At 69.4% G+C, this 176,884-nt stretch carries 175 protein-coding genes, 3 tRNA genes and 2 pseudogenes; 117 read left to right on the top strand and 63 right to left on the bottom strand.

From position 1 onward, the window contains the following. Nucleotides 1–542 precede the first annotated feature (542 nt). Genes ABLE43_RS09695 through ABLE43_RS09685 form a run of 3 tightly spaced genes read left to right on the top strand, consistent with a single transcriptional unit; the run spans nt 543 to nt 4,689 of the window. A complete protein-coding gene (locus ABLE43_RS09695) occupies nt 543–3,242 on the top strand; it encodes a TonB-dependent receptor domain-containing protein (RefSeq protein ID WP_348978292.1) in 2,700 nt (899 codons plus the stop codon). A gap of 2 nt (nt 3,243–3,244) precedes the next feature. Then, on the top strand, nt 3,245–3,958 hold the full coding sequence (locus ABLE43_RS09690; protein ID WP_348978291.1) for a PepSY domain-containing protein: 714 nt from the start codon (nt 3,245–3,247) through the stop codon (nt 3,956–3,958). Then, complete coding sequence (locus ABLE43_RS09685; protein WP_348978290.1) at nt 3,955–4,689, top strand: PepSY domain-containing protein; 735 nt, start codon at nt 3,955–3,957, stop codon at nt 4,687–4,689. The genes ABLE43_RS09690 and ABLE43_RS09685 overlap by 4 nt, the downstream gene beginning before the upstream one ends. 144 nt (nt 4,690–4,833) lie before the next feature. On the opposite strand, the gene hutC is transcribed toward ABLE43_RS09685, so the two are convergent. Further along, nucleotides 4,834–5,571 (bottom strand): histidine utilization transcriptional repressor HutC, encoded by a 738-nt coding sequence (hutC, locus tag ABLE43_RS09680; protein ID WP_348978289.1) that lies wholly within the window; start codon nt 5,569–5,571, stop codon nt 4,834–4,836. 84 nt (nt 5,572–5,655) lie between these two features. Beyond that, nucleotides 5,656–6,033 (bottom strand): copper homeostasis periplasmic binding protein CopC, encoded by a 378-nt coding sequence (gene copC, locus ABLE43_RS09675; protein WP_348978288.1) that lies wholly within the window; start codon nt 6,031–6,033, stop codon nt 5,656–5,658. Between the two features lie 123 nt (nt 6,034–6,156). On the opposite strand from copC, the gene ABLE43_RS09670 reads away from it, so the two are divergent. From ABLE43_RS09670 to ABLE43_RS09650, 5 genes are all read left to right on the top strand, one after another. After that, nucleotides 6,157–6,432, top strand: a complete 276-nt coding sequence (locus ABLE43_RS09670) for a hypothetical protein (protein ID WP_348978287.1) — start codon at nt 6,157–6,159, stop codon at nt 6,430–6,432. After that, entirely contained in the window at nt 6,429–6,866 is a 438-nt protein-coding gene (locus ABLE43_RS09665) for a periplasmic heavy metal sensor (RefSeq protein WP_348978286.1), read from the top strand. The genes ABLE43_RS09670 and ABLE43_RS09665 overlap by 4 nt, the downstream gene beginning before the upstream one ends. Next, nucleotides 6,863–7,423 (top strand): RNA polymerase sigma factor, encoded by a 561-nt coding sequence (locus ABLE43_RS09660; protein ID WP_348978285.1) that lies wholly within the window; start codon nt 6,863–6,865, stop codon nt 7,421–7,423. Before ABLE43_RS09665 ends, ABLE43_RS09660 begins: the two co-directional genes overlap by 4 nt. Before the next feature lie 102 nt (nt 7,424–7,525). After that, nucleotides 7,526–9,349, top strand: coding sequence for a copper resistance system multicopper oxidase (locus ABLE43_RS09655; protein ID WP_348978284.1), 1,824 nt, complete (start codon nt 7,526–7,528; stop codon nt 9,347–9,349). A 5-nt stretch (nt 9,350–9,354) separates the two neighbouring features. Then, the gene (locus ABLE43_RS09650; RefSeq protein ID WP_425475251.1) at nt 9,355–10,515 is read left to right on the top strand and encodes a copper resistance protein B; all 1,161 of its coding nucleotides are present in this window, start codon (nt 9,355–9,357) and stop codon (nt 10,513–10,515) included. A gap of 216 nt (nt 10,516–10,731) precedes the next feature. Here ABLE43_RS09650 and gyrB read toward each other — a convergent pair whose 3' ends face one another. Continuing rightward, nucleotides 10,732–13,200, bottom strand: a complete 2,469-nt coding sequence (gene gyrB / locus ABLE43_RS09645) for a DNA topoisomerase (ATP-hydrolyzing) subunit B (protein ID WP_348978282.1) — start codon at nt 13,198–13,200, stop codon at nt 10,732–10,734. A gap of 183 nt (nt 13,201–13,383) precedes the next feature. Here gyrB and ABLE43_RS09640 point away from each other — a divergent pair, with 183 nt between their 5' ends. Next, complete coding sequence (locus tag ABLE43_RS09640) at nt 13,384–13,755, top strand: glycine zipper 2TM domain-containing protein (protein WP_348978281.1); 372 nt, start codon at nt 13,384–13,386, stop codon at nt 13,753–13,755. Nucleotides 13,756–14,174: 419 nt separating this feature from the next. Here the strand turns inward: ABLE43_RS09640 and ABLE43_RS09635 are convergent, their stop codons facing one another. The 5 genes and pseudogenes from ABLE43_RS09635 to ABLE43_RS23180 all read right to left on the bottom strand — a co-directional run. After that, entirely contained in the window at nt 14,175–14,363 is a 189-nt protein-coding gene (locus tag ABLE43_RS09635; RefSeq protein WP_348978280.1) for a helix-turn-helix domain-containing protein, read from the bottom strand. Between the two features lie 253 nt (nt 14,364–14,616). Further along, nucleotides 14,617–15,093, bottom strand: a complete 477-nt coding sequence (locus tag ABLE43_RS09630) for a hypothetical protein (RefSeq protein ID WP_348978279.1) — start codon at nt 15,091–15,093, stop codon at nt 14,617–14,619. Next, nucleotides 15,090–15,158 (bottom strand): excalibur calcium-binding domain-containing protein, encoded by a 69-nt coding sequence (locus tag ABLE43_RS23185; protein WP_425475250.1) that lies wholly within the window; start codon nt 15,156–15,158, stop codon nt 15,090–15,092. Before ABLE43_RS23185 ends, ABLE43_RS09630 begins: the two co-directional genes overlap by 4 nt. Nucleotides 15,159–15,313: 155 nt before the next feature. Beyond that, nucleotides 15,314–15,790, bottom strand: a complete 477-nt coding sequence (locus ABLE43_RS09625) for a hypothetical protein (protein ID WP_348978278.1) — start codon at nt 15,788–15,790, stop codon at nt 15,314–15,316. A gap of 24 nt (nt 15,791–15,814) precedes the next feature. Continuing rightward, nucleotides 15,815–16,006, bottom strand: a pseudogene (locus tag ABLE43_RS23180) (helix-turn-helix transcriptional regulator); the annotation flags it as partial. Between the two features lie 43 nt (nt 16,007–16,049). Between ABLE43_RS23180 and ABLE43_RS23175 the strand changes: the two are divergent. From ABLE43_RS23175 to ABLE43_RS09415, 43 genes are all read left to right on the top strand, one after another. Next, a complete protein-coding gene (locus ABLE43_RS23175; protein WP_425475247.1) occupies nt 16,050–16,325 on the top strand; it encodes a helix-turn-helix domain-containing protein in 276 nt (91 codons plus the stop codon). Then, nucleotides 16,322–17,440, top strand: a complete 1,119-nt coding sequence (locus ABLE43_RS09620; RefSeq protein ID WP_348978277.1) for a ParB/RepB/Spo0J family partition protein — start codon at nt 16,322–16,324, stop codon at nt 17,438–17,440. Before ABLE43_RS23175 ends, ABLE43_RS09620 begins: the two co-directional genes overlap by 4 nt. Next, complete coding sequence (locus ABLE43_RS09615) at nt 17,437–17,775, top strand: hypothetical protein (RefSeq protein ID WP_348978276.1); 339 nt, start codon at nt 17,437–17,439, stop codon at nt 17,773–17,775. Before ABLE43_RS09620 ends, ABLE43_RS09615 begins: the two co-directional genes overlap by 4 nt. Then, nucleotides 17,772–18,023, top strand: a complete 252-nt coding sequence (locus ABLE43_RS09610; protein ID WP_348978275.1) for a hypothetical protein — start codon at nt 17,772–17,774, stop codon at nt 18,021–18,023. The genes ABLE43_RS09615 and ABLE43_RS09610 overlap by 4 nt, the downstream gene beginning before the upstream one ends. Beyond that, the gene (locus ABLE43_RS09605; protein ID WP_348978274.1) at nt 18,011–18,355 is read left to right on the top strand and encodes a hypothetical protein; all 345 of its coding nucleotides are present in this window, start codon (nt 18,011–18,013) and stop codon (nt 18,353–18,355) included. Before ABLE43_RS09610 ends, ABLE43_RS09605 begins: the two co-directional genes overlap by 13 nt. Then, nucleotides 18,355–18,552 carry a hypothetical protein gene (locus ABLE43_RS09600; protein WP_348978273.1) on the top strand — a complete coding sequence of 66 codons (198 nt, stop codon included), beginning with the start codon at nt 18,355–18,357 and terminating at the stop codon, nt 18,550–18,552. Before ABLE43_RS09605 ends, ABLE43_RS09600 begins: the two co-directional genes overlap by 1 nt. After that, nucleotides 18,549–20,474, top strand: coding sequence for a transposase domain-containing protein (locus tag ABLE43_RS09595; protein WP_348978272.1), 1,926 nt, complete (start codon nt 18,549–18,551; stop codon nt 20,472–20,474). The genes ABLE43_RS09600 and ABLE43_RS09595 overlap by 4 nt, the downstream gene beginning before the upstream one ends. A gap of 20 nt (nt 20,475–20,494) precedes the next feature. Further along, complete coding sequence (locus ABLE43_RS09590) at nt 20,495–21,436, top strand: AAA family ATPase (protein WP_348978271.1); 942 nt, start codon at nt 20,495–20,497, stop codon at nt 21,434–21,436. Further along, entirely contained in the window at nt 21,433–21,633 is a 201-nt protein-coding gene (locus ABLE43_RS09585) for a hypothetical protein (protein ID WP_348978270.1), read from the top strand. The genes ABLE43_RS09590 and ABLE43_RS09585 overlap by 4 nt, the downstream gene beginning before the upstream one ends. Next, nucleotides 21,630–21,845 carry a hypothetical protein gene (locus ABLE43_RS09580; protein WP_348978269.1) on the top strand — a complete coding sequence of 72 codons (216 nt, stop codon included), beginning with the start codon at nt 21,630–21,632 and terminating at the stop codon, nt 21,843–21,845. The genes ABLE43_RS09585 and ABLE43_RS09580 overlap by 4 nt, the downstream gene beginning before the upstream one ends. Next, a complete protein-coding gene (locus ABLE43_RS09575; protein ID WP_348978268.1) occupies nt 21,842–22,255 on the top strand; it encodes a hypothetical protein in 414 nt (137 codons plus the stop codon). Before ABLE43_RS09580 ends, ABLE43_RS09575 begins: the two co-directional genes overlap by 4 nt. Then, a complete protein-coding gene (locus ABLE43_RS09570; protein ID WP_348978267.1) occupies nt 22,252–22,791 on the top strand; it encodes a regulatory protein GemA in 540 nt (179 codons plus the stop codon). The genes ABLE43_RS09575 and ABLE43_RS09570 overlap by 4 nt, the downstream gene beginning before the upstream one ends. After that, complete coding sequence (locus ABLE43_RS09565; RefSeq protein ID WP_348978266.1) at nt 22,788–23,177, top strand: hypothetical protein; 390 nt, start codon at nt 22,788–22,790, stop codon at nt 23,175–23,177. The genes ABLE43_RS09570 and ABLE43_RS09565 overlap by 4 nt, the downstream gene beginning before the upstream one ends. 78 nt (nt 23,178–23,255) lie before the next feature. After that, nucleotides 23,256–23,810, top strand: a complete 555-nt coding sequence (locus ABLE43_RS09560) for a glycoside hydrolase family 108 protein (protein WP_348978265.1) — start codon at nt 23,256–23,258, stop codon at nt 23,808–23,810. Further along, a complete protein-coding gene (locus ABLE43_RS09555; RefSeq protein ID WP_348978264.1) occupies nt 23,810–24,064 on the top strand; it encodes a hypothetical protein in 255 nt (84 codons plus the stop codon). The genes ABLE43_RS09560 and ABLE43_RS09555 overlap by 1 nt, the downstream gene beginning before the upstream one ends. Continuing rightward, nucleotides 24,061–24,558, top strand: a complete 498-nt coding sequence (locus ABLE43_RS09550) for a hypothetical protein (RefSeq protein WP_348978263.1) — start codon at nt 24,061–24,063, stop codon at nt 24,556–24,558. The genes ABLE43_RS09555 and ABLE43_RS09550 overlap by 4 nt, the downstream gene beginning before the upstream one ends. Next, on the top strand, nt 24,555–24,782 hold the full coding sequence (locus tag ABLE43_RS09545; RefSeq protein ID WP_348978262.1) for a TraR/DksA C4-type zinc finger protein: 228 nt from the start codon (nt 24,555–24,557) through the stop codon (nt 24,780–24,782). The genes ABLE43_RS09550 and ABLE43_RS09545 overlap by 4 nt, the downstream gene beginning before the upstream one ends. Further along, entirely contained in the window at nt 24,779–25,126 is a 348-nt protein-coding gene (locus ABLE43_RS09540) for a DUF2730 family protein (RefSeq protein ID WP_348978261.1), read from the top strand. Before ABLE43_RS09545 ends, ABLE43_RS09540 begins: the two co-directional genes overlap by 4 nt. Further along, nucleotides 25,123–25,422: a VpaChn25_0724 family phage protein gene (locus ABLE43_RS09535; RefSeq protein WP_348978260.1), complete on the top strand. Its 300-nt coding sequence runs from the start codon at nt 25,123–25,125 to the stop codon at nt 25,420–25,422. The genes ABLE43_RS09540 and ABLE43_RS09535 overlap by 4 nt, the downstream gene beginning before the upstream one ends. 164 nt (nt 25,423–25,586) lie before the next feature. Continuing rightward, nucleotides 25,587–25,835, top strand: coding sequence for a hypothetical protein (locus tag ABLE43_RS09530; protein WP_348978259.1), 249 nt, complete (start codon nt 25,587–25,589; stop codon nt 25,833–25,835). Next, entirely contained in the window at nt 25,828–26,403 is a 576-nt protein-coding gene (locus ABLE43_RS09525; RefSeq protein WP_348978258.1) for a phage protein Gp27 family protein, read from the top strand. Before ABLE43_RS09530 ends, ABLE43_RS09525 begins: the two co-directional genes overlap by 8 nt. Beyond that, nucleotides 26,403–28,019 (top strand): hypothetical protein, encoded by a 1,617-nt coding sequence (locus tag ABLE43_RS09520; protein ID WP_348978257.1) that lies wholly within the window; start codon nt 26,403–26,405, stop codon nt 28,017–28,019. Before ABLE43_RS09525 ends, ABLE43_RS09520 begins: the two co-directional genes overlap by 1 nt. Then, nucleotides 28,016–30,073 carry a phage portal protein gene (locus tag ABLE43_RS09515; protein ID WP_348978256.1) on the top strand — a complete coding sequence of 686 codons (2,058 nt, stop codon included), beginning with the start codon at nt 28,016–28,018 and terminating at the stop codon, nt 30,071–30,073. The genes ABLE43_RS09520 and ABLE43_RS09515 overlap by 4 nt, the downstream gene beginning before the upstream one ends. Beyond that, complete coding sequence (locus ABLE43_RS09510) at nt 30,070–30,747, top strand: HK97 family phage prohead protease (protein ID WP_348978255.1); 678 nt, start codon at nt 30,070–30,072, stop codon at nt 30,745–30,747. The genes ABLE43_RS09515 and ABLE43_RS09510 overlap by 4 nt, the downstream gene beginning before the upstream one ends. A gap of 264 nt (nt 30,748–31,011) precedes the next feature. Then, the gene (locus ABLE43_RS09505) at nt 31,012–32,310 is read left to right on the top strand and encodes a phage major capsid protein (RefSeq protein WP_348978254.1); all 1,299 of its coding nucleotides are present in this window, start codon (nt 31,012–31,014) and stop codon (nt 32,308–32,310) included. Nucleotides 32,311–32,416: 106 nt separating this feature from the next. Continuing rightward, the gene (locus tag ABLE43_RS09500) at nt 32,417–33,271 is read left to right on the top strand and encodes a hypothetical protein (RefSeq protein WP_348978253.1); all 855 of its coding nucleotides are present in this window, start codon (nt 32,417–32,419) and stop codon (nt 33,269–33,271) included. Nucleotides 33,272–33,274: 3 nt separating this feature from the next. Beyond that, nucleotides 33,275–33,838: a hypothetical protein gene (locus tag ABLE43_RS09495; RefSeq protein ID WP_348978252.1), complete on the top strand. Its 564-nt coding sequence runs from the start codon at nt 33,275–33,277 to the stop codon at nt 33,836–33,838. Then, a complete protein-coding gene (locus ABLE43_RS09490; protein WP_348978251.1) occupies nt 33,835–34,056 on the top strand; it encodes a hypothetical protein in 222 nt (73 codons plus the stop codon). Before ABLE43_RS09495 ends, ABLE43_RS09490 begins: the two co-directional genes overlap by 4 nt. Then, nucleotides 34,053–34,397, top strand: a complete 345-nt coding sequence (locus ABLE43_RS09485) for a hypothetical protein (RefSeq protein ID WP_348978250.1) — start codon at nt 34,053–34,055, stop codon at nt 34,395–34,397. Before ABLE43_RS09490 ends, ABLE43_RS09485 begins: the two co-directional genes overlap by 4 nt. After that, nucleotides 34,397–34,834 (top strand): hypothetical protein, encoded by a 438-nt coding sequence (locus ABLE43_RS09480; RefSeq protein WP_348978249.1) that lies wholly within the window; start codon nt 34,397–34,399, stop codon nt 34,832–34,834. Before ABLE43_RS09485 ends, ABLE43_RS09480 begins: the two co-directional genes overlap by 1 nt. After that, the gene (gene gp17, locus ABLE43_RS09475) at nt 34,827–35,240 is read left to right on the top strand and encodes a tail completion protein gp17 (protein ID WP_348978248.1); all 414 of its coding nucleotides are present in this window, start codon (nt 34,827–34,829) and stop codon (nt 35,238–35,240) included. The genes ABLE43_RS09480 and gp17 overlap by 8 nt, the downstream gene beginning before the upstream one ends. A 2-nt stretch (nt 35,241–35,242) precedes the next feature. After that, complete coding sequence (locus ABLE43_RS09470) at nt 35,243–35,842, top strand: hypothetical protein (RefSeq protein ID WP_348978247.1); 600 nt, start codon at nt 35,243–35,245, stop codon at nt 35,840–35,842. Then, complete coding sequence (locus ABLE43_RS09465; protein WP_348978246.1) at nt 35,839–36,024, top strand: hypothetical protein; 186 nt, start codon at nt 35,839–35,841, stop codon at nt 36,022–36,024. The genes ABLE43_RS09470 and ABLE43_RS09465 overlap by 4 nt, the downstream gene beginning before the upstream one ends. Before the next feature lie 91 nt (nt 36,025–36,115). Further along, nucleotides 36,116–36,541: a hypothetical protein gene (locus ABLE43_RS09460; RefSeq protein ID WP_348978245.1), complete on the top strand. Its 426-nt coding sequence runs from the start codon at nt 36,116–36,118 to the stop codon at nt 36,539–36,541. A 38-nt stretch (nt 36,542–36,579) separates the two neighbouring features. Continuing rightward, the gene (locus tag ABLE43_RS09455) at nt 36,580–36,783 is read left to right on the top strand and encodes a hypothetical protein (protein ID WP_348978244.1); all 204 of its coding nucleotides are present in this window, start codon (nt 36,580–36,582) and stop codon (nt 36,781–36,783) included. After that, nucleotides 36,784–38,958 carry a phage tail tape measure protein gene (locus ABLE43_RS09450; protein WP_348978243.1) on the top strand — a complete coding sequence of 725 codons (2,175 nt, stop codon included), beginning with the start codon at nt 36,784–36,786 and terminating at the stop codon, nt 38,956–38,958. After that, nucleotides 38,955–39,623, top strand: coding sequence for a hypothetical protein (locus tag ABLE43_RS09445; RefSeq protein ID WP_348978242.1), 669 nt, complete (start codon nt 38,955–38,957; stop codon nt 39,621–39,623). The genes ABLE43_RS09450 and ABLE43_RS09445 overlap by 4 nt, the downstream gene beginning before the upstream one ends. Next, the gene (locus tag ABLE43_RS09440; RefSeq protein WP_348978241.1) at nt 39,607–40,203 is read left to right on the top strand and encodes a hypothetical protein; all 597 of its coding nucleotides are present in this window, start codon (nt 39,607–39,609) and stop codon (nt 40,201–40,203) included. Before ABLE43_RS09445 ends, ABLE43_RS09440 begins: the two co-directional genes overlap by 17 nt. Next, entirely contained in the window at nt 40,188–40,601 is a 414-nt protein-coding gene (locus tag ABLE43_RS09435; RefSeq protein WP_348978240.1) for a DUF6950 family protein, read from the top strand. Before ABLE43_RS09440 ends, ABLE43_RS09435 begins: the two co-directional genes overlap by 16 nt. Beyond that, a complete protein-coding gene (locus ABLE43_RS09430) occupies nt 40,586–42,673 on the top strand; it encodes a phage tail protein (RefSeq protein ID WP_348978239.1) in 2,088 nt (695 codons plus the stop codon). The genes ABLE43_RS09435 and ABLE43_RS09430 overlap by 16 nt, the downstream gene beginning before the upstream one ends. A gap of 2 nt (nt 42,674–42,675) precedes the next feature. Then, the gene (locus ABLE43_RS09425; protein ID WP_348978238.1) at nt 42,676–45,447 is read left to right on the top strand and encodes a hypothetical protein; all 2,772 of its coding nucleotides are present in this window, start codon (nt 42,676–42,678) and stop codon (nt 45,445–45,447) included. Between the two features lie 16 nt (nt 45,448–45,463). Continuing rightward, the gene (locus ABLE43_RS09420) at nt 45,464–45,802 is read left to right on the top strand and encodes a hypothetical protein (protein ID WP_348978237.1); all 339 of its coding nucleotides are present in this window, start codon (nt 45,464–45,466) and stop codon (nt 45,800–45,802) included. A 1-nt stretch (nt 45,803) separates the two neighbouring features. Next, on the top strand, nt 45,804–47,246 hold the full coding sequence (locus ABLE43_RS09415; protein WP_348978236.1) for a hypothetical protein: 1,443 nt from the start codon (nt 45,804–45,806) through the stop codon (nt 47,244–47,246). Nucleotides 47,247–47,410: 164 nt separating this feature from the next. Here ABLE43_RS09415 and ABLE43_RS09410 read toward each other — a convergent pair whose 3' ends face one another. Beyond that, on the bottom strand, nt 47,411–48,247 hold the full coding sequence (locus ABLE43_RS09410; protein ID WP_348978235.1) for an EAL domain-containing protein: 837 nt from the start codon (nt 48,245–48,247) through the stop codon (nt 47,411–47,413). 202 nt (nt 48,248–48,449) lie between these two features. Between ABLE43_RS09410 and ABLE43_RS09405 the strand changes: the two genes are divergently transcribed. The 5 genes from ABLE43_RS09405 (at nt 48,450) to ABLE43_RS09385 (ending at nt 53,567) form a co-directional block, all read left to right on the top strand. Continuing rightward, nucleotides 48,450–49,787 carry an MFS transporter gene (locus ABLE43_RS09405; RefSeq protein WP_348978234.1) on the top strand — a complete coding sequence of 446 codons (1,338 nt, stop codon included), beginning with the start codon at nt 48,450–48,452 and terminating at the stop codon, nt 49,785–49,787. Continuing rightward, complete coding sequence (locus ABLE43_RS09400) at nt 49,784–51,868, top strand: alpha-galactosidase (RefSeq protein WP_348978233.1); 2,085 nt, start codon at nt 49,784–49,786, stop codon at nt 51,866–51,868. Before ABLE43_RS09405 ends, ABLE43_RS09400 begins: the two co-directional genes overlap by 4 nt. Further along, nucleotides 51,865–53,016, top strand: a complete 1,152-nt coding sequence (locus ABLE43_RS09395) for a glycoside hydrolase family 68 protein (protein WP_348978232.1) — start codon at nt 51,865–51,867, stop codon at nt 53,014–53,016. Before ABLE43_RS09400 ends, ABLE43_RS09395 begins: the two co-directional genes overlap by 4 nt. A gap of 136 nt (nt 53,017–53,152) precedes the next feature. Continuing rightward, entirely contained in the window at nt 53,153–53,419 is a 267-nt protein-coding gene (locus tag ABLE43_RS09390; RefSeq protein WP_348978231.1) for a glycoside hydrolase family 36 N-terminal domain-containing protein, read from the top strand. A 4-nt stretch (nt 53,420–53,423) separates the two neighbouring features. Further along, nucleotides 53,424–53,567 (top strand): hypothetical protein, encoded by a 144-nt coding sequence (locus ABLE43_RS09385; protein ID WP_348978230.1) that lies wholly within the window; start codon nt 53,424–53,426, stop codon nt 53,565–53,567. 373 nt (nt 53,568–53,940) lie between these two features. Here ABLE43_RS09385 and ABLE43_RS09380 read toward each other — a convergent pair whose 3' ends face one another. Then, a complete protein-coding gene (locus ABLE43_RS09380) occupies nt 53,941–56,517 on the bottom strand; it encodes a TonB-dependent receptor domain-containing protein (protein ID WP_348978229.1) in 2,577 nt (858 codons plus the stop codon). A 107-nt stretch (nt 56,518–56,624) separates the two neighbouring features. Next, complete coding sequence (locus ABLE43_RS09375) at nt 56,625–58,145, bottom strand: tryptophan halogenase family protein (RefSeq protein ID WP_348978228.1); 1,521 nt, start codon at nt 58,143–58,145, stop codon at nt 56,625–56,627. A 107-nt stretch (nt 58,146–58,252) separates the two neighbouring features. Between ABLE43_RS09375 and ABLE43_RS09370 the strand changes: the two genes are divergently transcribed. The 7 genes from ABLE43_RS09370 (at nt 58,253) to ABLE43_RS09340 (ending at nt 67,227) form a co-directional block, all read left to right on the top strand. Beyond that, nucleotides 58,253–60,625: a hypothetical protein gene (locus ABLE43_RS09370; protein WP_348978227.1), complete on the top strand. Its 2,373-nt coding sequence runs from the start codon at nt 58,253–58,255 to the stop codon at nt 60,623–60,625. Between the two features lie 57 nt (nt 60,626–60,682). Then, nucleotides 60,683–62,149, top strand: a complete 1,467-nt coding sequence (locus tag ABLE43_RS09365; protein WP_348978226.1) for a UbiA family prenyltransferase — start codon at nt 60,683–60,685, stop codon at nt 62,147–62,149. After that, nucleotides 62,146–62,475: a DMT family transporter gene (locus ABLE43_RS09360; protein ID WP_348978225.1), complete on the top strand. Its 330-nt coding sequence runs from the start codon at nt 62,146–62,148 to the stop codon at nt 62,473–62,475. The genes ABLE43_RS09365 and ABLE43_RS09360 overlap by 4 nt, the downstream gene beginning before the upstream one ends. 1 nt (nt 62,476) lies before the next feature. Next, nucleotides 62,477–64,537: a hypothetical protein gene (locus tag ABLE43_RS09355; protein ID WP_348978224.1), complete on the top strand. Its 2,061-nt coding sequence runs from the start codon at nt 62,477–62,479 to the stop codon at nt 64,535–64,537. Further along, entirely contained in the window at nt 64,534–65,004 is a 471-nt protein-coding gene (locus ABLE43_RS09350; RefSeq protein WP_348978223.1) for a dihydrofolate reductase, read from the top strand. The genes ABLE43_RS09355 and ABLE43_RS09350 overlap by 4 nt, the downstream gene beginning before the upstream one ends. A gap of 63 nt (nt 65,005–65,067) precedes the next feature. Continuing rightward, nucleotides 65,068–66,285 carry a dipeptidase gene (locus ABLE43_RS09345; RefSeq protein ID WP_348978222.1) on the top strand — a complete coding sequence of 406 codons (1,218 nt, stop codon included), beginning with the start codon at nt 65,068–65,070 and terminating at the stop codon, nt 66,283–66,285. A gap of 9 nt (nt 66,286–66,294) precedes the next feature. Then, entirely contained in the window at nt 66,295–67,227 is a 933-nt protein-coding gene (locus ABLE43_RS09340; RefSeq protein ID WP_348978221.1) for a bifunctional riboflavin kinase/FAD synthetase, read from the top strand. 142 nt (nt 67,228–67,369) lie between these two features. On the opposite strand, the gene ABLE43_RS09335 is transcribed toward ABLE43_RS09340, so the two are convergent. After that, a complete protein-coding gene (locus tag ABLE43_RS09335; protein WP_348978220.1) occupies nt 67,370–68,026 on the bottom strand; it encodes a YoaK family protein in 657 nt (218 codons plus the stop codon). 93 nt (nt 68,027–68,119) lie between these two features. Here ABLE43_RS09335 and ABLE43_RS09330 point away from each other — a divergent pair, with 93 nt between their 5' ends. Next, nucleotides 68,120–68,761, top strand: coding sequence for a trimeric intracellular cation channel family protein (locus tag ABLE43_RS09330; protein ID WP_348978219.1), 642 nt, complete (start codon nt 68,120–68,122; stop codon nt 68,759–68,761). Nucleotides 68,762–68,763: 2 nt separating this feature from the next. Here the strand turns inward: ABLE43_RS09330 and ABLE43_RS09325 are convergent, their stop codons facing one another. Further along, nucleotides 68,764–69,327 carry a GNAT family N-acetyltransferase gene (locus tag ABLE43_RS09325; RefSeq protein WP_348978218.1) on the bottom strand — a complete coding sequence of 188 codons (564 nt, stop codon included), beginning with the start codon at nt 69,325–69,327 and terminating at the stop codon, nt 68,764–68,766. Next, the gene (sppA, locus tag ABLE43_RS09320; protein WP_348978217.1) at nt 69,324–71,210 is read right to left on the bottom strand and encodes a signal peptide peptidase SppA; all 1,887 of its coding nucleotides are present in this window, start codon (nt 71,208–71,210) and stop codon (nt 69,324–69,326) included. Before sppA ends, ABLE43_RS09325 begins: the two co-directional genes overlap by 4 nt. 130 nt (nt 71,211–71,340) lie before the next feature. On the opposite strand from sppA, the gene ABLE43_RS09315 reads away from it, so the two are divergent. From ABLE43_RS09315 to ABLE43_RS09300, 4 genes are all read left to right on the top strand, one after another. Then, on the top strand, nt 71,341–72,732 hold the full coding sequence (locus tag ABLE43_RS09315; RefSeq protein WP_348978216.1) for an MATE family efflux transporter: 1,392 nt from the start codon (nt 71,341–71,343) through the stop codon (nt 72,730–72,732). A gap of 136 nt (nt 72,733–72,868) precedes the next feature. Then, nucleotides 72,869–73,156 carry a co-chaperone GroES gene (groES, locus tag ABLE43_RS09310; protein ID WP_348978215.1) on the top strand — a complete coding sequence of 96 codons (288 nt, stop codon included), beginning with the start codon at nt 72,869–72,871 and terminating at the stop codon, nt 73,154–73,156. Between the two features lie 60 nt (nt 73,157–73,216). After that, a complete protein-coding gene (gene groL, locus ABLE43_RS09305; protein ID WP_348978214.1) occupies nt 73,217–74,860 on the top strand; it encodes a chaperonin GroEL in 1,644 nt (547 codons plus the stop codon). Nucleotides 74,861–75,086: 226 nt separating this feature from the next. Further along, nucleotides 75,087–75,350 carry a hypothetical protein gene (locus ABLE43_RS09300; protein WP_348978213.1) on the top strand — a complete coding sequence of 88 codons (264 nt, stop codon included), beginning with the start codon at nt 75,087–75,089 and terminating at the stop codon, nt 75,348–75,350. On the opposite strand, the gene ABLE43_RS09295 is transcribed toward ABLE43_RS09300, so the two are convergent. Together ABLE43_RS09295 and ABLE43_RS09290 are read right to left on the bottom strand one after the other, a co-directional pair. Further along, nucleotides 75,351–75,758 (bottom strand): DUF2147 domain-containing protein, encoded by a 408-nt coding sequence (locus ABLE43_RS09295; RefSeq protein WP_348978212.1) that lies wholly within the window; start codon nt 75,756–75,758, stop codon nt 75,351–75,353. Further along, on the bottom strand, nt 75,755–76,036 hold the full coding sequence (locus ABLE43_RS09290) for an ETC complex I subunit (RefSeq protein WP_348978211.1): 282 nt from the start codon (nt 76,034–76,036) through the stop codon (nt 75,755–75,757). Before ABLE43_RS09290 ends, ABLE43_RS09295 begins: the two co-directional genes overlap by 4 nt. A gap of 303 nt (nt 76,037–76,339) precedes the next feature. On the opposite strand from ABLE43_RS09290, the gene mdh reads away from it, so the two are divergent. The 7 genes from mdh to lpdA all read left to right on the top strand — a co-directional run bounded on the left by mdh (nt 76,340) and on the right by lpdA (nt 84,878). Beyond that, a complete protein-coding gene (gene mdh, locus ABLE43_RS09285; protein ID WP_348978210.1) occupies nt 76,340–77,302 on the top strand; it encodes a malate dehydrogenase in 963 nt (320 codons plus the stop codon). 103 nt (nt 77,303–77,405) lie between these two features. After that, complete coding sequence (locus ABLE43_RS09280) at nt 77,406–77,693, top strand: GIY-YIG nuclease family protein (protein ID WP_348978209.1); 288 nt, start codon at nt 77,406–77,408, stop codon at nt 77,691–77,693. A gap of 38 nt (nt 77,694–77,731) precedes the next feature. Further along, nucleotides 77,732–78,616, top strand: coding sequence for a succinate--CoA ligase subunit alpha (gene sucD / locus ABLE43_RS09275; protein ID WP_348978208.1), 885 nt, complete (start codon nt 77,732–77,734; stop codon nt 78,614–78,616). Between the two features lie 78 nt (nt 78,617–78,694). Then, nucleotides 78,695–81,658 carry a 2-oxoglutarate dehydrogenase E1 component gene (locus ABLE43_RS09270; RefSeq protein WP_348978207.1) on the top strand — a complete coding sequence of 988 codons (2,964 nt, stop codon included), beginning with the start codon at nt 78,695–78,697 and terminating at the stop codon, nt 81,656–81,658. A gap of 39 nt (nt 81,659–81,697) precedes the next feature. Next, on the top strand, nt 81,698–82,948 hold the full coding sequence (gene odhB, locus ABLE43_RS09265) for a 2-oxoglutarate dehydrogenase complex dihydrolipoyllysine-residue succinyltransferase (RefSeq protein ID WP_348978206.1): 1,251 nt from the start codon (nt 81,698–81,700) through the stop codon (nt 82,946–82,948). Nucleotides 82,949–82,964: 16 nt separating this feature from the next. Continuing rightward, nucleotides 82,965–83,462: a DUF1877 family protein gene (locus tag ABLE43_RS09260; RefSeq protein WP_348978205.1), complete on the top strand. Its 498-nt coding sequence runs from the start codon at nt 82,965–82,967 to the stop codon at nt 83,460–83,462. 15 nt (nt 83,463–83,477) lie between these two features. Beyond that, nucleotides 83,478–84,878: a dihydrolipoyl dehydrogenase gene (gene lpdA / locus ABLE43_RS09255; RefSeq protein ID WP_348978204.1), complete on the top strand. Its 1,401-nt coding sequence runs from the start codon at nt 83,478–83,480 to the stop codon at nt 84,876–84,878. A gap of 260 nt (nt 84,879–85,138) precedes the next feature. On the opposite strand, the gene ABLE43_RS09250 is transcribed toward lpdA, so the two are convergent. The 5 genes from ABLE43_RS09250 to ABLE43_RS09230 form a co-directional block, all read right to left on the bottom strand. Continuing rightward, entirely contained in the window at nt 85,139–85,930 is a 792-nt protein-coding gene (locus ABLE43_RS09250) for a DUF4167 domain-containing protein (RefSeq protein ID WP_348978203.1), read from the bottom strand. A gap of 245 nt (nt 85,931–86,175) precedes the next feature. Further along, nucleotides 86,176–86,994, bottom strand: coding sequence for a peptide chain release factor N(5)-glutamine methyltransferase (prmC, locus tag ABLE43_RS09245; RefSeq protein ID WP_348978202.1), 819 nt, complete (start codon nt 86,992–86,994; stop codon nt 86,176–86,178). A gap of 228 nt (nt 86,995–87,222) precedes the next feature. Next, on the bottom strand, nt 87,223–88,293 hold the full coding sequence (gene prfA, locus ABLE43_RS09240; RefSeq protein ID WP_348978201.1) for a peptide chain release factor 1: 1,071 nt from the start codon (nt 88,291–88,293) through the stop codon (nt 87,223–87,225). After that, nucleotides 88,290–89,624, bottom strand: coding sequence for a histidine--tRNA ligase (gene hisS, locus ABLE43_RS09235; RefSeq protein WP_348978200.1), 1,335 nt, complete (start codon nt 89,622–89,624; stop codon nt 88,290–88,292). The genes prfA and hisS overlap by 4 nt, the downstream gene beginning before the upstream one ends. 42 nt (nt 89,625–89,666) lie before the next feature. Continuing rightward, the gene (locus ABLE43_RS09230) at nt 89,667–90,995 is read right to left on the bottom strand and encodes a cation:proton antiporter (RefSeq protein WP_348978296.1); all 1,329 of its coding nucleotides are present in this window, start codon (nt 90,993–90,995) and stop codon (nt 89,667–89,669) included. 131 nt (nt 90,996–91,126) lie between these two features. Here ABLE43_RS09230 and ABLE43_RS09225 point away from each other — a divergent pair. Next, nucleotides 91,127–91,200, top strand: a tRNA-Gly gene (locus tag ABLE43_RS09225). A gap of 8 nt (nt 91,201–91,208) precedes the next feature. Here ABLE43_RS09225 and ABLE43_RS09220 read toward each other — a convergent pair. From ABLE43_RS09220 to ABLE43_RS09210, 3 genes are all read right to left on the bottom strand, one after another. Next, a complete protein-coding gene (locus ABLE43_RS09220) occupies nt 91,209–91,925 on the bottom strand; it encodes a hypothetical protein (RefSeq protein WP_348978199.1) in 717 nt (238 codons plus the stop codon). Between the two features lie 17 nt (nt 91,926–91,942). Next, entirely contained in the window at nt 91,943–92,263 is a 321-nt protein-coding gene (locus ABLE43_RS09215) for a YnfA family protein (RefSeq protein WP_348978198.1), read from the bottom strand. A 47-nt stretch (nt 92,264–92,310) separates the two neighbouring features. Further along, nucleotides 92,311–92,397: transfer RNA gene (locus ABLE43_RS09210), tRNA-Tyr, on the bottom strand. A 118-nt stretch (nt 92,398–92,515) separates the two neighbouring features. Between ABLE43_RS09210 and ABLE43_RS09205 the strand changes: the two genes are divergently transcribed. Beyond that, a complete protein-coding gene (locus tag ABLE43_RS09205) occupies nt 92,516–94,129 on the top strand; it encodes a M20/M25/M40 family metallo-hydrolase (RefSeq protein WP_348978197.1) in 1,614 nt (537 codons plus the stop codon). A gap of 1 nt (nt 94,130) precedes the next feature. Continuing rightward, nucleotides 94,131–94,880 (top strand): 23S rRNA (guanosine(2251)-2'-O)-methyltransferase RlmB, encoded by a 750-nt coding sequence (rlmB, locus tag ABLE43_RS09200; protein ID WP_348978196.1) that lies wholly within the window; start codon nt 94,131–94,133, stop codon nt 94,878–94,880. A 170-nt stretch (nt 94,881–95,050) separates the two neighbouring features. Here rlmB and ABLE43_RS09195 read toward each other — a convergent pair whose 3' ends face one another. Further along, complete coding sequence (locus ABLE43_RS09195; protein WP_348978195.1) at nt 95,051–95,368, bottom strand: 2Fe-2S iron-sulfur cluster-binding protein; 318 nt, start codon at nt 95,366–95,368, stop codon at nt 95,051–95,053. Nucleotides 95,369–95,433: 65 nt separating this feature from the next. On the opposite strand from ABLE43_RS09195, the gene ABLE43_RS09190 reads away from it, so the two are divergent. Further along, nucleotides 95,434–96,078 carry a DNA-3-methyladenine glycosylase family protein gene (locus tag ABLE43_RS09190; RefSeq protein WP_348978194.1) on the top strand — a complete coding sequence of 215 codons (645 nt, stop codon included), beginning with the start codon at nt 95,434–95,436 and terminating at the stop codon, nt 96,076–96,078. Nucleotides 96,079–96,444: 366 nt separating this feature from the next. Continuing rightward, nucleotides 96,445–97,152, top strand: a complete 708-nt coding sequence (locus ABLE43_RS09185) for a DNA helicase (RefSeq protein WP_348978193.1) — start codon at nt 96,445–96,447, stop codon at nt 97,150–97,152. 133 nt (nt 97,153–97,285) lie between these two features. Here the strand turns inward: ABLE43_RS09185 and ABLE43_RS09180 are convergent, their stop codons facing one another. The 3 genes from ABLE43_RS09180 to ABLE43_RS09170 all read right to left on the bottom strand — a co-directional run bounded on the left by ABLE43_RS09180 (nt 97,286) and on the right by ABLE43_RS09170 (nt 100,328). Then, nucleotides 97,286–97,600 carry a hypothetical protein gene (locus tag ABLE43_RS09180; RefSeq protein WP_348978192.1) on the bottom strand — a complete coding sequence of 105 codons (315 nt, stop codon included), beginning with the start codon at nt 97,598–97,600 and terminating at the stop codon, nt 97,286–97,288. Then, the gene (recN, locus tag ABLE43_RS09175; protein ID WP_348978191.1) at nt 97,597–99,261 is read right to left on the bottom strand and encodes a DNA repair protein RecN; all 1,665 of its coding nucleotides are present in this window, start codon (nt 99,259–99,261) and stop codon (nt 97,597–97,599) included. The genes ABLE43_RS09180 and recN overlap by 4 nt, the downstream gene beginning before the upstream one ends. A 65-nt stretch (nt 99,262–99,326) precedes the next feature. Continuing rightward, on the bottom strand, nt 99,327–100,328 hold the full coding sequence (locus ABLE43_RS09170) for an outer membrane protein assembly factor BamD (RefSeq protein WP_348978190.1): 1,002 nt from the start codon (nt 100,326–100,328) through the stop codon (nt 99,327–99,329). Nucleotides 100,329–100,457: 129 nt separating this feature from the next. Between ABLE43_RS09170 and ABLE43_RS09165 the strand changes: the two genes are divergently transcribed. Both ABLE43_RS09165 and ABLE43_RS09160 read left to right on the top strand, forming a co-directional pair. After that, nucleotides 100,458–101,282, top strand: a complete 825-nt coding sequence (locus ABLE43_RS09165) for a class I mannose-6-phosphate isomerase (protein ID WP_348978189.1) — start codon at nt 100,458–100,460, stop codon at nt 101,280–101,282. Nucleotides 101,283–101,375: 93 nt separating this feature from the next. Then, the gene (locus tag ABLE43_RS09160) at nt 101,376–101,936 is read left to right on the top strand and encodes a glycine zipper 2TM domain-containing protein (protein WP_348978188.1); all 561 of its coding nucleotides are present in this window, start codon (nt 101,376–101,378) and stop codon (nt 101,934–101,936) included. Between the two features lie 129 nt (nt 101,937–102,065). Here the strand turns inward: ABLE43_RS09160 and rarD are convergent, their stop codons facing one another. Together rarD and ABLE43_RS09150 are read right to left on the bottom strand one after the other, a co-directional pair. Next, complete coding sequence (rarD, locus tag ABLE43_RS09155) at nt 102,066–102,959, bottom strand: EamA family transporter RarD (protein ID WP_348978187.1); 894 nt, start codon at nt 102,957–102,959, stop codon at nt 102,066–102,068. Between the two features lie 5 nt (nt 102,960–102,964). Then, nucleotides 102,965–103,186, bottom strand: coding sequence for a hypothetical protein (locus ABLE43_RS09150; RefSeq protein WP_348978186.1), 222 nt, complete (start codon nt 103,184–103,186; stop codon nt 102,965–102,967). Nucleotides 103,187–103,303: 117 nt separating this feature from the next. On the opposite strand from ABLE43_RS09150, the gene ABLE43_RS09145 reads away from it, so the two are divergent. Next, complete coding sequence (locus ABLE43_RS09145) at nt 103,304–104,008, top strand: hypothetical protein (RefSeq protein WP_348978185.1); 705 nt, start codon at nt 103,304–103,306, stop codon at nt 104,006–104,008. 243 nt (nt 104,009–104,251) lie between these two features. On the opposite strand, the gene ABLE43_RS09140 is transcribed toward ABLE43_RS09145, so the two are convergent. Both ABLE43_RS09140 and ABLE43_RS09135 read right to left on the bottom strand, forming a co-directional pair. Then, nucleotides 104,252–105,538, bottom strand: a complete 1,287-nt coding sequence (locus ABLE43_RS09140) for a sigma-54-dependent transcriptional regulator (RefSeq protein WP_348978184.1) — start codon at nt 105,536–105,538, stop codon at nt 104,252–104,254. Next, nucleotides 105,535–107,301, bottom strand: coding sequence for a sensor histidine kinase (locus ABLE43_RS09135; protein WP_348978183.1), 1,767 nt, complete (start codon nt 107,299–107,301; stop codon nt 105,535–105,537). The genes ABLE43_RS09140 and ABLE43_RS09135 overlap by 4 nt, the downstream gene beginning before the upstream one ends. 363 nt (nt 107,302–107,664) lie before the next feature. Here ABLE43_RS09135 and ABLE43_RS09130 point away from each other — a divergent pair, with 363 nt between their 5' ends. Continuing rightward, complete coding sequence (locus ABLE43_RS09130) at nt 107,665–108,966, top strand: MFS transporter (RefSeq protein WP_425475249.1); 1,302 nt, start codon at nt 107,665–107,667, stop codon at nt 108,964–108,966. A gap of 144 nt (nt 108,967–109,110) precedes the next feature. On the opposite strand, the gene ABLE43_RS09125 is transcribed toward ABLE43_RS09130, so the two are convergent. The 5 genes from ABLE43_RS09125 to ABLE43_RS09105 form a co-directional block, all read right to left on the bottom strand. Further along, nucleotides 109,111–109,187, bottom strand: a tRNA-Arg gene (locus tag ABLE43_RS09125). Between the two features lie 36 nt (nt 109,188–109,223). After that, a complete protein-coding gene (gene nth, locus ABLE43_RS09120; RefSeq protein WP_348978181.1) occupies nt 109,224–109,889 on the bottom strand; it encodes an endonuclease III in 666 nt (221 codons plus the stop codon). Further along, nucleotides 109,886–110,614, bottom strand: a complete 729-nt coding sequence (gene dapB, locus ABLE43_RS09115) for a 4-hydroxy-tetrahydrodipicolinate reductase (RefSeq protein ID WP_348978180.1) — start codon at nt 110,612–110,614, stop codon at nt 109,886–109,888. The genes nth and dapB overlap by 4 nt, the downstream gene beginning before the upstream one ends. A 100-nt stretch (nt 110,615–110,714) precedes the next feature. Further along, nucleotides 110,715–111,080 (bottom strand): hypothetical protein, encoded by a 366-nt coding sequence (locus ABLE43_RS09110; RefSeq protein WP_348978179.1) that lies wholly within the window; start codon nt 111,078–111,080, stop codon nt 110,715–110,717. A 49-nt stretch (nt 111,081–111,129) separates the two neighbouring features. Then, entirely contained in the window at nt 111,130–111,660 is a 531-nt protein-coding gene (locus tag ABLE43_RS09105) for a DUF2306 domain-containing protein (protein WP_348978178.1), read from the bottom strand. A gap of 175 nt (nt 111,661–111,835) precedes the next feature. On the opposite strand from ABLE43_RS09105, the gene ABLE43_RS09100 reads away from it, so the two are divergent. Genes ABLE43_RS09100 through ABLE43_RS09070 form a run of 7 tightly spaced genes read left to right on the top strand, consistent with a single transcriptional unit; the run spans nt 111,836 to nt 116,653 of the window. Next, nucleotides 111,836–112,648, top strand: coding sequence for a LytTR family DNA-binding domain-containing protein (locus ABLE43_RS09100; RefSeq protein ID WP_348978177.1), 813 nt, complete (start codon nt 111,836–111,838; stop codon nt 112,646–112,648). A 14-nt stretch (nt 112,649–112,662) separates the two neighbouring features. Further along, complete coding sequence (locus ABLE43_RS09095) at nt 112,663–113,040, top strand: fluoride efflux transporter FluC (protein WP_348978176.1); 378 nt, start codon at nt 112,663–112,665, stop codon at nt 113,038–113,040. Continuing rightward, nucleotides 113,037–114,137 carry an RluA family pseudouridine synthase gene (locus ABLE43_RS09090; protein WP_348978175.1) on the top strand — a complete coding sequence of 367 codons (1,101 nt, stop codon included), beginning with the start codon at nt 113,037–113,039 and terminating at the stop codon, nt 114,135–114,137. The genes ABLE43_RS09095 and ABLE43_RS09090 overlap by 4 nt, the downstream gene beginning before the upstream one ends. Beyond that, a complete protein-coding gene (locus ABLE43_RS09085; protein ID WP_348978174.1) occupies nt 114,137–115,105 on the top strand; it encodes an FMN-binding negative transcriptional regulator in 969 nt (322 codons plus the stop codon). The genes ABLE43_RS09090 and ABLE43_RS09085 overlap by 1 nt, the downstream gene beginning before the upstream one ends. Further along, on the top strand, nt 115,102–115,761 hold the full coding sequence (locus ABLE43_RS09080) for an HAD-IA family hydrolase (protein ID WP_348978173.1): 660 nt from the start codon (nt 115,102–115,104) through the stop codon (nt 115,759–115,761). The genes ABLE43_RS09085 and ABLE43_RS09080 overlap by 4 nt, the downstream gene beginning before the upstream one ends. After that, complete coding sequence (locus ABLE43_RS09075; RefSeq protein WP_348978172.1) at nt 115,758–115,970, top strand: hypothetical protein; 213 nt, start codon at nt 115,758–115,760, stop codon at nt 115,968–115,970. Before ABLE43_RS09080 ends, ABLE43_RS09075 begins: the two co-directional genes overlap by 4 nt. Next, entirely contained in the window at nt 115,967–116,653 is a 687-nt protein-coding gene (locus ABLE43_RS09070) for an ATP12 family chaperone protein (protein WP_348978171.1), read from the top strand. The genes ABLE43_RS09075 and ABLE43_RS09070 overlap by 4 nt, the downstream gene beginning before the upstream one ends. A gap of 21 nt (nt 116,654–116,674) precedes the next feature. On the opposite strand, the gene ABLE43_RS09065 is transcribed toward ABLE43_RS09070, so the two are convergent. Both ABLE43_RS09065 and ABLE43_RS09060 read right to left on the bottom strand, forming a co-directional pair. Continuing rightward, the gene (locus ABLE43_RS09065; RefSeq protein ID WP_348978170.1) at nt 116,675–117,772 is read right to left on the bottom strand and encodes a LacI family DNA-binding transcriptional regulator; all 1,098 of its coding nucleotides are present in this window, start codon (nt 117,770–117,772) and stop codon (nt 116,675–116,677) included. 438 nt (nt 117,773–118,210) lie between these two features. Then, nucleotides 118,211–118,543: an EF-hand domain-containing protein gene (locus tag ABLE43_RS09060; RefSeq protein WP_348978169.1), complete on the bottom strand. Its 333-nt coding sequence runs from the start codon at nt 118,541–118,543 to the stop codon at nt 118,211–118,213. Between the two features lie 140 nt (nt 118,544–118,683). Here ABLE43_RS09060 and ABLE43_RS09055 point away from each other — a divergent pair, with 140 nt between their 5' ends. Both ABLE43_RS09055 and ABLE43_RS09050 read left to right on the top strand, forming a co-directional pair. Beyond that, on the top strand, nt 118,684–119,901 hold the full coding sequence (locus ABLE43_RS09055) for an argininosuccinate synthase (RefSeq protein WP_348978168.1): 1,218 nt from the start codon (nt 118,684–118,686) through the stop codon (nt 119,899–119,901). Between the two features lie 13 nt (nt 119,902–119,914). Next, nucleotides 119,915–121,378 carry a glycoside hydrolase family 125 protein gene (locus ABLE43_RS09050; RefSeq protein WP_348978167.1) on the top strand — a complete coding sequence of 488 codons (1,464 nt, stop codon included), beginning with the start codon at nt 119,915–119,917 and terminating at the stop codon, nt 121,376–121,378. A gap of 196 nt (nt 121,379–121,574) precedes the next feature. Here ABLE43_RS09050 and ABLE43_RS09045 read toward each other — a convergent pair whose 3' ends face one another. After that, nucleotides 121,575–122,318, bottom strand: a complete 744-nt coding sequence (locus ABLE43_RS09045) for an L-fucose dehydrogenase (RefSeq protein WP_348978166.1) — start codon at nt 122,316–122,318, stop codon at nt 121,575–121,577. Nucleotides 122,319–122,463: 145 nt separating this feature from the next. Between ABLE43_RS09045 and ABLE43_RS09040 the strand changes: the two genes are divergently transcribed. From ABLE43_RS09040 to ABLE43_RS09020, 5 genes are all read left to right on the top strand, one after another. Further along, on the top strand, nt 122,464–123,384 hold the full coding sequence (locus ABLE43_RS09040) for an ABC transporter ATP-binding protein (RefSeq protein WP_348978165.1): 921 nt from the start codon (nt 122,464–122,466) through the stop codon (nt 123,382–123,384). Next, on the top strand, nt 123,381–124,871 hold the full coding sequence (locus tag ABLE43_RS09035) for an ABC transporter permease (RefSeq protein ID WP_348978164.1): 1,491 nt from the start codon (nt 123,381–123,383) through the stop codon (nt 124,869–124,871). Before ABLE43_RS09040 ends, ABLE43_RS09035 begins: the two co-directional genes overlap by 4 nt. Before the next feature lie 464 nt (nt 124,872–125,335). Beyond that, complete coding sequence (locus ABLE43_RS09030; RefSeq protein WP_348978163.1) at nt 125,336–128,383, top strand: TonB-dependent receptor domain-containing protein; 3,048 nt, start codon at nt 125,336–125,338, stop codon at nt 128,381–128,383. 128 nt (nt 128,384–128,511) lie between these two features. Beyond that, nucleotides 128,512–130,149, top strand: a complete 1,638-nt coding sequence (locus ABLE43_RS09025; protein ID WP_425475246.1) for a hypothetical protein — start codon at nt 128,512–128,514, stop codon at nt 130,147–130,149. A 20-nt stretch (nt 130,150–130,169) separates the two neighbouring features. Then, complete coding sequence (locus tag ABLE43_RS09020; RefSeq protein WP_348978162.1) at nt 130,170–130,496, top strand: hypothetical protein; 327 nt, start codon at nt 130,170–130,172, stop codon at nt 130,494–130,496. Between the two features lie 18 nt (nt 130,497–130,514). On the opposite strand, the gene ABLE43_RS09015 is transcribed toward ABLE43_RS09020, so the two are convergent. The 4 genes from ABLE43_RS09015 to ABLE43_RS09000 all read right to left on the bottom strand — a co-directional run bounded on the left by ABLE43_RS09015 (nt 130,515) and on the right by ABLE43_RS09000 (nt 135,079). Further along, on the bottom strand, nt 130,515–131,645 hold the full coding sequence (locus tag ABLE43_RS09015) for a GNAT family N-acetyltransferase (protein WP_348978161.1): 1,131 nt from the start codon (nt 131,643–131,645) through the stop codon (nt 130,515–130,517). 112 nt (nt 131,646–131,757) lie between these two features. Beyond that, a complete protein-coding gene (locus tag ABLE43_RS09010) occupies nt 131,758–133,062 on the bottom strand; it encodes a mechanosensitive ion channel family protein (protein ID WP_348978160.1) in 1,305 nt (434 codons plus the stop codon). Then, the gene (metC, locus tag ABLE43_RS09005) at nt 133,059–134,252 is read right to left on the bottom strand and encodes a cystathionine beta-lyase (protein ID WP_348978159.1); all 1,194 of its coding nucleotides are present in this window, start codon (nt 134,250–134,252) and stop codon (nt 133,059–133,061) included. Before metC ends, ABLE43_RS09010 begins: the two co-directional genes overlap by 4 nt. Next, a complete protein-coding gene (locus tag ABLE43_RS09000; protein WP_348978158.1) occupies nt 134,249–135,079 on the bottom strand; it encodes a sulfurtransferase in 831 nt (276 codons plus the stop codon). The genes metC and ABLE43_RS09000 overlap by 4 nt, the downstream gene beginning before the upstream one ends. Before the next feature lie 131 nt (nt 135,080–135,210). On the opposite strand from ABLE43_RS09000, the gene ABLE43_RS08995 reads away from it, so the two are divergent. From ABLE43_RS08995 to ABLE43_RS08965, 7 genes are all read left to right on the top strand, one after another. Then, on the top strand, nt 135,211–135,453 hold the full coding sequence (locus ABLE43_RS08995; protein WP_348978157.1) for a hypothetical protein: 243 nt from the start codon (nt 135,211–135,213) through the stop codon (nt 135,451–135,453). Nucleotides 135,454–135,491: 38 nt separating this feature from the next. Continuing rightward, entirely contained in the window at nt 135,492–135,812 is a 321-nt protein-coding gene (locus ABLE43_RS08990) for a hypothetical protein (protein WP_348978156.1), read from the top strand. Nucleotides 135,813–135,840: 28 nt separating this feature from the next. Next, entirely contained in the window at nt 135,841–136,206 is a 366-nt protein-coding gene (locus tag ABLE43_RS08985) for a CsbD family protein (RefSeq protein ID WP_348978155.1), read from the top strand. Nucleotides 136,207–136,219: 13 nt separating this feature from the next. After that, the gene (locus tag ABLE43_RS08980; protein WP_348978154.1) at nt 136,220–137,737 is read left to right on the top strand and encodes a helix-turn-helix transcriptional regulator; all 1,518 of its coding nucleotides are present in this window, start codon (nt 136,220–136,222) and stop codon (nt 137,735–137,737) included. Further along, the gene (locus ABLE43_RS08975; protein ID WP_348978153.1) at nt 137,734–137,892 is read left to right on the top strand and encodes a hypothetical protein; all 159 of its coding nucleotides are present in this window, start codon (nt 137,734–137,736) and stop codon (nt 137,890–137,892) included. Before ABLE43_RS08980 ends, ABLE43_RS08975 begins: the two co-directional genes overlap by 4 nt. Nucleotides 137,893–137,927: 35 nt before the next feature. Further along, nucleotides 137,928–138,809, top strand: coding sequence for a hypothetical protein (locus tag ABLE43_RS08970; RefSeq protein ID WP_348978152.1), 882 nt, complete (start codon nt 137,928–137,930; stop codon nt 138,807–138,809). A gap of 64 nt (nt 138,810–138,873) precedes the next feature. Beyond that, on the top strand, nt 138,874–139,014 hold the full coding sequence (locus tag ABLE43_RS08965; RefSeq protein ID WP_348978151.1) for an entericidin A/B family lipoprotein: 141 nt from the start codon (nt 138,874–138,876) through the stop codon (nt 139,012–139,014). 28 nt (nt 139,015–139,042) lie between these two features. Here ABLE43_RS08965 and ABLE43_RS08960 read toward each other — a convergent pair whose 3' ends face one another. Together ABLE43_RS08960 and ABLE43_RS08955 are read right to left on the bottom strand one after the other, a co-directional pair. Continuing rightward, entirely contained in the window at nt 139,043–139,510 is a 468-nt protein-coding gene (locus ABLE43_RS08960; protein WP_348978150.1) for a hypothetical protein, read from the bottom strand. A gap of 206 nt (nt 139,511–139,716) precedes the next feature. Beyond that, the gene (locus ABLE43_RS08955; RefSeq protein ID WP_348978149.1) at nt 139,717–142,713 is read right to left on the bottom strand and encodes a diguanylate cyclase; all 2,997 of its coding nucleotides are present in this window, start codon (nt 142,711–142,713) and stop codon (nt 139,717–139,719) included. Nucleotides 142,714–142,887: 174 nt separating this feature from the next. On the opposite strand from ABLE43_RS08955, the gene ABLE43_RS08950 reads away from it, so the two are divergent. The 4 genes and pseudogenes from ABLE43_RS08950 to ABLE43_RS08935 all read left to right on the top strand — a co-directional run. Next, the gene (locus tag ABLE43_RS08950; RefSeq protein ID WP_348978148.1) at nt 142,888–145,761 is read left to right on the top strand and encodes a TonB-dependent receptor; all 2,874 of its coding nucleotides are present in this window, start codon (nt 142,888–142,890) and stop codon (nt 145,759–145,761) included. Nucleotides 145,762–145,829: 68 nt separating this feature from the next. Then, nucleotides 145,830–146,912, top strand: coding sequence for an arabinan endo-1,5-alpha-L-arabinosidase (locus ABLE43_RS08945; protein ID WP_348978147.1), 1,083 nt, complete (start codon nt 145,830–145,832; stop codon nt 146,910–146,912). A gap of 1 nt (nt 146,913) precedes the next feature. After that, entirely contained in the window at nt 146,914–147,918 is a 1,005-nt protein-coding gene (locus ABLE43_RS08940) for an arabinan endo-1,5-alpha-L-arabinosidase (RefSeq protein ID WP_348978146.1), read from the top strand. A 2-nt stretch (nt 147,919–147,920) separates the two neighbouring features. After that, a pseudogene (locus ABLE43_RS08935) lies at nt 147,921–148,952 on the top strand (glycoside hydrolase family 43 protein); the annotation flags it as partial. Between the two features lie 74 nt (nt 148,953–149,026). Here ABLE43_RS08935 and ABLE43_RS08930 read toward each other — a convergent pair. From ABLE43_RS08930 to ABLE43_RS08920, 3 genes are read right to left on the bottom strand one after another with little or no spacing between them, the layout of a single operon-like run. Then, nucleotides 149,027–150,826, bottom strand: coding sequence for an acyl-CoA dehydrogenase C-terminal domain-containing protein (locus ABLE43_RS08930; protein WP_348978145.1), 1,800 nt, complete (start codon nt 150,824–150,826; stop codon nt 149,027–149,029). A gap of 15 nt (nt 150,827–150,841) precedes the next feature. Beyond that, a complete protein-coding gene (locus ABLE43_RS08925) occupies nt 150,842–153,160 on the bottom strand; it encodes a 3-hydroxyacyl-CoA dehydrogenase/enoyl-CoA hydratase family protein (protein WP_348978144.1) in 2,319 nt (772 codons plus the stop codon). Continuing rightward, a complete protein-coding gene (locus ABLE43_RS08920; protein WP_348978143.1) occupies nt 153,160–154,293 on the bottom strand; it encodes a thiolase family protein in 1,134 nt (377 codons plus the stop codon). The genes ABLE43_RS08925 and ABLE43_RS08920 overlap by 1 nt, the downstream gene beginning before the upstream one ends. Nucleotides 154,294–154,396: 103 nt before the next feature. On the opposite strand from ABLE43_RS08920, the gene ABLE43_RS08915 reads away from it, so the two are divergent. Continuing rightward, nucleotides 154,397–154,798 (top strand): MerR family transcriptional regulator, encoded by a 402-nt coding sequence (locus tag ABLE43_RS08915; RefSeq protein WP_425475245.1) that lies wholly within the window; start codon nt 154,397–154,399, stop codon nt 154,796–154,798. A 27-nt stretch (nt 154,799–154,825) separates the two neighbouring features. On the opposite strand, the gene ABLE43_RS08910 is transcribed toward ABLE43_RS08915, so the two are convergent. Further along, nucleotides 154,826–156,664 carry a M14 family metallopeptidase gene (locus ABLE43_RS08910; RefSeq protein ID WP_425475244.1) on the bottom strand — a complete coding sequence of 613 codons (1,839 nt, stop codon included), beginning with the start codon at nt 156,662–156,664 and terminating at the stop codon, nt 154,826–154,828. 141 nt (nt 156,665–156,805) lie between these two features. Between ABLE43_RS08910 and ABLE43_RS08905 the strand changes: the two genes are divergently transcribed. Genes ABLE43_RS08905 through ABLE43_RS08895 form a run of 3 tightly spaced genes read left to right on the top strand, consistent with a single transcriptional unit; the run spans nt 156,806 to nt 160,226 of the window. Beyond that, nucleotides 156,806–157,534: an ABC transporter ATP-binding protein gene (locus ABLE43_RS08905; RefSeq protein WP_348978141.1), complete on the top strand. Its 729-nt coding sequence runs from the start codon at nt 156,806–156,808 to the stop codon at nt 157,532–157,534. Next, nucleotides 157,531–158,970, top strand: a complete 1,440-nt coding sequence (locus ABLE43_RS08900) for an ABC transporter permease (RefSeq protein ID WP_348978140.1) — start codon at nt 157,531–157,533, stop codon at nt 158,968–158,970. The genes ABLE43_RS08905 and ABLE43_RS08900 overlap by 4 nt, the downstream gene beginning before the upstream one ends. Continuing rightward, the gene (locus ABLE43_RS08895; protein ID WP_348978139.1) at nt 158,967–160,226 is read left to right on the top strand and encodes a DUF3526 domain-containing protein; all 1,260 of its coding nucleotides are present in this window, start codon (nt 158,967–158,969) and stop codon (nt 160,224–160,226) included. Before ABLE43_RS08900 ends, ABLE43_RS08895 begins: the two co-directional genes overlap by 4 nt. A 197-nt stretch (nt 160,227–160,423) precedes the next feature. On the opposite strand, the gene ABLE43_RS08890 is transcribed toward ABLE43_RS08895, so the two are convergent. The 6 genes from ABLE43_RS08890 to ABLE43_RS08865 all read right to left on the bottom strand — a co-directional run bounded on the left by ABLE43_RS08890 (nt 160,424) and on the right by ABLE43_RS08865 (nt 167,802). Beyond that, nucleotides 160,424–162,946 carry a TonB-dependent receptor plug domain-containing protein gene (locus tag ABLE43_RS08890; protein WP_348978138.1) on the bottom strand — a complete coding sequence of 841 codons (2,523 nt, stop codon included), beginning with the start codon at nt 162,944–162,946 and terminating at the stop codon, nt 160,424–160,426. A gap of 209 nt (nt 162,947–163,155) precedes the next feature. After that, on the bottom strand, nt 163,156–164,109 hold the full coding sequence (locus ABLE43_RS08885) for a sulfate/molybdate ABC transporter ATP-binding protein (RefSeq protein ID WP_348978137.1): 954 nt from the start codon (nt 164,107–164,109) through the stop codon (nt 163,156–163,158). Further along, complete coding sequence (gene cysW, locus ABLE43_RS08880) at nt 164,106–164,915, bottom strand: sulfate ABC transporter permease subunit CysW (RefSeq protein ID WP_348978136.1); 810 nt, start codon at nt 164,913–164,915, stop codon at nt 164,106–164,108. Before cysW ends, ABLE43_RS08885 begins: the two co-directional genes overlap by 4 nt. Continuing rightward, nucleotides 164,912–165,757 (bottom strand): sulfate ABC transporter permease subunit CysT, encoded by an 846-nt coding sequence (cysT, locus tag ABLE43_RS08875; RefSeq protein ID WP_348978135.1) that lies wholly within the window; start codon nt 165,755–165,757, stop codon nt 164,912–164,914. The genes cysW and cysT overlap by 4 nt, the downstream gene beginning before the upstream one ends. A gap of 12 nt (nt 165,758–165,769) precedes the next feature. Continuing rightward, the gene (locus tag ABLE43_RS08870) at nt 165,770–166,786 is read right to left on the bottom strand and encodes a sulfate ABC transporter substrate-binding protein (RefSeq protein ID WP_348978134.1); all 1,017 of its coding nucleotides are present in this window, start codon (nt 166,784–166,786) and stop codon (nt 165,770–165,772) included. Between the two features lie 29 nt (nt 166,787–166,815). Then, nucleotides 166,816–167,802, bottom strand: a complete 987-nt coding sequence (locus ABLE43_RS08865) for a LysR substrate-binding domain-containing protein (protein ID WP_348978133.1) — start codon at nt 167,800–167,802, stop codon at nt 166,816–166,818. 186 nt (nt 167,803–167,988) lie between these two features. Between ABLE43_RS08865 and ABLE43_RS08860 the strand changes: the two genes are divergently transcribed. Beyond that, nucleotides 167,989–168,489, top strand: a complete 501-nt coding sequence (locus ABLE43_RS08860) for a hypothetical protein (protein ID WP_348978132.1) — start codon at nt 167,989–167,991, stop codon at nt 168,487–168,489. Between the two features lie 25 nt (nt 168,490–168,514). On the opposite strand, the gene ABLE43_RS08855 is transcribed toward ABLE43_RS08860, so the two are convergent. From ABLE43_RS08855 to ABLE43_RS08825, 7 genes are all read right to left on the bottom strand, one after another. After that, nucleotides 168,515–169,474 carry a hypothetical protein gene (locus ABLE43_RS08855; protein WP_348978131.1) on the bottom strand — a complete coding sequence of 320 codons (960 nt, stop codon included), beginning with the start codon at nt 169,472–169,474 and terminating at the stop codon, nt 168,515–168,517. Then, on the bottom strand, nt 169,471–170,262 hold the full coding sequence (locus ABLE43_RS08850; protein WP_348978130.1) for a hypothetical protein: 792 nt from the start codon (nt 170,260–170,262) through the stop codon (nt 169,471–169,473). The genes ABLE43_RS08855 and ABLE43_RS08850 overlap by 4 nt, the downstream gene beginning before the upstream one ends. Then, nucleotides 170,259–170,678, bottom strand: coding sequence for a DUF6152 family protein (locus ABLE43_RS08845; protein ID WP_348978129.1), 420 nt, complete (start codon nt 170,676–170,678; stop codon nt 170,259–170,261). Before ABLE43_RS08845 ends, ABLE43_RS08850 begins: the two co-directional genes overlap by 4 nt. Nucleotides 170,679–170,689: 11 nt before the next feature. Next, on the bottom strand, nt 170,690–173,107 hold the full coding sequence (locus tag ABLE43_RS08840) for a TonB-dependent receptor (RefSeq protein WP_348978128.1): 2,418 nt from the start codon (nt 173,105–173,107) through the stop codon (nt 170,690–170,692). After that, nucleotides 173,104–174,408: an SMP-30/gluconolactonase/LRE family protein gene (locus tag ABLE43_RS08835; protein ID WP_348978127.1), complete on the bottom strand. Its 1,305-nt coding sequence runs from the start codon at nt 174,406–174,408 to the stop codon at nt 173,104–173,106. The genes ABLE43_RS08840 and ABLE43_RS08835 overlap by 4 nt, the downstream gene beginning before the upstream one ends. 116 nt (nt 174,409–174,524) lie before the next feature. Continuing rightward, nucleotides 174,525–175,190 (bottom strand): DUF6644 family protein, encoded by a 666-nt coding sequence (locus tag ABLE43_RS08830; RefSeq protein WP_348978126.1) that lies wholly within the window; start codon nt 175,188–175,190, stop codon nt 174,525–174,527. Next, nucleotides 175,190–175,792, bottom strand: coding sequence for a DUF6644 family protein (locus tag ABLE43_RS08825; protein WP_348978125.1), 603 nt, complete (start codon nt 175,790–175,792; stop codon nt 175,190–175,192). The genes ABLE43_RS08830 and ABLE43_RS08825 overlap by 1 nt, the downstream gene beginning before the upstream one ends. A 590-nt stretch (nt 175,793–176,382) precedes the next feature. On the opposite strand from ABLE43_RS08825, the gene tnpA reads away from it, so the two are divergent. Both tnpA and tnpB read left to right on the top strand, forming a co-directional pair. Beyond that, nucleotides 176,383–176,745: an IS66-like element accessory protein TnpA gene (gene tnpA / locus ABLE43_RS08820; protein ID WP_007407193.1), complete on the top strand. Its 363-nt coding sequence runs from the start codon at nt 176,383–176,385 to the stop codon at nt 176,743–176,745. After that, a partial coding sequence (gene tnpB, locus ABLE43_RS08815) for an IS66 family insertion sequence element accessory protein TnpB (RefSeq protein ID WP_425475248.1) occupies nt 176,742–176,884 on the top strand: 143 nt, incomplete at its 3' end. The genes tnpA and tnpB, both read left to right, overlap by 4 nt.

Raw genomic sequence — 176,884 nt, 5'->3', positions numbered from 1 at the left:
CGTGATGTTGACCCGTCGTGACGGAGCGGAATGTCGTTCGTGGACAGGAGCGAGGAAGGAACGGGGCTTTGCCCCCGTGACGGACGAGCGACGACGCCACGGACGACATTCCGCCCGCCGCGCAGCGGTTGTCCTGAGCCGCCCGCCGGACGTCGTCGCGCCGCTTGCATGGGCTACCAGCCCGCGCTGCGCGCCGCTCCTCGCCGACGAACGGCTCAGGACAATCACGACGGGTCAACACCACGTCATCCCGCTCTAGCACGGTGTTCGGCCACCGGCGGAAGGACGCGACGACCCATGTCCTTGCGCACCGGTTGCCGACGGACGCAGCACGCGGCGACCATGGTGCCCGCTGCGGAAATTTTCGTTCGATCTTCCGTCGGGGCGAGGGATAGAGCGCAGGGACACGTATTCGCTTCGGGGATACGACCTGGCAGAATGCTTCTAAGTTATTACAAACAAACGTCTTTTTTGTTTGACCTGTATATACAGTTGATGCTTCATCCCGTTCCGTCGCATAATGATCGATGGGGGGACATATCATGAAGCTCGTACCGGCGCTGCTTGCCGCCACCTTCCTCGCCACCGTTCCGGCAGCCGCGCAGACGGTCGATCCGGCTGCCGGCCAGGGCGCGGACCCGTCCGATCGGGATCCGGGCGACATCACCGTCACCGGCAGCCGTATCCGGCGACAGGACATCGCCGGGGTCGGCCCCGCCACCGTCGTGTCCGCCGAGCAGATCGAGAACACCGGCATCGTCAATGTCGAGACGCTGCTCCAGCGGCTGCCCGCCAATGCGGGTTTCGCCGGGAACCAGACCTCCGCCTACTGGACCGGCAACGGCTATGGCACGGCGCAGGTCAACCTGCGGGGCCTCGGCATCAAGCGCACGCTCGTGCTGCTGAACGATCGTCGGCTGGTGGCGGGGGGCACGGGGGCGAACTCCTCGCCCGACCTCAACATGATCCCGGTCGCCGCGCTGGCGCGGACCGACGTGCTGAAGGACGGGGCATCGGCGATCTATGGTGCCGATGCGATGGCGGGGGTGGTCAACCTCGTCACCCGTACCGATTATGACGGGATCGGCATCGGCGCGCGCAGCGGCATCACCGCACGCGGCGACGGCGGCGATTATGTCGTCGACCTGCTCGTCGGCAAGCGGGGCGATCGCGGCGGTTTCCTCGCCGCCGCGACCTATCAGAAGACCGAACCGGTCAACATGGCGTCGCGCGCGCCCTGTTCGCTGTCGGAGACGGTGCCGGGCACCCTCGCCTGCGTCAACAGCGCCGCGACGATCGGCGGACGCGCGGTGCTGCCGAACGGGCAGCAGATCAACTTCAACCAGGTGCCCGGCGGCAACGGCAATTTCTTCGAGCCGTACAGCGCCGCCCGGCACAATTTCAACTCCAACCCGTTCCTCTACGCGGTCAGCCCGATCGAGCGCATCTCCACCGCCGTCTTCGGCGACTATGCCCTGACCGACGGCGTCGAGGCGTACGGCGAGTTCCTCTACACCCACCGCCGGTCGGACCAGATCGCCACGCCGGGCACGCTGCGCAACCTCGCGATCGCGGCCACCAATCCGACCAACCCGACCGGCCAGAACCTCGTGCTCGTCCAGCGTCGCCTCGCCGAGCCGGGGCCGCGCCAATTCTATCAGCGGACGGACACGTGGCAGGGCACGCTCGGCCTGCGCGGCAAGCTGGCCAACGACTGGGCGTGGCAGGTCGCGGGCGCCTACGGCCGCAATACCGCGATCGACGGCTCGACCAACGTCGCCAATCTCCAGCGGGTGGGCCTGTCGCTCGACACGACGCGGTGCAGCCTCGCCGCCGGGGCGACGATCCCGTGCGCCGATTATCTGGGCTTCGGCGACCTGACGCCGCAGGTGCTCGACTATATCCTGTTCACCTCGCGCGATACCGGCGGCAATTCGCTGCTGTCGATCACGGCGGACCTCGACGGCGATCTGTTCCGCCTGCCCGCCGGGGCCGTGTCGTTCGCGACCGGCGTCACCTATCGCGCGGAGAAGGGCTGGCGGAACCCCGATCCGCTGACCGTCGCCGGGATCGCCAACACCAACCAGCAATCCCCGATCTCGGGCACGACCAAGGCGAAGGAAGCCTATCTCGAACTGTCGGTGCCGGTGCTGGCGGACACGCCGTTCTTCCGCGCGCTGACGCTGGACGGGGCAGTGCGCTATTCCGACTATGACCTGTTCGGCGGCGACTGGAACTACAAGGTCAGCGCCGACTGGACCGTCACGGACGGGCTGCGCCTGCGCGGCACCTATGGCACCGGCTTCCGCGTGCCGAACGTGCCCGAGCTGTTCGGCGGCGTTTCCGAAGGCAATCTCACCACGACCGATCCGTGCAGCCGCTACGGGGCGAGCAGCAACGCGACGCTGGTCGCCAACTGCCGCGCCTCGGGCGTGCCCGCCAATTATGTCCAGCTCGGCACCACGATCCTGACCACGGTCGGCGGCAACCAGAACCTCCAGCCCGAGACGTCGAGGAGCTGGACGGTCGGCACCGTGGTCCAGCCGCGCGGGATCGTGCCCGGCCTCTCGCTCACCGCCGACTGGTTCGACATCGACATCGACGGGGCGATCCGCGCCATTCCGGGGTCGACCAAGCTGGCGGTCTGCTATGCCAGCGCCAATCTCTCCAGTCCGTTCTGCCGCGATTTCACCCGCAGCACGCTGACCGGCGAGGTCACCCGGCTGTCGGCGCAGCCGATCAACACCGGGCGCGAACGGATGCAGGGCCTCGACCTCGGCCTCGTCTATGCGCGCACGCTCGGCAGCGTGCGGTTGCAGGTCGATCTGAACGCGACCTATCTCGACGAATATGTCGTCGAACCCTTTCCCGGCGGCGCGCCGATCGTGTTCGACGGCCGGATCGGCGGCGGCAACGGCGGATACCCCAAGTGGCGCGGATACGGCGTCGCCACCGCGACGCGCGACGGCGTGTCGCTCACCTGGTCGACGCAGTGGATCGGCAAGGCGCAGGATTTCAACGCCGCGCCGACCATGATCGGATACCGCACCCCCGACACCTTCTACCACAACGTCCAGGTCGCGTTCGCGGTGGACGCGCGCACGCGGTTCCAGATCGGCGCGGACAATATCCTCGATACGGGAGCACCCTATATCCGCAGCTTCACCGACGGCAACACCGACACCATGACCTACGACCTGCTGCGCCGCCGCTTCTACGCTGGCTTCCGGACGGCGTTCTGAGCGTGGCGGCGATCCGATGGCCGCTGACCGTCCGGCGGGTCCACAAATGGCTGGCGCTGCTGGTCGGGGTGCAGGTGCTGCTGTGGACCGCGACCGGATTCTACATGGTCGTGATCCACATCGACACGATCCATGGCGACTATCTGGTCAGGGCAGTCCCTGCGCCAACGATCCCGACGGCGGGGCTGCTGCCTCCCGGCCGCATCGCGGCGGCCGCGCCCGGTGCCACCGAAGTGCGTCTCGGCCAGCGGCTGGGCACGCCGATCTGGCGGGTCGAGGGCCGGGGCGGGATCGCCGCCTATGACGCGCGGACCGGCGCACCCCTTGCCGAGCTGACCGGGCCGGAGGTCCGCCGCATCGCCGCCGCCCTGTATGCGGGCGACGCGCCGATCGTGCGCGCGACCCGGCTGACCGCCCCCGTGCAGGAACTGGGCAAGCGCAAGCCGCCCTATTGGCAGGTCGAGTTCGCGGGCTGGAACCGGCCGACGCTCTACATCGCGCCGCTGACCGGGGAGCTGGTCGCCAAGCGGCACCTGCTCTGGCGCGTGTTCGACTTCGCGTGGATGCTGCACATCATGGACTATGACGCGCGGACCGATGTGAACAACCCGCTGCTGCGCGTCGCCACGTGGAGCGCGTTCGCAATGGCGATCAGCGGCGCGTGGCTGCTGTTCTGGTCCTTCCCGTGGCGCAAGAAGCGGAGGGCGAAGCCATGAAGCGCAGCCGTCTGTCGCCGGTGCTCTTCCGCCGGGTCCATAAATGGGTAGGGCTGATCCTCGGGCTGCAGTTCGTGCTGTGGGCGCTGAGCGGGTCGATGATGGCGCTGCTCGATGCCGATGCCGTCGGCGGACACGATGGACCGGCGGTGCATGCGATGCCGGTGGCGACGGCGGGGCTGGTCGATCCGGCGACGCTGCTCGGCGGGCGCGCCGTCGCCGGGCTGGCGCTGCGCGATCTGGCGGGCCGACCGGCCTATGCGATCACCGACGCGGCGGGCACCCGCCTGTACGACGCGGCGACGGGACGTCGCATCGCCGTCGATGCCCGGCTCGCGACCGCGATCGCCACCGGCGGCGCGGCGGCGCGGGTCGAAGGGGTGTCGTTCCTGTCGAAACCCAATCTGGAAGCGCGGGACCATGACGGTCCGATGTGGCGCGTCGACCTGCGCGATGCGGAACATAGCAGCGTCTATGTCTCGGCGACGAGCGGACGTCACCTCGTCACCCGCGGCGATACGTGGCGGACGTGGGACTTCTTCTGGATGCTGCACAACATGGACTATCTGCACCGCAGCAGCTTCAACCACCCGCTCATCGTCTTCGTCGCCTTCGGCGTGCTGTGGCTGTCGGGCACCGGCTTCTACCTGCTCTTCAAGAGCTTCCGGAAGAACGACTTCCGCTGGATCACGCGCCGGGGCCGGCGGCGCGCGGGACGCGCAATGACATAGGAAAGTGCCGTTCGTGCTGAGTAGGGACTGAGCGCAGGCGAAGGCCCGTATCGAAGCACCGCGCATGGGCGGTCCTTCGATACGCCGCTTCGACAGGCTCAGCGGCTACTCAGCACGAACGGCTGCGCCTGACGTCATCACACCCTATCCCGCGCCGACCACGAAACCGGCGGTCAGTTCGTAGCGGTCGGCGGGGTGGGTCAGCACGGCGTGCGACACCAGCCGACCGCCGCTCCACGTCCGCCGGACCATGACCAGCACCGGCGCGCCCGGCGGCATGCCGAGCAGCCCCCGCACCGCATCGTCGGGCATCCGCGCGAGCACGCGATGCTCGACCCGCTCGATCGGCGCGACCCGCGTGAGATATTCGTTGGGCGTCGACCGGTTGAAGTCCTGCCCGCCATAGCCCGGCGCGGCATCGGCGAGCACCACCCGCTCCTCCAGCTGCAACGGAAACTCCGCCTCGTGGTGCACGATCAGGCTGTGGAAGACCGCCGTGCCGACCGCGACCCCCAGCAACGCGGCACTCGCCTCGTCCGCGCCGAGCGCCGTGTTGCGCAGCACCCTCGGCCGATAGCCGTGGCCGCGCGAGCGGACTTCCTCCGCGATGTTGCGGATTTCGATCAGATGGCCGATCGGCTTGGTTTCGGCGACGAACGTGCCCGACCCCGGACGGCGCACCAGCACCCCCGCGGCGGTCAGTTCGCGCAGCGCCCGGTTCGCGGTCATCCGCGACACGCCGAAGCGCGCGACGATCTCGGATTCGGAGGGCACCCGGTCGCCGGTGGACAGCCGCCCGCGGCGCACGTCGTCGAGGATCGAATCCTTGATCTCGCGGTAGCGGGGCGAGGCCCCGTCCGCGTTCCCGCCCGCATCAGCCATCGCGGCTGTATATACGTCTCCCCGTCCGGTGCCACGCGCGATGTGGCGACGGCACCGTACCGCCGCCGCACGGACACGCGCCGATCAGCCGATGGTGAAGGCGTGGGTACCGGTGACGCGGTGCGTATCGGCGCCGACCACCGCCCAGTCGATGCGGTAGCTGCCCGCGGGCAACGGCCGCGCGCTGGTCACGACCAGCATCTTTCCGTCCGGCGAGACTGCGGTGGTGACGCCGGTCATCTTCATGTCGGGATGGTTCGCCATCCCCGGCATGCCGGTCATGACCAGCGTCGCCGTCGACCCCCTGGGGTCCACCCGCTCGCTGAACACCAGCCGCACCGTGCCGGTCTTCGCCACGGTCGCGCCCGCGGCGGGCGATCCGGACAGCAGCTTCGGGTGCGCGAGGGCGGGCGACGCCCCCATGGCAAGCGCGGTCAGGACGAGCAGGTGGCGGAACGACATCGAAATCTCCTATTCCCTATTCCGGCGACATACGCACCGGACGCCGCCGCCCCTCACGGCCACGATCGATGAGGGATCGGCACCGAGGATGCGTAGGAACGGAGCGGACGGGAAGAACGAACGATGGACATGGATCTCGACAGCGCGCTTGGCCGCATCGCCGGGCAGCAACCCCACCCCGGTCTCGACGGGCTGGAGGATCGCGTCCTGACGCACATCGCCGGGCAGCCCGCGCGCACGACGGCCGCGCAGACCACCTTTGCCGGGGCGGCCTTCGCGCTGCTGCTGGGGGTGGGCAGCGTGACCTATCCCGCGCCCGGGGCAGGCGCGCGGGACGCGGCGTTCGTCGGCGTTCCCGGCCCGCTCGCCCCCTCGACGCTGCTGCTGGGGGCGGAATGAGCGCGGCGCGGCTGCTGCTGACCGCGCTCGTCGTGTTCCTCACCGCCGTCGCCGGCGTCTTCGTCGGGCGGCACCTGTTTCCCGCAGGCGCGCGCCCGACCGGCGAACTGCATGCCCTGCTGCACGAGCAGATCGATCTCGATCCCGAGCAGGACCGGCAGCTCCATGCGCTCGAACAGCGCTTCGCCGGTCGCCGCCACGCGCTGGAGGCCGCGATGCGCGCCGAGAATGCGAACCTCGCGCGCGCCATCGGGGCCGAGCACCGCATCGGCCCGCAGGTCACCGCCGCGATCGACGCATCGCACCGCACGATGGGCGAGCTCCAGAAGGAGACGCTGGCCCATGTCTTCGCGATGCGCCGCCTGCTCCGCCCCGATCAGGCCGCCACGTTCGATGCCGCCGTCAGGAAGGCGCTGACCGAAGAAGCGCGGTGATTACCGGCTTCGCCGACCACAGCGACGGCGAACTCGCGCGCCGCGCCCACGCGGGCGACGCCGCCGCCTTCGCCGAGATCGTCCGCCGCTACAAGCAGCCGCTGCACCGGACGGTGGCGCGCCTGACCGGCGACGAGGACGAGGCGGTCGATATCGTGCAGGACGCCTTCATCGCCGCCCATGCATCGATCGCGCGGTTCGATGCCGCGCGATCGATGCGGACGTGGCTCACCCGCATCGCGGTCAACAAGGCGCGCGACTGGCGCCGCCGCCGGATCGTGCGCCGCTTCGTCTCGGCGATACTGCCCGACACGGCGGTCGAGGTACCCGACGACATGCCCGCGATCGACGATGCGGCGGCGGACCGGGCCGAGCTGCGCCGGGTGGAGGCCGCCATCGCCCGCCTGCCCGCGACCCTGCGCGAGGTGCTGGTGCTGCGCACGATCGACGGGCTGACCCAGGCCGAGGTCGGCGAGGCGCTGGGGGTCAGCGACAAGACGGTCGAGACCCGGCTCTACCGCGCGCGCGCGAAACTGCGGGCCGACCTTGGCCGCTGACGCCGTTGCCGATAGCGGCACTCCCCGGAAAACCGATGCCTTTGCCGAGGGATCGGCGCATCTCCCGCGTATCCCGTTCGACAGCCTCTTGCCGGAATCCCGATGACCCCTTCGCTCGACCGCCGCAGCCTGCTCCGCGGCTCCATCGCCCTTGGCGGCACCGCCGCACTGTCGGCATGGCTGCCCGCCTGGGCGCAGCCGGTATCCGCCGGGATCGTACGCCCGCTGCCCACCGTCTCGGGCGAGGATATCCGCCTGCGCATCGCGCACCAGAGGATGACGATCGACGGTCGCGAGAGTCACGCCATCGGCATCAACGGCACCGTGCCCGCCCCGCTGATCCGCCTGCGCGAGGGGCAGACGGTGCGCCTGCACGTCGAGAATGCGCTGGACGAGGACAGTTCGATCCACTGGCACGGGCTGATCGTGCCGTTCCACATGGACGGGGTACCCGGCGTCAGCTTCCCCGGCATCCGCCCCCGCTCCACCTTCACCTATGAATTCCCGATCGTGCAGTCGGGCACCTACTGGTACCACAGCCATTCGGGGTTGCAGGAGCAGCTCGGCCATTACGGCCCGATCGTGATCGACCCCAAGGGCGCGGACCCGGTCGCATCGGACCGCGAGCATGTGATCCTGCTGTCCGACCACAGCCCGATCCATCCCCACATCCTGTTCAAAAAGCTGAAGCAGCAGGGCGGCTATTTCAATTTCCAGAAGCAGACGCTTGCAGGGCTGCTCGCGGGTCGGGACCAGTCGGCGAAGCAACGGCGCGAATGGGGCGCGATGCGGATGGACCCGACCGACGTCGCCGACGTGACCGGCAGCACCTATACCTATCTCGTCAACGGCCATGGGCCGCGCGACAACTGGACCGGGCTGTTCCGTCCGGGCGAGCGCGTGCGGCTGCGGCTCGTCAACGCATCGGCGATGACCACCTTCAACCTGCGCATTCCGGGGCTGCGCATGACGGTGGTGCTGGCCGACGGCCTGGCGGTGCGCCCGGTCACGGTGGACGAGTTGCAGATCGCCGTCGCCGAAACCTATGACGTGATCGTCCAGCCGACCGACGCGCGCGCCTATACGATCGTCGGCGAGAGCGTCGACCGGTCGGGGCTCGCGCGCGCCACGCTCGCGCCGCGCGCGGGGATGGCCGCCGCCGTACCGCCGCTGCGGCGGCGCCCGCTGGCCGACATGCAGGACATGGGCATGGGGGCGATGGGGGGCATGGACCACGGTGCCATGGGCCATGCCACCCCGGCAGCCGCGCCCGCCGCCCCCTGTCCGCCCGAACATGCCGCGATGGGGCACTGCCCCCCTGCCGCGACGCCGGGAGTGCCCGTCCCTGCGCCCTCGTCGGCCATGCAGCATTCGATGCGCGACTTCCGCGCCGCGCCCGGGGTGAAGAAGACGCCGACCGTCCAGACCATCTCGCCGATGCCCGTCGACCGCATGGGCGAGCCGGGCCAAGGGCTGGCGGACGTCGGCCACAAGGTGCTGGTCTATACCGACCTGATCGCGGTCGACCGCAACCCGGATGTCCGCGCGCCCGACCGCAGCCTGCGCATCCACCTGACCGGCAACATGGAACGCTATATGTGGGCGTTCGACGGCGAGAAGCTGAGCGAGGTGACGAAGCCGATCCCGTTCCTGAAGGACGAGCGGGTCCGCGTCACGCTGGTCAACGACACGATGATGGGCCACCCCATCCACCTGCACGGCCATTTCTTCGAGCTGGTCACGGGCAAGGGCGAGTTCGCGCCGCGCAAGCACACGATCCAGGTCCAGCCGGGCGGCACCGCCACCTTCGACGTGACGACCGACGCGGTCGGCGACTGGGCGTTCCACTGCCACATGCTGTACCACATGCATGCGGGGATGATGCAGGTCGTGTCGGTGCGACCGCGCGGGGGAGACGCGGCATGAAGACGATGCTCCTCGCCGCGACCGGCGCGATCGCGCTCGCCGCCGCCGCCGCCGCCGCGCCCGCGATGGCGCAGACGATGGATCATGCGCAGCACATGCCGGGCATGCGGATGCCCGCGCCCGCCGCGACGCCGCGCCCCGCCCCGCGCAAGGCGGCGAAGGCACCGGCGCGAAAGGCAGTGAAGCCTGCGGACCGCCCCGCCGTCCGACGTCCGCAGGCCGCGCCCGGCGGCGCGACGGACGCCGCCTGTGCGCCCGAACACGCCGCCATGGGGCATTGCACCCCGGACGCGGGCGCATCGCCTGCGCCGCCCGTCGCCGACCCCGACTGCCCGCCCGAACATGCGGCGATGGGCCATTGCACGCCCAAGGCCCCGCCGCCGCCCGACCCGTCGCAGCCGACGGGAACCGGCGGCACCGCGCTGGCGGCCGGGAACGCCCCGGCCCCCGCCGCGCCGGATGCCGATTATGCCGACCGCGTCTGGGGGCGCGATGCGATGGCCCCGGCGCGCGACCTGCTGCGCCGCGAGCATGGCGGCATGGCCTTCTCGCAACTGATCTTCAACCTCGCCGAGGTGCAGTTCGCCCGCGGGCGCGACGGATATCGCTGGGACGGCGAATTCTGGTACGGCGGCGACATCCACCGGCTGACGCTCAAGAGCGAAGGCGAAGGCAGCTTCGGCGCGCCTGCCGGGGGCGAGGTCCAGGCGCTCTACAGTCGCGCGATCGGCCCCTATTTCAACCTTCAGGCAGGCGTGCGGCAGGATGTCGCGCCGGGTGCCGACCGGACCTATGCGACGATCGGGTTCGAGGGGCTGGCCCCCTATTGGTTCGATGTCGAGGGTGCGCTGTTCCTGTCGGACCGGGGCGACGTGCTGGGCCGCCTCGAGGGATATTACGACCAGCGGATCACCCAGCGGCTGATCCTGCAACCGCGCGTCGAATTGAACCTGTCGGCGCAGGACGTGGCGTCCGCCGCGCTGGGAGCGGGCGTGACCGATGCGGAGGCGGGCCTTCGCCTGCGCTACGAGATCGCCCGCGAATTCGCGCCCTATCTCGGCGTGTCATGGGAGCGGCAGTTCGGCGACACCGCGCGCTATGCCAGGGGAGCGGGCGAGGACACCGGCGGCTTCGCGCTGGTAGCGGGCATCCGTACGTGGTTCTGACACAGGCCGGTACCGCTCTGATCCGGCTTTGCTGGATCAGACTCCAGGCGTTCGATCGCCGCCACCGGACCGTGCTCCCGCGAAGGCAGGAGCGCAGTGCCGCGAACGCTGGTCCACGCGGCCCTGGGTCCCCGCCTTCGCGGGGACACGGCGTCGGTTCGACGCTGACGCATCGAGCGCTGATCCCTCTGCCTGCCATCCGCGGTTGCCCGCGCGTCACACGTCCAGATTGGCGACGTTCAGCGCATTTTCCTGGATGAAGTCGCGCCGCGGCTCGACCACGTCGCCCATCAGCCGGGTGAAGATGTCGTCCGCCACCTCGGTCTGCTCGATCGTCACGCGCAGCATCGAGCGGTTGGCCGGATCGAGCGTGGTTTCCCACAGCTGCTCGGCGTTCATTTCGCCCAGCCCCTTGTAGCGCTGGATCGACAGGCCCTTGCGCCCGCTGGCGAGGATCGCGTCGAGCAGCTGGCTCGGCCGCGCGACGGCGGTTTCGCCCTTCTGCACGGCGGCGGGAGCATCGCCCTCCTCGCCGTCGCTCTCGGCGGCGGCGCTGCGCGCGCTGACCAGCTTCGACACGCCGGTGTAGCTCGCCGCCTCTTCCGCCGCGAGGCCATGGAGCTTGCGCCCCTCTGCCGACGTCAGGAACGCCGCCTCGATCGCATGGGTATCGGTCACGCCGCGCCAGCGCCGCTGGAACTGGAGGCCGCCGTCCTCGGTCAGCCGTGCCGACCACGCCGCCTCGCTATCGGTGCGGTCGAGCCGCGCGACCGCGTCCTGCAACCGCGCGGCCCGCACATCGGCATCGATCGCGGGATCGAGCACGCCCGCCAGCGCCAGCACCTCGACGATCGCCGGATCGTAGCGACGCGGCACATAGCGCATCAGCGTCCGCATCCGCCGGGCATGGCCGAGCAGCGCCTTCAGATCGTCGCCGCTGCGCGCGCCCGCCGGCGTCTCCAGCACCTGCGCCGCGACGCCCGCCTCGACCAGATATTCGTCGAGCGCGTTGTCGTCCTTCAGATACACCTCGGACCGGCCCTTGGTCGCCTTGTACAGCGGCGGCTGGGCGATGTAGAGGTGGCCCGCCTCGATGATCTCCGGCATCTGGCGGTAGAAGAACGTCAGCAGCAGCGTGCGGATATGCGCGCCGTCGACGTCGGCGTCGGTCATGATGACGATCTTGTGGTAGCGCAGCTTGGCGAGGGTGAAGTCGTCGCGGATGCCGGTGCCCAGCGCGGTGATGATCGTCCCGATCTCGCGGCTGGCGAGCATCCGGTCGAACCGCGCGCGCTCGACGTTCAGGATCTTGCCGCGCAGGGGCAGGATCGCCTGGAAATGGCGGTCGCGGCCCTGCTTGGCCGATCCGCCCGCCGAATCGCCCTCGACGAAGAACAGTTCGGACTTGGCGGGATCGCGCTCCTGGCAATCGGCGAGCTTGCCGGGCAGCGAGGCGATGTCCATCGCGCCCTTGCGCCTGGTCAGCTCGCGCGCCTTCTTCGCCGCCTCGCGCGCTGCCGCCGCGTCGATCACCTTGGTGATGATCGCCTTGGCATTGGCCGGATTCTCTTCCAGATAATCGGCCAGCTTGTCGGCCATCAGCGCTTCGAGCGGCTGACGCACCTCGGACGAGACGAGCTTATCCTTGGTCTGGCTGCTGAACTTGGGGTCGGGCAGCTTGACCGAAACGATCGCGGTCAGCCCCTCGCGCATGTCGTCGCCGGTGAGGCTGACCTTCTCCTTCTTCAGCATGCCCGACTTGTCGGCATAGCTGTTGAGGGTGCGCGTCAGCGCGGCGCGGAACGCCGCCATGTGCGTGCCGCCGTCGCGCTGGGGGATGTTGTTGGTGAAGGCGAGGACGTTTTCGTAATAGCTGTCGTTCCACTCCAGCGCGACGTCGATGCCGACGTCGTCGCGGAAACCGGTGATCGCGATCGGCTCGGGCATCAGCGGGTTCTTGGTGCGGTCGAGATACTTCACGAACGCGGCGATCCCGCCCTCGTAGAACAGCTCGACCTCGCGCTGCTCCTCGTGCCGCGCATCGACCAGCACCAGCCGCACACCGGAGTTGAGAAACGCCAGCTCGCGGAAGCGGTGCTCCAGCTTGTCGAAGTCGAACTCGGTGATCTTGAACGTGTCGGGGCTGGGCAGGAAGGTGACGCGCGTGCCCCGCTTGTCCGACGGCCCCACGACCTTCAGCGGCGCCTCGGCATCGCCGCGGCGGAAGCGCATGAAATGCTCCTGCCCGTCGCGCCAGATCGTCAGGTCGAGGAAGTCGCTGAGCGCATTCACCACCGACACGCCCACGCCGTGCAGCCCGCCCGATACCTTGTAGGCATTGTCGTCGTTGGTGTTCTCGAACTTTCCGCCGGCATGCAGCTGGGTCATGATGACCTCGGCCGCCGACACGCCTTCCTCGCTGTGGATGCCGGTCGGGATGCCGCGGCCGTTATCCTCGACCGAAACCGATCCGTCGGCGTTCAGCGTGATGAGGATGCGGTCGCAATGCCCGGCCAGCGCCTCGTCGATCGCATTGTCGCTCACCTCGAACACCATGTGGTGGAGGCCCGAGCCGTCGTCGGTGTCGCCGATGTACATGCCGGGACGCTTGCGGACCGCGTCCAGCCCCTTCAACACCTTGATCGAGTCCGCGCCGTAATCGTTCTGATTGGGGTTCGTTGCCATAGCAATCATATAGGGTTGCGACGCGCCAAACTAAAGCGAAACCAGCACCCGCTTGGGGCCCGCCGTTTCGGACGGACAATGAACGGGAGCTAACAGGCGCATTCAGTATCGGCTCAAGCGAATCGGCGCATACCCCATTTCACGGACGGAGCTTCCGTCACACGGATTTGAGGGAGAAGACCCATGTTCAAGAAGCTGACCCTTGCCACCGCCGCGCTCGCCACCGTCGCGACCGGCGTCGCCGCCCCCACCGCCGCCTCGGCGCAGAGCTGGCGCGGGGACCGCTATGAGCGGGACTATCGCGACGGGCGCGGCTATCGCGAATATCGCGGCGATCGCGGCTATTACAACGACCGCAACTATCGGAACCGGGCGCGCGGCTGCGAGAACGGCGACGGCGGCACGGTGATCGGCGCGATCGCGGGCGGCCTGCTCGGCAACCAGGTCGGCGGGCGCGGCAACCGCCTGCTCGGCACGATCCTCGGCGGCGGCGTCGGTGCGCTGGCGGGCCGGGCGATCGATAAGGCGGACGCGCCGCGCTACTGCCGGCGCTAACGGCTGATCCGCTCACGCGGATGCGGTGCCGGTCCGCTCCCCCACTGTAGGGTGACAAGACCTCGTTGAGTGGTGGTCCCAGGCGGGATTAGGCGGGATTGGCCGGGATCAAGTGGCCTTCAACGGCGGAAATCTGGGCTTTTCGATGCGCCTCGCAGGCGGGCCGATCGTACCGCCCGTGTCTGTAGTGGTGGGCCATTCCGGGGCGTTCCGGACAAGACCGCTTTTAGTGCGGGGCCGGTCAGAAGTCCGGCCCCTATGTGCCTCTCAATGGCTTCTTACCGTGGGTTTCGGGGCGTTTCGTGTGGCCGAACGATCGTCGGTGTCCCCGTGACCCGCTTGCCGAACCGGGACCTGCCGTCCGCCGGTCGTTCCGGAGGTTGGACCGGCGATTGGCAGGCGGGAAGTGGGACCGTTTTTCAGGCCGCGACCTGTGCCTGGGCATGGAGCCAGCGGACGGCCAGATCGGTGCGGCGTTCGATCGGCAGTTCGCCGCGTTCCATTCGGCCGATCGACGATACGGCCATGTCGAGCGCGGTAGCCAGATCGCCCTGGGTCATGCCCATCGCCTTGCGGAGCGTGCGGAGTTCGGCGGGTTGCATCGTCATCTCCTGTCCCTTATTCTTGACCTATCCCCGCCCCCGGTTGCAGCCGAGGGCGGGGGGTTTCGTTACTTGACGGTGATTTCGAGGACCTTCACCTCGAAGCGCCAAATCCGAAACCGGATCACGAAGTGCATCGTGGTTCCTTTCGGTCTGTCAGCGGGCTGGGGCACCTTACCTTCGCCGTCTGACCAGAGAATAATAGCGCGTCACGCTCTATCCTGCAAAGGAAAAGAGCGTGACGCGCTATTTTTATTGGTCAGAAATCGACGACTGCGGCTTGTTTCGCGAAGTCGTGTGTTTTGAATTGGAATGTGGCTTCGGCGAGCGGCCCCGTTTCGGAACGGAATATCGCCTTGCCATCTGCAAAACACCAGACACGGACTTTCACAAGACGCATACCTTCCGAGGCGGTCATCACCTGATCGTTCTTGCGCTCGCAAGGGGTACCATATCGCTGCACCAGTGCGGCTTCGATCACGTCACCGTCTGCACGCGAGAACCTTGCCTCAAGCGCGTACAATCCTTCCCGACTAAACACCGCCCCGATCCGGCGGGCCTTCACGCCTGCCATGCTATTGTCTGCAAAGGTGCAAACCTTGCCAGAGGCTGTTGAGGCGCAGTCCTTGAGCCTAGCATCATCTGAGCGATACGCTGCCTTTGCGCGCCAGTCGCGAAAGGTAAAATCCGGCAGCGGCGTGGGCAACAGGGTCATTGCCACCAACAGCGTCATCATTCGCAGGCAACTCCGTTGCGGTTGCGGTCGAGGTTCAGCGAGTAGTGCGGGGATCCCTCGCGCATCGGCGCGACACCGGCGGCTCGTGCCTCCGCGCACGATCGGAACCGCTTACTTTGCGCTGGCGCTTGCGTTGCTACTGGCTTCGGTGATGGGGGCTTAGCTGGCGATGCTGTCTGCGCCATCAACGCTCCAAACACGGCCAAAAGGATTAGCATTGCTATCGCACCTGCACGATGGGCCGGGCTACGATGCGGCCGATTGGAAATATTGTCGGCGTTGGATCAGCCAAGCTCACGCTCAACTTACCGACCCAGTATTCGCCAGCGTTATCGATGTAGACACTTTCAGAACGCACTACAGAATATCGGCCGATGAACATTCGTTCGGTATCCGCCTCACGCCATATGCATAGATGGCGATCATGCAGTTCATGGGGCGCGATATCTCGACAAAGCAGCTTGTCGCCTTCGATAAGGTCGAGCGGTGGGTAATCGCATGGCGCACCGGTCATCCACAGATCGCTCGCGGTTCCAGCGGTAGCGTTCAACCAGTCCTTACGCATCGGCGTCGTACGTACTGGTTCACCCTTGCTACCGTCCGTCATCGTCGAGAGATCAAAGGTGGGGACGGCGACCCAATCGGCGTCGAGGGCGTCCGTTAACCGTCCCCGTATGGGTTCGCGGACGCCTTCCACCAAGAACCTTGCATCGGTTTCGAGAAGGTCTGCCAGTCTGAACAAAAGCGGAGCTGGCGGAATACGATCCCCATTCCAGTATCTTGCGAACGTGCCGCGAGTGAGACCTAGCTCCTCAGCTAAGCCTGCCGAACTCTTCCCGACCGCTCCCGCACGGATACGCACCCGTACCCCAAAAGCCTTGGCTACCCCTTGACCGTCCCCGTCCGGGGACATACTGTCTCCATTCGGAACAATCTTTCGAGCTGGAGAGCTAGTCATGGGGGCGGCCCCTCACCCAGAAGACATCAAGGCGGCGATCCGTAAGCGCTTCAGAACTATAGCGGCGTTTGAGCGGTCGGCCGGACTGCCCAAGCGCAGCGTCAAGGATGTGCTGCGCGGGCGCTCCAGGCCAACGGTGGCGCGGGCGATTGCCGATGGGATTGGCAAGCCAGTCCACAAGCTGTTCCCGAATAGGTTTAAGGCCCCGCATGGGGACTCGCTTAGCACCGCGTCGCCGCCGTTGCACCGCAAACTTTCGGGTGGCGAACAATGAGCGCCGTTGGTCCGAAGGTCGTCGGGCAGCTTATCGAGCTGGACCCCGATCAGATCGATGCGAGTAAGCGGCTGCTGCCGCTGGACCCGGCTTGGGTCGATGCAATCGGCCTGCTGATGAAAACGGACGGCCAGCTGACGCCGATTGAGGTCTGTCGCCTGCCGGGGCGCACCGATTACACTCTGGTTGTCGGCGGCCATCGCCATGCCGGTGCTGCAAAATATGGCCTGAAGTTGCGCGCCGAAGTCGTGACCGCTGATGCAATGGCACGGCGCCTTCGTGAAGCCAGCGAGAACGTCAATCGCCGGAACCTCGCCCCGCTGGATAGGGCGAAGGCCATTGCCGAGATGGTCGCGGTCCAGAAGATTGCTGCCGGGCTTGCTCCTGACCAAGACGGTCGAGCCGCTTCAGCGAACGCGCGGTGGCAGGAATGCATCGAACGGGAGGCAGAGGATGCAACGGCAACGTTTGCCGTTGCATACGGCTGGGCCGATAATGTTGGCGCAACGGTTGGGCTTGCGGCGCGCACCGTTCGCGACGATTTGGCGCTGCTGCGCCGCATTCCCACTTCTATCGTCGAAGCTCTGCGCCGCAAGGACCACCCCGCGTTTCACAACGCGGCACAGCTGAAGGCGCTGGCCGGGCTGGACCCCGAAGAACAGCAACATGTGCTGGGCCTGCTGATCCACGCGAACGCGAAGATCGCTGGCGCGCCGTTCGACAAGGTGACGGATGCCATCACGGCAATGCGCGGCAAGGAACCGCCGCGCCCCGACGCCAAGCGGCTGAACGCCTTCACCGGGGCGTTCGCGCGGATGGCCCCGGCGGAAAAGAAGGGGGCGCTGGCAGAGCTGTCGCACCGGCTGCCCGCCGGGTTCCGGATCGTGGAGGGCAAGGAAGCGCAGGCCAAGCCCGCCTTCCCGGCCAAGCACGCCGAATACCGCGAAGACACGCTGGAGGCGATCGACGCCATCCGCGAGCTGATCGAAGGGCTGCTGGAAGACGAGGTCCTGGACGACGAGCGGCACAGTGCGCTCGCCAGTGCCGCGACGCGCCTGCACGTCGCCCGGCTGACCATCGCGGGCAACGGTTTCCAACTGGGGGATGATGCATGACCTACGGGGCAGAGCAGCGCGACGACCTGCGCGCGGTGCAGCGCGCGGTGCGCGACAATGTGACGGTGTCCGAAGCGCGGGTGCGGATCGCCCGCGATGCGTATCTGTTCGACGCGACGCCGGTCCGCGCGACGCCCCGGCCCCGGTCGGTGCGGGCGCTGGTCGGGCTGGCGGGCCTGTCCGCCGTCCTGTGGATCGCGGCGATCGGTGCGGCCTGCGCCAGCGGCAGCGTGGTCACGCTGCTGGTCCGGTCGATGTTCTTCGTCGTCGGCGTCGCGGTCGTCGTATCGATCGTCCGCGACGTGCGGACCGCGATCCGGTGGTGGCGGCGATGAGTAACGTGCGGGCAGCACCCGCATGGCTGACCGGCGCGGTCGTGGATCGCGTGCAGGCGGGGATCGATCAGGCCGTGTCGCGCCGCGCCCTGCGCCAGATCGGGCTGACCTACGACGAGATCGTGCAGGTCGAGCGCATCGCCGCTGTACGGGCCGTGCGGCCCGAGGTTGCAGCTGCGGATATGATCCGCGCCGCGATCGTCGCGGTCGAGTGCGGTGGCTGGGAGGTCCGGCCATGCGCCGGGTGATCGATCAGGCGCTGTGCGACCGTGCGGCGCTGCTGGCGCGTGCCCATCCGCTGGGCACGGTGGCGGCGATCCTGAAGCTGCACCCATCGCAAGTCACCCGGATGCGCAAGCGCGGATGGCAGGCGGCGGACCATCGGTCGATGTTCCGCGCCCGGCCGACCGACTTCGCCATCCTGTCGGCTCGCATGACCTGGGGCGAACTCACGGCGCACTATCGCTGCGGCAATTCGACGCTGGCGCGGTGGTTCGCGGAAACGCCGGGGCGGCGGGCATCCATGAAGGGCGCGGCGCTGACCAGGGCGGGTCGAGCGGCGCGGGCGGCGCGCGGTTGATGCGCCCGAACCCCGGCCATCTTCCCCAGGACGCCATCGGCAAGCGCGTGCGCGTGCTGCTGGCGAATGGCCGGGAGGGATCGACCGATCCCAATCCCATGACGCCGTCCGGCTGGGCGGCGGACGGCAAGAACGGGTGCCGCTGGTCGCTGACCGGCAGCCCGTTCGACATCGCAGAGTATGAGGTGATCGCGTGATCGGGGGCGAGTGGTACACGGCGGCGGAGCTGGCGGACATGAAGCTGCCCGGCCTGTCGTCGGCGAAGCGCAAGATCAACGACCGCGCCGCCGCCGATGGCTGGGCGTGCGCGACGGACAAGTTGGGGATGCCGCTGGCGCGGCGGCGCGCGGGGCGCGGCGGCGGGTATGAATACCACGTCTCGCTGCTGCCCTCCGCCGCGCGGGCCGATCTGGCGCGGCGCGGGGTCGCGGTGGAAGCCGCGGCGAACGACGCCGCGCCGATCGCGGCAGGCTGGGACTGGCTGGCGCGGCAGTCGGATGCGGTGCGCGGAGAGGCGTCGCGGCGGCTGGCCGTGCTGGAGCAGGTCGACGTGCTGGAGGCGTCGGGCATGTCGCGATCGTCGGCGGTGGCGGCGGTGGCGCATTCCGAGGGGTGCAGCGCGCAGACGATCTGGAACTGGCTGAAGCTGATCCGGGGCGTCGCGGCTGCCGACCGCCTGCCCGCGCTGGCTCCGCGCCGCGCAGGCGGCGGCAAGGAAACCGATGTCGATCCCGACATCTGGCAGGCGTTGTTGTCGGATTACCTGCGGCTGTCGAAGCCCAGCTGGTCGACGTGTATCGAACGGACGGCGATCCCGCTGGCGCTGGCGAAGGGCGTCCTGCTGCCGCACGCGCGCACGCTGTGGCGCAAGTTCGAGAAGGAAGTGCCGCCGCAGGTGGTGAAGCTGCGCCGGGAGGGCGAAGAGGCGCTGCGGCGGATGCTGCCCGCGCAGATACGGTCGGTGGCCGACCTCCACGCGATGCAGATCGTCAATATCGACGGGCATCGGTGCGATGTGTTCGTGCGGTGGCCGGATGGGACGATCGCGCGCCCGACAATGATCGCGATCCAGGATGTCTATTCGAGGAAGTTCCTAGCGTGGCGGCACGCGCTGACCGAGGACATGGTCACGGCGCGTCTGGTGTTCGCCGACCTGTTCAAGACATGGGGCATCCCGTCCGGCGTGCTGTCGGACAACGGGCGCGCCTTCGCGTCCAAGTGGCTGACCGGCGGTGCGAAGACCCGCTTCCGGTTCAAGGTCCGGGACGAGGACCCGGTAGGCGTGCTGACCGCGCTGGGGATCACGATCCATTGGGCAAAGCCGTATCGCGGCCAGTCGAAGCCGATCGAACGCGGGTTCCGCGACTTCTGCGACGCCATCGCCAAGCACCCCGCTTTCGAGGGGGCCTATACCGGCAACAGCCCAATGGCGAAGCCGGAGAACTACGGCTCCAAGGCCGTCGATCTGGATGTGTTCCTCAAGGTCTGGAACGCCGGGGTGGCGGCGCACAACGCGCGCCCTGGTCGTCGCACCGAAATGGGCCGGGGCCGGTACAGCTTCGATACCGTGTTCGCGGAAAGCTACGCACGGTCGCCGATCGGCAAGGCGACGGAAGAACAGCTGCGCATCGCGCTGCTGGCGGCGGATCAGGTCAACGTCGATCGGCGCACCTCGACGATCACGCTGGCGGGCAACAAGTATTGGGATGAACGGCTGGTCGATCTGGCCGGGCAGCGCGTCACCGTACGCTTTGATCCCGACGATCTGCACCAAGCCGTCCATGTCTATGACGCGCAGGGCCGCTTCGTCGTGACCGCCGCGATCTGGGGGGCGACCGGCTTCCTGACCATGGGCGACGCCAAGGATCGCCAGCGACTGGAACAGCGGTGGAAGAAGGCGGCGAAGGCGGCGGATGCCGCGCTGGACCTGCTGTCCGCCGACGAGCTGGTGGCCCGGCTGCCCGCCTATGCCGACGACGAAACCCCGCCGGAACCGGCCGTGATCCGCCCGGTGCGGGTGCGCGGGAATACCGCGCTGAAGGCCGCGCCCGCCGCGCAGGTCGAGCCCTTCATGGACCGCTTCGGAGCCGCCGTGTCGCGGCTGAAGCTGGTCGACTGATCCCAAAGAGAGGACCGAAGATGACCCATTCCCCCACCGTCACCGCCGCCCAGGAGTGGCTGATGCGCCACAAGGTCGACACCGGCGCCAGCTGGCAGGTGTTGGCCGAACGGAGCGGCATTGCCCAAGGCACGCTGTCGCAGTTCGGCCCCGGATCGTACAAGGGCGATATGGAAGAGGTCGCCCGTAAGGTGGCGCGCTTCCGCTCCACGGTAGAAGCCCAGGCCGAGCTGGCGCTGGATATGCCGGAGGCTCCGAGGTTCGTGCTGACCAGGACGGCTGCCCATATCAAGCGGCTGCTGACCTGGGGGCATCGCGGAAAGCTGATCGTGATCGCGGGTGGACCGGGCATCGGCAAGACGACGGTGTGCCGCGACTATGCCGCCAATGCATCGAACGTGTGGGTCGCCACTATGTCGGAGAGCACCGCCGGCCTGAACCCCATGCAGATCGAGCTGCTGGCCGCGATGGGCGAGCCGGACGCGAAGGGCGCGCCGCACCAGCTGAGCCGCCGTATCTGCGAAAAGGCCAGGGGTGCCGGTGCGCTTATCATTCTCGACGAAGCCCAGAAGCTGACCGAAAAGGCGGTGGAGGAAGCGCGGAGCTGGCACGACCGGACGGGCGTCGGGCTGGCGCTGGTCGGGAACGATACCGTCCTGTCGCGCCTGGAGGGCGGATCGCGCAAGGCGAACTACGCCCAGCTCTACAGCCGCGTGGACATGCGGATGATCCGTGCCGTGCCTAGCGCGGAGGATGTCGAGCAGATCGCAGCTGCATGGGGTGTCGGCGACGAACGGGAGGTCGCCTATCTGGTGGCGCTGGGCACCAAGCCCGGCGGGCTGCGGTCGGTGACGAAGGTCATGGAGCTGGCGTCGATGCTGGCATTCGACGACGGCGCACGCGATCTGACGCATATCCGCGCGGCCTGGGCGCAGCTCTCGACGCGGCCGGTGGCGGCATGAGCGCGATGCAGCCCGAGGTGGTCGCCGAAATTGTCGCCCAGGCGCTCGCCCGCGTCGCCCGCCGCGCCACGATCCCCGCCTTCAGCAAGATCGCCTTCAAGGATGACGCGGTCGCAATCGAGGCAATCGACGGCAGCTTCTTCATCCTGCGGGTCGAGGTGGCCGATCACATCGCCTTCTACGGGGATCAGGAATGACCAATCCCACCGTCGCGCGGGCGCTGCTGGAGGCGCGCCTGGAGGGCAAGGACAGCGTGAAGCTGACCGAAGCCCAGCGCTGGTTGTCGAACGCTCGCATCGTGTGCGACGGGCGTGAGGTAAGCCGCATCCTGCGGAGCATGGACTTCGAGCGGGCGGGCTGGGCCGACACCGGCTATGACCGCACGCCGCTGTACCGGCGGTCGGCATGAGCGCGCATCCGCTTCTCCCGTCCGTGGAGGACTATATGGCGGAACAGGTCGCCGCGCTGGGTTTCGCCAGCATCGACGAGGTGCTGGCGGTGCCGCCCGCGATGCCCGTGCCGCGTTGGGGCGATCCGATCCGTGTAGGCGAGCGGGTGCATCTCTCGCTCGACTATCTTCAGGCGATGCATCCCGCCGGGCGGCTGTTCATGCAGCGGACTTTCGTGACCAGCGGTCCCGAGGGCAACACCGGCGGCGTCGTTACGGCGCTGGGCGAGGATGGTCTGTACTGGCTCGCTACGGTCGAATGGGACGGTGGTCGCGTCCAGAAGCTGCACGTCGGATCGCTGATCCAGTCGGACCTTCGGCAGAACGAAGCGATCCGGTTCCACGCGGGACGGGAGGGCGACGCGCTATGACCGCGCTGCTGAAGGCAATCCACGCCACCCGACGCGATCTGGCTATCGACGACGACGACTATCGCGCGGTGTTGCAGCGGGTGACGGGCAAGCGGTCGGCCAAGGACCTGGACGATCGCCAGCGCCGAGCGGTGCTGGACGAACTGCGCCGCCTGAGCGGCAAGCCCCGGCGCGGGCTGGACGGACCCTATGCGTCCAAGTTGGTGGCGCTGTGGCTGTCCGCCTGGAACCTGGGCATCGTGCGCAAGCGCGACGACGGCGCGCTGATCGCCTTCGTCGAGCGGCAGACGGGGATCGACCATGTCCGCTGGTTGCGTGAGCCGCGTGACGCCGCGCGCGCCATCGAGGGGCTGAAGGCGTGGATCGCGCGGGAGGCCGGGGTGGAGTGGCCGGCGACGCAGGATGTCGCGGCGACGAAGCAAGCCGTGATTGATGCGCAGCGTCGCATGCTGGGCGATCCGCCGACGATCACCAGTGCGCCGCTCGACACGACGATCGCGGTGCTGGGGCGTCGCGTGCGGAAGCTGGTGCCATGATGCAGCTGCCCGGCGTGCTGGCGACGATCGCCGAAGTCGCCAGCGTCGAGGCCGCGCTGGAGCTGGCGAAGGTGCGCGGGGGGACGCAGGTCTATTTCCCCGCCGTGCCCGCCAACGATCACTGGCTATGCCGCCTGATCGGCCGACCGGAAGCCAGGGCGGTGTGCGAACGGCTGTGCCAGGGCTTCGCCGGGATGCGGGTAGACATCCCGCTGGGGCCGACCGGCCGGGCGGCGCGCGGTCGCGATCAAGTCGATACCATGCTGCGCGAAGGGCGGTCGGAGCGTGACATCGCGTTGGCTACGGGATACACCGCCCGCGCGATCCGCCGCCGCCGCGCCGCACTGGCGATCGTCAAGCAGGACCGGCAACTCTCGCTGTTCTGAGCCTCCCCCGGACGGGCGTCCGGGGCGCTTCTCCACCCTCCACCGGCCTAGATGGCGTCCGGTAACAGGGTGGACCCCATGCAAAATCAGGAAGCTGTGCTGCTGGACGCGCTGATCGCGCGCGAAGGCGGCTATGTCGATCATCCCGCCGATCGCGGCGGTCCGACCAACTGGGGCATCACCCAGGCGGTGGCGCGGGCGAACGGCTATTCGGGCGAGATGCGCCAGATGCCCCGCACGCTGGCGCTCGACATCTATCGCCGCCAGTATTGGACCGGGCCGGGCTTCGATCAGGTCGCGCGCGTGTCGCCCCTGGTCGCGGCCGAGCTTTTCGATACCGGCGTCAACATGGGGCCGGCGGTGGCCGTGGCCTTTCTTCAGCGGGCGCTGAACGCGCTCAATCGCGGTACCGGCGATCCCGCAGGGCTGGTGATGGACGGGTACATCGGCGCGGTGACGATCGCGGCGCTGGCGGCGTACAGCAAGCGTCGCGGCGCGGCCGGTCACGCGGTGCTGGTCAAGGCGCTGGATGCGCTCCAGGGCGAGCGGTACATCGCGCTGACCGAGCAGCGGCCGGCCAATGCCGCATTCGTCTATGGGTGGCTGGCGCACCGGATCGGGCAGGCGTCGTGATGGGCACGCTGCTGAAGGACCTGCTGTACACCCGCAACAACGTCTCGCTGGATATATCCAGGCTTAGCGCGCTGCTGTCGGTGGTGCTGTTCTGGATAGGCACCGGCTGGAAGCTGGTCGTGCATGGCGATTTCGACCCGATCGCTACCGGCGGCGGTATCGCCGCGATCTTCGCGGCATCGGCCGCATGGATCCATTTCCGCCAGCGGCACGAGCCGCCGGGCGGTCAGGCGGATGCCGGGGGTGACGCATGATCTCCGCCCTCCGCGCCCTCCGCGCGGCCCTGCCGCTGCTGGCTGTCGTGGCCGTGCTGGTGCTGCTGGCGCTGGTCGATCGCCGCACAAGCGAGCGCGATGCGGCGCGGGCCGAAACCGTTACGCTGCGCGCCGACATGCGCGTGGCCCGTGAGGACGCGCGCCGCGCCGACCTCGCCAATGTCACCCGCGTCCGGGCGGACCAGGACGCGATCACGAAGGAGGTAGTCGCCGACTATGAAATGGAGCTTTCCGCTGTTCGCGCTCGCGTTGAGCGCCTGCGCCGTGACGCCGCGCCCCGTGCCGGTGGTGGCGGAAGCGCGCCAGTGCCCCGCTCCGGCAGTGCCCCCGGCGGCGCTGACCCGGCGGCCGGTGAAGGTGGACTTCCTCCCCTCTCCGACGCCGACGCCCTGATCGCGACCGAACAGGCGTTGCAACTGGCCGCGCTGATCGACTGGGTCGAGCAGCAGGCTGCAGTGGAGCCGAGCCGGTGAGCGGGGCGAGCGAGCGCCAGATCGAGCACGCGGAGGCGATGGTGGCGCTGGAGACGGACGTTTCGATCCGGGCCGTGCGTGATGCGCTCTCCGGGGCGGGGCGGACGGACTGCGCCGATTGCGGCGACGATATCGACGTGGCGCGCCGATCGGCGCTGCCCAGCGCGACGCGGTGCGCGGAATGCGCGGCGCGGCGCGAACGGAAGAGGAGGCGGGGCTGGTGACGCAGCATTTGCAGATGTGGATCAGCATCGTCGCGCTGGCGCTGACGGCTATCAACGTCGTCTGGTCGTGGGTGGTCCAGTCGCGATCGGCGGCGGCGAGCAAGCTGGCGGAGGTCGTGGCGAAGGTCGCGGAAGTCGAATGCGACGTGGAGGATCATGGCCGTCGCATCCAGTCGGTGGAGAGCGATCTGAAGCACCTGCCGTCGCGGCAGGAGATTGCGGACCTGAAGCTGCAACTGGCGGAAATCTCCGGTCACCTGCGGGTGGTCGAGAGCGAGATGACCGGCGCGGTCCGTGCGATCCGCCGGTTCGAGGATCATCTTATCGAAGGGGGGCGGGTATGAAGCCGTTCGCTGACCGGTACGCGGAGGATGCGCGGCTGGTAATGTTGAAAGAACTGGGCCTTCAGATCGACGGGCGTCTCAACGAGGTGTCGCTGAAGCGCGTGTTGGCCGCCTTCGCCGTGACCCGGTCTCGCGACTGGGTGCGCAACGAACTCGCTGCGATGGCCGAACTGGGTGCGGTGACGCTGTCGGAGGCGGGAACGGTCATGATCGCGAAGATCACCAAGGCCGGGCGGGAGCATCTGGAACTGGAGCGTCGCATCATCGGGATCGCCCAGCCGTCCGACGACAGCTGAAGGATTTCACGAGATGTCGGCTCCGCCGCGAGCGGGACTGGTGAGGGCGCGCCGGGGGCTGTCCGAAGGGAACAGGTCAGCCTCTACCTGCTGTCGCACGGCATGTTGTCGTGCCACCCCGCACCCACGCGCGCGGATGCCGACTGCCTTTCCGGGAATGGCGGATGCTGGATCGTGCCATCGAGAAGGCGCTGATCGCGTGGCCGAAAGGGCGCGACCTGGACAACGTCGATCTCGCGTTCCTGGGGCGAGCGAAGGGCGACCGGCACGATCTGAAGATGCTGGTCCGCATGGAGGCCGCAGGGCTGGTGCAGCGCCTGGGCCGGACGCCGTGCCGGTGTTTCATTGCGTGCAGACTGACACCGCGCGGCAAGCAGATCGCGCACGAATTGGGAGGTGCTGACCATGGCTGAGCGTCGCGAGGGGCGTGGGCGGCTGTCGTCAATCGACCTGCTGCCCGAGGATGCCGAAGAGGATATCGCCTGGGCGCTGGAGCAGCTGCGCGCCCGCGACATGCCGCAGATCGCCATCGTGGCGGAGTTCAACCGCCGGCTGGCGGCGCGGGGGATCGATCCGGTCACCAAATCCAGCTTTTCGCGCTGGTCGGTGCGCAAGGCGGTGCAATTCCGCAATCTCAACGAAGTGAGATCGATCGCGGGCGAGATCACCGGCGCGCTGGGCACGGACGGATCGGACGATGTAACGGTCGTCGTGGCGGAAATGCTGAAGGCGGCGGTCTATGCGCAGCTGGAACAGCAGCCCACGACCAAGGGACTGATGGAGCTGTCGCGGACGCTCCAGGCGGCGGTCGGTGCCCAGCGCACGTCCGAGGAATACCGCCGCCGGCTTGAGCAGCGCCACGCCGACAAGATCGCCCAGGCTGCTGATCGCGCAACTGATATCGCGCGCGAGGGCGGTCTTAGTGCCGAGAGCATCGCGAAGATGCGGCATGAGTTCCTTGGCGTGTCCGGGGCGTCGTGATGCTGACCGAAGGGCTTCCCACGGTCGATCAGGCTCCGCCGCCGTCGCCGGTAGACATGATGGCGCCTGGCGTGCTGCCGCCGGTGGGCTTCGACCCGTTGGCGTCGGGCATCTTGATGCAGCACCAGAAGGACTGGATTGCTGACGAATCGCCGCTGAAGCTGTGCCGGAAGGGACGGCGGACCGGGATTACCTTCGCGGAGAGCCTGGACAGCACGCTGATCGCGGCGGCGTCGAAGAGCGCAGGCGGCGACAGCACCTTCTACATCGGCGATACCAAGGAAAAGGGCCGTGCCTTCGTCGAGGTGTGCGGCCGGTTCGCGCGCACCGTCGCCAAGGAAGTGCTGACGGTCGGCGATTTCCTGTTCGACGACGTACAAGAGGACGGATCGACCCAGCAAATCCAGGCGTATCGCATCCGCTTCGCCAGCGGCCATGAAATCGTCGGGCTGTCGAGCAATCCGGCGAACATCCGCGGCTTGCAAGGCAGGGTCGTGATCGACGAAGCGGCGTTCCACCGCAATGTCGCGGCAGTGATCGACGCCTGTAACGCGATGTTGATCTGGGGCGGCGTCATCCGGATCATCAGCACGCATAACGGCGCGCTGAACGCCTTCAACGAGCTGATCCGCGAAATCGAGACGGGGGCGCTCGACTATTCGATCCATACCGTCACCTTCGACGATGCGGTGCGGAATGGGCTGTACGAGCGCGTATGCCTGATGCGCGGATGGACCGCGACGGTCGAGGGCAAGGACGCATGGTATCGCAAGGTGCGGCGCGCCTATGGCAGCCGCGTCGAGGCGAAGCGCGAGGAACTGGACGTGATCCCGCGCGAGGGCGACGGGGTGTTGCTGCCGCTCGCGTGGATCGAGGCGTGCAGCACGACCGAATACAAGGTCGCGCGCTGGGAGCCGCCGTTTGAAGGCTTCGTGGACATGAGCGAGACGGCGCGCCGGGGCGAGATGCTGGCGTGGCTGTTGCGCGAGGTGGAGCCGGTGCTGGCGCGCTACGGCAATCAGCATCTGACATGGTATCTGGGCGGCGACTTCGCGATGCGGCAGGACCGGTCGTGCTTCCCGATCGGCTTCGTCGGGCAGGACCTGAAGCGGCATGTGCCGTTGATCGTCGAGCTTCGCGCCTGCCCCTATGACCAGCAGAAGCAGGCGCTGTGGTGGATGGTCGACCGGGTCGAGCAGATAGGCAGCTTCGCGGCGGGCACGCTCGACGCGAACGGCAACGGCATGGTGCTGGCGCAGGAAGCGCGCCAGCGTTTCGGGTCGGATCGCATCGTCGAGCTGATGCCGAGCGACGAATGGTCGCGCGAGCATACCCCCCGGTTCCGTGCCGCATTCGAGGATCGGTCGATGCTGATCCCCGCTGACCTCGACGTGCGCGGCGACCTTCGCCAGTTCCAGATCGTCGGCGGGGTGGCGCGCATCCCCCGGCAGGTCCGGACCAAAGGCAGCGACGGCGGCAAGCGCCACGGCGACGCGGGCGTGGCGCTGCTGAATTTCCACTCCGCCACCCTGCGCGGTGGCGGTCAGCGCTGGGCACCGATGGGCGATGCGCCCAGCCGCCCGACCCCTCTCGACCAGACGTGGATACCGGCATGAGCATTCTGACCAAGGCGGCGCAGGCGCTGTCGCGACTGCGGCATGGAACGCCCCGCTTTCAGGGCGGCTTCCTGCGCCGGACCCGGTTCGACTATCGCGCGGAGGTAGGCGACGGCCTCGACGCATCGGTGGTGATGGCCCCGGTCGCATGGGTGCAGCGCGCGTTGCCAGAGGCGACACTGACCGTCCGGCGCAAGACGCGGGACGGATCGGTGGCATTGCCCGACCATCCGCTGATTGCACTGATCCAGACGCCCAATCCGCACTATGGCGATATCGCGCTGTGGTGGGGCACGATCCTGTCGCTGCTGACCGATGGCAACGCCTATTGGATGATCGTCCGCAACGGCGCGGGGAGGCCAGCCGAGCTCTGGTACATCCCGCACTGGATGATCGAGCCGAAGTGGCTGGTCGATGGGTCGGAGTTCATTTCGCACTATCGCTATGCGCCGGGCGGCGGTGCCGAGCCGGTCGCGGTGTCGATCGACGATGTCGTTCACTTTCGCCTGGGGCTCAACCCGCGCAACATGCGCAAGGGCCTGTCGCCGATCGACAGTGTCGTCCGTGAAATTTTTATGGACATCGAAAGCAGCAACTTCGTCGCGAGCCTGCTGCGGAACATGGGTGTTCCGGGGGTCGTGATAAGTCCGAAAGGCGGCGCAATGCCGACGCCGGATGACGTCGCCGCGACAAAGGCTTGGTTCGCGGAACAGTTCGGCGGCGACAAGCGTGGCGCGCCGCTGGTGATGGGCGCGCCGACCGACGTATCGCCGTTCGGGTTCAATCCCCAGCAAATGAACATGGGCGAGGCGCGCGACATCGCCGAGGAGCGTGTTTGCGCGCTGCTGGGTATCCCGTCCGCCGTCGTGGGCTTCGGCGCCGGCCTCCAGTCGACCAAGGTCGGCGCGACGATGACCGAGATGCGCAAGCTCGCCTGGAACAATGGCGTCCTGCCCGTAGCCAAGGCCATCGCCGACGAGTTGAAACGGGCGATGCTGTGGCAGTTCGGCCCGACGTCCATGCTGGAAGTGGTCTGGGACGTGTCGCAGGTCGCGGCGCTTCAGGAGGACGAAGCCGCCAAGACGACGATGTGGAACACGCGCGTCCAGGGCGGATGGGCGACGATCGCCCAGGCCAAGGCCGCGTGCGGGATGGAGGTCGAGCCGGGCGACCACATCTATCTGCGCCCGATTGCGATGATCGAGGTCCCGGCGTCGGGCGTCCGGCCCCAGCCACCGGTGGCGGAGCCGAAGCGGATCAAGGACCTGGACGGGATGCCGCACGACCATGGCCCGCGCGCCACGCCCGAGCAGATGCGGCGCGGCTCCGCCTATGCGCTGATCCTTCAGCGTGCCCAGGCCGGGCAGGCGCGTGCCTGGGAGAAACCGCTGACCACGCTTTTCGCCCGGATCGGACGGGAGGCAGGCGCGGCCTTCAGCGGCGAGCAGAAGGACGATGCCGACGAAGGCGTGGTGGAGGCGATCCTGTCGCGCCTGGGCATTGCCCGGTGGGCAGGCGACCTGCGATCGATCTACGAGGCGCAGTATATCGAGATCGCCAAGGCGGTATCGGAGGCGGCGGCGTCGGCCGGGCTGGGCGCATCGCTGCCCGACGAGGTGGCGCGCGCGATCATCGCCGCCGGTGGTCGGCGGGCCGAGCTGGTCGACATCGAGGGGCAGTCGCGCGAGGCGCTGTTCGAGGCGCTGGCGGAGGGACGTGCGGCGGGCGAAGGTGCCGAGCAGCTGGCGGCGCGGATCGTCGAGCGCGTCGAGGGCGGGCCGTGGTCGACCTCCGAAATCCGGGCGCGGGTGATCGCGCGCACCGAAACCAAGTATGCGCAGAACGTCAGCACCATCGAACGCGCCCGCGCAGGCGGCGTGGAAAAATTCATGGTGTTCGACGGCCGCCTGGGGCCGGGCCGATCGAAGCCGGATCATATCGCGCGCAACGGCAGCATCGTGACGGCCGATGAGGCGGACAAGATGGCAGCCGCCGAACATCCCAATGGGACCCTGAGCTTTGCACCCTACTTCGACGACGAGGACGACGCATGATTACGAAGAACCTGACCATCCAGTCCGTCGATGACGCGGGCGTGGGGCTGGCGCGGATCGCCCAGCTGTCGGCTGTCGACAATGACGGCGACACCTATCTGCCCGGCGCTTTTTCGTGGAAGGAGCAGTGGGTCTATATCCTTCCCGCGCACAACCGGAGCGCCATGCCCCTGGGCAAGGCCCGCGTGTATGAGGAAGGCGACTGGGCCTTGGCGGAGCTGCGCCTGAACCTGAACACGCAGGCCGGTCGCGACTGGCATGAGACACTGAAGTTCGACCTCGCCACCGGTACGCCGGTGCAGGAGTGGTCGTACGGGTTCGACGTGCTGGATGCGTCGCCGCAGTTTCGGCAGAACATGCGTGTCCGGGAACTGAAGAAATTGGCGGTCAATGAGGTATCGACCGTCCTGCGCGGTGCGGGGATCGGCACGGGTACGCTTCAGATCAAGGGCGCGACGCTTCGGCCCGAACGGTTCGCCGCGCTGGTCGGCGAACTGGCGGTGATCGCCGCGACCGATCCGGCCGTCCTGTCGGCGTCCGGCAGGAAGCAGCTGCGCGATATCCACGGATCGATCGGCGAGACGCTGGCGGCGATCGACCGCCCGGCCCCGTCGTCGGACGATGCGGTCGGTGCCTGGCTGCATGCGATGTCGCGGCGGCACCTGTCGGCATAGCGGCTCCGGAAGCGGTGCCGGGCGTGTTGCCCCTCCGGATGCACCGGAACTGCCGCCACCCGCCTTCTTAGGGCTTCTGACGCCTTCTTATGCCGCCGTTCGGACCCGGTCCGGGCGGCGGCTTGTCATCGGCGGCATCGATCCGCTAGACCGACCCGGTTTTCCACGCCGCCGATACCGCATCGCCCGGACCGCCGTCCGGGGCGCGGGCGACGCGGCGATCCTGCCAGATGGCTCCCGATCACAGGATCGTGGAGCGGTGGAATGACACTCAAGGATTTGCGCGCCAAGCTGGGCGCGAAGCAGGCCGAACTGGCGGCGGTCTTCGCCGAGGCGAAGACGGACAGCGGCTATGCGTTCGACAAGGTGACGTGCCTGGGCGCGGACGTGAAGGGCGCGGTCGCCGTGTCCGACAAGGTCCAGCAGATGAACGCGGAGCTGGACGACCTCGCCAAGCAGGCGGAGTCCCTGGAAGGCGCGGAGAAGGCGGCGGCGGCGCATGAAGAGCGCGAGAAGTCGCGCGCCGGCTTCCGCTTCCCCGGTGGCACGACCGACAGCGGCGGGCGCACCGTCAAGTCGCTGGGCGAGCTGGTCGCCCAGTCGAAGTCGTATCAGGCATGGGCGAAGTCGGGTGCGGCCGGCGGCATCACGCTGGGGTTCGGCGATGTCGTCGGGACCGACATGCTGGCGGCGGCAGCGGCGTTCGAGACGATGGGCACCAAGGCGCTGATGTCGACGCTGGCGGGCGTGTCGGTGCAGAACATCCGCCTGCCCGGCTTCGTCGAGGCGGCGGCGCGTCCGCCCCAGCTGATCGACATCCTGCCGACCGCGCGTACCGACGGCGACAGTGTCCGCTATATCGAAGAGACGACCCGCACGCATGGTGCGGCGATGACGGCGCAGGGCGGCACCTACGGGGAGTCGACGTTCGTCATGACCGATAAGGGGTCGGAAGTGAAAAAGATCACCGACAGCGTGCCGGTGACCGACGAGCAGCTGGAGGATGTGGCTTTCGTCGAAAGCTACATCAATTCGCGCCTGACCTTCGGCGTGCGACAGAAGCTCGACGGCCAGTCGCTGGTCGGCACCGGCGCGGGTGCCGAGCTGCGCGGCCTGAAGAATGTCATCGGCATCCAGACGCAGGCGCGCGGTGCCGATCCGGTGCCCGACGCCTTCTACCGCGCTATGACGAAGGTCCGTGTTGGCGGTCGCGCGGTCCCGACGCATCACGTCATGCACCCCGAGGACTGGCAGGACGTGCGCCTGATGCGGACCACGGAAGGCGTCTATATCTGGGGTAGCCCGAGCGAGGCCGGTCCGGAGCGGATGTGGGGCCTGCCCGTCGTGCAGAACGACGCGGAGGCGCGCGGGTCGGGGTATGTCGGCAGCTTCCTTCCCGCCTTCGTCAATCTGGTCGAGCGTCGCGGCGTCGATGTCCAGGTCGGTTTCGCCGGCACGCAGTTCACGGAAGGCAGGCGCACGATCCGCGCGGACACCCGCGTCGCGCTGGTGTGGTTCCGCCCCGCGGCCTTCTGCGCGGTCACCGGCCTCGCCCCGGCCTGAGATCGGTAGCGGCGGGGTTTCGGTCCTTTCTCCCGCCGCGCCGTAGGGCGGCCGACCTCTGGGCGGTGGTCGGTCGCCCGCCCCTTTTCCCCAACGGAGAGATGCGATGTTCGCGAAACAACGACTGTTCCTGACCAGCGACAAGGCGCGCCTGGTGCTGGAAGACGATCCCGCTGCGGCTACGCTGTACGCGATCCCCGGCGATGAAGTCCCCGACAGCGCGGCGGCGCTTTTCGGTCTGGTCGACGGCGAGCTGCGCGAGGCGATCCTGCGCATCGTCGTGATCGGCAGCGATCCGGTGGCGGTCGCCGGGCTGCGCTTCGCCGATACGCCGGTGCTGATCCACGACGGGCAGATCGACGAAGCCGAACTGCTGGCGATCCTGTCGGACGATCGGCTGGGCGTCGAGGCCAGGACGTTCACCGATGACTGGATCGCCTTTCCTGGCCGCGAGAAAGCGGCGGCGGCGCTACGCGCGCACGTCGATTACGACAAGGCGAACGGTCGCGCGCATGATCGGGTGGAAATCCGTCACCGCGACGACGGCGCGCTGGTCGGGCCGGAGGTTCCGGAAGTGCCGGTGGACGATACGATGGTGCCGGTGCCGCCGCCGGTCGCTCCGGCCCCGCCCGCGCCGATCGCCCCGACCGACACCGTCGCCGCGCCCGTCGCGGCCGTCGTCGGCGCCGACGCGGTCGCCGCCGCCATCGAGGGCGACGCGCCGCTGCCCGAACCGTCGCCGATCGCCGCGCCGATCGCAGCCGACGCACCCGCCGCTGCCGTCACTGCCGACGATCCGGCCGTCGCCGCGATCCGTGGCGATGCGCCGCTGCCCGATGCCGCGCCGGCCCCCGCGCCCGCGCCGGTCGAGACGCCGAAGGAGCGGCGTCCGGGCGAGGACAAGGAGCGGCGGACCCGCGAGACGAAGGGCGCGCGCACCGCGCGCCCCGACGCGGAGTAGACCGTGGCGTTGCTCGACCGGGTCCGGGAGCGCACGGGATCGGACCTGTCCGATACCGAACTGCTGGCGATGATCGCCGGGATCGCGGGCGAGCTGGACGAGCGCCTTGGGCCGGTCGGGCCGATCACGGTCGACCTGGGCGACCCGACCGATCCCCAGTCCGGGCCGCACCGCACCCTGCGACTCAATCGCCCGATCGGTGTCGGCGATGTCGTCGTGGTGGAGATCGCGCCGGGCGACAGCGGCGCGGCCGGCGATGCGGTGACGTTGTCGGCGGATGATTATCGTGTCCTGCACGGCGGGCGGACGCTCCAGCGGCTGTCGACCGGGCAGCACGGCCGGTCGCACTGGTCGCCGATCGTGCGTGTCACCTACACGCCGGCCGGGCCGTCCCAAGCGGCGCGAGACGAGGCGATCATCCGGCTGATGCAGATCGACCTGACCAGCCGTGGGGTGCTGAAGTCGGAGAAGGCCGGGGATTATCAGGCGAGCTTCGGAGACACCGAAGCGGAGCGGGAGAAGGTGTTTGTCGGGCTGGAAGCCCGGCGCGGGATGGTGATGGCGTGAGTGAGGGCAGTCCCTGTCCGGTCGCCGGCTGCACCGCCCATGCAAAGCCCGGCCAGCTGATGTGCTGGCCGCACTGGCGGCGCGTGCCCAAGGCCCTGAACCGTGCAGTGTTTGACACCTTCCGCAACCTTCGCGTCGATCCGGCCGCGTACCGGCAGGCGCGTGACGCAGCCATTGCCGCCGTCGAGACGAAGGAAGCGGCGGAGCAGCCGGCATGATCGCCGGACGCCTGACCATGCGCGCGCATGTCGAGCGCTCGGGTGTCGCCGGCAAGGATGGCTGGGGCCAGCCGGTGCCCGCCGCTCCCGCCGCGATCGGCGTGATCCATTGCTTCGTGTGGTCGACCGCATCGCGCAAGGTGGTCGACGGCGACAAGACGGCGATGATCGAGGACGTGCGCGGGCTGTTCGCGCGTGCCGCCGATCTGCGCCCAGGCGACGAGATCGCCAAGGTCACCGACCGGCTGGGCCGCATCACCTTCGCCGGGCGGCTGAAGGTCGAAGGGCCGGTGCAGTCGCGCGGCAGCCATCTTGAAGCGGCATTGAAGCGGATCGACTGATGGCGACGGTGGACATCGACTGGCAGGGGCCGGCGATCGGCGCGAAGATGCAGGCGGCGCAGATCGCGGGCGTCAACGGCACCATGGCGCGCTGTGTCCAGCACGCCAAGACGAACCACGACTGGGAAAATCGGACTGCCACGCTGGAGGGCGGCATCGCGATCGTGGATTACGCGGTGGTGGCTGGCGCTGGCGTGCGCGGCACCTGGGGCGTGCAGGACGTGGTCTATGCGCTGATCCACGAGCTGGGCGGCGTCATCAAGCCGGTGACGGCCAAGGCGCTGGCGTTCGGTGACGGCCAGGGCGGCATGGTGTTCGTCCAGTCGGTGACGATCCCGGCACGCCCGTATCTGCGGCCGGCGGCCGACAAGCTGTACCCCGGCCTCGCGACGCGCATCCGCAAGGCATATGAACGCGCGGAGGCGGCAGGTGAGTGATCCGATCGGCGCGCTGGTCGCGGCGCTGGCGGCGGATGCCGTGGTAGCAGGGCTTGCCGGCAGCGACGTGTACGGCGGTGAGCTGCCGGAGGATGCGGTGGCGCGGATGCCGATCCGCACGATCGTCATCCAGGCGTCGGGCGGGTCGGCCTACACCAGCGACAGCGATGCGAACGTGGACGCGCAACGGGTCGACCTGATCGCCTATGCCGCGACGGCGCGTGAGGCGGATCAGCTGCGCGCCGCCGGTGCGCGGGTGCTGCGCGGCATCCGGCGGCAGACGATCGGCGGCACGCTGATCCACTGGGTCAATTCGGCGGGCGGCTTTTCCGCCGGCCGCGATCGGGACGGGACATGGCCCCGATCCTTCCAATCCTTTCAGATTTTCTACGCCTTGGGAGAATGAATATGGCGGGTCAGCTTGAGATCATCGCGGGGCCGCTGAGCCTCTTCCTCGCACCGGTGGGCACCGCCTTTCCGGTCATCACCGCCGCGCCGGGTGCGCCGTGGGCGGGCGTCGGCACGAACACGACTCGGAATTACTCCGACGACGGCGTGTCGGTGACGCACGACCAGAAGATCGAGCAGGCGCGCCCGGCGGGAGCGCTGGGGCCGGTGGCGGCATGGCGCACGGAAGAGGACCTGACGTTCACCGTCACGCTGTGGGACATGACGCTGGAGCAATATGCGCTGGCGCTGTCGGGGGTCGCGCCGACGACGACGGCGGCCGGGGTCGGCACGCCGGGCACCCGGCGCATCGGCCTGTCGCGTGGGGGCACGCTCAAGACCTATGCGCTGCTGGCGCGCGGGGTCAGCGCCTATGCCGAGACGATGCCCGCGCAGTATGAGGTGCCGATCTGCTACCAGTCGGGATCGCCCAAACCGGTGTTCAAGAAGGGCAAGCCCGCCGGGCTGGAGCTGGTGTTCACCGCGCTGGAAAGCGCCGCCGCCGCATCGGACCTGGAGCGCTTCGGGCGGCTGGTGATGCAGCACCAGGCGGCGCTGTGAGCCATCGGCAGGCGACCGATGCCGCGCTGGCGGAGATCGCGCGGTCGCTGGAGGCGCAGCTCCGCCGGCACAAGCGGGATGTCCGTGCGTCCCGCCAGCAGATGCGGCTGATCCGGTCGCGGCTTGCGTCGGTGCGTGCGGAATGCAACAGACGGGGCGTCGAGCTACACGACGCCCGGTGAAGGGCATCCGCCCACGGACCGCCGTCCGGGGCGCGGGCGTGAGGGCTGACCGGGCATAGCCGGGTCAGTCCTTACAGCATGAGCGCCCGACATGACCGACGCGGTCCTGAACCTCGAAACGCTGGTCGATCGCCCGAAGATTTCGATCGACGGCGTCCAGTATGAAATCCTCTCGCCCGACGAACTGGCGCTGCTGACCAGTCACCGCGTGGCCGCGCTGGGGCGCAAGCTCGACAAGCTGCTGAAGGCGGACGAGCTGAACGCCACCGGCGAAAAGCAGCTCTCCGCCACGCTCGAAGAAATGATCGCGATCATCATGGAGCCGGTGCCGGTCGCGGTGCGTGCCCGGCTGTCCGACGCGCATAAGATGAGCGTCGTCGAGGTTTTTACGATGCTCTCGCTGGCGAGGAAGGCGACGCTGGCGGGAGCAATGGTCAAGAACGCGACCGCGTCGACTGGGGCGAAGCCCTCGCCCGGCTCCAGCGCGGATACGGCGGCGACCCCGTCCGCTGGCTGACCGCGACGCCGCTGGCGCTGCTGCGGTCCTACCTCGCCATGCTGCCGCGCCTGGAGGCCGAGCGCGACCTTGCCGCGATGCAGGTGGCGACGGCGTCGGCGGTGATGTCGATCCAGCCGGAAGATGCGCGCGCCTGGGTGGATGATGTCCGCCGGGCGGCGGATGGCGCAGCCGAGCGCCCGCGCATCGCCGCCACCCCCGACGCCCTTGCCGTGATGGGTATCGCGGTCGTGGAGGCATAGATGGCAGAGAGCCTTGGCAGCGCAGTCCTGACGCTGCTGACCAACGATCGCGAGCTGAACGAGGGGCTGGATCGCGCCCGTGACCGCGTCCAGTCGGCCGCCGACGACATGCAGGCGCGCGGGGCGCGCATGCAGAACGTCGGCGCGAAGCTGTCGATGGCTGTCACCGCGCCGATCGCCGGGGCCGGTGCCGCGGTTCTCGCCAACGCCAAGGCGATTGCCGACAGCGTGCCGGAGATCGAGAATTTCGCGCGCCTGTCGGGTGTGGGCACGACCGAATTCCAGCGGCTGGCCGGGGCATCGCGTACCGTGGGTATCGAGGGCGACAAGCTCTCCGACATCTACAAGGATATGCAGGACCGCGTCGGCGATTTCCTCCAGACCGGCGGCGGTCCGATGGCCGACTTCTTCAAGAAGATCGCACCCACGGTCGGCGTCACCGCAGAGCAGTTCCGGAACCTGTCGGGGCCGGAAGCTCTTCAGCTCTTCTACTCGTCGCTGGAGAAGGCCGGCGTCAGCGCGTCGGAAATGACCTTCTACATGGAGGCCATGGCGTCCGATGCCACCGGGCTGATCCCGCTGTTGGCCAACGGCGGCAAGGCGTTCGACGAGCTTGGGGCGAAGGCGAACGTCCTGACGCCCGAGCAGATCGAGATGTTCAAGCGGTATAACGCCGCGCAGCTCCAGATGGAGCAATCGACCCAGAAGCTGACGGTGGCGATCGTTTCGTCGGGCCTTTTGGACGGCATCACCAATCTGGTCACGAAGGCTGCGGATTTCGCGGGGCGGCTGTCACAGACGAACCCCGGCATGATGCAGTTCGCCCTTGCCGCCGCCGCCGTGCTGGCGGCGATCGGGCCGCTACTGATGACGCTGGGACTGATGACCAGCGGGTTCGGCACGTTGATGGGTGCGGTCGCGGCCGGCGGCACGGCGTTCAGTGCCTTGTCAACCGCGCTGGCGGCGGCGCGGGCGGCATCACTTGGCCTGCTACCGGCGCTCGCCCCGTTCCTGATCCCGCTGGCCGCTATCGCGGCGGCGGTCGGGCTGGTCTATCTGGCGTGGCAGAACTGGGACACGATCAAGGCGCTGCTGGACCGCGTCGGCGCGGCGGTTTCGAGCTGGTGGACCGGGACGGTGCAGCCGGTGCTGACCGCGATCGGCGCTGTGGTGCAGAAGGTGTTCGGCATCCTGTCGGACTATTTCGGTGCGCAGCTCCAGCGGATCGTGACCGCCGTATCGGCTTTGCTTCGCGGCGACTTCGCCGGGGCATGGCGGGCGGTCGAGGGCTTCGTGGCCGCGCCGATCCGCGCAGCGCTGGCGGTGGTGGAGGCGTTTGCGCCGGGCGTGAGCGGTGCGTTCCAGCGCGTCTATAGCGCCGTTAAGGAATGGCTTCAGGACAAGTTGAGGGGGATATTCGACTGGTTCGGCGGGCGTATTGCATGGCTCAAAGACCTGATCGACGGAATGGTAGAAGCCGGGTCAATCTTTGCCCTCGCTGTTTCTCCGTCGCCGGGCACTGCCATCATTATCGACGACGGCAAAGGCGATCCACCACCATCCGCCCCGCCCCCGCCGCCCCCGCCGCCAGCAGCAGGTGCAGGCGCTTCCACGCCGCCTGCGGTCCCGCCGGCGGCCGAGGCCGAATGGCGCGAAGGCTTCCGCCGGTCTTTCACGGAAGGCACCCGCGCGGCGCTGAACGGTGATCTGCAAGGGTTTCTCGCCCGCTGGCTGGAAGGCGGCGCCACGCGCGGGCTGGAGGCGGCGTTCGACGCGGTTGGCGGGCTGCTGGAGCAGCTGTTCGGTGGCGCTGGAGGCGGCAAGGGCGGCGGGATCGGGGCGATCCTTTCGTCGCTGTTCGCGGGCGGGTTCGAGAGCGGCGGGCTGATCCCGTCCGGCAAATTCGGACTGGTCGGGGAAGCCGGTCCCGAGCTGGCGATCCCGACACCGCGCGGGACGATGATCCAGTCGAACCGATCGCTGCTGGGCGCGATGCAGCCCGCCCCGGCAATGCCGCCGCGCCTTGGGCGGCTGGAACTGGCGGTGACGGTCAACGGGGCGCGGGGCAATCGCGAGGTGTCCGAGATGGTCGCGGCCGGGGTGCGCGAAGGGCTGGCGGGCTATGACCAGGTCGTGGCCGATCGGGTGCGCGAACAAGTGGCGCGCCGATCATGATCTTCGACTGGCCCCCCGTCCTGGTGCCGCGTGACATCACGGTGCTGCCGCCCAGGCAGACGGCCGGGCTGACCACCAGCCTGTCCGGATTTTCCCAGGTTTCGCCGGTGATCCGCCCGCCCTTCGGATTGACGCTCGACTTCGACGGTCTGGTGGGCGGGCAGGTGCTGGCGTGGCGCGCGCTGCTGGCGTCGCTGGAAGGGCGCGCGGGCCGGGTGCGGGTGCCGCTGTTCGACCTGTGCTATGCCGCCGCCGACGCGGCGATCGGCGCGGGGCTGACGCCGCATTCGGACGGGGCGACCTTCAGCGACGCCGCGCGCTATCTGACGGCCGACCTTGACGGGGTGGTGGTGACGGCCGAGCAGGGCACGCGCAACATCCAGGCGGACTTCGGAGCCTATGGCCCGGTGCTGGAGGCCGGGCAATATTTCGGGCTGGGCGATCAGCCCTATGTCGCGACGCAGGTTCACTGGACCGGCAGCGTCGCCACCATCCGGTCGTCGCCGACGATGCGCCGGGACTATGAAGCCCAGCCGCTGCGCCTGCGCCCGGTGATGATCGGGCGGCTGCCCGACGACGACAATGGCCAGCTGACGCTGAAGCGCGGACGCTGGGCGACCCCTTCCATTTCCTTCGTGGAGGCATTCGATGAGCCTCTTTCCTGAGACGATCGCGCGCGCGCTGGCGGGCGGCCATGTCCAGGCCGCCAATCTGGTGCGCTTCGACTTCACCAGCGAGACGATGCGGCTGTGGCGCGATCCGGGGCTGCTGCGCACCAACGACGGCGCGATCTGGCGCGGGATCGGTCAGTTCGGATCGATGTCCGGCATCGAGCAGGCGGTGAACGGGGAGGCTCCGGAAGCGAGCTTCACCCTGTCGGGCATCGATGCCGACATCATGCGCCTGGCGCGCGACGAGTTCGAGGCGGAAGTGCGCGGGCGGATGGTGCGCGTCTATGTGCAGTTCTTCGGTGTCGACGATCCCGACGATCCCGACAACCAGCGGGTGCTGGACATGCCCTATCCGATCTGGGGCGCGCGGATGTTGCAGCCGACGTTCGCGATGGATCGGGAGAGTGGCGAGCGGTCGGTGACGATCACGGCGGAGAGCCTGTTCGCGCTCCGGTCGCGTCCGCGCCACGCGATGTACACCGATCGCGACCAGCAGCATCGGTTCGAGGGAGATCGCGGGTTCGAGTTTGTCGGCGGGCTGGTCAACAAGGTGCTGGCATGGCCGGACTATTGACCGGGGATGACGCCGTCGCGGCCGAGCTGCGCCGCTGGGCGAGCGAGCCGTTCGGCTGGGCTGAGGCGAACTGTGTCTTGTCGGTGCTGGACTATGTCGAGCGCGTCACCGGGCGGCGGCTGGCGATGCGGCCGGCGCTGTCGGGGCGGCGGAGCGCGCGGCGCTTCGTCCAGGCGGCGGGCGGCATGGTCGCCATGGCCGGCCGGGCGATGGCATCGCTCGACTGCCCGCGCACCGACGATCCCCGGCGCGGCGATGTCGGCGTGATCGATATGGGCGGGATGCTGGTGGCGGCGATCCGCACCGGGCGGCTGTGGGCAGCGCGAGGGCGGCGTGACGTGGTGTTCGCCGCGTCGCCGGCATTGGCCGCATGGAGGGTCGAATGCCCCAGGCAATAGCGGGCTTCCTGATCGCGGCGGTCGGCGCGACCGGCGCGGCGGCGGCGCTTATTACCGTCGTCGTCGCGGTAGGCTTCGCGATCGGGACCAATGCCTTGATCGGCGCGGTGTTCGGCGGCGGGCAGCCCAAGCCGACCGATGGGCAGCAGAATGTGAAGGCGGCGATCGGGTCGCGCCGTCGCCATTACGGCATCGTCCATACCGGCGGGCAGTTGAGCTTCCTCGAAAGCCGGCGGGGGCGCATCGCCCTGGTCGTGACGCTCGGCACCGGTCGCGAAGGCCCGATCATCGAGCATCGCATCAACGACAAGCCGGTGACGCTGGACGCTACCGGCAAGGTGACCACGTCGGGCTATCGCGGCGCGGTGCGCGTGCTGACGCGCGACGGTAGCGACGACCAGACGGCGATCGGCGAGCTGACCGCCGCCTTCCCGGAATGGACCGCCGATCACCGCCAGCGCGGGTGCGCCCATGCCGCGATCATCGGCAATCCGGTCAAGCAGGAGCATTTCAGCGAGGTCTACGGCAGCCAGGTGCCGCAGTACACGCAGGTCCGGCATGGCGCGGCGCTGTACGATCCGCGCCTCGACAGCACCGCGATCATCGGCCGCACGGCGGATGGCGATCCGATCCACGGTGACGGGCCGGTGCGCCTCGACACTCCGGGCGGCTGGCCTTGGAGCGACAATGCGGCGCTGGTGATAGCCGACTATTTCGCGCACCCGGACGGCTACGGTGCGGGCTACGACAATGTGAACTGGGCGAATATCGCGCGCGAAGCGGATTTCTCCGACGCGGCCGAGACGACGATCGGCGGCGACATCATCGGCCGGTGGCGCATCTGGGCGAGCTACAGCCTCGCCAGCGAAGAGCGGCGGCAGGTGCTGACGAACATGCTGATCGCGGTCGACGGCTTCTGCTGGCAGGACGCGGACGGGCTGTTCAATCTGATGACCGGCCGATGGGAAGCGCCCGGCGTGGTGCTGACCGACGATCATATCCTGGGCATGACCGCCACGCTGGGGCCGAAGGCGCGGCACGGCACGGACGCGATCAAGGTTCTCTATACCGAGGCGGCGATCGGCTACCGCGAGGACGAAAGCACGACGATCGTCAACCCGGAAGCCGTTGACGATCCGAACACGTCGCCCCAGGCACTGACCGCCTATTTCATCCCGCACCATAACCAGGCGTGTCGGATCGGCGTCATCACACTGGCCCAGCTCGGCACCGATCGCTGGCACATCGTCGCGCGGATCAACCTGTTCGGCCTCAATCTACTGGGCGAGCGGTTCACTCGCCTCGCGTCCGATCAGCTAGGGGTGGATGCGTACTTCAAGGTGTCCAGCCTGAAGCTCGATCTGGTCAAATGCGCGGTGGAAGTGACGCTGGACGAGGTGCGGCCGAGCGACTGGGATTTCGATCCGGCGATGGAGGTCGCACCGCCGACCGGTGGCGACGGCGGGGTGGCGATGCCGCCGCTGGCCGCGCCGACCGGACTGGCGGTGTCCGCCGATCAGCTGTCGCTGGGCGAGACGAACGCCGTCCAGCTCCGCGCGACGTGGGACGATCCCGACAGGGCCGACCTGATCCACGAGGCGCAGTATCGTGTGGCTGGCGGGCCGTGGGTGACGATGGCAGTCGATCAGGACGCGCACGAGGCGACCAGCGGCGCGACCGCGAGCGGCATCGAGCATGAGGTGCGGGTGCGCGCCGTCACGATCACGATGCGGTCGAGCGCCTGGAGCGCATCGGTGACGATCACGCCGATCGCCGACACGACGCTGGCCGCGCCGACCGATCTGTCGGCCCAGGGAGACGGTGCCGACATCGTCGTCACCTTCCGCCTGCCGTCGTCGCCCAGCTTCGATTTCGCGCGGCTGTATCGCGCCGACACCGTCGACTTCGCCGACGCGGTGCAGGTCGGTGACGATCGCCGGGGCGCGCTGGGCGAGGTGGTGGCGGTGACCGACGCGGCGGTGCCGGCCGGGTCGAAATATTACTGGGCGGCGGCTTTCCAGGCGGACGGCACGTCCGCGCTGGCAGGCCCGGCCCTGGCAGAAAGGGAGTAGAGATGGGCATCATCGCAGACGCATTCCGCAGGGTGTATCGTGACTTCGCCACCGATGGCGTGGCCGGCAGCGGGAAGCACGAACCGCCCAAGGCGGACATCCGCGACATCGGCAAAGTCCTGGACGAGGCGATCGGCGGGATCGCCGCCGGGCTGCTGCCGTATGCGACCAAGGCCGCCATGGATGCCGACCTTGCCCGCCCGGCGGGCACGCTCGCTCGCGTCTATTCGGATGGTGCGAACAACGGGGTCTATTCCTTCGTGGGCGGGGCATGGACGCGGGACGCATCCTACTATGAAGGCGTGGCGGCAGTGGTCGAGCCACGCCTTGCTGCCATGGAAGGTGAGGTGGCGGCGGCCGAGGCGGCCGCCGATGCGGTGAAGGCGAGCCTGTCGGTGGCAGCCGTCGAGACGGTCGGGCGACCACTGGGTGCGACACTGACGCTGGCCGATCCGGTCGTCGCCGCCCAGGTCTTCTTCCTCGACCGTGTCGCGCACAAGGGCACGCTTGAATCAATCGACATCTTCGACCGTGGCGCGGGTGCGATCGAAGTGGCCGTGTTTCATGGTTCCGGGAGCGCAGTCGCCCGCACCGCCTTTGCCACCGTTGCTTCGCAGGGCGGGAACGTGGAGCGTCGTCTTGCGATCGACCCGCCGCTGACGGTGGATGTCGGCGATGTGCTGTGCCTTCGCGCGGCCAGCGACGGGCTGTACAGCATCATCGCCCCGGCCGCCGCCGATGGTGCGGGCTATTATCTGGGGCCGACCCAGCCGATCCCGGCTGAGGTGACACTGGGCGGTGCCAGCACCAATCTGCTGATCCAGGTGCGCCTGAACATCACCTACCACGATCAAAAGGTGACGGCGGATGCGCTCGCCGCGATCGATGCGCAGCTCGCGCCCTTGTACGCCGATCGGGCGGCGCTAATCGGTCGCCCTGCCGGCGCGCCGATCGTCGACGCGCAGGGTGCGCTGGGCGCGCAGATTTTCTTCATGGACGCGATCCCGAAGGCCGGCCGCGTCGAAACGATCGACATCTATGACCGTGCGGCCGGCTCGATCGAAGTCGCGGCCTTTCGCGCGATCGGTGGTGTGTGGACCCGCATCGGCATGTCGAGCGCCAGCACCCAGGGCGGCGGCGTAGCGCGCCAGTTGCCGATCCTGTCGCCCTTTGCGGTCGAGGCCGGCGATATCGCCTGCATCCGGGGCACGGCGGACGGCCTCTTTTCCGTCGCCGGTGGCGCGCCAGCGGATGGCACGGGCTGCTACCTTGGCCCGATCGCGCCGATCCCCGCGACGGCGGAGATCGGCGCGGCGCGGACCGATGTCCTGATCTACGCCCGCCTGCACGTCGTGAGCCGCGAGTTGGCGGTTACCGCCGACGCCTTCGATGCGCTGAAGGATGAGGTGCAGGAAGCGACGCACGGAGGAAGCCCGCGCCTGCCGCTGTCGGCCGCCGTACGCCTGCCGCTCTTGACCTCGTCGTCGTGGTGGGGGCTGGTCGCGAACGGCCAGAGCAATTCCACCGCGTATGAAGCGAAACCCGCGCTTTCGACTGCCCAGATGTACAGCGCCCGGACCTTTGGCGGCGGCGTAGCCACCGGCAAGGCGGGCAACGGCTATGGCGCGGTGGTGACGGGTGCGGGCATGTCGACCAGCAAGCCGCTGGTGGAAATGGATACCAGCTCGTCGGCCCCCGGCGCAGACGGCTCGACGATGAATGGCGAGACGGCGCTGACCGCCGCCGCCGCCGCCTTCGTCGAGCTGGCGGCGGCGATCGACGCAGTCGATCCCAAGTCGATCGTGGTCTTTGCGTCGTCGGCGGGGCACGCGGGATATTCGATCACGCAGCTGTCGAAAGGTGCGGCATGGTACCAGTCGGTCATCGACCATATCGGCGGCGCGGCGGCGCTCGCCCATGCCAACGGCAGGACATATGTGCCGCCGGTGATCTATTGGTGCCAAGGCGAGGATGACGCCAAGTCCGGGACCAGCACCGCCGCCTATCTTGCCGCGCTGTTGCAACTGGTCGCCGACATTAACGCCGACGCCGTCGCCGCGATCACCGGAGCCGCGCCCGGCCGCCCTGTGCCGACGACGCCGGTCCATTTCCTGCTGTCGCAGACCGCTTCGCCCTATTTCGAGGGTACGCGCGCCAATCTCAATCTGGTCCAGCAAGCCCAGTATTTGGCATCGCGGCAGTCGCCGCTGATCCATTACATCGCGCCGCTTTCCGCCTTCGATCCGGTGGAAGGCGGGCTGCACCTGAGCGCCGTTTCCCAACGCAGAATGGGTGCGTACATCGGGCGGGCAATGGCGGACCTGATCGTCGACCAGTGCGAACCGGATGCATTGTGGCCCGTGTCGGCGGTGGCGAGCGGCCAGATGCTACGCATCCGCTACCGGGTGCCGACCCTGCCGATCGTGATTGACGAGCTGACGTTCGGCACCCTGCCGGATCAGGGCTTCGTTGTCCGCGATGCGGCAGGCGTCGTGCCGATCGTGTCGGTTGCCGTGGGCAAATCGGGCGATGTCGTCGAGCTGGCCCTTGGTCGTGCCCCCGGCTCGGACGCGGTCGTGCGGCAGGGAATGGACTACATCGGCGCGACGAACCGTCACCTGCGGTCGTCGAGTACCTGCCTGCGCGACAGCACAACTGCCACCAGCAACGGGCTGCCCCTGTGGCACGTCGCACCCGCATGCGAGATGCCGATCGCCGTCATCCGTGCGGGTGGCGCACAACCGATGCCGCACCAGCGGCCGATTTCTGCCTGACCGGATTGGAGGATTTATGAGCTTGGATACTGTCTGGGCTGGTAGCGGCGCATCCGCCGTGACCGGCAATTTCGGACCGGCGGGAGGGGTGTCGGCGACGTTCCGACCCGCCGTCCAGCGGGGTGTTGGCGTGTCGCTTTCGGGCACCTTCGGGGGCGCGACGGTGTCGGTCGAGGTAAGCCGGGACGGCGGTACTTCATGGCGACCGATGACGATCGCAGCTTCGCCCTGGGGGGTGTTCACGGGCGCTGCGGATGAGGACGTTGCCGAGGCGCAGGACGCTACCACCCGGTACAGACTGGTGGCGTCCGGCGCGACGGGTGCCACCACCATCACCTATCGACTGGGACACTGATATGGCGATCGACTTCACCGCTCGCTCGCTTGCGATGGGCATCCGCCGCGCCCTTGCGCCTGCTGCCACCAAGACGCCGGTCAACCTGCTGGTGGTCGGCCAGTCCAACGAACAGGGGCCAGTGCCCGACAGCGATGGCGACGCCGCGCCGCTGGCGTTCCGCTCCGCCCGCAACCCCGGCGTCACCAGCCTGTCGGGTGCGATCCCCGCGATCCACGGCGGCTGGTGGATGGATGTGTACGACCGGCTGTGGGATCACGGCTATGACGCGCGCATCATCAACGCGGCGGTCGGCGGGGCAAGCCTGCTGACCCAGATGTGCGGCACGCTCCAGGCGCGGGCCGTCGCGCCCAACTATTACCAGCGGCGCGCGGCTTCTGTGTACCCCGACCTCGGCGACTGCGGCGATATCTACCAGATCGGCGGGCGCACCTTCGTCGTGGTCGGCGGCGGGCGGTTGCGGCAGGCGTTCAACGCCGGGCCGCTGCCGGGGCTGGTCGGCGTGTCCAACCTGCAGGACTTCATCGGCTTCGGTCCGAGCACCGGGGCAGGCTCGCCCGCCGCCAGTGCGCCCGACGTGTCGGCGGTGCCGGTCGGCGGGACGATCGTCGACGGCGGGCTGACGCTGATGCGGTTGGAGGATGTCTACGGCATCACCAACGCCTATCACCCGCGCGACGTGTTCAACCTGGGCGGCGCGTTCACCGAGCGTCTGGCGGGGCGCGGGTTCGATCCGCTCGGCATCCTGATGCGGGCGTGGATGATGTTGCAGGCGCAGAGCATCAACGGCGCGCGCACGATCGTCTATTTCGCCAACGGCCAGTCGGATCTCGGCATCGGGCCGCTGACGTACCAGCGGGCGCTGATGTGCGCGATGACCTTCTTCCTGCGGCGCGGCTGCGAAGTGATGATCGGCAACACCATCTACTCGCCCGGATCGGGAACGTCGACCGCGGCTGCCTATGCCAACCAAGTGACGGGCGCGGACAATGCCGTGGCCGAGCTGGCGGGCTGGTTCCCCGGCCGGGTGCATCGCGGGGCCAATCTGGTCGGCGCGATGGGCATGACCGGCCCGATGGGCGGGCAGAAGTTCACCGGATCGGTCGCGGGCACGACGCTGACCGTTACCGGTTTGCAGGCCGACAGCGGCAGCGGCATCGCCGCCGGGCAGACGCTGTGGAACGGGCAGGCGGCGGTCGGCACGATCCTGCCGTTCGGTACGGCGGGGACGACCGGTACGGGCGGGACCGGCAGCTATGCGCTGTCGGCCGGGGGGGCGATCGGCAGCACGTCGCTGGTCACGGCGGGCGCGTGGTTGCAGTTCGACGGTATCCATGTGTCGGCGGCGGGCTGTGTCGGTCCGGCGATCGGCGGGGTGGCCAGTGCGGGGACGCATGTCGCGAACGCGCTGAAGGCGGTGCTGCCCGAACAAAGAAGGCTCTGAGGGATTTCTCAGAGCCTTCCGAGTGCTACAAATTGTCTTGTCACAAACTAAAAAAGGTCGTGTCGCGCTTCACCCACCCGGCCACCCACGCAAGTATCCTGAATGGGTGGCCGGGTGGGGGAGCGGGCCGGCACCGCCCTGATCCAGCAAAACTCGATCAGGCGCTAAACGGTTTCGCCCATCCCCGGTGGCGTAGCGGGATGCGGCGGACAAGGGTCGGTCCCTGCAAGGGGGCCGGCCCTTTGCCATGCCGGTTCGACCAGCAGCGGCAATTCGCCGAGCATCGGGCGCGCATACCAATATCCCTGATGGTAGCGCACGCCCAGGTCGCGCAGCACCGCCGCCTCCGCCGCCGTCTCGATCCCCTCGGCGATCACCAGCGTGTTCAGTTCGGCGCACATCGCCACCATCGCGCGCACGATCGCGCGGCGGCGCGGGTCGGCGTCGATACCGCGCACCAGCGCCATGTCGAGCTTCACCTCGTCGGGCACGAAGCGTGCGAACATGTCGAGGCCCGACCAGCCCGCCCCGAAATCGTCGATCGCCACCGCAAAGCCGATCTGGCGATAGGTGTCGATGATCGCCGCGACATGTTCGGGCGATCCCATCTGCTCGTTCTCGGTAAACTCGAAGATCAGCCGGTCGGTCGGCAGCCCCACCCGGCGCGCGGTCTCCAGCGTCAGCTGGATGCAGGCGAGCGGCGAATAGACCGCATTGGGCAGGAAGTTGATCGACAGCCGCGCGTCGCCGAGCAGCAGCCCGGCGGCCACCGCCGTCTCGATCGCCTTCACCCGGCATGCCTGGTCGAAGGCATAGCGATTGGCATCGGTCACGCCGAGCAGAATCGCCGCCGCCCCGGTGCCGTCGGCCCCGCGCACCAGCGCCTCATAGGCGAAGGGCAGGCCGGTGTCGGTATCGACGATCGGCTGGAACGCCATCGCGAACGGCATCTCGAATCCGGTACCGTCGCGGCATCCGGCACAGGCTCGGCGGGCTTCCATGATTCGGCAGTATTCCCGGACGGTTAACGGCGCGTCAATGACGAAGGCCGTTTCAGCGCGATGCGCCGTGCGTTCCGGTCGACACGGTACGGCACCGATCGTCCGTCCATCGTTGCAATCGATTGTTGCAACCTGCATGACAATCCCCTATCGTCCCATGCAACCCGCTACAGACGGGACGCAAGCGCAAGAGGATGTCCCGATGCACGCTCCCAGACTGAAGCCCCGCCTGTCGCTGCCCCGCATCCTCGAGATGAACCTGGGGTTCCTCGGCCTGCAGTTCTCGTTCGGGCTGCAACAGGGCAACATGGCCCCGATCTACAGCTATCTCGGCGCTTCCGAAGCGGCGATCCCCGCGCTGCAACTGGCGGGGCCGATGACCGGGCTGCTCGTCCAGCCGCTGATCGGCGCGCTCAGCGACCGGACCGACACCCGGCTCGGGCGGCGCACGCCCTATTTCCTCGTCGGCGCGGTGCTGTGCGCGCTGGGGCTGTTCTTCATGCCGCTCAGCTCGTCGCTGCTGATGGCGGTATCGCTGCTGTGGATCCTCGACGCGGGCAACAACATCACGATGGAGCCGTACCGCGCGTACGTCTCCGACCGGCTGAACGAGGACCAGCACCAGATCGGCTTCCTGTCGCAAAGCGCCTTCACCGGCCTTGCGCAGATGCTGGCGTTCCTCACCCCCTCGCTGCTGGTGTGGGCGGGGATGAACCAGGACTGGGTGGACAGCCACAACATCCCCTATACCGCGCGCATCGCCTTCATGGTCGGCGCAGTGCTGAGTTTCTCGACGATCCTCTGGTCGGTCTGGCGCGTGCCCGAACTGCCGCTGACCGCGGAGGAAAAGGCGCGCATCGCCGCCGAGCCCAAGGGCCTGGGGCCCACCGTCGCCGAAGTGTGGTCCGCCATCCGGGCAATGCCGATGGCCATGCGCAAGCTGGCGCTGATGAGCCTGTTCCAATGGTATGCGATGGCGGCCTATTGGGCGTACGTCATCTATTCGGTCGGGCGCTCGGTGTACGGCACCGGCGATCCCAACTCGTCGGGCTTCCATTCCGCCGTGCTGACCAACGGCGAGATGGCGGCGTTCTACAACGGCGTCGCCTTCCTCGCCGCCTTCGCGATGGTGCCGCTGGCCAAGCGGATGGGAGCGGCCAGCCTGCATGCCATCTGCCTGATCGCGGCGGGTGCGGGGATGCTGTGGCTGCCGCATGTGACCCAGAAATGGATGCTGTTCCTGCCCGCGATCGGCGTGGGGCTCGGCTGGGCCAGCATCATGGGCAACCCGTACATCATCCTCGCCGGATCGATCCCGCCCGAGCGTACGGGCGTGTACATGGGCATCTTCAACATGATGATCGTGATCCCGATGCTGATCTTCTCGGGGACCATGTGGCTGTTCTACGAGCCGTTGCTGGGCGGCGATCCGCGCAACGTGCTGACGCTGTGCGGGGTGCTGATGTTCGCCGCCGCCGCCGCCGTCTTCTCGGTGCGCGAGCGCAATGCGGCGGGCCTGCCCGTCGGGGCGAAGGCGTGATCCTGTCGCTCCATGCCGGCGATGGCGGCATGCTGATCGAGGATCGCGGCGACTTGCCCCCCGCGTGGCGCTGGTGGGGGCCGCGGGTCGGTACGACCGACCTGCCGCCGCTCGCCGACGTGCGCCCGCCCGCGTCCTTCTCGCTCGACACCGACATCCCGCTGACGATCGCGCCCGCCGGGGGCAGCGGCTGGTTCGGCCCCGCCGCCCTCGCCTGCCACCGCGACGGACGCGCCCTCGCGCAGCATTTCGCGACGCAGGGGATCGCGGCGGACGATCGCGCGATCACCGTCACGCTCGCCGATGCCACGGCGGGGATCACGCTGATCCAGCGCTTCGCGGTGGTGGGCGAGGCGATCGTGCTGTCGGCCTCGGTCGTCAACACCGGCGACGGCGTGCTGACGCTCGACTGGCTGGCGGCGGGCACGCTGCCGCTCCCCGCCGATTGCGCGGCGATTCTCAGCTTCACCGGGCGGCACAATGCCGAGTTCGTGCCGCATGCCGAACCGATGCCGGGCCATGGCTGGCTGCGCGAGAACCGGCGCGGGCTGACCGGCCATGCCGGACCGCCGGGGCTGTTCGTCACCGGCCCCGCCGCCGACTGGCACACGGGCCGCGTCCATGCCGCGCAACTGGCATGGTCGGGCAACCACCGCATGGTCGTAGAGCGCGACGACGAGGGCGGCTGGGTGTTGCAGATGGGGGCGGCGCTGGCCCCCGGCGAGATCCGCCTCGCGCCCGGCGAACGCCACGACAGCCCGGAGCTGCTCGCGGTGTGCGCCACCACCGGTCGCAACGGCGCGATCCAGGCGTTCCACGCCGCGATCCGCGCGCGCGGGCCTTGGGGGCACGACATGCCGCCGCGCCAGGTACACATCAACAGCTGGGAAGGCTTCTACTTCGATCACGACGAGGCCGCGCTGATGGCGCTGGCGACCCGTGCGGCGGCGCTGGGGGTCGAGCGCTTCGTGCTCGACGACGGCTGGTTCACGGGCCGCGACGACGACACGGCGGCGCTGGGCGACTGGACGCCCGACGCCCGCAAATATCCGCGCGGACTGAAGCCGCTGGCGGAGCATGTCGCCGCGCTGGGCATGTCGTTCGGCCTGTGGGTCGAACCCGAAATGGTCAATCCCGACAGCGACCTCGCCCGCGCCCACCCCGACTGGGCGTTGCAGGCGGCGGGCGTGCCGCGCCTCACCGCACGCAACCAGTGGGTGCTCGACATGGACCGCGCCGAGGTGCGCGATCATCTGTTCGCCGCGATCGACGCGCTGCTCACCGACCTGCCGATCGCCTGTCTCAAATGGGACCATAACCGCGACCTCGCGCCCGCAGGCGGGCATGCCCAGATACGGGGCGCCTATGCGCTGTTCGACCGGCTGCGCGCGGCGCACCCCGCGGTCGAGATCGAGGCATGCGCCGGTGGCGGCGGGCGGATCGACGCGGGCATCGCCACGCGCACCCATCGCTTCTGGACCAGCGACTGCATCGACGCGGTCAGCCGGGTCGGGATGCAGCGCGGCTATCTCCACTTCATGCCGCCCGAGCGCATGGGGTCGCACGTCGGCGCCAGCCCCGCCCATTCGACCGGGCGGCGCCAGGGGATGGCGTTCCGCGCCGCCGTGGCGCTGCCCGGCCATTTCGGCGTCGAGCTGGACCCCGCCGCCCTGTCCCCGCGCGAGGGCGAGGTGCTCGCCGCCGCGATCGCGCGCTACAAGGACTTGCGCGACCGGCTGCACCATGGCCGCGTCTGGCTCGGCGATGGGCCGGACGGGCTGGCGTGGCAGCTGCACGGCCACGACGGGGCGTGGCTGCTGCACGTCACCCGGACCGATCCCACGCTGCTGCGCCGCCCGCCCGCGCTCGTGCTGCCGCCGCTGGCCGGGGCCGGAGCACTTACCGTCCGCCTGCTCGACCTCGCGACCGAGGACGGCCACCCCCTGCCCGACGCACCGCTGTTCGCGCGGATGCGTGACGGCGGCGTGGCGTTCGACGGCGACTGGCTGGCCGCCGCCGGCCTGCCGACCCCTGTGATGAAGGCGGAGAGCGTCGCGCTCTTCGCACTGGAGACCGCATGACCATGACCGCCGCCCTGCGCGCCACGCCGCCCGCCCTTCCGACCCACTGGTCGGCGGAGGCCGCGCGCCTCGCCGCCGACCAGCCGAGCGCCGCGCTGCCGGTGTTCACGCCCGCCGATGTCGTGCCGATCCTGCCCGGCTATGACCTGTGGGACATGTGGCAGGTCGCCTATGCCGACGGCCGCACCGCGATGGTGGGTGGGCGCGCATGGTGGTTCTTCCTCGCCACCCCCGCCTTTCCCGATCCCGACGACCGCCACGACGCGGCGCGCATCCGCCTGACCAGCCATGGCGCGGACGGCTGGCGCGACCATGGCGATGCCTTCCCCGACGGCTTCGCGCCGGGCAGCCGCGAATGGTCCGGCTCGGCAGTGCTCGGCGACGACGACACGACGCTGACGATGTACTTCACCGCCTCCGGCCGTCGCGGCGGACCGCGCACCTTCGAGCAGCGCCTGTTCGAGACGGTCGGGCGCTTTGCCGACGGGCGCGTGACCGACTGGTCCCCGCCGGTCGAATCGGTCGCGGCGGACGGCGCCACCTATCTGCGCGCCGATCAGGTCGAGGCGGTCGACGGGCGGATCAAGGGGTTCCGCGATCCCGGCTATTTCCGCGATCCCGCGACCGGCGACGAACATCTGCTGTTTGTCGGATCGGCGGGCTGGGTCGACGACGTGCATGACGGCGTGATCGGCATCGCCAGCCGCAGCGCGCCCGATGCGCCATGGACGCTGGGAACCCCGCCGATCGAATCGATCGGGGTCAACAGCGAACTCGAACGCCCGCACATCATCCTGCACGACGGGCGCTACTACTGTTTCTGGTCGACGCAGGCGAAGCGCTTCGCCCCCGGCATCGGCGCGCCGACCGGCCTGTACGGCGCGGTGGCCGATACCATGGCCGGGCCGTGGGTGCCGCTCAACGGGTCGGGCCTCGTCGCGGGCAATCCGGCGGCGGAGCCGTACCAGGCCTATTGCTGGTGGGTGACGGGCGAGCTGGACGTCATCAGCTTCGTCGATTTCTGGGGACTGGCGGGGGCCGAGCCGACCGACGCCGCCACCCGCCGCCGCCATTTCGGCGGCACCGCTGCACCGTGGTTCCGCCTGTCGCTCGACGGCGACACCGCCGCGATCGAGCCGTCGCGGTGAAGCCCTGCCGGTCGTCGGACCGGCGCGCTTCGATCCCGCCGCCACCGTCACCGCGCCGGAAATTCCGGGGCGGGGCGAGGGGCGCGTCACCGACCCCGGCATCAAGCCGGCGTTCGCGATCGGCAACCGCGACCTCGTGCTCCGATATCGCGGCCGTCATGTCGCGGGCGAGACGCTGGCCGTCGACTTCGCCGACACCGGCATGTCGTTGCGCATCGAGCAACTCGCCGCCGCCGTATTCACCCTGCCTGCGGGCAACGATTATCGCCTGACCTGCTTCGGCGGGCGTCACGCCGTCGAATGGACCCGCCACGACACCGCGATCGGCCCTGCCGCGACGGTGACCGAGCGCCGCCGGGGCCTGACCACCCGTGGTTCGCGGCGGGTGGCAGCTCGGCGGTGAGGACATGCCGGGCCGGGTGCGGATCGCGGGCGACTACAACCCCCATGACTTCGCATGGACGCGCAAGCCCGGCGAGGCGCTGGCGACGCCGACCTTCTACGCGGGCCATTCGGGCCACGGCATGGGCGGCGCGGCGCGCGTTCCATGATTTCCAGATCGCGCACCCTCTGCCCGCGGACGCGCGCAACCGGCTGTGCCCGGTCCTCTACCACCGCCGGGAAGCCACCGCGTTCGACGGGACCGGGGGCGGGCAGATGGCGCCCGCCGAACGCGCCGCGCGGATCGGCGCGGCGTTCGTGTTCCACGCGGTCGGCGGAAGGCCGCTTCCCGCCGACCCGGGCCCGCCCGTGCCGTTCGTCCCGGGCGCAGTCGAGGGACGGGCCACGGGCGTTGTCCCCCTGTCTCGACCACGAACGGGGAGAAACCGGCGCGCCGTCCCCGACCGGCGCTTGCCCGAAACAAGCCGGGCGGCAAGGCCAAAGGCCCTGCCGCCCGTAAGGCGCTTTCCTGGGAGAGGAAGCTCAGAAGCGATAGCGGACCGATGCGGTGACGGTGCGGCCATAGAGGGCGGTATTGTTGAACACCGCGCTGGTCGACGACAGGATCGGGTTCAGGTTGCCGCCGCCGCGGAAGCCCAGCTTGTCGAACAGGTTGTTGACGTTCAACCCCAGCTCGACCCGCTCGATCGGGCGCACCGTCACGAAACCGTTGACGAAGGTCGACCCCTTGACCGTGTAGAGGTTGAAGTCGTCCGACGGGGTCGAGGTCTGCCCGTTCACGCTGACGCCCAGCGCCACCACGCCCGCGTCATAGGACGGCGAGATGACGTAGAGGAATTCGGGCAGCCCGCCGGGGCGGTTGCCGACCAGCGCCGAGGTCGCGCTCGTCACGATCTTCGAGTTGGAATAGGTCGCATCGGCGGCAAGGTGGAAGTTGCCGTAGTTGATCCGGCTGGAGAATTCGACGCCGAACGAGCGATAGCCGTTCGAGATGTTCGGGTCGTTGTTCGGTGCCGGGTTGTTGATCCGGGTGAAGTCGTAGTTGTTCTCGGTCAGCGTCGAGCGGAAGCCGGTGATCTCGACCGAATAGGATCCGTCGCCGAGGCCGCCGCGCTGCTTCAGCCCGACTTCCTGCTGGTTGAGGAAGTTGACCGAGGTCGACTGCCCCTGTCCGTTGAGCGAACCGTCGGCGTTGAAGTTGCCCGAGAGCACGCGCCGGTCGGCATTGAAGCGGCCGCCGCGGCTGACGCGGGCGAACACGCTGGTCTGCGGGCTGAACGCATAGAGCGCACCGACCGACCAGCTGACATAGTCGTCGCTGTAGTCGATCCGCTCGCGCGTCGGGCTCAGCACCAGCGACGGGATCAGCGCCGATCCGAGCGAGTCGGTGACGCGGGTCGTCGGCCCGGCCACGCCGCCCTGCGCATAGCCCTCGCCGCTGACCTTGTCGTAGCGGACGCTGGCGTCGAGGTTCAGCCCGCCGGTCTCGTAGCCGACCTGCAGGAACGGCGCGACATCGGTGTAGCTGAGGTCGACCCGGCGCGCGCAGCAGCTGCCCCAGTTGTCGTTGAACCCGGCCTGGCCCGCGGCGGTCAGCTGCGTGCCGGTGGTCGAGAACAGGTCGAGCGGCGCGGCATTCTCGCCGTTGATCTCGGCGAAGTTGCGGTTGACGTGCCAGTCCTGCTCGATGTTCTGCTTCATCACGAACACGCCGGTCGAGAAGGTCGCCTTGCCCCCGCCGACCTCGAACTTGCCGTTCAACGCCAGGTTGTTGGCGAAGTTGTTCATGTTCTTCATCAACGTGTTGATGTTCGGGTTGTTGTTCACATAGGCGCCGGTATAGACCTGCCCCTGGTTCGGCCCGGCGGCATAGCGGATCGAGCCGACGACCTGTCCGTTGACGCATGATCCGACCACGCCGTTGGCACCGGGCGAACTGGCCGCGCACGACACCCCGGCAACGGTGTTCACCCGGTTGGCGACGTTGATGAACTGGGTGGTGAAGTTGCCGCTGATCCACTGATAGCGCGCGACGTTGTCGAGCGTCAGATTGTCGGTCAGGTCATAGTGGAACTGCGCGCCCAGCCCGGTGACGCGCGGATGGATGCCCTCCACCTCGGCGCGCTTCAGGCCGCCGTCATAGCCCAGATACTGGAAGCTGCGGTTGTAGATCGAATAGGACGACCCGCGCCGCCCGTCGAACGTCGACAGCGGGGCGAAATCGACGACCTTGTTCCCCTCCAGCGTCGCGATCGACGGGGTGGTGGTGTTGGTCGGGGCCTGTTCGTCGAGCCGCTTGAAATAGAGGCGGACGAAGCCGCGCCCGTCGGGCAGCTCCTTGGTGACGTTCGCCTTGATCTGATAGCCGCGCAGGATGTTGAACCGCTCGTTGGTCAGGCCGCCGCCCTGCCGGGCATAGCCGCCGACATGGAAGCGCAGCGTGTCGTCGATCGGCGCGCCGTAATCGAAGTCGAGCCGCTGTTCGCGGAAACCGATGCCGTTGGAATAGGCGATCTGCCCGCCCGCCTTGTCGCCGGTCTTGCTCAGATAGTTGATGACCGCGCCCGGCGCCTGGCTGGAGAAGGTCGAGGCCGAACCGCCGCGCACCGCTTCGACGCGCTGGACGTTCTGGTCGAAGCGCAGCCAGTAATCGTTGTTGCCGAAGTTGATGTCGCCGAACAGCACGGTCGGCAGGCCGTCTTCCTGGAGCGCGACATATTCCGAACCGCCGGTCGACACCGGAATGCCGCGCACGCCGATGTTGGCGTTGCCGCCCGGCCCCGCGGTATCGCTCGGCTGCAGGCCGGGGATGTTGCGCAGCACTTCGGCTTCGGAGCGCGGCGTGAAGTTCTGGATCGCCTCGTTGCTGATCTGGCTGACCGAGATCGAGCTGCGGAAGCGCGAGCGTTCGCCGCTGGTGGCGGTGACGACGATATCGTCGGTCTGGGCCGCGGCATCGGGGATGTCGCCGCTCTGGTTGGTCGCGTCGGCGACGGCGGGCGGCGCATTGGAGGTTGCCGGATCGGTCTGCGCTGCGGCTCCGCTGGCGACGAGCAATGCGATCGGCGATGCGCAGGTGAGCAACAGTTTCGACTTCATGGCAATCCCTCCTTGATTCGCCCCACTGGCGGGGACGTCCTTGAGGCTTGTATTAGCAGCTCCGCAATCGTTTGCAACGACAAAATGCAAAGGATTGCAGCTTTGCCTCAACCGGGCATCGCGCCGCTGCGGCGCAGATAGTCGCCGTGGGTCGGCATCGACCGCGCCATCGCGTCGATCGCCTGCGCCAGCCGGTCGACGAACTGCCTGCTCGGCCCCGTGCCCGCGCCATATTCGAGCAGCGGATCGGGCGCCTGCGGCAGGTTGCCCTGCCCGACATGCACCGCGCACCAGCTCGCCGGGCCGAACAGGTCCATGTCGCGGGTCAGCAGCCGCCCGTTGGCGCGGAAATGCGCGATCCGCGCAGCCAGCGTGTCGGGAATCGCCATCGCGGCACATTCGCGCCACAGCGGCGCATCGTCGCGCACGGTCAGCTTGTAGTGCAGGATCAGGAAGTCGCGGATCCGCTCGCATTCGGTGATCGCGACGCGGTTGTATTCGGCGACCTCCGCCGGATCGAAGGCGCGCGTGGGAAAGAACGCCAGCAGCTTGGCGATCCCCGCCTGGGTCAGGTGGATGCTGGTCGATTCGAGCGGCTCCATGAACCCGCTCGCCAGGCCGATGCCCACGACGTTGCGGTTCCAGAACAGCCGCCTGCGCCCGGTGGTGAATCGCAGGAAGCGCGGCGCGCCCAGCGCCTCCCCGTCGAGGTTCGCCATGAGCGTTCCCGCCGCTTCGTCGTCGGACAGGTGGCGGCTGCAATAGACATAGCCGTTGCCGGTGCGATGCTGGAGCGGGATGCGCCATTGCCACCCCGCCGCCCGCGCGGTCGATCGGGTATAGGGGGTCATGCCGTCACCGCCGGTGGCGCTCGGCACCGCGACCGCACGGTCGCACGGCAGCCAGTGGGTCCAGTCCTCATAGCCGGTGCCGAGCGCCCCTTCGAGCAGCAGCGCGCGGAACCCCGAACAGTCGACGAACAGGTCGGCGGCGAGCATCCGCCCGTCGGCCAGCGTGACGGCGGCGACATGGCCGCTCTCGCCGTGCAGCGCGACATCGGCCACCGCCCCCTCGACCCGCACGACCCCGCGCGCCTCGGCATAGCGGCGCAGGAAGGCGGCATAGAGCCCGGCGTCGAAATGATAGGCATAGTCGAACGTCGAGGCGACGTTGCGCGAATCGCCCACCGGGGGCGCGAAGCGGCCATGGCGTGCCGCCCCCCATGCCATCGACAGCGCGTCGAGCGGCACGCGCGATCCCGCGCCCCGTGCCGCCAGCCAGTGCTGGTGCACCGCCACCAGATCGAACGGCTTGCCGAAGGTGCCGAAGGGATGGAAATAGCGTGTGCCCGTCCGCGCCCAGTCGACGAATTCGATGCCGAGCTTGTAGGTGCCCTTCGTCTCGCGCAGGAACTCGGCCTCGTCGATGCCCAGCGTCTGGTTGAACAGCCGGATCGGCGGGATCGTCGCCTCGCCCACCCCGACCGTGCCGATCGCGTCCGATTCGACCAGCGTGATGCGGCACCCCCGCCCGATCGCATGCGCCAGCGCCGCCGCCGTCATCCACCCGGCGGTCCCGCCGCCCACGATCAGTATCGATCGGATCGGCCCGGCCGATTCGTCCTGCATTGCCGCTCTCCTGCGCCTGCCCGGTCGCTTCACCACGCCGTGCCTTGCCACAGCCTGCCCGTAGCGGATCGATCGTGCAATCGATTTCAGGTCGGTTCGACTACCGTATGACCGGCACGATCGGCTACAGCGCGGCGATGGCCCGCCTGTTCTCGACGCTCGTCCTCCTGCTCGCAACCCTGTGCGCCGTTCCGGCGGCGGCGCAGCAGAACGGTTTCGACCTCGCCGGGCCGGAACTGGCGATCACCGTGCGGCGCGGCGACGTGACGCTGCCGCTGGGGCAGGTGCCGTCGCTCCGCCCCGGCGACCGGCTGACGGCGCGCGCCGCGCTGCCTGCCGACCAGTCGGCGCGCTATCTGCTCGTCGTCGCCTTCCTGCGCGGGGCGACCAACCCGCCGCCCAAATCCTGGTTCTTCCGTGCCGAAACCTGGTCGCGCAAGCGCGCGACGCTCGACGTCGCGGTGCCCGAGGGCGCGGAACAGGCGCTGGTGTTCATGGCCCCGGAGGCGGGCGGCGGCTTCGATGCGGTGCGGGGCGCGGTGCGCGGCCGCCCCGGCATCTTCGTGCGCGCGGCGCAGGACCTCCAGCAGGCGTCGCTCGACCGCGCGCGGCTCGACGCCTTCGTCGCCGCCGTCGCCCGCATCGGCGAGACCGCGCCCGAACGGCTGGCGAGCGTCGCGCCGGTGCTGGCCGACAGCCTCGGCGTGCGGCTCAACGCCGACTGCCTGACCCGCCAGCGCGCGCTCCAGGCGGCGTGCCTGATGCAGGATCGCGGCGGGCAGGTGTTGCAGGCGCAGCGCGGCTCGACCCTGACCGAGACGCTGACCGGCACGCCGGTCGACCTCGCCTATCGCGTCGCGGCGACGCCGGAGGGCGGCGGCGGCTTCTACAGCCCGTACATCGCCCTTGCCCGCGATCTGGCGCGGCTGTTCGGCGCGTTTCGCACCGCGCAATACCAGTATCTGCCCGCGCTGGCGGTGGGCGGGGGCGAGCGGCTGACGCTGTGGCTGAACGCCGCGCCGTCGTTCCAGAATCCGCGTTCGGTGCTGGTCGCCCCCTTGCCGCCGATCGGCACCGCGCTGCCGCCGCTATGGCGATCGACCGCGCCCGGGCCGCTGTGCCTCGCCGCGCCGCGCCTCGTGCTGCCGCTGGGCGATGCGGCGCTGCTCCATGCCACCGGCTATGCCCGCGACCTGTCGCTGCGCGTGACCACCGACGGCGGGGCCGTGACCGACCTGCCGCTCGTTGCCGACATCGACGCGGGCGGCCTGCGGCTGGGCAACGATGCGCCGGTGGTGCGCGGCACGGTGCGCGAGGCGGTGGTGCGCGGCCGCTGGGGGTTCGACGGTTTTTCCGGTCCGCGCGTCGCGGTGCAGGCCGACGGCGGCGACTGGGCACCGCAGCCCGACGACGCGGTGATCGTCGGGCGCGATTCGCCGCTGGTGCTGCGCGGCGGGGCGGCGGCGTGCATCGCGGGCATGACGCTGGCGACCGGCGACGACCGCCGCCCGCTCGCCTGGGAAGCGACCGCGCCCGACACGGTGCGCGTCACCCTGCCGCTGGCGAAGGTCCGGCCCGGCGCGCTGACCCTCGCCATCGACCGCCACGGCGTCGGCACCGGGCAGCAGGTGGCGCTCACCGCCCGCGCGGAGGCCAGCCGACTCGACCGCTTCGCCATCCACGCCGGGGATCGCGACGGCGTGCTCGGCGGCCAGCGGCTCGATCAGGTACAGGCGGTCGACTTCGCCGGGCAGCGGTTCACGGGCGGCGCGCTGACCCGCGCGGGCGACGGCGACCGGCTGGTGCTGACCGGCGAACGCGCGGTGGCGGCGGGTGCCGGCGGCGACGCACGGGTGACGCTGCGCGACGGGCGGACCGCCGGGGTCGCGGTCACGGTCGGCCCGGCCCGGCCCGCCGTCACCGTCCTCCAGCGCGCGGCGACGCTGCCGCCCGCCGCCGTGCTGCCGATCCGCCTGCCCGACGATCTCGTGCCCGCGCAGGGGACGCTGCGCTTCTCGCTGCGCGTTGCGGGCGGGATCGAGGCAGGTGACGCGATCGAACTGGCAAGCGAGGCGGGCGGCGCCCGGCTGACCTTCGCCTCGGGCGCGGTGCAGCGCGTCGGCGGCGACATCGGCGTCGCCGCGATCGTGCCCGCCGAAGCGCTGGGCGCGCAGGCGAACGGACCGCTCCGGGTCCGGGTGCTGCGCGGCGAGGTGGCAGGCGACTGGCAGCCGCTCGCCCGGATCGTCCGGCTGCCTGCGATCGGCGGCGTGGCCTGTCCCGCGACCGGTGACTGTAGCGTCAGCGGCAGCGACCTTCACCGCATCGCCGCGATCGGCGGCGTCACGGTGCCGCCGGGCTTCGTCGGCAGCAGTATCGCCGTGCCGCGCTTCACCGGCACGCGCCTGCCGCTGCGGTTGCAGGACGCGCCCGACGTGACCGTCGAGGTCGAGCTGCCCGCCCCTCCAACCGAACCTTAACGTTCCTGCCCTAGCGTTTCGCTTGCCGATCCCCGCGCCACCGCCGACAAGGGCCGCATGCAGCCGACGACCGCTCCGACCCCTGCCGAACGCCTGCCGCTGGTCGTCGATCTCGACGGCACGCTGGTGCGCAGCGACATGCTGGTCGAGACGCTGGTGCGCACCGTGCGGCGATCCCCGGTCGAACTGGTGCTGCTGCCGTGGCGGCTGGCGCGCGGGCGGGCGGCGTTCAAGCAGGCGATGGCGCGCGATGCGGCCGTCGCGGTCGGGTATTTGCCCTATGACACCGGCCTGCTGGCGTGGCTGACCGCCGAGCGCGCCGCGGGCACGCCGCTGATCCTCGCCACCGCCGCCGACCGGCGGATCGCCGATGCGATCGCCGACCATCTCGGCATCTTCGACGCGGTGCTGTGTTCGGACGGACGCACCAACCTGAAGGGCGCGGCCAAGCGCGACGCGATCCGTGGGAGCGTGGGCGATCGCTTCCGCTACGCGGGCGACAGCGCCGCCGACCGCCCGGTGTGGCAGGCGGCCGAGGGCGCGATCCTCGTCGGCACCTCGCCCGCCCTTGCCGCCGCGGTGGCACGCGAAGCCACGGTCGAGCGCAGCTTCCCGCGCCCGCGCGCGTCGCTCGCCACCTGGACGCGGGCGCTGCGGGTCCATCAATGGACCAAGAACCTGCTGCTGTTCGTGCCGCTGTTCACCTCGTTCGGGCTGTTCCGCCCGGCGGGTCTGGCGGTGATGGCGCTGGCGTTCCTCGCCTTCTCGATCGCGGCGTCGGCGACCTATCTGGTCAACGACATGTGGGATCTGGACAGCGACCGCGCGCATCCGCGCAAGTCCCGCCGCCCCTTCGCCAGCGGGGCGATCCCGCTGACCCATGGCATCCGGGCGGCGGCGGGCGGGCTGCTGCTCGCGCTGGTGCTGGCGCTGGCGGTATCGCCCGGCTTCGCGGCGATGCTGCTCGTCTATCTGGCGCTCACCAGCAGCTACAGCCTGATGTTCAAGGAATATGTCCTGATCGACGTGATCCTGCTGGCGATGCTCTATACCTTCCGCATCCTTGCCGGGGCGGTGGCGGTGGCGGTGCCGCTGACGCCGTGGCTGCTCGCCTTCTCGATGTTCCTGTTCCTCAGCCTCGCACTGGTCAAGCGTTGCGCCGAGCTGGTGTCGCTCGGTGCCCTGGGCCGGGATGCGACGCACGGGCGCGACTATCGCGTGTCCGATCTCGTCGTGCTGTGGCCGTTCGGCGTCGCCTCGGCGGTCGCCTCCGCCGTGGTGTTCGGGATGTTCGTGTCGCAGGCCGATACCCGCGCCCGCTATGCCGCGCCCGACCTGTTGTGGATCGTCGCGATCGGGCTCGTCTATTGGCTCGCCCGGTTGTGGATCAAGACCTCGCGCGACGAGATGCACGACGATCCGATCCTCTATGCGCTGCGCGACCGCGGTAGCCGCATCGCGATCGGCGCGATGGTCGCGGTGACGCTCGCCGCCCAGTGGCTGCCGCTGGAGCGCATGCCGTGAGCCCGCTGCCGATCGCACTCGTCAGCATCGCGCTGTCGGTCGCGGCGCAGTTCGCGCTGAAGGCGGGGATGGCCGGGCGCGCGCGCGGCCTTGCCCTGCTGTGGGAGCCGTGGCTGCTGGCAGGCTTCGCGCTGTACGGCATCGGCGCGCTGGTGTGGCTGGCGGTGCTGGCGCGCTGGGACGTGAGCAAGGCCTATCCGCTGGTCGGCCTCGGCTTCGCCGCCAGCGTCGCGATCGGCTGGGCGGCGGGCGAGCAGGTGTCGGCGCTGCGCGTCGCGGGCGTGGCGCTGGTCTGCGCGGGCGTCGCCTGCATCGCGCGGAGCTGAGATGCGCGGCCGCGCCGGAGACTGGGCAGGGGCCGCCTTCGTCGCGCTGGCCGCGCTGTGCGCCACCTGGCTGTCGGGCCTCAGCTTTCCCGAACAGAACAATATCTGGACGATCCCGGTCGCGCTCGACTTCGCCGGATCGGCGGAGGGGCCGCACGACCCCTATCACGCCAGCTTCGCGCGGTTCGTCAGCGTGTTCTGGTTCGCGCTGCGCCCGTTCGTGACCGACGCGAATATCCAGCCGGTCTATGTCGCGTTGCAACTGCTGGGCAACGCGCTGGTCGCGGTGGTGCTCTATGCGCTGGTCCGGCGCGGCGGCGGATCGGGCTTGCGCGGTGCGCTCGTCACCGGCTTCCTGTGCTTCGCCTTCGGGCTGTGGGGCGCGACGCGGCTCGGCTATTCCGAGCTGTTCAGCACCTATGCGACGCATACCCAATATGCGGTGATCCTGACGCTCGCCGGGCTGGTGCTGGTCGCCGCGGGGCGCGGCGGGGCCGCCGGACTGGCGATCGGCGCTGCGGCGACGGCCAATCTGTTCATGGGCGTGTGGGGCGCGCTGGCGGGCGGGATCGCGCTGCTCCTGCTCGACCGGCGCGTGGCGACGCCCGCGCAATGGCGCTTCGCGCTCGGCTTCCTGCTCCCCGCCCTCCCGGTCGCATGGTGGGCGCTGGCCGGGGGCAGCGGCGACCAGCCGCCGGTCGAGTTCTTCCGCACCCAGTTGCAGGGGCATGTCTACGCCGCCGACTATCCGCAGGCGGCGGTGCAGGCGGTGGCGCTGATCGTCCTCGCCGCGCTCGCGCTGTGGCATGCACCGACCACCGGCGCACGCGCGCTCGGGCGGGTCACGGCGGCGGCGGCGATCGTGCTGCTGCTCGGCATGGCGCTACCCTATGTCGCCGAGGTGCCGACGCTGCTGCTGCTCCACCCCTTGCGCTTCGTCAGCGTGACGACGCTGCTGGCGGCAGGCGCGGCGGCGGTGCTGCTGACGACCGCGCTCGACCGCGACGAGGGCGAATTGCTGCTCCCGGCGTTCGTCGCGGTGGCCGGGTTCTTCTTCAAGGTGCCGGTGGTCAGCCTGTTCGGCCTCGCGCTGGCGGTGCCTCCCGCCCATGAGCGCCTGCGATCGGCGGCGGGGATCGTGGCGCTGCTCGGCATTTTCGCGATGCTGCTGCCCTCGCCGATCGCCGAAGTACCCCTGAAGGCCGCCATCGGCTTCCTGATCGCCGCGGCGGTCGTCGCGCTCGCAGCCTGGCGGCGTCCCCGGCCCGACAGTCTGCCGCTGCTCGCCGTCGTCGCGGCACTTGGTGCCGCGATCGTCACGGTGCCGACCTCCGCCGGGGAAGGGGCGCTGCGGTTCGCGGCGCTGGCGGCGGCCTTTTGCATGGGGCGGACGTTGAACGCGCGGATCGTCGTCGCCGTCGCGCTGGTATCGCTGCTGTTGTCGCTGATCGCGGCGACGGGGGAGCCGGTGCGCCTCGCCGCGATCGGCAGCGGGGCGGCGCTGCTGCTCGCCGCGCCGTTCGTGCCCGGCCTCGTCGCGCGCCGCCGCTGGGGCGACGCCGCGCTCGCCGCGATCGTGCTGCTGTTCCTGCTCGCCGGGCTCGCGCGCGGGGCGATGGCGGGATTCGCGCCCGCCGACGACGCCGCCCGCCGCGACTGGCGCGCCGCACAGCATTGGACGCGCACCCACACCCCGCGCGAAGCGAGCTTCCTGCCGATCGACGTTCCCGAAGGCTTCGCGCTGTTCGCCCGTCGCCCGATCTGGTGGGAGGATTCGCAGAAAGCCGCCGTGCTGTGGATGCCGCGCTTCTATCCGGCATGGCGGTGCCGCCGCGATGCGCTGGCGCAGGCAGGCGATCCGGCGGCGCGGGTAACGCTCGCCCGCAACGCAGGCGTCGCCTATCTGCTGCTCCCCGCCGGAGCAGCGCCCGCCTATGCCGCACAGGGGGCAGCGCCGGTGTTCCGCAACGGCCATTACGCCATCGCCGCGCTCGGCCCCTCGCGCCCCGGCACGCGGTGCGCTATCGACACGCCGATGCCGCAGCACGCCCCCGCCCGATGATCGACGCCATCCTCGCCCGCGCCGCCAACGGCGTGATCGGCCGTGACGGCCAGTTGCCGTGGCACCTCCCCGCCGATCTCCGCCGGTTCAAGGCGCTGACCATGGGCCGCGCGATGGTGATGGGCCGCAAGACGTTCGAGAGCTTCCCCAGTCCCCTGCCCGGTCGTCGCCACATCGTCCTGACCCGCGATCCGGCATGGCGCGCGGACGGCGCGGAGGTCGCGCACGATCCGGCCGCCGCGCTGGCGCTCGCCGGGCCGGACGCCGCGGTGATCGGCGGGGCGGAGGTGTTCGCGCTGCTGCTGCCCCGCATCGACCGCATCGAACTGACCGAAGTACACGCCGCGCCGCCGGGCGACGCGATCGTCCCGCCCTTCACCGGCTGGCGCGAGGCGTGGCGCGAGGATCACAGTGCTGCGGGAGAACGTCCCGCGTACAGTTTCGTCACGCTGATCCGCTCGACTTGAGGTAACGCCGGGGTCTAAGGGCCGCGCCGTCGCCACGTCGGGCGACGGGGGGTGTTCCGAGTCATGCGCAAGGCGGTGTGGTGGGGCGTGGCGTTGCTGGCGATCCTTGCCGCCGCCTTCTTCGCGCTGGTGCCCGGCATGGTCGAGCGGTCGATGAACAGGGTCGAGCCCACCCCGGCGGTCGCGGCACAGGTCGCGAAGGGCCTGCCGCCGCCCTATGTCCTCGGCCCGATCGTCGACCTGCATGCCGACACGCTGCTGTGGTCGCGCGACCTGCTGAGCCGCGGCGAACGCGGCCATGTCGACCTGCCCCGGCTTCAGGAAGGCGACGTCGCGCTCCAGGTCTTCTCGTCGGTGACGAAGACGCCGCGCGGGCAGAATTACGACGCGAACGACGGCGACAGCGACAACATCACCCCGCTGGTGATCGCGCAGTTGCAGCCGGTGCGGACCTGGAATTCGCTGCTCAACCGCTCGCTGTGGCACGCGACCCGCCTCCGGCGCGCGGCGGCACAGTCGGGCGACCAGTTGCGGCTGATCCGCACCCGCGCCGATCTCGACGCGCTGCTCGCCGAACGCGCCGCCAAGGCCGCCCGCTTCCACGACAACCGCCCCGCCCCGGTGGGCGCGCTGCTCTCGATCGAGGGGCTGAACGGGCTGGAGGGCGATCTCGCCAACCTCGACCGGCTGTACCGCAGCGGGTTCCGCATGGCGGGCCTGACCCATTTCTACGACAACGAGGTCGCCGGATCGATGCACGGGCGGGCGAAGCGCGGCCTCACCCCGTTCGGGCGGCAGGTGGTCGCGCGGATGGAGGCGCTGGGCATGATCGTCGATGTCGCGCATCTGAGCCATCCCGGCCTCGCCGACGTGCTGGCCCAGGCGCGTCGCCCGGTCGTCTCCAGCCACGGCGGGGTGCAGGCCACCTGTCCGGTCAACCGCAACCTGACCGATGGCGAGGTGCGCGGCATCGCCGCCACCGGCGGGGTGGTCGGCATCGGATACTGGGCGGGCGCGGTGTGCTCGACCGATCCGGCGGCGATCGCGCGGGCGATCATGCATGTCCGCAACCTCGTCGGGATCGATCATGTCGCGCTCGGATCGGATTTCGACGGGGCGGTGACGACCGCGTTCGACACCACGCAACTGATGCTGGTGGCCCGCGCGCTGCGCGCCGCCGGGCTGAGCCAGGTCGATATCGCCAAGGTGATGGGCGGCAACGCGATCCGCGTGCTGCGCGCCGGGTTGCAGCCCCTTTCGCCTGGCCCCCGGGCCGGGTAAGGGGCGGCGATGGAGCGTCTCGACGGGGGCGCGCCCGTCGCGGCGCGGTGGCGCGGCGGCGTGGTCGCGCTCGGCAATTTCGACGGATTTCATGCCGGGCATCAGGCGGTGGTCGCCCGCGCGGTGGCGCGCGCCCATGCCGCGGGTCGCCCGGCGATCGTCGCCACCTTCGATCCGCATCCGCGCCGCTTCTTCCGCCCCGACACCCCGCCGTTCCGCCTGACCACGCTCGACCAGCGCCAGCGGCTGTTCGCGGCGGCGGGCGCGGATGCGATGCTGGTGTTCGCCTTCGACGCCGCGCTCGCCGGACTGTCGGCGGAAGGATTCGCTGCCGAGCGGCTGCGCGACAACCTCGGGGCGAGCGGCGTCGTCACCGGCACCGACTTCACCTTCGGGCGCGGGCGCGACGGCGATGTCGCCACGCTGGCGGCGCTGGGCGACGCCCATGGCTTCGTCGCGGAGACGGTCGCCCCGGTCGGCGACGGCGAAGGCATCGTCTCCTCCTCGCGCATCCGCGACCTGCTGCGCGAAGCCCGCCCGCGCGAGGCCGCCGCGCTGCTCACCCGCCCCTTCGCGATTCAGGGGGTAGTGGAGCCGGGCGCGCAGCTCGGGCGGCAACTGGGCTATCCGACCGCCAACCTGCGGCTCGGCAACTACCTGCGCCCGGCCTATGGCATCTATGCCGTCACGGGGCGGCTGGCCGACGGGCGTGTGCTGACGGGGGCCGCCAACCTCGGCATCCGCCCGACCATCGCGGGCGATCCGGTCGAGCTGCTCGAACCCCATTTCTTCGATTTCTCGGGCGACCTGTACGGACAGGTGATCGAGGTCGCGCTGATCGACTTCATCCGTCCGGAGGCAAAGTTCGATTCGCTCGACGCGCTGAAGGTGCAGATGGCGGCGGACTGCGTGACGGCACGGGCGATGCTGGCGGGTGGATAGCCCGTAGCGTTCGACCCGGATCGAGAATCGCCGTTCGTCCCGAGCGAAGTCGAGGGACGTGCCGCGAGCGCTGCGCCAAGGTGTCTCGACTACGCTCGACACGAACGGTGTGGTGGTCGGACGGAAGTCCCCGTTAACCGCGCTACCGCACCCCTACCCGCGCCACCAGCATCGTCAGCGCCGCCGCCAGCGCCGCCGCGACCCACAGCGCCGCCAGCCCCAGCCACTGCCACCCGATCGCGCCGACGACCACCCCCGCGACGAACCCCAGCCACAGCAGCAGTTCGCGCCGCAGGCCCGGTGCCGCCGCCTCGCCCATCAGCCGCCGGGCGAGCCGCTGCCCGATGCGGACCAGCGTGCCGGTCATGTAGGTCAGCGCGACGCGCACCTCGCCGTCGGGGGCGACCACGCCGTTCTGCGCTCCCATCGCGGCGGCCAGCGGCAGCACCGCCAGCGTGACCGGCGCGAAGGCGGAGAGCGCCGCGCCCAGCGCCAGCAGCACCGTCACCAGCCCCATCACCGCCTCGCCGCGGCGCGCCTCGCCCAGCCGCTCCTGCGCCGCCGCGCCCGCGACGGTGCCGAGCATCGCCCCGCACACGAACGCCAGCAGCAGCGCCGCCGCCGTGGCCGCCGCGCCGTTCCACCCCTCGGCAAGGCCGAGGCCCAGCCGGGTCGAGTTGCCGCTCATGAACGAGGCGAAGAAGCCGCCCAGCGCCTGGAACGCGATCGCATCGACGATTCCGGCCAGCGCCGCCAGCAGCACGGCGGCAAGGGTCGCGGCAGGGGTCAGGCGTCGCATCGTCGCTCCTTGTGCCCGGCTTCACGGACGTTGGGCAAGATGGTCCGGCGATCGCCGCTCGCAAGGCTGCGTCCAATGGGTTAGGCCGAAAAAATGACGGTCGCGATGGTCCCCTCTCCCCAGGCGCTGGGACAGTTGCTCGGCGCGCTCGATCTGGTCGGGGTCGCGGTGTTCGCGGCGTCGGGCGCGCTGGCCGCCACGCGCACCGGGCAGACGTTCGTGACGGCGGCGTTCTTCGCGCTCGTCACCGGGGTCGGCGGGGGCACGGTGCGCGACCTGCTGATCGGCGCACCGGTATTCTGGGTGCACGGCGCGCCCTATGCCGCGATCTGCATCGGCATGGCGGTGCTGGTGTGGATCACCCCCGAACGCTGGTGGCGCGAACGCGCGCTCGAGTGGTTCGATGCGGCGGGGCTGGCGGCCTATGCGGTGTTCGGCGCGGCCAAGGCGCTGAGCTTCGGCGTGCCGACGTTCGAGGCGGCGCTGATGGGCGTGCTGACCGCCTGCGTCGGCGGCATCCTGCGCGACATGCTTGCGGGCGTGCCCTCGATCCTGGTCCGCCCGGAACTCTACGTCACCGCCGCCGCGCTTGCCGCCGGGCTGCATGTCGTGCTGGTGGCGATCGGCCTGCCGCCGTTCGTCGCCGCCCTGCCTGCCGCCGCGGCGGGCTTCGTGTTGCGCGGCGCGGCGATCCACTGGCGCCTCGGGCTGCCCGCCTATCGGGGGAAGCGGTAGCCCTACCCCCGCACCACGCCCGTCTCGCGGAACGGTTTCGGCTCCTTCGGCGGCACCGCGCCGTCGTTCAGCCGGCATTGCCAGAAACCGACGTCGATCCAGCGTCCCTGCTTGAACCCGATCTCGCGGTACACCCCCGCGCGGCGGAACCCCACCGCCTCGTGCAACGTGATCGATGCATCGTTGGGCAGCGACAGCACGCCGATCGCCTGGGTGAAGCCTTGCGCGCGCAGCGTGTCGATCAGCGCCTCGTAGAGCAGCCGCCCGGTGCCCTTCTGCTGCGACGCCCCCGCCATGTAGATCGACGTCTCCACGACATAGCGGTACGCGGGCCGATCGCGGAACCTGGTCGCATAGGCATAGCCGAGCACCGCATCGCCGTCCGCTTCGCCGGTGGTCGCGACCAGCCACGGATACAGCCCGTCGCTCGCCGCCATGCGGTGGCGGATCGCCCGCGCATCGGGCGCATCGGTCTCGAACGAGACGGTCCCGCCCAGCACATACGGCGCATAGATGGCGGCGATCGCCCCGGCATCCTCGGGCCGCGCAGGCCGGATCGCGATCATGAGGACAGCCGCGCGACGATCAGGTCGAGCAGCGACACGTCCGCGGGGCTCGCCCGCACCGGCCCGATGCCCGCGCATTCGATGCAGCGCGCCTGCACCCCGGCCTTGCCCGACAGCATCGATCGCGCATCGCCCAGCGCCTGCGCCAGCATCAGCCGCTGCTCGCGCGCGGCAAGGCCGATCAGGTCGGTCGCCGCCGCTTCGCCGTCGTCGCCGCGCTGCTGGTCGGCGAAGCTCCTGAACAGCGCCTCGAACGCGCTCGGCTCCTTGTCGAGATAGATCGCGCGCGCCTTGGCCGGATCGATCTTCGCACGGCGGGCCGCCTCGGCCACGGCATCGCCCAGATTGCCGAACCGGTCGACGAGGCCCAGTTGCCGCGCGGTGCCGCCGTCCCACACCCGGCCCTGCCCGATCTGGTCGACCCGCGCCTGCGGCAGCTTGCGCGACTCCGCCACCAGCCCGGTGAAGCGGCGATACACGTCCTCGACGCCCGCCTGCATGATCGAATCGAACGCCGGGCTGGTGCCGCGCATCACGTCGGGCTGGCCGCTGAGCGGCGTGGTCGCGACGCCGTCGGCGGTGACGCCGATCCTGGCCAGCGTGTTCTCGAACGTCGGGATCACCCCGAACACGCCGATCGATCCGGTGATCGTGTTCGGTTCGGCGAAGATCACGTCGCCCGGCGTCGATACCCAATATCCGCCCGATGCGGCGAGGCCACCCATCGACACCACGACCGGCAGCTTCTTCGCGACCTTCGCCTGGAGGATCGCCTGGCGGATGCGCTCCGACGCCAGCACCGATCCGCCCGGCGAATCGACACGCACCACCAGCGCCTTGAGGTTCCTGGTCGCCAGCCCATCGAGCAGCAGCTTGGCGATGGTGTCGCCGCCTGCCGTGCCCGCCTTCGCCTCGCCGTCGACGATCGTCCCCGCGATGGTGATGACGCCCACCGCATCGCCCCCGGTCGGCAGCGGATGCGCGGCGAGCCAGCTGGCGTATTTGATCGTGCGGAAGCTGCCCGCGGGCTTGTTCGCCTCTGCGCCTGCGATCTTGGCGACCCGCTGCCCGAAGGCGATGCGGTCGCCCAGCCGGTCGACCAGCCCGGCGCGGACATTGGCCTGCGCCACGTCGCCGCCGGTCGCCTGCACCGCTTCCGCCGGACGGGTCAGGAACGCATCGAGCTGTGCCTTGGGCCGCGCCTTCAGGACGCCTGCGCGCCACTGGTCGAAGATCGCGCCGTACAGCGCCTGGTTGGCGGCGCGCGCCGGTTCGGACTGGTCGGCGCGGGTGAACGGCTCCACCGCCGACTTGAACTGGCCGACGCGATAGACGTGCGCGTTGACCCCCAGCTTGTCGATCAGCCCCTTGTAATAGGGCTGCGACCCGCCGGGTCCGCGGAACAGCGTGCCGCCGAACGGATTCTGCCAGATTTCGCTGGCATTGGCGGCGATGCGATAGCCGCCGTCGGTATAGAGGGTGGCATAGGCCAGCACCGGCTTGCCGCCGCTACGCACCCGCGCCACCGCGTCGCCCACCTCGGCCAGCGCGGCGGGATAGCCGCCCGCGAAGCGATCCATGTCGAGCACGACCGCCTTGACCCGCGCGTCGTCCTTCGCGGCGTCCAGCGCACGCACCACGTCGCGCAGCCGCAGCTCCTGCGCCACGGCCTGGCCCGAGAGCGCCGCGACCGGATCGGCCTCGGCAGGCTGTTCGACGATCGTGCCCGACAGGTCGAGCACCAGCGCCCCGTCCGTCACCCGCGTATTGGGCCGCGCCGAGAGCATCGCGAACAATCCGCCGAAGAACAGCAGCATGAGCAGCAGCACCAGCGCATCCTTGATGCCGACCAGCAGTTTCCATGCGCCACGTACCAGCTTCACGCGCGTTCCTTCCGGGGGTTTATCGTAGGTCGATAATTAGCGGACGGCGCCGGTGAGTAAAGCACGATAAAGCTCCTCCCCGGCACGGGGAGGATTTGCTTGGCCCTCCCAACCCACTACAGCGCCGCCCATGGCCGAAACCGTCGCCCCCGCCGCCCCCGCCACCGCCCGCGCCGAACTCGCGGCGACGCTGCGGCTCGCGGCGCCGCTGGTGGGCGCGAACCTGCTCCAGATGGCGGTCTATGCGGTGGACGTGGTGTTCGTCGCCCGCCTCGGCACCGTCGAACTCGCCGCCGCGACCCTGGGCGTCTATGCCTACAGCGTCATCCTCTTCGCGCTTTCCGGCCTTGTCGGGGCAGCCGCCCCGATCATCGCCGCCGAACTGGGCAAGCGCGCGCATGCGGTGCGCGAGGTGCGGCGCTCGTTCCGCATGGCCCTGTGGATCGCGGTGATCGGCAGCCTGCCGTTCATGGCGCTGCTGGCACATGGGGAAAGCCTGCTGCTCGCGACCGGACAGGATGCGACCGTCGCCGCGCGCGCCGATGCGTTCCTCGACATCCTGCTGTGGGCGATGATCCCGGCGGTCGCGGGCGCGGTGATGCGCATCACCGCCTCGGCATTGGGGCGGCCCGGCTGGGCGATGGCGATCACCGCGCTGGGGCTGGGCGTCTCGATCCTCGCCAACTGGCTGCTGGTGTTCGGCAACCTCGGCTTCCCCGCGCTGGGCCTCGAAGGCTCGGCGATCGCCAGCGTGACCACCGCCACCGCGATGGGCGTCGCCTATGCCGCGGTGCTGCTCGCCGATCGACGGCTCCGGCGCTTCCGCCTGTTCGGGCGCTGGTGGCGCCCCGAATGGAGCCGGTTGCGCCAGATCGCGGTGCTCGGCCTGCCGATCGCGGCGACGATGACGTTCGAGGGCGCGCTGTTCTCCGCCGCCGGCTTCCTGATGGGACGCATCGGCGTGACCGAGGTCGCGGCGCATGCCATCGCGCTCCAGATCGCGGCCTTCCTGTTCCAGGTGCCCTTCGGCATCGCGCAGGCGGCGACGATCCGCGTGGGGCTGGCCTATGGCGCGGGCGACCGGACGTGGATCGCACGCGCGGGCTGGTCGGCGCTGGCGGTCGGCACCGGCTTCATGGGGTTCACCGCCCTGCTGCTCTGGGCGTTCCCGCGCGCGTTCCTGTCGGTCTATGTCGATGTCGACGCGCCCGCCAACGCCGCGATGATCGCGCTGGCGCTGCAATATCTGGTCATCGCCGCCCTGTTCCAGCTGGCCGACGGCGCACAGGCGGTGGCGGCGGGCGTGCTGCGCGGGGTGCAGGATACGCGGGTGCCGATGGTCATCGCGCTGGTCGGCTACTGGCTGATCGGCTTCGCGACCTCGGTGGCGCTGGGATTCTGGACGCCGCTGGCGGGCGTGGGGGTGTGGATCGGCCTGTTGCTCGGGCTGCTGGCGGTGGCGCTGCTGCTCGTCGATCGCTGGCGGCGGCGCGAGGCGCTGGGGCTGGTGCGGCCCGTCTGACCTTCAGCACGCGCTACCCGCAAAATTGTTCCCGGGGCGGTTGACGGGCGATGCACGGCTGCACATATCCCGGCCGCTGGCACTCCCCATGGGCGAGTGCCAAACCATGTTTCACATGCCGAAAGGGAACCCTCGCATGAACTTCCGTCCGCTGCACGACCGCGTGCTCGTCCGCCGCGTCGAGGCCGAGGAAAAGACGCTCGGCGGGATCATCATCCCCGACACCGCCAAGGAAAAGCCGCAGGAAGGCGAAGTCGTCGCCGCCGGTGCCGGTGCCAGGAACGACAAGGGCGAAGTCTCGCCGCTCGACGTCAAGGCCGGCGACCGCATCCTGTTCGGCAAGTGGTCGGGCACCGAGGTGAAGGTGAACGGCGAAGACCTGCTCATCATGAAGGAAAGCGACATTCTGGGGATCGTCGGCTGAGCCGACACGCCTTCCACTAGTGTCAATTTTGTCAATTTTCAGATTTGAAAGGGTAGCCACATGGCAGCCAAGGACGTGAAATTCGGTCGTGACGCCCGCGAGCGCATCCTGCGCGGCGTCGACATCCTCGCCGACGCGGTGAAGGTGACGCTGGGGCCGAAGGGCCGCAACGTCGTCATCGACAAGTCGTTCGGCGCGCCCCGCATCACCAAGGACGGTGTGTCGGTCGCCAAGGAAATCGAACTGAAGGACAAGTTCGAGAACATGGGCGCGCAGATGGTGCGCGAAGTGGCGTCGAAGACCAACGACATCGCGGGCGACGGCACCACCACCGCCACCGTGCTGGCGCAGGCGATCGTGCGCGAAGGCATGAAGTCGGTCGCCGCGGGCATGAACCCGATGGACCTGAAGCGCGGCATCGACATCGCCGTCGCCAAGGTGGTCGAGGACGTGAAGGGCCGTTCCAAGCCGGTGTCGGGTTCGTCCGAAGTCGCGCAGGTCGGCATCATCTCGGCCAACGGCGACCGTGAAGTCGGCGAGAAGATCGCCGAGGCTATGGAAAAGGTCGGCAAGGAAGGCGTCATCACCGTCGAGGAGGCCAAGGGCCTCGAATTCGAGCTGGACGTCGTCGAAGGCATGCAGTTCGACCGCGGCTATCTGTCGCCGTACTTCATCACCAACCCGGAAAAGATGCAGGTCGAACTGAACGACCCCTACATCCTGATCCACGAGAAGAAGCTGTCGTCGCTCCAGGCGATGCTGCCGATCCTCGAGGCGGTGGTGCAGTCGGGCCGTCCGCTGCTGATCATCGCCGAGGACATCGAGGGCGAGGCGCTGGCCACGCTGGTGGTCAACAAGCTGCGCGGCGGCCTGAAGGTCGCGGCGGTCAAGGCGCCGGGCTTCGGCGATCGTCGCAAGGCGATGCTGGAAGACATCGCGATCCTGACCAAGGGCGAAGTCATCAGCGAAGACCTCGGCATCAAGCTCGAGTCGGTGACGCTCGGCATGCTCGGCACCGCCAAGCGCGTGACGATCGACAAGGACAACACCACCATCGTCGACGGTGCGGGTGAAGCCGATGCGATCAAGGGCCGCACCGATGCGATCCGCCAGCAGATCGAAGTCACCTCGTCGGACTATGACCGCGAAAAGCTGCAGGAGCGTCTGGCGAAGCTCGCCGGTGGCGTCGCGGTCATCAAGGTCGGCGGTGCGACCGAGGTCGAGGTGAAGGAGCGCAAGGACCGCGTCGACGACGCGCTGCATGCGACCCGCGCGGCCGTGGAAGAAGGCATCGTCCCCGGCGGCGGCACCGCGCTGCTGTACGCGACCAAGGCGCTCGACGGCGTGACCGGCGCGAACGACGACCAGACGCGCGGCGTCGACATCGTCCGCAAGTCGCTGACCGCGCTGGTGCGTCAGATCGCGCAGAACGCGGGCCATGACGGCGCGGTCGTCTCGGGCAAGCTGCTCGACCAGGCCGACACCTCGTTCGGCTTCAACGCCGCGACCGACCAGTATGAGAATCTGGTTGCCGCGGGCGTGATCGACCCGACCAAGGTGGTGCGCACCGCGCTCCAGAACGCGGCGTCGGTCGCGGGTCTACTGATCACGACCGAAGCCACCGTCTCGGAACTGCCCGAGGACAAGGCGTCCCCGATGCCCGCCGGCGGCGGCATGGGCGGCATGGGCGGCATGGACTTCTGATTTTCGACCGGGGCAGCGTTCGCTGCCCCGGACAGAAAATCGGAACGGCCGGCGGGTCGGCGGCACCGCCACCGACCCGACCGACGGGCACCGGCTTCGCCGGTGCCGGACCCGGACCGAACACAAGAAAGGCCGGGAGGGGGATGCCCTTCCCGGCCTTTTCCATGCGCAAGATCAAATGCCAAAACCGACTGACGCTCGGCTTGCGTCACGATAGTATCGACCGATGCCGACAGCCACGACTCTCCCGAAACATCGGTATGCCACGCAGATACTGGCGACCGCGCTATCGACAGCCACGCTCACCTATCTCGCGGTCGTGCTCCACCTTCGGCCGGGTATCTGGAACATCTTGTGGATGTTCGGCCCCGCCCTGCTGATCGCCCTGTCGTGCAATCGTTCCGGTGCAGCGCTCGTCATGACCTGCATATTGCTGCCAACGTCCTGGATCGTCGTTTCGATCGTCGGCGGCGCGATGGGCGGTATCTGACTACCCCGCCGGCTTCCACACCTGCGTCTGGCAGAAGAACGCGATGCACCCCTGCACCTTGAGCGTCCCGTCGGCTTCGCGCGACACGATCGACTTGTAGGTCTTGCCGTTGCGGGGGTCGTAGATCCGCCCGCGCCAGTCCTTGCCCGCGTCGGTGAAGCCGGTGAGGATCGGCATCCCCAGGATAGGGCGCGAGCGCAGCGCGGGGTCGCCGTTGTTCACGTCGGTCCTCGCCGCATTCGGCGCGGCCTTGAGGATACGCACCAGCCGACCGCACACGGTCGCACCGCAGCGGCCGATCTCGATCACGCCCGATCCGTCCGCGGTGACATAGCGCCCGGCGATCGGCGTCGCCGCCACCGCGGGAAGCGCGCCGAGCAGCGCCGCGGCAGCGAGCAGCGCCCTCATTTGAAGTTGTCGGCGTAGGCCTGAAGCTTCAGCTTGCGCTCCGGCGCGGGCACGACGTGATAGTCGATGCCCTCGCGCCTGGCATAGTCGGTCGCGGCGTCGAGGGTGGGGAACTTCAGCTTCACCTGATCGCGCGTGTCGCCCGATCCGGCCCAGCCGGTCAGCGGATCGGCCTCCTTCGGCTCGGTCGGCTCGAACTCGAGCATCCACAACTGCGTCTTGGCGCGGCCGGACTGCATCGCGTTCTTGGGATATTGATAGATGCGGGCGTTGGGCATGAAGCGAACCTTGGATGTCGAAGCGATTGCCGCCTGCATAGCAAAGCACGGGCGTCATGCCAGCAGGAGTCGCAGGGTACCCCGGTGCAAAATGCCCGCCGCAGGGGATCGAATTGCGCCGCGAACCGTCCTGCCATTCGATCCGGCAGTCCATCTGCACGCAATACCGCCGTTCCCGCCGCTTATTGCTGTTGCGACTGGTTATCATTAATGGTCGCTTTCCTCTTGTTTGTGTGCGCGAAAAGGCATAAAGCCCCCGGCGTCGCGGCAGGACCGCGCACCTGACTGCACGGAGAGAGAATCTTGGCTCGCAAGAAGATCGCGCTGATCGGCGCCGGCAACATCGGCGGCACGCTCGCCCATCTCGCGGCCCTCAAGGGGCTGGGCGACATCGTCCTGTTCGACGTCGTGGAAGGCGTGCCCCAGGGCAAGGCGCTCGACCTGTCGCAGTGCGGCCCCGTCGAGGGCTTCGACGCGACGATCACCGGCAGCAACGACTATGCCGATATCGCAGGCGCGGACGTCATCATCGTCACCGCCGGTGTCGCGCGCAAGCCGGGCATGAGCCGCGACGACCTGCTCGGCATCAACCTGAAGGTCATGAAGGCCGTCGGCGAAGGCATCAAGGCTAACGCCCCCGACGCCTTCGTCATCTGCATCACCAACCCGCTCGACGCGATGGTATGGGCGCTGCGCGAGTTCAGCGGCCTGCCGCACAACAAGGTCGTCGGCATGGCGGGCGTGCTCGACAGCGCGCGCTTCTCGCACTTCCTCGCGGACGAGTTCGGCGTCTCGGTGAAGGACGTGAACACCTTCGTGCTCGGCGGCCACGGCGATACGATGGTGCCGGTCCTCGAATATTCGACGGTCAGCGGCATCCCGGTCAGCGACCTGATCGAGATGGGCTTCTCGACCAGGGAAAAGGTCGACGAGATCGTGAAGCGCACCCGCGGCGGCGGCGGCGAGATCGTCGCGCTGCTCAAGACCGGCTCGGCGTACTACGCGCCCGCGACCAGCGGCATCGCGATGGCCGAGGCGTATCTCTACGACCAGAAGCGCATCCTGCCCGCCGCGGCGCACCTGTCGGGCGAATACGGCATCGACGACCTGTATGTCGGCGTGCCGGTGGTGATCGGCGCGGGCGGCGTCGAGAAGGTCGTCGAGGTCAAGCTGTCGGACGAGGCCAAGGGCAACCTCCAGGTGTCGGTCGACGCGGTCAAGGAACTGCTCGTCGCCTGCAAGGGGATCGACGGCAGCCTCGCGTAACAGTTGATGCCGTACCCCCGCGGAGGCGGGGGTCCAGGGTAACGGCGCGCGGCGTCTGCGGCTCTGGATCCCCGCCTGCGCGGGGATACGACAGGAGCGACGGATGAAGGCCGGATATGTCTACATCGTCGCCAGCCGCCGTAACGGAACGATATACACAGGTTCGACCAGTAATCTGATCCAGCGTATTCATCAGCACCGCAACCGAACCATCGAAGGATTTACCCGCGAACACGATTGTACGCTTCTGGTCTGGTACGAATGCCATGACGATCTGCAGGAGGCCCGCCTTCGTGAACGCCGGATCAAGAAATGGAACCGCGACTGGAAGTTGCGGCTGATCGAAGAAACCAATCCCGGCTGGAACGACCTGTTCGCCCGGCTGACCTGATTTTGGCTCCGCCAGACGGAGTAGCAAGGGAACCGAAGATGAGCATCCTCGTCAACAAGAACACCAAGGTCATCACCCAGGGCATGACCGGCGAAACCGGCAGCTTCCATACCAAGGCGGCGCTGGACTATGGCACGCAGATGGTCGGCGGCGTGACGCCGGGCAAGGGCGGGACCGAGCATCTGGGCCTGCCAGTGTTCAACACCGTCGCCGAAGCCAAGAGCAAGACCGGTGCCGACGCCTCGGTCATCTATGTGCCGCCGCCCTTCGCCGCCGATTCGATCCTCGAGGCGATCGATGCCGAGATTCCGCTGATCGTCGCGATCACCGAAGGCATTCCGGTACTCGACATGGTCAAGGTGAAGCGCGCGCTGTCGGGCTCCAAGTCGCGGCTGATCGGCCCGAACTGCCCCGGCGTGCTGACGCCGGGCGAATGCAAGATCGGCATCATGCCGGGCAGCATCTTCAAGCAGGGCAGCGTCGGCGTCGTCTCGCGCTCGGGCACGCTCACCTATGAGGCGGTGTTCCAGACCTCGAACGCAGGGCTGGGCCAGACCACCGCGGTCGGCATCGGCGGCGATCCGGTCAACGGCACCAACTTCATCGACGTGCTCGAGCTGTTCCTCGCGGACGAGGCCACCCAGTCGATCATCATGATCGGCGAGATCGGCGGCGACGCCGAGGAGCAGGCCGCGCAGTTCCTGATCGACGAGGCGAAGCGCGGGCGCAAGAAGCCGATGGCGGGCTTCATCGCGGGCCGCACCGCGCCTCCGGGCCGTCGCATGGGCCATGCCGGTGCGATCGTGTCGGGCGGCAAGGGCGACGCCGAGAGCAAGATCGCGGCGATGGAAGCGGCGGGCATCAAGGTTGCCGCCTCGCCCAGCGAACTCGGCTCGACCCTGCTCGAAGTGCTGAACGGCTAAACTCTACCCGCCCCGCGCCGGTATGATGCGCGGGGCACCTGCCCGGTTCGACCGGGCAAAAGCGGACGGGAAACGACCATGGGCTACGAAGGCCAGGATTTCGACATCGCCGCCGGCGTCAGCCCGGCATTCGTGGAAACGCTCTATGGTCGCTACCGCGAGGACCCCTCCTCGGTCGATGCGGGCTGGCGCCACTGGTTCGAGGGGCTGGAGGGCGCGACGCAGCAGCCGAGCTGGACGAACAAGCGCTGGCCGCTGACCGACACCGATGCGCTCACCGCCGCGCTCGACCCGACGCAGATGGAACCGGCGCCCAGGCCCGCCAAGGGCGGCGGCAAGCCCGCGGCGGCGGCGGCTCCGGCAGCACCCAAGGTCGATATCGCCAAGGCGGCCGCGCAAGCGATCCGCGCGCAGTTGCTGATCCGCACCTATCGCGTGCGCGGGCACCTTGCCGCCAATCTCGATCCGCTGGGTCTCGCCCGGCGTGACCTGCCCGAGGACCTGCGCACCGAATATCACGGCTTCTCGGATGCCGAGATCGATACGCCGGTGTACCTCGGCGGCACGCTCGGCCTCGAATGGGCGACCGTGCGCGAGATCGTCGACATCCTGCGCGCCAACTACTGCGGCAACGTCGGCCTCGAGTACATGCACATCGCGGACGTGGAGGAGCGCAAGTTCCTGCAGGACCGGATGGAGGGCCGCGACAAGGCGATCCAGTTCACGCCCGACGGCAAGAAGGCGATCCTGAGCAAGGTCATCGAGGCCGAGCAGTGGGAGAAGTTCCTCGGCCGCAAGTACGTCGGCACGAAGCGCTTCGGCCTCGACGGCGGTGAATCGATGATCCCGGCGCTCGAAGCGGTCATCAAATACGGCGGCCAGATGGGCGTGCGCGAGATCGTGTACGGCATGGCGCACCGCGGTCGCCTGAACGTGCTGACCAACGTGATGGCCAAGCCGTTCCGCGTGCTGTTCCATGAATTCGCGGGCGGCAGCGCCAACCCCGACGACATCGGCGGTTCGGGCGACGTGAAGTACCACCTTGGTACCTCGACCGACCGCAGCTTCGACGACGTGTCGGTGCACATGTCGCTGGTCGCCAACCCCAGCCACCTCGAGGCGGTGAACCCGGTGGTGCTGGGCAAGGTGCGCGCGCAGCAGACCTTCCGCAGCGACCTCGAGACGCACGAACAGGTGCTGCCGGTGCTGATCCACGGCGACGCCGCGTTCGCGGGGCAGGGGATCGTATGGGAGTGCCTCGGCTTCTCCGGCATCCGCGGCTATAACACCGGCGGCTGCGTCCACTTCATCATCAACAACCAGGTCGGCTTCACCACCAGCCCGCAGTTCGCGCGCTCGTCGCCCTATCCGTCGGACGTGGCGAAGGGCGTGCAGGCGCCGATCTTCCACGTCAACGGCGACGATCCCGAGGCCGTGACCTTCGCCACCAAGATGGCGATCGAGTTCCGCCAGAAGTTCCACCGCGACGTGGTGGTCGACATGTGGTGCTATCGCCGCTTCGGCCATAACGAGGGCGACGAGCCGGGCTTCACCCAGCCGCTGATGTACGCCAAGATCAAGGGCCATCCCGGCGTCAGCGAGATCTACGGCAAGCGGCTTGCGCAAGAAGGCGTGATCGACGACGGCTTCGTCGCCGCCAAGACGAACGAGTTCACCCAGCATCTGGAGAGCGAGTTCGATGCGGCCAAGAGCTACAAGCCCAACCGGGCCGACTGGTTCGCCGGGCGCTGGTCGGGGCTGCATGCGCCGATGGACCCGGAAGGCTCGCGCCGCTCGGTCGAGACCGGCATCGCGCCCAAGCTCTTCGAATCGCTCGGCCGCACGCTGACCACGGTTCCCGAAGGCATCCAGATCCACAAGACGCTGTCGCGCGTGCTCGACGCCAAGCGGGCGATGTTCGCCAGCGGCGAAGGCATCGACTGGGCGACCGGCGAGGCGCTGGCGTTCGGCTCGCTGCTGTCCGAAGGGTTCGGGGTGCGCCTGTCGGGACAGGATTCGGGCCGCGGCACCTTCTCGCAGCGGCATGCGGTGTGGGTCGACCAGACCGACGAGCACAAATACGTGCCCTTGAAGACGATCGAGCACGGCAACTTCGAGGTGCTCGACAGCCCGCTGTCCGAATATGGCGTGCTCGGCTTCGAGTACGGCTATGCGCTGGCGGACCCCAAGGCGCTGGTGATCTGGGAGGCGCAGTTCGGCGATTTCGCCAACGGCGCGCAGATCATGATCGACCAGTTCATCGCCGCGGGCGAGGCCAAGTGGCTGCGCGCCAACGGCCTCGTGATGATGCTGCCGCACGGCTATGAGGGCCAGGGACCGGAGCACAGCTCGGCGCGTCTCGAACGCTTCCTCCAGCTGTGCGCGGGCGACAATATGCAGGTGGCGAACGTCACCTCGCCTGCCAACCTGTTCCACCTGCTGCGTCGCCAGATGCACCGCAACTTCCGCAAGCCCCTGGTCATCATGACGCCCAAGTCGCTGCTGCGGCACAAGCTGGCCACGTCCAGGGCGGAGGAGTTCCTCGGCACCACCCACTTCAAGCGGCTGCTGTCCGATCCGTCGGCCCCGGCGGACCAGGATACGACGCGCCTCGTGCTGTGTTCGGGCAAGGTCGCGTTCGACCTGATCGAGGCACGTGACGCGGCGGGCGACACCACGACCCAGATCGTGCGCGTCGAGCAGATCTATCCCTTCCCGACCGACGCGCTGGTCGAACGGCTGAAGCGGCTGCCGAACCTGACCGACGTGGTGTGGGCGCAGGAGGAGCCGAAGAACAACGGTTCGTGGTTCCTCGTCGAACCCGCGATCGAGGAAGCGCTGGCCGAGGCCGGGGCGCCGGTCGCGCGTGCCCGCTATGCGGGCCGGGCGGCGGCGGCATCGCCCGCCACCGGACTGATGAAGCGCCACCAGGCCGAGCAGGGTGCGCTGGTCGCCGATGCGCTCGGCCATAACGTCCGCGACGAAATCCGCCGCACCCGCCAGTCCGAGGGCGATCGCGCCACCGGCAAGGCCGCATCCTAACCGTGTTATTGCCCCCACGGGGGAGATGAGGAAAATCCGATGGCAACCGAAGTTCTGGTCCCCACGCTGGGCGAATCGATCACCGAAGCGACGCTCGGCGAATGGCTGAAGAAGCCCGGCGAGGCGGTCGCAGCCGACGAGCCGATCGCCAGCCTCGAAACCGACAAGGTGTCGGTCGAAGTGCCCGCCCCGGTCGCGGGCGTGATGGGCGCGCATGCGGTGCAGCCGGGCGACACCGTGTCGGTCGGCGCGATGATCGCGACGATCGAGAGCGGCGACGGTGCCGCCGCCGCCCCCAAGGCCGAAGCGCCGAAGGCGGACGCCGCACCGGCTCCGGCCCCCGCCGCCGCCCCGGCCCTGGCGCAACAGGCTCCGGCAGGTGGCGAGAGCGTCGATGCCGCCGCGCTGTCGCCGTCGGTGCGCCGCGCGATCCTCGAGCACGGCGTCGATCCTGCCAAGGTCAAGGGCACCGGCCGCGACGGGCGCATCACCAAGGAAGACGTGATCGCCGCCGCCGGTGACAAGTCGGCCGCCGCCGCGCCTGCCGCCGCCGCCCCGGCGGCCGCCCCCGCCGCCAGCGCCGCCCCGGCCCGCGCCGAGGAACGGGTCAAGATGACCCGCCTGCGCCAGACGATCGCCCGTCGCCTCAAGGAAGCGCAGGATACCGCCGCGCTGCTCACCACCTTCAACGACGTGGACATGACGGCGGTGATCGAGGCGCGCGCCAAGTACAAGGACCTGTTCGAGAAGAAGCACGGCGTACGGCTGGGCTTCATGGGCTTCTTCGTGAAGGCCGCGACGATGGCCCTGAAGGACATTCCGGCGGTCAACGCGCAGATCCAGGGCGACGAGATCGTCTATCACGACTATGCCGACATCTCGGTCGCGGTCAGCGCGCCGCAGGGTCTGGTCGTGCCGGTGATCCGCGATGCCGACAAGATGTCGGTCGCGCAGGTCGAGAAGACCATCGGCGACTTCGGCAAGCGCGCGAAGGACGGCACGCTGAAGATAGACGAGATGAAGGGCGGCACCTTCACCATCTCGAACGGCGGCGTGTTCGGCTCGCTGATGTCGACCCCGATCGTCAACCCGCCGCAGTCGGCGGTGCTGGGCCTGCACCGCATCGAGGAACGCCCCGTCGTCCGCAACGGACAGGTCGTGGTGCGTCCGATGATGTACCTTGCGCTCAGCTACGACCACCGGCTGATCGACGGTCGCGAGGCGGTGACCTTCCTCGTCGCGCTGAAGAACGCGATCGAGGACCCGACGCGCCTGCTGATCGACCTGTAAGGAACGGCGGGCACCGATGGGCATGGTGATCTATCTGCGGCGGGCCGGCGATGCCGACCTCGACCGGCTGATCGCCGACCCGTCGGTGTTCGAGGATTTCCTGTTCGAGGAGGGGGTCGAGAATCTCGACTTCCTCGACCTCGGCGAGGCATGGCATGCGCTCCATTACCTGCTGACCGGATCGGCGGAGGATGTGGGACATCCGCTCGGGATCATCATCGCCGCGCTGCCCGAACTGGGGGCCGACGAGCATGGCGAGGGCGGCATCGGCCTGATCGCGCCCGATCGGATGCTGGCTTTCGCCGATGCGCTCGACGCGCAGGACGATGCGGCGCTGGCTCGCCGGTTCGCGCCGAAGGCGATGGCGAAGGCCGATGTCTACCAGGCGGACGCCCTCCGGGGTGCCGACGCGCTCGATTATGTGATGCAGGGGGTTCCGGCCCTCCGACAATTTGCGGCACAATGCCGCCGTACCGGCGACGGCGCGATCCGCGTGATCGCCCACAACGACTAGGACGGGATGAAGACGATGGCTGATTATGATTTCGACGTTCTGGTGATCGGTGCCGGTCCCGGCGGCTATGTCGCGGCGATCCGTGCGGCGCAGCTGGGCCTGAAGGTGGCCTGTGCCGAGGGGCGCGAGACGCTGGGCGGCACCTGCCTGAACGTCGGGTGCATCCCGTCCAAGGCGCTGCTGCACGCCTCCGAAATCTATGAGGAAGCCGCCCACGGCGCGCTCGCCAAGTTCGGCATCGAGCTGGACGGGGCGCGCCTCAATCTCGAGCAGATGCATGCCGAGAAGAAGAAGGCGGTCGGCGAGCTGACCGGCGGCATCGAATATCTGTTCAAGAAGAACAAGGTCGAATGGCTCAAGGGCTATGCCGCGTTCGAGAACGACCATTCGGTGAAGGTCGGCGAGCGCACCGTCACCGCGCGCGACATCGTGATCGCGACCGGCTCGTCGGTGATGCCGCTGCCGGGCGTGCAGGTGGACAATGACGCGGCGGTGATCGTCGATTCGACCGGCGCGCTGGCGCTGCCCAAGGTGCCCGAGCATCTGGTGGTGATCGGCGGCGGCGTGATCGGCCTCGAACTCGGCAGCGTGTGGCGTCGCCTGGGCGCCAAGGTCACGGTGGTCGAATATGCCGACCAGATCCTGCCGGGCTTCGACGGCGAGGTCCGCAAGGAATCGGCCAAGCTGTTCAAGAAGCAGGGCATGGACCTCAAGACCTCGACCAAGGTGACCGGTGCGAGCGTCGACGGCGGCACCGCTACCCTCACGATCGAACCGGCGGCGGGTGGTGAGGCGACCACGATCACGGCGGACGCGGTGCTGGTGTCGATCGGCCGTCGCGCGAATACCGAGGGGCTGGCGCTCGACAAGGCAGGCCTCGGCGTCAACCAGCGCGGGCAGGTGGACATCGACGACGAGTTCCGCACCAGCGTCGACGGCATCTGGGCGATCGGCGACGTGGTGCACGGGCCGATGCTCGCGCACAAGGCCGAGGACGAAGGCGTCGCGGTGGCCGAGTTCATCGCCGGGCAGACCGGCATCGTGAACCATGCCGTGATCCCCAGCGTCGTCTACACCATGCCCGAGATCGCGGGCGTCGGCCTGACCGAAGAGGCAGCCAGGGAAGCGGGCGAGGTGAAGGTCGGCAAGTTCCCCTTCGCCGCCAACAGCCGCGCCAAGACCAATCGCGACACCGATGGCTTCGTGAAGGTCATCGCCGATGCCAGGACCGACCGGGTGGTGGGCGTATGGATCGTCTCGTCGCTCGCCGGCACGATGATCGCGCAGGCGGCGCAGGCGATGGAATTCGGCGCTACCAGCGAGGACATCGCCTATACCTGCCACGCGCACCCGACCCATGCCGAGGCGCTGAAGGAAGCGGCGATGGCGGTGCAGGGCAAGCCGATCCACATCTGACGCGCGGCCGTCGGTCGAACAACGGCGGGGCGGGGTACGGCGACGTATCCTGCCCCGCTTGCGTTGCAGGAGCCGTCCCGTCGGTCCCGAGCGACGTCGCGGGACGTGCCGCGGGCGCTCCCCACCATGCCTCGACTGCGCTCGACACGAACGGGAAAGGGCTTGGTCCATCCCATCGTACCAGGCGCCGGCAGAAGAACGGCCCGCACCACCCCTGAGGACGGTACGGGCCGCTCGATAACGGTCCGGCAGGCGGGTCGTCACGCCGCGGGCGGCACGACCTCTTCCTCGGTGCGCGCCACGCGGCGGCGGCGGCGCGGTGCTTCGGCGACATCCCCCGCCGACAGCGCGGGCGGCAGGCGATCGGCCTCGATCGACGGTGCGGCTTCGGGCGCGGCGGCGGGTGCCGCCTCGACGCGCGCACGCGGGGTACGGCGGCGGGTCGGCTTGGCCTCGACCGGTTCGGCGGCGACGGGTTCGGGCGTCACCTGCTCCTGCGTGCCGATCTCGCCCTCCACCGCGCGGACTTCGCCGACGCTGGGCGCGTTGCGCGGCGTGTCGCGGCGCGGACGGTCGCGCTGCGGGCGATCCTCGCGGGCGGCACGTTCCTCGCGAGGGGCACGCTCGTCGCGCTGGGCGCGCGGCTGACGCTCTTCACGCGGGCCACGGTCGTCGCGCTGGCGGTCGTCGCGGTTGCCGCGCTCCTGCGGCTGGGCGTCGCCGCCCTCGCCGTCGAACTCATATTCCTCGTCGTCGGCACCGTCGAAGTCGTCGCGCACGCGGCGCTGCTGTTCCTCGACCCGCGACCGGCCCGCCTCGAGCACGCGGAAATAATGGTCGGCGAACTGGAGATAATATTCGGTGTTCACCCGGTCGCCCGCACGCTGCGCGTCGGCGGCAAGGTTCTTGTACTTCTCGAGCAGCTGCGCGGCGTTGCCGCGGGCGCGATTGTCGATGCGATTGCCGTTGTCGCGCGGATTGCCGCCGCCGCTTCCCGGCTGACGCTGGCCACCGCGACCGCGACGGCGGCCGGCCTGACGATTGTTCATCAAGGGTTGGTTGTCCTGTCCTTACCTGTCCGTCGATCTCGCGATCCCGGATGCGAGCAAATCCGCGAGGCGGTGCGTCAAGGCACCGTCCGCCTGCCACGGCCGCGTGATACAGAGGCGGCGCACATGACGATGGAAGGAGCCCTGCCCGCGATCAACGACATGGTCGATGGTGCTGCCCCGTCGCAGGTCTTAGCGAGTGCGCGGGCCTTCTCCAAGCGGAAAGATGGGGAGGACGTGGCCGTCGATCAACCCGCGACGATGCAGCGGGGCCGTTGCCCCAGATCGCGCACCAGCCGCGCGGGCAGCCCGGCGGCCTCGACCAGCGCGGCGACGGCATCACCTTGGCGATGGCCGATCTCGATCGCGGCGATGCCGCCCTGTGCCAGCAGGCGCGGCAGGTCGGGCACGATCCGACGATAGTCGTCGAGGCCGTCGGCCCCGGCGAACAGCGCGCCCGGCGGTTCATGGCCCGCGACCTCGTGCGGCAGCGATTCGCCGGTGCCGATATAGGGCGGGTTGGCGAGGATCAGGTCGAAGCGTTCGTCGATCCCCTGCGTCCAGTCGCCCTGCCGCCATTCCACCCGATCCGCGCACCCCAGCGCCGCCGCATTGGCGCGGGCATAGCCGAGCGCCGCCGCCGACGCATCGATGCCGAGGCCGCTCGCCTGCGCCCACTCCGCCAGCGCGGCGAGCAGCAGCGTGCCGGGTCCGGTGCCGAGGTCGAGGATGCGCGCCGGCGCGCGGCCGGCGAAATGGGCGACGGCGGCCTCGACCAGCGTCTCGCTGTCGGCACGCGGGACGAGGGCGCCGGGGCCGACTTTCAGGTCGATCGTCCAGAAGGCACGGGTGCCGGTGATATAGGCGACCGGTTCATGGGTCAGCCGCCGCTCGACCAGCGCGGCGAACCCAGGCGGCACGGGATCGTCGAGGCGGCCGAGCAACATCTCCTCGCGCGGGATGCCCAGCGCATGGGCAGCGAGCAGTTCGGCGTCGAGTCTCGGCGAGTCGGAGACATCAGCGATGCGGGCCGTCGCCTGCGTGAGGGCGTGGCGCAGCGTAATCATAGGTGCACGCGGAGGTGCGGAGACGCGGAGACAGCAGAAGGTAGAATTCGCGCAGAGGCGCGGAGGCGCGGAGGGGTTGCGTTCGGCGCGGCGTCTCGCGCCGTCAGGTGCTGCATCGCATCGCTGCTACGGGCAGCACGATAGATCGCTGCGCGATCGTTATGCCCCGGCACACCCCCTCCGCGCCTCCGCGCCTCGGCGCGAACCATCTTCCTTCTGCCTGCCGCCTCATCCATCCAGCGTCGCCAGCCGCTCCGCCTCGTCCTGCGCGATCAGCGCGCCGAGCAGTTCGTCCATCTCGCCCTCGAGGATCTCGGGCAGGCGGTGCAGCGTCAGGTTGATGCGGTGGTCGGTCACGCGCCCCTGCGGGAAATTATAGGTGCGGATGCGCTCCGACCGGTCGCCCGATCCGACCATCGAGCGCCGCGTGCCCGCGCGTTCGTCGGCGAGGCGCGCGCGTTCCGCCTCGTACAGGCGGGTACGCAGCACCTTCAGCGCCTTTGCCTTGTTCTTGTGCTGCGACTTCTCGTCCTGCTGGATCACGACGAGGCCGGTGGGAAGGTGGGTGATGCGCACCGCCGAGTCGGTGGTGTTGACCGATTGCCCGCCCGGCCCTGACGACCGGTACACGTCGATGCGCAGGTCCTTGTCGTCGATCTGCACGTCGACCTCCTCCGCTTCCGGAAGGACGGCGACGGTCGCGGCGCTGGTGTGGATGCGCCCGCCGCTTTCGGTCGCGGGGACGCGCTGCACGCGGTGGACGCCGCTCTCGAACTTGAGGCGCGCGAACACCCCTGCGCCGGTCACGCTGGCGACGACTTCCTTGTAGCCGCCTGCGTCCGACACCGATGCCGAGATCAACTCGATCCGCCAGCCGCGCGTGTCGGCATAGCGCTGGTACATGCGGAACAGGTCGCCCGCGAACAGCGCCGCCTCGTCGCCGCCGGTGCCCGCGCGGATTTCGAGCATCGCCGCGCGCTCGTCCGCCGCATCGCGCGGCAGCAGCGCGAGGGCAAGCGCCCGCTCCGCCGATTCGAGCGCGGCACGGTTGCTGTGCAGTTCCTCGATCGCCATCGCGCGCAGGTCGTCGTCGGCGTCCTGCGTCATGTAGGTCAGGCTCTCGCTCTCGGCGCGCAGCCGCCGCACCTCGCCCGCCGCCTGCGCGACCGGTTCCAGTTCGGCATATTCCTTCGACACCGCGACGAAGCGGTCGCCGGGCAGGTCGCCGGTCGCCATCTGCGCGGCAAGCTCGTCGCGTCGCGCCTCGATCTGGGCGATGCGTTCGGGGGCGATGGTCATCTTCCGAACGGCTCCACAACGACGGTGCCGTTTTCATCGAAGCTCACCAAATCCGTTACATCGGGATTGTCGTCCGCCATGAACTGCGACCACATCCTCGAACGCAACAGATTCAACGGAACGACCTGCTGTTCTCCGCTACGGAGATTCTTCACTGCCACTTCGCCCCGCGCGAGTTCATCGTCGCCAAGGATGATCGCATATTCGGCGGTGTCAGCATTTGCCTTCGCCATTCGACGCTTCATATTGCCACGATACGCCATGTCGATCCGCAGCCCCGTCCGGCGCAGGTCCGCCGTGATCTTTTGCCCGGCACGTTCGGCTGCTGCACCAACCGGCACGACGACGGCAAACAAGCTTGGAACCTTCGGCTCCTCCAGCAACATCGCCAGCCGCTCGATCCCCGCCGCCCAGCCCACGCCGGGCGTCGCCGGGCCGCCGAGCGATTCGATCAGCCCGTCATAGCGCCCGCCCGCCAGCACGGTCCCCTGCGCGCCCAATCGGTCGGTGACGAACTCGAACGCGGTGTGGCGGTAATAGTCGAGCCCGCGCACCAGCCGGTCGTTGCGGGTCCACTTGACCCCCGCCGCGTCGAGGCCGCCGGTCACGCTCGCGAAGAAGTCCGCTGCCTCCGCCGTCAGATATGCATCGATGCCCGGTGCCGAATCGGCGATCGGCCGGTCGCGCGGGTCCTTGGAATCGAGAATCCGCATCGGGTTCTTGTCGAGCCGCTTGAGGCTGTCCTCCGACAGTTCCGCGCGATGTCCCTCGAAATGCTCGACCAGCGCGCTGCGCCACGCATCGCGCGTCGCCGCGTCGCCCAGCGTGTTGAGTTGCAGCGTCACGCCCTCGGTGATGCCCAGTTCGTAGAGCAGCTGGTCGGCCATCGCCAGCAGCTCGACATCGGCCATCGGCTCGGCCGCGCCGATCACCTCGGCGTCGATCTGGTGGAACTGGCGATAGCGGCCCTTCTGCGGGCGCTCGTAGCGGAACACCGGGCCGTGCGTCGCGAGCTTCAGCGGCGCATATTGCTGCCACCCTTCGGTCAGGTACGCACGGGCGATGCCGGCGGTGAATTCGGGGCGCAGCGTCAGCGAATCGCCGCCGCGATCCTCGAAGGAATACATCTCCTTCGACACGACATCGGTCGTCTCGCCCAGCGACCGCGCGAAGACCGCGGTCGATTCGAACACCGGCACCTCGACACGGCTGAAGCAGTAGAGGCGGCGCACGCGCTCGAACGTCTCGGCGACATGGGTGAAGCGCCGCTCGAAATCGCCGAAGATGTCCTGGGTGCCCCGGACGGGGCGCGGGGTGGTGATCTTTGCCATTGCGCGCGCGATTTATGGTGTCCCGAAGCCGAATGCCAGCGTTTACGCCGGCACCCCGCCCAGCTCGCCGCTCGCCCGCGCCTTGCGACCGTACACCGCCTCGAACAGCGGGGTCGCCATCACCGTGGTCACGATCGCCATCAGCACGAGCATCGCGAAGAGGGTCGGGCCGATGATCCCCTTCTGCAACCCGATGTTGATGATGATGAGCTCCATCAGCCCGCGCGAATTCATCAGCGCGCCGATGCCGAGCGCGGTGCGGTTATCCTCGCCCGCCAGCCGTGCCGCCGCCCAGCATGCGCCGAACTTGGCGAGGATCGACACCGCCAGCACGCCGAGCGCGATCAGGAGCAGCAGCCCCGAATCGACCGTGTCCATCCGCGTGTTCAGCCCCGAATAGGTGAAGAACATCGGCAGCAGCAGCACGACCGCCAGCGGCTCGACCTTGCGCTTCAGCTCGGTGACGAACAGCCCGCGCGGCATGAACACGCCGAGGATGAACCCGCCGAAGATCGCGTGGATACCGATCGCGTCCATGAAGAACGCCGACAGGCAGAACAGCGCCAGCGTGATCGACAGCACGGTCATGCTCATCTCGCCCCGCGCCTCGACCGCACGGCCGAGCGGGCTGAGCAGCCGCCGCCCGAACAGGATCAGGAACAGCGCGTAGAGCAGCGCCCCGCCGATCGCGAGCACCGCGATGCCCGGCCCCGCGCCGAATGTCGCCAGCACGATCGCCAGCACGCACCACGACACCGCATCATCGAACGCGCCCGCAGTCAGCGACAGCGTGCCGAGCGCGGTGTCGGCAAGGCCGCGTTCGTTGATGATCCGCGCCAGCATCGGAAAGGCGGTGAGCGCGATGCACGCGCCCATGAACAGCGTGGCGCTGCCGGTGGAGATGCCCTCGGCGAACAGCCCCGGCACCTTGAGCAACAGCGGCGTGACCAGCCCCGCCAGCACGAACGGCACCGCGATCCCCGCCGCCGACACCATCGCCGCGCTCTTCGCCTTGGTCCGGAAATGGTCGAGCCGGAGCGTCAGCCCGACGAGGAACATGTAGAGCCCGACGCCCAGCTGCGCGCCGGCATAGAGCACGCCGCGCGTCTCCTTGGGAAAGATCGCCGCCTGGAGATCGGGCAGCAGCAGCCCCAGCAGCGAGGGGCCGAGGATCACCCCCGCCACCATCTCGCCCACCACCTGCGGCTGGCCGAGGAACCGCTGCCCGGCCCAGCCGACCACGCGGCATGCCAGCAGGATCACCGCCAGTTGCAGGAAGAAGTGGATCGAATAGTCGGACGGCGCGAAGCTCGTCGCGGCGGCGACGGCAGGGCCGTGCGGGTTCAGCACGTCGCGCAACGCCGCGACCATCTCGTTCAGCAACACGCCCTCCCCGGCAAACTATGGTTGCGGAATAACGCGATACGCACGGGTCTGCAAAGCGACGTTCGTCGGTGGTTGACCGGACGCGCCGCATCGTGGCACAGGCAGGTTTCGCGCGGGCGGGTATAGCACAATGGTAGTGCAGCAGCCTTCCAAGCTGAATACACGGGTTCGATTCCCGTTACCCGCTCCAGCCGCCCCCTATTCCCGTGCGTTCAGCATCGCCTCGACCGCCAATTCGGCGGCGGCGTCCATGCGCAGGGTAATCTGTACCATCTCCGTCGGGGCCAGTGCGGCAAGATAGAGATAACTGGCCGGCTCGTGCATGCCGGGGATGACGTTCACTACCTGCAACCGCATCGGAATGATCGCCAGCGACACCGCGGGCGTGGCACCCGGCTCGTTGCGGAAGGCGACCAGCCGGCTCTCCCGGGGCTTGCCGGTCGGATACATCAGCCCGAGAAACATGGTGTCCCGGCCCGTGAACACGGGCCAACTCGGTCCGGCGACATGCCCGGCCAGTACCGGGCGGATGCCGAGGCGTTGTGCGCCGGTCGCGCCGCGATGCCCCTCCCGGACACGACCGGCGGGAATCGCCTGTACCTCCATTGCGCCGGGGATCGGTCCGGTGCGCGGCGCAATCCACGGCGACGGGGGGAATACCGGATTGCCGCACCGGTGTTCGAGGTCGAAGCGCGGGTGGAGCACGAGGTCCGCGAAGCGCCGGTCACCCGAGCGGATGACGATGCCGTTGCCCTGATAGACGAACGGTCCGACCCGCTGCACCGCCGCGTCCCGCGGATCGGCCACCGCACCGATCGCGGCGGGCGCAAGCGCGGTGATCGTCACCGGAATTTTCTGGGGCAGGACCGGGCAGACCTGCGCGGCGAGCACCGGCAGCACCATCGTCCAGATCATCCGCTTCCCCCCCCTACCTATCGCGGCGCGAACACTATCACGCCGCATCCGCCGACGCACAGCGCCGCGCCGGTAAGGTCGAACCGGTCCGGCACGATCCCCTCGACCGCCCAGCCCCACAGGACCGCGCAAAGCACATAGATGCCGCCATAGGCCGCATAGGCCCGCCCCGCGCCGCCGGTGTCGCTATGCGCCAAGACCCATGCGAACCCGGCGAGCGCCGCCATGCCCGGCACCAGCCACCACGCCGAACGATCCAGCCGCCACCAGCTCCAGAACGCAAAGCATCCGGCGATTTCCAGCAGCGCGGCAAGGAGGAAGAGGATGGGGGTCGGCATGCGTGCCGCTCCGGGCGTAAGCACCGCCGCGCCAAGTGCGCGGGCGGTGGTGGACAGGGCTGGATTCGAACCAGCGTACGGGAAACCCGGGCAGATTTACAGTCTGCTGCCTTTAACCACTCGGCCACCTGTCCAGCCGCCACCTGAACGGGCCAGCCGTTCAAGCGAGCGCGCCCCTTGCCGTCCCTGCGCGGCGCTGTCAACGGCTTGCGCCACATTCCCGGGCAACTTAGCGTCGCCGCCATCCTTTTTATGGACGGAACCCTGCCCTTGCGCCCCATCCTGCTCGCCACCTGCCTGATCGCTGCCCCCCTCGCAGCCCAAAGCGTCGATCGCGACGCGGTGAACCGCATCATCGACGAAGGCACCACCCGGACCCAGGTGATGCCGATCGCCGAGCATCTGACCGACCGCATCGGCGGGCGGCTGCCCAATTCGCCGCAGATGCGCGAGGCGGAACGCTGGACCCAGGCGAAGTTCCGCGAATGGGGGCTGACCACCACCGCCGAGGGGTTCGAGTTCGGGCGCGGCTGGACGATCGAGCGGTCGAACGTGCGGATGGTGAGCCCCCGTGCCATCACGCTGACCGCGATTCCCATCGCCTGGACGCCGGGCACGGGCGGCCCCGTGACCGCGCCGGTGATCGTCGCGCCGATCGCGGACGAGAAGGATTTCGCCGACTGGCGCGGGAAACTGCGCGGCAAGGTGGTGATGGTGTCGCGTCCGGGCACCGGGTCCGAGCCGACCGAGCCCGCCTTTCGTCGCCTTACTGCCGAGGACCTCGCCAAGGCGGACAGCTGGCGCGAGCCCGAATACGACCCCGCCGACACCGATCGTCGCGCCAGGCGGCTCGACTTCGCGCGCAAGCTCGATGCGTTCCTCAAGAGCGAAGCGGCGGTGGCGATGGCCACCATGTCGTCGCGCGACGGCAAGCTGCTCCACGGATCGGGCTATCTCTTCACCCGCGCGGTCGCGCCCGCCGTTCCGGCGATCGAGATCGCGGCGGAGGATTACCGCCGCCTCGCCCGTCTCGCGGTCAGCGGCCCCGCCCCGACGCTGGAGATCGACACCGCCGTCCGCTTCGACGACAGCGATCCCACCGCCTACAACATCCTCGCCGATCTGCCCGGCACCGATCCCAAGGCAGGCTATGTCATGGCGGGCGCGCATTTCGACAGCTGGGTCGCGGGCGACGGCGCGGTCGACAATGCGGCGGGCACCGCGGTGGTGATGGAGGCGGCGCGTATCCTCTCCGCGCTGAAGGTCCGGCCGAAGCGCACCATCCGCTTCGCGCTGTGGAACGCCGAGGAACAGGGGCTGCTCGGCAGCCTCGCCTATGTCGAGAAGCATATCGCCACCCGCCCCGAACCGGCGGCTGGCCGGGACGGCGGCTTGGCGCGCTTCTATGGCTGGACCAACCGCTTCCCGATCACGAAGCAGCCCGGCTATGACGCGATGACCGCGTATTTCAACATCGACAACGGATCGGGCAGGATTCGCGGGATCAACGCCGAGAACAACGTCGCCGCCGTGCCGACCCTGCGCGAATGGCTCAGCCCCTTCGCATCGATGGGTGCGACGACGGTCGCCAACCGCCGTACCGGATCGACCGACCATTATTTCTTCCAGTCGGTCGGCCTGCAGGGCTATCAGTTCATTCAGGACCCGCTCGACTATGGCAGCCGGTTGCACCATACGAGCATCGACACCTTCGATCACATCAAGGGGCCGGACATGCGGCAGAACGCGATCATCCTCGCGTCGCTGCTGCTGAGCGCCGCCAACGCCGACAAGGCACTGCCCCGCCCGCCGCTCCCCACCCAGCCGGTTCCGACCGACCCATACGCGATCCCCGAGAAAGACTGACATGGCCCGCAAAGGACACCGCCCGAGCAAGGCGTCGCCGCAACGCCCGCGTTTCTGGGGCCGCCACGCCGCCTTCGCCGCGCTCGACAATCCCGAGCGGCGCATCCGCAAAATCTGGTGCACGCACGAGATGGGCGCGCAGCTGGTCCTGCCCGAGGGCGTGCCGGTGGTCTATGCCGAGGCGGCGGACCTCGCGCGGCTGGTTCCCGCCGACGCGCCGCACCAGGGCATCGTAGTGGAGGCCGATCCGCTGGAGGATATCTGGCTCGCCGACCTGATCGAACAGGGACGCGACGACGACCGCCCGATCCTGCTGCTCGACCAGGTGACCGATCCGCACAATGTCGGCGCGATCCTGCGTTCGGCGGCGGCGTTCGACTGCCTCGGCATCGTGACGCAGGACCGGCACGCCCCGCCCGAATCGGGCACGGTCGCGCGGTCGGCATCGGGCGCGCTGGAGAGCGTGCCGTGGGTGCGCGTCGTCAACCTGTCGCGCGCGCTGGTCGAACTGGGCGACGCAGGGTATTGGCGGGTCGGGCTGACCGGCCATACCGACACGCTGCTGTCGCAAGCGCTGGGGCCGAAGCGGGTCGCGCTGGTCGTGGGCGCGGAGGGCGAGGGGATGCGCCAGAACACCGAGGCGCATTGCGACATCCTCGCCAAGCTGCCGATCTCCGACCGGGTCGAGAGCCTGAACGTGTCGAACGCGGCGGCGATCGCGCTGTATGCGGTGGCGACGCACGGGGGGTGAGGTTCGTCCCCCATCCCGTTCGGTTCGGGTAGGGATCGAGCGCAGTCGAGAGCCCGTATCGAGAACGCCTTTGCCCCGAGCGCGTCATGGGCAAAGCCCATGCCGTCGGACGGGCGATGCCCGCCAGCCGCGCCGGGAATAGTGCGAACCAGCTTCTCGCTGCTTCGTCTCTATTCCTCGGCGGCGATCGTCACCCGCAACCCGTCCAGCGCCTCCTCGAACGGAATCTGGCACGCCAGCCGCGAGGTCGCATCGCGGTCGTCGACCGAATCGAGCAGGTCGTCCTCGTCGCGGCGCATCGGCGGCAGCCGGTCGAGAAACGCCGGATCGACATGGACGTGACAGGTGGCGCACGAACAGCAGCCGCCGCAGATCGCCAGCATCTCGGGGAAGCCGTGGTCCTTGACCACCTCCATCACCGACAGGCCCGCCTCGCCCTCGAGCGCATGTTCGGTCCCGGCGCGGTCGACGACGATCAGCTTGGGCATCTTGATTTCTCCAGTCGCCGCGCGACATGCGGGAGCCTCCGCCGCTTTGCAAGGGACACAGGGTCATGGGGCTTTCCGCCGAACAGTTGCGCGCCTCGCTCGACGCATTGGCTGTCATCGAGCCGGCGTTCGGCGTGGCGCTCGGCTATGCCGGATACCCGGAACCCCGCATCCGCGAGCGCGGCTATGCGACGCTGCTGCGCACGATCGTCGGGCAGCAGGTGAGCTACAAGGCGGCCGATTCGGTGTGGCGCAAGCTGGAGGCGATGCTGGGTGACGCGACCGATCCGGCGCGCATCCTCGCGGCCAGCGACGAGGCGCTGCGCGCGGCGGGGCTGTCGCGGCAGAAGGCGTCCTATGCCCGCAGCCTTGCCGAGGAGGTGACGAGCGGGCGGCTCGACCTCACCCATCTGCCGGAGGACGACGAGGCGGCGATCGCGGCGCTGGTGCGGGTCAAGGGGATCGGGCGCTGGTCGGCGGAGATCTACCTGCTGTTCGCGGAAGGGCGCACCGACATCTGGCCCGCGGGCGACCTGGCGGTGCAGGTGCAGGTCGGGCGCATCCTGGGGCTCCCCGAGCGGCCGAGCGAGAGGGACATCCGCACGCTGGCCGAGAAGTGGCGCCCGCATCGCAGCGCCGCGACGGTGTTCGCATGGCACCATTATATGTTCGATCCGGCGGCGCAGGCGGCGAGCAACAGCGCGATCTGACGCGCCGCAACCGGCGCGTCCGGCCGGCGGCGCGCAAAGCGCCGTCCGACGACGCGGGCTTCGCCCGCAGCGGGGCCGAAGTTTACAAACTTTACACTAACGGCGTTGGTTTTGTGCAGGTCCAGCCGTCGGCAGCCGTGCCCGGGCAGATCGTCCCCGATGCACAGCATGGCACGGCAATCGCGTGTAGGACAGCCGTTGCCGTCGGCTGCGCCACGCGATACGATCGTCGACAGGCGTGGCCCGCGCCTCCCCCCTCCGACCGGGGAAGTATCGAACATGCAGGGCGATCGGGATCATCGGACCATTCGGCCGGGCGTTCGCATTAGGAGGGATTGCGGCAACAGCCCGGATGGAGGTTCCACCATGCCGTTATCCGCACCGATCCATTTCCTGAAGCGCCGCGCCCGATCGATCGCCCGCGAAACCCGCGTGCCGTTGCACCAAGCACTGGACGATATCGCCCGCAGCGAGGGATTCCGTTCGTGGAGCGCATTGTCGGCGCAGGCCGGGGCGGCATCGCCGCCCGCCTCGCTGCTGCCCGAGCTGAGCGAGGGGGACATGCTGCTGCTCGGCGCGCGGCCCGGACAGGGCAAGACGATGCTGGGATTGCAGCTGCTGGTCGACGGTACCCGCGACGGACGGCGGAGCGTCTTCTTCACGCGGGAAATCACCGAGCGTGAGGCGCGGCACCGGCTGCGGTCGCTGGGCGGTGGCGACCATGCACCGGAGATCGTCGCAGGTGACGACATCGATGCCGACTGCATCGTCCGCCACCTGATGGATGCGCCGCGCGGCAGCATCGGGGTGATCGACTATCTCCAGATCCTCGACCAGCAGCGCCGCACGCCGGTGCTGGGCGAGCAGCTGGCGCGGCTCGCGCGGTTTGCGCAGGGCAGCGGCGTCATCCTTACGTTCCTGTCGCAGATCGAGCGCGGATTCGATGCGGCACGCCGCCCGCTGCCGGGCATGGCCGATGTCCGCCTTCCCAATGCGATACCACCGGGGATGTTCTCCAAGGCGTGTTTCCTGCACGGCGGGAGGATGGGGATGCAGGCGACCGCGCCGGTGTAGCCGTTGCTGCCGGTCGAGAGTCCGATCGATGATCGAAGGGTCGCCCCCGGGTCGGGGCTCCTTCTCGATACGGGCTCTCGACAGGCTCGATCCCTACTCGAAGCGAACGGGTGGAGGTAGGGGCCGCGCTGCGCTACCGCCCGGCCCACCAGTCCGCATAGGGCGTGTTTACCACCTTGCGGCGGTTATGGTCGGGCGCGCCGTCGTCCCACCATGGCTCGCCGCGCTCGCCCAGCGCCACCTTGGCGGCATCGACCGCGCGGCGAGCCGCTGCCACGGCGGCATCGTCCTCCGCCCGCTTGCCCGCCGCGACGGCGCGGCGCGCGTCCATCAGCGCCTTCACCAGCGCCTCGCGTTCCGCCTCCGGCAGGTCGGGCCGGGTCGCGCGCCACAACACCCCGTCCACCACGATGTAGCGGCCGTCGGGCGTGCGCGGCGGCGCGGTCATGCCGGTTCGATCAGCCGCACCGCCTGCGCCCGCGCCTCGTCGGTGATCTCGGCACCCGACAGCATCCGCGCGATCTCCTCGCGGCGTTCGGCGTGGTCGAGGGGCCGCACGCCGGTGCGGGTGACGGTGCCGTCGTGGCGCTTGGCGATCAGCAGGTGGCGCGCGCCCCGTGCCGCGACCTGCGGACTGTGGGTGACGACCAGCAGCTGCTTCGCCATGGCGAGGCGCGCCAGCCGCTCGCCGATCGCGGAGGCGACCGCGCCGCCGACGCCGCGATCGATCTCGTCGAAGATCATCGTCGCCGCACCGCCTTCCTCCGCCAGCGCGACCTTCAGCGCGAGGATGAAGCGCGACAGCTCGCCGCCGGACGCGATCTTGGCGAGCGGCGCGAAGGGCGCGCCGGGGTTGGTCGAAATCTCGAACTCCACCCGGTCGCGTCCCGCCGCCGACCAGCCCGATGGGTCGAGCGGCGCGACGACGCTGCGGAACTTCGCCGCGCCCAGCTTCAGCGGATCGAGCTCGCCCGCCACCGCCTTGTCGAGCCGCTTGGCGGCGGCGATGCGCGCGGCGCTCACCCGGTCGGCGCGCTTCACATAGGTTTCGCGCGCCTTCGCCACCCGTGCCTCCAGCGCGCCGATCCCGGCTTCGCTCGATTCGAGCAGCGTCAGGCGTCCGGCGAGGTCGGCGGCGAGCGCCGCCAGATCGTCGGGCTGGACCCGGTGCTTGCGCGCCGCCCCGCGCAGCGCGAACAGCCGGGCCTCATCCTCCTCCAGCGCGGCGGCATCGAACACCAGCGCCTCGCTCGCGTCGCGCAGCGCGGCGGCGGCGGCTTCCACCTCGATCAGCGCGCGATCGATCGCCGCCAGCGAATCGCCCAGCGCCGGATGCGCCTCGGCGATGCGCTCAAGCCCGCGTGCCGCCTGGCGCAGCACCGCCAGCGCGCCGTGCGAGCCCTCGATCCGGTCGTCGACCTGGGTCAGGTCGCCCGCGATCTTCTCCGCGCGCTGCATCTCGCGGCGGCGTTCGGCGAGCGTCGCCTCCTCGCCGGGTTCGGGGTTGAGCGCCGTCAGTTCGGCGACGGCGTGTTCGAGCCATTCGCGGTCGCGCTGCGCCACCTCGATATCGGCCTGTGCGGCGGCCAGCGCCGCTTCCGCCGCGCGCCATTCGCGATAGGCGACGGCCAGCGGCTGGGTGTCGACCTGTGCGAAGCCGTCGAGCAGTGCGCGGTGGCCGCGCGGATTGAGCAGCCCGCGATCGTCGTGCTGGCCGTGGATCTCGACCAGATGCGGCGCGAGATCACGCAGCAGCCCGGCGGAGGCGGGCTGGTCGTTGACGAAGCCGCGGCTGCCGCCGTCGGCCTTCACGATGCGGCGGATGATGAGCGGCTCGCCGGGTTCGAGGTCGAGCGCGTTGTCGTCGAACAGCCGCGCGACCGGCCCGCCGGGCACCGGCGCGGCGAAGGTGGCGGTCACCGCCGCCTGTTTCGCGCCATGGCGCACCAGCGCGCTGTCGCCCCGGCTGCCGAGCGCCAGTCCCAGCGCATCGAGCAGGATCGACTTGCCCGCCCCGGTTTCCCCGGTGAGCACGCCAAGGCCGTGCGCGAAGTCGAGGTCCAGGGCCTCGATCAGCACCACGTCGCGGATGGAAAGGGCGGTCAGCATGACGCCGCCACCCTTACATCAAGAACAAGGCAAGAACAAATGCCTTTGCGCGATTCGCGGGCGCGTCAGTTGCCGGTGCTGGAACCGATCGTGCCGCCGGTGACGGTCGATCCGCTGCCGGTCGGGCCGGTGGTCGTGCCGCCGGTGGTCGGCCCGTTGGGCGACGGGGTGGTCGCGGGCGGGGTGAGCGGGGCTGCGGGCGTATCGTCCGCATCCTCCAGCTTCACCGTGCCGGTGGGCGGCGGCGCGGGCGGCGCGACCTTCACCGGGATCGGCTTGGGCGGCGGCGGGGTCTTGTCGCGGATCAGGTCATAGGCGCGCTGATACCAGTCGGTGCCGGGATAGTTGGCGCCGAGCACCGCCGCCGACTTCTTCGCCTCGCCCGGCACGCCGAGCGCCAGATAGGTCTCGGTCAGGCGCATCAGCGCCTCGGGCGCGTGGGTCGTCGTCTGATACTGGTCGATCACCGAGCGGAAGCGCATCGATGCGGCCAGCCATTGCCCGCGCTGCTGGTAGAAGCGGCCGATCTCCATCTCCTTGCCCGCGAGGTGATCGCGCACGAGGTCGAGCTTCAGCCGGGCATCGGCGGCATAGGGCGTGTCGGGATAGCGGCGCGACAGTTCGCCCAGCGCATCCATCGCCTGCATCGTGATCTTCTGGTCGCGGGTCACGTCGCTGATCTGCTCGTAATAGCTCAGCGCGATCAGATAATAGGCATAGGGCGCGTCGCGGTTGCCGGGATGGACCGACAGGAAGCGCTGCGCCCCCGCGATCGCCTTGGTATAATCGGCGTCGAGATAATAGCTGAACGCGCCCATCAGCTGCGCGCGGCGCGCCCAGACCGAATAGGGATGCTGGCGCTCCACCTCGTCGAACAGCGCGGCGGCGACCTTGTACTGCTGCCGGTCGAGGCGGCTCTTGGCGGCGGTGTAGAGCGTGCCCACGTCGCGCGCGACATAGGGCAGGTCGCGCCCTGCCCCGGCCCCGCCGCGGGCACAACCCGACAGGCCGGCACCGGCGATGGCGACGAGGACGAGCGCGGACGCGCGGAACGGGAGGGTACGCATGGGCCCCGCTTCTAATGCGCAAGCACCAGCGCGAACAGTCCCTTTCGCGCACGGGCAGGGGGTAGCGCGAACCGTCCCTTTCGCGCATGGGATGGCGTGCAACCGCCCCATCGCAAAAGGACGTTCTCCGTGCCCGTCACCAAGCTCGAAATGCACCGCGTCGAAAAGCCGTGGGGCCGCCACAAGCTGGGCTTCGGCTTTGCCGACCAGCCCGCCGATGCCGATCCCGTCGGCGAGATCTGGTACAAGACGCCGGGCGACGACACGCCCGACCTGCTGGTCAAATATCTGTTCACTTCGGAAAAACTGTCGGTGCAGGTCCATCCCGACGATGCCCAGGCGCACGCCCGCGGGCTGCCGCGCGGCAAGGACGAATGCTGGACGCTGCTGGACGCCGAGCCCGATTCGACGATCGCGCTGGGCACGCTGGAACCGATGACCGCCGAGGAGCTGAAGGCCGCCGCGCTCGACGGATCGATCGAGGCGAAGCTCGACTGGAAGCCGGTGAAGCCGGGCGATTTCTTCTATGCCAAGTCGGGCACGGTCCATGCGATCGGGGCGGGGATCACGCTGATCGAGATCCAGCAGAATTCCGAGACGACCTATCGCCTGTACGACTATGGCCGCCCGCGCGAGCTGCATCTGGAGGACGGGGTGGCGGTGTCGGACGCGCGGCCGTTCGTGGCGCCGGAGGCACCGGGCAAGGTCGCCGGGGACCGCACCATCCTGGTCGACGGCCCCAAGTTCGTGCTGGAGCGCTGGACCGGCGGCGAGCGCACCGTGACCGTGCCGGAAGGCGTGAAGGGCTGGTTCGTGCCGGTGACGGGTTCGGGCGAGGCCGACGGCGTTGCCTGGACCGCGGGCGACTGCCTGACGTTCGAGGGGCAAGTGTCGGTACGGGCGAGCGAAGATGCCGACCTGCTCTTCGCCTATCCGGGCGATCATTACGCCTGACGTGAAAATGAACGCGAAGTAGTTTTCCGTTCACGCAACTGTTGGGGGTACGCGCCGTTCTTCCCCGCATCCTGACGGATGAGGAGTAAGAATATGCGTACCCCGATCCTTGCCGCGCTGGTCACGGCCGTCACCCTGCCGGTCGTCGCCACGCCTGCCATGGCGCAAACCCCGCGCCAGGAATATCGCGACGAGCTGCGCGATGCCCGCCGCGACTATCGCCGCGACATCCGCCGCGCCGATTCGCCCCGCGACGTGCGCGAGGCGCGCCGCGAATATCGCGAGGACGTGCGGGATGCGCGCCGCGACCTGCGCCGCGACCAGCGCGACTGGCGCCAGTATCGCAACTACAACTACAACCGGTTCGAGCCGGGGCAGGGCCGCTATTATGCCGACCGCTATTATCGCGACGGGCGCTATTACCAGCCGCGCTACCTGACCCGCAACGACCGCATCTATCGCGGGCAGAACGGCCGCTATTACTGCCGCCGCAGCGACGGTACGACCGGGCTCATCATCGGCGGCATCGGCGGCGGCGTGCTGGGCAACGTGATCGCGGGCGGCCAGTCGAGCCTGCTCGGTACGCTGATCGGCGGCGCGGGCGGCGCGCTGCTCGGCCGGTCGATCGATCGCCGGCAGGTGGTCTGCCGGTAAGTCGCTGGCGGGAACGCGCGGAGACGCGCGTTCCCGGAACGGTACCGGCCCGCTCCCCCACCCGGCCACCCACGCCAGTATCCTGTTGGGTGGCCGGGTGGGGGAGCGGACCGGTGCCGCACGAAAGCCCTACTCCGGGGCGGCTGCGCGCCGCCCCGGCAGTCCGCCGACGACATAGACGGCAAGTCCCGCCCAGATCAGCGCGAAACAGGCGAAGCGGGTCGGGGTCAGCGGCTCGCCGAACACCGTGATCGCCAGCGCGAACTGGATGGACGGGGCGAGGAACTGCAACATGCCCATCGTCGCGAGGCGCAGGCGGCGTGCGGCGGCGGCGAACAACAGCAGCGGCGCGGTGGTGACGGCACCGGCCAGCACCAGCAGCCCGGCCATCCCCGGCCCCCGCTCGAACGCCAGCGGCGCACCCGCCCCGAGCCACAGCAGATAGCCGAGCGCGACGGGTGCGAGCAGCGTCGTCTCGACCATCAGCCCTTCGAGCGCGCCGACCGACACCGTCTTGCGGATCAGGCCGTAGAGCGCGAAGCTGACCGCGAGGCTGAGGCTGATGGCAAGCGCCGCCAACGACGACCCGGCCGCGAACAGCGCGACCCCGGCTCCGGCCAGCGCCACCGCGATCGCCTGTACCCGGTTCATCCGCTCGCCCAGCAGCACGACGCCGAGCACGACGTTGAGCAGCGGGTTGAGGAAATAGGCGAGGCTGGCCGCCAGGACCTGCCCATGCAGCACCGCCCAGACATAGACCAGCCAGTTGATCGCGATGCAGCCTGCGCTGGCGATCAGGTTCAGCAGCGCGCGGCGATCGGCGAAGGCGGCGCGCAGCGCGGCACCGCGCCGCGTGGCGACCACCAACCCGGCCACCAGCAGCGCCGACCACAGCACCCGCTGCGCCACGATCTCGCCCGCGTCGATCGGTCCCAGCAGCCGGAAATACAGGGGCAGCAGCCCCCACAGCGCATAGGCGCCGACGCCGAACGCCAGCCCCCGCCGGTCCGCCCCCCCGCGCACCTCGATCAGATCAGCCCGCCGGTCAGGAACAGCCGCAGCCCGCTGACGATCAGGATCACGAGGTTGAGGTTGCGGCCCGAGGTCCTGGACGACAGGATGCCCACGACCAGCCCGACCAGCGCGATCGGAAACACGATCCAGTTCATCAGCGAGATGACGGGGAGCAGCGCCGGAATGGCCAGCACCAGCGCGACAAGGCCGATCAGGATCGAGACGAGGTTCAGCATGTCCCGCAAATGGTCACGACCGTACGCAAGGACAATGGCGTACCGCCATTTTTCGCGGCATTGCGGCATGCACCGGGTCGGCGAGGACCGGGTGGGTCTGGAAAGGGGGCGTCGTCGATGATTCGCATGGGAGTGTTCGCCGCGCTGGCATTGCTGACGGCCTGTGGCGGCGGGGACGAGGCGTCGAATACCGATGCGCTCGACAGCGAACTGGCGTCGGCCAACGATGCCGATCCCGCGGTCACGGCGGCGCTGCACGACCAGATCATGGTCGATCCGACGCTGCGCGCGCAATCGAACGGCGATGCGGTGCGCCCGCCCGACCAGCCCTATGCCGCGCCGATCCCCTCGCCGACCGTAGCGGCAGGCAGCGCCGCCGGACCGGAGCAGCTGGCATCGGCCCCCGCCCCCGGCGACTGTCCGTCGTGCGGCACCGCGCGCGAGGCGATGACGCTGGGCGAGCTGGCGGCAATGCAGCGCAACGCGCGGCGGCAGTGTGCGAGCAAGATCGCCTATTCGGCGCGCTGGGCGACGCAGCTGCCCGCCCCCTTCGCGCTGCATCCCGATGCGCGCGTGACCGAGGCGGCGGGCACCGATGCCGGTGGCTGCCGCCTGCGCGTGGTGAGCTATGTGATCGACCAGCCGGTCGGGCGGGTCATCGACTGGTACTACACCCGCGCCCGCGCGGGCGGCTATTCCGCCGAGCATCAGGCGGAGGACGGACAGCATGTGCTGGGCGGCAGCCGCGGCAATGATTCGTTCGCGGTGTTCGCCGCACCCGAGGGGCGCGGCACGGCAGTGGACCTCGTGGTCGGGGGGTGATGGTGCGGCGCTCCGGTGATGCCGGAGCGGGGGCCGTTCCCTCTCGGGGTTTCTCTGCGAAAGTTCAAGGCCAACCCCTGATCCTGCCGTACCCCCGCGCAGGCGGGGGTCCAGAGCCAAGTAAGACAACGGCTTGCGTCCGTAGCTCCTGGACCCCCGCCTGCGCGGGGGTACGGAACAGGACTTTCGCGCAGGAATCCTGCCAGAAAGGGGGGGAAGCATCGTCCGCGTTTCTATCGAACGCTACCGCCGGTAGCTGCCGGGATCGAGGCCGTAGCGTTGCAGCCGGTCGTAGAGGCTGCGTCGCGACATCGCCAATGCCTCGGCGGCGGCGGCGACATCGCCGCCCGCGCGCTCCAGCGCCTCGCCGATGACCGCCGTCTCGAACCGCGCCACCCGCTCGGCAAGCGGCAGGCCGTCCTCCTCCCCGGCGGTGCCGGGCAGCGCGAGCACGGTCTGCACCGCGAAGTTGCGCAGCGCCCGCACGTTGCCGCGCCACGGATCGGTCATCAGCCGCGCCTCGACGGTCGCGGTCAGCGCGGGCGTTTCGCGCCCGAAACGCTCGGCGGCTTCGCGCAGGAAATAGCCGAACAGCAGCGGCACGTCGGCACGCCGCTCGCGTAAGGGGGGGATGCGCAGGCGGACGGTTTCCAGCCGGTACAACAGGTCCTCGCGAAACCGCTGCTCGGCGCACGCCTGCGCCAGATCGCCCTTGGCCGCCGCCACGATGCGCAGGTCGACGCTGCGCGGCGACCCGCCGCCGATCGGGGGCAGTTCGCGTTCCTCGATCACCCGCAGCAGCTTGCCCTGAAGCCCGTGCGACATGCTGTCGATCTCGTCGAGGAACAGCGTGCCGCGATCCGCGTCGGCGATGCGCCCCTGCTGGTGGCGCGAACCGAACAGCGCCTCGTCGGCCAGCGGATCGGGCAGCGCGGCGCAGTCGATCGCGACGAACTCGCGTGCCCGCCTGCGGCTCCGGCGGTGCAGCATCCGCGCGACCAGCTCCTTGCCGGTGCCCGTCTCGCCCTCGACCAGCACATCGACCTCGACCTCGGCGAGCTGGCGGATCGCCGCGCGCAGGGCGATCATCGCCGGGGTGGTGCCGATCAGCGGGAAATCCTCCTCGGCGGCGGGGAGCGCGGCGCGCAGCCGCCGGTTCTCGATCACCAGCCGCCGCGTCTCCAGCGCGCGGCGGACGCTGGCGACCAGTTCGTCGGTCGCGAACGGCTTGGCGATGAAGTCGAACGCCCCCCGCCCCAGCGCCGCGACCGCCATCGGGATATCGCCATGCCCAGTCATCAGCAGCACCGGCAGTTCGGGATCACGCGCGCGGACGGCATCGAACACCGCATGGCCGTCCATGCCGGGCATGCGGATATCGGTCACGACGATGCCGGGATAGTCGGCATCGATCTCCGCCAGCGCGGCGCGCGGGTCGGCATGCGCCTCCACGTCGATCCCGGCGATGGCGAAGGTATCGACGATCGCCAGCCGCAGATCGTCGTCGTCATCGATCAGCAGGACCTTCATCGCCCATCCTCCCATGCCCGCGCCACCGTGACGCGAAACGCCGCCCCGCCCAGCGGCGAGGGCACGACCGCGACCGTGCCGTCGAACGCGGTCACGATATCGCGCACGATCCCCAGCCCCAGTCCCAGCCCCTCGGGCCTGCCGGTGACGAAGGGCTCGAAGATCCGGTCGGCGATCGCGGGGTCGATGCCGGGCCCATTGTCGGCGATGGTCAGCATCACCCGGTCGCCCTCCGTCGCCACGCCCAGCGCCACCTGCGCGGCGTCGCGCCCCGTCACCGCATCGAGCGCGTTCTGAAGCAGGTTGACCAGCACCTGTTCCAGCCGGACCCGTCCGGCGATCACCACCGGCTGGCCGGGCGGCGGCAGGTCGAGCGCGACCCCGGCGCTGCGGAAGCGATCGGCGATCAGCAGGCGCGTACCCGCGATCACCGCGTCCAGTTCGACCGGCCCGATCGTGCCGCTGCCGCGCCGGGCGAAGCGGCGCATCTCCTGCGTGATCGCGCCGATCCGCACGGTCAGTGCGATCGCGCGGTCGAGATTGGCCTCGACCCGCTCCAGCCGCCCCGCCCCCAGATGCACGCGGGCGTTTTCCGACAGGGTGCGGATGGTCGCGACCGGCTGGTTGATCTCGTGCGCGAGGCCCGCCGTGATCGAGCCGAGCGAGCCGAGCCGGTTGGCCTGCGCCAGTTCCTCGCGGGCTTCCCGAAAACGATGGTCGCTGCGGGTGCGCTCGGCGATCTCGGCGCGCAGCTCGGCGGTGCGGGTCGCCACCGCGGCCTCCAGCGCGGCGCGTTCGCGCGCGGCATCCGCGGCGCGGGTGGTGCGCCACGCGACGAAGGCGAGGACGACTCCCGCGACCAGCGCGGCGACGAGGCCGATCAGCCGCGCGAGATTGGCCGCCTCGCGCAGCGCGGCGGCGGCGGGCGCGACATGGACCAGCCGCCAGCCGGGCACCGGCATCGCGGCGCTCGCGACGACCAGCCGCTCGCCGTCCGGCCCGCGCGCCGTGCCCTCGGCCTGCCAGCGATAGCGGCTGGGCAGCAGCGCCGCACCGCCGAACTGCGCGGCCCGCGCGATCGCGGCGCGATCGGCGGGCGGCAGCGGGCGGGTGAGGCGGAAGCGCTCGGCGGGATCGGTCGCGAACAGGATGATCCCGCGCCCGTCGATCGCCAGCGTCTCGCCCGGATCGCCGCGCCACGCACGGACGAGGTCGTCGAACTCGACCTTCACCACGATCACCCCCGCCGGATCGGCGGCGGTGCCGATGCGACGGGCGAGGAACAGGCCCGGCCGGCCGCTGACATTGCCGACGGCGTAATATTCCGCCGCCCCGTCGCGCATCGCCCGCACGAAATAGGGGCGGAAGCGATAGTTGCGCCCGACGAAGCTTTCCGCCGTGCCCGCGTTGGAGGCGGAGATCGTCCGCCCGGCCCGGTCGATCAGATACAGCACCGGCGCGCCGGTACGCTCGGCGAGCAGGCGCAGCTTGTCGTCCATGCGGGTGCGCGCGGCGGCATCGCCCTGCCGCAGCGCGTCGTCCAGATCGCCGTATTCGCCGAGCACCACCGGCAGCAGCCGGAACTGCGCCAGATCGCTGGCGAACAGCCGGTTCTGCTGGCGCGCGACGCGCTCCGCCGATTCGCGCAGGTCGGCCCGCGCGGCGCGGCCGAGCAGCGTGGCGGCGCACAGCCATGCCACCAGTCCGACGAACACGGTCATCGCCCCGGCGGCGATCAGCGGAAGGGTACGACGACCGGCCATCGGTGCAGGATGCTGCAATGCGCCGCACGCTGTCATGCGAAATCTCGCACGGATCGCGAGGGGCAAATCGCCCGTATTTCGCTTATAACATTGATACATAACGACAAAATACGGTCTGTCGCGAAGGATTTTACTGTGCGGTCGCGACCGCGCATCCTTGGCCACGCACCGGGAATCACGGGCGGGCGAGAGGATGGGCGATGGCATTCCCCGAACAGGACGACGGGCAGCGGCGGCGTGCCGCCTGCGACGCGATCCCCCGTGCCCTGTCCCGCATCCGGCAGCGTCCGGCGCCGTTCCGGACGGCACCTTCCGATGATCCAACCATATAGGAATGGGAGAGACGACATGGCGACGATACCCATGGGCCATCCCGCGCAAGGCGCGGGGCCATCGACCAACACCCGGCTGAAATCGATCATCGGCGGATCGACCGGCAATCTGGTCGAATGGTTCGACTGGTACGTCTATGCCGCCTTCACCCTGTATTTCGCGCCGCACTTCTTCCCCGGCGGCGACCAGACCGCGCAGCTGCTGAACACGGCGGCGGTGTTCGCGGTCGGATTCGTCATGCGCCCGATCGGCGCGTGGGTGATGGGCATCTATTCCGACCGGCACGGGCGCAAGTCGGGGCTGACGCTGTCGGTGACGCTGATGTGCCTCGGCTCGCTCATCATCGCCTGCACGCCGGGCTATGCCACGATCGGGGTGTTCGCGCCCGCGCTGCTGGTGATCGCGCGGCTGATGCAGGGGCTGTCGGTCGGCGGCGAATATGGCGCCAGCGCGACCTATCTGTCGGAAATGGCGGGCAAGGACCGGCGCGGCTTCTTCTCGTCGTTCCAGTATGTCACGCTGATCTCGGGCCAGCTGCTCGCGATCCTGCTGCTGCTGCTGCTCCAGAACGTGATGCCCAGGGCCGCGCTGGAGGAATGGGGCTGGCGCATTCCCTTCGCGGTCGGCGCGGTGCTCGCCGTCGTCGTGTTCCGCCTGCGCCGCGGCCTCGCCGAGACCGAGAGCTTCAAGAACGTCAGGAAGACCGATGCGCCCAAGTCGGGCTTCCTGACGCTGCTGCGCCATCATCCGAAGGAAACCGCGCTGGTCATGCTGCTGACCGCGGGCGGTACGCTCGCCTTCTATGCCTATTCGATCTACATGCAGAAGTTCCTCGTCAACACCTCGGGCTTCACCAAGGAAGCGGCGACGCAGATCAACGCGGTCACGCTGTTCGTCTTCATGCTGCTGCAGCCGCTGGCCGGGGCGTTGAGCGACCGGATCGGGCGCAAGCCGCTGATGATCGCCTTCGGTGCGTCGGGCGTGCTGTTCACCTATCCGATCTTCACCGCGCTGTCGCAGACGCAGGACATGTTCACCGCCGGGCTGCTGGTGATGGCGGCGCTCATCATCGTGACCGGCTATACCTCGATCAATGCGGTGGTGAAGGCCGAGATGTTCCCCGCGCACATCCGCGCGCTGGGCGTGGCGCTGCCCTATGCGCTGGCCAACACGCTGTTCGGCGGGACCGCCGAATGGGTCGCGCTGCGCTTCAAGGCCGCCGGGTGGGAGCAGGGCTTCTACTGGTACGTCACCGCGATGATCGGCATCTCGCTCATCGTCTATCTGCGGATGCGCGACACCCGCAAGGACAGCCTGATCGCCGAGGACTGAGCCGTTCCGCCGCCGTTTCGATCCGCGATGCCGACCATGGACAGGTTCGGCGACCGGCGAACCGGCGGCGGCCGTGCCGGACACCGGCGTGCCGCGGACGCGACCGGGCACCCGCGCGGGCAGCTTCGGACATCGATCGGAAAATGGCGCACCCGAAGGGATTCGAACCCCTGGCCTCTGCCTTCGGAGGGCAGCGCTCTATCCAGCTGAGCTACGGGTGCATCGCCGGGGCCAAGCGCCTAGCAAAGCGCGGACGCTTATGCCAGCCGTTTTGCCGGTTTTTCCGCAGGCGCGGGCGTTTTGGGGCGAAAGGCGCACAGATCGGCCACCGGGCAGCGCCAGCATTCGGGTCGCCGCGCCTTGCAGACATAGCGGCCGTGCAGGATCAGCCAATGGTGCGCGTGCAGCCGGAACGGCTGGGGCACGACGCGGTCGAGCACCGCCTCGACCGCGTTCGGCGTCTTGCCGCGCGCCAGGCCGGTGCGGTTGCCGACGCGGAAGATATGGGTGTCGACCGCGAAGGTCTCCGCGCCGAACGCCACGTTCATCACCACGTTCGCCGTCTTGCGCCCGACGCCCGGCAGCTTTTCGAGCGCGGCGCGGTCGGCAGGCACCTGTCCGCCATGGTCGGCGACCAGCGCCTCGCTCAAGGCGATCACGTTCTTCGCCTTGGCGTTGAACAGGCCGATGGTGCGGATATGCGCCTTCAGGCCGTCCTCGCCCAGCGCGATCATCTGTTCGGGGGTGTCGACCTCGGCGAAGAGCGCGCGGGTCGCCTTGTTCACGCCGACGTCGGTCGCCTGTGCCGACAGGACCACCGCGACCAGCAGCGTATAGTCGTTGACCGATTCGAGCTCGGTTTCGGGATGCGGATTATCCTCCGCCAGGCGGCGGAAGAATTCGGCGATGTCGGCCCGTTTCAAACGCCGACCACCGCGTCCATCGTGTAGCGCCCCGCCCCCGCCCCGGTCAGCCACAGCGCGGCGCGGATGGCGCCGCGGGCGAACAGCGCCCGGTCGTCGGCGCGGTGGCCGAGCTCGATCCGCTCGCCCTCGCCCGCGAACACCACCTGATGGTCGCCGATCACCGTGCCGCCGCGCAGCGAGGCGAAGCCGATCGTGCCGCCCGCACGCGCGCCGACCAGCCCCGCGCGGCCGATCACCCCGCTGTCGGCGAGCGTGGTGCCCAGCCCCTCGGCGGCGGCATCGCCCAGCATCAGCGCGGTGCCCGACGGCGCATCGACCTTCAGCCGGTGGTGCGACTCGACGATCTCGATATCCCAGTCCGGCCCCAGCCGCCGCGCCGCGTCGCGCACCAGCCGCGAGAGCAGCGCGATGCCGAGCGAGGTATTGCCGGTCTGGAGCACCGCGATGTCCCCGGCCGCCGCGTCGATCAGCGCATGGTGCCGGTCGCCCAGGCCGGTGGTGCCGATGACGATCGGCCGCCCGGCGGCCCGCGCCGCCGCCAGATTGGCTTCCAGCGCGGTGGGGGAGGAGAAATCGACCAGCACATCGGCATGGGCGGCGAGCGTGGCGGGATCGTCGCCCGCTTCGGTGCCGCCCGCGAAATGCTCGCCGATCCGCGCGATCTCGCGCTCGATCGCCTGGCCCATCCGGCCCTGCCGCCCGAAGATGCCGATGCTGGTCATGGTTTCCGCCCGCTGTCGCACCGCTCGCGCGGCCTTTGCGGCTCCATGGCCCCGGCGGCGTGACCGTGCAAGCGATTGCGGCGATTCGCGCGCCGCCGACTCAGACGTGCGCGACCGGCGCCTCGGCGTATTTCGGATCCCTGGGGTTGAAGTCGGCCTGCGGCACGAAGGTGCGCGAGGTCAGCGCGACCTTGCCGAGGCCGAGCAGCTTGAAGGTACCGATCTTGGTGATCTTGGGCGCGCTGCCCGCGCGTTCGACCGTCACCGCATCGACGTGCAGGTCGCCGTGCTTGGTCCACAGCATGTGCGGGGCCAGCAGCATGTCCATGTTGTTGTAGCGCACCGAAATGCAGATCTTCTGCATCAGCGCGAAACGGATGATGTCGCTGAGCGACGCGCGCAGCTCCGCGGTGGCGGAGTCGGTCGCAGGACCATGATCCTGCGCAGAGGCGGTAGCGTGTTGCATCGCAGCATAATGTAATCGTTGCGACCGTATCGGGCAAGGGGGTGCGCGTTCAGCCGAACGCCCACACCCACATCAGCCGCCCCGGCGCGAAGGCGAAGGCACCGGGGATCACCAGCGCCCCCAAATACATGCCGATCAAGCGGTTACGGTGCTGCGCGATCCGCCCGGCGCGGGCCGAGGCGATCGCGAGCGCTGCGATTGCAATCGTTAGCGGTACGAAGATATGAATCCATGAGAAGCCGCCGTGATTGAGTTGGCGGATGAACAGCGCGCTGAGCGCGGTCGATACCATCAGCGCCATCCAGATCCGCCCGAGCAGCCGGTGGCGCGCCCCGCCCTTGCGGGTCAGCAGGACATAGAGGCCGAGCGGGATCGCGGGCAGCACGCTCATCAGGTGGATCGCCACCGCGACCCCGTGCGCGTCCGCCGCGGGCGGCGCGATGCCGGTCGCGGCGCGCAGCAACGCATAGAGGCTGGCGAGGCCCAGCGCCCCGCCGCCCAGCGTCACGGCGATGCGTGCGGGCAGCGATACGTCGGTCGGGCGGCGGGCGGGCGACGGGGAAGCGAGGGCGGCGGACATGGCGTGCTCCGGTGGCGAGAGGTCGTCCCCAGCGATGCCCGCCGCCCGCCGCCGGGCAAGCGCGTTGGCGCGAAACGGGCGCGGCGCTTCGCCAAACCGCCGCTTTCCGCTTCACGAAGCGTGAAACGGCACGCTATTCGGGTGCACGAACCGCCGCTGCCGATGCGAGCCGCCGATGCCCGAAGCCCGCCGACTGCTGATCGACCTGACCATCGTCGCCGCCATCGGGCTGGTGCTGGCGGTGCTGGGGCCGTTCGGCAGCTTCGGCGCGCCGTTCGCGTGGCGGCTGGCCTATTGGCTCGCGGTCGTCCTCGCGGGCTATGGCTGCTACCGCCCCGCCACCGCGCTGGCGAGCCGGGCGGCGCGGGTGCTGGACCTGCCCGAAGCGGCGCTGTGGGCGCTGGCGTGCGTGCTGGCGACGGTGCCGATGACCGTCCTGCTATGGGCGGCGAGCGGGTTGCGCGGGGCGCTGCGCGTCAATTCGGCGAGCGACTGGCTGAACGCCTATGCCAATGTGCTGGTGCTGGGGTCGGCGATCACCGCGGTCTTCTGGTTCGCGCGGAAGCGGGGCGGGTCGGTGCCGGATGCCGTTGCCGACGCACCCGCCCCGGTCGTCGCGGCCGAACCCGCGCCGCCCGCCCCGGCGTTCCTCGACCGGCTGCCGCCGCATCTGGGGCGCGACCTGATCGCGCTGGAGATGGAGGATCATTATGTCCGGGCGCATACGCCGCTGGGATCGACGCTGATCCTGATGCGGATGCGCGATGCCGTCGCCGAACTGGCGGGCGTCGACGGGCGGCTGGTCCATCGCAGCTGGTGGGTGGCGCGCGCCCATGTGCGGGGCGCGACGCGCGACGGGCGCAACCTGCGCCTTGCCCTGACCGGCGGGATCGAGGCACCGGTCGCGCGGGGGCAGGCGGAGGCGTTGCAGGCGGCGGATTGGCCGATCGCCACGCCAGCGGTTCCCCCGCGCGCCACGATCGGCTAGAGCCGCAGGCAATCATGGGCAATCTAATCCTCGTCATGGCGGGCGGAGCGATCGGCTCCGGCCTGCGGTATCTTTTCGGGCGGGCCGCGACGGCGGTGGTGGGTCCGGGCTATCCCTGGGGTACGCTGGGGGTGAACCTGCTGGGCGGGCTGGCGATGGGGCTGCTGATGGGCATGCTCGCGCGGCATGGCGGCGGCGAGGGCGCGCGGCTGCTGATCGGGGTCGGCGTGCTGGGCGGGTTCACGACCTTCTCGTCCTTCTCGCTGGAGATGGTGACGATGGTGGAGCGCGGCGCTGGGCTCCAGGCGCTGGGCTATGCGCTGGTGTCGGTGATCGGCGCAGGGCTGGCGCTGTTCGCCGGGCTTTCGATCGCGAAGGGGACGGCGGCATGAGCGGCAACAACAACGATGTGCGCCAGTTCACGGTCGGCGCGGACGACGACGGCATCCGGCTCGACCGCTGGTTCAAGCGGCACCTGCCCGACGTGACCTTCAACACCGTGTCGCGCTGGGCACGCACCGGGCAGCTGCGGATCGACGGCGGGCGGGCGCAGCCGGGCGCACGGCTGGCCGCCGGACAGATGCTGCGCGTGCCGCCGCCCGAATCGGCGGTGGTGGCACAGCCGCGTGCCAAGGCGGAACGCCCGCCGCTGTCGGCCGAACAGACCGAATTCGCGCAGAGCCTCGTCATCCACCGCGACAAACAGGCGCTGGTGCTGAACAAGCCGCCGGGCCTCGCGACGCAGGGCGGGACCAAGACCCACGACCATGTCGACGGGCTGCTCGACGCGCTCCAGTTCGACGGCGAGGGGCGGCCCAAGCTGGTCCACCGGCTCGACAAGGATACCTCGGGCGCGCTGCTGATCGCGCGGACGGCGCGGGCGGCGGCGTATTTCGCCAAGTCCTTCTCCGGGCGGACCGCGCGCAAGGTGTATTGGGCGCTGGTGGTCGGCGTGCCCGACATTGCCGACGGGATCATCGACCTGCCGATCGCCAAGCAGCCGGGCACCGGCGGCGAGAAGATGCATGTTGACGAGGCGGAAGGGCAGCCCGCCCGCTCGCGCTACCGCGTGATCGAACGGGTCGGCAACCGTGCCGCCTGGGTCGAGCTGCAACCCTTTACCGGGCGTACGCACCAGCTGCGCGTGCACATGGCGGCGATCGGCCATCCGATCGTCGGCGACGGGAAGTACGGCGGGCAGGCGGCGTTCCTGACCGGCGGGGTCAGCCGCAAGATGCACCTGCACGCGCGCCGCATCCGCATCGACCATCCCGACGGCGGGCAGCTGGACGTGACCGCCGAGCTGCCGCCGCACATCGCCGAGAGCATCGACCTGCTGGGCTTCGACCTGACCCTCGGCAACGCGATGATCGACGACGCCCCCGCACCGCCGACGAGGGCCGAGCAGAAGGCCAGGGCCAAGGCGCATGCCAAGACCTATCGCAAGGAACGCCGGGGCGAGCGGCGGTCGCGGGGCAGCCGCGACTGATGCACCCCGACGCCGCCTTCCGCATGGACGAGGGGGCCGCGCGGGCCTTTGTCGCGGGCGAGGGGTTCGGCGTGCTGTTCGCGCAGACGCCAGAAGGACCGCGCGCGGCGCAGCTGCCGGTGGTGGTGGACGCGGACGGCAGCTTGCGCTTCCACCTCGCGCGCGGCAATGCGCTGACGCCGTATCTGGCGGGGGCCACCGCGCTGTTCGTGGCGCAGGGGCCGCATGCCTATGTCTCCCCCCGCTGGTACGGGGCCGGGCCGGACGAGGTGCCGACATGGAACTACCTGTCGGTCGAGGTGGAGGGCGTGGTCCGTCCGCTCGATCGCGCAGGCTTGCGCGGGCAGATCGATGCGCTGGCGGCGACCTATGAGGACGAACCCTGGGCGATCGATTCGATCGATCCCGCCAGGGCCGAGGCGATGCTGGGCGCGATCGCCGGGTTCGCGCTGGTGCCGACCGCGTGGCGCGGCACCGCCAAGCTCAGCCAGAACAAGCCCGTGGACGTGCGCGAGCGGGTGACGGCGCGGCTGGGGAGCCATCCGCTGGCGGCGTGGATGCGGGCGGCGATGCTGGGCGGCGCGCTGCTGCTGGGGGCGTGCGATCCGCTGGAGGATACCGACTGGCTGCTGGGGGCGGCGCGCTCGCCCGAGGGCACGCGGATCGCGCGGCTGTGGTGCCCCGACCTGTGCGACGTGCCGGGCAGCACCGTCGTCACCGTGTCTCCTGCCGGTCGGGCCGTGCCGGTGGAGCGGGACGAGAACGGCTTCCCGCCGCAGGGCGCACTGCCCGAGGAGGATGTCGTGCTGCGCTTCGACGCCGGGGGGTTCGAGGGCGCGCCGATCGCGGCACGCTGGACCGCGCCGGACGAGTTGACCGTCACCGCCCCCTGCCCCGCCGCGCGCGATGCGGTGGCGGGCGGGGTCCGCATCCGGCTGCGCGCCACCGATTGCAAGGCGCCGGCATGACCCGGCTGGCGGTGTTCGACTGCGACGGGACGCTGGCCGACGGGCAGGCGAACATCTGTCGCGCGATGGCGCTGGCCTTTGCCGAGGCCGGACTGCCCGCACCCGATCCGCGCGCCGTGCGCAGGATCGTCGGCCTGAGCCTGCCGCAGGCGGTGGCGCGGCTGGCCCCGACGCTGGACGAGGCGGCGCATCACGACGTCGCGGAGGGCTACAAGCGCCATTTCCGGGCGATGCGCACCGACGGCACGCTGGCCGAGGAGCCGCTGTTCCCCGGCGTCGTCGCGGCGCTGGCCGCGCTGCTCGACGGCGGCTGGCGGCTGGGGGTGGCGACCGGCAAGTCGGACAGGGGCCTCGCGCTGCTGCTGGCGCATCACGGGATCGCGCGGCATTTCACCACGCTCCAGACCGCCGACCGCCACCCGTCCAAGCCGCATCCGGCGATGCTGCTTGCGGCGCTGGCCGAGGCGGGGGCCAGCCCACAGGCCAGCGTGATGATCGGCGACACCGCATTCGACATGGCGATGGCCCGCGCCGCAGGGGTGCGTGCCGTCGGCGTGACCTGGGGCTATCATGGCCCCGACGAACTGATCGCGGCGGGGGCGGACGTGCTGGCGCACGATGCCGCGACCCTGCCGCAGCTATTGGAGACGGCATGACCCCGGACGAGCGGACGACACGCAACCGCTGGCTGGCGATGGTGGCGGTGCGGATCGCCACCGCGTGCGGCGCGGTGTTCGGCGTGGTGCTGATCGCGCGCGCGCAGGCCACCGCGCCGAAGGTGCTGGGCGTGGCGATCGTGCTGTCGGCGCTGTACGCGATGGCGGTGGTGCCGCGCGGCCTGGCGCGCAAGTGGCGCAGCCGGTGAAGCGCTTCTGGACCGATGTAGCGGTGACGCCGGGGCGCGGCATCGCGCTGGACGGGCGGCCGGTGCGCACGCCGGGGCGGCTGGCGCTGGCGCTGCCGACCGATGCGCTGGCGCAAGCCGTGGCGGCGGAGTGGCGCGCGGTCGGCGAGACGGTCGATCCTCGCGCGATGCCGTTCACCGGCCTCGCCAATGCCGCGATCGAGCGGATCGCCCCCGACCCCGCTGCCTTTGCGGGCGGAATCGCGGTCTATGGCGCGAGCGACCTGACCTGCTACCGCGACGGCGACGGGCCGCTGGGCGCGCGGCAGGCGGCGGCGTGGGACCCGGTGCTCGACTGGGCGGCCGGGCGCTATGGCGTCGCCTTCGCCGTTACCGCCGGACTGATGCCGGTCGAGCAGCCGCCGCTGACGCTCGCCCGGCTGCGCGAGGGGGTGGTGGCGCTGTCGCCGTGGGTGCTGGCGCCGCTGTCGCCGATCGTCAGCCTCACCGGATCGCTGCTGATCGGCCTGATGCTGGTCGAGGGGGCGATCGTACCGCAAGCGGCATGGGCGGCGGCGCATGTCGACGAGGACTGGCAGGCCGAGCAATGGGGCGAGGACGCGCTGGCCGCCGGGACGCGGGCGGTACGGGCGGCGGAGTTCGATGCGGCGGTGGCGTTCCTGCGCGCGGTGCAGGCGGGGTAGTCGGCGGTCCGGTAACGCCGCTTAAGGTTGCGAAGGTTGCGCGGAACGGGGCGTTTCGTGGTGGCGGACAGCGTTGTCCGACGGCGGCGCCGGGCCGGTCGATCCCTGTACCACCAGTTCGAGCGCGGCGGGCGGGACCGTCGCGGTCGGCACCCCCTCGATCCGGTCGATCAGGCTGCGGGTGACGTGCGCGGCCATGTCGGCGATCGGGCGGCGGATGGTGGTGAGCGCAGGGGTGAGCATCTGCGCGAGGATGCTGCCGTCGAAGCCGACCACCGACAGGTCGCGCGGCACCGCAAGGTTGCACCGCGCGGCGACCTTCAGCACCGCCGCCGCCATCACGTCGTTCGCGGCGAAGATCGCGGTGGGGCGCTCCGTCCCGGCCAGCAGCGCCTGTGCGCCCGCCACGCCCGAATCGAAGCCATAGTCGCCGCTCGCCTCCGCCAGCAGCGTCACCCCCTGCGCCGCCAGCGCCGTGACGAACCCTGTGCGGCGTTCGCGTGCCGAATGGGTGGCGACGGGACCGGAGAGCAGCGCGATGCGGCGATGGCCCAGCGCCAGCAGATGCGCCGCGACCGCCGCCGCCGCGCCGCGTTCGTCGGACACCAGCATCGCGTCATAGCCATGGAGCGCGACCGACGACAGCGCGACCGACGGTACGCCCGCCGCGCGCAGCCGGGCGGGCAGATCGGCCACGCCCGACACCGGCGGCACCACCACCACCCCGTCGACCCGCGAGCGCTCGACGAAATCGGTCACGTCGCCGCTCACGTCGGCGGCATCGGTCGCGACCGGATGGACCACCAGTTCATAGCCGCGCGCCGCCGCTTCGCGCACGACGCCGCGTTGCAGGGGATCGAGCACCAGCGCGTTGCGATCGTTATGCACCAGCCCGAGCAGATAGGAGCGCCCGGTCGCCAGCCCCCGCGCCCGCGCACTGGGGCGGAAGCGCAGCGCGGCGATCACGCCTTCCACCTTCTCGCGCGTCTCGGCGTTCACCAGCGGCGAACGGTTGAGCACGCGCGAGACGGTGCGGATCGACACGCCCGCGCGCGCGGCGACATCGGCGATGGTCGTGGCGATGGTGGTTCCCGGACCGCCGGGCAGGTCGTTGTGCATCGCGCCCGAGCGTAGAGCCGGATCGGCGCGGAGGGAACCGGGGGCGGGAGCGATCCCGGACCTGTCGGCGCTTACTCGCTGCCACGGATTTCGTCCTTCCCGCGCAGGCGGGAATCCATTTCCGCCGCGGTTCGGGAAGGATTCGCGACGTCGGCGCATATGGGCTCCCGCCTGCGCGGGAGTGACGGGAGTGGGGACAGTCGGCAGCTTCATGCCGGGCGGGATGCCGGCAAAACTGCTCCCTTCCCTTCCACGATTCCTTTGCGAAAATCCAGGGTCAACCCTTGATCCTGCCGTACCCCCGCGCAGGCGGGGGTCCAGAGCCAGGTAAAACAACGGCTTGCGTCCTTGGCTCCTGGACCCCCGCCTGCGCGGGGGTACGGAAAAGGATTTTCGCAGAGGAATCCTCCCGGGGGGGGGAGATGGTAAGGGCCGCCCCTATTGGCCCGCCCGGGTCAGTGCGCGGAATTCCTCGCGGGTGATGCGGCCGTCCTTGTTCTGGTCCATCAGCGCGAAGGCGGTGGCGAGTCCGGCGGCGGCCTGTCCCTTCTGCGACGGGTCCGCCTTCGCCGCCTCGGCATCGACGCGGGCCGTCACCACGTCGAACTCGGCCTTGCTGATCGCGCCGTCCTTGTCGGTGTCGAACAGGCCGAAGAATTCGGCTTCGTCATCCGCCTCCGGGCTGACGACCGGCGCCGTCGGCGCGGGCGCGGGCGCGGGGGCCGGTTGCGGCGCGGTTTGCAGCAGGGCGGCCAGCAGGAACGACAGCATCCGAATTCTCCGTAAGGAACATGTGCCCCCAGCGTCGCACCGGCGCACCGGTCTGACAAGATGCATGCTTTTCTTGCGCCGCCGCCCCGGCTCGCCTAGGCGCGCGGCCATATCCTGCCAATCCCATGAGGAGCCTTGTCTTGGCCGACTCCATCAACCGCGTCGTGCTCGCCTATTCGGGCGGGCTGGACACCAGCGTCATCCTGAAGTGGCTCCAGCAGAACTACAACTGCGAGGTCGTCACCTTCACCGCCGATCTGGGCCAGGGCGAGGAGCTGGAACCGGCGCGCAGGAAGGCCGAGCTGATGGGCGTGAAGCCCGAGCATATCTTCATCGACGACCTGCGCGAGGAGTTCGTCGGCGACTTCGTGTTCCCGATGATGCGGGCGAACGCGCTGTACGAGGGGCTGTACCTGCTCGGCACGTCGATCGCGCGCCCGCTGATCGCCAAGCGCCAGATCGAGATCGCGAAGCTGGTCAACGCCGATGCGGTCAGCCACGGCGCGACCGGCAAGGGCAACGACCAGGTCCGCTTCGAGCTCGGCTATTACGCGCTCCAGCCGGATATCAAGGTGATCGCGCCGTGGCGCGAATGGGACCTGACCAGCCGCACCGCGCTGATCGCCTTTGCAGAAGCGCACCAGATCCCGGTGCCCAAGGACAAGCGCGGCGAATCGCCCTTCTCGACCGATGCGAACCTGCTGCACACCTCCTCCGAAGGAAAGGTGCTGGAAGACCCGTGGGAGGAAGTGCCCGATTACGTCTTCTCGCGCACCGTCAGCCCCGAGGACGCGCCCGACACGCCACAGATCGTCACCATCGCGTTCGAGCGCGGCGATGCCGTGGCGGTGGACGGGGTGGGAATGTCGCCCGCGACGCTGCTCGCCAAGCTGAACGAACTGGGCCGGGCGCACGGCATCGGGCGGCTCGACCTGGTCGAGAACCGCTTCGTCGGCATGAAGTCGCGCGGCATGTACGAGACGCCGGGCGGCACGATCCTGCACGCCGCGCACCGCGCGATCGAGCAGATCACGCTGGATCGCGGTGCCGCGCATCTGAAGGACGAGCTGGCCCCGCGCTATGCCGAGCTGCTGTACAACGGCTTCTGGTTCTCGCCGGAGCGCGAGATGTTGCAGGCGGCGATCGACCATAGCCAGCAGAAGGTGTCGGGCGAGGTGCGGCTCAAGCTCTACAAGGGCGCGGCCCATGTCATCGGGCGGCGCTCGCCCAATTCGCTGTACAGCGAGAAGGTGGTGACGTTCGAGGACGATCAGGGCGCGTACGACCAGCGCGACGCGGCGGGCTTCATCAAGCTCAACGCGCTGCGCCTGCGCCTGCTCGGACGGCGCGACCGGTAAGGAGCGGCAAGCGATGCGGACCGACCGACGCAAGCTGATGGCACAGGGCGCGCTGCTGGGCGCGGGGCTCGCCGTCGGGGGATGGCCGTCGGTCGGCTTCGCAAGGCCAGGCGGGGGCTTCGCGAGCAAGCGCCCCGCCCCCGCCGACCGCGCCTTCACCAGCCCGGCGGTGGAACAGGAGATCGCGCGGGTCAGCGGTATGATCGCCGACCCCGAACTCGCGTGGCTGTTCGCCAACTGCTATCCCAACACGCTCGACACGACGGTCCGGATGGGGACGGTCGAGGGCAAGCCCGACAGCTTCGTCATCACCGGCGACATCCCCTGCCTGTGGCTGCGCGATTCGGCGGCGCAGGTGAAATCCTACCTGCATCTGGCCAAGCGCGATGCGAAGCTGCGCGAGCTGTTCCGCGGGCTGATCGCGCGGCATGCGCGATCAGTGCTGATCGATCCATACGCCAACGCCTTCATGGAAGACCCGTCGGCCAGGACCTCGCTCAACTGGGCGAAGGCGGATGCGACCGAGATGCGCCCCGGCGTCGCCGAGCGCAAATGGGAGGTGGATTCGCTGTGCTATGTCATGCGCCTGTCGCATGGCTATTGGGCCGAGACGCGCGATCCCCGGCCGTTCGACGCGCGCTGGGCCGAGGCGATGCGGGCGATCGTGCGGACCTTCCGCGAACAGCAGCGCAGGGACGGACCGGGGCCGTATAAATTCCAGCGTTCGAGCAACCAGCCGACCGAGACGCTGCTGGCCGGATACGGCGCGCCCACCGCCAAGAACGGCATGATCCATTCGGGCTTCCGTCCCTCCGACGATGCCTGCCAATATCCGCTGTTCGTGCCCGCCAACCTGTTCGCGGTGACGACGCTGCGCGAGATGGCCGGGGTCGCGCATGCGGCGCGGGGCGATGCCGCGCTGGCGAGCGACGCGACGGCGCTGGCCGACGAGGTCGCGGCGGCGGTGGCGCGGCACGGCACGATGCGGCTGGCCGACGGCGGCGAGGTCTGGGCCTATGAGGTCGACGGCTATGGCAATGCGCTCTTCATGGACGATGCCAATGTGCCGTCGCTGTCCAGCCTCGCATGGCTCGGCTGCGTGGGCGCCGGTGATGCGCGCTGGCGGCGGACGGCGGCGGCGGCGTGGAGCGAGGCGAATCCGTGGTTCTTCCGCGGGAGCGCCGGGGAAGGCATCGGCGGGCCGCATCAGGGCATGGACTATATCTGGCCGATGTCGCTGATCGTCCGCGCGCTCTCCGCCACCGACGATGCGACGATCGTGCGGTGCCTGACCACGCTGCGCAACACGCACGGCGGCACCGGCTTCATGCACGAGGCGTTCGAGAAGGACGATCCAGGCAAGTTCAGCCGCGACTGGTTCGCCTGGGCCAACGGGCTGTTCGGCGAGCTGATCCTGCATGTCGCGGCGACGCGCCCGCAGCTGTTGAAGCGGAGCTACGCGCCGGTGCGGGCGTAGGCAGGATCGATCTTCCGACGTTACAAGGGCAGCTCGTCATTCCCGCGCAGGCGGGAATCCATATGCGCTGAGGGGCGCTAAGGATTCGCGACGTCGGCGCATAGGGGCTCTCGCCTGCGCGGGAATGACGAAGAGGGGAGCAGCGCCCTGCCTCGTGTTCCCGCTTCGCTCGGCACGAAAGGTGGGTTCCCCCCGCTCACGTCAGCGCGCGGTCGAGGTGGGTGTAGCCGCCGTCGACCACGATCCATTGCCCGGTGGTGTGGGCCGAGCGCGGCGACAGGAGGAACACCACCATGTCGGCGATCTCGCACGCCTCGGTCATGCGGTGGCCGAGCGGGATCTTCGCGGTGATGCGATCCAGCGCGCCTTGCGGATCGGGGAAGCCGTCCAGCCAGCGGCGGTAGAGCGGGGTCATCACTTCCGCCGGGAGCACCGCGTTCACCCGCACCCCGTCCGGGCTGAGCGCCGCCGCCCATTCGCGGGTGAGGCCGAGCTGCGCCGCCTTGGCCGCGACATAGCCGCTGGTGCCGCCCTGGCCGGTCAGCGCGGTCTTGGACGCGATGTTGACGATCGCGCCCTGCGTCCGCTTCAGATGCGGCAGCGCGTGATGCGCCATCGCGAAATAATGGCCGAGATTGGCCCCGACCGAGGCGAGGAACTCCGCCGGATCGCGCTCCAGCGCGAGGCCGTCGTTCGCCCCGGCATTGTTGACGAGGCCATAGGGCACGAACCCCGCCGACTCGATCGCCGCCATCGCGGCGGCGCAGGCGGACAGGTCGGTGAGGTCGGCCCGATGGAACCACAGGTCGCCGTCGGGCGGATTGCGGTCGATCACCAGCGGGATCGCCCCTTCGGCGGCCAGCGCGCGGACGATCGCCGCGCCGATCCCGCCCGCGCCGCCGGTCACGATCACCGCCTTGCCCGCCAGCCCGAGGTCCATGTCGCCCGCTCCTCCCCTGTCCGTGTGTCGCGCAGGGGATACCGAAGTGCCCCGCCGCCTGTCCATCGGTGGCGGCAACGGCCAAGCCCCCTTGCGGTGCGGCGAACAAGCGGGGATGATCGCCACAGTCACGGGGGGAGTATCGATGCAACACGCCCTGCGCCTCGACGGCGTGGTCAAACGGTTCGGTGCGATGACCGCGGTCGACGCTCTGAGCTTCGCGGTCGCGCCCGGCGAGGTCTACGGCTTTCTCGGCGGCAACGGCGCGGGCAAGACGACGTCGCTGCGGATGGTGCTCGACATCATCCGGCCCGATGCGGGCACGATCGAGGTGCTGGGCCGACCGCCGGGGCGCGAGGCGAGCGGGCGGCTGGGCTTCCTGCCCGAAGAGCGCGGGCTGTACCGGTCGATGACCGCGCTGGAGACGGTGGTGTATTTCGGGCGGCTGAAGGGCATGTCCGCCGCCGACGCGCGCCGCCGGGGGCGCGAATTGCTCGACCGGTTCGGGCTGGGGGCGAATCTCAAGACCGGGGTCGACAAGCTGTCGAAGGGCATGGCGCAGAAGGTGCAGCTGGCCACCGCGGTGGTGAACGCGCCCGAACTGCTGATCCTCGACGAACCCTTCTCCGGCCTCGACCCGGTCAACCAGGGGTTGCTGGAGGACGAGATCCTCGGCGCGGCGAAGGGCGGCGCGGCGGTCGTGTTCTCGACGCATGTGATGCAGCATGCCGAACGGCTGTGCGACCGGCTGCTGCTGCTGGCGAGGGGGTCCAAGCGGTTCGAGGGGACGCAGGCGGAGGCACGCGCCACGCTGCCCGCGCGGCTCGACGTGGTGGCGCGCCGGTCGCCCGCGATGCTCGACGGCGTGGAAACCGCGGTCGCGGGCGCGGACCTCGGCGACGGATGGCGCGCGTGGGACGTGCGGCTGGCGACCGGGCGCGACCCCGCCGACCTGTTGCAGCATTGTACCGAGCAGGGCTTTGCGCTGCGCCGTTTCGAGCAGCACCGGCCCGGGCTGCACGAGGTGTTCCTGCATATCGTCGGGCAAGGGGGAGCACGCGCATGATGGCACGCATCCTGCTGGTGGCGGGCCGCGAGTTCCGCCAGATCGCCGCCACGCGCAGCTTCTGGGTCACGCTGCTGATCCTGCCGCTGGCCTTTGCGATCGGGCCGGTCGCCACGCGCTTCCTCGACAAGCCCGACACGCGCCGGGTGATGCTGATCGACAAGACCGGCGGCGGCACCGCGCAGGCGATCGCCGCACGGATCGAGCGCGAGGAACAGCGGCAACTGCTGGCCGCGCTGTCGCGCTATGTCGAGCGGTACCGGCTGGAGCGCGCCGATCCCGCCGCGCCCTGGGCCCGGCACGACCGCTGGTACGGCGACGGTGACGTCGCCCGCTTCATCGCGGACGGGGGCAGCAAGGCGGCGCTCGCCCGCATCGCCACCGTGGCGGGGCCGGACACCCCGGCGTTCGCACCGCCCGAGCGCGACTACAGCATCGTCCCCGTGCCCCCGGCGGTCGCCTCCGCGCCGCCCGAACGGATCGACGCCGCGCTCGCCCCGCTGCTGCGCCCGGCGGACGGCAGCGAGGCGAAGCCGCTCGACTATGCCCTGTATATCCCCGCCGGCTTCGGGCGGACGCCCGAGGTCCGGCTATGGGCGAACGGCGCGCCGTCGGGCGCGTTCGTGACGCTGGCGCAGGAGGTGCTGGCGCAGGAACTGAAGGTCCGCTACCTCGAAGCGAACGGCGTCGCGCCGCCGGTCGCCGTCACCGCGACGGGCATCGCGCCCGCGATCGCGGTCGTCACGCCGCCGCGCGGCAGCGGGCGCGAACGGGTGCTGATCCGCTCGATCCTGCCGCTGGCCTGCGCGTACATCCTGCTGATGTCGCTGGTGCTCTCGGGCAGCTGGATGCTGCAAGGGTCGGTCGAGGAGCGCAGCAACAAGCTGATCGAGACGGTGCTCGCCTGCGTGAGCCCGAACGAGCTGATGTACGGCAAGCTGGTCGGCACGGTCGGCATCGGGCTGTCGATGGTCGCGACCTGGGCGGTGTGCGGCATCGTCGCCGCCTTCGCCACCCACGGCGCGATCGCCGAGGTGATCCGCCCCGCACTGGAACCGGTGTCGTCGCCCGGCGCGATCGCGACGATCCTCTATTTCTTCGTCGCCGGGTACATCATCGTCGCGATGCTCTTCCTGACGATCGGGGCGATGGTCGATTCGATGCGCGATGCGCAGGGCTATCTGACGCCGGTACTGCTGGTCATCATGATCCCGGTCACGATCCTGGTGCAGGCGGTGCTGCGCGGGGCGAGCGGCCCGGCGATCGAGGTGCTGACCTGGGTACCGATCTGGACCCCGTTCGCGGTGCTGGCGCGGCTGGGCACCGGCATGCCGCTGTGGCAGCTGTGGGCGACCGGCGCGCTGACCGCCGCGTTCATCGCGCTGGAGATCGTGCTGCTGGGGCGGGTGTTCCGGGCGAGCCTGCTGGCGAGCGGGCAGCGCAGCGACGTGCGGCACCTGCTGCGGCTGATGCGCGGCGGGGTATAGCCCTACCTCTGCCCGCCCGATCGCGGGCGGTCATGCGTAGCGCTGCAGCATGCCCGGCAATGTGCCCGCGGGAGGACCGGTCGGCTCGATCGCGGCGCGGCCACCATCGGGGCCGAACCGGGATCGCGTCAGAGCGTGATGACTTCAGGTAGCCCCGTTCGTGCTGCGTTGAAGCCGAGCTTGTCGAAGCCTCATATCGAAGCACCTGCCTGGGGCGGTCCTTCGATACGCCATTTCGACAGGCTCAGTGGCTACTCAGGACGAAAGGGTACCCCGCATTGCATCGGACTCCAGTGCAACAGCCATGCCCCGAAGCAGGGACTGTGTCGTCATAGCAACATTACATTACAATACAGAGATAATTTATAACAATCCGGTTTACGCCTTCGCTGGCGTGGAACAGACTTCCCGTCGGGCGGCGATGCGGGGGCATCGGCCGGTTCCCATGGGGAGGCTTTGACGACATGAAGACCGTTTTCGGCGGCGCGCGCTTGTTTGCGGGTAGCGCCACCCTGACCCTTGCCGCCGCGCTGATCGCCGGTCCGGCGATGGCCCAGACCGGCCCCGCCGCGCCCGCCACGCTGGAGAAGCAGGCGCAGGCGACCGATCCGACGACCGTCGACGGCACCGCCGACCAGGGCAGCGACGACAGCATCGTCGTCACCGGATCGCTGCTGCGACGCACCGACACCGAAACCCCCTCGCCGGTCACGGTGCTGACGGCGGACACGCTGTCCAAGGCGGGCATCACCAACGTGTCGGACGCGATCCGTTCGATCTCCGCCGACAGCGCCGGATCGATCGGCACGGGGTTCCAGAGCGGTTTCTCGGCGGGCGGTTCGGCGGTGTCGCTGCGCGGCCTTGGCGTCTCCTCGACGCTGGTGCTGATCGACGGGCTGCGCTCGGCCAATTTCCCGCTCAACGACGACGGGCACAACGCCTATGTCGACCTCAACTCGATCCCCTTCAGCCTCGTCGACCGGGTCGAGGTGCTGAAGGACGGCGCATCCTCCACCTATGGCGCCGATGCGATCGGCGGCGTCGTCAACGTCATCCTGAAGAAGCAGTTCACCGGCATCGACGCCCTGGTCGAGGGCGGCATCGCCGAACGCGGCGATGCGTCGCACCAGCGCGTCCACCTGACCGCCGGTACCGGCGACTATGCGGCCAATGGCTGGAACGTCTATATCAACGGCGAATACCAGCGCGACGGGCGCGTCTCCAACGCCAGCCGCGGGTTCCCGTACAACACGCAGGACCTGACCCCGATCGGCGGGCTGGACAATAATGCGTCCGACAGCTCGATGACGGTCAACGTGCCGACCGCCTATGTCGCGCGCGTCCGCCAGAGCGACCTGAACAACCCGCTGTCGGGACAGGCGGGTGCGCCGCTGTCGAACCAGTATCAGGCGCTGGGCCTCGCGAACTGCGCGCGCGGCACCTTCACGGTCAATACCAGCGCGGTGCAGGGCACCGGCTGCAAATATGATCTGGTCGACAAGTATCGCCAGATCCAGCCGCTCCAGGAACGCTATGCGCTGAACGGGCGGCTGAGCATCCGGCTGGGCGACGACGTCGAGGGCTATGTCTCGGCGATGTACAGCCGCAGCGACGTGAGCATCAAGGGCACGCCCGCCGCGATCCGCGCGACCCAGCCGTTCGGGGCCGCGCCGTCGATCGCCTCGTCCAATCCGGGCATCGTGCTGCCGGTCTATATCTGTTCGGCGGGCACGAACTGCGCGACCGCGAGCGACCGCCGCCTGAACCCGAACAACCCGTTCGCCGCCGCCTATGCCAATGATCCCAACAACGGCGCGGCGCGCATCTATTACCTGTTCGGCGACATTCCGGCGGGCAGCGACCGCAAGAACGAGGTGTATCGCGCCGCCGCCGGGCTGAACGGCAGCTTCGGCGAGGACCGCTTCGGCTGGCGGATCGACGGCGTGTACGCGCGCGACGAGATGGAGATCACCCAGCACGGGCTGCTCAACATCGCCCAGACGCTGCGCGCGATCAACACGGGGTCGTACAACTTCGTCAATCCGCAGGCCAACAGCCAGACGGTGCGCGACACGATCGCGCCCGACAAGGTGACGCCGTCCTTCTCGACCATGGCCTCGCTCGACGCATCGCTGACCGCGCGGCTGTTCGACCTGCCCGGCGGGCCGCTCCAGGTCGCCGTCGGCGGGCAGGTGCGGCGCGAGACGCTGGAGAACAACAACCAGAACGTGAAGCTCGACACCTATGGCCTGACGACCGCCTCGGCGTTCGGCGCGCACACCGTGTCGGCAGCCTATGTCGAGGCGGATGCGCCGGTGCTCGACCAGCTCGACGTCAACCTGTCGGGCCGGTACGACCATTATTCGGAAGGCTACAGCCACTTCTCGCCCAAGGTCGGCGCGAAGTTCACCCCGATCCGCGAACTGGCGTTCCGCGGCACCTATAGCGAGGGGTTCCGCGCGCCGACCTTCGCCGAATCGGGGCCGCGCAGCCAGTATGCGGGCTTCGTCACCACCACCCCGCCGTGCGTGTTCATCCTGCAGCACGGCGGCACCGGCACCAACACGAGCTGTTCGGCCAACGGCAACCCGTACAACCTGCAATATTCGCTGGGCCGCGGCGTCGCGGGCAATCCGGCGCTGGAGCCGGAAATCTCGCGCAGCTTCACCGCGGGCCTGATCTTCCAGCCGGTGCGCTGGTTCAGCTTCACCGCCGATTACTACAATGTGAAGAAGAAGAACCTGATCGTCACCGGCCCGCTGGTCGGCAAGGCGACCGAGGCCTATTACAATGCGCCCAACCTTGCGGCGGCGCAGGCGGCGGTCGCGGCGATCGGGCAGGGCTATTCGGTCAACAGCGTCGACGGGGCCGATCCCAACTTCCCCAACGCGCTGCCCCGCGTGCTCATCATCAACGTCCCCTATGTGAACGCCAACTATGCGATCACCCAGGGCATCGACCTGGCGGCGACGCTGACCGCGCCGATCACCGACACGATCAAGCTGACCAGCCGGATCGAGGTGACGCATATCTTCGAGTACAACCTCGTCACCGGCACCGGCCCCGCCGACGTGCAGAACTATGCGGGTACGCTCGGGCCGTACGACCTGTCGTCGGGCAACGGCACGCCCAACTGGCGCGGCAACTGGCAGAACACGCTCGACTTCGGCAGCTTCGCGCTGTCGGCCACGACCTATTACACCGGGCGCATCCAGTCGGTGTCGGAGGACCAGGGGCTGCCGCGCGACTGCGATACCGGCAACCTCTATACCCGGTCGTCGCCGCAGGACCTGAAGTTCTGCTACGTCAAGCGCTTCATCAACGTCGACCTGAACGGCACCGCCAAGGTCGGCGACAATTTCTCGTTCTTCCTGAACGTGAAGAACCTGTTCGACGTGAAGGCGCCGGTGGCCCCGGCGGCCTATGCCAGCGCGCCGAACTTCCTGACGACATGGCATTATGCCGGGCTGATCGGCCGCCAGTTCCGCGCGGGCGCCAGCTTCCGCTTCTGATCCGGACGGCGGGTGGCCCCACCACCCGCCGCAAGGCGCCGGGGGAAACCCCGGCGGTCCCTTGCGCAACCGCCCCGTCCCGCCGTATCGCAAGTGACGGGATGGGACCGCAACCGGGGGAAGTTTCGTTGGAGTCTGGCACCGACCGCCGCATGTGGTGGCAGACGCGGTGGTTCGTCGTCGCGATGGCGTTGCTCGCGATGGTGCCGCTGCTCTGGCCCGACGTGCCGCCGATGGTCGACCTGCCCGGCCATATGGGCCGCTACCGCGTGCAGCAATTGTGGGACACGGGGCAGGCCCCGTGGTTCCACGAATGGTACAACTTCGACTGGAGCCTGATCGGCAACCTCGGCGTCGATCTGCTCGTGTGGCTGTTCGAGCCGCTGATCGGCCTCGAACCCACGGTCAAGCTCGTCATCCTCGCCATCCCGGCGCTGACCGCGATCGGACTGCTGTGGATCGCGCGCGAGGTGCATGGCCGCATCCCGCCGACCGCGCTGTTCGCGCTGCCGATCGTCTACAGCTTTCCCTTCCATTTCGGCTTCGCCAATTTCGTGCTGTCGATGGCGCTGGCGCTCAACGCCTTTGCGCTGTGGCTGCGGCTGGGGCGGCAGGGGCGGCTGGTGCTGCGCGGGGTCGTGTTCGTGCCGATCGCGGGGCTGATCTGGCTGACGCATACCTTCGGCTGGGGGACGCTGGGCGTGCTCGCCGCCTCCGCGGAACTGATCCGCGAGCATGACCGGCGGAAGAACTGGTTCGCCGCCGCCTTCCATGCCGGACTGCACTGTCTGGTGCTCGCGCCGCCCGCCCTGCTGATGCTGCTGTGGCGGTCCGGCGGGCATGTCGGCGGGCAGACCGCCGACTGGTTCAACTGGCGCGCCAAGATGCTCTGGATGACGATGACGCTCCGGGATCGCTGGCAATTCTACGATCTGGCGTCGGTCGCGGTCTTCTATCTGGTGCTGTTCAAGGGGTTGCGCGATCCCAACATCGGCTATTCGCGCAACCTCGGCCTCTCGGCGCTGTTCCTGATCGCGGTCTATGTGCTGCTGCCGCGCATCGTGTTCGGATCGGCCTATGCCGACATGCGGCTGGTGCCGTATCTGTTCGGTATCAGCCTGATCGCGCTCAGGCCCAAGCCCGGCGTGTCGATCCGCAACGCGGCGACGCTGGCGGCGATCGGCCTTGCCATCTTCGTCGTGCGGATCGGGGCGACCACCGCCAGCTTCTGGCTGTACGACCGCGATTACGACCGCGAGCTGGCGGCGCTGGACCATGTGCCGGTGGGCGCGCGGCTCGTCACCTTCGTCGGCGAGACCTGCTACAACGAATGGCGCATGACCCGGCTGCAGCACCTGCCCGGCATGGCGCTGGCGCGGCGGCAGGCCTATGCCAACGACCAGTGGTCGATGGCGGGGGGGCAGCTGCTGACGGTGCGCTATCGCATCGCGCGCGGCTTCTCGCACGATCCGTCCGAGCTGGTGACGGACGTCAAATGCCCGCGCGAATATTGGCGCCCGGTCGCGGGCGCGCTGCGCAAGTTCCCGCGCGAGGCGTTCGACTATGTCTGGCTGATCCGCCCGCCGAAGTACGACCGCAGGCTGGAACAGGGGCTGATCCCCGTATGGCGCAGCGGGACGAGCGCGGTGTTCCGCATCGATCACCGCGTGCCGCCGCCGACGCTGACGTGGAGCGATCTGGGCAATCGACCGTTCGCCAGACCCCGCAACTGGCCGGGCCGCCAGCTCGCGGCGCGCGGGAACTGACCGGAATCAAGGAGACGAGCATGGACTTTCGCAACACCGCCCTGAACTTCGCGGGCAAGCTGGACCTGAACGCCATCGCCGAAAAGGCGGGGATCGCGCCCGAGACGGTCGAGAAGGTGCTGACGCTGCTGGCGCAATATGCCGAGCATGACGATCCTGCGCAGGAAGCCGCCGACCACAGCGGCGTGTCGCGCCACCAGATCGAGGCGGTGCTGTCCGAGGTCGGCGGGGCGGATGCGATGGGGCAGCTCGCCCGGCTGTTCGGGTTCGACAGCGGCACGGGCACCGGCACCGGCGGCCTGGGCGACGTGCTCGGCAATCTCGGCGGGGCGTTCGGGCGCAAGTGAGCGCATGTCCGGCGGGGATCAGCCCCGCCGGAACGGGGCCAGCTCGCCCAGATATGCCTGCTCCTGCGCCACCGCCGCGCGTTCGCGCACCAGAAATTCGGCCACGGCGCGGCGGAAGCCCGGATCGGGCAGGAAATGCGCCGACCAGGTGGGGACCGGCACATAGCCGCGCGCGAGCTTGTGCTCGCCCTGCGCCCCCGCCTCCACCCGCGCCAGCCCGCGCGCGATGGCGGCGTCGATCGCCTGATAATAGCATAGCTCGAAATGGAGGAACGGCACCTCCTCGACGGCGCCCCAGTAGCGCCCGTAGAGCGCATCCGCCCCGATCAGGTTGAGCGCCCCGGCGATGGGCACGCCGTCGCGCTCGGCGAGGATCAGCAGCACCTTGGTCCCCATCGTCTGCGACAGCAGCGGGAAGAAGCCGCGCGTCAGATAGGGCTGGCCCCATTTGCGGCTGCCGGTGTCCTGGTAGAAGGTCCAGAAGGCGTCCCAGTGGCGCGGCTCGATCTGGTCGCCGGTCAGGTGGCGGACGGTCAGGCCCTGTAGCGCGGCGGCGCGTTCCTTGCGGATCGCCTTGCGCTTGCGGCTGGCGAGGTCGCCGAGGAAGTCGTGGAAGCTGGCATAGCCGCGATTGGTCCAGTGGAACTGCACCCCCTGCCGCACCAGCCAGCCCGCCGCCTCGAACAGCGGCAGCTGGCCTTCGTCGACGAAGGTGGCATGGGCCGAGGACAGGCCGTTCTGCGTCACCAGCGCCTCCAGCCCGCCGATCAGCGCGCCCGCCTGTGCGGGATCGCGCAGCAGCAGCCGGGGACCGGGAACGGGCGTGAAGGGCACCGCGACCTGAAGCTTGGGGTAATAGTCGCCCCCGGCGCGCTCCCATGCGTCGGCCCAGGCGTGGTCGAAGACATATTCGCCCTGGCTGTGCGCCTTGGCATAGGCGGGGGCGATCGCGGCGGGGATGCCGTCGGCATCGTCCACCACGACGGGCAGCGCCTGCCACCCCGATCGTCCGCCGACGCTGCCCGATGCCTCCAGCGCGGACAGGAAGGCGTGGGAGAGGAACGGATTGTCCCTGCCCGCACAGGCATCCCACTGATCGGCAGGGATGGCGCGGACGCCCTGGGCGATGCGGGCGGTGATGGTCGTCACGGGGGCAAGATAGGGGGTGGCGGGGGTAAGGGGTAGTCCCGGCGATCGTCATTCCCGCGAAGGCGGGAATCCATTGCCGCAGCCGTTCCGGTTCCTGCCGCGTCGTCGGCGTCTATGGATTCCCGCCTTCGCGGGAATGACGCAGGGAATCGGAAGCGGCATCGCGCAACATCACCTCGCGGCGCGGCACGGGGATCGCGATCCCGTTCTCGCGGAACAGATCCCACAGCCGGTTGAGCACGTCCGACCGCACGTTGCCCACGCCCTGTTCGGGATCGCTGATCCACGCGAGGATCTCATGCTCGACGGCATAGTCGCCGTAGGAGATCAGCCAGACATTGGGCTTGGGGCTGCGCAGCACGCGCGGGCTTTCGGTCGCCGCCTGCAACATCAGCTGCTGCGCGAGGCGCAGGTCGGTCTCATAGCCCACGCCCACCGGAATGCGGACGCGGACGTTGCGGTCAGAGAAGGACCAGTTCTCCACCTCCTGCGTCATCAGGTTTTCGTTGGGGATCAGATGCTCCTTGCCGTCGCGGGTGATGACCGAGACGGCGCGGACGCCGATCTTGTTGACCCAGCCGAAGCTGTCGCCGACGACGATCACGTCGCCCGGCTTGATCGAGCGGTCCATCAGCAGGATGATCCCGGCGATCAGGTTGCCGACCGTCTTCTGCAAGCCGAAGCCGACCGCAAGGCCGAGGCCGCCCGAAAAGATCGCGAAGGTCGTCAGGTCGATGCCGAGCAGGTCGATGCCGAAGAAGAAGGCGGCGATGACGACCGCGATCGAGGCGAGCTTCTGCGCCAGCAGCTTCTGCGTCGCGTCCAGTCCCCTGGCCTGGCCCACGCCGTGCGCGATCAGCCGGTTGGCGAGCCGCACCACGGCATAGAGCACGACCGCGGTCAGCAGCGTGCTGACCACCGCCAGCAGCGACAGCCGCCGCCGCCCGATCGAGAAGCCGATCGCGTCGAGCGTGCGGGTGATCGGGTCCAGCCCGCCGATCGTGCCCGACAGCACCGCGACGAACGCGATCAGCGCGACGGTCCACGCCAGCCAGCGGGCGATGCCGACGCCGCGCAGCAGCTGCACCACCAGCCGCGCCACCGCCGCACCCAGCGCGGTGCCGACCAGCACGCCGGCCAGCGGGCGCCAGTCCCACCCCTCCGCCACCACCGCCAGCGCGACCACCGCGACGAAATGGCGCAGGATGTCGCACATCCGCGCCGCGAGGCCCCCGGCATGCTCGCCCACCTGCGCCCGCCACAGCTCGGACAGGCGCGGCCCGGCCCAGCGCCCCGCCGCCCAGCCGAGCAGCAGCGCCAAGAGCACGCAGCCGATCGCGACGGCGGCCTGCGTCAGCGACGCGACGGTCGGCACCGGCAATCCGCGCGCGGCGATCCAGGCGGCGGCGGGGTTCACCGCGCGCTACGGAAGCGGGCCAGACCCGCGTCGAGATCGGCGATCAGGTCGTCGGTATCCTCGAGCCCGATCTGGAGCCGGACCATCGGCCCCTCCGCCTGCCACGCTTGCGCGGTGCGGTGGCGCTGCGGATCGATCGGCAGGGCGAGGCTCTCAAAGCCGCCCCAGCTGTAGCCGATGCCGAACAGCGCGAGGCCGTCGATCAGCGCGGCGCGCGCCGCCTCGCCGCCCCCGTCGAGCACGAAGGCGAACAGCCCGGCGCTCCCCCGGAAATCGCGGAGGAACAGCTCGTGGCCGGGGCAGCCGGGCAAGCCGGGGTGCAGCACGCGGGCGACGCCCGGCTGTTCGGCCAGCCAGCGGGCGATGCGGATCGAACTGTCGCCATGCTGCTTCAGCCGGACGGCCATGGTGCGCAGGCCGCGCGCGCCCAGCGCCGCATCGTCGGGGCCGACATGCTGGCCGAGCTGATAGGTCGCGTGGCGCAGCCGGTCCCAATGCGACTCGACGGCGGTCGCCGACCCCAGCATCGCGTCGCTATGGCCGACGACATATTTGGTGCAGGCCATGATCGTCACGTCGACGCCGTGCGCCATCGCCGGGAACAGCAGCGGCGTGGCCCAGGTATTGTCGAGGATCGTCGTAATGCCGCGTTCGCGCGCGATGGCGGTCATGGCGGGCACGTCCTGCACCTCGAAGGTCAGGCTGCCGGGGCTTTCGAGGAACAGCACCCGGGTCGCGTCGGTCATCAAGCCAGCGATGCCCGCACCGATCGTCGGCGGATAGAAGGTCGTCGCGATCCCCATCGCCGCCAGCATGCCATTGGCAAAGGCGCGCGTGGGATCATAGGCGCTGTCGGGCAGCAGCAGATGGTCGCCGGGCTTCAGGAACGCGAGCAGCGCGGTGGTGATCGCCGCCACGCCCGAAGGATAGAGCAACGTGCCGTGCGCGCCCGGCTCCAGCTGGGTCAGCGCCTCGGCCAGCGACCATTGGGTGGGCGTGCCGCGCCGCCCGTAGAACAGCCGGTGGTGGGTATCGCTCCCCGCCGCCGCGCGCAGGTCGGCCACGCTGTCGTACAGGATGGTCGAGGCGCGCCACACCGGCACGTTGACCACGCCGGTCGTCCATTCGGGACGCCGCCCGCCGGTGACGGCACGGGTGGCGGGCGATTGCGGGCGATCGGTCGAACTCATGGGCGGACTTTCGGCGTGGTCGGATCGGCGGCCCATTCGTTCCAGCTCCCGTCGTACAGCGCGGCGTCGCGCCCGAGCAGGTGCAGCGCGAAGGCGGGCACGGCGGCGGTGATGCCCGATCCGCAGGTCGTCGTCACCGGGCGGTGGAGGTCGATTCCGGCCTCGGCGAACAGGGACGCAAGTTCGTCGGGCGATTTCCACGTGCCGTCGTCGCGGAAGAAGCGGGCATAGGGCAGGTTGCGGCTGCCGGGGATATGGCCGGAGGGCAGCCCGCGCGGGTCGGGCTCCGTGCCGCTGAACCTGCCCCATCCGCGCGCGTCGAGCAGCTGTTCGCCGCCGACGGCAAGCATGGCCTGCACCATCGCCCTGGTCCGCACGGCGGTGAGATCGGGATCGGCGGCGATCCGCGTCGGGGGCGGCGACGCCATGCCGTTATCGAGCGGGCGTCCCTCGGCGCGCCACTTCGCCAAGCCGCCGTCGAGGATCGCCACCGCCTGTCCGGGCAGGAAGCGGCGCCACAGCCACCATGCGCGCGCACTCGTGCGGTGGGGCGAATCGTCGTAGAGGATGATGCGGTCGTCGGGCGCGATGCCGAGCGTGCCCAGCCGTGCCGCGAATTTCTCCGCCGCGGGCAGCGAGGTCGCCTGCCCGTTCGACAGGCCGCGCAGGTCGAGGAAGCGCGCGGTCGGGATATGCCCGGCGGCATGTTCGGCGGCCTCGTCCCTTGGCGGATCGGTCTGGACCGCGACATAGGTGGCGTCGAGCGGCACGATGCCGTCCGCGCCGATCCGGTCGGCCAGCCAGTCGGTGGTAACAAGCGGTGTCATGGCCGACTGTCTAGGCGCGGAACCCTCGACGGGGAAGCGCTACCCGCCGCTGCCGCGACATGCCGAAGTACCACGTCGATAGTATGTATTGCCGATAGGGCCATGCCCGGCCGACTGGTACGATCATCTTTATGAATGACCGTCGCGATTCAGAGGTGATCTTCCGATCGGGCGCAGAGGAATGCGCCTATCTGCGTCGCCGCGCGGACGATCATCGGCAACTTGCTGAAAAGAACGACGAACCCGGCCCGTGTTCGATTCACCTGCGACTGGCGCAACTCTATCTCGATCGCGTCCGGCTGCTCGAACTGGTCGATCGGGACCAGGGCAGGCCCGCAAAGATACCAGGAACGCCGCCTATCCCGATCGGTTGATACGCCCGAGCCGGCCCTGTCCGGCTGCGGGAGAACCGATGATGAAGGCAGTGGCGACGATGATGTGCGGTGCATTGGCCCTGAGCGCCTGTGCCGCGCCCGCGACGCGGATTTCGACCGGGTTGCAGCGCTACGGCCTCGACGCCGGACGCGCCGATTGCGTCGGCACCCGGTTGCAGGGCGACCTGTCGATCGGACAGCTCCAGCAGCTCGGCCGGGCCGCCGCGGCCTATGGCAGGAACGATCCGAACCCGGCGGTGCTGACCGTCGGCGATCTGGTCCGGGTCGCGGGCGAGCTCAAGGACCCCGCCATCCCCCTCGCGGTCGGCAAGGCCGCGGCGGGTTGCGGCGTCCTCTGATCTTCCTCCAGCCACAGGAGCATTTGCGATGAACAAGGACGAATTCGCAGGCGGCGTGCGCTATGCCACCGGCAAGGTCGAGAAGGCGGTCGGCGACACGGTCGACAGCCGCGACTGGCAGGTCGACGGCGTGGTCGATCAGGTCGCGGGCGGTGCGCGCCACAGCTATGGCCGTGCCCGGTCGATCCTGAACGACGCGATCGACAGCGCGCCCGAACTGGCGAAGGAAGCGCGCGAGCGGCTGCACGACGTGACCGCCCGCGCCGCCGACGGCGCGCGCAAGGGCGGGCACAAGGCACAGGAGAAGGTGCGCGACACCCCGCTGCTGTGGGTCGCGGCGGCGGCGATCGGCGGCTATGCGCTCGCCTGGGCGTTCCACGGCCGTCGCGGCTGATCGAGCCCCCACGATGACGACCGCGCTCCGATCGCTCCGCGAGACCGCCGATCTGCGCCACCTGCGCCAGATCATCGTCGGTCTCGACGAAGGGGTGATCCTGATCGATCCGGATCAGAGCCTGCTCTGGGCCAATGACGCCGCGCTGGCGATGCACGGCGTCGGCAGCCTGGGCGAGCTGGGCGCGACCGTCGACGAATATCGCGACCGGTTCCGGCTGCGCTACCGCAACAACCACCGGTTGCAGGCGGACGATTATCCGATCGACCGGGTGGTCGCGGGCGATTCCTTTTCCGAAGTGGTGGTCGAAGTGACCGTCGCGGGCGATGAGGAACCGCGCTGGGTGCATCAGGTGCGCAGCCTGGTGCTGAACGACACCGACGACGGCGAGCCTGCCTGCCTCGTGCTCATCCTTCAGGACGTGACGGCGCAGTACGAGGCGGAGGACCGGTTCGAGCAGTCGTTCAACGCCAATCCCGCGCCCGCCGTCATCTGCCGCCTGAGCGACCTGCGGTTCGTGAAGGTCAACGAGGGATTTACCGAGATGACCGGATTCCCGCGCGATCAGGTGCTGTGCAAGACGGTGTACGACATCGACGTGCTGCGGAACGCCGAGCGGCGCGACCTGGCCAAGGAACGGCTGGGCGAGGGGCGCACCATCCCGCAGATGGAGGCCGAGCTGGAGCTGCCCGACGGCGGCACCCGGCTGGTGATCGTCGCGGGCCAGCCGATCGACATGCACGGGCAGCCGTGCATGCTGTTCACCTTCGCCGACCTCGAACCGCGTCGCAAGGCGGAAGGGGCGCTGCGCCACAGCGAGGAGCGCTTCACCCGCACCTTCCAGATGGCGCCGGTGCCGATGGCGATCGGCGCGCACGACGGGCATCTGCTGTGCGAGGTGAATGCGAGCTTCACCCAGATGACCGGTTATGCCGCGACCGAGATCATCGGGCGTCCGCTGGGCGAGGTGGAGCTGTGGGACAGCAGCGAGGCGCGCCGCGCGGTCGAACATGCGCTGGCGGCGGGCGAGGCGCTGCGCGGGCATGAGGCGCGAATCCATGCGAAGGACGGCGCGACGATCGACTGCCTGATCTCGACCGAGGCGATCCGGCTGGGCGAGGAGGAGGCGGTGCTCTGGGCGTTCCAGGACATCACCCAGCGCAAGGCGACCGAGCTGGAACTGGTCGAGGCGATCGAGGCGGTGATGAAGGATACGAGCTGGTTCAGCCGCTCGATCCTCGACAAGCTGGCCCGGCTGCGCGCGCCGCATGTCGCGGCGAACGGTCCGGGGATCGACGACCTGACCGCGCGCGAGCGCGAGGTGCTGGCGCTGATCTGTCGCGGCTATGACGACAAGCGGATCGCGCGCACGCTGGACGTGGCGGGCAATACCGTGCGCAACCATGTCGCGCGCATCTATGCCAAGATCGGGGTCAACCGCCGGATCGCGGCGGTCGCCTGGGCCCGCGCGCGCGGCTTCGACGGCGAGGGCGTGCTGATCGAACGCACCGGGCAGGAGACGGCGGCATGACCGACGGAGCGGACACCGCCCACGACCGCGAAACCGCGAAGCGCGCGGGGAAGGCGTCGGTGCGCGACGCCATCGGCAAGCTGATCGGCGACGATACCGCAGGCACCCCGCCCGGCGGCGGCGCCGACACCGACAAGGACCCGCCGCGCCGCTGAGCGCGCGACGGCACCGTTTTCAAACAGGAGTAACCATGCTTACCAACGCAACCGCGGCCATGCTGCCGCCCGAGGAAACGCGCATCGGCAAGACCGCCACCCGCCTGTCGTGGGGATCGGTGTTCGCCGGCGTCATCATCGCCGTCGCGGTGCAGCTGGTGCTGGGCATCCTCGGCGCGGGCATCGGGTTGTCGATGGTCGATCCGGCGCAGGGCACCACGCCGGGGGCGGCGGGATTCGGCATCGGCGCGGGCATCTACTGGCTCGTCACCACCGTGCTGGCGCTGGGCGCGGGCGGCTATGCCGCGGCGCGGGTGTCGGGCGTGACCGAACGCTTCGATGCGCTGGCGCACGGGCTGGTCGTGTGGGGCGTGACGCTGATCCTGACACTGTACCTGCTGACCAGCGCGGTCGGCGGGATCATCGGCGGCGCGTTCCGCACCGTCGGCAGCGTCGCGGGCGCAGCGACCACCACGGTCGGCGCGGCAGGCGGCGCGGCGGCTTCGGTCGCGGGCGTGAACGTGCAGGACGTGCGGCAGGAAGCGGCGCGCTACCTCTCCGACGCGCCCGGCGATCCGGCGCGGATGACCCCCGAACAGGCGCAGGCGCAGGTCGCGCGCGAACTCCCCGCGCTGGCGCGCGGCGGTGCCGAGGGGCAGCAGGCCGAGCGCCGCATCGTCGCCATCGTCGCGGCACAGCGCGGCATCCCGCGCGAACAGGCGCAGGCGCAGGTGACGCGCGCCAGGCAGCAGTTCGAGCAGACCAGGAACGAGGCGGTCGCGACCGCGAAGCAGGCCGCCGACGCCGCCGCGGGCACTGCTGCCAGCACCTCGTTCCTCCTCGTCCTCGCGCTGCTGGTCGGCGCCGGGGCGGCCGGTTTCGGCGCGACGGCGGCCACCCGCCGCCGCATGCGCTGAAGTGTAGCCGCGGCGGGCGCGCGTATCCGGCCCGCCGCACCTTTCGTCCATCAGGAGAACAGCGATGAAGACCATCGGTATGGGGATCGTGCTCGGCACGGCGGTACTGCTTTCGGCGTGCAACACCGCGAACGGCGTGGGCAAGGACCTGCGCTCGGCCGGGTCGGCGGTGTCGGAAGCGTCGGGCCAGGACAAGAAGAAGTAAGCGCCGGGTTTCCCGACCAATCCACCTGTTACGCGCCGTGCCGGTCCCTTCCCGGTGCGGCGCGTAGCCGTATCCGCGTCAGCGGCGGATGCTCGTACAGGTCGCGCATCCCCATCCGGCGGAAGCGGTTCCACCACCGCTGCCAGCGATGCTCGGCGGCATCGTGCAGCATGTGGCAACGCTGGCACAGCGCGGCGAGATTCGCGGGCGTGTTGTTGCCCGGATCGTGATCGAGATGCGCGCACGCCAGCACGACATAGGTGGTGCGCACCCGCGCCAGCGGCACATGACGCAGCGTAACGCGCCGCCCCCGCGCCGACCGCCAGCCCCCGGCCGCGGCGTCCCACCAGCGCCCGTCGCCCAGATGCGCGACCCGCGTGAGATGCGGCCGCCCGCAGCGTTCGCACCGCCGCCCCGCCCGGTCGAACCGGACCCAGGCGGACAGCTCGCGCCAGTCGATCGGATAGAGCCAGCGGTTTTCGGGCCGGATCGGCATGTCCGTGTCATGCCCGTCCGCCGTAGCGGAGGGAAGCGAAATCTTCCCGCTTTGTAACCGCTTCGTTCCGGGTGTCGGGGTATCGACGCACCGGCGGATCCACCTTCGGCGATACGCATGGATTTCCGTCATTCCCGCGCAGGCGGGAGTGACGAAAGCGAATGGAGCGGTTTTCCTGCTTCTGCGAAGTGAACGTCGGTCAGACTCTACCCGTCCGCGCGTTCGATCCGGTCGCGCCCGCCCGCCTTGGCGCGGTAGAGCGCGCGATCCGCCGCCGCCAGCAGCGCGGCGATCGCGACGTCGCTGCTGGCCGCGACCACGCCGCCGCTGATCGTCACCGGAATCGCGATCCCGTCGATGACGAACGGCGTCGCGCGCACCAGCATGCGCAGCCGGTCGGCGCTCGCCCATGCCTCGTCGAGGCCGGTGTCGGGGAGCACGATCGCCAGTTCCTCGCCCCCATAGCGCGCGACGCAATCGGCGGTGCGCACGGCGCCCGCGATCCGTACGGCGATACCCGCCAGCACCCGGTCGCCGATCGGATGGCCGTAGGTGTCGTTCACCCGCTTGAAGTGATCGACGTCGATCAGCACCAGCGCGAAGCTCCCGCCGCGCGCGGCGCGCCCCCGCTCCGTCTCCAGCCGTTCGAGCAGCATGCGCCGGTTGGCGAGGCCGGTCAGCGGGTCGGTCTGCGCGAGTTCGGCGAGCGCGGCATTGGCGGCGCGCAGTTCCTGCGTCCGCGCCGCGACCAGTTGTTCCAGCGTCCGGGTCCGGCGGCGCAGCACCAGCGTGCGCAGCTGCACCACCCCGACGATCGCCAGCACCATGGCCAGCAGCGCCAGCAGCCGGACCCACCAATGCTCGTACCAGCTCTTGCCGACCGACACGTCGATGCGGGTGGTGACGACATGGCGGTAGATGCCGGGAACCTCGGCGCGCAGCCGCAACGCATAGCTGCCGCCGGGCAGGCCGGTATAGGTGGCGCTGGCGGGCGTGCCTTCGGGCACGCGCACCCAGTCGGGATCGAAGCCGTCGAGGCGATAGCTGTAGCGCACCTCCTGCGGCGCGGCATAGTCGGTCAGCGCAAAGGCGATGCGGACGGTATGCCGCCCGCCGTCGATCGCGATCCCGCCGTGCCGCGCATCGGGATCGAGCGGCATGCCGTGCCCGTCCTGCTCCACCGCGGTCACGACCGGCGGGTGCAGCATCGCGGGCCGCCGCGCGAACAGCCGGTCGGGGCGCAGCACGGTGAGGCCGCCGGTCCCGCCGAACAGCAGGTCGCCGCCCTGCGTCGCCGCCGCCACCCGCTGGTTGAAGGCATCGGCGGTCAGCCCGTCGCGCCCGCTGAGCGCACGCACCTGCCGCCCCGCCGGATCGACGACCGAGATGCCGCTGGCGCTTGCCGCCCAGATGCGCCCGCCGCGATCGGCGAGCAGCGCGGCGACATTGTCGTTGGCCAGCCCCTGCGCCTCGGTGATCGCGCGGAAGCGCCAGCCGTCCCCCGCCGCCGTGCCCCGCGCGATCCCGCCATAGGTGCCGACCCACAGCAGCGATCCGCGGGTCACGATCGATCCGGTATAGTTCTGCGGCAGGCTGGCGGGATCGCCGGGGCGGTTGCGGAAGGTGACGAAGCGCCCGGTCGCGGGATCGAAGCGGCTGATCCCGGCGGGGGTCGCGATCCATGCGCGCCCGTCGCCCGCGGCGACGATGTTGATGACCTCGTTGTTGGCGATGGCGGCGGCGTCGCCGTCGACATGGGTGAAGCGGCGCATCCGCCGCGCGGGTCCGTCCCATACGAACAGCCCGCGATAGGTGCCGATCAGCAGCAGCCGCCCGCTGACCGCCAGCGAGATGACCGGCAGGTCGTCCAGCTCGGGCAGGTCGAGCCGGGTGCGCACGCCGCCGTCGGGCCGGATCGCGATCACCCCGCGCCCGCCGACCAGCACCGTGCCGTCGGGCAGTTCGACGAACGCCTTGATATCCTGTCCGGCATGCTGCCCGGCGAGGCGCAGGTGGGACACCTGCCCCGTCCGGCGATCGATCCGGTCGATCAGCCCGTTGGCCATGCCGATCCAGATCCGGTCGGCGCTGTCCACCATCACCCCGCGGACATTGGTGTCGGCAAGGGCGCGGCGCGGATCGGCCGTCGCGTTGCCGATCGCGAACATCGCCGGGGTCGCGGGATCGGCGTGCGACGCGCCGACCTCGGTCGCGGCCCATAGCCGCCCGGTGCGGTCGATCGTCACGTCGCGCACCGTGTCGCCGCCGAGCGAGCCGGGATCGGCGGGAATGTTGCGCAGCGGTTCGACCGGCAGGCGCGCGCCCGGATCGACGCGCAGCACGCCCATGCCGTCGGTGCCGACCCACATCACCCCGCCCGGCCCGGATGCGAAGGCGCGGACGGTGCGGTGGCCGATGGCGGGCGCATTCCCCGCCAGCGCCGCCGGACGGACGAAGCGGCCGTCGCGCATCCGCAGGACGATACCGTTCGACCCGGTGCCGATCCACAGGCGCCCCGCCCGATCGCGGGTGAGCGCCCAGACGTCGCCGATCGCGGGCGCCGCCACCGCCGCGAAGCGCGCCGCACCGGGCCGCAGCACGAACAGCCCGGTGTCCGCCCCGGCGAAGATCGTGCCGTCGGGGTCGCGGTGCACGGCGAAGGCCCCGCCCGCAAGCTCGCGCCCCCGCGACACCGCCACCACCCGCTGCGTCCGCGCATCGTAGCGGAACACGCCGTGGTCCGATGCGATCAGCGCGCCGCCCTGCCCGTCCGGGGCGAAATTCAGGATGCGCGTGCCGATTCGCCCTTCCTCCGCACCGGGCAGGCGGACGAAGCCGTCGTGCAGCGGATCGTAGCGGACGACGCCGCCGACATTGGTGCCGACCAGCATGCTGCCGTGCGCCAGCGGCAGCAGCGCGCGCACATAATTGTCGGGCAGGCTGGCGGCGTCGCCCGAGCGCTGGCGAAACACCCGCACCCGTTGCCCGTCGTAGCGGGCGAGGCCGCCGCGCGTGCCGATCCACATCTGGCCGTCCTCGCCCTGCACGATCGCGGTCGCGGTGGCATGGGGCAGGCCGGTGGCGGCGCCCAGCGTCTGGAAGCGCGGGCCATACCAGCCCGCCCAGCCGTCCGCCGCGGCTGCCGCGACGGCGCCGCCGGGCGCGATCGCAAGCATCAGCAGGGGCAGGACGAGTCGGCGCATCATGATCTCCGGCGATCGGGCCTAGGTCGATTTGGTTGATGCGGGATTAAGGCTGATTGCAATCGCTTTTATCTGACAAATAACTCAGACATTTGTCATTGCAGTGGAGCGAATGTCGCGTTATTTGTCCGAGTATAACGAAGCCCATAAGGGCTCGCGTACAGGGAGGGGTTCATGGTCGGCAAAGTCGCCATTCTGGCATCCGTATCGTCGCTGTCGCTGCTGTGGGCGGCACCGGCCGTCGCACAGAGCAACGTGCCCGAGGGAATCGGCGCACCGCTCGGCACGCCGACCGACGCGGCGGAACAGCCGTCGAGCGGCACGCCCGCGCGCGGCGATGCGACGCAGGACGCGGCGGAGGACGAGATCGTCGTCACCGGCGTGCGCGCGTCGATCCTGGGCGCGCTGAACGTCAAGCGCAACGCGACGCAGGTGGTCGATTCGATCGTCGCCGAGGACGTCGGCAAGCTGCCCGACAACAACGTCATCGAGGCATTGCAGCGCGTCACCGGCATCCAGGTGACGAACCGCGCAGGGGGCGAGGCGGCGGCGATCTCGATCCGCGGCCTGCCCGATGCGCTGACCACGATGAACGGGCGCAACATCTTCACCGCTTCGGGACAGGCGTTCGCGCTGGCCGACATTCCGGCCAACCTCGTCAAGCGGATCGACGTGTACAAGACCCGCGCCGCCGACCAGATCGAGACCGGCATCGCCGGGCAGATCGACGTGTTCACCCGGCGGCCGTTCGATTTCAAGGGCTTCGCCATCTCGGGCGTCGCGCGCGGCATCTACAACGAACAGGCCGACACGTTTAACCCCAACGTCTCCGGCCTCATCAGCAATCGCTGGGAAACCGGGATCGGCGATATCGGCGTGCTGGTGAGCGGCAGCTATGCCCGCACCAAATACCGCGACATGAGCGTGACGGCGGGCGCGATGGTGCCGTTCGTCACCGAAAACCCGCCGCCGGGCTTCGTGCCCCTGCAGCGCGTGTTCCCCGAAACGGGCGCATGGCAGCCGGGTACCGAGCGCGGCCTGCCGACCGCGCCGGGCTCTACCTTCCTGCTCGGCGGGCGGCAGGTGCCCTATTACCTCTCGCGCGACGCGGTGTTCAGCCCCGACGTGGCGGGCACCCGCGAACGCCCGGCGGTGAGCGCGGCGGTGCAATGGTCGCCCAGCAGCGATGCGACCTATACCGCCGAATTCTTCTGGAACCAGTTCAAGGCGACGACGCAGAACAGCCTGTTCTTCAGCTTCGTCGACTGGTGGGGCGGCCTCGGCAGCAATCCGCGGTCGACGATCGAGCTGTATCCCGACAGCAACATCATCAAGGCGCGCTCGGTCGCCGACGTGTTCGGCTTCAACAGCGGCGACTATACCCGCTCGCAGACCGACAGCTTCGTCTATGCGCTGAACGGCGACTGGAAGGTCGGCGACAATGCGCGGATCACCGCCGATCTGTCGTACCAGAACAGCCGGTTCGACACGCAATTCCTCGCGATGCGGCTGAACCGCGTGGCGAAGCGGATCGACGTCGACTTCAACACCCGCGACGGCATCCCGTCGTACAATTTCGACAACAACGCGCTGCTGACCGACCCGACCCAGTGGGACGTGGGCGAGTTCTACGACAATGCCAACCGGTCGAAGGGCGATGCGATCACCCTGCACCTCGACGGCGAGAACCGCTGGGACTCGGGCTTCCTGCGCCGGGTGAAGGCGGGCATCCGCATCGACGATCGCAATGCGGTCGATTCGGTGCGCACGCAGGACGCGGGCGCGCTGGGGCGCAAGTTCTCGACGCTCGATCCGGGGCTGCAACTGGTCAACAAGGACTTCTTCCAGGGGCGCGCCAGCGTGCCGACGTCGTGGCTGGTGCCGAACGGCACCTATATCTATGAAAACGTCGATGCGATCCGGCAGCTCTACAAGAGCAGCGTCGCGCCCAATTTCCGCCTGTCGAACCAGCTGACGCTGACCGACGTGTTCGACATCAACGAGATCACCATGACCGCCTATGCGATGGCGGACGGCGAGTTCGACCTGTTCGGGCGGCCGTTCCGGATCGAGGCGGGTGTGCGCTATGTCGATGTCGACACCGACTTCGTGTTCACCGACCGCTACAGCGGCACCGTGACCCGCGCGTCGAACGGCACCAGCCGCTTCCTGCCCAGCGCCACGCTGCGCTACGACCTCGCCGACAATCTGCGGCTGCGCTTCAACTATGGCGAGACGCTGCGCCGCCCGGCGTTCGCCGACCTCAACCCCAATTTCAACCTGGTGGGCGACCTGACCAGCATCGGGCGCGGCAGCGGCGGATCGGGCAATCCCAATCTGCGCCCGACCACCGCGCGCAACTTCGACCTGTCGGCCGAATGGTATTTCGAGCGCAACAGCGCGATCTACGCCACCGCCTTCCGCCGCGAGATCGACGGGCTGGTCGTGCCGATCACCTCGGTGCTGACCATTCCCAACACCGGGCTGAACACCAACGTCTTCGCCGTCACCCGCCCGGAGAACGCATCGAACGGGGTGCTCAAGGGCGTCGAGCTGGGGCTGACCTACTTCCCGACCTATCTCCCCTCGATCCTCGACGGCTTCGGGTTCCAGGGCAGCCTGACGCTGCTCGATTCCAACCAGAACATCCCGCTGACCAATTCGGCGGGGGTCGTGACCGGCGAGACGCAGTCGGCGTTCTTCGGCGTATCCGACCTGTCGTACAACGCCACCCTCGCCTATGAGAAGGGAGGCCTCGGCGCGCGCCTCTCCTATGTCTGGCGCAAGGAGTTCCTCGGCAACAACGAGGCGCGGCTGTTCGCCAATCCGATCGGCGTGTGGCGGCGCCCGGAGAGCAGCCTCGATTTCCAGCTGACCTATGGCGTCACCGACCGGCTGGGGCTGACGATCGACGCGGTCAACCTGACCAACCAGACGCAGCAGAACTATTACCGCTTCGAGGATGCGGGCGGGCCGGACCGGTTCAACCTCGGCACGACGCTGCTGGCGCGGACCTTCGCGGTCGGCCTGCGCTTCTCGCTCGACTGACGGCACGGGCGCGCGCCGCCCGTCCCCCCGCCCTGCTGCATCCCCCGCAAGTTTTCGGAGTCCTCTCCATGATCCGGTCCACGCTTCCGCTCGCCGCCCTCGTCCTCCTCCTCGCCGGGTGCAACGGCATCTCGGGCGGGGAGACGAGCGGCAACATCTCCGCCCCCGTCGTCCGCCCCGCCCCCACGCCGACCCCGACGCCCACCGCCACCGCGACCCCGGTCGGCCTCGCGCTCACCGGCGACACGATGCCGGTGCACGATCCGGCGATCATCAAGGACGGCAATACCTATTACCTGTTCGCCACCGGCGCGGTGGGGGATCGCGAAGGGCTGCTCGCCACGCGCACCTCGACCGACCTGACGGCGTGGACGTGGCGCGGGGCGGCCTATACCGCGCTGCCCGCATGGGCGACGACGGCGGTGCCCGGCACCACCGGCATCTGGGCTCCAGACATCGTCAAGCGTGGCGGCGAATATCGCCTCTATTATTCGGTCTCCACCTTCGGGAAGAACCAGTCGGCGATCGGGCTGACCACCAACAACGCGCTGAACCTGAACGCGCCCGCCGCCGGATGGACCGACAAGGGCGCGGTGATCCAGTCGCAGACGACCGACAATTTCAACGCGATCGACCCCGCCGTCTTCACCGATGCCGACGGGCGCGAATGGATGGCGTTCGGCAGCTTCTGGACCGGCATCAAGATGGTCCGGCTGGACCCCGCCACCGGCCTGCGCCTCGCCAGCGACCGGACGATCTATCCGCTGGCCACCCGCCCCGCCCCCGGCGCGATCGAGGCGCCGTTCGTGATCCGGCGCGGCGATTATTATTATCTGTTCGCCTCGTTCGACGAATGCTGCAAGGGCGCGGACAGCACCTACAACACGGTCGTCGGCCGGTCGAAGACCGTGACCGGGCCGTATCTCGACAAGGCGGGCACCTCGATGCTCGACGGTGGCGGCACGACCGTGCTGGCATCGGGGCGCGGCACCGGCGCACGCTATGTCGGGCGCGGCCATGTCGCGGTGTTGCAGGAGGCGACGGGCGATCATATCGTCTATCACGCCTATGACACGCAGCGGAACGGTGCGCCGACGCTGCAGATCCAGAAGCTGAACTGGGATGCCGACGGCTGGCCGGTGGCGCAGTAACATGCGCCGGTGGCTGCTCGCCCCGCTCCTGCTGCTGCTGACGGCGGCACAGGCCCCGGTGGCCGGGGGCGACATCCGCCCGGTCCATGACCCGGTCCTGATCCGGCAGGGGGAGGACTGGCACGTCTTCTCCACCGGGATCGGCGGGCAGGGACAAGGGCTGATCGCCGCGCACACCTCGCGCGATCTGGTCCACTGGCGCGCGGGCACCCCGCCGTTCAGCGCGCTGCCGGACTGGGCCGTAAAGGCGATTCCGGGTGCGAAGAACCTGTGGGCGCCCGACATCGCGTTCGTGAACGGGCGCTACCGCCTCTATTATTCGGTATCGACCTTCGGGTCGAACCGGTCGGCGATCGGCCTCGCCACCAGCGCCACGCTCGATCCCGCCGCCCCGGGGTATGGCTGGCGCGACGAGGGGATGGTGCTCCAGTCGCGGCGGGGCGACGACTATAACGCGATCGACCCGGCGTTCACGATTGATGCGCAGGGCCGCCACTGGCTGTCGTTCGGCAGCTTCTGGAGCGGGATCAAGCTGGTCGAGCTGGACCCGGCCACCGGCAAGCCGCTGCGCCCGGATGCCAGGCCGCTGGCGATCGCAGCGCGCCCGGTGCCCGCCGGCGCCCCCTCGGCGATCGAGGCGCCGTATATCTTCGCGCATGGCGGCTGGTACTGGCTGATCGCCAGCTACGACTATTGCTGCAAGGGGGTGAACAGCACCTACTATACCGTAGTCGGCCGGGCGAAGGCGATCACCGGCCCCTATCTGGGCAAGGACGGCAGCGCGATGCTGGCGGCCGGGGGCACGATGCTGCTGCGCGCCGATCTGGAGGAACAGGGGCGGTATCGCGGCCCCGGCCATGCCGGGCAGTATCGTGGGGCCGACGGCGTCGACCGGCTCGTCTATCACGCATATGACAAGGAAAACGCCGGCGCGCCGACGCTCCGCATCGCGACCCTGCACTGGGGTGCGGACGGATGGCCGGTCGCACGGCCGCAAGGAGAGTGAGCATGACCCCGACCCTTACCCGCCGCCTGATGCTGGGCGGCATGGCCGCAAGCGCCGCGCTGCCCGCCCTCGCGCAGCGCCGTTCGCCGCGCATCGTCAACCCGCTGGTGAAGAACCGCGCCGATGCGCAGGTCTTCCGCCACACCGACGGCTGGTATTATCTGACCGGATCGGTGCCGGAATATGACCGGCTGGTGCTGCGCCGGTCGCGCACCATCGCCGGGCTGACGACCGCGCCCGAAAAGATATTGTGGCGGCACGAGGCCAGGGGGCCGATGTCCGGCTTCCTGTGGGCGCCCGAACTGCACCGGATCGACGGCAAATGGATCATGTATTTCGCCGCCGGTCCCAGCGGCGGCGGCGAGGACGTGTTCCGCATCCGCACCTATGCGGTGGTGTGCGACGGCCCCGATCCGATGACCGGCAACTGGAGCGTGCTGGGGCAGCTCCAGACGCCGTGGGACAGCTTCAATCTCGATTCGACCAGCTTCGTCCATCGCGGCACCCGCTATCTGGCATGGGCGCAGCGCGAGCCGGGGATCGAGACGAACTCGAACCTCTATCTTGCCCCGCTGGCGACCCCGCTGACGCTGGCGGCGAAGCCTGCCCGGCTGACCGTCCCGACGCTGCCGTGGGAGGTGCGCGGGTACAAGGTGGCGGAGGCTCCGGCGCTGCTGGCGCGCAACGGGCGGCTGTTCATGACCTATTCGGCGAGCGCCACCGATGCGCGCTACTGCCTCGGCATGCTGACCGCGCGCGACGATGCCGACATCATGGACCCTGCGGCATGGACCAAGTCGCCGGTGCCGGTGATGAAGACCTCGGTCGAGCACAGGATCTACGGCCCCGGCCACAACAGCTTCACCGTGGACGAGCGCGGGCGCGACATGCTGGTGTTCCATGCGCGCGATTACGAAAAGATCACCGGCGACCCGCTGTTCGATCCCAACCGGCACACGCGCGTCCAGCCGATCCGCTATGACAAGGCGGGGGTGCCGCAGTTCGACCCGCCGGTCGCGAACGGGCCTCTGCCCGCCTGACCGCATGACCTTCGACTGCGACGTGGAGGAAGCCGCTCCCCTCCCTTGTCAGGGAGGGGAGAAGCCCCTCAGAACGCCTCCACCGGCAGTGCCATGGTCGATCGCTTGCCCGCCTTGATGACGAGGAACATCGCGGTCGCCTGCGGCAGGATGCGGTCGAAGAAGAAGCCCGCCGTCGCCAGCTTCGCCTGATAGAAAGGCGCGTCACCACCCCCTTCGTCGAGCCGCGCGCGGGCGATCAGCGCCGCCTTCAGGAAGCAATGCCCCATGCCGACGAGGCCGAGCATCCGCAGATAGTCGGTCGCGGCGGCCCCGGCTTCCTCGGCATCCTTCAGCGCCTTCGCCGCGATCGTGCCGGTGGTGAGCTGCAATGCGCCGAACGCCTGCGCCAGCCCCGCCCGCCATGCCGCGATCGCCGGATCGGTGACGCCAGCCGTTTCCTCGATCTGCCCCGATACCGCGTGGAAGAAGGGGCGGAGGTAACGGCCCATATGCGCCCCCATCTTGCGCCCGACCAGATCGAGCGCCTGCACCCCGTTGGTACCTTCGTAGATTTGGGTAATGCGCGCGTCGCGGACGAATTGTTCGACGCCGCTCTCGCGGATATAGCCGTGGCCGCCGTACACCTGCACCGCAAGATTCGCCGCGTCGGAGGCGAGGTCGGTGAACAGCGCCTTCACCACCGGGGTCATCAGCGCGACGAAATCGGCGGCGCGGCGGCGCTGTTCGGGCGTTTCGGCATGGGCTTCCGCGTCGAGCGCGCGCGACACCCATTGGCCGAGCGCGCGGCACCCCTCGGCATAGGCGCGCATCGTCATCAGCATCCGCCGCACGTCGGGATGGACGATGATCGGGTCCGCGGCCTGCGCCGGGGCCTTGGCGCCCGACAGCGCGCGGCCCTGCGTGCGGTCCTTCGCATAGGCGACGGCGGACTGGTACGCGATCTCGTTCACCCCCAGCCCCTGGATGCCGACCGAGACGCGCTCGGCGTTCATCATCGTGAACATCGCCGCCAGCCCCTTGTTGGGCTCGCCGACCAGCCAGCCGGTCGCATCCTCGAACGCCATCTGGCAGGTGGCCGAGGCGCGGATGCCCATCTTGTGCTCGATGCCGGTCGCGGCCACGCCGTTGCGCGCGCCGGGATTGCCGTCGGCATCGGGCAGGAACTTCGGCACGAGGAACAGGCTGATCCCCTTCACCCCCGCCGGGGCATCGGGCAGCCGCGCGAGGACGAGGTGGACGATGTTGTCGGTGAGGTCGTGCTCGCCCGCCGAGATGAAGATCTTGGCCCCGGTGATGCCGTAGCTGCCGTCGCCGCGCGGCACCGCGCGGGTGCGCAGCAGCCCGAGGTCGGTGCCGCAATGCGCCTCGGTCAGGCACATCGTCCCCGACCATTCGCCCGACACCATCTTGGGCAGATAGGCGCGCTTCAATTCGTCGGAGGCATGTTCGGCGATGGCGGTGGTGCCGCCGTGAGTCAGGCCGGGATAGAGGCTGAACGAGAGGTTGGCGGCGCAGGCCATTTCCTCGACCAGCTTGTTGATCGTCTCGGGCAGCCCCTGCCCGCCCCATTCGGGCGAGGAGGCGAGCGCGGCCCAGCCGCCGTCGCAGAACTGGCGATAGGCGGCGGGGAACCCCGCCGGGGTCCGCACCGCGCCGTTCTCGAAGCTGCACCCCTCCTGATCGCCGCTGGCGTTGAGCGGCAGCAGCACCTCCTCGGCCAGCTTGGCGGCTTCACCCAGGATCGCGTCGTACAGTTCGGCATCGAATTCGGCGAAGGCGGGCAGCGGGCCGAACGGGTCTTCGGCGAACAGTTCGTGCAGGACGAACCGCATGTCGCGCAGCGGCGCGCGATAGACTTGTGCCATGGAACGTGCCCCTTGTCAGTTGCGCAGCGGCTTGCCGGTGTCGAGCAGATGCTCGATCCGGGCCTGGGTGCGCGGGTCCTTCATGCTGGTCAGGAATTCGCGGCGTTCGATCTTCAGCAGATCGTCCTCGCTGACGGTATCGACCGGATCGGCATCGCCGCCGGTCAGCACCTGCGCCAGTCGCGCGGCGACCACCGTGTCGTACGGCGTGGCAACCCCCTTGGCATGGAAGCCCTTCACCACATCGGCGATGGCGATGCGCCCGCTTTCGCCGGGCAGGCGGTACACCGGCTTTTCGGGCGGCGCGTACCCGTCGACCAGCGCCAGCGCCTTCGCCTTGGCATCGGCCAGCAGCCGGTCGCGGTTCATCGTGATCCCGTCGCCGGGCCGCAGGAACAGCAGCTCGCGCGCCTCCGCCGCCGACCTGGAAACCTTCGCGGTCGAGATCGTCTCGAACGCCCTGGCCACGGCGGGCATCGGGCCGCGCGGCATGCCGCGCGTGCGGGCGATGCGGTCGAGCATCTCGCCGTTGCCGCCCCAGCCGGGCATCAGCCCCGCGCCGGTCTCCACGAGGCCGATGTACGTCTCGGCATGCGCCTGGATCGCATCGGCGTGCAGGCTGATCTCGCAACCCCCGCCCAGCGCCATGCCCGCGGGTGCGGCGACCACCGGGAAGGGGGCGTATTTCAGCGCCTTGAACGCCGCCTGCCCGCCCGCGATCAGCTTCTCGATCTCGCTCCATGCCGCGATGTTGACCGCGAACATGGCGAGGCCGAGGTTCGCGCCGACCGAGAAATTCGCGGCATCGGTATAGATGACCAGCGCCTTGAACCGCGCCTTGACCAGCGGGATCGCCTTGCCGATCAGCTCGATCACCTTGTCGTCGAGCGCGTTCATCTTGCCCGCGAACTCGAGAGCCGCCACCCCGTCGCCCACGTCCCACAGCGCCGCCGATCCGTTGCGCAGCAGCGGTTCGCTCCTGAGCTTCACATCCTCCAGCAGCAGCACGCCGTCGGCGCGGACGACATCGGCATAGTCGCCGCCGAGCGTCAGATATTGCCGCCGACCCTGCTCGACCCGATAGAAGCTGCGATCGCCGACCGTATCGAGGATCGCGGGCACCGCCTGCCCCTCCGCCCGCAGCCGCGCCGCGAGTTTGGCGGGGCCGATCCGGTCGATCAGCTCGAACGGGCCGTATTTCCAGTTGTAGCCGAGCTTCATCGCATCATCGATCGCGACGATATCGTCGGCTACCTCGCCGACCAGCGCGGCGGCATAGCGCAGCACCGGCCCCAGGATCGCCCAGGCATAGGCCCCGGCCTTGCCCGGCAGGTCGATCAGCGCAGCGACGTCCTTCTCGGCGGCGGACGGCAGCTTCGGCGGCGTGACGGCGGGACGATAGTCGCCCGTCGTCAGGTCGATCGCGTATTTGGTTCGCGTCGCCTTGTCGAAACGGTAGAATCCGCCCTTGCCCTTGCGGCCGGTGAACCCTTCCGCGATCATCCGGTCGACCAGCGGCAGCGGGCGCACCGTGTCGAAATAGGCATCGCCCGGCGGCAGCGTGGCGGTAAGGCTCTTCGACAGCAGCGGCATCAGGTCGATGCCGACAAGGTCGATCAGGCCGAAGATGCCGGTTTTGGGCACGCCCATCGGCTTGCCGCCGATCTGGTCGGCCTCCTCGACCGTGAGGCCCTGATCGATCGCGGCATTGATCGCGACCGCCAGCCAGTAGGTGCCGATGCGGTTGGCGATGAACCCTGGCGTGTCCTTCGCCCGTACGATCCGCTTGCCGAGCATCCGGTCGACGAAATCCTCGACCTTCCCCGCCACCGCCGGATCGGTCGCGCTCCCGCGCACGATCTCGATCAGCCGCATGTAGCGCGGCGGATTGAAGAAATGGGTGATGAGGAAATCGGCCTTGAAGGCGTCCGAGCGCCCCGCGACGAGATGGTCGAGCGGGATGGTGGAGGTGTTGGACGACACCGCCGTGCCGGGGCGCTTCAGCGCCTCGATCCGGGCATAGAGCGCCTGTTTCACGTCGAGCCGCTCGACCACCGCCTCGACGATCCAGTCGCATTCGGCGATGCGCTCCAGATGATCGTCGATGTTGCCGGTTTCGACCAGCTTCGCCGCCGCCTTCGACATGAAGGGGGCGGGATCGGTCTTGAGCATCCGCGCGACCGCGCCCTTCGCCACCGCGTCGCGATCGGCAGCACCGGCGGGCACGATATCGAGCAGCAGCACCGGCACCCCGGCGTTGGCGACATGCGCGGCGATCCCCGCGCCCATCACGCCTGCGCCGATCACGCAGACCTTGTTGATCGCCTCGGCCATCACACCCGCTCCAGCACGGTGGCGATGCCCTGCCCGCCGCCGATGCACTGGGTCGCCAGCGCATAGCGCCCGCCCTCGCGCGCGAGCAGCGCCGCCGCCTTGCCGACGATGCGCGCGCCGGTCGCGCCCAGCGGATGGCCGATCGCGATCGCGCCGCCGTCGACGTTCACCGTCTCGGGCTTGAGACCAAGGTCGCGGATGCAGGCGATCGCCTGGCTTGCGAACGCCTCGTTGATCTCGACGATATCGAGGTCGGCGACCGTGATCCCGGCGCGCTCCAGCGCCTTGCGCGACGCGCCGATCGGCCCCAGCCCCATCGTCTCCGGCTCACAGCCCGAGATGGCGACCGCCTTGATCCGGGCAAGGATCGGCAGCCCGTGCGCCTGCGCGAACGCCTCCGACGTCACCAGCACCGCGCTGGCGCCGTCGGTCAACGGCGAGGAGGTGCCCGCCGTGACCGATCCGTCCTGACGGAAGGCGGGCTTCAGCCCGGCCAGTGCCTCGGCGGTGGTATCGGGGCGCAGCGTCCCGTCCTCGGCGACTGCGCCGGCCCTGGTGGCGATGGGCACGATCTCGTCGGCCAGGCGGCCGTCGGCGCGCGCCGCCGCCGCCTTGTGCTGGCTGTCCGCCGCGAACGCATCCTGTTCGCCGCGGGTGATCTGGTAGCGGGTGGCGACATTCTCGGCGGTGTCGCCCATGCCCATGTACGCGCCGGGCTTCTTCGCGGCGAGCGCGGGGCTCGGCATCGGGTTGTAGCCGCCCATCGGCACCCGGCTCATCGATTCGATGCCCGCACAGATGAAGGCGTCGCCCGCGCCGATCGCGATCTGTCCGGCGGCGATGTGGATCGCGCTCATCGACGATCCGCAGAAACGGTTGACGGTCATGCCGCCGACCGACAGCGGCAGGTCGGCAAGCAGCCCGATCAACCGCGCGACGTTCATCCCCTGCTCGCCCTCCGGAAAGGCGCAGCCGAGCACGATATCCTCGACCAGCGCGGGATCGACGCCGGTCCGGTCGATCAGCGCACGGATGACCTGCGCGGCGAGGTCGTCGGGCCGGACCCGCGCCAGCGCGCCCTTGCCCGCGAAATGGAACGGCGAGCGGGCATATCCCGCGATCACGGCCTGCATCGAAGCAATCCCTCCAATATCCGGCCTGCCCGACGGCAGTGCCCTGTCTACCCTATAGGGTATATATCTAACCTATAGGACATATGCTAGGCATGCAAGCGGGATGGCCCCTGGGAGGCGGAACTTGGCGGCGGACGACGGCGAACTGACGGGAATCCATGCGGTGGCGGAGCGGCTGGGCGTGACGCCGCGCACGCTCAGGCTCTACGAGGATCGCGGGCTGATCCAGCCGGTGCGGATCGGCAACAACCGTGCCTATGGCCGCCGCGACATCGCCCGGGTGCAGCTGATCCTGCGCGGCAAGCGGCTGGGCTTCACCCTGCGCGAGATCCAGGAGTTTCTCGACCTGTACGATGCCGAGCCCGGACAGGCCGAGCAGATGCGCCGCCTGGCCGAGCGTTGCCGCGAGCGGATCGAGGAACTGACGGTGCAGCGCCGGGTGCTGGACGAGACGCTGGCGGAGCTGGAGGAGATCGAACGCTCGGCGCTGGCGCGGCTGGGGTAGGGTGCGCAGCCCGGACCGGTGGCCGGGTCACGGCTCGCGGCGGATCGGGTAGGTGCGGGCATCGAGGCTCGGCAGGCGTTCGGCGAACCAGGCGAGCCGGGCCGACGCATCGGCGGCGAACGCGGCATCGGCGGCGAGCTTCGCCGCGAAGGCGGCGCGCAGCACCGGATCGGCGGCAAGCATCGCATCGGCGAGCGGCGCCAGCACGAACGCCTCGGCCACCGGCGCCTTCGCCATCGCCTCCGGAAAGAAGCCCCAGGCGAGGAACGAATCCTGGCTCTCGGGTTCGAGCAGCGCGGCGGCGAGCAGGCCGAGCGGCTGATCGGCGGGCACGCGCAGGCTGCCCGCGGGCATGACCTCGTGCACCGGCGCGTGGGCGATGCCTGCCTTGACCGGCACCCTGCCCTCGATCGGCGGCATCAGCTTCGGATCGATCAGCGTGCCGGCGTCCAGCGTCATCGCGCACGGCATATCGATCGTCTCGAAGCGGATGCCGTGCAGCCGCAGCCGGTCGATCACCTCGGTCTGGGACGGCGGCACCCACCATGCCCGGGGCAGGCGCACGGTTTCCGTCGCCGCCTGTCCGATGATCGGCATGCGCCAGCGGACCGGCGTCCCCAGCCAGCGCTGCTCCATCCGCCCCGTCGCGGGCGAGCGATACCAGTCGAACGCGACGCCCCGGAAATCCTCGATCCAGCCGATCGGCTGCACGGCGGGCTGCCAGCGGGTCAGGAGCGTGGCGGGGCGGCTCGCCCGGTCGGCGGCCTTGGCGGCGGCGATCCGCGCCGCATCCCGCCCGGCGACCTTCAGCGCCGCGGCGAGCAGCACATAGGTTCCGAGCACGCGCTGCCGATAGGGCTTGAGCATGTGATTCTCGACCAGCACGGTCGGCATGCCGATGAAGTCGCCATAGCCGGTCGAATAGCGCGGCCCCTCCGGGCTGTAGCGGATACCCCGGGTCGGTTCGCGCGGGTCGATCGGGCTGGGATAGATGGCCGGTGCGTGGCCCGCCGCGGTCAGCGCGTCGGACACCGCCGGGCCGAAGCGCCGCTGGAGCCAGTCCGCGGTCGCCCGGTGGCGCGCATATCTCCCCCATCCGGCATAGGTGAAGGTGATGTCGTACCCCATGTCGAAGCCTTCGCTGACATGGCAGTCGATGTAGAGGATCGGATCGAGCGACCGGATCAGCGCGATCATCGCGCGCGTCTCGGGTGCGTCCGCCTTGGCATAGTCGCGGTTGAGGTCGACGTTGCGCGCATTGGCGTCGGTGCCCTTGCTCGCCGGACCGCGGAGGTGGACGAAATGATAGGCGCTCGTCCGCTCGTGTCCGTCGACGTTGTAGATCGGCACGAACACCAGATCGACCCGGTCGAGCAGATCGTCCCTGCCGCGCAGGGCGATGTCGCGCAGCAGCATGAGCCCGGCATCCTTGCCGTCGATCTCGCCCGCATGGATGCCCGCCTGGACCAGTACCACCGGCTTTCCACCGGCGCCCTTGCGCGCACGCACCATCAGCAGCTCGCGTCCCTCGCCGCTCCGGCCGAAGCGCTCCAGCGTCAGCAACGGCGATGCGGCGACCAGCCGTTCCAGCCACGCGCGCGTTTCGGCATAGCCTGGCGTCGTGGCGAAGTTCGCGCGCTCGGCAGGCGTGATCCACGGATCGTCCGCCGCCGCGACCAGCCGCTCGCTCGCGCCCGACCACGGCAGCGCGGGCGGCAGTATCGACAGGGGATCGACGGACTGCGCACCGGCGGGCGTAGCGGACAGCATCAGCCCGGCGGCGATCCCTGCCGCCAGCGGACCCAGCCGCCGCGCGGTCGCACGATGCCGGACGGCACGGACGGGTTGCACTATATGTGATAACATGTCTTTTGCCTTGCATGATGTATTGCACCACAGCAAGCGCGATCGGCGGCGCGCGCCCGCGGCGCCCGAGGTCGGCAACGCTGCCGCCGTGGGACGGACGTGCCGCGACGCGCGCCGATGCCCGAAGTTGAGAGATACGCGATGACCGACCCGATCCACCTCGACGACGTGACCCTGTCCTACGGCGCGCACCGCATCCTCGACAGCATGACCCTGTCGGTCGCGGCCGGAAGCGTCACCGCGCTGCTCGGCGGCAACGGCGCGGGCAAGTCGACCACCCTGTCGGTGCTCCTCGGCTTCGCCAGACCGGCGAGCGGCACGGTGTCGGTGTGCGGGATCGACCCGGCGCGCGACCCGGACGGTGCCCGCCGCCGCATCGCCTATCTGCCCGAGAACGTCGCGCTCTACGACCATCTCACCGCCGCCGAGAACGCGGGCTACCTTCTCGCCCTGTCCGGCGAGCGCCCGGACCGTGCCTCGATCGCCGGGGCGCTGGCGGCGGCGGGGCTGCAGGAGCGTGCATGGGACCAGCGGCTGGGCGGCTTTTCCAAGGGGATGCGCCAGAAGGTCGCCATCGCGGTCGCGCTGTTGCGCGAGGTACCGGTGCTGCTGCTCGACGAGCCGACCTCGGGGCTCGATCCGCGTGCGACCGCCGACTTCAACGCGCTGCTCGCCAGCGTCCGCGACCGGGGCACCGCGGTGCTGATGGTGACGCACGACCTGCTGTCCGCCGCCGACGTCGCCGATCGCATCGGCTTTCTGGAAGGGGGCCGTCTGGTCGATCAGGTCGCCGCCCGCGGCAGCGAGCGCTTCGACGTGCGTGCGCTCCACACCCGCTTCCAGCTCGGCGCGGCGAAGGTGCCCGCATGAGCGCGGCCGTCCTGATCGCGCGCGACGAACTGCGCCTGCTGCGCCGCAACCGCGTTGCGGTGATCGCCATGATCCTGCTCGTGCTGCTCACGCTGGTCGCCGTGGCGAGCAGCTGGGCGCACCAGCGCGGCATCGCCGACCTGCGCGCGCGCCAGCAACACAGCGCCCAGGCAGCGTTCGATGCGCAGCCCGACCGGCATCCCCACCGCGTCGTCCACTACGGCACCTTCATCTTCCGTCCGCTGGGGCCGCTGGCGGCCTTCGATCCCGGCGTCGACGCCTTCACCGGCAATTCGATGTTTCTTGAAGGCCACCGCCAGAACAGCGCCAATTTCGGCGATGTCCGGCAAAGCTCGCTGCTGGTCCGCTTCGGCCAGTTGACTCCGGCCTTCGTGCTCCAGACCGTCGCCCCGCTGCTGCTGATCTTCCTCGGCTATGGCGCGCTCGCGCGGGAGCGGGAACGGGGAACGCTGCGGCTGCTCCTGTTGCAGGGCGTGTCGCGGCGCAGCGTGGTCGGCGGCAAGCTGCTGGCGCTGGGCGTGGTGGCGGCGATCGCCGCGCTGCCCGCCATGATCGGCTTCGTCGCCATCGCCGGCAGCCCCGGCGCGCTGGCGCTGCCGATGGCAGTCACCGCGCTCGGCTATGCCGCCTATCTGGCGCTGTGGGTGGTGGTCATCCTGCTCGTCTCGACGCTGGTCCGGCGCAGTCGCGACGCATTGCTCGCACTGGTGGCGATCTGGGCGGTAACCGCGGTGCTGCTGCCCCGCGTCGTTCCCGACGTCGCGGGCATCGCGGTGCCGCTGCGCAACCGGCTCCAGACCGATGTCGCGATCGCGCGCGAGCTGCGGCGGATGGGCGACAGCCACAACCCCGACGACCCGCACTATGCCGCGTTCAGGCGGTCGGTCCTCGCCCGCTACGGCGTCACCCGCATCGAGGATCTGCCGGTCAACTACAAGGGGCTGCTGGGGATGGAGGGCGAGCGGCTGACGTCCGAACTGTTCGACCGCTACACCGGCGAAAGCTACGCCGCGCAGCATCGGCAGATCGCGCTGGTCGATGCCGCGGGCGTCGTCAGCCCGACCATCGCCGTCCGCGCGCTGTCGATGGCGGCCGCGGGCACCGATTTCGCCGGGCACCGCCGCTTTCTCGAACAGGCGGAGGCGTACCGCTATGCGCTGGTCCAGCGGCTCAACCGGATGCAGGCGGAAGAGGTCCGCTACGCCGACGATGTCGCCGTCGACGCCGGTGCCGACCGGCGCAAGCGCGTGACCGCGACCAACTGGCGGGACATGCCCGATTTCGCCTTCGACCCGCCGGGCGGCGCGGTGCTTGCGCGCGACGCGCTGCCGGGGCTGGCGGTCGTGCTCGGCTGGCTCGCGGTCGCCGGGGTGCTGCTGGCCTTCGCCGCCCGTCGGCTGGGAGATGCGCGTTGACCCTGCTCGCCCATGAACTGCGCCTGCTGCTGCGCCAGCGGCTGACGGTGATCGCGCTGGCGCTGCTCGCGCTGCTGACGATCGCCGCCGTCGCGGCGGGCATGGCCGAGGTCGCCCGCCAGCGCGCCGCCATCGCCGCGATTCCCGCCGCGCAGGCGGAGGACATCGGCGCCATCGCCGCCTGGGTCGACAAGACGAAGGACGCGGGTTCCGCCGCCTATTACAGCTTCCATCCGACATGGGACGCGCCCGCGCCCCTCGCCTTCGCCGCGATCGGGATGCGGGACGTCTCGCCCTATATCCTGCGCGTCCGCGCGCTGGGGCTGGAGGCACAGGTCTGGGACGGCGACAGCTTCAATCCCGAACTGGCGCTGCCCGGCCGGTTCGACTTCGCCTTCGTGCTGGTGTTCGTGGCACCGCTGTTCGTCATCGCACTGTTCCACGACCTGCGCTCGGGCGAGCGCGAGGCGGGGCGCCTGCGGACGCTCGACGCCATGCCGGGCAGCCGCGGGCTATGGCGACGGCGCACCGGGCTGCGGATGCTGCTGCTGTGGACGGCGCTGTCGCTGCCCTTCGCCGTCGCCGCGGCGATCGAGGGGGTAGCGCCGGGTACGATCCTGATCGTCGCGCTGGTGATCGCCGCCTACCTGCTGTTCTGGGTCATGCTGGCGGCGCTGGTCGACCGCCTGCGCTGGAGCTCGGTGGCCAATGCCGCGACGCTGGCGGCGGCGTGGCTGGTGCTGGTGCTGATCCTGCCCACCCTTGCCAATGTCGGCATCAACGCCGCGCTGCCGATCACCCAGGGCGCCGAGATCGCGATGGCGCAGCGCGAGGCGGTCAACCGCGCATGGGACATCCCGCGCGAGGACACGATGCGGCGCTTCTACGCCGACCATCCGCAATGGTCCGATTCAGCGCCGCTCGGCACCGCATTCCACTATAAATGGTATTTCGCCTTTCACCAGAACGGCGACGCGCACGTGGCGCCGCTGGTCCGCGCCTATCGCGGCGGGCTGGAGGCACGCGACGCCGCGGGGCGTGCGCTCGGCTGGGTGCTGCCGTCGGTCGGCGTACAGGGGCTGCTCACCCGCCTTGCGCGCACCGACCTGCGGGCGCAGCTCGCCTATCAGGATCGCATCCGCGCCTTTCACGAACGGCTGCGCGGCTTCTACTACGGCTATCTGTTCCACGACCGCCCGTTCGGCAAGGCCGACTTCGCGCGCGCCCCCCGCTTCGGGGACCGACGCGACACCTGATGCGGACCGAGGGTGGCTGCACGCGCCGGCAAGTGGCGTGAGCGGGTCGGGCGCGGCCCCGGTCCATATCTGCCCGGGACTTTCCGGAAACGCGGGCGGGCAAGCGACCTCCTCGAACGGGCGACCGCGCCCACCCGGTTCCGACCCCGCAGCGCCTGTGCATGCTCGTGCGCAGCGGCGGGCAGCGGCATCGCCGATCATCGGAAGCGCGTTCCGAGACGGAGATAATAGAACGCTCCGTTCGCGCCGTCGGGATGAAGGAAGGAATAGCGATTGATCCCGTTCACCTGATTGGCGGCGATGAATTGCGCGGGATAGGTATCGAACAGGTTGTTGGCCCCGATCGTCAACCGGCTCGCATCGGTGAGGGCATAGGCGATTTCCACATTGGTATACCCCTTCGCGCCATAGCGTTCGTCATAGGCGGGATTGGTCGGGTGGACATAGGTGTAGCGACCGTAGAGCAACTGGTTCAGCGATGCAGAAAACCGCCCGAACCGCCAGTCGGCGCCCAGCACCGCCTTGTATTCCGGCGTGCCGACCTCGGGGTTGCGCAGGACGTTGCGCTGGAACAGCGCGACCGAACCGACCCGGTTCGGCTCCACCCGCAGCACGCGGGTCGCATACCGGCTGAACCCCGCCGACAGATCGAGGGTACCGGCCCCGCCGAGGTCGAGGGCGTACCGCGCGAGAATGTCGACGCCGCGCGTCCGCGTATCGATGCCGTTGGTGAAGAAGGTGATGCTCTTGTAGTCGGCGATGCCCGCCGCACGGGTCGCCGCCTCCACCACCGGACCGGTCAGCGCCTGCGTCGTCAGGATACGGTTGTCGACGCCGATCTGGTATGCATCGACCGTGATCGACGCATGCGCGGCCGGCCGCAGGACGATGCCCGCCGACACGTTGGTCGCGCGTTCGGGGTCCAGTCGCCCCCCGCCCAGCGCGATCGCCACCGGATCGTCGGGGCGCACCTGTCGCGTGCGATTGGGCGCGGGCACGATGCCGCTATGGTTCCAGGTTCCGGCATAGCCGCTGCTCTGGAACGCAATCTGCCCGACGCTGGGCGCATGATACCCGCTGCCAAGCGTACCGCGCAGCGCGAACGCGGGCGAGAAATCATAACGGGCCGATATCTTGCCGGTCGTCGTCCAGCCGAAGTCGGAATATTCCTCCCCCCGCACCGTCGCGTCGACCAGCAGGCGGTCGGTCACATGGAAATCGGCCCCGACATAGGCGCTGTAGACGGTACGATCGCCCCTGGTGACGTCCCATGGCGCGATGCCCTGTTCGGTGCCGCCCCAGGCGGCGGGCGATCCCGCATCCGGTCCGTCGAGGATCGGAACGCCGCCGTTGTTCCACGACTGCTCCTCGCCCGCACGTCCGACCCACCAGTTCTCGCGGCGGAAGGCGATACCGGCACGCAGCGCCAACGGCCGGGCGAGCCAGCCGACCGCCAAGTCGCGATCATATTCCAGCGCGACGTTCAGCTGGTCGGCGTTGACCTGCCCGACATACAGGTCGGTCCGGCTGTCGAGCCCGTAGCTCGGGGCAACGAGATTATAGTTATGCGTATCACGGATGTGCCGACCATAGACGACCGACAGGTCGAACCGGCCCGCGTCGCCCGCATCATGCCGCACGCCCCCCGCCGCCGACAGGTTCTGGTCGTAATAATCGCCGATCACCTGATGGCCGTCGGGAAAGATCGCGCGGATATTCACGCTGGACGACGGCACCTGCGGATTGACCCGGCTTCGCGTATCCGCCTTGGCATAGTTCAGCCAGCCATAGGCTTCGGTCGCGTCGGACAGGGGCAGCTTGCCGTTGAGCAGGGTCGAGAATTGCCGGACCCGGGCATTGCCCCATTGGCCGACATCGTCGCGACCGAAGGGTTCGCGCGGATCGGGCGTCCCGGCGTTGCTGGTGGCGGGCAGCAGCGTGCCGTTCGCGCCGATCCGGAAATAGCGCCGTCGGATGTCGGGTCCGCTGCGATCGGTCGATCCCCGCCGCGAGAAGTCGGCGCTGAGGTTCAGGAACCCGCCATCGCCCAGTCGGCTGCCGACCCAGCCGCTCAGCGCGCCGGTCTCGCCATCGCCCGCCCGGTAGCTGCCGAGGGTGGCGTCGAGCGCGCCGCCGTGATCGTCCTCGCGCAGGATCAGGTTCACCACCCCGGCGATCGCGTCCGATCCATATTGCGCGGAGGCACCGTCGAGCAGGATTTCGACGCGCGACAGCGCCGCCACCGGGATGGTGTTGATATCGGCATAGCCCGCCCCGCCATAGGGAAAGGTGCCGCCGGTCGCGACCGATCCATGCCGCCGCTTGCCGTCGACCAGTACCAGCGTCAGGTCGGGATTCTGTCCTCGCAGCGATGCCGACCGCGTCGCACCGCCCCCGACGCGGGCGGCGGCACCCTGCGGGAAGTTGAACGACGGCGCCGCACGGAACAGCGCCTGTTGCAGGGTGATCGCGCCGCCCTGTTCGATCGCCTCCCGCGAAACGACATCGACCGCGCTGGTGCCGGCCAGCGCCTGCGTCGCACGGCGGTTGCCGGTGACGACCAGCCCGTCGCCCTCCGGTTCCGGCGCGGCGTCGTCCGATGCTTCGACGCTGGCCGTGGCGATCGTCGGCACGCGCTGTGCCATGGTGTCCGATCCGCCGATGAAGCCGGTTACCAGCACGCCGACGGCGATCGTCGAGCGGTGGATGGTGTCGCGCATGTACGTCCCCCTTTGGTGTTGCCGGGGCGTAGCGTCGCAGTGGCACCGTCCTCTGTGCCGTCGGCGGTGCCGATCGCAGGATCGACGGCGTTCCGGTCCGCACCGGTGTCACGACGCCCCTTTCCGACGACGGTGCCGTCGGCGGCGGGCCGGGGTCAAACAACCATCCGGCATAACGTTATGCCGATATGCCCGCGGGACGGCGGGGATCAGGCGTCGGTCGCGAAGTACCGCGCGCGAACCGGCTCGATGCGGATCTGGTCGCCGATCGCGGGCGGGCTCCGGTCGCCGTCGAGGTCGATCTCCACCACCCCGATGCCGTCGGTCGCCTCGATCCGCCACGCGCCGCCCTTGCGGAACAGGTTGACGACACGCACCGGATCGCCGCCCTCGGCGACGATCGCGATGTCGTGCGGGCGGACATGGCGCCCGTCGGCCAGTTGGTTGGTCTCGCCCACGAACCCCGATACGAACGCGGTCGCCGGTTCCATATAGACCTGTTCGGGCGTGCCCGCCTGCACCAGCCTGCCCCGATCCATCACGAACACCCGGTCGGCCAGTTCGAGCGCTTCCTCCTGGTCATGGGTCACGAAGATCGAGGTCAGCCCCATCTCGCGATGAAGGTCGCGCAGCCAGCGGCGCAGGTCCTTGCGCACCTGTGCGTCCAATGCACCGAACGGTTCGTCGAGCAGCAGCAGTTTCGGCCGGACCGCCAGCGCGCGGGCGAGCGCCACCCGTTGCCGCTGCCCGCCCGACAGCTGGCCGGGATAGCGGTCGCCCAGCCCGGGGAGCCGGACGAAGCGCAGCAGTTCGTCGACCCGCGCGGCGATGTCCCGCCGCGACAATCCGTTGCGCCGCCGCCGCACGTCCAGCCCGAAGGCGATGTTGCGCGCGACGCTCATGTGCCGGAACAGCGCATAATGCTGGAACACGAAGCCGATGCCGCGTTCGGCCACGCCGTCGTTCGCCACGTCGCGACCGTCGATTTCGATCGTGCCGCCGTCCTGCGGCTCCAGCCCGGCGATGATGCGCAACAGCGTCGTCTTGCCCGATCCCGACGGCCCCAGCAGCGCGATGAATTCGCCCGCCGCGATATCGGCATCGATGCCGTGCAGCGCGGGATAGTCGCCGAAGCGTTTGGTGACCCCCGAAATCCGGATCAATGCCGTGCCCCCCTATGCAGGCCATGGCGCCATTCGAGCAGGTTGCGCCCGACCAGCGTGACCAGCGCCAGCAACGCCAGCAGGGTCGCGACCGCGAACGCGCCGACGAAGTCATATTCGTTGTACAGGATCTCGACATGCAGCGGCATGGTGTTCGTCTCTCCCCGGATATGGCCCGACACCACCGACACCGCGCCGAATTCGCCCATCGCGCGGGCGTTGCACAGCAGCACGCCGTACAGCAGCCCCCAGCGGATGTTGGGCAGCGTCACATGGCGGAACGTCTGCCAGCCACTCGCCCCCAGCGACACCGCCGCTTCCTCGTCGGCGCGACCCTGTTCGGTCATCAGCGGGATCAGTTCGCGCGCGACGAAGGGAAAGGTGATGAAGATCGTCGCCAGCACGATGCCCGGCACCGCGAAGATGATGCGCAGGTCGTGCGCCGCCAGCCACGGCCCCAACACCCCGTTGGCACCGAACAGCAGCACGAAGATCAGCCCCGACACCACCGGCGACACCGAAAACGGCAGGTCGATCAGCGTCAGCAGCACCGCCTTTCCCGGAAAATCGAACTTGGCGATCGACCATGCGGCGCAGATGCCGAATACGATGTTGAGCGGCACGCTGATCGCCGCGACCAGCAGCGTCAGGCGGATCGCCGCCAGCGCATCGGGATGGGTGATCGCCGACCAATAGGTGCCGAAGCCCTGCTTCAGCGCCTCAGCGAAGACCACCACCAGCGGCAGCAGCAGGACGAACGCCAGAAAGGCGATCGCCGCCGCGATCAACAGGCGCCGCGCCGTCATTCGCCCCTCCGGCGGCGAACGAACGCCTGCAACAGGTTGAGCGCGAGCAGGACGGCGAACGCGGCCAGCATCATGACCGTCGCGATCGCCGTCGCGCCGTCATAGGCATATTGTTCGAGCTGGGTGACGATCAGCAGCGGTGCGATCTCGGTCCGGCCGGGCATGTTGCCCGAGATGAAGATGACCGAGCCATATTCGCCGACCCCGCGCGCGAACGCCAGCGCGAAGCCGGTCAGCAGCGCCGGTCCCAGCGCGGGCAGGATGACGCGGGCGAAGGTCTGCCTCGGCGTCGCGCCCAGCGTCGCGGCGGCTTCCTCGACATCATGGCCGAGGTCGGCCAGCACCGGCTCGACGGTCCGCACCACGAACGGCAGGCCGATGAACACCAGCGCCAGCGTGATGCCGAGCGGGGTGAAGGCGACCTGGATGCCCGCCGCGTCCAGATACCGCCCGATCCACCCGTTCGGCGCGTACAGCGCGGTGAGCGCCACCCCGGCCACCGCGGTCGGCAGCGCGAAGGGCAGGTCGACCAGCGCGGAGACGATGCGCCGGCCCGGAAAGGCATAGCGCACCAGCACCCATGCGACGAGCAGGCCGAACACGGCATTGACCGCGGCCGCGGCAGCGGCGGTGCCGAAGCTCAGCCGATAGGCGGCGATCGCCCGGTCGGAAAGGCCGACCGCGACGAACCGGTCCCACCCCATCGTCGCCGTGCCGGCAAAGATGGTGGCGAGCGGCACGAGGACGATCAGCACCAGCCACACCAACGTGAAGCCGAACGTCGGCCTGAATCCGGGCAGCGGGGATCGCGGGCGCCAGCGCAGGCGACGATCACCCGTCATGACGGTCCGGCATCACTTCGCATAGATCCGGTCGAACACGCCGCCATCGTCGAAAAACCGCTTCTGCGCCTTGGCCCAGCCCCCGAAATCCCTGTCGATCGTCGCGAGGCGCAGTTCGGGAAACTGCGCCTTGAACCCGGCGGCGACCTTGGGGTCGCGCGGGCGATAGAAATTGCGCGCGATCAGCGTCTGCGCTTCGGGGGTGTAGAGGAATTCCAGATACGCCCTGGCCACCGCCTCGGTCTCGTTGCGCTTCGCATTGGCGGTGACGACCGCGACCGGCGGTTCGGCCAGCACCGACAGCGACGGCACGACGATCTCGAACTTGCCCTTGCCCAGTTCCTTCTCGGCGAGGAACGCTTCGTTCTCCCATGCCAGCAGCACGTCGCCGATGCCGCGTTCGACGAAGGTCGTGGTCGATCCGCGCGCACCGCTGTCGAGCACCGGCACGTTCGCATAGAGCCGCCGGACATAGTCCTCCGCCGCCGCGTCGGACCCGCCACCCGCCTCGCGGCCATGCGCCCATGCGGCGAGGAAATTCCACCGCGCGCCGCCGCTGGTCCTGGGGTTCGGGGTGATGACCTGCACGCCCGGCTTCACCAGATCGGCCCAGTCGCGAATCCCCTTGGGATTGCCGGTCCGCACGAGGAACACGATGGTCGAGGTATAGGGCGCGCTGTTGTCGGGCAGCGCCTTCTGCCAGTCGACGGGCAGCAGCTTGGCCTTTTCGGCCAGCACGTCGATGTCATAGGCGAGGCCCAGCGTCGCGACGTCGGCGGCAAGCCCGTCGAGGATCGCGCGGCTCTGCTTGCCCGAGCCGCCGTGGCTCATGCGGAAGGTGACGTCCTGTCCGGTCTGCGCCTTCCACCGGGCGGCGAAGGCGGGGTTGATCGCCTGATACAGTTCGCGGGTCGGGTCGTAGCTGACGTTGGTCAGCTGGACCGTCTTCCCATCCCCGCCGCCACCGCCGGAACAGCCCGCGAGCGCGAGGGTAAGGGCACTGGCGATGAGCAGGCTGCGACGGTTCATGGTTGCGGTCCTCGGCTTGGGGGTCGCGGTCATTGGGCGACGGTGGCGACGTGAAGGTCGGCCCGCTCGGAAAAGCGGAGCGGCGGGCATGGCGCGGCGGATGGCTTCCCCCGGGACGGCGTGGTCGCCGTCTGCGGCGCGCACATCTCGATCAGGCTATAGGCATAGTTGCGCAGCAACATGCCCTTCAGGATCGCCACCTTGGTGGTGTTCGGCCGGAAGAAGCGCGACGCTCCTTCGATCGCCACCAGCCCGTCGGCGACCCCGTTGTGCAGCGCCATCTGGGCGATGATGCCGACGCCCAGACCCAGTCGGACATAGGTCTTGATCGCCTCCGCATCCATCGCCGTCATCCGCACGTCGACCGCCAGCCCTGCCGCAGCGAACGCCTCGTCGATCTGCGAGCGGCCGGAGAAGCCCGGCGTGTAGGTCACGATCGGGTACCCCGCGATATCCGCCAGCGTCGGCGCCGGATCGCCGGCCAGCGGATGGCCGGTCGGCACGATCACGACATGGTCCCAGGTGAAGCAGGCGAATGTCTGAAGCTCGGGATAGTCGTCGACGGCTTCGGTCGCGAGGCCGATATCCGCCTCCCCCTTCAGCAACAGGTCGGTGACGTAGCGCGGCGTGCCCTGGCGCAGTTCGACCTCGACATCCGGATAGCGGCGGCTGAACCGCGCCAGCAACGGGGGCAGGACATAGCTTGCCTGATTGTGGGTGGCAGCGACGACCAGCCGACCGCGGTGATCCTGCGCGAAGCGCTCCGACAGGCGTTTGAGGTTTTCGGCCTCGTTCAGCAGCCGCTCGACCACCGGCGCCACATCCTCGCCCGCCTTGGTCAGGCCGGTCAGCCGCTTGCCCCGCCGGACGAAGATGTCGGTCTTGAGTTCGGCCTCCAGTTCCTTGATCTGCTTGCTGACCCCGGATTGCGACGTGAACAGCCGTTCTGCGACCTCGGTCAGGTTGAAGTTATGTTCGACCGCGGCACGAATATATCGCAACTGCTGAAAGTTCACGGCATGGCTCCCCGCATCGGATGCGTCGCCGGCCCGTCCCCGAGGTCGTACATCCTGCCATCTTGCTACCGATCGACCGCGTCCGGGTCAGCATTCCCGTTTGTTGCGCCCCCGATAGATATCCTATCAGAACGATATGCATTCCCGCGTCTAGCATAAGCTCCGGCGGCGCGGGGAGCGCGCGGTATGACAATGGGGATTCCGGCGATGCGCAAGGCACGGGTGGTTCTGACGACGATCGGTACGGCGGCGCTGCTGGCGTCGTGCAACTCCGCCCCGCCGTCGACGCCGGGGGCGATCCCCATGCGCGAGTTCATGGGGCATGTGATGTTCCCCAATGCCGAACGGCTATGGGCATGGACCGCGCTGGAAATCGACCGTAGCGGCGAACATGATGCCCGCCCGAAGGACGATGCCCAGTGGGAAGCGGCGGAGAGCGACGCGCTGACCATCGACCAGCTGGCGATCGTGCTGGCGCAGCCGGGCTATCGCATCGACGACCCGCGCTGGGACGGGCAGCTGGCGGCGCTGCGGGCAACGGCCCGCGACAGCGCGCGGGCGGCGGAGGCCGGGGATTTCGGCAAGCTGGTCGCGGCGGGCAACCGGCTGAACGAACGCTGCGTATCGTGCCACACGATGTTCGCGCCGCAGCTGGAGGCGATCCCGACCCCTGCGCCCCGGTCCTGATCCCGGGGCAGCGGGGTCGGGCGTCTCAGCGCGCGATGATCGGTCCGTCGAGCGGTACGCCGACTGCCCCGCCCCCGAACGGGCCGTTGTTTTCGACGCAGATGCGTTCGGGCTGTTCGTTGAGCAGCGGCTTACCCGGCCGGTTGGCCGCCGCAACCTCGTAATGCCATCCGTCGACCGCGTCCGCCTCGGTATAGCGGCGCACCGGGATGGTCAGCGTCCATGGGCGCGAATAGACGGTCGGATCGGTGATCGTCGCATGATAGGTGTAGCGCGTGCCGTCATTGTCGAACACGAAGCGTTCGCGCACCGTCGCGTTCTCGCTCATGAAATCGCCGGAGCGACCGAACAGCGCCTTGCCGTTGTTGTTGGCGACGTCGACGACCAGCGTGTTGCCCTCCCAATGTCCGATGGAGTCCCCGTTCCAAAGCTTGACCGTGGGTGCGAGATGCGCAGTCTCGTTCAGGCGGACGATCCGCGATCCCGAATTGAACAGCAGCAGGACATAGCCGGGATATTGGCGGATCTCGTACCCGTGCCACATGAACGATTTCGGCACCCCGGCCGGCGCGCAGCGCGCCAGCGGCTCGATATAGCGCGGCTTGACCGGGTTCGCGAAATTGGCCGCGAAGTCGCGCTGGAGCGCGCGGGCGGCCGGCAGATACGGCACCTGTCCGTCGGCCGGGTCCGAAACGCGGCTGGGCGCACGCTGGTCACGCGGCAGCGCCGCCAGCTTCGATGGCTCGCCCGGTGGCCCGACCTGCGGATCGGTGAAGTTGCTGTGGTTGGCGACCGTGTTCGACCAGTGCCCCGACACATCGGGCTGCCCGTCCGCCAGTCGCGCGCCACGCCATTCGCCGGGTGCGACGATCGGCACCTCACGCTGCCAGCGTATCTGCTGGGCGGGCGGCGGTGTCGCGGGCGCGGTATCCTGCACGACCGCTCCGGCCAGCGTCAGTGCGGCGATCTGCCATGCGGGCATCATTTGCCCTCCTTGTGCGGATAATATCGGTCATAGGGCAGGGTGAAGCAGTAATCCTCGATCAGCCGGAAACCGGCATCGCGACGACGGTGGAGCAGCACGTCGATCTGCCATGGACGGCTGAACACCTTCGGATCCTCGATCGTGGCGCGATAGGCGATGGTGTCGCGATCGACGAACGACCAGCGTTCGACGACATGCAGCTGATCGCTGTGATAGTTTCCGGCCCGGTCGAGCCAGGTTTCCTCGTTGAAATCGGTGACGTCGACGACCAGCGTGTCGCCGTCCCACGTCCCGCGCGCATCGCCGAGGAAGAAGCCCTGCTCCTTTTCCGCCGGATGGTCGGTTCCGTTGGTATGGATGGTGCGGACCTGATGGCCGAACTGGTGGAGCAGCGTCAGGTCGCGGTCGCGCTGGAATATCTGGAACGGTGCGGGGTAATAGACGCTGCGCGGCGTTCCGAGGATCCAGCATTTCAGGCGCGGGTCGTCCGTCTCGCGCGCCGCATGGTTGCGCTGACGCTGCGCCAGCGCTTCGGGACGATAGGGGATGACGCCGCCTGCGACCACGCCCGGTCCCGGCGGCGCGTCGCGACGACCGGCATGGGGTTCGAGGTCGTAATCGGCTTCGCTCAGGGTCTGCCAGATGCCGGAGAAATCGGGACGGCCGCCCGGCAGACGCGGGATCGCCGCGGTCGCTGCCGATGGTGCGGTCGCGGGCGTCTGTGCTGCGATCGGAACCGTCGTCACCGCCGCCAGCAACAGGGCCGTGCCCAGCCGGATACCGCTCATCGGCGCGCCGCCGGGGCGTCGGGAGCGCTGCCGGTCTGGACCCGGCGACCGTCCCCGAGCGTCAGCGTCTGCGCATAGCCGAACGGGCCGCCGTTCTTGGCGCGGAACCCGTCGACCCGGACCACCGAACCGGGTCGCACATCGTCCTTGCCCAGGCCCTTGACCTTCAGCGAATTGGGTGTGCCGAACTCGAACCCCCAGTTGACGACATTGCCGGCGCGATCCTTCACGTCGAGATACAGCCAGCTATGCGGGTTGACGAAACGGACCTTGGAGATCGTTCCCTGCACCGTTACCGGCCTGGCAGCGTCGAATTCGGCGGCGAAGGCGTGGTGCGCGTCGCTGCGGGTCGCGACGGTGATCGACGCCGCCCCCGCCAGCAGGGCGGCAAGCGTCATGATGGTCGTTCGATTCATGGGTGCATCCTTCAGAAATGCGAACGCAGCAGCAGGCCGACATAGCGGCGGGCACCGATCCCGTCGTACCCGACCGGCGCGGTGTTGCTGAAATCGTTCACGCTGGTGGTGTAGTGGACGTCGAACAGGTTCTTCGCGACGAGGCTCAGTTCGATCCGCCCCGCCCCCGCACGCCGGAACACGCCGATGCCGACGTCGGTCAGGTGATAGGCCCGCTGATAGCCATATTCGGACAGGAGCTGTTCGAGGTTGTGCGCCGATCGGTAGCTGTCATTGGCAAAGGCGGTGATGCCGAAGCCCGCCGCCAGTTCGCGTGCGAACTGGAACCCGGCAAGCGCGGTCCAGCGCGGCGCGCCGACGATCTGGCGGCCGCTGTTGTCGCACACGCCCTGCGTCGTCGGAAAGGACCGGGGGCAGGTCGCGGTCGACCAGTCGCCATAGGTCGCGACGTTCCATGCGCCGCCGACGTTGATCGACAGCCCGCCGCCGACATCGACCACCCCTTCCGCCTCCACGCCGCGCGCGTCGATGCCGGGAATGTTGCCGAGGCGCGAACTGTATCCGGTCGCCGATGCCGGATCGACCTCGCTGGTCACATTCTGATAGTCGCGAACGCGGGTGTAATAGAGGTTGGCGTTGAGCGTCAGCCGCCGGTCGAACCACCGCCCCTTGAACCCCAGCTCGAAATCGAGCGCCTTTTCGGGTGCGACGTTGCGCCGGGTGCCGTTGTTCTCGAACGCGACCGCGCCCGATTTCTCGCCGCTGCTGGCCGAGGCGTACAGCAGCACGTCGTCGTTCAGCCGGACGCTCGGATTGACCAGCCACGCGATCGCATCGTCGCGGATCGGATCGCCGACGATCGTCGCATAGCTGGCGCCCAGTTGCGCCGCACGGATCGCGTCGGCCGTGGCGTTCCCGGTCGACACCAGCGCCGATCCGTCGGCGAAGGACGACGACCGGGCGATGCTGTTGGCCTTCTGCTCGCGGGTGTAGCGCAGGCCGAGCGTCAGCGACAACCGATCGGTCGCCGCCCAGTCGACCTGCGCGAACGCCGCCTGGCTGTCCGACACCGGGTTCTGATAGGTCGTCTGGAACACGTCGGCGAGCGAGGCACGCAGTGCCGCGACACCCGCACCGTTACGCAGCGCGGCATATTGGGCGTTGGTCGCATAGAAGGCGCCGGCATCGGCCCCGTACAGGTTGCGACTGGTCGACCGCGTCTCGATCCCGAAGAAGTACAGCCCGGCCTGATAGGACAGGCGCGGCAGGGCCTGCCCGGCGAAGCGGAACTCCTGCGACCATTGGTCGGTATCGACCAGCGTCCCCCCGCGCGCGATCGCGAAGCGGGTCTGTTCGCTGTCGTTCTTCGCATCGAAGCCGAACTTGCGCACGGCGGAGATAGAGGTGATCGTGACCGGCCCGGCGTCCCAGGTGGCGATGGCCGAGATGCCGCGATTGCGCGTCACCAGCGGTTCGGCCATGTCCATGTCGATCGTGTTCCACGATCCGATGATCGGTTTGTACCCACCGAAATAGGCGCGCGCGAGCCGCGTGGTATAGGTCGTACCGCGCACCGACCCGTCGTTCAGCGTGACCGGATCGACCATGAACGGCTTGGTATTGCTGTTCTCGTTCGTTTCGGCGGCATCGGCGTTGATCCGCACCGAAAACCGGTCGCCGGGGGTGAACAGCAGCTGCACCCGCCCGCCCCAGCGATTGCGTTCGTGCCAGCGTTCGCCGGTCGATACGTTCAATATGTCGCCGCTCTGCCGATCGATGAAGCCCGACGCGCGGATCGCCAGCACATCGTCGATCACCGCGTCCGAATAGGACGCACGCGCCTTGACCGCTTCGTGCGACAAGCCGGTTTCGAGGTCGAGCGTCGCCTGCCGGGCGAAGCTCGGGGCCTTGCTGGTATATTTGATGACGCCGAGCGAGGTGTTCTTGCCGAGCAGCGTACCCTGCGGCCCGCGCAATATCTCGATGCGTTCCAGATCGGTGAAGTCCTGATAGGTCATGCCGACATGGCCGAGGAAGACGTCGTCGACGATCACCCCGACCGCCGCTTCCATATTGTCGTTGCCGCTGGTCTTGCCGATCCCGCGCAGCGACACGCCGGTCCGCCGGGCATTCGGCGTGGTCGCGGTCAGGCCGGGCGAACGCTGCGTCAGGTCGGCGAGGGTGAACACCCGCTGCTGCGCGATCGTCGCCGCACCAACGACCGAGATCGGGATCGGCACGTCATCGACCCGCTCGGTTCGGTTGCGGGCCGTAACGAGGATTTCCAGTTCTTCCTCCGGCGCGGTTTCACCCTCGGACGCCGTTTCCCGTTCGGGGCGTGCTTCCGCTTCGGGAACGTCGCGCGCCGACGCCGGGACGGCAGTCACCAGCGTGACCAATCCCGCCAGGGCGATGCCACCACGCTTCATTTGCCCGGCCGATCCACGCCGCGCGTCAGCGTCGCGATGCGATAGACGCTGCCGCGCCCGACGACATAGAGTTTCGAGCGATCCGCCCCGCCGAAGGCCAGGTTCTGCGGCGCGTTGGGGATCGGCAAGATGCCGAGTGCCGCGCCGTCCGCCCCGAACACCTCGACACCGGCGCTGGTGGCGACGAACACGCGGCCCTCGGCATCGACGGCGATACCGTCCGCCCCGCTGCGCGGCCCCGCCGGGGTCTGGCGATAGCCGGCCAGTCGGGCAAAGGCGCGCCTCGTCCCCGGCGTTCCGTCCCGCGCCAGCGGATAGGCGAGCAGCGTGTCGCCATAGCTGTCGGCGACATACAGGGTCGTCTCGTCCGGGCTCAGCGCCACGCCGTTCGGCCGCGCGATATCGTCGGCGACCCGCGCGACGCGCCCCCTGGGATCGAGCCAGTAGAGCGCGGTTTTCACCGGCGGCGCGCCGGGCTGCGGCGCGGCGCCGGGATCGGTGAAATAGATGTCGCCGCGCCGCGCCGCCGCCAGGTCGTTCGGGCGATTGAACGGCACCTTGCCGAACGCCGATGCCAGTTGCTTCGCCCTGGGCTTCAGCACGGCGACCGCCGGTTGCGCGGTCTGTACCGCGATCAGGTCCCCCGCGGCACTGACCGCCAGCGCATTCGCCGCGCCGGTCTTGTCGAGATAGGTCGAGACGGCGTGGTCGGGCGCGATTCGGACGATCCGGTCGGCGCGGTTCTCGGTGAACAGGATCGATCCGTCGGTCCACCGCACCGGCCCTTCGGTCCCGTCGAAACCCTCGCGAACGACCTCCACCCGCGTATCGGCGGCGACGACCCCCGGGATCGCGGGCGTGACGAAGCGGCGCCCCGACACCTGCCCGCCGGCCGCGGCATAATCCTCGATCCCCAGCACGCCGGCGACGGTAAAGCCCTTCGCCGCCAGCAGCGCCGCGGCGCGGCGGGCGCGTCCGGCGTGGTTCGATACCGGCACGATCCGGCGGTCGCGGGGAATGACGGCGAGGAAGCGGTCCAGTTCGCTCGCCTGGATGTTCAGAAAGGCGGGCACGCTGCCGATGGCGCTGATTTCATCCGCGCGGCGAACGTCGAGGAACAGGACATCGCCGGGCGTGGCCAGCAGCGCGTCGACCTGCGCCTTTGTCAGGGCGGGCACTTCCGCCGTGACGGCCGGGGCGATTGCCGCGGTCGGCGACTGTGCAGCCGCTCCGGCCGCAACAAAGGCTGCGGCCGCGACCAATGCGCCGCCGACGTAGCGTCGATATCTCCTGTGCTCCATGCGGATCTCCCCCGTACGTGATTGGAGCGATCAGCCTAGGCGCAACGCCGGGGCGTCCGAACCAAGCATTGCGCGTTTGCATATGCCGACATGCGCTAAGCGATCAGGTCGTCCGCTCAGCTGAAGCCCAGCCAGCGGCCGGCAACGGCAACCGTCACCCAACTGAGCGACGAGGCGAGCGCCAGCACCTGCGTCACCGGGCGTCGCCACAGGTCGCGACCGGCCCGCACGACCGTCACCACGGCCAGTGCCGCACCGAACGTCGCGATCAGCACGACGCCTGCGCCCAGCCCGGTCGTGCCCGCAAACAGGGTAAGCGCCGTGCCCAGGAGCGCGAACGCGACCAGTGCGGCGACGGCCCCGACCCGCCCGGTCGCTTCCCCGCCCCGCCGCGCGCGGCGCAGTATCACCGCGCCCAGCAGCAGGGCAGCGACGAGTGCCACCATCTTGACAAGAAAGGCGGCGCTGGGCAGCAGCGTTCGCGCGGTGGTGGCGGCCATCGCGATGCCGGTGAGAAGCAGGCCGTATATCCCGACCCGGAACCATGGACGGAGGCCGCGTTCGATCGTTTCGACCGGAACGTCGCGCAGGACCACCCCTGCCATCCGCAGATTGAGCGTCAGCACCGTGCCGCCCAGCGCTGCCAACGACAACAGGTGCAGCGTCTCCACAACCGCGAAGATCCATACCGTATCGTTGAAGAAGCGGATGACCGGCGTTTGCGCCAGTCGTTCGAGCGGGGCCTGTACGCCGGGCAGCAGATCGAGGAGGCTGACGCGCATCAGAACGCACTCCCCGCCGCATCGGCCAGCAGGCGGGCGCGTACCGCACAGCCCGACGCCGCGGCGATCACCCGCCCCGCGCCTTCGCAGGAAAACCAGTCATAGGCGAGATAGCGGCCCGCGGCGATCACCGCGATCCACGCCGTCAGCGAGACGCCGGCCGCCACCCGCACGGATCGCGGCGGGACCGCCGCAGCGTCCCAGCGCGCCTGATCCCGCCGGGCGCGGACGTGAAACAGGAAGATGTTGGCAGCGGCAATCAGCAGCACCGCAACCTTCAGCCTGAACACGAAATTATAGTAATATTCGATCGGGTTGGCGAAAAACAGGCCAAGCCCGGTCACGATCATGACGGCGAACCCCGCGACCGTATAGGGCAGCAGCGTCGCGGAGATGCGGGACACCGGCACGCTGCGGAAGGTCCAGCCCAGCAGGCGCAGGTCGACCAGCAGGATCGTACCGGCAAACAGCATCAGCGTGACGACATGCGCGCCTTCAAGCAGCATCCAGAGATATTCCGACGACTGCAGCCGCGCGCTCCACGACGTATCGGCAATGATCGCGCCGGCCGCGTCCCGCTCCGCACCGAGCGTATATCGCAAATAGGGTAGTAGCTGCTGCATCATCGGTCGGCATGTCCACATCCGCCCCGGACGACCCGGTGCCGGTGGTCTTTGCTACCCAGCGGGGGGCAGGGTCCGAACCAAGCTATTGGAATATGCTTAGTCCGGTCCGTGGCATCGGCTGCCGCCGGATCACCTGCGGCAAGCCTTTCCTTCGTTTGGAAAGGCACGGTTACTTCCCCAAGCCGCGACCGCCGCGTCACAAGCCGTGGCATGACCGAAAACCTCGCCATTCCTTGCAACACCCACAATGGTTCACGCCATTGTCCGCCACGTTCGGCCGTCGCGGGATCGCGTATGAACGCCTGTCGCCGGACACGGCCTTCGATCTCGCGCTCGTCCCCCTGCCGCTCATCCTAAACCGGCTTGCGATGTCGGCGCTCCTGCACAAGGCGGAACACCCGATCTTCCGGACACAGTCGCTGCTGGTACGCCGTAAGCGTGGCCTGAGGGCCGCCTTGCCCGTTTGGCCGTAGCCGGGATGCTTATCGTCTTTGACGAGGGCGCGGGCGGTGCGGGAAGTTTTCGGTTCTGAGACTGGTCGTACGAGCGCTCGTACGACTGGTCGTGTGGAGGTGGTCGGCCGGGTATCGGGCCGACGGAGCTGGTCGGACGCGGAGAAGCTGGAGATCCTGGCCGAGGCGTTCCGGCCGGGCGTGCGGGTCCGTGATGTCATCGCCCGGCGCGAGGTGTCGAGCAGCCTGATCTATACGTGGCGCAAGCAGGCGCGGCTGGGCAAGCTGGGCGGGGTCGCGCCTGCGCTGCCGGCATTCGCCGAGGTGCGCGTGGCCGATGTCGCCGCACCTGCGCCGCAGCCGGCGACATCCACGTCTGGCCTCATCTGCATCGAATTTCCGGGTGGCGTCCGAGTGAGCGTGGACGGGTCGGTGGACGCCGGCGCGCTGGCGCGAGTGTTGTCGGTGCTGCGTTGAGCCCCACGCCGTTGCCGACGCGGGTGTTCCTGGCGTGTGGCGTCACCGACATGCGCAAAGGGTTCGATGGCCTGGCGGTACTGGTGCAGCAGGTGCTGGCCCAGAACCCGCACTCGGGCGCGTTGTTCGCGTTCCGGGG

Origin of the sequence: Sphingomonas silueang, from assembly GCF_040049155.1 — a bacterium.
Lineage (GTDB): Bacteria > Pseudomonadota > Alphaproteobacteria > Sphingomonadales > Sphingomonadaceae > Sphingomonas > Sphingomonas silueang.
The sequence above is the reverse complement of the archived record's forward strand: the minus strand, read 5'-3'. Positions and strand labels throughout refer to the sequence as shown.

Excerpts from the sequence above, each read along its gene's own strand:
- ABLE43_RS09145 (WP_348978185.1), top strand. The coding sequence starts at position 103,304 with ATGATTCGCATGGGAGTGTTCGCCGCGCTGGCATTGCTGACGGCCTGT.
- ABLE43_RS08845 (WP_348978129.1), bottom strand. The coding sequence starts at position 170,678 with ATGAATCGAACGACCATCATGACGCTTGCCGCCCTGCTGGCGGGGGCG.
- ABLE43_RS09180 (WP_348978192.1), bottom strand. The coding sequence starts at position 97,600 with ATGACCGCGCCGCCGCGCACGCCCGACGGCCGCTACATCGTGGTGGAC.
- ABLE43_RS08945 (WP_348978147.1), top strand. The coding sequence starts at position 145,830 with ATGATCCGGTCCACGCTTCCGCTCGCCGCCCTCGTCCTCCTCCTCGCC.
- ABLE43_RS09205 (WP_348978197.1), top strand. The coding sequence starts at position 92,516 with ATGGACGGAACCCTGCCCTTGCGCCCCATCCTGCTCGCCACCTGCCTG.
- ABLE43_RS09030 (WP_348978163.1), top strand. The coding sequence starts at position 125,336 with ATGAAGACCGTTTTCGGCGGCGCGCGCTTGTTTGCGGGTAGCGCCACC.
- ABLE43_RS09640 (WP_348978281.1), top strand. The coding sequence starts at position 13,384 with ATGTTCAAGAAGCTGACCCTTGCCACCGCCGCGCTCGCCACCGTCGCG.
- lpdA (WP_348978204.1), top strand. The coding sequence starts at position 83,478 with ATGGCTGATTATGATTTCGACGTTCTGGTGATCGGTGCCGGTCCCGGC.
- ABLE43_RS09045 (WP_348978166.1), bottom strand. The coding sequence starts at position 122,318 with ATGGACCTCGGGCTGGCGGGCAAGGCGGTGATCGTGACCGGCGGCGCG.
- hutC (WP_348978289.1), bottom strand. The coding sequence starts at position 5,571 with ATGGCTGATGCGGGCGGGAACGCGGACGGGGCCTCGCCCCGCTACCGC.
- sucD (WP_348978208.1), top strand. The coding sequence starts at position 77,732 with ATGAGCATCCTCGTCAACAAGAACACCAAGGTCATCACCCAGGGCATG.
- ABLE43_RS09530 (WP_348978259.1), top strand. The coding sequence starts at position 25,587 with ATGCTGGATCGTGCCATCGAGAAGGCGCTGATCGCGTGGCCGAAAGGG.
- ABLE43_RS09445 (WP_348978242.1), top strand. The coding sequence starts at position 38,955 with ATGATCTTCGACTGGCCCCCCGTCCTGGTGCCGCGTGACATCACGGTG.
- ABLE43_RS09635 (WP_348978280.1), bottom strand. The coding sequence starts at position 14,363 with ATGACGATGCAACCCGCCGAACTCCGCACGCTCCGCAAGGCGATGGGC.
- ABLE43_RS09325 (WP_348978218.1), bottom strand. The coding sequence starts at position 69,327 with ATGATCGCGATCCGGCCTGCGCGGCCCGAGGATGCCGGGGCGATCGCC.
- ABLE43_RS09080 (WP_348978173.1), top strand. The coding sequence starts at position 115,102 with ATGACCCGGCTGGCGGTGTTCGACTGCGACGGGACGCTGGCCGACGGG.
- ABLE43_RS08950 (WP_348978148.1), top strand. The coding sequence starts at position 142,888 with ATGGTCGGCAAAGTCGCCATTCTGGCATCCGTATCGTCGCTGTCGCTG.
- ABLE43_RS09430 (WP_348978239.1), top strand. The coding sequence starts at position 40,586 with ATGCCCCAGGCAATAGCGGGCTTCCTGATCGCGGCGGTCGGCGCGACC.
- ABLE43_RS09105 (WP_348978178.1), bottom strand. The coding sequence starts at position 111,660 with ATGTCCGCCGCCCTCGCTTCCCCGTCGCCCGCCCGCCGCCCGACCGAC.
- ABLE43_RS09650 (WP_425475251.1), top strand. The coding sequence starts at position 9,355 with ATGCTCCTCGCCGCGACCGGCGCGATCGCGCTCGCCGCCGCCGCCGCC.
- ABLE43_RS09375 (WP_348978228.1), bottom strand. The coding sequence starts at position 58,145 with ATGCAGGACGAATCGGCCGGGCCGATCCGATCGATACTGATCGTGGGC.
- ABLE43_RS08905 (WP_348978141.1), top strand. The coding sequence starts at position 156,806 with ATGACCGACCCGATCCACCTCGACGACGTGACCCTGTCCTACGGCGCG.
- metC (WP_348978159.1), bottom strand. The coding sequence starts at position 134,252 with ATGAGTTCGACCGATCGCCCGCAATCGCCCGCCACCCGTGCCGTCACC.
- ABLE43_RS09095 (WP_348978176.1), top strand. The coding sequence starts at position 112,663 with ATGGGCAATCTAATCCTCGTCATGGCGGGCGGAGCGATCGGCTCCGGC.
- ABLE43_RS09130 (WP_425475249.1), top strand. The coding sequence starts at position 107,665 with ATGGGCCATCCCGCGCAAGGCGCGGGGCCATCGACCAACACCCGGCTG.
- ABLE43_RS09380 (WP_348978229.1), bottom strand. The coding sequence starts at position 56,517 with ATGAAGTCGAAACTGTTGCTCACCTGCGCATCGCCGATCGCATTGCTC.
- ABLE43_RS09160 (WP_348978188.1), top strand. The coding sequence starts at position 101,376 with ATGCGTACCCCGATCCTTGCCGCGCTGGTCACGGCCGTCACCCTGCCG.
- ABLE43_RS08985 (WP_348978155.1), top strand. The coding sequence starts at position 135,841 with ATGAACAAGGACGAATTCGCAGGCGGCGTGCGCTATGCCACCGGCAAG.
- ABLE43_RS09300 (WP_348978213.1), top strand. The coding sequence starts at position 75,087 with ATGCCGACAGCCACGACTCTCCCGAAACATCGGTATGCCACGCAGATA.
- ABLE43_RS08855 (WP_348978131.1), bottom strand. The coding sequence starts at position 169,474 with ATGATGCCCGCATGGCAGATCGCCGCACTGACGCTGGCCGGAGCGGTC.
- ABLE43_RS09470 (WP_348978247.1), top strand. The coding sequence starts at position 35,243 with ATGGCGGGTCAGCTTGAGATCATCGCGGGGCCGCTGAGCCTCTTCCTC.
- ABLE43_RS09345 (WP_348978222.1), top strand. The coding sequence starts at position 65,068 with ATGCGCAAGGCGGTGTGGTGGGGCGTGGCGTTGCTGGCGATCCTTGCC.
- ABLE43_RS08910 (WP_425475244.1), bottom strand. The coding sequence starts at position 156,664 with ATGTTATCACATATAGTGCAACCCGTCCGTGCCGTCCGGCATCGTGCG.
- ABLE43_RS09515 (WP_348978256.1), top strand. The coding sequence starts at position 28,016 with ATGAGCATTCTGACCAAGGCGGCGCAGGCGCTGTCGCGACTGCGGCAT.
- ABLE43_RS09555 (WP_348978264.1), top strand. The coding sequence starts at position 23,810 with ATGGGCACGCTGCTGAAGGACCTGCTGTACACCCGCAACAACGTCTCG.
- ABLE43_RS09420 (WP_348978237.1), top strand. The coding sequence starts at position 45,464 with ATGAGCTTGGATACTGTCTGGGCTGGTAGCGGCGCATCCGCCGTGACC.
- ABLE43_RS09500 (WP_348978253.1), top strand. The coding sequence starts at position 32,417 with ATGTTCGCGAAACAACGACTGTTCCTGACCAGCGACAAGGCGCGCCTG.
- ABLE43_RS09295 (WP_348978212.1), bottom strand. The coding sequence starts at position 75,758 with ATGAGGGCGCTGCTCGCTGCCGCGGCGCTGCTCGGCGCGCTTCCCGCG.
- ABLE43_RS09575 (WP_348978268.1), top strand. The coding sequence starts at position 21,842 with ATGAGCGCGCATCCGCTTCTCCCGTCCGTGGAGGACTATATGGCGGAA.
- groL (WP_348978214.1), top strand. The coding sequence starts at position 73,217 with ATGGCAGCCAAGGACGTGAAATTCGGTCGTGACGCCCGCGAGCGCATC.
- ABLE43_RS09450 (WP_348978243.1), top strand. The coding sequence starts at position 36,784 with ATGGCAGAGAGCCTTGGCAGCGCAGTCCTGACGCTGCTGACCAACGAT.
- odhB (WP_348978206.1), top strand. The coding sequence starts at position 81,698 with ATGGCAACCGAAGTTCTGGTCCCCACGCTGGGCGAATCGATCACCGAA.
- cysT (WP_348978135.1), bottom strand. The coding sequence starts at position 165,757 with ATGACGGGTGATCGTCGCCTGCGCTGGCGCCCGCGATCCCCGCTGCCC.
- ABLE43_RS09580 (WP_348978269.1), top strand. The coding sequence starts at position 21,630 with ATGACCAATCCCACCGTCGCGCGGGCGCTGCTGGAGGCGCGCCTGGAG.
- ABLE43_RS09020 (WP_348978162.1), top strand. The coding sequence starts at position 130,170 with ATGGACTTTCGCAACACCGCCCTGAACTTCGCGGGCAAGCTGGACCTG.
- ABLE43_RS08930 (WP_348978145.1), bottom strand. The coding sequence starts at position 150,826 with ATGGCACAAGTCTATCGCGCGCCGCTGCGCGACATGCGGTTCGTCCTG.
- ABLE43_RS09520 (WP_348978257.1), top strand. The coding sequence starts at position 26,403 with ATGCTGACCGAAGGGCTTCCCACGGTCGATCAGGCTCCGCCGCCGTCG.
- ABLE43_RS09615 (WP_348978276.1), top strand. The coding sequence starts at position 17,437 with ATGACCTACGGGGCAGAGCAGCGCGACGACCTGCGCGCGGTGCAGCGC.
- ABLE43_RS09610 (WP_348978275.1), top strand. The coding sequence starts at position 17,772 with ATGAGTAACGTGCGGGCAGCACCCGCATGGCTGACCGGCGCGGTCGTG.
- ABLE43_RS08965 (WP_348978151.1), top strand. The coding sequence starts at position 138,874 with ATGAAGACCATCGGTATGGGGATCGTGCTCGGCACGGCGGTACTGCTT.
- ABLE43_RS08980 (WP_348978154.1), top strand. The coding sequence starts at position 136,220 with ATGACGACCGCGCTCCGATCGCTCCGCGAGACCGCCGATCTGCGCCAC.
- ABLE43_RS09600 (WP_348978273.1), top strand. The coding sequence starts at position 18,355 with ATGCGCCCGAACCCCGGCCATCTTCCCCAGGACGCCATCGGCAAGCGC.
- ABLE43_RS09150 (WP_348978186.1), bottom strand. The coding sequence starts at position 103,186 with ATGCTGAACCTCGTCTCGATCCTGATCGGCCTTGTCGCGCTGGTGCTG.
- copC (WP_348978288.1), bottom strand. The coding sequence starts at position 6,033 with ATGTCGTTCCGCCACCTGCTCGTCCTGACCGCGCTTGCCATGGGGGCG.
- ABLE43_RS08870 (WP_348978134.1), bottom strand. The coding sequence starts at position 166,786 with ATGAACCGTCGCAGCCTGCTCATCGCCAGTGCCCTTACCCTCGCGCTC.
- ABLE43_RS09510 (WP_348978255.1), top strand. The coding sequence starts at position 30,070 with ATGATTACGAAGAACCTGACCATCCAGTCCGTCGATGACGCGGGCGTG.
- ABLE43_RS09185 (WP_348978193.1), top strand. The coding sequence starts at position 96,445 with ATGCCGTTATCCGCACCGATCCATTTCCTGAAGCGCCGCGCCCGATCG.
- prfA (WP_348978201.1), bottom strand. The coding sequence starts at position 88,293 with ATGACCATCGCCCCCGAACGCATCGCCCAGATCGAGGCGCGACGCGAC.
- ABLE43_RS09620 (WP_348978277.1), top strand. The coding sequence starts at position 16,322 with ATGAGCGCCGTTGGTCCGAAGGTCGTCGGGCAGCTTATCGAGCTGGAC.
- ABLE43_RS23175 (WP_425475247.1), top strand. The coding sequence starts at position 16,050 with ATGGGGGCGGCCCCTCACCCAGAAGACATCAAGGCGGCGATCCGTAAG.
- ABLE43_RS09525 (WP_348978258.1), top strand. The coding sequence starts at position 25,828 with ATGGCTGAGCGTCGCGAGGGGCGTGGGCGGCTGTCGTCAATCGACCTG.
- ABLE43_RS09110 (WP_348978179.1), bottom strand. The coding sequence starts at position 111,080 with ATGCAACACGCTACCGCCTCTGCGCAGGATCATGGTCCTGCGACCGAC.
- ABLE43_RS09040 (WP_348978165.1), top strand. The coding sequence starts at position 122,464 with ATGCAACACGCCCTGCGCCTCGACGGCGTGGTCAAACGGTTCGGTGCG.
- ABLE43_RS09315 (WP_348978216.1), top strand. The coding sequence starts at position 71,341 with ATGGCCGAAACCGTCGCCCCCGCCGCCCCCGCCACCGCCCGCGCCGAA.
- ABLE43_RS09365 (WP_348978226.1), top strand. The coding sequence starts at position 60,683 with ATGCAGCCGACGACCGCTCCGACCCCTGCCGAACGCCTGCCGCTGGTC.
- ABLE43_RS09385 (WP_348978230.1), top strand. The coding sequence starts at position 53,424 with ATGCCGGGCCGGGTGCGGATCGCGGGCGACTACAACCCCCATGACTTC.
- ABLE43_RS09415 (WP_348978236.1), top strand. The coding sequence starts at position 45,804 with ATGGCGATCGACTTCACCGCTCGCTCGCTTGCGATGGGCATCCGCCGC.
- ABLE43_RS09195 (WP_348978195.1), bottom strand. The coding sequence starts at position 95,368 with ATGCCCAAGCTGATCGTCGTCGACCGCGCCGGGACCGAACATGCGCTC.
- gyrB (WP_348978282.1), bottom strand. The coding sequence starts at position 13,200 with ATGGCAACGAACCCCAATCAGAACGATTACGGCGCGGACTCGATCAAG.
- ABLE43_RS09670 (WP_348978287.1), top strand. The coding sequence starts at position 6,157 with ATGGACATGGATCTCGACAGCGCGCTTGGCCGCATCGCCGGGCAGCAA.
- ABLE43_RS08995 (WP_348978157.1), top strand. The coding sequence starts at position 135,211 with ATGAATGACCGTCGCGATTCAGAGGTGATCTTCCGATCGGGCGCAGAG.
- groES (WP_348978215.1), top strand. The coding sequence starts at position 72,869 with ATGAACTTCCGTCCGCTGCACGACCGCGTGCTCGTCCGCCGCGTCGAG.
- ABLE43_RS09585 (WP_348978270.1), top strand. The coding sequence starts at position 21,433 with ATGAGCGCGATGCAGCCCGAGGTGGTCGCCGAAATTGTCGCCCAGGCG.
- ABLE43_RS09355 (WP_348978224.1), top strand. The coding sequence starts at position 62,477 with ATGCGCGGCCGCGCCGGAGACTGGGCAGGGGCCGCCTTCGTCGCGCTG.
- ABLE43_RS09075 (WP_348978172.1), top strand. The coding sequence starts at position 115,758 with ATGACCCCGGACGAGCGGACGACACGCAACCGCTGGCTGGCGATGGTG.
- ABLE43_RS09565 (WP_348978266.1), top strand. The coding sequence starts at position 22,788 with ATGATGCAGCTGCCCGGCGTGCTGGCGACGATCGCCGAAGTCGCCAGC.
- ABLE43_RS09695 (WP_348978292.1), top strand. The coding sequence starts at position 543 with ATGAAGCTCGTACCGGCGCTGCTTGCCGCCACCTTCCTCGCCACCGTT.
- ABLE43_RS08975 (WP_348978153.1), top strand. The coding sequence starts at position 137,734 with ATGACCGACGGAGCGGACACCGCCCACGACCGCGAAACCGCGAAGCGC.
- ABLE43_RS09560 (WP_348978265.1), top strand. The coding sequence starts at position 23,256 with ATGCAAAATCAGGAAGCTGTGCTGCTGGACGCGCTGATCGCGCGCGAA.
- ABLE43_RS09330 (WP_348978219.1), top strand. The coding sequence starts at position 68,120 with ATGACGGTCGCGATGGTCCCCTCTCCCCAGGCGCTGGGACAGTTGCTC.
- ABLE43_RS09270 (WP_348978207.1), top strand. The coding sequence starts at position 78,695 with ATGGGCTACGAAGGCCAGGATTTCGACATCGCCGCCGGCGTCAGCCCG.
- ABLE43_RS09000 (WP_348978158.1), bottom strand. The coding sequence starts at position 135,079 with ATGACACCGCTTGTTACCACCGACTGGCTGGCCGACCGGATCGGCGCG.
- ABLE43_RS09405 (WP_348978234.1), top strand. The coding sequence starts at position 48,450 with ATGCACGCTCCCAGACTGAAGCCCCGCCTGTCGCTGCCCCGCATCCTC.
- ABLE43_RS09665 (WP_348978286.1), top strand. The coding sequence starts at position 6,429 with ATGAGCGCGGCGCGGCTGCTGCTGACCGCGCTCGTCGTGTTCCTCACC.
- ABLE43_RS09090 (WP_348978175.1), top strand. The coding sequence starts at position 113,037 with ATGAGCGGCAACAACAACGATGTGCGCCAGTTCACGGTCGGCGCGGAC.
- ABLE43_RS09060 (WP_348978169.1), bottom strand. The coding sequence starts at position 118,543 with ATGCTGTCGTTCCTGCTGGCCGCCCTGCTGCAAACCGCGCCGCAACCG.
- ABLE43_RS09630 (WP_348978279.1), bottom strand. The coding sequence starts at position 15,093 with ATGATGACGCTGTTGGTGGCAATGACCCTGTTGCCCACGCCGCTGCCG.
- ABLE43_RS09460 (WP_348978245.1), top strand. The coding sequence starts at position 36,116 with ATGACCGACGCGGTCCTGAACCTCGAAACGCTGGTCGATCGCCCGAAG.
- ABLE43_RS08970 (WP_348978152.1), top strand. The coding sequence starts at position 137,928 with ATGCTTACCAACGCAACCGCGGCCATGCTGCCGCCCGAGGAAACGCGC.
- ABLE43_RS09085 (WP_348978174.1), top strand. The coding sequence starts at position 114,137 with ATGCACCCCGACGCCGCCTTCCGCATGGACGAGGGGGCCGCGCGGGCC.
- ABLE43_RS09215 (WP_348978198.1), bottom strand. The coding sequence starts at position 92,263 with ATGCCGACCCCCATCCTCTTCCTCCTTGCCGCGCTGCTGGAAATCGCC.
- recN (WP_348978191.1), bottom strand. The coding sequence starts at position 99,261 with ATGCTGACCGCCCTTTCCATCCGCGACGTGGTGCTGATCGAGGCCCTG.
- ABLE43_RS08920 (WP_348978143.1), bottom strand. The coding sequence starts at position 154,293 with ATGCAGGCCGTGATCGCGGGATATGCCCGCTCGCCGTTCCATTTCGCG.
- ABLE43_RS09655 (WP_348978284.1), top strand. The coding sequence starts at position 7,526 with ATGACCCCTTCGCTCGACCGCCGCAGCCTGCTCCGCGGCTCCATCGCC.
- ABLE43_RS09230 (WP_348978296.1), bottom strand. The coding sequence starts at position 90,995 with ATGGTCGCGGCGTTGCGCGACGTGCTGAACCCGCACGGCCCTGCCGTC.
- hisS (WP_348978200.1), bottom strand. The coding sequence starts at position 89,624 with ATGGCAAAGATCACCACCCCGCGCCCCGTCCGGGGCACCCAGGACATC.
- ABLE43_RS09100 (WP_348978177.1), top strand. The coding sequence starts at position 111,836 with ATGCCCGAAGCCCGCCGACTGCTGATCGACCTGACCATCGTCGCCGCC.
- ABLE43_RS08925 (WP_348978144.1), bottom strand. The coding sequence starts at position 153,160 with ATGGCCGAGGCGATCAACAAGGTCTGCGTGATCGGCGCAGGCGTGATG.
- ABLE43_RS09370 (WP_348978227.1), top strand. The coding sequence starts at position 58,253 with ATGACCGGCACGATCGGCTACAGCGCGGCGATGGCCCGCCTGTTCTCG.
- ABLE43_RS08990 (WP_348978156.1), top strand. The coding sequence starts at position 135,492 with ATGATGAAGGCAGTGGCGACGATGATGTGCGGTGCATTGGCCCTGAGC.
- ABLE43_RS09065 (WP_348978170.1), bottom strand. The coding sequence starts at position 117,772 with ATGCACAACGACCTGCCCGGCGGTCCGGGAACCACCATCGCCACGACC.
- cysW (WP_348978136.1), bottom strand. The coding sequence starts at position 164,915 with ATGACGGCGCGGCGCCTGTTGATCGCGGCGGCGATCGCCTTTCTGGCG.
- ABLE43_RS09220 (WP_348978199.1), bottom strand. The coding sequence starts at position 91,925 with ATGATCTGGACGATGGTGCTGCCGGTGCTCGCCGCGCAGGTCTGCCCG.
- ABLE43_RS08890 (WP_348978138.1), bottom strand. The coding sequence starts at position 162,946 with ATGCGCGACACCATCCACCGCTCGACGATCGCCGTCGGCGTGCTGGTA.
- ABLE43_RS09435 (WP_348978240.1), top strand. The coding sequence starts at position 40,188 with ATGGCCGGACTATTGACCGGGGATGACGCCGTCGCGGCCGAGCTGCGC.
- dapB (WP_348978180.1), bottom strand. The coding sequence starts at position 110,614 with ATGACCAGCATCGGCATCTTCGGGCGGCAGGGCCGGATGGGCCAGGCG.
- ABLE43_RS08850 (WP_348978130.1), bottom strand. The coding sequence starts at position 170,262 with ATGAGCGGTATCCGGCTGGGCACGGCCCTGTTGCTGGCGGCGGTGACG.
- ABLE43_RS08860 (WP_348978132.1), top strand. The coding sequence starts at position 167,989 with ATGACAATGGGGATTCCGGCGATGCGCAAGGCACGGGTGGTTCTGACG.
- ABLE43_RS09350 (WP_348978223.1), top strand. The coding sequence starts at position 64,534 with ATGATCGACGCCATCCTCGCCCGCGCCGCCAACGGCGTGATCGGCCGT.
- ABLE43_RS09480 (WP_348978249.1), top strand. The coding sequence starts at position 34,397 with ATGGCGACGGTGGACATCGACTGGCAGGGGCCGGCGATCGGCGCGAAG.
- ABLE43_RS09550 (WP_348978263.1), top strand. The coding sequence starts at position 24,061 with ATGATCTCCGCCCTCCGCGCCCTCCGCGCGGCCCTGCCGCTGCTGGCT.
- ABLE43_RS09290 (WP_348978211.1), bottom strand. The coding sequence starts at position 76,036 with ATGCCCAACGCCCGCATCTATCAATATCCCAAGAACGCGATGCAGTCC.
- ABLE43_RS08915 (WP_425475245.1), top strand. The coding sequence starts at position 154,397 with ATGGCCCCTGGGAGGCGGAACTTGGCGGCGGACGACGGCGAACTGACG.
- ABLE43_RS09410 (WP_348978235.1), bottom strand. The coding sequence starts at position 48,247 with ATGGAAGCCCGCCGAGCCTGTGCCGGATGCCGCGACGGTACCGGATTC.
- ABLE43_RS08830 (WP_348978126.1), bottom strand. The coding sequence starts at position 175,190 with ATGCGCGTCAGCCTCCTCGATCTGCTGCCCGGCGTACAGGCCCCGCTC.
- ABLE43_RS09685 (WP_348978290.1), top strand. The coding sequence starts at position 3,955 with ATGAAGCGCAGCCGTCTGTCGCCGGTGCTCTTCCGCCGGGTCCATAAA.
- ABLE43_RS08835 (WP_348978127.1), bottom strand. The coding sequence starts at position 174,408 with ATGGAGCACAGGAGATATCGACGCTACGTCGGCGGCGCATTGGTCGCG.
- ABLE43_RS09425 (WP_348978238.1), top strand. The coding sequence starts at position 42,676 with ATGGGCATCATCGCAGACGCATTCCGCAGGGTGTATCGTGACTTCGCC.
- ABLE43_RS09440 (WP_348978241.1), top strand. The coding sequence starts at position 39,607 with ATGAGCCTCTTTCCTGAGACGATCGCGCGCGCGCTGGCGGGCGGCCAT.
- ABLE43_RS09335 (WP_348978220.1), bottom strand. The coding sequence starts at position 68,026 with ATGCGACGCCTGACCCCTGCCGCGACCCTTGCCGCCGTGCTGCTGGCG.
- rlmB (WP_348978196.1), top strand. The coding sequence starts at position 94,131 with ATGGCCCGCAAAGGACACCGCCCGAGCAAGGCGTCGCCGCAACGCCCG.
- ABLE43_RS08840 (WP_348978128.1), bottom strand. The coding sequence starts at position 173,107 with ATGAAGCGTGGTGGCATCGCCCTGGCGGGATTGGTCACGCTGGTGACT.
- ABLE43_RS09395 (WP_348978232.1), top strand. The coding sequence starts at position 51,865 with ATGACCATGACCGCCGCCCTGCGCGCCACGCCGCCCGCCCTTCCGACC.
- ABLE43_RS09260 (WP_348978205.1), top strand. The coding sequence starts at position 82,965 with ATGGGCATGGTGATCTATCTGCGGCGGGCCGGCGATGCCGACCTCGAC.
- ABLE43_RS09280 (WP_348978209.1), top strand. The coding sequence starts at position 77,406 with ATGAAGGCCGGATATGTCTACATCGTCGCCAGCCGCCGTAACGGAACG.
- ABLE43_RS09590 (WP_348978271.1), top strand. The coding sequence starts at position 20,495 with ATGACCCATTCCCCCACCGTCACCGCCGCCCAGGAGTGGCTGATGCGC.
- ABLE43_RS09190 (WP_348978194.1), top strand. The coding sequence starts at position 95,434 with ATGGGGCTTTCCGCCGAACAGTTGCGCGCCTCGCTCGACGCATTGGCT.
- prmC (WP_348978202.1), bottom strand. The coding sequence starts at position 86,994 with ATGATTACGCTGCGCCACGCCCTCACGCAGGCGACGGCCCGCATCGCT.
- ABLE43_RS09140 (WP_348978184.1), bottom strand. The coding sequence starts at position 105,538 with ATGAAGGTCCTGCTGATCGATGACGACGACGATCTGCGGCTGGCGATC.
- ABLE43_RS09050 (WP_348978167.1), top strand. The coding sequence starts at position 119,915 with ATGCGGACCGACCGACGCAAGCTGATGGCACAGGGCGCGCTGCTGGGC.
- ABLE43_RS08940 (WP_348978146.1), top strand. The coding sequence starts at position 146,914 with ATGCGCCGGTGGCTGCTCGCCCCGCTCCTGCTGCTGCTGACGGCGGCA.
- ABLE43_RS09605 (WP_348978274.1), top strand. The coding sequence starts at position 18,011 with ATGCGCCGGGTGATCGATCAGGCGCTGTGCGACCGTGCGGCGCTGCTG.
- ABLE43_RS09035 (WP_348978164.1), top strand. The coding sequence starts at position 123,381 with ATGATGGCACGCATCCTGCTGGTGGCGGGCCGCGAGTTCCGCCAGATC.
- ABLE43_RS09340 (WP_348978221.1), top strand. The coding sequence starts at position 66,295 with ATGGAGCGTCTCGACGGGGGCGCGCCCGTCGCGGCGCGGTGGCGCGGC.
- ABLE43_RS09455 (WP_348978244.1), top strand. The coding sequence starts at position 36,580 with ATGCTGCCGCGCCTGGAGGCCGAGCGCGACCTTGCCGCGATGCAGGTG.
- ABLE43_RS08955 (WP_348978149.1), bottom strand. The coding sequence starts at position 142,713 with ATGCGCCGACTCGTCCTGCCCCTGCTGATGCTTGCGATCGCGCCCGGC.
- ABLE43_RS09485 (WP_348978250.1), top strand. The coding sequence starts at position 34,053 with ATGATCGCCGGACGCCTGACCATGCGCGCGCATGTCGAGCGCTCGGGT.
- ABLE43_RS09570 (WP_348978267.1), top strand. The coding sequence starts at position 22,252 with ATGACCGCGCTGCTGAAGGCAATCCACGCCACCCGACGCGATCTGGCT.
- ABLE43_RS08960 (WP_348978150.1), bottom strand. The coding sequence starts at position 139,510 with ATGCCGATCCGGCCCGAAAACCGCTGGCTCTATCCGATCGACTGGCGC.
- ABLE43_RS09535 (WP_348978260.1), top strand. The coding sequence starts at position 25,123 with ATGAAGCCGTTCGCTGACCGGTACGCGGAGGATGCGCGGCTGGTAATG.
- ABLE43_RS09170 (WP_348978190.1), bottom strand. The coding sequence starts at position 100,328 with ATGCGTACCCTCCCGTTCCGCGCGTCCGCGCTCGTCCTCGTCGCCATC.
- ABLE43_RS08900 (WP_348978140.1), top strand. The coding sequence starts at position 157,531 with ATGAGCGCGGCCGTCCTGATCGCGCGCGACGAACTGCGCCTGCTGCGC.
- ABLE43_RS09505 (WP_348978254.1), top strand. The coding sequence starts at position 31,012 with ATGACACTCAAGGATTTGCGCGCCAAGCTGGGCGCGAAGCAGGCCGAA.
- ABLE43_RS09135 (WP_348978183.1), bottom strand. The coding sequence starts at position 107,301 with ATGGCCGGTCGTCGTACCCTTCCGCTGATCGCCGCCGGGGCGATGACC.